206 protein-coding genes, 1 tRNA gene and 7 pseudogenes (1 of these 214 running past the window's edge) are annotated in these 226,037 nt (G+C 61.6%); 100 read left to right on the top strand and 114 right to left on the bottom strand.

Annotated features, from left to right (window positions below; all coding sequences use genetic code 11):
* The 9 genes from AC4PS7_RS13240 to gspG form a co-directional block, all read right to left on the bottom strand.
* Window positions 1-3,024: the 5' portion of a filamentous hemagglutinin family protein gene (locus AC4PS7_RS13240; RefSeq protein ID WP_492179471.1), read on the bottom strand. 9,549 nt of this gene lie to the left of the window's left edge; only the first 3,024 of its 12,573 coding nucleotides appear in the window; the start codon lies at window positions 3,022-3,024; its stop codon lies beyond the left edge, outside the window.
* Window positions 3,025-3,207: 183 nt separating this feature from the next.
* Window positions 3,208-4,389 carry a substrate-binding domain-containing protein gene (locus AC4PS7_RS13235; RefSeq protein ID WP_010211146.1) on the bottom strand — a complete coding sequence of 394 codons (1,182 nt, stop codon included), beginning with the start codon at window positions 4,387-4,389 and terminating at the stop codon, window positions 3,208-3,210.
* Window positions 4,390-4,718: 329 nt separating this feature from the next.
* On the bottom strand, window positions 4,719-5,930 hold the full coding sequence (gene gspF / locus AC4PS7_RS13230; protein ID WP_010211147.1) for a type II secretion system inner membrane protein GspF: 1,212 nt from the start codon (window positions 5,928-5,930) through the stop codon (window positions 4,719-4,721).
* On the bottom strand, window positions 5,930-7,348 hold the full coding sequence (gene gspE, locus AC4PS7_RS13225) for a type II secretion system ATPase GspE (RefSeq protein ID WP_010211148.1): 1,419 nt from the start codon (window positions 7,346-7,348) through the stop codon (window positions 5,930-5,932). Before gspE ends, gspF begins: the two co-directional genes overlap by 1 nt.
* 352 nt (window positions 7,349-7,700) lie before the next feature.
* Window positions 7,701-9,995 carry a type II secretion system secretin GspD gene (gene gspD / locus AC4PS7_RS13220; protein ID WP_031291465.1) on the bottom strand — a complete coding sequence of 765 codons (2,295 nt, stop codon included), beginning with the start codon at window positions 9,993-9,995 and terminating at the stop codon, window positions 7,701-7,703.
* Window positions 9,992-10,504, bottom strand: a complete 513-nt coding sequence (locus tag AC4PS7_RS13215; RefSeq protein ID WP_010211150.1) for a type II secretion system protein M — start codon at window positions 10,502-10,504, stop codon at window positions 9,992-9,994. The genes gspD and AC4PS7_RS13215 overlap by 4 nt, the downstream gene beginning before the upstream one ends.
* Window positions 10,497-11,558: a type II secretion system protein GspL gene (gspL, locus tag AC4PS7_RS13210; RefSeq protein WP_183701794.1), complete on the bottom strand. Its 1,062-nt coding sequence runs from the start codon at window positions 11,556-11,558 to the stop codon at window positions 10,497-10,499. Before gspL ends, AC4PS7_RS13215 begins: the two co-directional genes overlap by 8 nt.
* A complete protein-coding gene (gspK, locus tag AC4PS7_RS13205; protein WP_183701797.1) occupies window positions 11,555-12,424 on the bottom strand; it encodes a type II secretion system minor pseudopilin GspK in 870 nt (289 codons plus the stop codon). The genes gspL and gspK overlap by 4 nt, the downstream gene beginning before the upstream one ends.
* A gap of 8 nt (window positions 12,425-12,432) precedes the next feature.
* The gene (gene gspG, locus AC4PS7_RS13200; RefSeq protein WP_010211155.1) at window positions 12,433-12,882 is read right to left on the bottom strand and encodes a type II secretion system major pseudopilin GspG; all 450 of its coding nucleotides are present in this window, start codon (window positions 12,880-12,882) and stop codon (window positions 12,433-12,435) included.
* Window positions 12,883-13,030: 148 nt separating this feature from the next.
* On the opposite strand from gspG, the gene gspI reads away from it, so the two are divergent.
* On the top strand, window positions 13,031-13,396 hold the full coding sequence (gspI, locus tag AC4PS7_RS13195) for a type II secretion system minor pseudopilin GspI (RefSeq protein ID WP_069672682.1): 366 nt from the start codon (window positions 13,031-13,033) through the stop codon (window positions 13,394-13,396).
* On the opposite strand, the gene AC4PS7_RS13190 is transcribed toward gspI, so the two are convergent.
* On the bottom strand, window positions 13,383-13,814 hold the full coding sequence (locus AC4PS7_RS13190; RefSeq protein ID WP_010211157.1) for a type II secretion system protein N: 432 nt from the start codon (window positions 13,812-13,814) through the stop codon (window positions 13,383-13,385). The two genes, gspI and AC4PS7_RS13190, sit on opposite strands and share 14 nt — an antisense overlap.
* Before the next feature lie 93 nt (window positions 13,815-13,907).
* Here AC4PS7_RS13190 and gspH point away from each other — a divergent pair, with 93 nt between their 5' ends.
* Complete coding sequence (gene gspH, locus AC4PS7_RS13185; protein WP_492179470.1) at window positions 13,908-14,360, top strand: type II secretion system minor pseudopilin GspH; 453 nt, start codon at window positions 13,908-13,910, stop codon at window positions 14,358-14,360.
* Window positions 14,357-14,968 carry a type II secretion system protein GspJ gene (locus AC4PS7_RS13180; protein ID WP_010211159.1) on the top strand — a complete coding sequence of 204 codons (612 nt, stop codon included), beginning with the start codon at window positions 14,357-14,359 and terminating at the stop codon, window positions 14,966-14,968. The genes gspH and AC4PS7_RS13180 overlap by 4 nt, the downstream gene beginning before the upstream one ends.
* On the opposite strand, the gene AC4PS7_RS13175 is transcribed toward AC4PS7_RS13180, so the two are convergent.
* The 3 genes from AC4PS7_RS13175 to AC4PS7_RS13165 are packed head-to-tail and all read right to left on the bottom strand — an operon-like array spanning window position 14,965 to window position 17,115.
* Window positions 14,965-15,891 carry a FecR family protein gene (locus AC4PS7_RS13175; protein WP_010211160.1) on the bottom strand — a complete coding sequence of 309 codons (927 nt, stop codon included), beginning with the start codon at window positions 15,889-15,891 and terminating at the stop codon, window positions 14,965-14,967. The genes AC4PS7_RS13180 and AC4PS7_RS13175 overlap by 4 nt on opposite strands.
* Window positions 15,892-15,928: 37 nt before the next feature.
* On the bottom strand, window positions 15,929-16,474 hold the full coding sequence (locus AC4PS7_RS13170) for an RNA polymerase sigma factor (RefSeq protein ID WP_010211161.1): 546 nt from the start codon (window positions 16,472-16,474) through the stop codon (window positions 15,929-15,931).
* On the bottom strand, window positions 16,471-17,115 hold the full coding sequence (locus tag AC4PS7_RS13165) for a TonB family protein (RefSeq protein WP_010211162.1): 645 nt from the start codon (window positions 17,113-17,115) through the stop codon (window positions 16,471-16,473). The genes AC4PS7_RS13170 and AC4PS7_RS13165 overlap by 4 nt, the downstream gene beginning before the upstream one ends.
* Before the next feature lie 217 nt (window positions 17,116-17,332).
* Here AC4PS7_RS13165 and AC4PS7_RS13160 point away from each other — a divergent pair, with 217 nt between their 5' ends.
* On the top strand, window positions 17,333-17,632 hold the full coding sequence (locus AC4PS7_RS13160) for a hypothetical protein (protein ID WP_010211164.1): 300 nt from the start codon (window positions 17,333-17,335) through the stop codon (window positions 17,630-17,632).
* Window positions 17,633-17,763: 131 nt separating this feature from the next.
* On the opposite strand, the gene AC4PS7_RS13155 is transcribed toward AC4PS7_RS13160, so the two are convergent.
* Window positions 17,764-18,831 carry an NAD(P)-dependent alcohol dehydrogenase gene (locus AC4PS7_RS13155; protein ID WP_010211165.1) on the bottom strand — a complete coding sequence of 356 codons (1,068 nt, stop codon included), beginning with the start codon at window positions 18,829-18,831 and terminating at the stop codon, window positions 17,764-17,766.
* A 147-nt stretch (window positions 18,832-18,978) separates the two neighbouring features.
* On the opposite strand from AC4PS7_RS13155, the gene AC4PS7_RS13150 reads away from it, so the two are divergent.
* The 3 genes from AC4PS7_RS13150 (at window position 18,979) to AC4PS7_RS13140 (ending at window position 22,169) form a co-directional block, all read left to right on the top strand.
* The gene (locus tag AC4PS7_RS13150; protein ID WP_029529174.1) at window positions 18,979-19,875 is read left to right on the top strand and encodes a VOC family protein; all 897 of its coding nucleotides are present in this window, start codon (window positions 18,979-18,981) and stop codon (window positions 19,873-19,875) included.
* The gene (locus AC4PS7_RS13145; protein ID WP_010211167.1) at window positions 19,872-21,263 is read left to right on the top strand and encodes an alginate export family protein; all 1,392 of its coding nucleotides are present in this window, start codon (window positions 19,872-19,874) and stop codon (window positions 21,261-21,263) included. The genes AC4PS7_RS13150 and AC4PS7_RS13145 overlap by 4 nt, the downstream gene beginning before the upstream one ends.
* Before the next feature lie 87 nt (window positions 21,264-21,350).
* Window positions 21,351-22,169 carry an alpha/beta fold hydrolase gene (locus AC4PS7_RS13140; protein ID WP_010211168.1) on the top strand — a complete coding sequence of 273 codons (819 nt, stop codon included), beginning with the start codon at window positions 21,351-21,353 and terminating at the stop codon, window positions 22,167-22,169.
* Window positions 22,170-22,224: 55 nt separating this feature from the next.
* Here the strand turns inward: AC4PS7_RS13140 and AC4PS7_RS13135 are convergent, their stop codons facing one another.
* Both AC4PS7_RS13135 and AC4PS7_RS13130 read right to left on the bottom strand, forming a co-directional pair.
* The gene (locus AC4PS7_RS13135) at window positions 22,225-22,611 is read right to left on the bottom strand and encodes a DoxX family protein (RefSeq protein ID WP_010211169.1); all 387 of its coding nucleotides are present in this window, start codon (window positions 22,609-22,611) and stop codon (window positions 22,225-22,227) included.
* Window positions 22,612-22,712: 101 nt separating this feature from the next.
* Complete coding sequence (locus tag AC4PS7_RS13130) at window positions 22,713-23,588, bottom strand: LysR family transcriptional regulator (protein ID WP_492179469.1); 876 nt, start codon at window positions 23,586-23,588, stop codon at window positions 22,713-22,715.
* A gap of 112 nt (window positions 23,589-23,700) precedes the next feature.
* On the opposite strand from AC4PS7_RS13130, the gene AC4PS7_RS13125 reads away from it, so the two are divergent.
* Complete coding sequence (locus AC4PS7_RS13125; RefSeq protein ID WP_236266781.1) at window positions 23,701-24,933, top strand: YbfB/YjiJ family MFS transporter; 1,233 nt, start codon at window positions 23,701-23,703, stop codon at window positions 24,931-24,933.
* Window positions 24,930-25,928 (top strand): NAD(P)H-quinone oxidoreductase, encoded by a 999-nt coding sequence (locus AC4PS7_RS13120; protein ID WP_021493320.1) that lies wholly within the window; start codon window positions 24,930-24,932, stop codon window positions 25,926-25,928. The genes AC4PS7_RS13125 and AC4PS7_RS13120 overlap by 4 nt, the downstream gene beginning before the upstream one ends.
* Before the next feature lie 74 nt (window positions 25,929-26,002).
* On the opposite strand, the gene AC4PS7_RS13115 is transcribed toward AC4PS7_RS13120, so the two are convergent.
* From AC4PS7_RS13115 to AC4PS7_RS13105, 3 genes are all read right to left on the bottom strand, one after another.
* The gene (locus AC4PS7_RS13115; RefSeq protein WP_010211174.1) at window positions 26,003-27,127 is read right to left on the bottom strand and encodes an alkene reductase; all 1,125 of its coding nucleotides are present in this window, start codon (window positions 27,125-27,127) and stop codon (window positions 26,003-26,005) included.
* Window positions 27,128-27,206: 79 nt separating this feature from the next.
* Window positions 27,207-27,884, bottom strand: a complete 678-nt coding sequence (locus AC4PS7_RS13110; protein WP_010211175.1) for a type 1 glutamine amidotransferase domain-containing protein — start codon at window positions 27,882-27,884, stop codon at window positions 27,207-27,209.
* Window positions 27,881-28,510 (bottom strand): TetR/AcrR family transcriptional regulator, encoded by a 630-nt coding sequence (locus tag AC4PS7_RS13105; RefSeq protein WP_010211176.1) that lies wholly within the window; start codon window positions 28,508-28,510, stop codon window positions 27,881-27,883. Before AC4PS7_RS13105 ends, AC4PS7_RS13110 begins: the two co-directional genes overlap by 4 nt.
* 173 nt (window positions 28,511-28,683) lie before the next feature.
* Here AC4PS7_RS13105 and AC4PS7_RS13100 point away from each other — a divergent pair, with 173 nt between their 5' ends.
* Window positions 28,684-29,622 (top strand): GlxA family transcriptional regulator, encoded by a 939-nt coding sequence (locus AC4PS7_RS13100; protein WP_010211178.1) that lies wholly within the window; start codon window positions 28,684-28,686, stop codon window positions 29,620-29,622.
* Here AC4PS7_RS13100 and AC4PS7_RS13095 read toward each other — a convergent pair.
* From AC4PS7_RS13095 to AC4PS7_RS13085, 3 genes are read right to left on the bottom strand one after another with little or no spacing between them, the layout of a single operon-like run.
* On the bottom strand, window positions 29,609-31,030 hold the full coding sequence (locus AC4PS7_RS13095; protein ID WP_492179468.1) for an aldehyde dehydrogenase family protein: 1,422 nt from the start codon (window positions 31,028-31,030) through the stop codon (window positions 29,609-29,611). The two genes, AC4PS7_RS13100 and AC4PS7_RS13095, sit on opposite strands and share 14 nt — an antisense overlap.
* Complete coding sequence (gene aptA / locus AC4PS7_RS13090) at window positions 31,027-32,322, bottom strand: omega-aminotransferase AptA (RefSeq protein WP_106119654.1); 1,296 nt, start codon at window positions 32,320-32,322, stop codon at window positions 31,027-31,029. Before aptA ends, AC4PS7_RS13095 begins: the two co-directional genes overlap by 4 nt.
* Before the next feature lie 12 nt (window positions 32,323-32,334).
* Window positions 32,335-33,840 carry a serine hydrolase domain-containing protein gene (locus AC4PS7_RS13085; protein WP_485621418.1) on the bottom strand — a complete coding sequence of 502 codons (1,506 nt, stop codon included), beginning with the start codon at window positions 33,838-33,840 and terminating at the stop codon, window positions 32,335-32,337.
* A 141-nt stretch (window positions 33,841-33,981) separates the two neighbouring features.
* Here AC4PS7_RS13085 and AC4PS7_RS13080 point away from each other — a divergent pair, with 141 nt between their 5' ends.
* On the top strand, window positions 33,982-34,860 hold the full coding sequence (locus tag AC4PS7_RS13080; RefSeq protein ID WP_010211184.1) for a GntR family transcriptional regulator: 879 nt from the start codon (window positions 33,982-33,984) through the stop codon (window positions 34,858-34,860).
* A gap of 170 nt (window positions 34,861-35,030) precedes the next feature.
* On the opposite strand, the gene AC4PS7_RS13075 is transcribed toward AC4PS7_RS13080, so the two are convergent.
* The 6 genes from AC4PS7_RS13075 to AC4PS7_RS13050 all read right to left on the bottom strand — a co-directional run bounded on the left by AC4PS7_RS13075 (window position 35,031) and on the right by AC4PS7_RS13050 (window position 42,182).
* Window positions 35,031-36,269, bottom strand: coding sequence for an OprD family porin (locus tag AC4PS7_RS13075; RefSeq protein WP_492179536.1), 1,239 nt, complete (start codon window positions 36,267-36,269; stop codon window positions 35,031-35,033).
* 156 nt (window positions 36,270-36,425) lie between these two features.
* Entirely contained in the window at window positions 36,426-38,054 is a 1,629-nt protein-coding gene (locus tag AC4PS7_RS13070; RefSeq protein ID WP_176332109.1) for an ABC transporter ATP-binding protein, read from the bottom strand.
* 2 nt (window positions 38,055-38,056) lie between these two features.
* Window positions 38,057-38,911: an ABC transporter permease gene (locus tag AC4PS7_RS13065; RefSeq protein ID WP_010211188.1), complete on the bottom strand. Its 855-nt coding sequence runs from the start codon at window positions 38,909-38,911 to the stop codon at window positions 38,057-38,059.
* On the bottom strand, window positions 38,908-39,849 hold the full coding sequence (locus tag AC4PS7_RS13060) for an ABC transporter permease (RefSeq protein ID WP_010211189.1): 942 nt from the start codon (window positions 39,847-39,849) through the stop codon (window positions 38,908-38,910). Before AC4PS7_RS13060 ends, AC4PS7_RS13065 begins: the two co-directional genes overlap by 4 nt.
* Before the next feature lie 13 nt (window positions 39,850-39,862).
* Complete coding sequence (locus tag AC4PS7_RS13055) at window positions 39,863-41,419, bottom strand: ABC transporter substrate-binding protein (RefSeq protein WP_010211190.1); 1,557 nt, start codon at window positions 41,417-41,419, stop codon at window positions 39,863-39,865.
* Window positions 41,420-41,675: 256 nt separating this feature from the next.
* Entirely contained in the window at window positions 41,676-42,182 is a 507-nt protein-coding gene (locus tag AC4PS7_RS13050; RefSeq protein ID WP_010211191.1) for a GNAT family N-acetyltransferase, read from the bottom strand.
* Window positions 42,183-42,362: 180 nt separating this feature from the next.
* Between AC4PS7_RS13050 and AC4PS7_RS13045 the strand changes: the two genes are divergently transcribed.
* Window positions 42,363-43,232, top strand: coding sequence for an undecaprenyl-diphosphate phosphatase (locus tag AC4PS7_RS13045; RefSeq protein ID WP_010211192.1), 870 nt, complete (start codon window positions 42,363-42,365; stop codon window positions 43,230-43,232).
* Window positions 43,233-43,306: 74 nt separating this feature from the next.
* Here the strand turns inward: AC4PS7_RS13045 and AC4PS7_RS13040 are convergent, their stop codons facing one another.
* From AC4PS7_RS13040 to AC4PS7_RS13020, 5 genes are all read right to left on the bottom strand, one after another.
* Window positions 43,307-44,263, bottom strand: coding sequence for a Dyp-type peroxidase (locus tag AC4PS7_RS13040; protein WP_021493328.1), 957 nt, complete (start codon window positions 44,261-44,263; stop codon window positions 43,307-43,309).
* Between the two features lie 50 nt (window positions 44,264-44,313).
* A complete protein-coding gene (locus AC4PS7_RS13035) occupies window positions 44,314-45,132 on the bottom strand; it encodes a sugar phosphate isomerase/epimerase family protein (protein WP_010211194.1) in 819 nt (272 codons plus the stop codon).
* A gap of 1 nt (window position 45,133) precedes the next feature.
* Complete coding sequence (locus tag AC4PS7_RS13030; protein WP_029529178.1) at window positions 45,134-46,333, bottom strand: NAD(P)/FAD-dependent oxidoreductase; 1,200 nt, start codon at window positions 46,331-46,333, stop codon at window positions 45,134-45,136.
* 2 nt (window positions 46,334-46,335) lie between these two features.
* The gene (locus AC4PS7_RS13025; RefSeq protein ID WP_010211196.1) at window positions 46,336-46,656 is read right to left on the bottom strand and encodes a MocE family 2Fe-2S type ferredoxin; all 321 of its coding nucleotides are present in this window, start codon (window positions 46,654-46,656) and stop codon (window positions 46,336-46,338) included.
* 93 nt (window positions 46,657-46,749) lie between these two features.
* Window positions 46,750-47,844 carry a fatty acid desaturase family protein gene (locus AC4PS7_RS13020; protein ID WP_010211197.1) on the bottom strand — a complete coding sequence of 365 codons (1,095 nt, stop codon included), beginning with the start codon at window positions 47,842-47,844 and terminating at the stop codon, window positions 46,750-46,752.
* A 162-nt stretch (window positions 47,845-48,006) separates the two neighbouring features.
* On the opposite strand from AC4PS7_RS13020, the gene AC4PS7_RS13015 reads away from it, so the two are divergent.
* Window positions 48,007-49,056: a LacI family DNA-binding transcriptional regulator gene (locus AC4PS7_RS13015; RefSeq protein ID WP_492179464.1), complete on the top strand. Its 1,050-nt coding sequence runs from the start codon at window positions 48,007-48,009 to the stop codon at window positions 49,054-49,056.
* 10 nt (window positions 49,057-49,066) lie between these two features.
* On the opposite strand, the gene AC4PS7_RS13010 is transcribed toward AC4PS7_RS13015, so the two are convergent.
* Window positions 49,067-51,031: a sigma-54 interaction domain-containing protein gene (locus AC4PS7_RS13010; protein WP_047542714.1), complete on the bottom strand. Its 1,965-nt coding sequence runs from the start codon at window positions 51,029-51,031 to the stop codon at window positions 49,067-49,069.
* A gap of 186 nt (window positions 51,032-51,217) precedes the next feature.
* Here AC4PS7_RS13010 and AC4PS7_RS13005 point away from each other — a divergent pair, with 186 nt between their 5' ends.
* From AC4PS7_RS13005 to AC4PS7_RS12995, 3 genes are read left to right on the top strand one after another with little or no spacing between them, the layout of a single operon-like run.
* Window positions 51,218-52,222: a Gfo/Idh/MocA family oxidoreductase gene (locus AC4PS7_RS13005; protein ID WP_010211200.1), complete on the top strand. Its 1,005-nt coding sequence runs from the start codon at window positions 51,218-51,220 to the stop codon at window positions 52,220-52,222.
* On the top strand, window positions 52,219-52,998 hold the full coding sequence (locus tag AC4PS7_RS13000; protein ID WP_047542720.1) for a TIM barrel protein: 780 nt from the start codon (window positions 52,219-52,221) through the stop codon (window positions 52,996-52,998). The genes AC4PS7_RS13005 and AC4PS7_RS13000 overlap by 4 nt, the downstream gene beginning before the upstream one ends.
* Window positions 52,999-53,017: 19 nt before the next feature.
* On the top strand, window positions 53,018-53,944 hold the full coding sequence (locus AC4PS7_RS12995; RefSeq protein ID WP_010211202.1) for a sugar ABC transporter substrate-binding protein: 927 nt from the start codon (window positions 53,018-53,020) through the stop codon (window positions 53,942-53,944).
* A gap of 114 nt (window positions 53,945-54,058) precedes the next feature.
* Here AC4PS7_RS12995 and yghU read toward each other — a convergent pair whose 3' ends face one another.
* Both yghU and AC4PS7_RS12985 read right to left on the bottom strand, forming a co-directional pair.
* Window positions 54,059-54,892 (bottom strand): glutathione-dependent disulfide-bond oxidoreductase, encoded by an 834-nt coding sequence (gene yghU, locus AC4PS7_RS12990; RefSeq protein WP_021493334.1) that lies wholly within the window; start codon window positions 54,890-54,892, stop codon window positions 54,059-54,061.
* Window positions 54,893-54,983: 91 nt separating this feature from the next.
* Window positions 54,984-56,207: an MFS transporter gene (locus AC4PS7_RS12985; RefSeq protein WP_029529179.1), complete on the bottom strand. Its 1,224-nt coding sequence runs from the start codon at window positions 56,205-56,207 to the stop codon at window positions 54,984-54,986.
* Window positions 56,208-56,272: 65 nt separating this feature from the next.
* Here AC4PS7_RS12985 and AC4PS7_RS12980 point away from each other — a divergent pair, with 65 nt between their 5' ends.
* Complete coding sequence (locus AC4PS7_RS12980; protein ID WP_010211206.1) at window positions 56,273-57,271, top strand: AraC family transcriptional regulator; 999 nt, start codon at window positions 56,273-56,275, stop codon at window positions 57,269-57,271.
* A gap of 140 nt (window positions 57,272-57,411) precedes the next feature.
* Complete coding sequence (locus AC4PS7_RS12975) at window positions 57,412-58,008, top strand: glutathione S-transferase (protein WP_021493337.1); 597 nt, start codon at window positions 57,412-57,414, stop codon at window positions 58,006-58,008.
* 143 nt (window positions 58,009-58,151) lie between these two features.
* Here the strand turns inward: AC4PS7_RS12975 and AC4PS7_RS12970 are convergent, their stop codons facing one another.
* Window positions 58,152-58,919: an SDR family NAD(P)-dependent oxidoreductase gene (locus tag AC4PS7_RS12970; protein WP_021493338.1), complete on the bottom strand. Its 768-nt coding sequence runs from the start codon at window positions 58,917-58,919 to the stop codon at window positions 58,152-58,154.
* A gap of 137 nt (window positions 58,920-59,056) precedes the next feature.
* Between AC4PS7_RS12970 and AC4PS7_RS12965 the strand changes: the two genes are divergently transcribed.
* Window positions 59,057-60,205, top strand: coding sequence for an aldose epimerase family protein (locus AC4PS7_RS12965; protein WP_010211209.1), 1,149 nt, complete (start codon window positions 59,057-59,059; stop codon window positions 60,203-60,205).
* A gap of 53 nt (window positions 60,206-60,258) precedes the next feature.
* Here the strand turns inward: AC4PS7_RS12965 and araH are convergent, their stop codons facing one another.
* Genes araH through AC4PS7_RS12930 form a run of 7 tightly spaced genes read right to left on the bottom strand, consistent with a single transcriptional unit; the run spans window position 60,259 to window position 68,596 of the window.
* Window positions 60,259-61,227, bottom strand: coding sequence for an L-arabinose ABC transporter permease AraH (gene araH, locus AC4PS7_RS12960; RefSeq protein ID WP_010211211.1), 969 nt, complete (start codon window positions 61,225-61,227; stop codon window positions 60,259-60,261).
* 9 nt (window positions 61,228-61,236) lie between these two features.
* Complete coding sequence (gene araG / locus AC4PS7_RS12955) at window positions 61,237-62,739, bottom strand: L-arabinose ABC transporter ATP-binding protein AraG (protein ID WP_256454703.1); 1,503 nt, start codon at window positions 62,737-62,739, stop codon at window positions 61,237-61,239.
* Window positions 62,736-63,740, bottom strand: a complete 1,005-nt coding sequence (locus AC4PS7_RS12950) for a substrate-binding domain-containing protein (RefSeq protein ID WP_492179461.1) — start codon at window positions 63,738-63,740, stop codon at window positions 62,736-62,738. The genes araG and AC4PS7_RS12950 overlap by 4 nt, the downstream gene beginning before the upstream one ends.
* Window positions 63,741-63,777: 37 nt before the next feature.
* Window positions 63,778-64,641, bottom strand: a complete 864-nt coding sequence (locus AC4PS7_RS12945) for an SMP-30/gluconolactonase/LRE family protein (protein ID WP_021493340.1) — start codon at window positions 64,639-64,641, stop codon at window positions 63,778-63,780.
* A 36-nt stretch (window positions 64,642-64,677) separates the two neighbouring features.
* Window positions 64,678-66,258 carry an aldehyde dehydrogenase (NADP(+)) gene (locus tag AC4PS7_RS12940; RefSeq protein ID WP_042571520.1) on the bottom strand — a complete coding sequence of 527 codons (1,581 nt, stop codon included), beginning with the start codon at window positions 66,256-66,258 and terminating at the stop codon, window positions 64,678-64,680.
* 10 nt (window positions 66,259-66,268) lie between these two features.
* A complete protein-coding gene (araD1, locus tag AC4PS7_RS12935) occupies window positions 66,269-67,258 on the bottom strand; it encodes an AraD1 family protein (RefSeq protein WP_042571519.1) in 990 nt (329 codons plus the stop codon).
* A gap of 15 nt (window positions 67,259-67,273) precedes the next feature.
* Window positions 67,274-68,596, bottom strand: a complete 1,323-nt coding sequence (locus tag AC4PS7_RS12930; protein WP_021493343.1) for an MFS transporter — start codon at window positions 68,594-68,596, stop codon at window positions 67,274-67,276.
* 192 nt (window positions 68,597-68,788) lie between these two features.
* Here AC4PS7_RS12930 and AC4PS7_RS12925 point away from each other — a divergent pair, with 192 nt between their 5' ends.
* Complete coding sequence (locus AC4PS7_RS12925; RefSeq protein ID WP_010211220.1) at window positions 68,789-70,525, top strand: IlvD/Edd family dehydratase; 1,737 nt, start codon at window positions 68,789-68,791, stop codon at window positions 70,523-70,525.
* Between the two features lie 48 nt (window positions 70,526-70,573).
* The gene (locus AC4PS7_RS12920; RefSeq protein WP_010211221.1) at window positions 70,574-71,296 is read left to right on the top strand and encodes a FadR/GntR family transcriptional regulator; all 723 of its coding nucleotides are present in this window, start codon (window positions 70,574-70,576) and stop codon (window positions 71,294-71,296) included.
* Between the two features lie 155 nt (window positions 71,297-71,451).
* Here AC4PS7_RS12920 and AC4PS7_RS12915 read toward each other — a convergent pair whose 3' ends face one another.
* Window positions 71,452-73,569 carry a TonB-dependent siderophore receptor gene (locus tag AC4PS7_RS12915; protein ID WP_485621415.1) on the bottom strand — a complete coding sequence of 706 codons (2,118 nt, stop codon included), beginning with the start codon at window positions 73,567-73,569 and terminating at the stop codon, window positions 71,452-71,454.
* Between the two features lie 175 nt (window positions 73,570-73,744).
* Entirely contained in the window at window positions 73,745-74,836 is a 1,092-nt protein-coding gene (locus AC4PS7_RS12910) for an NADH:flavin oxidoreductase/NADH oxidase (protein WP_010211224.1), read from the bottom strand.
* A 90-nt stretch (window positions 74,837-74,926) separates the two neighbouring features.
* Between AC4PS7_RS12910 and AC4PS7_RS12905 the strand changes: the two genes are divergently transcribed.
* Complete coding sequence (locus tag AC4PS7_RS12905; RefSeq protein WP_032882858.1) at window positions 74,927-75,226, top strand: ArsR/SmtB family transcription factor; 300 nt, start codon at window positions 74,927-74,929, stop codon at window positions 75,224-75,226.
* Here AC4PS7_RS12905 and AC4PS7_RS12900 read toward each other — a convergent pair.
* A complete protein-coding gene (locus AC4PS7_RS12900; RefSeq protein ID WP_156046226.1) occupies window positions 75,197-75,349 on the bottom strand; it encodes a hypothetical protein in 153 nt (50 codons plus the stop codon). The two genes, AC4PS7_RS12905 and AC4PS7_RS12900, sit on opposite strands and share 30 nt — an antisense overlap.
* A gap of 300 nt (window positions 75,350-75,649) precedes the next feature.
* Here AC4PS7_RS12900 and AC4PS7_RS12895 point away from each other — a divergent pair, with 300 nt between their 5' ends.
* The 5 genes and pseudogenes from AC4PS7_RS12895 to AC4PS7_RS12875 all read left to right on the top strand — a co-directional run bounded on the left by AC4PS7_RS12895 (window position 75,650) and on the right by AC4PS7_RS12875 (window position 82,571).
* Window positions 75,650-76,540 carry a bestrophin family protein gene (locus tag AC4PS7_RS12895; protein ID WP_256454706.1) on the top strand — a complete coding sequence of 297 codons (891 nt, stop codon included), beginning with the start codon at window positions 75,650-75,652 and terminating at the stop codon, window positions 76,538-76,540.
* Between the two features lie 145 nt (window positions 76,541-76,685).
* Window positions 76,686-77,765: pseudogene (locus AC4PS7_RS12890) on the top strand (cache domain-containing protein); the annotation flags it as partial.
* 9 nt (window positions 77,766-77,774) lie between these two features.
* Entirely contained in the window at window positions 77,775-78,629 is an 855-nt protein-coding gene (locus AC4PS7_RS12885) for a methyl-accepting chemotaxis protein (protein ID WP_373422406.1), read from the top strand.
* 210 nt (window positions 78,630-78,839) lie between these two features.
* Window positions 78,840-81,248 carry a glucose/quinate/shikimate family membrane-bound PQQ-dependent dehydrogenase gene (locus AC4PS7_RS12880; RefSeq protein WP_492179460.1) on the top strand — a complete coding sequence of 803 codons (2,409 nt, stop codon included), beginning with the start codon at window positions 78,840-78,842 and terminating at the stop codon, window positions 81,246-81,248.
* Between the two features lie 57 nt (window positions 81,249-81,305).
* Window positions 81,306-82,571: a carbohydrate porin gene (locus tag AC4PS7_RS12875; RefSeq protein WP_492179459.1), complete on the top strand. Its 1,266-nt coding sequence runs from the start codon at window positions 81,306-81,308 to the stop codon at window positions 82,569-82,571.
* Here the strand turns inward: AC4PS7_RS12875 and AC4PS7_RS12870 are convergent.
* Complete coding sequence (locus tag AC4PS7_RS12870) at window positions 82,568-83,743, bottom strand: XylR family transcriptional regulator (protein WP_010211231.1); 1,176 nt, start codon at window positions 83,741-83,743, stop codon at window positions 82,568-82,570. The genes AC4PS7_RS12875 and AC4PS7_RS12870 overlap by 4 nt on opposite strands.
* Before the next feature lie 139 nt (window positions 83,744-83,882).
* On the opposite strand from AC4PS7_RS12870, the gene xylA reads away from it, so the two are divergent.
* The 4 genes from xylA (at window position 83,883) to AC4PS7_RS12850 (ending at window position 88,992) form a co-directional block, all read left to right on the top strand.
* Window positions 83,883-85,199, top strand: coding sequence for a xylose isomerase (xylA, locus tag AC4PS7_RS12865; protein WP_010211232.1), 1,317 nt, complete (start codon window positions 83,883-83,885; stop codon window positions 85,197-85,199).
* Window positions 85,200-85,300: 101 nt separating this feature from the next.
* Window positions 85,301-86,302, top strand: coding sequence for a D-xylose ABC transporter substrate-binding protein (gene xylF / locus AC4PS7_RS12860; RefSeq protein WP_010211233.1), 1,002 nt, complete (start codon window positions 85,301-85,303; stop codon window positions 86,300-86,302).
* 5 nt (window positions 86,303-86,307) lie between these two features.
* Window positions 86,308-87,855 carry a D-xylose ABC transporter ATP-binding protein gene (gene xylG, locus AC4PS7_RS12855; RefSeq protein ID WP_187517251.1) on the top strand — a complete coding sequence of 516 codons (1,548 nt, stop codon included), beginning with the start codon at window positions 86,308-86,310 and terminating at the stop codon, window positions 87,853-87,855.
* Complete coding sequence (locus AC4PS7_RS12850; RefSeq protein WP_021493353.1) at window positions 87,856-88,992, top strand: sugar ABC transporter permease; 1,137 nt, start codon at window positions 87,856-87,858, stop codon at window positions 88,990-88,992.
* A 232-nt stretch (window positions 88,993-89,224) separates the two neighbouring features.
* Here AC4PS7_RS12850 and AC4PS7_RS12845 read toward each other — a convergent pair whose 3' ends face one another.
* On the bottom strand, window positions 89,225-90,724 hold the full coding sequence (locus tag AC4PS7_RS12845; protein ID WP_010211236.1) for a CoA-acylating methylmalonate-semialdehyde dehydrogenase: 1,500 nt from the start codon (window positions 90,722-90,724) through the stop codon (window positions 89,225-89,227).
* Window positions 90,725-90,833: 109 nt separating this feature from the next.
* On the opposite strand from AC4PS7_RS12845, the gene AC4PS7_RS12840 reads away from it, so the two are divergent.
* From AC4PS7_RS12840 to AC4PS7_RS12825, 4 genes are all read left to right on the top strand, one after another.
* Window positions 90,834-91,775, top strand: coding sequence for a LysR family transcriptional regulator (locus AC4PS7_RS12840; RefSeq protein WP_010211237.1), 942 nt, complete (start codon window positions 90,834-90,836; stop codon window positions 91,773-91,775).
* A 146-nt stretch (window positions 91,776-91,921) separates the two neighbouring features.
* Window positions 91,922-92,866 carry an ornithine cyclodeaminase family protein gene (locus tag AC4PS7_RS12835; protein WP_492179457.1) on the top strand — a complete coding sequence of 315 codons (945 nt, stop codon included), beginning with the start codon at window positions 91,922-91,924 and terminating at the stop codon, window positions 92,864-92,866.
* Entirely contained in the window at window positions 92,863-93,996 is a 1,134-nt protein-coding gene (locus AC4PS7_RS12830) for an NAD(P)/FAD-dependent oxidoreductase (protein WP_042571510.1), read from the top strand. The genes AC4PS7_RS12835 and AC4PS7_RS12830 overlap by 4 nt, the downstream gene beginning before the upstream one ends.
* Window positions 93,996-94,622, top strand: a complete 627-nt coding sequence (locus tag AC4PS7_RS12825) for a helix-turn-helix transcriptional regulator (RefSeq protein ID WP_010211240.1) — start codon at window positions 93,996-93,998, stop codon at window positions 94,620-94,622. The genes AC4PS7_RS12830 and AC4PS7_RS12825 overlap by 1 nt, the downstream gene beginning before the upstream one ends.
* Window positions 94,623-94,669: 47 nt before the next feature.
* On the opposite strand, the gene AC4PS7_RS12820 is transcribed toward AC4PS7_RS12825, so the two are convergent.
* A complete protein-coding gene (locus tag AC4PS7_RS12820) occupies window positions 94,670-95,446 on the bottom strand; it encodes an ABC transporter substrate-binding protein (RefSeq protein ID WP_010211241.1) in 777 nt (258 codons plus the stop codon).
* Window positions 95,447-95,708: 262 nt separating this feature from the next.
* Here AC4PS7_RS12820 and AC4PS7_RS12815 point away from each other — a divergent pair, with 262 nt between their 5' ends.
* The 4 genes from AC4PS7_RS12815 to AC4PS7_RS12800 all read left to right on the top strand — a co-directional run bounded on the left by AC4PS7_RS12815 (window position 95,709) and on the right by AC4PS7_RS12800 (window position 101,595).
* A complete protein-coding gene (locus AC4PS7_RS12815; protein ID WP_154973639.1) occupies window positions 95,709-97,409 on the top strand; it encodes an AMP-binding protein in 1,701 nt (566 codons plus the stop codon).
* Window positions 97,410-97,560: 151 nt separating this feature from the next.
* Window positions 97,561-98,016, top strand: coding sequence for a (2Fe-2S)-binding protein (locus AC4PS7_RS12810; protein WP_010211243.1), 456 nt, complete (start codon window positions 97,561-97,563; stop codon window positions 98,014-98,016).
* Window positions 98,016-100,235: a xanthine dehydrogenase family protein molybdopterin-binding subunit gene (locus AC4PS7_RS12805; protein WP_492179456.1), complete on the top strand. Its 2,220-nt coding sequence runs from the start codon at window positions 98,016-98,018 to the stop codon at window positions 100,233-100,235. Before AC4PS7_RS12810 ends, AC4PS7_RS12805 begins: the two co-directional genes overlap by 1 nt.
* Before the next feature lie 16 nt (window positions 100,236-100,251).
* Window positions 100,252-101,595: a c-type cytochrome gene (locus tag AC4PS7_RS12800; RefSeq protein ID WP_198831613.1), complete on the top strand. Its 1,344-nt coding sequence runs from the start codon at window positions 100,252-100,254 to the stop codon at window positions 101,593-101,595.
* Window positions 101,596-101,597: 2 nt separating this feature from the next.
* On the opposite strand, the gene gbdR is transcribed toward AC4PS7_RS12800, so the two are convergent.
* Complete coding sequence (gene gbdR / locus AC4PS7_RS12795; protein WP_010211246.1) at window positions 101,598-102,674, bottom strand: choline metabolism transcriptional regulator GbdR; 1,077 nt, start codon at window positions 102,672-102,674, stop codon at window positions 101,598-101,600.
* Window positions 102,671-104,080: a GABA permease gene (gene gabP, locus AC4PS7_RS12790; protein WP_010211247.1), complete on the bottom strand. Its 1,410-nt coding sequence runs from the start codon at window positions 104,078-104,080 to the stop codon at window positions 102,671-102,673. The genes gbdR and gabP overlap by 4 nt, the downstream gene beginning before the upstream one ends.
* 259 nt (window positions 104,081-104,339) lie before the next feature.
* Here gabP and AC4PS7_RS12785 point away from each other — a divergent pair, with 259 nt between their 5' ends.
* From AC4PS7_RS12785 to AC4PS7_RS12765, 5 genes are all read left to right on the top strand, one after another.
* A complete protein-coding gene (locus AC4PS7_RS12785; protein WP_492179454.1) occupies window positions 104,340-104,795 on the top strand; it encodes a GNAT family N-acetyltransferase in 456 nt (151 codons plus the stop codon).
* Window positions 104,796-105,070: 275 nt separating this feature from the next.
* Entirely contained in the window at window positions 105,071-105,856 is a 786-nt protein-coding gene (gene flgG, locus AC4PS7_RS12780) for a flagellar basal-body rod protein FlgG (RefSeq protein WP_021493358.1), read from the top strand.
* Between the two features lie 64 nt (window positions 105,857-105,920).
* On the top strand, window positions 105,921-106,670 hold the full coding sequence (locus AC4PS7_RS12775) for a response regulator (RefSeq protein WP_010211250.1): 750 nt from the start codon (window positions 105,921-105,923) through the stop codon (window positions 106,668-106,670).
* Window positions 106,667-107,728 carry an ATP-binding protein gene (locus AC4PS7_RS12770; protein ID WP_021493360.1) on the top strand — a complete coding sequence of 354 codons (1,062 nt, stop codon included), beginning with the start codon at window positions 106,667-106,669 and terminating at the stop codon, window positions 107,726-107,728. The genes AC4PS7_RS12775 and AC4PS7_RS12770 overlap by 4 nt, the downstream gene beginning before the upstream one ends.
* Window positions 107,729-107,947: 219 nt before the next feature.
* Entirely contained in the window at window positions 107,948-108,256 is a 309-nt protein-coding gene (locus tag AC4PS7_RS12765; RefSeq protein WP_010211252.1) for a hypothetical protein, read from the top strand.
* Here AC4PS7_RS12765 and AC4PS7_RS12760 read toward each other — a convergent pair.
* Window positions 108,245-109,018, bottom strand: coding sequence for a creatininase family protein (locus tag AC4PS7_RS12760; RefSeq protein WP_010211253.1), 774 nt, complete (start codon window positions 109,016-109,018; stop codon window positions 108,245-108,247). The genes AC4PS7_RS12765 and AC4PS7_RS12760 overlap by 12 nt on opposite strands.
* 19 nt (window positions 109,019-109,037) lie before the next feature.
* Window positions 109,038-110,354, bottom strand: coding sequence for an MFS transporter (locus AC4PS7_RS12755; protein WP_137206138.1), 1,317 nt, complete (start codon window positions 110,352-110,354; stop codon window positions 109,038-109,040).
* Between the two features lie 136 nt (window positions 110,355-110,490).
* On the opposite strand from AC4PS7_RS12755, the gene AC4PS7_RS12750 reads away from it, so the two are divergent.
* Window positions 110,491-111,408 carry a LysR family transcriptional regulator gene (locus tag AC4PS7_RS12750; RefSeq protein ID WP_042571504.1) on the top strand — a complete coding sequence of 306 codons (918 nt, stop codon included), beginning with the start codon at window positions 110,491-110,493 and terminating at the stop codon, window positions 111,406-111,408.
* Between the two features lie 6 nt (window positions 111,409-111,414).
* Here the strand turns inward: AC4PS7_RS12750 and AC4PS7_RS12745 are convergent, their stop codons facing one another.
* Window positions 111,415-112,314: a glycine betaine ABC transporter substrate-binding protein gene (locus tag AC4PS7_RS12745; RefSeq protein ID WP_042571503.1), complete on the bottom strand. Its 900-nt coding sequence runs from the start codon at window positions 112,312-112,314 to the stop codon at window positions 111,415-111,417.
* A 156-nt stretch (window positions 112,315-112,470) separates the two neighbouring features.
* Between AC4PS7_RS12745 and AC4PS7_RS12740 the strand changes: the two genes are divergently transcribed.
* Window positions 112,471-114,507, top strand: coding sequence for an NADH:flavin oxidoreductase (locus tag AC4PS7_RS12740; protein WP_010211257.1), 2,037 nt, complete (start codon window positions 112,471-112,473; stop codon window positions 114,505-114,507).
* Here the strand turns inward: AC4PS7_RS12740 and AC4PS7_RS12735 are convergent.
* On the bottom strand, window positions 114,504-115,175 hold the full coding sequence (locus AC4PS7_RS12735) for a TetR/AcrR family transcriptional regulator (RefSeq protein WP_010211258.1): 672 nt from the start codon (window positions 115,173-115,175) through the stop codon (window positions 114,504-114,506). The two genes, AC4PS7_RS12740 and AC4PS7_RS12735, sit on opposite strands and share 4 nt — an antisense overlap.
* A 298-nt stretch (window positions 115,176-115,473) precedes the next feature.
* Between AC4PS7_RS12735 and AC4PS7_RS12730 the strand changes: the two genes are divergently transcribed.
* Together AC4PS7_RS12730 and AC4PS7_RS12725 are read left to right on the top strand one after the other, a co-directional pair.
* Complete coding sequence (locus AC4PS7_RS12730; RefSeq protein WP_010211259.1) at window positions 115,474-115,743, top strand: hypothetical protein; 270 nt, start codon at window positions 115,474-115,476, stop codon at window positions 115,741-115,743.
* 157 nt (window positions 115,744-115,900) lie between these two features.
* Entirely contained in the window at window positions 115,901-118,126 is a 2,226-nt protein-coding gene (locus AC4PS7_RS12725) for an ATP-binding protein (RefSeq protein ID WP_492179452.1), read from the top strand.
* Window positions 118,127-118,330: 204 nt separating this feature from the next.
* Here the strand turns inward: AC4PS7_RS12725 and AC4PS7_RS12720 are convergent, their stop codons facing one another.
* The 8 genes and pseudogenes from AC4PS7_RS12720 to AC4PS7_RS12685 form a co-directional block, all read right to left on the bottom strand.
* Window positions 118,331-118,642, bottom strand: coding sequence for a YdcA family protein (locus AC4PS7_RS12720; protein ID WP_373422405.1), 312 nt, complete (start codon window positions 118,640-118,642; stop codon window positions 118,331-118,333).
* 52 nt (window positions 118,643-118,694) lie between these two features.
* Window positions 118,695-119,609 carry a tetratricopeptide repeat protein gene (locus AC4PS7_RS12715; RefSeq protein ID WP_231621425.1) on the bottom strand — a complete coding sequence of 305 codons (915 nt, stop codon included), beginning with the start codon at window positions 119,607-119,609 and terminating at the stop codon, window positions 118,695-118,697.
* A 160-nt stretch (window positions 119,610-119,769) separates the two neighbouring features.
* Window positions 119,770-119,943: pseudogene (locus tag AC4PS7_RS12710) on the bottom strand (NYN domain-containing protein); the annotation flags it as partial.
* Window positions 119,944-119,992: 49 nt separating this feature from the next.
* Window positions 119,993-120,068, bottom strand: a tRNA-Gly gene (locus AC4PS7_RS12705).
* Between the two features lie 63 nt (window positions 120,069-120,131).
* Window positions 120,132-120,692: a CDP-diacylglycerol--glycerol-3-phosphate 3-phosphatidyltransferase gene (pgsA, locus tag AC4PS7_RS12700; protein WP_010211263.1), complete on the bottom strand. Its 561-nt coding sequence runs from the start codon at window positions 120,690-120,692 to the stop codon at window positions 120,132-120,134.
* 32 nt (window positions 120,693-120,724) lie between these two features.
* Window positions 120,725-122,548 (bottom strand): excinuclease ABC subunit UvrC, encoded by a 1,824-nt coding sequence (uvrC, locus tag AC4PS7_RS12695; RefSeq protein ID WP_010211276.1) that lies wholly within the window; start codon window positions 122,546-122,548, stop codon window positions 120,725-120,727.
* Between the two features lies 1 nt (window position 122,549).
* Window positions 122,550-123,191 (bottom strand): response regulator transcription factor GacA, encoded by a 642-nt coding sequence (gene gacA, locus AC4PS7_RS12690; protein WP_010211277.1) that lies wholly within the window; start codon window positions 123,189-123,191, stop codon window positions 122,550-122,552.
* A 151-nt stretch (window positions 123,192-123,342) separates the two neighbouring features.
* Window positions 123,343-123,708: a helix-turn-helix domain-containing protein gene (locus AC4PS7_RS12685; RefSeq protein ID WP_492179451.1), complete on the bottom strand. Its 366-nt coding sequence runs from the start codon at window positions 123,706-123,708 to the stop codon at window positions 123,343-123,345.
* A gap of 112 nt (window positions 123,709-123,820) precedes the next feature.
* On the opposite strand from AC4PS7_RS12685, the pseudogene AC4PS7_RS12680 reads away from it, so the two are divergent.
* Window positions 123,821-124,010: pseudogene (locus tag AC4PS7_RS12680) on the top strand (helix-turn-helix domain-containing protein); the annotation flags it as partial.
* On the opposite strand, the gene AC4PS7_RS12675 reads toward AC4PS7_RS12680, so the two are convergent.
* Window positions 124,007-124,438: a GNAT family N-acetyltransferase gene (locus tag AC4PS7_RS12675; protein WP_010211279.1), complete on the bottom strand. Its 432-nt coding sequence runs from the start codon at window positions 124,436-124,438 to the stop codon at window positions 124,007-124,009. The pseudogene AC4PS7_RS12680 and the gene AC4PS7_RS12675 overlap by 4 nt on opposite strands.
* Window positions 124,439-125,050: 612 nt before the next feature.
* Between AC4PS7_RS12675 and AC4PS7_RS12670 the strand changes: the two genes are divergently transcribed.
* Entirely contained in the window at window positions 125,051-126,130 is a 1,080-nt protein-coding gene (locus tag AC4PS7_RS12670) for a 3-deoxy-7-phosphoheptulonate synthase (RefSeq protein ID WP_047542766.1), read from the top strand.
* Between the two features lie 19 nt (window positions 126,131-126,149).
* Here the strand turns inward: AC4PS7_RS12670 and AC4PS7_RS12665 are convergent, their stop codons facing one another.
* The 6 genes from AC4PS7_RS12665 to AC4PS7_RS12640 all read right to left on the bottom strand — a co-directional run bounded on the left by AC4PS7_RS12665 (window position 126,150) and on the right by AC4PS7_RS12640 (window position 133,434).
* Window positions 126,150-126,851 carry an NAD(P)H-dependent oxidoreductase gene (locus tag AC4PS7_RS12665; RefSeq protein WP_047542769.1) on the bottom strand — a complete coding sequence of 234 codons (702 nt, stop codon included), beginning with the start codon at window positions 126,849-126,851 and terminating at the stop codon, window positions 126,150-126,152.
* Window positions 126,852-126,941: 90 nt separating this feature from the next.
* Window positions 126,942-128,549 (bottom strand): 5-guanidino-2-oxopentanoate decarboxylase, encoded by a 1,608-nt coding sequence (locus tag AC4PS7_RS12660; RefSeq protein ID WP_010211282.1) that lies wholly within the window; start codon window positions 128,547-128,549, stop codon window positions 126,942-126,944.
* On the bottom strand, window positions 128,539-130,647 hold the full coding sequence (locus AC4PS7_RS12655; RefSeq protein WP_010211283.1) for an acetate--CoA ligase family protein: 2,109 nt from the start codon (window positions 130,645-130,647) through the stop codon (window positions 128,539-128,541). Before AC4PS7_RS12655 ends, AC4PS7_RS12660 begins: the two co-directional genes overlap by 11 nt.
* Window positions 130,648-130,663: 16 nt before the next feature.
* Window positions 130,664-131,824 carry an acyl-CoA dehydrogenase family protein gene (locus AC4PS7_RS12650; protein WP_010211284.1) on the bottom strand — a complete coding sequence of 387 codons (1,161 nt, stop codon included), beginning with the start codon at window positions 131,822-131,824 and terminating at the stop codon, window positions 130,664-130,666.
* A gap of 27 nt (window positions 131,825-131,851) precedes the next feature.
* Window positions 131,852-132,643 (bottom strand): enoyl-CoA hydratase/isomerase family protein, encoded by a 792-nt coding sequence (locus AC4PS7_RS12645; RefSeq protein ID WP_010211285.1) that lies wholly within the window; start codon window positions 132,641-132,643, stop codon window positions 131,852-131,854.
* A 152-nt stretch (window positions 132,644-132,795) separates the two neighbouring features.
* Window positions 132,796-133,434, bottom strand: coding sequence for a TetR family transcriptional regulator C-terminal domain-containing protein (locus tag AC4PS7_RS12640; RefSeq protein WP_010211286.1), 639 nt, complete (start codon window positions 133,432-133,434; stop codon window positions 132,796-132,798).
* 255 nt (window positions 133,435-133,689) lie between these two features.
* Between AC4PS7_RS12640 and dkgB the strand changes: the two genes are divergently transcribed.
* Window positions 133,690-134,508 carry a 2,5-didehydrogluconate reductase DkgB gene (gene dkgB / locus AC4PS7_RS12635; RefSeq protein WP_021493368.1) on the top strand — a complete coding sequence of 273 codons (819 nt, stop codon included), beginning with the start codon at window positions 133,690-133,692 and terminating at the stop codon, window positions 134,506-134,508.
* On the opposite strand, the gene AC4PS7_RS12630 is transcribed toward dkgB, so the two are convergent.
* The 7 genes from AC4PS7_RS12630 to AC4PS7_RS12600 form a co-directional block, all read right to left on the bottom strand.
* Window positions 134,505-134,930: a hypothetical protein gene (locus AC4PS7_RS12630; RefSeq protein WP_010211288.1), complete on the bottom strand. Its 426-nt coding sequence runs from the start codon at window positions 134,928-134,930 to the stop codon at window positions 134,505-134,507. The genes dkgB and AC4PS7_RS12630 overlap by 4 nt on opposite strands.
* A 134-nt stretch (window positions 134,931-135,064) precedes the next feature.
* Window positions 135,065-138,679, bottom strand: a complete 3,615-nt coding sequence (locus AC4PS7_RS12625) for a transporter substrate-binding domain-containing protein (protein WP_010211289.1) — start codon at window positions 138,677-138,679, stop codon at window positions 135,065-135,067.
* 1 nt (window position 138,680) lies between these two features.
* Complete coding sequence (locus AC4PS7_RS12620) at window positions 138,681-139,307, bottom strand: response regulator transcription factor (protein WP_010211290.1); 627 nt, start codon at window positions 139,305-139,307, stop codon at window positions 138,681-138,683.
* 298 nt (window positions 139,308-139,605) lie between these two features.
* Window positions 139,606-140,322, bottom strand: a complete 717-nt coding sequence (locus tag AC4PS7_RS12615; protein ID WP_010211291.1) for an MgtC/SapB family protein — start codon at window positions 140,320-140,322, stop codon at window positions 139,606-139,608.
* A 16-nt stretch (window positions 140,323-140,338) separates the two neighbouring features.
* Window positions 140,339-143,044, bottom strand: a complete 2,706-nt coding sequence (mgtA, locus tag AC4PS7_RS12610) for a magnesium-translocating P-type ATPase (RefSeq protein WP_010211292.1) — start codon at window positions 143,042-143,044, stop codon at window positions 140,339-140,341.
* Between the two features lie 421 nt (window positions 143,045-143,465).
* Window positions 143,466-144,068, bottom strand: a complete 603-nt coding sequence (locus tag AC4PS7_RS12605; protein WP_042571496.1) for a GNAT family N-acetyltransferase — start codon at window positions 144,066-144,068, stop codon at window positions 143,466-143,468.
* A 12-nt stretch (window positions 144,069-144,080) separates the two neighbouring features.
* Window positions 144,081-144,425 (bottom strand): FKBP-type peptidyl-prolyl cis-trans isomerase, encoded by a 345-nt coding sequence (locus tag AC4PS7_RS12600; protein ID WP_010211294.1) that lies wholly within the window; start codon window positions 144,423-144,425, stop codon window positions 144,081-144,083.
* A 120-nt stretch (window positions 144,426-144,545) separates the two neighbouring features.
* On the opposite strand from AC4PS7_RS12600, the pseudogene AC4PS7_RS12595 reads away from it, so the two are divergent.
* The 3 genes and pseudogenes from AC4PS7_RS12595 to AC4PS7_RS12585 form a co-directional block, all read left to right on the top strand.
* A pseudogene (locus AC4PS7_RS12595) lies at window positions 144,546-144,710 on the top strand (FAD-dependent oxidoreductase); the annotation flags it as partial.
* A gap of 112 nt (window positions 144,711-144,822) precedes the next feature.
* On the top strand, window positions 144,823-145,710 hold the full coding sequence (locus AC4PS7_RS12590) for a nitrilase family protein (protein WP_042571494.1): 888 nt from the start codon (window positions 144,823-144,825) through the stop codon (window positions 145,708-145,710).
* A 14-nt stretch (window positions 145,711-145,724) separates the two neighbouring features.
* Window positions 145,725-146,897 carry a hypothetical protein gene (locus AC4PS7_RS12585; protein WP_350487558.1) on the top strand — a complete coding sequence of 391 codons (1,173 nt, stop codon included), beginning with the start codon at window positions 145,725-145,727 and terminating at the stop codon, window positions 146,895-146,897.
* A 52-nt stretch (window positions 146,898-146,949) separates the two neighbouring features.
* Here the strand turns inward: AC4PS7_RS12585 and AC4PS7_RS12580 are convergent, their stop codons facing one another.
* Both AC4PS7_RS12580 and AC4PS7_RS12575 read right to left on the bottom strand, forming a co-directional pair.
* The gene (locus AC4PS7_RS12580) at window positions 146,950-147,570 is read right to left on the bottom strand and encodes a transglycosylase SLT domain-containing protein (RefSeq protein ID WP_021493370.1); all 621 of its coding nucleotides are present in this window, start codon (window positions 147,568-147,570) and stop codon (window positions 146,950-146,952) included.
* 165 nt (window positions 147,571-147,735) lie between these two features.
* Window positions 147,736-148,704, bottom strand: coding sequence for a hypothetical protein (locus AC4PS7_RS12575; protein ID WP_492179448.1), 969 nt, complete (start codon window positions 148,702-148,704; stop codon window positions 147,736-147,738).
* Window positions 148,705-148,879: 175 nt separating this feature from the next.
* Here AC4PS7_RS12575 and AC4PS7_RS12570 point away from each other — a divergent pair, with 175 nt between their 5' ends.
* Complete coding sequence (locus tag AC4PS7_RS12570) at window positions 148,880-150,370, top strand: PAS domain S-box protein (protein ID WP_492179447.1); 1,491 nt, start codon at window positions 148,880-148,882, stop codon at window positions 150,368-150,370.
* 109 nt (window positions 150,371-150,479) lie between these two features.
* A complete protein-coding gene (locus tag AC4PS7_RS12565) occupies window positions 150,480-150,752 on the top strand; it encodes a DUF1652 domain-containing protein (RefSeq protein WP_010211303.1) in 273 nt (90 codons plus the stop codon).
* On the opposite strand, the gene AC4PS7_RS12560 is transcribed toward AC4PS7_RS12565, so the two are convergent.
* Window positions 150,715-151,908 (bottom strand): MFS transporter, encoded by a 1,194-nt coding sequence (locus tag AC4PS7_RS12560; RefSeq protein ID WP_042571491.1) that lies wholly within the window; start codon window positions 151,906-151,908, stop codon window positions 150,715-150,717. The genes AC4PS7_RS12565 and AC4PS7_RS12560 overlap by 38 nt on opposite strands.
* 77 nt (window positions 151,909-151,985) lie before the next feature.
* Complete coding sequence (locus AC4PS7_RS12555) at window positions 151,986-152,294, bottom strand: RcnB family protein (RefSeq protein ID WP_010211305.1); 309 nt, start codon at window positions 152,292-152,294, stop codon at window positions 151,986-151,988.
* Window positions 152,295-152,447: 153 nt separating this feature from the next.
* On the opposite strand from AC4PS7_RS12555, the gene AC4PS7_RS12550 reads away from it, so the two are divergent.
* The 4 genes from AC4PS7_RS12550 (at window position 152,448) to AC4PS7_RS12535 (ending at window position 157,490) form a co-directional block, all read left to right on the top strand.
* Window positions 152,448-153,005 carry a helix-turn-helix domain-containing protein gene (locus AC4PS7_RS12550; RefSeq protein WP_010211306.1) on the top strand — a complete coding sequence of 186 codons (558 nt, stop codon included), beginning with the start codon at window positions 152,448-152,450 and terminating at the stop codon, window positions 153,003-153,005.
* Between the two features lie 11 nt (window positions 153,006-153,016).
* Window positions 153,017-154,363 carry a glutamine synthetase family protein gene (locus AC4PS7_RS12545; protein ID WP_010211307.1) on the top strand — a complete coding sequence of 449 codons (1,347 nt, stop codon included), beginning with the start codon at window positions 153,017-153,019 and terminating at the stop codon, window positions 154,361-154,363.
* 18 nt (window positions 154,364-154,381) lie between these two features.
* Entirely contained in the window at window positions 154,382-155,482 is a 1,101-nt protein-coding gene (locus AC4PS7_RS12540) for a DNA alkylation repair protein (RefSeq protein WP_137206141.1), read from the top strand.
* A gap of 148 nt (window positions 155,483-155,630) precedes the next feature.
* Window positions 155,631-157,490: a DUF3857 domain-containing transglutaminase family protein gene (locus AC4PS7_RS12535; RefSeq protein WP_492179446.1), complete on the top strand. Its 1,860-nt coding sequence runs from the start codon at window positions 155,631-155,633 to the stop codon at window positions 157,488-157,490.
* Window positions 157,491-157,495: 5 nt separating this feature from the next.
* On the opposite strand, the gene AC4PS7_RS12530 is transcribed toward AC4PS7_RS12535, so the two are convergent.
* Complete coding sequence (locus AC4PS7_RS12530) at window positions 157,496-158,389, bottom strand: LysR family transcriptional regulator (RefSeq protein WP_010211310.1); 894 nt, start codon at window positions 158,387-158,389, stop codon at window positions 157,496-157,498.
* 128 nt (window positions 158,390-158,517) lie between these two features.
* Here AC4PS7_RS12530 and AC4PS7_RS12525 point away from each other — a divergent pair, with 128 nt between their 5' ends.
* The 6 genes from AC4PS7_RS12525 to AC4PS7_RS12500 all read left to right on the top strand — a co-directional run bounded on the left by AC4PS7_RS12525 (window position 158,518) and on the right by AC4PS7_RS12500 (window position 166,344).
* Window positions 158,518-160,164, top strand: coding sequence for a GMC family oxidoreductase (locus AC4PS7_RS12525; RefSeq protein ID WP_492179445.1), 1,647 nt, complete (start codon window positions 158,518-158,520; stop codon window positions 160,162-160,164).
* A gap of 74 nt (window positions 160,165-160,238) precedes the next feature.
* A complete protein-coding gene (locus tag AC4PS7_RS12520) occupies window positions 160,239-161,864 on the top strand; it encodes an MFS transporter (RefSeq protein WP_010211312.1) in 1,626 nt (541 codons plus the stop codon).
* A gap of 228 nt (window positions 161,865-162,092) precedes the next feature.
* Window positions 162,093-164,042, top strand: coding sequence for a DNA topoisomerase III (locus AC4PS7_RS12515; RefSeq protein ID WP_492179444.1), 1,950 nt, complete (start codon window positions 162,093-162,095; stop codon window positions 164,040-164,042).
* A gap of 131 nt (window positions 164,043-164,173) precedes the next feature.
* Entirely contained in the window at window positions 164,174-164,614 is a 441-nt protein-coding gene (locus AC4PS7_RS12510; RefSeq protein WP_016977364.1) for a CBS domain-containing protein, read from the top strand.
* Between the two features lie 8 nt (window positions 164,615-164,622).
* Window positions 164,623-165,468 carry an NAD-dependent protein deacetylase gene (locus tag AC4PS7_RS12505; RefSeq protein ID WP_492179443.1) on the top strand — a complete coding sequence of 282 codons (846 nt, stop codon included), beginning with the start codon at window positions 164,623-164,625 and terminating at the stop codon, window positions 165,466-165,468.
* A 546-nt stretch (window positions 165,469-166,014) separates the two neighbouring features.
* Window positions 166,015-166,344 (top strand): hypothetical protein, encoded by a 330-nt coding sequence (locus AC4PS7_RS12500; protein ID WP_010211317.1) that lies wholly within the window; start codon window positions 166,015-166,017, stop codon window positions 166,342-166,344.
* Window positions 166,345-166,403: 59 nt separating this feature from the next.
* Here AC4PS7_RS12500 and AC4PS7_RS12495 read toward each other — a convergent pair whose 3' ends face one another.
* Window positions 166,404-167,309, bottom strand: coding sequence for a LysR family transcriptional regulator (locus AC4PS7_RS12495; RefSeq protein WP_021493374.1), 906 nt, complete (start codon window positions 167,307-167,309; stop codon window positions 166,404-166,406).
* A 133-nt stretch (window positions 167,310-167,442) separates the two neighbouring features.
* Here AC4PS7_RS12495 and AC4PS7_RS12490 point away from each other — a divergent pair, with 133 nt between their 5' ends.
* From AC4PS7_RS12490 to AC4PS7_RS12480, 3 genes are read left to right on the top strand one after another with little or no spacing between them, the layout of a single operon-like run.
* On the top strand, window positions 167,443-168,141 hold the full coding sequence (locus AC4PS7_RS12490) for a CoA transferase subunit A (protein WP_010211319.1): 699 nt from the start codon (window positions 167,443-167,445) through the stop codon (window positions 168,139-168,141).
* 34 nt (window positions 168,142-168,175) lie between these two features.
* The gene (locus AC4PS7_RS12485) at window positions 168,176-168,835 is read left to right on the top strand and encodes a CoA transferase subunit B (RefSeq protein ID WP_010211320.1); all 660 of its coding nucleotides are present in this window, start codon (window positions 168,176-168,178) and stop codon (window positions 168,833-168,835) included.
* Window positions 168,836-168,846: 11 nt separating this feature from the next.
* A complete protein-coding gene (locus AC4PS7_RS12480; RefSeq protein ID WP_010211321.1) occupies window positions 168,847-170,028 on the top strand; it encodes an acetyl-CoA C-acetyltransferase in 1,182 nt (393 codons plus the stop codon).
* A 187-nt stretch (window positions 170,029-170,215) separates the two neighbouring features.
* Here AC4PS7_RS12480 and AC4PS7_RS12475 read toward each other — a convergent pair whose 3' ends face one another.
* Window positions 170,216-170,632, bottom strand: a complete 417-nt coding sequence (locus AC4PS7_RS12475; protein ID WP_044286963.1) for a PaaI family thioesterase — start codon at window positions 170,630-170,632, stop codon at window positions 170,216-170,218.
* Window positions 170,633-170,781: 149 nt separating this feature from the next.
* Here AC4PS7_RS12475 and AC4PS7_RS12470 point away from each other — a divergent pair, with 149 nt between their 5' ends.
* Window positions 170,782-171,630, top strand: coding sequence for a DUF4349 domain-containing protein (locus AC4PS7_RS12470; protein ID WP_021493376.1), 849 nt, complete (start codon window positions 170,782-170,784; stop codon window positions 171,628-171,630).
* On the opposite strand, the gene AC4PS7_RS12465 is transcribed toward AC4PS7_RS12470, so the two are convergent.
* The gene (locus AC4PS7_RS12465) at window positions 171,631-172,716 is read right to left on the bottom strand and encodes a DUF1615 domain-containing protein (RefSeq protein ID WP_042571482.1); all 1,086 of its coding nucleotides are present in this window, start codon (window positions 172,714-172,716) and stop codon (window positions 171,631-171,633) included. It abuts the gene before it with no gap.
* Between the two features lie 147 nt (window positions 172,717-172,863).
* On the opposite strand from AC4PS7_RS12465, the gene AC4PS7_RS12460 reads away from it, so the two are divergent.
* Complete coding sequence (locus AC4PS7_RS12460) at window positions 172,864-173,478, top strand: LysE family translocator (RefSeq protein WP_154973622.1); 615 nt, start codon at window positions 172,864-172,866, stop codon at window positions 173,476-173,478.
* Between the two features lie 54 nt (window positions 173,479-173,532).
* Here the strand turns inward: AC4PS7_RS12460 and hemB are convergent, their stop codons facing one another.
* The 3 genes from hemB to AC4PS7_RS12445 all read right to left on the bottom strand — a co-directional run bounded on the left by hemB (window position 173,533) and on the right by AC4PS7_RS12445 (window position 176,168).
* Window positions 173,533-174,507: a porphobilinogen synthase gene (gene hemB, locus AC4PS7_RS12455; RefSeq protein ID WP_010211326.1), complete on the bottom strand. Its 975-nt coding sequence runs from the start codon at window positions 174,505-174,507 to the stop codon at window positions 173,533-173,535.
* Window positions 174,508-174,623: 116 nt separating this feature from the next.
* Window positions 174,624-175,466, bottom strand: a complete 843-nt coding sequence (locus tag AC4PS7_RS12450) for a PhzF family phenazine biosynthesis protein (RefSeq protein ID WP_010211327.1) — start codon at window positions 175,464-175,466, stop codon at window positions 174,624-174,626.
* Between the two features lie 3 nt (window positions 175,467-175,469).
* Window positions 175,470-176,168 (bottom strand): glutathione S-transferase N-terminal domain-containing protein, encoded by a 699-nt coding sequence (locus tag AC4PS7_RS12445; RefSeq protein ID WP_236266795.1) that lies wholly within the window; start codon window positions 176,166-176,168, stop codon window positions 175,470-175,472.
* Between the two features lie 250 nt (window positions 176,169-176,418).
* Between AC4PS7_RS12445 and AC4PS7_RS12440 the strand changes: the two genes are divergently transcribed.
* On the top strand, window positions 176,419-177,120 hold the full coding sequence (locus tag AC4PS7_RS12440) for a hypothetical protein (RefSeq protein WP_021492025.1): 702 nt from the start codon (window positions 176,419-176,421) through the stop codon (window positions 177,118-177,120).
* 44 nt (window positions 177,121-177,164) lie between these two features.
* On the top strand, window positions 177,165-178,220 hold the full coding sequence (locus AC4PS7_RS12435; protein ID WP_010211330.1) for a permease: 1,056 nt from the start codon (window positions 177,165-177,167) through the stop codon (window positions 178,218-178,220).
* Window positions 178,221-178,330: 110 nt separating this feature from the next.
* Here the strand turns inward: AC4PS7_RS12435 and mnmH are convergent, their stop codons facing one another.
* The 4 genes from mnmH to AC4PS7_RS12415 form a co-directional block, all read right to left on the bottom strand.
* Window positions 178,331-179,425, bottom strand: coding sequence for a tRNA 2-selenouridine(34) synthase MnmH (gene mnmH / locus AC4PS7_RS12430; protein ID WP_492179441.1), 1,095 nt, complete (start codon window positions 179,423-179,425; stop codon window positions 178,331-178,333).
* Window positions 179,425-180,459 carry a selenide, water dikinase SelD gene (gene selD / locus AC4PS7_RS12425; protein ID WP_010211332.1) on the bottom strand — a complete coding sequence of 345 codons (1,035 nt, stop codon included), beginning with the start codon at window positions 180,457-180,459 and terminating at the stop codon, window positions 179,425-179,427. Before selD ends, mnmH begins: the two co-directional genes overlap by 1 nt.
* Window positions 180,460-180,552: 93 nt before the next feature.
* On the bottom strand, window positions 180,553-181,305 hold the full coding sequence (locus AC4PS7_RS12420; protein WP_010211333.1) for a TerC family protein: 753 nt from the start codon (window positions 181,303-181,305) through the stop codon (window positions 180,553-180,555).
* 28 nt (window positions 181,306-181,333) lie between these two features.
* On the bottom strand, window positions 181,334-181,585 hold the full coding sequence (locus AC4PS7_RS12415; RefSeq protein ID WP_010211334.1) for a hypothetical protein: 252 nt from the start codon (window positions 181,583-181,585) through the stop codon (window positions 181,334-181,336).
* Between the two features lie 134 nt (window positions 181,586-181,719).
* On the opposite strand from AC4PS7_RS12415, the gene nhaR reads away from it, so the two are divergent.
* Window positions 181,720-182,622: a transcriptional activator NhaR gene (nhaR, locus tag AC4PS7_RS12410; RefSeq protein ID WP_010211336.1), complete on the top strand. Its 903-nt coding sequence runs from the start codon at window positions 181,720-181,722 to the stop codon at window positions 182,620-182,622.
* Between the two features lie 4 nt (window positions 182,623-182,626).
* Here nhaR and AC4PS7_RS12405 read toward each other — a convergent pair whose 3' ends face one another.
* The gene (locus AC4PS7_RS12405) at window positions 182,627-183,784 is read right to left on the bottom strand and encodes an MFS transporter (RefSeq protein WP_492179440.1); all 1,158 of its coding nucleotides are present in this window, start codon (window positions 183,782-183,784) and stop codon (window positions 182,627-182,629) included.
* Window positions 183,785-184,010: 226 nt separating this feature from the next.
* Between AC4PS7_RS12405 and sstT the strand changes: the two genes are divergently transcribed.
* Window positions 184,011-185,231 (top strand): serine/threonine transporter SstT, encoded by a 1,221-nt coding sequence (gene sstT / locus AC4PS7_RS12400; protein ID WP_021492028.1) that lies wholly within the window; start codon window positions 184,011-184,013, stop codon window positions 185,229-185,231.
* A gap of 69 nt (window positions 185,232-185,300) precedes the next feature.
* Here sstT and AC4PS7_RS12395 read toward each other — a convergent pair whose 3' ends face one another.
* A complete protein-coding gene (locus AC4PS7_RS12395) occupies window positions 185,301-185,810 on the bottom strand; it encodes a DUF1993 domain-containing protein (protein ID WP_010211342.1) in 510 nt (169 codons plus the stop codon).
* 115 nt (window positions 185,811-185,925) lie between these two features.
* Here AC4PS7_RS12395 and AC4PS7_RS12390 point away from each other — a divergent pair, with 115 nt between their 5' ends.
* Window positions 185,926-186,573, top strand: coding sequence for a YceH family protein (locus AC4PS7_RS12390; RefSeq protein ID WP_010211343.1), 648 nt, complete (start codon window positions 185,926-185,928; stop codon window positions 186,571-186,573).
* 57 nt (window positions 186,574-186,630) lie between these two features.
* Here the strand turns inward: AC4PS7_RS12390 and AC4PS7_RS12385 are convergent, their stop codons facing one another.
* The gene (locus AC4PS7_RS12385) at window positions 186,631-187,449 is read right to left on the bottom strand and encodes a shikimate 5-dehydrogenase (protein WP_021492029.1); all 819 of its coding nucleotides are present in this window, start codon (window positions 187,447-187,449) and stop codon (window positions 186,631-186,633) included.
* A gap of 156 nt (window positions 187,450-187,605) precedes the next feature.
* Between AC4PS7_RS12385 and AC4PS7_RS12380 the strand changes: the two genes are divergently transcribed.
* The 3 genes from AC4PS7_RS12380 to AC4PS7_RS12370 all read left to right on the top strand — a co-directional run bounded on the left by AC4PS7_RS12380 (window position 187,606) and on the right by AC4PS7_RS12370 (window position 188,662).
* Entirely contained in the window at window positions 187,606-187,980 is a 375-nt protein-coding gene (locus tag AC4PS7_RS12380; RefSeq protein ID WP_021492030.1) for a hypothetical protein, read from the top strand.
* 225 nt (window positions 187,981-188,205) lie between these two features.
* Complete coding sequence (locus AC4PS7_RS12375; RefSeq protein ID WP_010211349.1) at window positions 188,206-188,400, top strand: hypothetical protein; 195 nt, start codon at window positions 188,206-188,208, stop codon at window positions 188,398-188,400.
* Between the two features lie 91 nt (window positions 188,401-188,491).
* Entirely contained in the window at window positions 188,492-188,662 is a 171-nt protein-coding gene (locus AC4PS7_RS12370; protein WP_010211350.1) for a hypothetical protein, read from the top strand.
* Here the strand turns inward: AC4PS7_RS12370 and AC4PS7_RS12365 are convergent.
* A complete protein-coding gene (locus AC4PS7_RS12365) occupies window positions 188,659-189,726 on the bottom strand; it encodes an AI-2E family transporter (protein ID WP_010211353.1) in 1,068 nt (355 codons plus the stop codon). The two genes, AC4PS7_RS12370 and AC4PS7_RS12365, sit on opposite strands and share 4 nt — an antisense overlap.
* A gap of 226 nt (window positions 189,727-189,952) precedes the next feature.
* Here AC4PS7_RS12365 and AC4PS7_RS12360 point away from each other — a divergent pair, with 226 nt between their 5' ends.
* From AC4PS7_RS12360 to AC4PS7_RS12335, 6 genes are all read left to right on the top strand, one after another.
* The gene (locus AC4PS7_RS12360; RefSeq protein ID WP_021492031.1) at window positions 189,953-190,732 is read left to right on the top strand and encodes a creatininase family protein; all 780 of its coding nucleotides are present in this window, start codon (window positions 189,953-189,955) and stop codon (window positions 190,730-190,732) included.
* A gap of 79 nt (window positions 190,733-190,811) precedes the next feature.
* Window positions 190,812-191,183, top strand: a complete 372-nt coding sequence (locus AC4PS7_RS12355) for an RNA polymerase sigma factor (protein ID WP_010211357.1) — start codon at window positions 190,812-190,814, stop codon at window positions 191,181-191,183.
* Between the two features lie 35 nt (window positions 191,184-191,218).
* Window positions 191,219-191,635, top strand: coding sequence for an Ohr family peroxiredoxin (locus AC4PS7_RS12350; protein ID WP_021492032.1), 417 nt, complete (start codon window positions 191,219-191,221; stop codon window positions 191,633-191,635).
* A gap of 96 nt (window positions 191,636-191,731) precedes the next feature.
* On the top strand, window positions 191,732-193,165 hold the full coding sequence (locus AC4PS7_RS12345; protein ID WP_010211359.1) for a catalase: 1,434 nt from the start codon (window positions 191,732-191,734) through the stop codon (window positions 193,163-193,165).
* 5 nt (window positions 193,166-193,170) lie between these two features.
* On the top strand, window positions 193,171-193,911 hold the full coding sequence (locus AC4PS7_RS12340; RefSeq protein WP_010211361.1) for a response regulator: 741 nt from the start codon (window positions 193,171-193,173) through the stop codon (window positions 193,909-193,911).
* Window positions 193,908-195,254, top strand: a complete 1,347-nt coding sequence (locus tag AC4PS7_RS12335) for a sensor histidine kinase (RefSeq protein ID WP_010211363.1) — start codon at window positions 193,908-193,910, stop codon at window positions 195,252-195,254. Before AC4PS7_RS12340 ends, AC4PS7_RS12335 begins: the two co-directional genes overlap by 4 nt.
* On the opposite strand, the gene AC4PS7_RS12330 is transcribed toward AC4PS7_RS12335, so the two are convergent.
* Window positions 195,225-196,040 (bottom strand): AraC family transcriptional regulator, encoded by an 816-nt coding sequence (locus AC4PS7_RS12330; protein ID WP_010211364.1) that lies wholly within the window; start codon window positions 196,038-196,040, stop codon window positions 195,225-195,227. The genes AC4PS7_RS12335 and AC4PS7_RS12330 overlap by 30 nt on opposite strands.
* A 105-nt stretch (window positions 196,041-196,145) precedes the next feature.
* On the opposite strand from AC4PS7_RS12330, the gene AC4PS7_RS12325 reads away from it, so the two are divergent.
* Together AC4PS7_RS12325 and AC4PS7_RS12320 are read left to right on the top strand one after the other, a co-directional pair.
* On the top strand, window positions 196,146-197,360 hold the full coding sequence (locus AC4PS7_RS12325; RefSeq protein WP_492179439.1) for an MFS transporter: 1,215 nt from the start codon (window positions 196,146-196,148) through the stop codon (window positions 197,358-197,360).
* A 90-nt stretch (window positions 197,361-197,450) separates the two neighbouring features.
* A complete protein-coding gene (locus AC4PS7_RS12320) occupies window positions 197,451-200,321 on the top strand; it encodes an ATP-binding protein (RefSeq protein WP_010211366.1) in 2,871 nt (956 codons plus the stop codon).
* A 7-nt stretch (window positions 200,322-200,328) separates the two neighbouring features.
* Here the strand turns inward: AC4PS7_RS12320 and AC4PS7_RS12315 are convergent, their stop codons facing one another.
* On the bottom strand, window positions 200,329-201,621 hold the full coding sequence (locus tag AC4PS7_RS12315) for an epoxide hydrolase family protein (protein WP_010211367.1): 1,293 nt from the start codon (window positions 201,619-201,621) through the stop codon (window positions 200,329-200,331).
* Window positions 201,622-201,794: 173 nt separating this feature from the next.
* Between AC4PS7_RS12315 and AC4PS7_RS12310 the strand changes: the two genes are divergently transcribed.
* On the top strand, window positions 201,795-203,021 hold the full coding sequence (locus AC4PS7_RS12310; RefSeq protein WP_010211368.1) for an MFS transporter: 1,227 nt from the start codon (window positions 201,795-201,797) through the stop codon (window positions 203,019-203,021).
* Here the strand turns inward: AC4PS7_RS12310 and AC4PS7_RS12305 are convergent.
* Together AC4PS7_RS12305 and AC4PS7_RS12300 are read right to left on the bottom strand one after the other, a co-directional pair.
* On the bottom strand, window positions 203,002-203,973 hold the full coding sequence (locus tag AC4PS7_RS12305) for a quinone oxidoreductase family protein (RefSeq protein WP_010211369.1): 972 nt from the start codon (window positions 203,971-203,973) through the stop codon (window positions 203,002-203,004). The genes AC4PS7_RS12310 and AC4PS7_RS12305 overlap by 20 nt on opposite strands.
* A gap of 147 nt (window positions 203,974-204,120) precedes the next feature.
* Window positions 204,121-204,537, bottom strand: coding sequence for an organic hydroperoxide resistance protein (locus tag AC4PS7_RS12300; RefSeq protein WP_305437301.1), 417 nt, complete (start codon window positions 204,535-204,537; stop codon window positions 204,121-204,123).
* 198 nt (window positions 204,538-204,735) lie between these two features.
* Here AC4PS7_RS12300 and AC4PS7_RS12295 point away from each other — a divergent pair, with 198 nt between their 5' ends.
* The 3 genes from AC4PS7_RS12295 to AC4PS7_RS12285 are packed head-to-tail and all read left to right on the top strand — an operon-like array spanning window position 204,736 to window position 207,374.
* Window positions 204,736-206,298 carry a PAS domain-containing sensor histidine kinase gene (locus tag AC4PS7_RS12295; RefSeq protein WP_021492035.1) on the top strand — a complete coding sequence of 521 codons (1,563 nt, stop codon included), beginning with the start codon at window positions 204,736-204,738 and terminating at the stop codon, window positions 206,296-206,298.
* Complete coding sequence (locus AC4PS7_RS12290; protein WP_010211372.1) at window positions 206,298-206,669, top strand: response regulator; 372 nt, start codon at window positions 206,298-206,300, stop codon at window positions 206,667-206,669. The genes AC4PS7_RS12295 and AC4PS7_RS12290 overlap by 1 nt, the downstream gene beginning before the upstream one ends.
* 39 nt (window positions 206,670-206,708) lie before the next feature.
* Window positions 206,709-207,374, top strand: a complete 666-nt coding sequence (locus AC4PS7_RS12285) for a response regulator transcription factor (RefSeq protein ID WP_080662774.1) — start codon at window positions 206,709-206,711, stop codon at window positions 207,372-207,374.
* A gap of 1 nt (window position 207,375) precedes the next feature.
* On the opposite strand, the gene AC4PS7_RS12280 is transcribed toward AC4PS7_RS12285, so the two are convergent.
* Genes AC4PS7_RS12280 through AC4PS7_RS12270 form a run of 3 tightly spaced genes read right to left on the bottom strand, consistent with a single transcriptional unit; the run spans window position 207,376 to window position 209,134 of the window.
* Window positions 207,376-208,584 (bottom strand): cytochrome c biogenesis protein DipZ, encoded by a 1,209-nt coding sequence (locus AC4PS7_RS12280; RefSeq protein ID WP_021492037.1) that lies wholly within the window; start codon window positions 208,582-208,584, stop codon window positions 207,376-207,378.
* A gap of 31 nt (window positions 208,585-208,615) precedes the next feature.
* Window positions 208,616-208,828 carry a hypothetical protein gene (locus tag AC4PS7_RS12275; protein ID WP_010211376.1) on the bottom strand — a complete coding sequence of 71 codons (213 nt, stop codon included), beginning with the start codon at window positions 208,826-208,828 and terminating at the stop codon, window positions 208,616-208,618.
* Between the two features lie 42 nt (window positions 208,829-208,870).
* Window positions 208,871-209,134, bottom strand: coding sequence for a DUF2790 domain-containing protein (locus AC4PS7_RS12270; RefSeq protein ID WP_010211377.1), 264 nt, complete (start codon window positions 209,132-209,134; stop codon window positions 208,871-208,873).
* 224 nt (window positions 209,135-209,358) lie between these two features.
* On the opposite strand from AC4PS7_RS12270, the gene trhP reads away from it, so the two are divergent.
* Entirely contained in the window at window positions 209,359-210,672 is a 1,314-nt protein-coding gene (trhP, locus tag AC4PS7_RS12265) for a prephenate-dependent tRNA uridine(34) hydroxylase TrhP (RefSeq protein WP_492179438.1), read from the top strand.
* Between the two features lie 69 nt (window positions 210,673-210,741).
* On the opposite strand, the gene ctpM is transcribed toward trhP, so the two are convergent.
* The 3 genes from ctpM to AC4PS7_RS12250 all read right to left on the bottom strand — a co-directional run bounded on the left by ctpM (window position 210,742) and on the right by AC4PS7_RS12250 (window position 214,876).
* Window positions 210,742-212,421: a methyl-accepting chemotaxis protein CtpM gene (gene ctpM / locus AC4PS7_RS12260; RefSeq protein ID WP_021492039.1), complete on the bottom strand. Its 1,680-nt coding sequence runs from the start codon at window positions 212,419-212,421 to the stop codon at window positions 210,742-210,744.
* A gap of 120 nt (window positions 212,422-212,541) precedes the next feature.
* The gene (locus tag AC4PS7_RS12255) at window positions 212,542-213,372 is read right to left on the bottom strand and encodes an N-acetylmuramoyl-L-alanine amidase (RefSeq protein WP_492179437.1); all 831 of its coding nucleotides are present in this window, start codon (window positions 213,370-213,372) and stop codon (window positions 212,542-212,544) included.
* A gap of 184 nt (window positions 213,373-213,556) precedes the next feature.
* Window positions 213,557-214,876 (bottom strand): Na+/H+ antiporter family protein, encoded by a 1,320-nt coding sequence (locus tag AC4PS7_RS12250; RefSeq protein ID WP_162098524.1) that lies wholly within the window; start codon window positions 214,874-214,876, stop codon window positions 213,557-213,559.
* Window positions 214,877-215,153: 277 nt separating this feature from the next.
* Between AC4PS7_RS12250 and AC4PS7_RS12245 the strand changes: the two are divergent.
* Both AC4PS7_RS12245 and AC4PS7_RS12240 read left to right on the top strand, forming a co-directional pair.
* Window positions 215,154-216,443, top strand: a pseudogene (locus AC4PS7_RS12245) (PDC sensor domain-containing protein); the annotation flags it as partial.
* Window positions 216,444-216,791: 348 nt separating this feature from the next.
* Window positions 216,792-217,301: pseudogene (locus AC4PS7_RS12240) on the top strand (methyl-accepting chemotaxis protein); the annotation flags it as partial.
* 25 nt (window positions 217,302-217,326) lie between these two features.
* Here AC4PS7_RS12240 and AC4PS7_RS12235 read toward each other — a convergent pair.
* From AC4PS7_RS12235 to AC4PS7_RS12220, 4 genes are read right to left on the bottom strand one after another with little or no spacing between them, the layout of a single operon-like run.
* Window positions 217,327-218,646 (bottom strand): sensor histidine kinase, encoded by a 1,320-nt coding sequence (locus tag AC4PS7_RS12235; RefSeq protein WP_010211383.1) that lies wholly within the window; start codon window positions 218,644-218,646, stop codon window positions 217,327-217,329.
* A complete protein-coding gene (locus AC4PS7_RS12230; RefSeq protein WP_010211385.1) occupies window positions 218,643-219,311 on the bottom strand; it encodes a response regulator transcription factor in 669 nt (222 codons plus the stop codon). The genes AC4PS7_RS12235 and AC4PS7_RS12230 overlap by 4 nt, the downstream gene beginning before the upstream one ends.
* The gene (locus AC4PS7_RS12225; protein ID WP_010211387.1) at window positions 219,311-219,622 is read right to left on the bottom strand and encodes a PepSY domain-containing protein; all 312 of its coding nucleotides are present in this window, start codon (window positions 219,620-219,622) and stop codon (window positions 219,311-219,313) included. The genes AC4PS7_RS12230 and AC4PS7_RS12225 overlap by 1 nt, the downstream gene beginning before the upstream one ends.
* Entirely contained in the window at window positions 219,622-219,924 is a 303-nt protein-coding gene (locus tag AC4PS7_RS12220) for a PepSY domain-containing protein (RefSeq protein ID WP_010211388.1), read from the bottom strand. Before AC4PS7_RS12220 ends, AC4PS7_RS12225 begins: the two co-directional genes overlap by 1 nt.
* A gap of 157 nt (window positions 219,925-220,081) precedes the next feature.
* Here AC4PS7_RS12220 and AC4PS7_RS12215 point away from each other — a divergent pair, with 157 nt between their 5' ends.
* A complete protein-coding gene (locus AC4PS7_RS12215; RefSeq protein WP_021492044.1) occupies window positions 220,082-221,161 on the top strand; it encodes a hypothetical protein in 1,080 nt (359 codons plus the stop codon).
* 68 nt (window positions 221,162-221,229) lie between these two features.
* Here the strand turns inward: AC4PS7_RS12215 and AC4PS7_RS12210 are convergent, their stop codons facing one another.
* The 3 genes from AC4PS7_RS12210 to AC4PS7_RS12200 are packed head-to-tail and all read right to left on the bottom strand — an operon-like array spanning window position 221,230 to window position 222,090.
* A complete protein-coding gene (locus AC4PS7_RS12210) occupies window positions 221,230-221,457 on the bottom strand; it encodes a hypothetical protein (protein ID WP_252959460.1) in 228 nt (75 codons plus the stop codon).
* A gap of 30 nt (window positions 221,458-221,487) precedes the next feature.
* Window positions 221,488-221,817, bottom strand: coding sequence for a DUF8585 domain-containing protein (locus tag AC4PS7_RS12205; protein ID WP_457244464.1), 330 nt, complete (start codon window positions 221,815-221,817; stop codon window positions 221,488-221,490).
* 54 nt (window positions 221,818-221,871) lie between these two features.
* Entirely contained in the window at window positions 221,872-222,090 is a 219-nt protein-coding gene (locus tag AC4PS7_RS12200; protein ID WP_305437291.1) for a hypothetical protein, read from the bottom strand.
* 86 nt (window positions 222,091-222,176) lie between these two features.
* On the opposite strand from AC4PS7_RS12200, the gene AC4PS7_RS12195 reads away from it, so the two are divergent.
* The 5 genes and pseudogenes from AC4PS7_RS12195 to AC4PS7_RS12175 all read left to right on the top strand — a co-directional run.
* Window positions 222,177-222,845: a LexA family protein gene (locus AC4PS7_RS12195; RefSeq protein WP_457244467.1), complete on the top strand. Its 669-nt coding sequence runs from the start codon at window positions 222,177-222,179 to the stop codon at window positions 222,843-222,845.
* A 589-nt stretch (window positions 222,846-223,434) separates the two neighbouring features.
* A complete protein-coding gene (locus AC4PS7_RS12190; protein ID WP_369531295.1) occupies window positions 223,435-223,803 on the top strand; it encodes a superinfection immunity protein in 369 nt (122 codons plus the stop codon).
* 116 nt (window positions 223,804-223,919) lie between these two features.
* Complete coding sequence (locus AC4PS7_RS12185; protein WP_369531294.1) at window positions 223,920-224,222, top strand: DUF1654 domain-containing protein; 303 nt, start codon at window positions 223,920-223,922, stop codon at window positions 224,220-224,222.
* A gap of 373 nt (window positions 224,223-224,595) precedes the next feature.
* Window positions 224,596-225,450, top strand: a complete 855-nt coding sequence (locus AC4PS7_RS12180) for a hypothetical protein (protein ID WP_457244466.1) — start codon at window positions 224,596-224,598, stop codon at window positions 225,448-225,450.
* Window positions 225,451-225,658: 208 nt separating this feature from the next.
* A pseudogene (locus AC4PS7_RS12175) lies at window positions 225,659-225,937 on the top strand (patatin-like phospholipase family protein); the annotation flags it as partial.
* Window positions 225,938-226,037 lie beyond the last annotated feature (100 nt).

Genomic DNA, 226,037 nt, shown 5'->3' with positions numbered 1-226,037 from the left:
CGAGAAGCCCTTGTTGAAGAAATCACCGGCCAGTTTCAGGGTGTCGCTGCCCACCGCATTGGTGCTTTCGCCGATCTGTACTTTATGCGCCTGCAACGCCAGGGTGCCGCCGCCGTTGACGCCATAGCCGCGCACGTCACCCTCCAAGGCCAGGGCACCCAGGGCGCCTAGGGTCACATTGCCGCCCTTGCCGCCCGTGAGTTTGCCATCCACGCCGAGGGTGCCCCCGGAAGACGCATCCACGACACTGCCGGCGGCCAGGTTCACATTGCTGGCACTGCGCAGGGATACCTTGCCGCCGTTCACATAGGCCACACCTGCGCTGGCGGCCGGGTCCAGGGCCAGGTTATTCCAGCGACCGCTGGTGTCCAGTTTGACGCCGGCGGCGACGTTCACATTCGAACCACCGGCCAGGATCGTGTCCGTCACCTCGCCGGCCTTGAGCGGGTCGACCTGGCTGAGGATGTTGCCGGCGTTGACACTGCCGCCGTGGGCGGTGAGGTTGGCATTGATCTGCACACCCGGCCCGAACAAGGTGATATCGCCACCGTCCGCCACGCTGAGCGCCCCATTGACGTTCACCTGTTGCTTGGCAGCGACTTTGACCGCGCCCAACCGGGCGCCATTGAGCTGATCGCTGTCGAGCAGGATCTTGCCCTGGCGATCGGACGGCAGCACAGTGCCCAGGTCCAGGCCGTCGGCGATTTTCTGCGTGTTGCTGTCGATCAGCACCTGGTCGGACGTACCGCTCAGGGCATAGCGCAGCGTGCCGGTGGTTTTGTTGTAGACCGGAATGTATTGGCCAATGATCAGTTGCGCACGCTGGGCCCTGGCTTTCTGGGATTGCTGGTAGCCGTCGAGGTTGATCGTCGGTGCCTGGGTCTGGCGATCACCCTGGAACACATCACTGATCACCTGGCCTTCCAGTACTGCGCTGGAGGTACCGACGACCAGCTTGCCGGCATCGCGGCCCACGGTGTAACCGGCTTCATAGCGGCGTTGGGGAGCGATCAGCGGGTTGTAGTAAGACTCGGTCTGGCCCCAGCGGACGCTGGTGTCTTCATAGCCCTTGTAGAAACCGGAGTAGAGAATGTCGCCCGGCGCTTTCGACACCTCATACAAGCGGCCATCCGGGCCCTTGAGCCAGGTCTGCTGAATGTAACCAGCCTGCACATCCACGGTGCCGCCCGACAGGTTGATCTGCGCGCCCTTTTGGGTCACCGCCTCCTTGCCGGTAAAGGTCACGGTGCCGCCCTGGGCCATCCATTCGCCCACCGAGTGGCCCTGGGTGCCGAGGTAGCCGCCCACTTCCAGCAAGCCGCCGGCCGTGTACCAACGGTCGGTGGCGTAGCCGTTGGTGCCGGCCGGCACGAACACCAGCTCGCGCAGATCGACCCACACATCATTGTTGATCAGTTGCCCACCGTCGCGGTTGACCGGCGCATCGCGCTGCTCATTGCCCTGCACGTTGATCTTGATGGCGTTGGACTCCATCGCCACCTTGACACCGATGGCACCCGACACGTCGATCATCGCGCCATCGCGCACCAGGCTGCGCTGGCCGGCACTGACCGCTACCTGGCCGCCGGTGGCCAACGTGATCGAGCCCTTTTGGAAGTCCACGGTGCCGCCGCTGACAAGCTCGATGCGCGACTGATCGGTACGGTCAACCACAGCACTGAGGTTATTGAACTGCCCGGTGATCAGGTTGGCGGGCGTGCCGTCGAGCTTGATCAGACCGTTGTCTTTCTGGCTGTTGAGGGCCGTGCTGCCGCTGGCGTCGAGCAGGACCGCAGTGGTGCTGCCTTCGCCCAGGGTCACGCTGCCGCGGGTGTCGCTGGCGGCGTTGAGCAAGTGAATCGTGCCGCGTGTATCCACCGAGGTGCTGGCCAGGGCCACGCCGTTTTGTTGCACCTGGTGGCCGGTCAGGGTGATGTCGCCGGTGGAGGCCATGATCAGGCCGCTGTTGGTGACGTTACCCGCGGTGCTGCCGGCCTTGAGGCTGGTCGCCACTTCGTTGCCACGGGTGGTGGAGCGGTCGTTGCCCGCCGTACCGACGCCCTTGCGAATGTAAAAGCTGTCGCCGGCCGCCAGGGTGGCCTGGCCCTTGGCAGTGATGATAGTCCCGGCGTTTTCCACCTCGCTGCCCAGCAACAAGGCATAGCCGCCTGAGTCCGTGGAGGTAGCGGCAGTGTGCGTCTGGATCAGCGCGCCGCGCTGTACTTCAACCTTGCCCGCCGCGTCGGTGAACGTGGGCTGAGTACCATTGGTGTCGACGTACAGCCCGCGCTGGGTGAACTGGTCGTCAGTCATGGTCGCGGCCGCCGCCACCAGGTTACGCACGTTGACCTGGCTGGTGCCGCTGAAGACCACACCGTTACGGTTCATGATCATCACCGTGCCGGCGCCGTTGATCTGGCCTTGAATTTCGCTGGGCCGCGCATTCGGGTCATTGACGCGGTTGAGCACTGCCCAAGTGGACTGCTGCTGGAAATCGACGGTGGTATTGCGCCCGACGTTGAAGGTTTCCCAGTTGAGGATCGCCTTGTCGGCCGTCTGCTCGATGGTCACCGTGGTCTTGCCGCCGGATTGGCTCTGGATCGGGCCCTTGGCGTTGGTCCAGCCCTGGGTCAGGCTGTTATCGACCTGCAGGCCGCCCTTGCCCAAACCGTCGGGGATGTTCGAGACCTGACCGAACGCCGCCTGACGCCCCGCCGCTTGCGCCGCCTGCTGAGCCGCAATCGCCGCGACGCTGGTGTTCAACGTGCTGATGGAACGCGCCAACTGCTGCTTGGCCTGTGCCTGCTGGTTCAGCGAAGGAATTCCGGGCACCTGACCGGCACCGGTCCGCGCGGCCGTGCTCGCCTGGGAAGCGCCCTTGTCGGCAAACCAGCCGGAACTGAACGCCGTAGCCGCTTGGGCATTACCGGCCACCATCAACAAGGCGATGGCCTGCGCCAAAGGCTTGAGGCGCAGGACGGTCACTGGGGCTTTGAGGTTAACCGGTGTTTTGCAGCGGACCATCGGGACTCTTCCTTCTTTGTTATCGCCTGGGAGCAAGACAGCCTCACGTATGAGGGTTAGGCGGTTGGCAAGGCGCGGGACTGAACTTCTGTCATGGAAAGTTCATGCAGGGCTGTTAACGCAAAAAAATCAGCAACGGCACAGGCCGTTGCTGATCGGTAGTGCGGGTCGTGGACGCTTGGGTTACAGCGGACGACCGATGGCGTTGCAGACGCTGGTGTTGCCGATGCCTTGAGCGTTGGAAGCTGTGGCGAAGGTGTCACGCACGGCTTTTTTCCAGTTGGCTGGCAGCGGTACGAAGCGGTTGTTGCTGATGGCGGTGTCGTTGTTACCGAAAGCACCGTAGTGACGAGCGAAGAAGCTGCGCACTTGGGTGGTCTGGGTAGCGTCGGCGTAGCACTGGCTGAAGATCAGGTTAGTGAAGCCCAGGATCGGGTAGCCGCTGGAGGGGTAAGCGAAGGTGGCTGGGCCGCTTGCAGTGGCAGCAAACACCGGCACCCAGTTGTCCGGGTTGGTAGCGTCGATGAACGAGCCATCAGCGCGGGCTTCAGTTGGCGCTGGAACCAGGCCGATTGCAGCCGAGACGTTGGCAGGTGCAGGGGAAACACCGCCAACCTTGGCGACTTTGGTGGCGTCATCCAGACCGGCCAGGGTGGTCGCCGCGTAATCCGGGCTCATGTAGGTGATACGGCCTTCAACGGCGTTCAATGCATCCATCACGCCCTGGCTGCCAGTGGCGGCCACCGCCGTCGATGGCAGACCACCGCCGTAGCTTGAGGAGAAGGTGGTGGTCACAGCGAAAGGTTGGGCTTCGGTGCATTTGGCATTCAGGAAGCGTGTGAACAGTTCAGTGGTGCCGCTGGACTCGCTGCGATACACCAGGGCAATCGGGCCAGTGCGGCCGGAGTTGGTGATCTGGTTCCAGGTGGTCAAACGACCGGAGAACACACCACACAATTGGTCAACGCTCAGGTCAACCGCGTTGGTGCCTGCCTTGTTGAACGGAATGGCAACCGAAGTGGCTACCGAAGGCACCTGGATCAGCTTGCCCCAGGCAGGTTGCTTGGTGGACGCATAGGTCGACAGCTCAGTGGCGCTCAGCTTCGAGTCGCTGCCAGCCCAGTGCACGTTCTTGTTGGTCACGCCAGCCACGAACTTGGTGTAGTCATTGTTCAGGAACGCCGATTTGCCGTTGCCGCTGCCCACACCGATGTACGGAGCGAAGCCAGTGGTGAGTACGCCAGCGGTTTGATACAGCGGCTGTGGCAGAGTCGCGCCGCCGCCGTTGATGTCTGCCATTGCAGCCTGGGCCGAGCACAGTGCGGCGAGGGTCACGGATACCGCGAGAACGTTGCGCTTAAACATGAAGAATCTCCTTTCGTCGTGTTTGTACGTTTGGGGTAGAGGGCTCTTGCATGACGCCATGGCTTCGGTCCCGAGCCTGAACTACCTGGGGTAGCTACGGGGGTGGCCAGGGGTAAAACCATGGGAGAGAAAGTCGCAGTTTCCGATGACGGTTATGGGAAAAAACCTCGGGAGGAACGCCTTGATTTTTAAAAAGATTCTCGGGTGTTTTGGTCACGGTTTCGAGCGGTTTGGGCGCAGGTGACAGCGAGGTTTCAGCAGGCGTGGCTGGAGCCCGCGCAGGGTGTGAAAATGTGACGCTACAAGGAACCCGAGGTCGGTCGGGTGAGCTAGGTGACCAGCTGGTTTATTTCAATGATCGGCAACAGCACCGCCATGACGATCACCAACACCACGGCGCCCATTACCACAATCATTAACGGCTCCAGCAACGCGGTCATGCCCATGGCCCGGCGCTCGATATCCCGCGACAGGGTCTGCGCCGCACGCTCCAGCATCGGCGGCAACGCGCCGGTCTTTTCACCGCTGGCGATCAGGTGGATCAACACCGGCGGGAACACCTTTTCCACCGCCAGCGCTGGGGCCAGGTTGACGCCTTCGCGCACCTTGGCGGTGGCGTCGTTGACACATTGGCTCAGGCGATCATTGGACAGGGTCTGCCGCGCCGCTTCCAGGGCGCGCAACAGCGGCACCCCGGCACCGCCGAGAATCGCCAGGGTCGAGGCGAACCGCGCAGTGTTCAGGCCCAGCACGAAACGCCCGATCAGCGGCAAGCGCAACACCCGGCTATGCCAACTCAAACGTGCCACCGGGTTGCGCAAATACAGGCGCCAGCTCCAGAAACCACCGACCATCCCGGCAAAACACAACCCACCCCAGGCGCGGACGAAATCGCTGGCATTGAGCATCGCCAGGGTCAACCCGGGCAAATCCTGGCGCGCCTGGGAGAACGCACTGACCACCTGCGGCACCACATAGCTCAACAGGAAAATCACAATGCCAATGGACACCAACCCCACCACGCCAGGATAGATAAACGCGGTGAGGATCTTGCCGCGCAGGTTGTTGCGTTCTTCGATGTAGTCGGCCAGGCGTTCCATCACCTGGGCCAGGTCGCCGGACTCCTCCCCCGCCGCAATCAGCGCGCGATAAATCGACGGAAAATCCCGTGGCCGCGCCGCCAACGCATCCGCCAGGCGCATGCCACCGCGCACATCGGCGCGTACCGCGCTCAAGGTCTGGGCGATATGTTTTTTCTCGGCCTGCTCCACCGTGGCACTCAACGCGGCTTCCAACGGCAGGCTCGCGCCCAACAGGCTTGCCAGTTGCCGCGTGGCCCAGGCCAGGTCGTTGTCCGACAGCTTGGCAGTGAACAGGCTGCTGCCGGCCGCGGCTTGCTGATTACCCTCGATCTGCACCAGCAACGCCGTCAAGCCTCGGCTACGCAAGTTGGCAAACGCCGCGCTCTGGCTGTCGGCCTCCACATGCCCGGCCTCGACGTTGCCGTTGGCATCGGCGGCCTCATAGCGATAGCGATTCATCAGGCGTCCCGTGTTACACGCAGGATTTCTTCCGGCGCGGTGGCGCCGCTGTGCACCCAGCGCTCGCCGTCTTCACGCATGCTGAACATCCCGGCGCGACGGGCGGCCAGGCGCAGGTCCTGCTCGTTGGCGCCCTGGTGGATCAGGCTGCGTACATCGTCGTCGACGCAGAACAACTCATGGATCCCGGTACGGCCGCTATAGCCGATCTGGTTGCACTGTGCGCAGCCCACAGGGCGCCAAGTACCGGGAGCGGACGGGTCTTCCTGCTTGCAGTGCGGGCACAGGCGCCGCACCAGGCGCTGGGCCAACACGCCGAGCAACGATGACGCCAACAGGAACGGTTCGACACCCATATCAATCAGCCGGTTGACCGCCGACACCGCATCGTTGGTGTGCAAGGTCGCCAGCACCAAGTGACCTGTGAGTGATGCCTGCACAGCGATTTGTGCGGTCTCCAGGTCACGGATTTCGCCGATCATGATGATGTCCGGGTCCTGGCGCAGGATCGCCCGCAGGGCCAGGCCGAAGGTCATGTCGATCTTGGCGTTGACCTGGATCTGGCTGATGCCCGGCAGGTCGTACTCCACCGGGTCTTCCACGGTAAGGATATTGCTGGTGCTCGCGTCCAGCCGCGCCAGGGCGGCATACAGGCTGGTGGTCTTGCCGCTGCCGGTGGGGCCGGTGACCAGCACGATGCCGTGGGGTTGGCGGATCAGCGTATCCAGGCGTGCCAGCAATTGCGGCGCCATGCCCAGGGTCTCCAATTGCAGGCGCCCAGCTTGTTTGTCCAGCAGGCGCATGACGACTCTTTCGCCATGGCCGGTGGGCACCGTGGACACCCGAATGTCGATGGGCCGCCCGGCCACGCGCAGGGCAATACGACCGTCTTGGGGCAGGCGTTTTTCGGCAATATCGAGCTGGGCCATGATCTTGATCCGTGACACGAGCGCGCCATGCAACGCCTTGCGTGGCGACACCACGTCACGCAGGGTGCCGTCGACGCGGTAGCGCACTACGGAGTGGGTTTCGTAGGGTTCGATGTGGATGTCGCTGGCCTCGTCCCGGGCGGCCTGGGTGAGCAAGGCGTTGATCATGCGGATGACTGGCGCGCCGTCCTGGGTGTCGAGCAGGTCGGTGATCTCAGGCATATCTTGCATCAGGCGGTCGAGGTCTACCTCGTTTTCAGCCGCGCCGACGACGGCGGCGGCGCTACCAGTGTCGGCGTAGGCACTGGTGAGCAGGCCGTCGAGTTCGTCATCGCGTACTTGTTCGAGGTGGGTTTGGCCGAATTGGCGGTGGACTTCGCTGATCGACCAGCCGGGGGTTGAGGGGCAAACCGTCAGTAGCATGCCTTGGTCGCCGGGGCGCAGGAGGATGCGTTGGGATTTGGCCCAGGCGTACGGCAATAGGCTCATTGGGTTTGCCCTTTGGAGGGGTGTACATATCCGTTGCTGCGGTAACAGCGGCTTAGGGTTCCGGCTTCACGGCGGGTCACTGTGGAAAAGCCCCACAGTAAGCAAAGGGCTCCTGCCCCAACACTCGGCACCTCGCCTAGACTCGATGTGCCCGTAACCCCTGCCGAATTCCGGCCAGCGTGTTTGACGGTGCGCCTAAAATCAAAAGCAGTTTTTTGTGTACCGCAGATTGCTTTTCTGTGGGAGCTGGCTTGCCGGCGATGCAGGCACCTCGGTCCATCAGAGACACCGCGTTGATGCCATCGCAGGCAAGCCAGCTCCCACCTCGCAGCAACGCATATGTACCCGGCGCTCACTGCGGCACCGCCCTTATCACCGCCCGAGGCCCCTGCTGCCCAGGAATCGCCTTCTCCACCGAAGGCAACTGCGGCGCCTGCACATCCGGCATCGCCCAACTATGCTCCGGCTGCAACGCACCCTGCGCCCGGCGCATAAACTCATACCGGTTCAACGTAATACTGCGCCCCGCCCCACTGTCCCGAATAATGTAAGGCCGCAAAAACACCATCAGGTTGGTCTTGCTCACACTGCGCTTCTCATTACGAAACAACGCTCCCAACCCCGGAATATCCGATAACCACGGCACCGCGTCGTTACTCTGGCTATACCCATCCTGCAGCAACCCGCCAAGCACCATGATCTGCCCGTCATCCAACAAAATACTGGTATCGATAGCGCGCTTATTGGTCACCGTCCCCGCCGTTACCGAAGCCCGCTCATCCACGGTGCTGACCTCCTGGTAAATATCCAGCTTCACCGTACCGCCCTCGGAAATCTGCGGCCGCACATTCAACTTGAGCCCCACCTCTTCACGTTGCACGGTCTGGAACGGGTTGTTGCTCGTGCCCCCGCCGCCGGTCACATAACTGCCGGTGACGAATGGAATCGTCTGCCCTACAAAAATGCTCGCCGCTTCGTTATCCAGGGTCAGCAGGTTGGGCGTGGACAGCACGTTGGTACCGCCCTTGCTCTTCAACGCGCGGGCCAACACCTTGAGGTCGAGCACCTTGCCGATGCCGGGAATATCCACGGTGCCATCGACCAGGCCCACGTTCAGGCCCTTGGGCAGTACGTCGATGCTGGTCTTGCTGGTAGGTGTGCTGTTCACACCGCTGCCCCCCAGGTTGACGCCGCCAAACCCTCCCTTGCCACCGAGGTTGCCGGCCTGCCATTGCACGCCGAACTCGGTGGCATCGTCTTCGCCGACCTCCACGATCAAGCTTTCGATCACCACCTGGGCGCGGCGCTGATCGAGCATGTCGATCACTTCGCGCAGGTTGCGGTACAACGGGTCCGGCGCGGAGATCAGCAGGGTGTTGGTGGTGGCGTCGGCCTGGATTGTCACGCCACCGGCACTGAACGAAGTGTCCTGATCCTGGGAGGTACCACTGGTGCCCGTCGTCGAACCGGTGGACTGGCCATAACCCGACTGCACGCCACTGCCGGTGGGCGTGCCGCTGCTGTTTTGCGCATTGCTCGTACCTTCGGTGTTTTTGCCATTGCCGCCCATGGCACTGAGCTTGCCACGGGCATCGTCGCTGACGCCGGAATCGCTTTCACCGGTCAGCAACCCACGCAGCGACTGGGCCAACTTGCCCGCCTGGGCGTTGCGCAGGTACACCACGTGCATGTTGCTCGGATTGCTCTGGGCGTTGTCGAGTTTGTAGATCAGGTTGCGCGCGAGCTCGGTGCGCTCCGGGCTGCCGGAGCGGATGATGATCGAATTGGAACGTGGGTCGCCGATCACGTTGATCTTCTGGGTCTGGTCGGCGCCCTGGGTCTCCAACAGCTCGGAGACCATGGCGGCGATGTCCACGGCGATGCCGTTCTGCACCCTCACCACATCGGTGTCGATGGCGCTGGGGGTGTCGATGCCGTTGATGATCTGCGCGACACGTGCGAGGTTTTCCGCGTAATCGGTGATGACAATGCTGTTATTGCCGGGGTAGGCATTGATCGGGTTGTTCGGCGACACGATGGGACGCAGCACCGGGATCAGGTTGACTGCGTTTTCATATTGCAGGCGGAAGGTACGCGTCTGCATGCCGCTGCTGCCGGCCGTGTAGATCGGCCCGCCGAGCAGCTTGGCATCGGCCTCAGGCACCACCTGGGCGACGCCCCCCACATCGACCACGCTGAAGCCCTGCATGCGCAGCGCCGCCAGCAGCATGTCATAGGCCTGATGCGCCGGTACCTGGCCTTCGCTGACCAGGGTGAGATTACCCTTCACGCGAGGGTCCACCAAAAATTGCTGGCCGGTGGCACGGGACAGTGCGCGCACCACCGCCTGGATATCCGCGTCGACAAAGTTGAGCTGTACGGGCTGGTCACCCAGCGGGTTGCGTGCCTTGACCACCGCTGGGGCGTGGCCACGTGCGCTGTTGGTGACTCGGTGTTGTACGGGAGGTTTAGGTGCAGGTTCACTCTGGCGATCCAGCACGGTCTCGCCACTACGACGCGTGTCGGCCAGGGGTTGGCCGAGTTCACTGTCCACCAGCAAGGGTGCAGTTGACGGATTGCTGCACGCACTCAACGCCAGTACCAGCAGGGGTGCAACCATACGGAAAGGCGGGACTGACCACTTCATGAAGCTTCCTTAGCGCCAAGCGCCTGATCCATGCGAACGGTCCCGGACACAGTGCCGGCCGAGTTATCGACGGTATCGACGGCACGCTGCAAACGCGCCTCGGACACCTCCAGGGAAAACGAACGGGCATTGCCCAGCAGCCAACCCAGCACCGCCTCGGCCGGGGCGTTGTCGAAGGTCAGGCGCCAACCGCCGGGTTCCAGCGCCTGCAACTGGTAATGGCCGTGCAAGCCGGCGTTGTCCAGGGCTTGACGCAGCGCGGTTTCGTCGCCCTGCCTCGGCGCGGCGACGTCCTGCAACAACACCTGCAAGGCTTCGGCTTGAGCACGTAATTTGGGGATTTCGGCCTGCCAGTAATCGATCTTCTTCAACGCCGGCTGCACCAGCACCAGCCAGGTCAGCAGGCTCGCCAGGACCAGGCCGGCGCCGCCGAGCAGGCGTTTTTCGCGCAGGGCCAGGCCGCTCCAGAACACTTGGGCCTGGCCGCGCAGTCGCTTCACGTTACTCATCGCCGGCACCTACGGGTTGCTCCGCAGCCTGCGCCGGGCCAAGGGTCCAGGCATGGCCATCGCGGCTGGCAGTGAAGCCGGCCTGGGCCAGTGCGGCCTGCCATTCACCCTCGGCCGTCGGGTTACGACTGTCGGCGAGCAATTCCACGTGCAAACGGCCCTGTTCAAAGCTCAGGTTGTCGACACTGCCCACCATGAACGGCAGGTTGCTGCCAGCCAGTTGCAACAGGGTGGTGAAGCGTTGGCCTGGATCGGCGGCAGCGCCGGTCTGGCGGGTGGCCACCTGTTGTCGGGCTTGTTGCAAAGGGTTGAGCACCACCGGCAATTGTGGAAATGCCTGGCGCACCTGCTGGCTCATCAAGGCCTTGAGTCGCTGGCCTTCCTCCACCTGACGTGCGGCGTACAGGTTGAGGCCGAGGGTCCAAAGGGCGGTGGCGAACGCAACACAGGCGAGCGCCCTGCCCCATCCAACGGTCGAGGGTTGCCGCAGACGCCCGTGCAAGCCCCAATGGGGAACACCCCCACTCCAACGCTGCCCCGCGTCTAACAGTTGCACATCCAGCGCCTGCAAGCCGAGCGGATGCACCGCGCCTTGTTGCAGGCTGTCGCGCGTCAACAGATAGCCGTCATCCAGCGCCGCGGCGCCCACCGGCAAGGCGAAGGGTGCCGGGTACAGGCCGCGCAGCTTGAGTGGCAGCTGCGCGAGCCGCTCCAACCCGACCTTGGGCACCCAGGCGACCTGCACACGCCCATCGCTTTCGCGCGGGCCGTGAGCCACCTGCATCTGTTCCACTGGTCCCAAGATCAACGCCTGCGCAGCGCAGGCCACGGCGGCTGCGGTTTTCGCGGCGGGCAGCGGCGGCAACTCCAGGCTGGTGAGCAGGCTGTCGCGAGGGTGTAGAAAACACTCTACTGCCTGACGGTTCCTACCCACCTGCGCCAAGCTTTCATAACCCTCTTCAATCACCACACCACGGTCCAGCCAGGCAAATTTGACCTGGCTCTCAGCGGTCAATTGATCAAGCGGCGGCAAGCCAATGCGCAAGCGTTTCATACGCCCACCCGCGACCAGATCACCCGAGGCTCGCGGTCTTCGGGGCGATGCAACAACGCATCAACCGTCACCCGCCGCTGCTCACGGCGAGCCTGGCCCTGCAGGCGAAACCACTCACTGGTAATGCCCACCTGCACCGCGTCCACCGCCACCTGCGGCAAGCGCAGGCGATTGACGAAATCCCCCCGGTTGATAAACCAATGCCCGCTGTCACGCTCGGCCACCAGCCCATGGGCCTGGGACAGGCTGAGCTGCGGCACCACCGCACTGAGCACTTCGGCGCTGGCGGTGTTGCCGTTGACCCAGGTAGGACCGGGCAATACGCTGATATAGGCCTGCATGCGCTGCAACAGGTTGGGGTCGAGGCCTTCGATCCCGCTCAAGTCATCCAGGCTGCGCAGCATCGGGTATTTGGCGGGCGGTTCATAGGAGGCGATCACCCGCTGGCTGATACGCCGGCTCACCGCCGGATCGACACCTATCAGTCGGCACAGTCGCTCAAAACTCTGCAATTGCTCGCTGTCCACCTGCTGGCGATTGACCAGATTGCGCAGGTTGAACTTGCCCTGCTCGTCCACAATCCGCCCCTCAAATGCGCCACCCTGGGCACGCGCCCAGGGTTGATCGAGGCGGGTCAGCACGTCCTTCTGGCGCGCGTCCCAGAGCATCTGGCGGCTGCGTTCAAGGCCACCCTGCAACAGCCACTGGCCCTGGATGCGCAACTGCTCGGCTTCCAGGCTGCGGGTGAACACGGTCTGGCGCGTGAGCATGGCACCGGCCAGCACCGCCACCACCGCGGCGATCAGCAAGGCGCTGATTATCGCCATGCCGCGCTGCTTCGCCGCTGGGGGCGAATACCGTTTCATGGCCGGCCTTACAACTGCCAGGAGCCGATATCGGCATTTACGCCATCGCCATCCGGCTGGCCGTCGGCGCCCAGCGAGAACACATCCACTTCGCCGTTGGCGCCTGGGTTAAGGTAATGATAGGGCTTGCCCCAAGGGTCGTTGGGCAAGCGCTCCAAGTAAGCGCGCCAGTTGCTGTTTTTCGCATCCGCCGGGCGCTCCACCAAGACTTTCAACCCCTGGTTCATGCTCGGATACGTGCCGTGGTCAAGGCGATAGAGCTTCAACGCCTGCATCAACCCACCGATATCCTGTTTCGCTGCGGTGGCCCGTGCCTGGTCCGGCCGATCAAGCACCTTGGGCACCACCATTGCCGCGAGGATTCCGAGGATGACCACCACCACCATGATCTCGATCAAGGTAAAGCCACGCTGCCCGCGAGGGCCTGGCAATGGGGACGTTAGGCGCGCGATATCCATCTCGACATTCCTTGGCTTGAGTGCAATTCGTGGCGCAGTGTTGCAAGAACACATGTCAGTCGTATTGAAAATCCTCGGGAGTTTCGGTCGCCAATCGGTCAACTGCCGGCGCTAGTCTGCGGGCCTGTTTCCCGGCTTTGAGAGCGCCATGTACGGCCGTCGCAAGGAGCAAGGTTTTACCCTGATTGAAGTGCTGGTGGCGCTGGCGATCATCGCCGTGGCCATGGCCGCTGCCGTGCGCGTGGCGGGGCTGATGACCCAGAGCAACGGATTGTTGCGCGACAAATCCATCGCGTTGCTGGCGGCGCAGAGTCGCCTGGCGGAACTGCGCCTGGAGGGGCACCTGCGCAGCGGCAAGCGGACCTTCGAGTGCGACCAGGGCCGCTTGAAACTGCGTTGTGAGCAGAGCATCAACGCCGATGGCCGCCTGTTTCAAGTCAACCTGCAGGTGCTCGACGCCCGCCGCGAAGCGCCGCCCCTGGCCCGCCTGGACACCCAGGTCATGGCCGAGTGAGGCGCGGCAACGCGGGCCCCTCCGGCAACGTGTCGAGGTTGACGTGCAGCTTCTCGCCACCGCGCTCGATCTCCACACCGTCGCCTCTGATGGCCGTCAGCCGTACGCCTGGGCTGAGGCGTTCACCCAGCAGAAAGCTGCGCGGCGGGCCGTCATTCAGGCTGAGGATCGCCACCGCACCCCGGGCACCAGCCAGCACGCCAGTGACTTTGACCTGCAGCGCCGTCGGCGTATTGGAAAACCATTGCAACGCCGGGTTATCGCTGCGTGCCGCCAATGCCTGGGGGGTCGCTTGGGGCGTGTGGGATTCGGCGCTGGTGAGGAGCAGCGGCGTCCAGACCGCCACACCCGCCAAGGCGGCCAACACACCCAGCGCCTGCACGCCGTGGGCCAGGGTGAAACGATGGGCGAATGTCATCGGAGGGACCTCCTGTTTGTCCGTGGCACCAGCCTACAGGTCAATTCGCACGCTTTTATTTCACAGACTCGCCAGTTCTCCAGGAAGCCCGTGATGAAACAGCAAGGTTTTACCCTGATCGAGCTGATGGTGGTGCTGGTGATTATCGGCATCGCCAGCGCCGCCATCAGCCTCACGATCAAACCTGACCCACTGCACCTGCTGCGCAAGGACGCCGAGCGCCTGAGCCAACTGCTGCAAGTGGCCCAGGCCGAAGCCCACGCCGATGGTCGCCCCATCACCTGGCGCGCCGACGCCAAGGGCTTTCGCTTCAACCGTCGCAGTGATGATGGGGTGCATGTGGAATCCTTTCAGGGCGACAGTCAACTGCGCCCGCGCCTCTGGGAAAGCAAGCCGATGCAGATCAACATCGAACCACGCCAGACCCTGGTACTGAATGCCGAATGGATCAGCCCGCCGCTGCGGGTAGTGCTCTCTGATGGGCAACACAGTCTCAGCCTGCACCGCGACGCCGCCGGTTTGATGCGCGTGGAGCGCCTGCCATGAATCAGTCCCAGCAGGGCTTCACGCTGATAGAAGTGATGGTGGCGATCATGCTCATGGCATTGGTCAGCTTGATCGCCTGGCGCGGCCTGGACAGCGTTACCCGCGCCGATCAGCACTTGCAGGCCAGTACGGAACAGACCGAGGTGCTGCTGAGGGCATTGAACCAGATGCAGCGGGACATCAGTTTACGGGCCAGTGTCGAACTCACCCTCCCCAGCGCGCCGGAAGACGGGGCGGCTAAAACCGAGGGGCTGGCGGCAGTCACGGTGCGCAGTTCCGACAGTAAGGGTTTTCGACTGGACGTGATCCGCAGCGCCCCGGTCGCAGGCGATGGGCTGCAACGGGTGCGGTGGTGGCTCAAGGGCGATTCGCTGTATCGGGCAGCGGCCCCAGCGCGGGACCGCTTTCCTCTGCCGGCGGCAAAGGATGGGGTGGTGGTGTTAACCGGCGTCAGTGATTTGCAGGTGCGGGTTTGGGAAGCCGATAAGGGGTGGCGACAGTTGAGCGGTAACCGTCGCGAGGATCCACTGGGATTGGAGATCAGCCTGGTGCGACAGACGCCACAGGGGGTGGAACGGTATCGACAGGTGGTGGGGCCGTTGAACTAACTCAACAACACCACCCCACCCGGCAATTCCGTACACTTGGCGCCATACGCATCGCGAATCAACAACGCTACCCCGGCCAGCTGTTGCAGGCTGAACCGCGCCTGCACGCGGCGCTGGCCCAGCTCGTTGTTCAGCAACACGAGCATCCCCGGCCGGTAGCGATTGATCTCATCCACCACCGTCGCCAGCGTGGCGTTGTTGAACACCAGCACCTGCTCACGCCAGGCCACCACTGCCTGGGTATCCACCGTGATCACTTCACTGACCCCGGCGCTGCCATAGGTCAGTTGTCGACCACTGCCCAGGCTCACACTGTTGCCGGCAACGTCCACCGACAGCGAACCCTCGATACAGGTGACACAGACCGTGTGATCGGTATGACGCACATTGAACCGCGCCTGCGCCGCACTCACCCAGCCTTCGCCGGCCTGGACCTTGAGCGGTTGTGCAACGTGGGTAACCACCTCGACTTCACCTTCGAGCAATTCAATGCCCTGCCCCACCCGACTGATGCGGGTCTGGGTATTGAGTTCCAGGCTGATCCCTTCGCTCAACACCACTTGGCGTTGCTCGCCGACTTCGGTGCGGTAGTCCGCCGTAAGCCCGGCAAAGCCACCGGGTACGCCGACGCGCACCATCACCACGGCCGCCGATGCGGCGATCGCACCGCCCAGGAAGGCGCGACGACCAAAGCTGCGCGGTGGCGAGACGTGCTCCAGAGCCGGGGCCAATTGCTGCCACAGCGCCTTGGCCTGCTCGAATGCCTGGGCATGTTCCGGGCTCTGCGCGCACCAGGCTTTGAGCGCCTTGGCATCAGCCACGGTGGCACGCCCCGAGGTCAACAGGACCAGCCACTCGCGGGCTTCATCGTGCAGGGGGCTGGCGGCGGATGGCCGGGCGGTGGAGAGGTTAAAAATATTCAAGCGCGCACGTACTCACGGATTTATCAGGGACTCGACACTAAGACGGTTTTCCGGCACCGGGACCGAACCGCTGAATCACTTTTCTTTCCAGGCGCTTGGCACAGTGGCCCAGGGCGGCCTTGATTTCCTTCTCGACCATACGCGTGGAAATGCCAAAACGCTGGGAGATTTCCAGGTGCGGCGCCTCTTCCAGGCGGGCGGCGATGAGGATTTTGCGGCGGCGTGCCGGCAGTTCATACAGCGCCTTGACCAGGGATTGGATTTCTTTCTGGCCGCCCACCACGCGTGACGGGTCCTGGGCTTCGTCGGCGCTTTGCAGCAGTTCTTCGACCTCGCTGCCAGTGAGCAAACGCGCGTCGGCCTGGCGGCGGTCGGCGGCGATGTTCAAGGCCATGCGGTACAGGTACGCGTTGGGTTGCGCCAGGTTTGGCGGCACTTCCATACGATCGACCCGCAGGTAGGTCTCGTGCAATACGTCATTGGCCAGGTCCTCCGAGCCCAGGCGCTTGCGCAAACGCACCTTGAAGTCTTCGTAGGACGCCAGGAACAAGCTGACCATCGTACTGTGCCCGGTGTCTTTCATCCGCCCCAGGCTCCTTTTGCTGCTGTGCATTCCATGCGCGTTCCTGTTGTGTCAGGCATCAAAAGTAAAGTCACCGGTTGGCGCAGCGAGCTGGGTGCCGGGCGTTCGACCCGGGCCGCACTCAGGCTGCGCACCAGTGCTTCATCGCGTTGTTCATCGCCGGAGGAACTGACCAGCCGACTGTGTTCGATCACTCCGTCCGGGTTGACCCAGACCTGCACCAGCGCACGAAAACTGCCGGGCCGGGTCAGCGGCGAACGGCACAAGCTGGTCTCAATGGCTTGCTGTAACGCCGACGCGTAGCTGTTGTTGATCCGCGCGGCGCTGCGTGCCGCCGCACCACGTGAAGTGGTCGGCGGGCTGACTTGCGGTGCCTGCAAGGTAAACGCATCGCTGCGTGCATAACGTGCCATCAGGCCACTCCCTGTCAGCAACATCGCCAATGCCTCTTGCGCGGTAAAGCGCCCGCGCACCCCGATGGAACGCCGGCCCCGCGTCAACTCACGGTCCACCAGCACTGCCATCCCGGTGGCGCGGCTGTAGGCTTGCAGTGCGTGTTCCAGGTCTTGCGCCGGCAGATTCAACGACAGCAGCGGTGACTCTGCCTGCGCCGGACGACCGCCGGCCAGCAGCAACAGCAAGACCAGGGCGCACGCGACGCGCCTCCAGGCCCCCTGTTCACCCCCTGCTTTGCATCGCTGCACGGCCGACGCGCCCTAGAAAACCGTCATCCTGAGGCCAGTTTATGAATCTGATGTTACGGTGATAGCAAAAAAAACATCACGGTGATGAGAAGCCTGCTGCACTACACTTTGCAGCCTTATCGGCCCACTCCTTCGGGCCCGCCAGGAGGCCCTGATGAAAGCGTTACCGTCCCTTGTCAGCCTGTTGCTGTGCGCCGCTCTGCCCTTACTCGCTCATGCCGACAATTGCGCAGAGGTCACGGTGGATGGCTATAAGGCGCCCGACTATGGCTGCCTTAGCCAACAGATGGGTAATGACACGAATGCCACAAAGGCGACGCAGAAAAACCGCGAGGCGCAGAATATTTCCATCGAGAAGCGCCCGCCCAATAAGGTCGGTTTAGCCACCCCGGCGGCGACCAGCGTGCGTATGGGCAACACGTTCAGTACGTCGGTGAAGCCGCAGCGGCCTTGAGCCGTGAGTAGACATATAAAAAATATGGGAGGGAGCTTGCTCGCGAATGCGGTGGGTCAGTTACACATACGTTAACTGACACCCACCCTTCGCGAGCAAGCCCGCTCCCACCTTTGGACACGCAGTGTGTATCAGGCCGCGTGGCTTTCCTTCTTCAAGCTGTCCATATCAATCACAAACCGATACTTCACATCGCCCTTGAGCATCCGCTCATACGCCTCGTTGATGCCCTGGATGTCGATCATTTCGATGTCCGAGACAATCCCGTGCCTGGCGCAAAAGTCCAGCATGTCCTGGGTTTCCTGGATGCCGCCAATCAGCGACCCGGCCAGGCCGCGGCGCTTGAAGATCAGGTTGAACACCGTCGGCGACGGGTGCGGGCTGTCGGGGGCGCCGACCAGGGTCATGGTGCCGTCACGCTTGAGCAGGTTGAGGAAGGCATCGAGGTTGTGCGGAGCGGCGACAGTGTTGAGGATGAAATCCAGGCTGTTGGCGACCTTGGCCATTTCGTCCGGGTTCTTTGACACCACCACTTGATCGGCGCCCAGGCGCAGGCCGTCTTCACGTTTGTTCGGCGACGTGGTGAACAGCGTGACGTGCGCGCCCATCGCATGGGCGATCTTCACGGCCATATGCCCAAGCCCACCAAGGCCTACCACCCCGACCTTTTTGCCGGGGCCGACCTTCCAGTGATGCAACGGCGAATAGGTGGTGATACCCGCGCACAGCAACGGCGCCACGGCGGCCAGGTTGGAATCATCGTGGGAGATGCGCAGCACGAACTTCTCCTTGACCACGATGCTGTCCGAATAGCCGCCAAAGGTATTTTCACCGCCGAACACCGGGCCGTTGTAGGTGCCGGTAAAGCCGTTCTCGCAGTATTGCTCCTCGCCCTCGGCGCAGGACGCGCAGTGCTGGCAGCTGTCGACCATGCAGCCGACACCGGCCAAATCACCGACTTTGAACGTGCTGACATTGGTGCCCACCGCCGTGACACGGCCAACGATTTCATGGCCGGGCACGGAGGGGTACAGAGTGTTGTTCCATTCGTTGCGGGCGGTGTGCAGATCGGAGTGGCACACGCCGCAATAGAGAATATCGATTTGTACGTCATCCGCCCCCGGCGCACGGCGCTCGAAGGTAAAGGGCTTGAGGGAATCCTTGGCATTCTGGGCGGCGTAGCTGTAAGTCTTGGCCATTACGTTCACCTGTGTAATCGGATGCTTGAAGTCAGATGACTAGCATAGACGCTGAATCGTTCAATCAAGCACGCCTGTACAATTCGCACCGCCGCCTCGTCCCTAAGCTCATGGCTTCGATCCGATAGACAGTGCTGGAGAGTGGGCATGTGTAAACGAGTGATGAAGGTTTCCCTGGCACTGACGCTGCTGGCCGGCCAAATGATGGGCAGTGCGTTCGCGGCAACGCCCGCAGTGGCCGTGGCACCGCAATACGACACCAGCCATGTTTACGTAGCGCCGGCCGATGTCGACCGTTTTGCCCAGAGTTTCCTGGCCACCTTCGGCGGCAAAAGCACCCCCCAGGTGGTAGTAAATGTACTGCCGGTGCCGAGCAGCACCACCTCGCAATTGCTGCAAACCCCGGCGGGCACGGTGTCGTTGTTTGGTTTCACTACGCCGATCCCGCACCCGTTCGGCCAGGAGCGCAACGGTTACCTGGTCAAGGACATGGACCTGGCACTCAAGGCGGCCCGGGAAAACGGTGCGGCGGTGATCGTCAGCGACTTCCCGGATCCGATCGGGCGTGACGCGGTGGTGCAGTGGCCAGGCGGCGTGAACATGCAGCTCTACTGGCACACCAAGACCCCGGATTACGCCGCGTTCCAGACCGTGCCGGAAAACCGCGTGTACCTCAGCCCCGACCGTGCCGACAGCTTTATCAAGTCGTTCCTGGGCTTCTCCCACGGCAAAGTCCTGGCCGATGACAAACACGCGCGTGGCGTGGATATCGGTCAAGCCAGCGGCAGCTATCGTCGTGTCGACATCGAGTCGCCGTTCGGGCGCATGGCAGTGCTGGTCACCAACGGGCAACTGCCCTACCCGTTCGGCCATGAAACCACCGGCTATCAAGTGGCTGACCTGACGGCCACCTTGGGCAAGGCCACCGGCTCCGGCGCCAAAGTGGTGGTGCCCGCCTTCGACAGTAAAGACCGTCGCAGTGCGTTGGTCGAGTTCCCGGGCGGTTACGTCGCCGAGATCCATCAACTCAACGCGGCAAAATGACCCGTCGCACAGGCTGGGGCCTGGCCGTGCTGTGGCCGCTGCTCGCCGGCAGCGTCCACGCCGATGAGCAAGCGACACGCCCGGCCATCAAGGCCAATCGCTGGCAGGAAGACTGGTCGGTACTGCAAAACCCGGCGCTGCGCACGCAACCGCTGGACAGCTTGAAGTACATCCCGTTGTCAGGTGCCAACCCGTTTACCTACCTGTCTCTGGGCGCGACCCTGCGCGAGCGCTTCGAGATGAACGATGCCAGTGGTTTCGGCGTGCGCGATGTGAAGCGTGATCGCTACCTGATCCAACGCTTCCAGGTGCATGCCGACCTGCATCTGAACGAAAACTGGCGAGTGTTCACCCAGCTCGAAGATGTGCGTGCGTATGACAAGACGACGATCGGCGGCGCCGACCAGAATCGCGTCGACCTGCGCCTGGCCTTTGCCGAGTACGTCAATGCCTTCAGCAGCGGCACGCTGAAGGCACGTGTCGGGCGTCAGGATTTCGCCTTCGACCTGCAGCGCTTCATCTCATCGCGGGACGGCCCGAATGTGCGGCAATCCTTCGACGCGCTGTGGGCCGACTGGGAGACATCCAACTGGCGCTTTATCGGGATTGCCAGCCAGCCGGTGCAGTATCAGGACGGGCGGCACTTCGACGACAAGTCCAACAGCGACGCGCGCTTCCACATGGTGCGGGTCGAGCGCCTGGTGGGCGGCAAGAACGAGCTGTCGGCCTACTACGGCGTGTATGAACGCAGCGCGGCGCATTACCTGGACGCAGACGGCGACGAAACCCGCCACCTGTTCGACGCACGCCTGGGTGGCGCGGCCATGGGCTTTGACTGGGACGTCGAAGCGATGCTGCAAAGTGGTTCGGTGGGCAACAAGGATATCCGCGCCTGGGCCGGTGGCAGTCGCACCGGCTATACCTTCGACAGCCTGGCCTGGAAACCGCGCCTGGGCCTGCAACTGGACATCGCCTCGGGCGACCGTAAGACCGGGGATGGCACTGTCGGTACGTTCAACCCGCTGTTCCCCAACGGCTACTACTTTTCCCTGGCGGGCTACACGGGCTACAGCAACCTGATTCACGTCAAGCCGTCGATCACCGTCAAGCCGATCGACAAGCTCAGCGTGCAAACCGCCATCGGCCTGCTCTGGCGCCAAACCACCAGCGATGCGGTGTACACCCAGCCCAACTTGCCGGTGGCCGGCACCGCAGGCCAGGGTGATCGCTGGACCGGTGCCTACGCGCAATTGCGCACCGACTATGTGTTCAGCCCCAACCTCACCGGCGCCGTCGAGGCCGTGCACTACGACGTCGGCCAGACCCTGCGTGATGCCGGTGGTGATGACAGCAATTACCTGGGGGTCGAGCTGAAATTTAGCTGGTAGACCCAACCAAGCACACCCGTACAAGCCCCGCGTACGGTTTACACCAATAGTGACGCTGAGCTTTTTTCGCTACCCAAGGAGTTTTCCATGAGCACTTTTGTTGCCAAAGACGGTACCCAGATCTACTTCAAGGACTGGGGCAGCGGTAAGCCCGTGCTGTTCAGCCACGGCTGGCCACTGGACGCCGACATGTGGGAATACCAGATGGAATACCTCAGCAGCCGTGGCTTTCGCACCATCGCGTTCGACCGCCGTGGCTTCGGCCGCTCTGACCAGCCGTGGACCGGTAACGACTACAACACCTTCGCCGACGATATCGCGCAGTTGATCGAACACCTGGACCTCAAGGACGTGACCCTGGTGGGCTTCTCCATGGGCGGCGGCGACGTGGCGCGTTATATCGCGCGCCACGGCAGTGCTCGCGTTGCCGGCCTGGTGCTGCTGGGTGCGGTCACGCCGATCTTCGGCCAGAAACCAGACTACCCGCAAGGCGTGCCCAAAGACGTGTTCGACGGCATCAAGGCCGGCCTGCTGAAGGACCGCGCGCAATTTATCAGCGATTTCAACACACCGTTCTTCGGCATCAACAAGGGCCAGACGGTCTCTGAAGGCGTACTGACCCAAACGCTGCAAATCGCGATGCTGGCGTCCCTCAAATCGACCGTGGATTGCGTCACCGCCTTCTCCGAGACCGACTTCCGCCCGGACATGGCCAAGATCGACGTACCGACCCTGGTCATCCACGGGGACGGCGACCAGATCGTACCGTTCGAGACCACCGGCAAAGTCGCCGCGGCCTCGATCAAAGGCGCCGAACTGAAAGTCTACAAAGAGGCGCCACACGGATTCGCCGTGACCCATGCCCAGGCCTTGAATGAAGACCTGCTGGCGTTCCTGAACCGCTGAAATACCTGTACCACCCTCTCCTTATTTCGGCCGGGCTTGCCCGGCCTTTTTTTGCTCAAGAGAAACGTTGGTTCAATACCAGCCGCCCCGGCCCGGCAATCAGTACACTGGTGAAGATGATCAACAACAGCCAGCCGAATTGCCCCTCAAACAACGTCCACTCCGGGTGCACCACCAGCATGGCGATCAACAGCACCGCCAGGATCGGCAGGCACGCCAGGCGCACCAACACCCCCGCAACGATCAACAAAGGGCACAGCACTTCGGCGAAAATCGCCAGCAACAGCGTGACGTGCGCCCCCAAGTGAAACGGGTCTTCGATCACCTTCAGCTGTTCGCTGTAGTTCAACACCTTGGGCAAACCGTGTACCCAAAGCAGGAACAGCGCCCCGCTGCCCCGCAGAAACAACAGCCCAATATCCTGAGTTTTTGATTCGTTCATAAGCGACCTGCCTGGGTGAACACCGCCGGCACCTGCGCGACGGTGATATCGGAGGCGATTGTGGGCCCGCCACACCACAGGAAATTGCAAGCCTGTGCTGACTACTCCCCCGTGCCCGCAAATGCCGCGACAATTTCATCGATCACCACCCGCACCCGTGCGGTATGGCGCAGGTCGGCGTGGGTCACCAGCCACACGTCATACGGCAAGGGCCGCGTGCGCTCGGGCCACAGACGCACCAGCCCATCACGTTCGCCGGTGTACACCGGGATCTCGCCGACGCCGATGCCGGCCGCAATGGAGCGGCGCACCAGCAGGCTGGAACTCAAGGCCGCGACAATGCGTCCGCGCCCCGGGGGCTCAGCGACCAGGGTCATGTCCTTCTGGCTTTGCAGGTAGGGTTGATAGACGACCAGGTCATGGCCTTCGAACAGGCTTCCCTGCTCCGGCACGCCGTGGCGGTCGATGTAGTCCTGAGAGGCAAACAGCCCTACCGGCCAGCGTGCAATGCGCCGGGCGATCAGGTCGGGGTTGTCCGGGCGGGTGTTGCGCACGGCGATATCGGCTTCGCGCTTGGCCAGGCTGAGGATCTGGGTGGAGGCATCCAGTTGCACGCGCACGTCGGGGTGTTTGTCGTGCAGGCGTGCAATCGACGGAATCAGGAAGTCGATGGCCAGGGAGTCGGTGGTGCTGACCCGCACGGTGCCGGTCAGGCGGTCATCCAGGCCCTGGATCTGGCGCTCCAGGTCGATGGCTGAGCGTTCCATTTTCTCCACCGAGAGCAACGCGGCTTCGCCTACTGCCGTGAGTGCGTAACCTTCGGACGTGCGCAGAAACAAGGTGGCGCTCAAGGACTTTTCCAGCGCGTTGACCCGCCGACCCACCGTGGCCTGATCCACGCCCAACACCCGTGCGGCGCCGCGCAGTGTGGATTCGCGGCAGACCGCCAGAAAGACCCGTGCATCATCCCAATTCATGCCTGCTCCTCGTGATGCATATATGCATCGGTGTGCCGTTTAATCGCAGCATTATTGCATCAGAAAACCCGGATATGCTGGGCGCCAGAGAAAAATACCCGGGACCGCCATCATGCTCGACACACACGCCCCACCCCGCAGCTCAGTCTGGCTGCCCATCTTTGCCGGCCTCTGCGCCAGCCTGGTCAGTATCGGCCTGGCGCGGTTCGCCTATACGCCGTTGATCCCGACCTTGATCCAGGCGCAGTGGTTTTCCGCCAATGATGTGGTCTACCTCGGCGCCGCCAACCTGGTGGGTTACCTGATCGGCGCGCTGCTCGGCCGCCCCATCGCCCAGCGCACCTCGAACAAGACCGCGCTGCGCATGATGATGGTGGCGGTGACCCTGGCGTTCTTCGCCTGTGGCTTCCCGTTTTCGGTGGTGTGGTTCTTCGCCTGGCGGCTGCTGTCGGGGATTGCCGGTGGCGCGATCATGGTGTTGGTGGCGGCGACCGTGTTGCCCCACGTACCGGCGGCACGCCGTGGCTTGGCCAGCGGCGCGATCTTCCTCGGTATCGGCCTGGGCATTGCTGGCTCCGGCACCCTCGTACCGCCCTTGTTGAACCTGGGTTTGCAACAGACCTGGTTTGGCCTGGGCCTATTGGCGCTGGTGTTGACGGGCGCCAGCTGGTTCGCCTGGCCCACCGGCACACTGCATGAAGCAGCGGCCCCCACGGGCACTTCAGCGCGGACACCCTCCGGCGTGTACCTGCTGTTTGCCCAGTACGCCTTCATGGCCGCGGGCCTGGTGCCGGCGATGGTGTTCCTGGTCGATTACGTGGCCCGAGGCCTGGGTGACGGTGCGCATATCGGCGCGATGATCTGGGTAATGTACGGCCTGGGCGCGATTGTAGGGCCGGTGACCTACGGGTTCCTCGCCGACAAACTCGGTGCCCGCTTGAGTATCCGCGTGGTGCTGGTGGTGCAGGCGATTGCGGTCGGCCTGTTGCCGTTTACCGGCTCCTTTACCGCCCTGGCGGTGCTCGCGGTGGTCCTCGGTTCCTTCCCGCCAGGTATCGTGCCGCTGGCACTGGCGCGGGTGCATGAACTGCTGCCCAACCATCATCAGCAACACGTGGCGTGGAGCCGCGCCACGGTGTCCTTCGCGACGTTCCAGGCGCTGTCCGGGTTTGCCTACTCGGCGCTGTTCAACAGCAGCGGCGGCCAGCATGCGCTGTTGTTCATGATCGCTGCCGGGGCCATTGTGGTCGCATTGGCACTGGAACTCGGCATGATTGTGCTGAACCGTCGGCCGCTCGACACGGTCCCAACCCATACGCTCATCGCTGCAGGTAATCTGAAATGACGCTTCCTCAAGAAATGACCCTGATCGAAATCACCACCCCCGGCGGGCCTGAGGTGCTGCAACCACGCCACGCCGAGGTGCCTGTCGCAGGCCCCGGCGAGATCCTGATCCGCGTGCATGCCGCCGGGGTCAACCGGCCTGACGCCCTGCAACGCGCCGGCAAGTACCCGATGAAACCGGGCTTCAGTCCGATTCCAGGGTTGGAAGTAGCCGGTGAAGTCGTGGCGCTGGGCGAAGGCGTGAGCGAATACCAGTTGGGCGACAAAGTCTGTGCTCTGACCAATGGCGGTGGCTACGCGCAGTTTTGCAGCGTGCCGGCCAGTCAGGCCCTGCCCATTCCTGAAGGCATGGATTGGATTCAAGCTGCTGCGGTACCGGAAACGTTCTTCACCGTATGGGCCAACCTGTTCGGCCTCGGCGATGCGCACACCGGCCAGCGCGTGCTGATCCATGGCGGCACCAGCGGTATCGGCACCACCGCACTGATGCTGTGCCGCGAGTTCGGCATCCAGGCCTTCGCCACCGCTGGCAGCGCCGATAAGTGTGCAGCGATTGCCAAGCTGGGCGCCGAGCCCATCAATTATCGCGAGCAGGATTTTGCCGACGTCATTGCGCAGCAGACCGACAATCAGGGCGTCGATGTGATCCTCGACATCATGGGCGCCTCGTACTTCAACAACAACCTCAAGGCCCTGGCCATGGACGGTCACCTGGTGATGCTGGGGTTCCTGGGAGGCGGCAAGGCCAATGATGTCGACCTGCTGAGCATCCTCGCCAAACGTGCGGTGATTACCGGCTCACTCCTGCGGGCACGCAGCAAAGACGAAAAAGCCGCCATCGCCGAGCAACTGCGCGAATACATCTGGCCGGTGCTGGCCGCCGGGCGTTGCTTGCCGATTATCGACAAGGTGTACGCCTACACCGACGCCGCCCAGGCCCATGCACGGATGGAGGGTGGGGATCATATTGGGAAGATTGTGTTGCGGGTGGAGTAACGCTGATCGTGGCCTTGTGAAGATCCAGTGTGGGAGCAGGCAAGCCAGCTCCCACATGGGTCAGCTTTGCGGGACTACTCGGCGTATACCGGGTAATCGATGTACCCCGCTGCCGTCCCGCCATATAAACCCTCGGCCTTCAGCGGATTCAACGGCCATCCGTTGAAAATCCGCTGCGGCAGGTCTGGGTTGGCAATGAACGGCCGCCCGAACGCGATCAAGTCCGCCAGCCCGGCTTCGACCAAATCAGCGCCGCGTTCAGCGGTGTAGCGGCCGGCGTAGATGATGCGCCCACTGAAGGTTTCGCGCACTGCGCGGCGGAACGATTCGGGCAATACCGGGGCGTTATCCCAGTCGGCTTCGGCAATGGACACATAGGCGATGCCCGACGCCTCCAGCACCTTGATCGCTTCGAGGTAGGTGTGGTGCGGGTCGTCTTCCACCAGGCCGATATACACCCGGTCCTGATCAGTGCCGCTGAACAGCGGTGAGAAACGCACCCCCAGGCGCTCTGGCCCGACCACTGCGCTGACGGCTTCGACGATCTCGCGCAGAAAGCGCAGGCGGTTGTGCAGCGAGCCACCGTATTCATCGTCACGCTGATTGGCGTGGGCCGAGATGAACTGGTTGACCAGGTATCCATTCGCCGAATGGATCTCTACCCCATCGAACCCGGCATCCAGCGCATTGCGCGCCGCCTGGGCGTAGTGCCCGACCAGTTCCTCGATCTCCAGGGTGGTCAAGGCACGCGGCACAGGCGGTTGCTTCAACTCACCCTCGCCCGGTGCCGTTTCGATGAAGGCCTTGGCCTGCAGCGCCTGGATTGCCGACGGTGCGACAGGTGCCGCGCCGTCTGGCTGCAAGGCGTTATGGGACACCCGGCCAACGTGCCACAGCTGGGCGAAGATCACCCCGCCTTCGGCGTGCACCGCGTCGGTGACCTTGCGCCAGCCGTCAATCTGCGCCGGGGTGTAGATGCCTGGCGTCCAGGCATAACCCTGGCCACGCGGTTCAATCTGTGTGCCTTCGCTGACCATGAAACCGGCACTGGCACGCTGGCGGTAATAGTCAGCCATCAAGTCGGTGGCGATATCACCCGGCTGGGCACTGCGCTGGCGTGTCAACGGCGGCAACACAATACGGTTGTTCAGCGTATGGTGACCCAGCTTTACTGGGGTATTAAGCACATTGTCAGTCATTCAATAATTTCCAAATTCTGGACGTGCTAAAGCATTGGCGACTTATAAAAGTCGCCAATGCAGTAAGCGGTTAGTTAAGTTAAGCGGTGAGTGTCAGCAGGGCTTTGGCGACGTCACTGGAACTACCAGGGTTTTGCCCGGTTACCAATAAACCATCGGTAATGACAAAGGATTGCCAGTCAGCACCTTTCTCATAAAGGCCGCCCAACCGCTTGAATTCATCTTCAACCAGGAACGGCACTACATCGGTCAGTTCCACCGCTGCCTCTTCCGAGTTGGAGAACCCGGTAACGCGACGCCCCTTGACCAACGGTTGACCATTGACCGCCTTGACGTGACGCAAGGCGCCCGGTGCATGGCAGACAAAGCCGATCGGCTTGCCAGCGCGCTCGAAGGACTCGATCAGGGCGATCGACACCGGCGACTCCGCCAGGTCCCACAGCGGGCCGTGGCCGCCTGGGTAGAACACGGTGTCGAAGTCATCGGCGTTGACCGAATCCAGCTTCAGCGTGGTCGCCAGGGCCTGTTGCGCAGCCGTATCGGCGGCGAAGCGGTGGGTCTGTTCGGTCTGGAAGTCCGGCTGGTCGCTTACCGGATCCAGAGGCGGCTGGCCGCCGGCCGGTGAAGCCAGCACAATCTCGGCACCGGCGTCCTTGAACGCGTAATAGGGGGCGGCAAACTCTTCGAGCCAGAAGCCGGTCTTGCGCCCGGTATCGCCGAGCTGGTCGTGAGAGGTCAGTACCATTAATACTTTCATTTTCCAGTGCCTCGATAAGTGTGGTTGTCAGTCTGTTCAGGCTGCCCCAACAACTGCCGGGTCAACCCCAGTGCCTCGTCGAAAGGCGCCGCTGTGCGGGTGATCTTGCTCATGACGCTGGTCCCCAGCCACAACGCATACAGGCGCTGGGCCAGGCTTTCGGGGTGTTGCGTAATGATGACCGAACCGTCGTCGACGCCCTGCTGCAAGGCCTCGGCGAGCAAGCCGATGGTGCGTGCGGTGCCGCGCTGCAGGGCCAGGCGCATCGGCTCTGAAAGGTCTGACACCTCGGCACCGAGTTTGACGGCAAGGCATTTGCCTGCATCGGTACAGCCGGTCTGGTTGTTGATCCAAGACTGCCAATAACGCATCAACTTGGCGTGAAGGGTTAAACCCGGCTGGTCGAACAATTGCTGCATGCCGTGCACGTAGTGGTCGAAGTAGTGGTCGAGCAATACGACGCCGAACGCATCTTTGGAGGTGAAGTAGTGATAAAACGAACCTTTGGGTACTTGGGCGGCTTGCAATATTTCGTTCAGGCCTACCGCAGAAAATCCTTTGCGACCGACAAGACGTTGCGCGGTATCCAGAATGGTCTGTTTTGCACTTTTGGTTTCGCTGTTCATGCTTCATCCCGTCCGATTAGACCAGTCGTCTAGTTCGTTGAGGGAATCTTAGGAGGCTGTCCAGACCCGCACAATGTCAGATCCGCAAGGATTCCGGACATGACGCGAAGGCAGTTGCCGTTTACCCGGCACGCGCCGACAATCCCCCTTCCCGCGCCCTTTGGAGAATGACGATGCACAGCGTTGCGCTGATGGTTTACCCGAACTTCCAATCCCTGAGCCTCAGCCTGGGTTCGGTGTTCGAGTGCGCGAACCTGCTGCGCGGCGAGCCGGCCTATGAATTTCATCTGGTCTCGGAGAGCGGCGGCGCGGTGATGACGTCCCAAGGGTTCTCGGTGAACACCACGCCGATCCGGCCGGAGGGTTACGACACCCTGATCGTCAGCGGCTACCTGGAATTCCGCCTGCCGGAAGCCAACCTGCTGGAACTGGTCAAGGCCGCCTCGGCCCAGTCGCGGCGCGTCGCCTCATTGTGCATGGGCATTTTCGTGCTGGCCGAAGCCGGCCTGCTGGAAGGCAAGCGCACCACCACCCACTGGATTCACGCCCCGGCCTTTCGCAAGCGCTACCCGGACATTCGCCTGGAAGAAGACAAGCTGTTTATCGTCGACGGCCACGTGTGGACCGGCGCCGGCATGAGTGCCGGCGTCGACCTGGCCTTGGCCATGGTGGAGAACGACTTGGGCAGCGACCTGGCACGCCGCATCGCGCGCAAGCTGGTGATCGCCCAGCGGCGTGGCAGTGAGCAATCGCAGTTGTCGGCGCTGTTGGAACTGGACCCGAAATCGGACCGCGTACAACTGGCCCTGGCCTACGCCCGCGAGAACCTGACCCACGATCTGTCCGTGGAAGCCCTGGCCGATGTCGCCCGCCTGAGTCCGCGCCAGTTCAGCCGAGTGTTCCGTGAAGAAACCGGGCAAACGCCGGCCAAGGCCATCGAGTCCCTTCGGGTAGAAGCCGCACGGGCGATGATGGAGACCAGTCGCCACCCGGTTGAGGTGGTGGCCCGCGAAACCGGGTTTGGGGATCGCGAGCGCATGCGCCAGGCGTTTTTAAGGGCATTTGGGCAACCGCCGCAGGTGATGCAGCAGGCGCTGTTTATCCCAGGTTAGGCTGATAGCCAAACAGCGATTTCACCTCCAGATAGTCCTCCAGGCCAAATACCCCCCACTCACGGCCATTACCGGACTGCTTGTACCCGCCAAAGGGCGCGCCGTTATCCGCCTTGCTGCCATTGAGATGGACCATCCCCGTGCGCAGACGGCGGGCGACCCTGCGCGCGCCTTCCAGCGTGCCGGCCGTGACGTAACCCGACAGGCCATAGGGGCTGTCATTGGCGATGGCAATCGCCTGTTCTTCGCTGTCGTAGGGAATGATCACCAACACCGGCCCGAACACCTCTTCGCGGGCAATCGGCAGGTCGGGGTGGACATCGGCAAAGACCGTGGGCCTCACGTAGAAGCCGCGGTTGATGCCTTGCGGCCGCCCTGCTCCACCGCATACGGGTGGGATGTCCACGGCCGCCAACAGCGCCTGCACCCGTTCGAACTGCGCCTGGTTGGCCAGGGGACCCATGGCAGTCGCTGGATTGCTATCGTCAAAGCAGACCTGCGCGGCAATCTCCTCGGCGATCGCCACCGCCCGCGCTTGCAAGGCCCGGGGCACCAGCAGGCGCGTCGGCGCATTGCAGGACTGGCCGCTGTTGCGAAAACAGCTGCTCACACCGTGTCGCACGGCAGCGTCCAGGTCCGCATCGGCAAGAATCAGGTTGGCCGACTTGCCGCCCAGCTCCTGAGAGACACGCTTGACCGTGTCCGCTGCCGCCTTGGCCACAGCGATGCCCGCGCCGGTGGAACCGGTAAACGAGACCATATCGATCCCGGCATGCCGGGCGATGCCGTCGCCCATCGTAGGACCGTCGCCATTGACCAGGTTGAACACGCCCTTGGGCACCCCGGCATGGTCCAGGATATCGGCCAGCAGCATCGCCGACAGCGGCGCCTTTTCACTGGGCTTGAGCACCATCGTGCAGCCCGCGGCCAGGGCCGGCGCGAGCTTGCAGGTGAGTTGGTTGAGTGGCCAGTTCCACGGTGTGATCAGGCCGCACACCCCTATCGGTTCGCGGCTGATCAGGGTGCTGTCGTGGGCGTATTCGAAGGCATATGTCTTGAGCACGTCATACGCACGCTGCAAGTGGCCCAACCCCGCGGGCACATGGGCACTGCGCGCCAGCGAGAGCGGCGCGCCCATTTCCTGGTGCACGCATTGCGCCAGGGCTTCGCTGTGCTGGCGATAGCCATCGATGATCGCCGCCAGCAGTTCCAGGCGTTGCTCGCGCGTCCATTGCCCATAGCTGTCGAAGGCCCGCCTGGCCGCGGTGACGGCGCGGTCGAGGTCGGCCAGGGTGCCGAGGCTGATGGTGGCGACGGTTCGCTCCGTCGTCGGGTCGACCACCGGCAAGGTGTCGCCGCCGAGGGGCTTGACCCACTGCCCGTCGATGTAAAAATCCAGGTGATTCATCGCGTCGCCTCAAGTGCCTTGCCCAAGGTGCTGAACACCTGCGCGACCTGTTCCTGGTTGATGATGAGTGGCGGCGACAGCACGATATTTTCGCCGGAGGCGCGCACCAGCACGCCCGCCTCGAAACACCGCTGGGCCACCTCTGCCGCCCGCGCTCCGGGGGCGCCCTCGCGGGGCTTGAGCTCGACCGCGCAAAGCAGGCCGATGGCACGCACATCCAGCACCAGCGCCTGCTCACGCAAGGCCAGCGCGGTGTTCTGCCACAACGGCGCAATCTGCCGCACATGCGCATTGAGGCCCAGCTCTTCGTGCACCTCCAGGGTCGCCAAACCGGCGGCGCAGGCCAGTGGATGGGCCGAATAGGTGTAACCGTGCATCAGCTCGATGGCCTGTTCCGGGCCTTGCATGAACGCCTCGTACACCGCGCCGCTGACCAGCACGCCGCCCATGGGCACCGCGCCGTTGGTGAGGCCCTTGGCCAAGGTCATCAAGTCCGGGGTGACGCCAAAGGCCTCGGCGGCGAATCCATGGCCCACGCGGCCGAAGCCAGTGATGACTTCATCGAAGATCAACAGCAGGCCGTGCCGATCACAGATCTCGCGCAGCTTTTGCAGGTAGCCCAGGGGCGGCGCGTAGACCCCACCCGAGCCGGTGACCGGTTCGACAATCACTGCCGCCACCGTAGCCGGGTCGTGTACTTCCAGTAAGTGCAGCAACGCATCCGCGTAATGCGCGCCCTGCTCCGGCTGGCCGAGGCTGAAACGCGAGCCAGCGTCATAGGGCAGCGGCAAGTGCGCCACGTCGCCGAGCAACGGCCCGAAGTCACGCTTCTGCCGGCCGATGCCCGACACCGACAGACCGCCAAACCCCATGCCGTGGTAACCCTTGGCGCGGCCGATCAGCTTGGTGCGCCGGCTATCGCCTCGGGCCTGATGATAGGCGCGCGCGATCTTCAAAGCGGTGTCCACGGCCTCGGAACCGGAGTTGGTAAAGAACACCTTGTCCAGGTTGGCCGGCGCTTTGGCAACCAACTGATCCGCCAGGGTCAGCGCCGCCGGGTGGCTCATTTTGAACGAGGACACAAAGTCCAGGCGCCCTGCCGCTTCGCGAATGGCCTCGACGATACGGGGCTGGCCATGCCCGGCATTGACGCACCACAACCCGGCCATCGCATCGAGCACATCGCGCCCTTCGGTGGTGGTGTAGTGCATGCCGGCGGCGCGGTCGAACAGCATCGGTTGGCGGTTGAAGGGGCGCATCGCGGTAAAGGGTGCCCACAGGGAAGAGGTCATCGGTTGTACTCCTTAAAGCGGGATTCGTGAGCCGATCAGGGTCGGGCGTTGCAGGGCACCGGCGTTGGTGTTGACGCCCCGGTCGAAACGCAGGCGCCCGTCTTGCACGCGGCCGGTAACGTGGTCGCCAAAGGCGGTTTCGACGAAGCGCCAGTCCATACGTAACTCACCTTCCGTGGACCAGCAGGCCTGCGCGACCACGGCGGTCTGTTCAGGCTGATACTGGTGGTGCAAGTAATTGCCGGTGAGGCTGGTGAGGGTCTCGATCGGCTGTCGGAAACCGGCGCGCACGTGATGAGTGCCGCGATGATCCACCAGGGTGAAATCGCAGTAATCCGCCTGGAAATCGAAGGCCACTTCGCGCACGCCATCCTCATTCGGTTCAATGGCGAAACGGCCCTGCAGTGCACGGCTGGCGGGCGAGCTTTGCAAACCCTGCAGCGTCGGCAGGCGCAGGCCGTCGATCAGCGCATCCAGTTGCGTCTGGCTGGCATTGGCATCAACGGCGGTACGCCCCAGCGCCGGGAACAGGTGCTGCCACAGCGCCGCGTGCAAACGCTTTTCCCCCAGGCGCAGGCCGCAGGTGAAGACAATCACCGTGTCCTGTTCCGGCAGCACCATGCACTGTTGGCCGAACACGCCCGAGGCGTAATAACCGCCGTGTTCGGTCATCCACCATTGGTAGCCATAGCCTTCACGCTGGGCTTCATTGGCTTTGTTCTTGTCGCGCGGCAGGTACTGCTTGCCGTCGAACTCACCCATCCACACGTCCTGCACCTGATTGCGCGTGGCCTCACTGACCCACTCTGGCGACAGCAACTGGCGCCCTTGCCATTGGCCGTGGTTGAGGTGCAACACGCCAAACTTCAACGAATCTTCGCTGGTGCAACTCAAGCCATTGCCTCCAGAGTTGAACCCACCGGGAGCCAGGTCCCACTCCAGGTGATCGAGGCCCAGATAGTCGAGGACGCGCGCCTGCAACAACGCGTGCATCGTCTGCCCAGTGACCTGGGTGACGATGGCCGACAACATGAAACTTGACGCACTGCTATAGATAAACGACTGCCCAGGTGGCTCGTCCACCGGCTCATTGAGAAAGGCTTCGACCCAGCTGCTTTGCAGGTTGCGCCAATCGCCGCCAGAAATGCCACGGGTGTGACCGGTGCGCATGGTCAGCAGGTCTTCCACGGTCATGGCCGCCAGGTTGGCGCTGATGGGTTGCGGGCACAGCTCGGGGAAAAAGCTCACCACCTTGGCATCGAGGCTCAAGCGACCGTCGTCGATCAGCAGGCCGATCGCCGTGGCCGTCCAGCTCTTGGTGGCCGAATGCTGCACGTGCAGGCGATGCGCCGAATAGGGCTGCCAGTACGCCTCGGCCACCACCGCACCCTGGCGATACAGCAGGAAACTGTGCAGCTCTAGGCCTTGCTCGGTCACGGCCTGGAGGAAGTCAACAACGCCGGCCGGGTCGACGCCGCGCTCATGGGGCAAGGCTCTGGGCAGCGGGATGTAGGTCATGATGGGTCCTCAATGATGTTTTTATATTTCAAATAGTGCAGATAAAGTTTTATTCGCTGCGGCCCTGATGTATTTGAGCCCCCTATAATTCAGTTTTTCCGGGTATCCTTGCCTCCCCTGTCACAGGAACGACCTCGCACCATGTCCCAACTCACCTCGCTGCAGACCAAAGTCGCCGGCCAGATCCTTGCCGCCATCGCCAGCGGCGACCTGCAACCCGGTCTGCACCTCAAGGAAGTGGAACTGGCCCAACGCCTGGGCGTCTCGCGCTCGCCCATCCGCAGCGCACTGGCGTACCTGGCCGAACAGAAAGCCATTGAGCCGCTGCCGCAACAGGGCTATCGCGTACCGCTGGAAACCACCGAAGGCTTGGCGCAGCACTTCACCGAGCTGCACAACGAAGAGGACGAGCTGTACACGCGGCTGATCGACGACCGTCTGAACCAGGTGCTGCCCGACCAGATCTCCGAGAGCGACCTGCTGCGCCGCTATGGGGTCGGCAAAAGCGTGCTGCGCCGCTGCCTGTTGCGCCTTTCCGACGAAGGCGTGATGCAACGCAAGCACGGACACGGCTGGCAGTTCCTGCCGACGCTGAATAGCCCGCAGACTCGCTTCGAGAGCTACCGCTTCCGCATGCTGCTGGAGCCAGCCGGGTTGCTGGAGCCGACCTTCAAGATCAACCCCGAACAATTCCGTCGTTGCCGCGAACGCCAGATGGAACTGCTGGAAGGCAAAGTCGATGGGCAACGCTTTATCGAATACAACGCCGAATTCCACGAACTGTTGGCGGCGGCATCGGGCAACGGCTACATCCTGCAGGCGATCCAGCAGCAGAACCGGTTGCGTCGACTGACCGAGTTCCACACCGTGAACAATCAGGAAAGGGTCAAGGTCTCGTGCTGTGAACACCTGGCGATTCTGGATGCCCTGGAGCAAGGCGATAACGAATGGGCGTCGACGCTGCTGCATCGACACCTGGATGTGGCGAGCAAGTTGCGCGTGGCACGCAACAAGGGATGAGGGGCGCGCGCCCATGCCCCTGACGGGCCCGACCCGGCCTCGAAGCACGCTCGAAACCGGCCAGACCTTAACCACACACGCAACCCCTGTCGCAATGGACATGTACACCGACAGACCGCCATCGCAGGCAAGCCAGCTCCCACACTCACACCACGTCGCCCCCACTTTCATTACCAAAGCGCCACGGTATAACCGACAATCACCCGGTTCTCATTCATATCCCGTAAATAGTTAGCCTTGCTCAACCCATTGCGCCAACGCAACGACACCCCTTTCAGCGTTCCAGACTGAAACACATACCCCAAATCAATATCCTGCTCCCACTCACGCCCCTCCCCCGCGAACCCCTTCACCTGCGCCTGATCACCCTTGGCCCAACGCGTTGAAAACGTCAGCCCCGGTACACCCAGCGCCGCAAAATCAAAGTCATAGCGCGCATGCCAGACCCGCTCATTGGTCTGCGAGAAATTACTCAACTGATACTCGGAAAACAGATAGGTATTGGTCCCGTCCACATAAGTAAACGGGGTGTCCCCATACTGCTCCTGATACCCCCCACCCAGACTGTGCCCCTTGTAGCTGAACATCGCCCGCGTACTCAGCGCACGGTTATCCACCTTGCCCGCCAGGCCAGCACCGGACTTGTCCGCATCGAAATAACGGATATCCGTCTTGAGCGTGCCACCGCCCAGGGCGAAGCTGTTTTTCAGCCCTACGAAATGCTGCTGGTAGATATCCTCCAACTGCGCAAAGTGGTAGCTCAACGTCATCCCCGGCGTGAGCTTGTAATCGCCACCGGCAAAGCGGAAACGATCACTCTTGGCGGTGCTTTTGTAGGCACCGCTCTGGCTGGTCAGCCCCATGTCTTCGTATTCGGTGGATTCGCGCTGCTTGGTCTGGTCGATCTGCCCGCCGATCAACGCCAGCCCGGCGATGTCCGTGGACGTCACCTGAGTGCCCCGGAAGGTCTGCGGGAACAGTCGGCTGGTGTTGGGCTGCAAGGTCGGCAGGTCCGGCAGCAGGTAACCGCTGCGCAGCTCGCTCTGGGCGAAGCGCACCTTGCCGGTCACGCCGTACTTGGAATACTCGTCATGGGCGCGCTTGGAATAGCTCGGCTTGCCCGGCGTGGCATCGTTGTCCCTGGACAACAGGCCGGAGCCGGAGCGGTCCGGGCTGGAATCGAGCTTGAGGCCGAGCATGCCTACCACGTCCACACCAAAGCCGACGGTGCCTTCGGTAAAGCCAGACTTGAGGTTGAGGATAAATCCCTGGGCCCATTCCTCACGCTTGGATTGCCCGGCGTCTTCACGGTAATCGCGGTTGAAGTAGTAGTTCTTGAGGTCCAGATCTGCCTTGCTGTCCTTGATGAAGTCAGCCTGGGCCGGGGCACACAGCAGCCCCCCGCTCATGAGGCCGACGCCCTTCAAGATCAGGTTGAGAGTGTTGTTGTGCATGTTCTTGGCTCCTGGCAGTCGTTATGGGTGAGTAGGTCTTATTGTTTTTTTGGGCACGACATTCCCCATCGCGCAGACGTGAGGGTCTGCGCGCCGGGTGAAATCAGGGGTTTAAATGGCCGGTCGTATTCGGTAGCCACCGTCCGGCAGTTGCTCCAGCGGGCTGGCGGCGGCCAGCAGTTGCCGGGTGTACGGGTGCTGCGGGTGATCGAAGATCTGCTCGCGCGCGCCCACTTCCACCACATTGCCCTGATGCATCACCGCAACCCGATGGGCAATGCGCTCCACCGCCGCCAGGTCATGGGAAATGAACAGGCAGGCAAAACCGTACTGCGCCTGCAGACGCTCGAACAGTTCGAGGATCTGTTTCTGGATAGTCATGTCCAGCGCCGAGATCGGTTCGTCGGCAATCACCAGTTGCGGGTGTCGCACCAATGCCCGGCCAATGGCGACGCGCTGGCGCTGGCCGCCGGAGAGCTGGTGGGGGAAACGCTCGACAAACTGCTCGCCCAGGCCGATGTCCTTGAGGGTTTGCGTTACCCGTTCACGGCGCTCGGCGGCATTCAGGCCAGGTTCGTGGCGCAACGGTTCGGCGAGGATTTCTCCGATTTTCATCCGCGGGTTCAGGGACGAATAGGGGTCCTGGAAGATCATCTGGCATTGCAGGCGATGGGTACGGTTGGCGGCCTTGAGGATGTCCACGCCTTTGAAGCGGATCGAGCCGGCACAGGGTTTGATCAGGCCCACCAGGGAACGCCCGAGGGTGGTCTTGCCCGAGCCGCTGCCGCCCACCAGCGCCAGGGTTTCGCCGGGGGCGATCACCAGGCTGGCGGAATGCACCACGCGGGTGTGCTGACGCTTGCCCCAGAACGTGGTCGGCCCAGGGTGTTCGATGCACACCTGATCCACTTCAACCAAAGGCTCGTTGCTGACCGGCAAAGGCGCCAGCACGCCCCGACGCGGCAACGCTTCCAACAGCTGGCGGGTGTACTCGGCCTTGGGCGCGAGCAGGATGTCTTCGATGCTGCCCTGCTCCACCGCCTTGCCGTGACGCATCACCACCACCTTGTGGGCGTACCGCGCTACCAGCGACAGGTCATGGCTGATAAACAGGATCGCGGTGCCCTGCTCGCGGGTCAGTTCGAGCATCAACTCGATCACGTCCAGTTGCGCCAGGCAGTCGAGGGCCGTGGTCGGTTCGTCGGCGATCAGCAAGGCCGGGCGCAGCAGCATCACCGAGGCCAACATGATGCGCTGGCGCATGCCACCGGAGAATTGGTGCGGATAGGACTCCAGGCAGCGCTCGGCGGCCTTGATGCCGATACGGCGCAACATGGTCAGGCAACGTTCGCGGATTTGTGGAGGGTCGAGGTCGGTGTGCAGCTTGAGCGCTTCGCTCATCTGTTGGCCGATTTTCAATGCCGGGTTGAGCGACACCATCGGTTCCTGGAACACCATGCCGATGCTGGCGCCGCGAATCGCACGCAGCGCTTCAGTGCTGACACTCGCCAGGTCGCGCCCCTGGAAATCCAGACGTCCGCCGCACACTTGCATCGGCAACGGCAGCAGGCCGATGGCCGCGCGGGCAGCCATGGTCTTGCCGCTGCCGGACTCCCCCACCAGCGCCACGATCTCACCCGGCGCGATGCTGAAACTCAGGTCATCCACCGCCAATGGGCCGTGTTCGCCCACACGGATCTTCAGGTGTTCGACGTTCAACAAAACAGGATCGGCGGACATGTTCACTTCCTCATCCGGGGGTCAAGACGATCACGCAGGGCGTCGCCAAACAGGTTGATCGCCAGCAATGTCAGGCAGATAAACAGCCCGGGGAACACCCCCAGCCAGGGTGCCGAAGCGATGTACGGCCGGCTGCTGGCAAGCATGTTGCCCCAGGTCGCCGCCGGCGGCGGTACGCCCAGGCCGAGGAAGCTCAGGGCGCTTTCCGACAGCAGCGCCCAGCCGAACATGCTGGTGGCCAGCACGCATAATGGCGCCAGGCAGTTCGGCGCGATGTGGCGCAGCATGGTGTACAGCTCGGAGTTGCCGATCACCCGCGAGGCTTCGATGTACTCCAGCTCACGCAGGGACAGTACGGTGCCGCGCACCACGCGCACCACCGACGGCGTGTAGGCGATGCCCAGGGCCAGCACGATGCCGTACTTGCTTGCGCCGATGATCGCCATAATGCCCAGCGCCATGAGGATGCCGGGAAAAGCCAGCAGCGCGTCGTTGAACATCATCAACACGCGGTCAGTCCAGCCGCGCAGGTAACCGGCAAGCATGCCAATCAAGGTGCCTGCCAGCACGGCAACGCTGACCGTCAACAGGCTCACCCACAAGCTGGTGCGCGCGCCAATCAACAGACGGCTGAACACATCGCGGCCAAATTCGTCGGTGCCCAGCCAGTGAGCAGCCGACGGGGCCTGGAAGCGCGACATCAGGTCGATCTTCAGCGGGTCGAACGGTGACCACACCAGCCCCATCAACGCCAGCGCAATCAACACCACCAGCAGCCCGCCACCGATCAAGGCGTTGGCCGGCGCCCACACGCGCCGACGCTTGGCCGCTACGGGCACGGCAATAGTCGAACTCATAACTTCACCCTTGGATCGAACAGCGGATAGAGCAGATCCACACACAGGTTGACCAGCACGTAGATAAAGGTGATCAGCAGCAAGCAGCCCTGCAGCACCGGATAATCGCGGGCGAAAATCGCGTCCACCATCAGCCGGCCGATGCCTGGCAGGGTGAACACGGTTTCGAGTACCGCGATGCCACCCAGCAGGTTGCCGAGAATCAGCCCCACCAGGGTCCAGGTCGGCGCGAAGGCGTTGGGCAACGCGTGTTTCCACAACACCGCGCGCTCCGACAAGCCCTTGGCCCGGGCATGGGCGATGTATTCCAGGCGCAGCACTTCGATGGTGCTGGCCCGCGCCATGCGGGTGATCGCGCCGACTTCCACCAGGGTCAAGGTCACCACCGGCAGCACCATGTAGCTCATGGCTTGCCACGGCGCCTGGGAGAAACTGACGTAGCCCACCACCGGCAACCAGCCGAGCTGGATGCCGAACGCGTGCAGCAACAGCAACCCGAGCCAGAAGCTGGGGATCGACAGCAGCAAGGTCGCGATGGACACCAGCCCCAGGTCGAGCGCGCTGTTCTGTTTCCACGCGGCAATTAGGCCAATGGGCACCGCGATCAGCGTGGCGAACAGCACAGCCACCAGCACGATGGTCGCGCTGACGCTGAAGCGGTCGAGAATCAGCGGCAACACAGCCTGCTTGGTGCTGATGGAAAACCCCAGGTCAAAGCTCAACACGGCCTTGAACCAGATCAGAAACTGCGTCACCAGCGAGTGATCCAGGCCGAGGGTGTGGCGCATGTCAGCCAGGCTTTGCGGGTCGGCCATGTCGCCGAGCATCAGCAGCGCCGGGTCACCCGGAATCAGACGGATCAGCGCGAACACCATCACTGAGATCAGCAACAGGGTGGGGACCGCCATGGCCAGTTTTTGCAGGATAAAACGCAACATGCTGGAGGCCCCGTTATTGCGCCGCGAGGCTGACGCCCCACAGCCGTGGCGACGACACCGGCCACGAATGGAAGCCCTTGACGCTGTCACGCAGCGCTGCGGCGACCGTGCCGTTGTAGATGATCACCATCGGCGTGTCGTGGATCATCATGGTGTGCAACTGGTCGAACAGCGCCTGGCGCTTGGCCGTGTCACTCTCGCGCACCGCGTCACGCAGCACCGCCTGGGCCTGTGGGTTGTCCCAGACCTTGCGCGGTTCCTTGGTCTTGTCGCCCATCAGCGAGTCGAAGCTGGTGGCCGGGTCCAGGCGCGAGGAGTAAGAGAACGCCATCATCTGGTAGTTGCCACTCTGGTAGCGTTCCAGTTGGGTGCCCCATTCCAGGGTTTCCATCTGGATGTTCAAGCCGCTGGCCACGGCCATCGCCTGGCTCAGCAGGCCCATGTCGAACATTTGCGAATAGCGTTTGTTGACGATCATCTTGATCGGCTGGCCGTGGTAGCCGGCCTCTTTCAACAGGCGCTGGGCTTCCTGCGGGTCATAGCGATAACCCTGCTTGGCGGTGGCGCTGTAGAACGGACTGGTTTGCGGGATCGCCGAGTTGTTCGGCTCGGAGGTGCCGTTGGAGAGCGCAGTGACCATCTGCCCGTAGTCGAGGGAATGGGCGATGGCCTGACGGATGCGCACATCCTTGAGCAGCGGGTCGTTGGTCTGGAACAGCAGGCCGCAGATGGCCATGATCGGGCTGAACGAGATCTGCACACCCGGCGTGGATTTCAGCTCTTGGGCGTCGCTGGCGCTGACGTTGGGCAACAGGTCGATGTTGTTGGACATCAAGGCGGCCTTGGCCGACGAAGGATCGGGAATCACCATGAAGCGCACGGCGTCGACCAGGGCGGTCTTCTTGCCGGTAAAGCCGTCCGGCCCGGCGTCATCGCGCGGGCTGTAGTCCTTGAAGCGCGACAGCACTACGTACTGTCCGGGCTTCCATTCGCCGAGGCTGAACGGGCCGGTGCCAATCGGCGCTTTCCAGCTGCCGTCCGCCGCCAGCGAGTCGGGGTGCAGGATGCCGCTGCCACCACAATCGGGGCGCGCCATCGAGGCCAGGAACAGGCCGCTGGGCTGGTCGAGATGGAAGACAACCGTGAGGGGGTCCGGGGTGTCGATGCCGGTGATTTTCGCCCCACCGCGGCCATCGAACTCTGCCAGGCAGCGCCATTGGGTCTTGGGGTTGAGGTAGCGTTCCCACGTCCACTTGACGTCCTGGGCGGTCAGCGTCGCACCGTTCTGGAAGTGCACCCTGTCGCGCAATGTGAAGGTGTAAGTCATGCCGTCGTCAGAGCGTTTGACCTCGCGGGCCAGCAACGGGCCGACGGAAGCGTCTTCACGGTGGGCCACCAGGCCCTCGACGATGTGCAGCATCACCGTGTCGGTATTTTCGTCACGGTTGACGCCGGGTTCGGTGCTACGGATATCGGCGTTCAGGCCGACACGCAAGGCGGTCTCGGCCTGCGCAAGGCCGGCGCCCAATGCAAGGGTGACGCACAGCGTTCCATTGAGTAAGCGATTCACGGGAGATGTTCTCCTTCGCTGAAAAGACCGGCCAGGGGCAGGAGCCGGCTTCAAGCCTGTGTTAGGTCGTTGTTGTTATGGCCTGATCGAAATCAGTACCGCGGATGTTTTTGTTTTTTTAAATTCGCCTGAACATATTCACAGCAAGCACCATCCTTGTAAATGTTTTTTTAAGCATATAAAAACATTGATGGCTAAGTCACAGGCAAAAAAAAGAGGCCGAAGCCTCTTTCAGGGATGAGCCGGCGCGCGTCAATCAGTGCAACGCCGCCCGCGTAATCAGGTAACTCACCAACTGCGGGTCATCCTCCAGCTCAATCGTCTGCACCGGACGCGGCAGGTTATCCAGCACCGTGCGCCAGAACGCCTGGGACACTTCGTCCTGATCATAGAAGCGCACCAGCCAATCGGCTTCGCCGCTGCACAGCACCTGGCTGGCGATGGCGCGGCCGATGCCTTTGCGGCGATAGCGCTTGAGGACGAACACGTCGGCCAGCTCCAGGGCGTCGATGCCCGGCAGCTCGCTGCCTTCGATCAACAGGAAACCAGCGATATAGCCATCCACCAGCAGCAGGTTGGCGCTCCATTGCGGGTCCTGCCAGTAACGGCTCAGGTGTTCGTCATGGATATAGAAACGGCCATCGGCCTCGACATCCTCCTGTTCCCAGTCAGAAGATTCATAGGCGTAGTACTGGTAAAGATTGCGGATCAGCTCGGCGTGCTCCGGGCCGGTCTGGATCAATTCGACGGTGACTTCGGGCATGAGACTCTCGGTGAAAAAACACAGGGCGCCATTGTTCACAAAACCTGGGAGCAGGCCAATAGAGCGGCCAACCTTTCTACTTGCTGAACCGATTGCAAATAGGTGTTGCCTGCCCCAACCCCCTGAAACATTTCGAATAAACTCCGCGAAATTGCCTCCCCTCTTTCAAGGACACGTATTGTGAGCAACGTCTGTTCCGCCGGCCTGGATGTAGGTTTTGCCTCCCTGGATTACCTGCAGATCTTCATCCTGGGCGTGATCCAGGGCATTACCGAGCTGCTGCCGGTGTCGTCCACCGCCCATATGCGCGTAGTACCCGCCCTGCTCGGCTGGCAGGACCCCGGCTCGGCGTTTTCCGCGGCCATGCAATTGGCGGCGCTGGCGGCGGTGGTCAGTTATTTCTGGCGCGATGTGCGCCAAGTGACCACCGGCAGCATCGGCGCGGTACGCCGAGGTGACTACAACGACCGCTGGTTCAAGCTGGCGGTGGCGATTGTGCTGGCGACCATCCCTATCGGCATTGCCGGCCTGGTGCTGTCTTCGACCCTGAATGCGTGCAACTCGCCGTTGCGCGGGCTGATGGTGATCGGCATTTCCTGCGTGGTCATGGCCGTGCTGCTGGCGGTGGCCGAAGTGCGCGCACGCCATACCCGAGAGGTTAGTGAGATGCGCCTGCGGGATGCGTTGATCGTGGGCATTGCACAGATTGGTGCGCTGATTCCGGGCGTCTCACGTTCCGGCTCCACCCTCACCGCCGCGCTGTTCCTCAACTTCAAGCGTGAAGAGGCCGCGCGGTTCTCGTTCCTGCTCGGCCTACCGGCCATCGCCCTCGCCGGCCTGAAGGAGCTGTGGGTGCTGTTGCATGCCGATATGCCCGCCCATGCCTGGCCGCATTTGCTGTTCGGCCTAGTGGTCGCGAGCATCTCGGCGTTCTTTGCGATCTGGGGCCTGATGAAGTTCCTGGAGCGGTTCTCCACCTGGCCGTTCGTGATCTATCGCGCGTTGCTGGGGATCTTCCTGATCGTGGCGGTCAGCACCGGCTTGCTGTAGGCGCGAGCTTGCCCGCGAAGCACACAAGGGCGGCGCCGCGTTATCGTTGACGACCTTCGCGAGCAAGCTCGCGCCTACAGCTTGCGCTCGGCCAGTTCCTCCAGAAGGTCGGCCGAAGGCACGAAAAACAGGCCGCCGGTGACCGCCGTGCTGAAGTCCAGCAGGCGGTCATAGTTACCGACCGGACGGCCGACGAACATGTTTTCCAGCATCAATTCCAGAGGCTCCGGCGAGCGCGCATAGCCGATGAAGTAGGTGCCGAACTCGCCTGCGCCCGGCCGGCCGAAAGGCATGTTGTCCCGCAGGATCTTCACTTCCTCGCCGTTCTTGTCGGTGATGACCGTCAGCGCGCTGTGGGAATTGCTGGGCTTGGTCTCTTCGTCCAATTCGATATCCGACAGCTTGGTACGCCCGATCACCTTCTCTTGGGCCTCCACTGTCAGGCTGTTCCAGGCGGTCATGTTATGCAGGTACTTCTGCACCAGTACGTAGCTGCCGCCCCGGAATTCGTTGTCTTCATCACCGACGATGGTGAACCCCTCGGCCTTGCGCCCCACCGGGTTCTCGGTGCCGTCGACAAAGCCGATGATGCTGCGCATATCGAAATAGCGGAAACCCTGGACCTCATCCACCACCTTCACGCTGTCGCCCAGGGCCGCCATCACGTGGGTGGCCAGTTCGAAGCACAGGTCCATCTGTTCGGCGCGGATATGCAGCAGGATATCCCCCGGTGTCGACACGGCTTTGCGCCCTTCCACACCGAACTCGCGAAATGGGTGCAGCGCCGCCGGGCGCGGAGCACCGAACAGTCGGTCCCACGCGTCCGAGCCAAACCCGCACACGCAGGTCAGGTTGCCCGCTGGCACCCGCTTGCCCACCGAGCGCACCAGCCCGGCGAGGTCCGCGCACCAGCCACGCACCTGGTCTTCACCGCCGGGGGCGACGGTGGCAACCATGAAAATCGCGCTACTGGTGATGGGATGGCAGACAGATTGCGGCTCAAGGGGCGGCTGAACGGAGGATGGCGTCATGGTGAAAGTCCAGGCTAAAGGGCGAGATTGAACCCGCGCAGATTAGCAGATCATTTCCGACAGCTTTCCCACACTTCACGAATCAACGCCTGCATCTTCAGCGCTTCTGCCCAGCGCTCACTGATTTCGCGACCGTCCGCGCCGGTAATCGCATAGGGCGGCGGGCCCAGTTCGCAAGTGAAGGCCAGGCTCTGCGGTGTGTCGGGCCGGGTCAGCCAGTCTTCGATCCCGTAGCGCCACCACTCGGTAAAACGCCGTACCCAGGCTTGATGCTGGGGAAAGTCCAGGGAGACCTGCACCTGTTCGCTGCTGGCGACGCGGCCGTGGAAACCCCAGCTGTGGCGCAGAATTTGGCGAATCTGCTCGTCGTCCTCAGCGGCGCCAGGCTCGGGCAGTTCACGCCCGACCACGTAGTGGGACAGGTCGGCCAGCAGTTTCAAGTCGGGCATCTGTGCCAGCAAGTCGAGGGTGAACAGCAGGTCATTGGTGAGCCGATAACGGTGGGTTTCCAGCAGCACCGGATAGTCCACCTGCTCGGCCAGGCGCTGCCAGCCTTCGACCAATCGGGCCGCCTCGGATTGGGTACGCGGGCGTACGTCGGCTTGCAGGGTGAGGTGGTGGCAGCCGTAGCCGCTGATCACATCCAGCGCGGCCGCCAGGTCGTCCACCGTTTGCGGAAACAACTGGCCTTCGATCTGCAGGCCCCTGGCCGTGGCGGCGGCGTGCAGGCGCGCGACCTCAGCGGGCTTGAAGTAATGGTCGGTAATGCCGTCGAAACCGGCGGCCTTGATGCGGTCGAGTTGGGCATCGAGCGAACCGGGTTCAGTTTGCATGGCCCACAGCGATTGGAACACCAGGAATTGGCGCATATCAGCCTCGCAGCAGGTGTTTGAGGGACAGCTCGGGGTCGGCCAGGCTGGCGGGGGCCAGCGACAGGTGTGCGCTGATCAGGCGTTCGCAGAGCTTTATGTCCTTGGCCACGCTGTTGCCCGGTGCCCAGCCGCAGGCACCTTGCAAGCGCTGATCGGCATCCAGGTAGAACAGCAGCATGCCACCGCTCGCCAATGGGCGGCTGACCATCAAGGGTGTAATCACACCCACGGTCTGCACGCCCCAGTCGTACTGGTCGGACCAGAAACCGGGGAGTGCCTCGAACGGCAGCTCGCGACCCAGCAGGTTCAGCGCCGCATGCCGCCCCTGGGCCTCGGCGTTGCGCCAGGTTTCCTGGCGCTGGTATTCGCCACCCAAGCGAAACTCGCACACGTCACCGGCGGCATAAATGCCCGGCGCGCTGGTGCGCAGGTGGCTATCGACGCGAATGCCCTGCCCTACTTCCAACCCCGCCGCTGCGGCCAATTCGATATTGGGTTGCATGCCGATGCCAACCACCACCAGGTCGCAGGGCAAGCGTTGCCCGTCCACCAGCCACACGGCGTCGGCCTGGATGGATTCCAAGGCCATATTCAAGCGAACGTCGACCCCGTGCTGACGATGCAGCGTCAGCAGCGCCTCGCTGATGACCGGCGGCAACACCCGCCCCGCCAGGCGCGGGCCGGCTTCGAGCAGCGTCACCTCGCAGCCCAGGCCACGTGCCGTCGCTGCCACTTCCAGGCCGATAAAGCCACCACCGACCACCACCAGCCGCGTACCAGCCTTCAACGCACTGCGCAGGGCCAGCGCCTCGTCATGGGTGCGCAGGTAAAGCACATGGGCCTGCTCCTGGGGCAAGCGTCGCGCCCGGCCACCAGTGGCCAGCAGCAGACCGGCATACGGCAGCCACTGGCCGTCGGCGAGTTGCAGGCGATGCTGCTGCGGCTGCAGATGCGTCACTGGGTTACCCGCAATGTGCTCGATGCCCAGTTCGGCCAGGCGTGCGCGGTCGCACAAGCTGTATCCGGCCAGGTCCGCTGTGCCCTGCAACAGGCCTTTGGACAACGGCGGCCGCTCGTAGGGCAAGTGCGGTTCATCGCCTATCAGAATCAGGCGCCCGGTGTAGCCTTCTTCACGCAGGGTCAGTGCCGCACGGCCACCGGCATGGCCGGCGCCGACGATGATCAGAGGGGCGTTCATCATCACACCGTGACGGCGAGCAACACCCGCCCCGCTTCGACCCGCACCGGATAGGTCTTGAGGTTGACGCACACCGGCGCGCCGAGGGCCTTGCCCGAGCGGTAGTCAAAGCGCCCGTTGTGCTTGGGGCACTCGATCACGTGGTCCATCACTAGGCCGTCGGCCAGGTGGATGTTCTCGTGGGTGCACAGGCCGGCGGTGGCGAAAAACTCATTCTCGGCCGAACGGTACACCGCGTAGGTATGCGGGCCGTGGTCGAAGCGCAGCACGTCTTCCGCGTCTATTTCGCCCACGGCGCAGACGTCGATCCATTGATCGTTCATGGTGTTTTTACCTTGTAGTGAGCGAGCTCGCGCTGGGCTGCGAAGCGGCCCCACGATCGAGCGTTCAGGTTTGTCTGAAAATAAGCGCTGGGTTTATTGGGGCTGCTGCGCAGCCCAGCGCGAGCAAGCTCCCTCGCCACGGGGGTTGTGTGCCAGTGGGCGCTGGATGAAGTAGGTCGGGTCGCTGCGCTGCTTCCAGATCGTCGGCAAGATTTCCTTGTACGCCTCGAACAGGTTGGCGTAAGGCGGCGGGCAGTCGCTGCGGATTTCTTCGTGCAATTGCGCGAGCGCGTGGTACGGCACCATCGGGTACATGTGGTGTTCGAGGTGGTAGTTCATGTCCATGTAGATAAAACGCAGCACGCGGTTCATGTAGATGGTGCGGCAGTTGCTGCGGTGGTCCAGCACGTCTTCGGCCAAGCCGACATGCTGGGTGAGGCCGAACAGGTAACCTAGCCAGGCGCCGTAGAGGCTGGGCAGGCCAACCAGCATCAGCGGCAGCCAGCTGTGCAGGTACAACGCGGTGCCGATCACCACGGCATAAATACCGACCCAGATGCGCGCCGCACGAAACACTTTGGGCCATTCGGATTCGGGAATGAAGTCCGCCTCCTGGGCACTCATCTTGCCAATGGCATGGCGCGCTACGCCACTGAACGTCTTCCAGGCCAGGGGCAGGTTGAACAGGCTCAAGAACATCATCAAGAAGCTCGGCGGGCGCGGTTCGACGATCTCCGGGTCGCGGCCAACCACGATGGTGTCGGTGTGATGGCGGGCATGGCTCCAGCGCCACACATGGGGTTCGAAGATGCACATGAAGCTGGCGACCTGATACAGCACGTCGTTCATCCAGCGGGTCTTGAACGCGGTGCCGTGACCGGTTTCATGCCAGCGCGGGTTGGACGCGGTACCGTACAGCACGCCGTAGGCGAGGAAGAACGGCACACAGGCCCAGGTGCCCCAGAACCAGTAGCCACCAAAACCGGTGGCAAACAGCGCGCTCACCCAAATAGCGGTGTCGAGCAGGGCCGGGCCGTCGCGGCGCTGCATCAGTTCTTTCATGCGCTTACGTGAGATGGGGGATTGGTACCAACTGGCCGAGACCAGGCCTTTATCAAAGGCGCGGGCGGCTTCGGGGCCGGTGAGGCTGTAGTCGCGACGCGAGATAGGAGCGGTGTGTTCAGGCATTGTTATTGTTCTCCACAAGCGGGTGGTTTCTGGTGCTGTGTGAAACCCACCATAGAGAACGGGTAATTCACCCTCAAGGCCTTGAATCCATTCCCTATCAAGCTATCATCCAGGCCCAGCGGGGCTTGATAGTTTTCTATCAAGACGCTCAAGGGGCCTGTCATGAACAACAAAAAACGCCCAACCATCGCCACCGTTGCCGCCCATGCCGGGCTCAGTGTGGCCACCGTTGACCGCGTGTTGAATGCACGCGCGCCGGTCAATCCCGACACCGCCGAGCAGGTGTTCCAGGCGGCCGAAGCCGTGGGGTATTTCGCGGCGCGGTTGATCGGCCAGCGTATCCGCGAACGCCGGCCAACCTATCGCTTCGGCATCCTGTTACTGGCTACCGCCCAGGCGTTCTATGCCAGCCTGGCGCACGCGATCAGCGCCGCCGCCGAGCAGCATGCGGGCGCCAACCTGACGTGCCAGTTCGACTACATCGTTGATCGCACGCCCGCCGCCATCGTTGCGCAAATCGAACAGCTGGCCGTGCAGTGCAATGGCCTCGCGGTGGTCAGCTTTGCCCACCCGCTGATCAACGCCTGCCTCAAGCAGATTCGCGAAGCCGGGGTGCCGGTGGTTGCCCTGCTATCGGACATTCACAAACAGGCCGAAGAACCCTATGTAGGCCAGGACAACCATGTGGTCGGCCGCACCATGGGCTGGCTGCTCGCGCGCACCTGTGGCGCGCGCAAAGGCAGCGTGGGGATTCTGCTCGGCGGCCATCGTTTTCTCGGCCACCAGGCGCGGGTCGAAGGCCTGCACAGCTACCTGGCCGAGCACGCGCCGGGGCTCAAGCCGTTGGAGCCGCTGATCAACCTCGACAACTGCGATATCACCGAAGAAGCCACCCTCGACCTGCTCAGCCGCCACAGCGACCTGCGCGGGTTATGCGTGGTGGGCGGCGGCGGTGACGGCATCATCAGCGCCCTGGCACAGTTGCCCAAGCGGCCGGCGTTGTGTTGCATCTTGCAGGAGTCGACCGAGCTGTCACGCCACGCACTGCGCCAGGGGTTGATTGATGTGGTGATGGATTCGCAGCCGGGGCAGACAGCAATAGCGCTGGTGCAGTTGATGGTGCAGTTGCAGAGCACTGAGGCGTTCGATCCGGTACAGCAGCGGGTGTATATCCCGCCGCAGATCGTGACGTCGGAAAACATGGGTCACTGACACACAGCGCCTACAAGGGGCTGCGGAAATCTGCGGCATTCAGCCCAAACCGACTCATCTTGTTGTACAGCCCACCCCGCGACACGTTCAGTTGTCGCGCAGCCAGGCGGATGTTGCCGCCAGTGTTTGTGAGTGCGGCGACGATGGCGTGCCTTTCGTGGCTGCTGAGGTCCTGGGCGGCTTGCGGTTCGTAGGCGCGCAGCGGGGCGCGTTGGCGGTTTTCCAGCGGCAGATCCACCGGTTCGATCAGCGCCCCCATCGCCAGGTTGGTCGCCCGTTCGATGCTGTTTTCCAACTCGCGCACATTGCCCGGCCAGCCATAGGCCGACAGCAATGCCATCGCCTCCGGCGAAAAGCCCTGCACCGATTTACGCAGCGAGCGTGCGCAGCGGGCCAGGAAGTGCCGCGCCAGCAGTGGAATGTCTTCGCGGCGCATGCGCAGCGGCGGCACGGTCAGGTTCAGCACGTTCAGGCGGTAGTAGAGGTCTTCGCGAAACGCGCCCTGCGCAACCGCCTGGCTGAGGTTGCGGTGGGTGGCGGCGATGATGCGCACGTCCACTTGCCGCGAATTTTTCGCGCCCACCCGAGTGATTTCACCTTCCTGCAACACCCGCAGCAGGCTGACCTGGGCATCGAAGGACATGTCGCCAATCTCATCGAGAAAGATGGTGCCGCCATCCGCCAGTTCGAACTTGCCCGCCGAGCCGCCACGGGCCGAGCCGGTGAACGCACCTTCGACGTGGCCAAACAGCTCGCTTTGCACCAGGTCTCGTGGAATCGCGCCGCAGTTGACCGCCACGAACGGGCCGTTGCAGCGGTCGCTGCCATTGTGGATGGCCTGGGCGAACAGCTCCTTGCCGGTGCCGCTTTCGCCAAGGATCAGGGTGGTGGAATCACTGCGGCTGGCGATGCGCCCCAGGTGCAGCGCGTCCTGGATCGCCCGCGAGCTGCCCTGAATGGTGTCGAAGGTGTAGCTGGCCTGGGTGCCGATAATGCGCCGGGTGATTTCGCGGATGCGGCGGTTCTCTCGCAGTGACACGATCACCCCGCCCTGCTCCAGCGGGCACACCGAGACCAGGCAGGCGAGTTGACTGCGGTTGTGCAGCTGGAAGGTGCAGTCGCGGTCGCGAACGGCCTCACCCATCGAGTCGCTTAATTCGCTACGGCCCAGTTGCTGGAACGGCCGACCGATCAGCTCCAGCCCCACCCCGAACAGTTGCCGCGCATAGCGGTTGAGCGCCTTGATACACCCTCGCTCATCCAGCACCACCAGGCCTTCGTTGAGCACTTCGAGGACGGTTTGCTGTTCTTCCAACAAACCATGCAGCGCCATCTGCCGCGATACGGCTTCGGCTGCGGCCTGCACCGTGCCGAGGGTATGGAAGTGAAACCAGCCGGGTTCAGCGGTGAGGGTCAGCATGGCCACGGTCTGGCCTTGGGTATTCTTGATCGGTGCGGCGGCGCAGTGCATGCGGCGCTGGCGCAGGCCGATGCCGAAATTCTCCTCGGCCAGCACGTACACCAAGTGATCCTCGGCCAGCGCCAGGCCGGTGCAGTTGGTGCCTTGCACCGATTCCAGCAGGCGACTGCCCACGGGGGTGATGTCCAGCCCGCAGAAATACAAGGTGGTGCCATCGGCGTCGGTGAGGTTGATATGACCGCGCGGGTTGTAGGCCAGCAAACCGTGCATGACTTGCGCCGCGGCGGCGATCAGCACGCGGTGGTCGGCCTGGGTGGCGGCCAGGGTGTCCGCGGCGACGAAGCGGTACGCGTTGTCTGCCGGGTCAATACCCGCCTCGACACTGCGCCGCCACGACGCCCAGATCACTTGGCGCACGTGCGCCGGGCGCTCGACCTGGCCGGCCAGGCAGTCGTGCCATGCCTGCTCAAGCGCGGGAACCGGGCCATCATTCAACGCGGCAGGCCCCAGGGCCGTCAGGTAGTCAAGGTCTTGCACGCTGAACGCCATGCTCATGAGGGCAGTTTCCATGTTCACGTTTTTGACATGTCAGTATAGACATGTCATCAGAATGAACACTTTTTGTTTTCACATAAACATTAACCCTTTGTTATCAATGAGTTATGAATTGGCATATCCCTTGCTCATGTGCATTTGCCCATCAGGACCGTCCTGGGGCCAATAACAACAAGGGGTTATTTCATGAGTACACACAACATCCGCCTGGGTTTGATCGGTGCCGGTCGCATGGGCAGTTTCCACGGCTTGACCGCAGCTCGGCATATCCCCGGTGCCAGCCTGGCGGCAATTGCCGACCCGACGCCTGGCCAGGCCGCTCGCCTCGCCGCTGAATTAGGCGTGAGCAAGGTCTATACCGACCCGCAGCAGTTACTCGACGACCCGGATATCGACGGCGTACTCATCGCCGCCCCTGCCCGCAGCCACGCCGAGCTGGTGATCAGCGCCGCCCGCGCCGGCAAGGGCATCTTTTGCGAAAAGCCCATGGCCATCACCCTCGATGAAGCCGATCGCGCCATCGCTGCCGCCGCCGATGCGCGGGTGCCGCTGCAGGTCGGCTTCAACCGGCGTTTCGCCAAGAGCTTTCGCACCGCGCACCTCGACGTCGCCGCCGGCCGCATCGGGACTCCGCAGTTGCTGCGCTCGCTGACCCGCGACCCGGCGCTGAACAACCCGGCCAATTCGCCGCAATGGGTGATCTTTCTCGAAACCCTGATCCACGACTTCGATACCCTGCGCTACCTCAACCCCGGCGCCGAGGCTGTGCAGGTCTACGTGATGGCGGACGCACTGATTGCCCCGGAATACAAAAGCAAAGGCTTCCTCGACACCGCCGTGGTTGCGATCCGCTTCGACAACGGCGCCATCGCCACCGCCGAGGCCAATTTCCAGGCCGTGTATGGCTACGACGTACGCGGCGAAGTGTTCGGCAGCGCCGGCATGCTGAGCATGGGCAGCCTCAACGATTCCGACCTTTTGCGCTACCTGGCCCAAGGCATTCAGGCCGACACCCAGCGCCTGGACACCGACCTGTTGCGCGACGCTTACATCGCCGAGCTCAACCACTTTGTCGACTGCCTGCGCAGCGGCGCCAAGCCGATGGCAAGCGGAGAGGATGCGCGGGCGGCCCTGGCGATTGCCCGTGCCTGCATCGAGTCGTTCGAAACCGGCAAGGCGGTGGCCATATGAGCCCATTCAAACTGGCGATCAGTGCCGAGATGGTGTTTCTCGACCTGCCCTTCATCGAGCGCGTAAAGCGTATTCACGCGCTAGGGTTCAGCGCGGAAATCTGGAACTGGACCAATAAGGACATCGCCGCCCTGGCCGCCACCGGCGTCGATTTCACCTCCATGACGGGCTATATCAGCGGCACCCTCACCGACCCCGACGGCATCCGCCAATTGCTCGACAGCGCCCGTGAGTCTTTGAGCGTCGCCGAACACTTGAACTGCCCCAGCCTCAACCTGCACGGCACCGGCCTGGGTGACGGCGGCCTGCCCGTTCAACCCGTGAGCCAGACCACCGGTCGCATGTGGCTGAGCGCCTGCAAAACCCTGGAAAAAATCGCGCGCCTGGGGGAAGACGCCGGCCGTGTGTTCCTGCTGGAAAACCTCAACACCGACGTCGACCACCCCGGTACGCCCTTCGCCCGCGCCGACGATACCCTGGCGCTGATCGAGGCCGTGGGCAGCCCCCACTTGAAGATGAACCTGGACCTGTACCACGCGCAGATCGGCGAAGGAAACCTGATCGAGCTGATCCAGCGCGCCGGCAGCGCCATCGGTGAAATCCAGGTGGCCGACGTGCCGGGACGCCAGGAGCCCGGCACCGGTGAAATTCACTACCCTGCCATTGCCAGGGCCCTGCACGCCATGGGCTACAGCGGCGTGGTCGCCCTGGAGGGCTGGGCCAGCGGCGACAGCGAGTTGGCCCTGGAGCGTTTCCGCCAGGCATTCACCCTATAACAATAAAAGGATCACCTTTATGAATCGCTATTCATTGTTTGCTGCCACGCTGTTGCTGTTGTTCAGCCAATGGAGCTTCGCCGCCTATCGCATCGGCGTGAGCATTGCTCGGGTCGACGATAACTTCATGACCTACGTGCGCACCGGCCTGGAAGCCGCTGCCAGGCAGCAGGACGTGCAGATCCAATTCGAAGACGCCCAGGGCGATGTGGTGCGTCAGCTCAATCAGGTTGAAGGTTTCCTCAACCAGAAGGTCGACGCGGTGATCGTACTGCCGGTGGACACCGCCGCCACCGCCAACATGACCCGCGCCGCCGTGGCAGCCAAGACGCCACTGGTGTACGTCAACCGTCACCCGGACGAGCGCACCCTGCCCAAAGGCGTGGTTACCGTGGCCTCCAACGACATCGAGGCCGGGCAACTGCAAATGCGCTACCTGGCGGAAAAACTCGCTGGCAAGGGCAATGTGGCGATCATCATGGGCGACCTTGCACAAAACGCCACCCATGACCGCACCGAGGGCGCCAAACAGGTGCTCAAGGACTTTCCCGGTATCAAGGTGGTCGAGCAGCAAAGCGCCGACTGGCAACGCAGCAAAGGCATGGACCTGACCAGTAACTGGCTGCTGGCGGGTACGCAGTTCGATGCCATCGTGGCCAATAACGATGAAATGGCGATAGGTGCCGCCATGGCGTTGCAGCAAGCGGGTAAAGCCAAGGGCGATGTGGCGATTGTGGGTATCGATGGCTTGCCCGACGGGCTGGCGGCGATCAAGCGGGGCTTGCTGACGGCGTCGGTGTTCCAGGACCCGAAGGCCCAGGCGACCCAGGCAGTGCAGGCGGCGGTGCGGATGATCAAGGGTGAGGCGATTGAGCCGGAGGTGTGGGTGCCGTTCGAACTGATCAAGCCTGAACAGGTGGCAGTGTTCGAGCAGCGCTACAAATAGCTCGGAGTACACAAATCCAACTGCGTGAGCGGGCTTGCTCGCGAATGTGATGGATCAGCCAATGAATCGGTTGACTGACACACCGCATTCGCGAGCAAGCCCGCTCCTACGGTTTTAATCCAGGTCGCTTGCAGAATGGCGCTCGGCCAACTGCTCGGCAGGCTCCCCGGACACCCGATTCACCCGCCGCCCCCGCTGCACCGCCGGTCGCGCTTCAATCGCATCCGCCCAGCGCAGCACATGCTTGTACTCATGCACCGCCAAAAACTCCGCCGCGCCATACAAGCGACCTTTGACCAACCCGCCATACCACGGCCAGATCGCGATATCGGCGATGGTGTATTCATCGCCCGCGATGTATTCGCTCACTGCCAGGCGCTGGTCGAGTACGTCGAGCTGACGCTTGGTTTCCATGGCAAAGCGGTTGATCGCGTACTCCATCTTGCTCGGCGCATAGGCATAAAAATGCCCGAAACCACCGCCCAGGTACGGCGCGCTGCCCATCTGCCAGAACAGCCACGACAAGCATTCGGCACGGGCCGCAGGTTCGGTGGGGAAGAACGCACCGAATTTCTCGGCCAGGTACTGCAGGATCGCGCCCGACTCAAATAAACGGATCGGCGTGGCGCCGCTGCGGTCCAGCAGCGCCGGGATCTTCGAGTTGGGGTTGACTCCGACAAAGCCGCTGCCGAACTGGTCGCCGTCGCCGATCTTGATCAGCCAGGCATCGTATTCCGCACCGCTGTGACCCAGCGCCAGCAGCTCCTCCAGCAGGATCGTGACCTTCTGACCGTTAGGCGTGGCCAGGGAATACAGCTGCAGTGGGTGCTTGCCTACCGGCAGTTCCTTGTCATGGGTCGCGCCGGCAATCGGTCGGTTGATGCTGGCGAAGGTGCCGCCATTCTCGGTGTCCCAGGTCCACACTTTTGGGGGTACGTAATCGGTCATGCTTACTGCTCCAGAGGCGTTAGCGATCAGCGAAGCGCTCCAGACTAAACCAAAGGTTGATGGCGCGTCACACACTGATCCCAAGACCGCTTCAAAGATGCAACGGCACGCCCAGGGCTCCACTGCGCGGCACGCTTACCCGCAGCGCAATCAACAAGGCGGCCAGCACCATCAACACACCGGCACCGAGAAACACCCCGCCGATGCCGCTGAGACTGAACATCACGCCCCCACCGGCCGCACCCGCCGCAATGGCCGATTGCACGGACGCCACCACCATGCCACCGGCACTTTCCGCTTGATCCGGCACGGCGCGGGCCACCCAGTTCGACCACGCCACCGGCACCCCGCCAAAGGCCATGCCCCACAACGCCAGCAGCAATGCCTGGCCTGGCAGCGAGGCTGGCAGCAACACCAGGGCAAGTGCCGCGAGGCCCACCAATACCGGCATCAGCACCAACGTGCCGAGTGGATAACGTACCAGCATCCAACCGGCCAGCAGCGTGCCAACAAAGTTGGCTGCACCGAACCCCAGCAGCATCAAGGCCAACCCTTCGGTGCCCACCCCCGTGGTGCTTTCCAGAAAAGGCCGGATGTAGGTGAACAGCGCGAAGTGCCCGGTGTGTACCAGCACACAGCCAAACATGCCGATGGCGATGCCCGGGCGCAACAGCACGTCCAGCACCGTGCGCAGGCGTGCGGTGCCCGTCGGGGCCAGGCGTGGCAGCGTGAACAGCTGGAATGCCAGCGTCACCCCACCGACGGCCGCTGCGGCCACAAACGCACTGCGCCAGCCGTACATACCACCGAGGTAGCTGCCCAGTGGCACGGCAACCACCGTGCCTACCGCAATGCCACTGAAGATGATCGACAGCGCACGGGGCAGCAGCGCGGCCGGCACCAGGCGCATCGCCACCGCCGCCGCCATGCTCCAGAAACCGCCAAGGGCGACACCCAGCAAAATGCGCATCAACAGCAGCACCGCCAGGCTGGAAGAGAACGCCACCAACAGGTTTGAGGCAATCATCAGCAGGGAGAACCCCAGCAGCACCACGCGCCGGTCGATACCACGCGTGAGGCCGGGTACCAGCAGCCCGGCGAACAACGCCACCACTGCCGTCACCGTCACGGCCTGGCCGGCCAGCGCCTCGGACACCCCAAGGTCCACCGCCATTGGCGTCAACAGGCTGGCCGGCAGGTATTCCGCCGTCAACAACCCGAACACCCCCATGGCCAGGGAAAACACCGCCATCCAGGCTGGGGTGGCGGGCTCTGCCTGCGAACGGACAGAGGCTTGAGCTACACAATCATTCATCACACGACATCCTCGGGAAATTTGCGCGACGGCCAGTCTAGGTAGGTCAATCCGGATGATCTATGATGCAAACCCTTGAGTTTTTGACTGAAACCCCGACCATGACCCCAGCGGCCCCGTTCAACCTGTCCTCCGGCCTCATCGACGAGCTGCTGCGCGGCATGCGCCTGAGTGGGGTGCAGTACCGGCGTATCCAGGCCGGGCCGAGCTTCGGCATGGGCTTTGAGGCCAAACCCGGACATGCCTACTTTCACTTCCTTGCCGCCGGGACGGCGACCTTGCGTACCGACGACGGCAGCCTGTTTGAGTTGTCGGCGGGTAATGCCGTGTTCATCTCCCATGGCGGCGCCCATGCGCTGTCATCCACGGCGGATCGGCCGGTGCAGGACATCAACGGCTTTGACGCGACCTCCCTGGGCGATACCGTGTGCGCCGTGGATGCCTCGCCCGACACGCCGCCCAGTACCTTGCTGTTCAGCGCCTGCATGGCGTTCGAACTTGGCAGTATCCAGGGACTCGGCAGCCTGATGCCGGCCTTGATGCTGATCGATGCCCAGGGCCAGCGTTATCCCGGCCTGATGCCGATCCTGGCGGTGATGGAACGTGAAGTATCCGCTGCGCGCATCGGCTACTCCGGCATCCTCGCGCGCCTGGCCGACGTGGTCGCCGCCATGATCGTGCGAGGCTGGGTGGAATGTGCCTGCGGTAACGCATCGGGACTGGTGGCGGCGTTGCGCGACACGCGATTGGCCGGTGCCCTGCTCGCTTTGCACCAGCAACCTGGACGCGATTGGAGCGTGGCGGAATTGGCTGCGCATTGTCATACCTCCCGGTCGGTGTTTGCCGAGCGCTTCCAGGCCACCCTGGGGATCCCGCCACTGCGCTACGTGACGGAGTTGCGCATGCGCCTGGCCAGCCAATGGCTAACCCTGGAGCGGTTGCCTATCGAAGAAGTCGCGCTGCGCCTGGGTTATACCTCCCAGGCGGCATTCAGCCGCGCGTTCAAGCGCATTACCGGCCAGCCACCTGGCGCCAGCCGCCAGAACCTGCGGAGCCCGGCATGAACGACCGCCGCGCAGACATCATGACCCATCCTGTGAAGACAACTGGCGGTCGCCTATCAGCAATGATGGGGGGCCATTGCGCACGCCGATCCTCAGCCCTTACTCTCTTGAGCCATCACCTTGTTAGCAATGGAGGCTTCATGAAACTGATCGGCATGCTGGACTCGCCTTACGTACGCCGCGTGGCGATTTCCCTGGACGTGTACGGGATGGATTTTGTGCATGAACCGCTGTCCGTATTCCGCACCTTCAACGAGTTCGCCCAGATCAACCCGGTGGTGAAGGCGCCTACCCTGGTGCTGGACGATGGCACGGTGTTGATGGACTCCAGCCTGATCCTGGACTACCTGGAAGCCCTGGCCCCGCTGGATAAAAAGCTGCTCGCGCAGCAACCCAACGCACGCGCCCAGGACCTGCAAACACTCGGGCTGGCCCTGGCGGCCTGTGAGAAAAGCGTGCAAATCGTCTACGAACACAACCTGCGTCCAGCCGAGAAGCAACATGCGCCCTGGCTGGATCGCGTCAGCGGGCAATTGCTCGCGGCCTACTCGCTGCTGGAAAAGCACCTGCCTGAGAGCGAGGCGCTGACCCAGGCCTCGATTACGGCGGCGGTGGCCTGGTCGTTCAGCCAGTTCACCGTGGCGTCGGTTGTGAAGGCAGATGCGTTTCCCAACCTCAAGCGCCATGCCGAGCGGCTGGAGCAGCACCCGGCGTTCAAGCGTTACCCTATCGAATAAACGATGCAGAGCGGTGTGTGGGAGCGGGCTTGCCCGCGAAAACGGTGTGTCCAGTTGGTACATGTGCCGACTGACGCTCTGCCTTCGCGGGCAAGCCCGCTCCCCCATAAGCTCTCTGCCACCGTGAGTCGAACGGGGCCGACTCAGACCCACCCACCATCCACGATAAAGTTCTGCGCCGAACACATCGCCGATGCATCAGAGGCAAGGAACAACGCCATGTTGGCGATGTGTTCCGGCAGCACGCTGCCCGGCAAACATTGACTGCGGCTGATCAGTTCCTTGGCGGCATCGTCGACCCACATCGCCAGTTGTTTTTCCGTCATCACCCAACCCGGCACCAGCGTATTCACGCGGATGCGGCTCGGTCCCAGTTCACGAGCCAGCGCACGGGTCATGCCGTGGGCGGCGGCTTTGCTGGCGGCGTACACCGGGTAGCCAGCGGAGGCCATCATCCAGCCGACGGAGCCGAGGTTGATGATCGCCCCGCCGCCCGCGCTTTTCATCATTGGCACCACGGCCTTGGCGGCGAAGAAAGCGTGCTTGAGGTTGACGGCGATGAGCCGGTCGAACATCTCCGAGTCGACTTCCTCCAAGGTGTGGCGCGCGTCATTGGCGGCGTTGTTCACCAGCACGGAGATCGGTCCCAGGGAGTGTTCGAAGCGCCCAATGGCAGCCTTGTAGGCGATCTCATCGGTGATGTCGCAATTCACGAACTCAACGGTGTGCCCGCGCGAACTCAATAGCGCCGCCAGGCGCTCGCCCTGACTTTGGGCGCGGTCGACAAAGCCGACCTTGGAACCTTGGGCGGCGAAGGCGCGCACCATGAATTCGCCAATACCCGAGGCGCCACCGGAGATCAGGACAGTCTTGCCTTCAAGGTCGGGGTAAACCGCATGCTGAGTGTTCATATAGAGGTGCCTCGCTTAATTAGTCTTATTTTATTTTGCAAAAACGGCGTTAAAGGCTATAAATTCGCTGTCAAACCGACAAAATATCGCACATTAGTAGAACTATTCCACCCAAAACAACAAAAGGAAGTTCGACCATGAAGCACCCTCGTTACCTGCTCTCCGGCCTCGCCCTGTCCATGCTGGTCGCCAGTGGCGGCGCCCAGGCTGCAGGCCTTACCAGCGAGCACAAACCTTTCGGTAAAACCAACGACGGCACCGCCGTCGAACAGTACGTGTTGCGCAACAGCCATGGCATGCAAGCCACGGTGATTACCTACGGCGGCGTGTTGCAGTCGCTGAAGGTGCCGGACAAGCACGGCAAGGTCGAGGACGTGGTGCTGGGCTTCGACGACGTGCAGGGCTATCAAAGCGGTACGGCGTTTTTCGGCGCGACCATCGGGCGCTTCGGCAATCGCCTCGCGGGCGGTGCCTTCGAGCTCGACGGCAAGCGTTACCAGGTTCCGCTCAACGATGGCCCCAACTCGCTGCATGGCGGCGCCCAGGGCTTCGACAAGCACGTATGGAAAGCCACGCCCGTCAAGGCCAAGGACTCCGTGGGCGTGACCCTCACCTACCTGTCCAAGGACGGTGAAATGGGCTTCCCCGGCAACCTGAAGACCGAGGTCACCTACCGCCTCAACGACAACAACGAACTGCACATCGATTACACCGCCACCACCGACAAACCCACGGTGCTCAACCTCACCAACCACAGCTACTTCAACCTCGCCGGTGCGGGCAATGGCGACATCCTCAAGCAAGTCGCTACCTTGCATGCCAGTCATTACACGCCGGTGAATGCCACCTTGATCCCTACCGGCGAACTGGCACCTGTCAAAGGCACGCCGATGGACTTCCTCAAGCCCACGCCGATCGGCCAGCACATCAAGGACGATCACCCGCAGCTCAAATTCGCCGAGCCGAAACAGGGAGGGTTCGACTTCAACTGGGCGCTGGATACCAAAGGTGATGTGAAACAGCTTGCGGCCGAGGTGCATGATCCTGAGTCCGGACGGCGTTTGCAGCTGTTTACCACGGAGCCTGGGGTGCAGTTCTACACCAGCAACTTCCTGGATGGGTCGGTGAAGGGCAAGGCTGGGAAGACCTACCTGCACTGGAGCGGGTTCACGCTGGAGACCCAGCATTTTCCAGATGCGCCCAACCAACCCAAGTTTGCCTCGACCCGCCTGAACCCAGGGCAGACTTACACCCAGAACACCGTCTTCAAATTCTCCGCCGATTAAACCTTAGGGAGCGGGCTTGCCCGCTCCCACATTTAGTCTTCACAGGGCATGACTCAGCGTTGCTTCATGCGGTCGATGACGACGGCCAGGAGCAGGATCGAGCCGCGGATCACGTACTGATAAAAGGTGTCGATGTTCTTCAGGTTCATCGCATTCTCAATGATCGCCAAAATCAACACACCGGCGATCACGTGGCGGATCATCCCAACCCCGCCGCTCAGCGACACCCCGCCCAATACGCACGCCGAAATCACCGTCAGCTCGAAACCCTGGCCAATCATCGGCTGGCCGGAAGTCATGCGCGACGCCAATATCACTCCGGCCAACGCCCCGATCACCCCATGCACGGCAAAGATCAGGATCTTGGTGCGGTCCACATTCACGCCCGCCAGCAACGCGGCTTCCGGATTGCCGCCGATGGCCATGGTGTTGCGCCCGTAAGTGGTGTAGTTGAGCAGCCAGCCGAAGAACAGGAAGCACAGGATAGTGATCAGGATCGGCACCGGCACGCCCATCAGTTGGCCATTGCCGAAGACAAAGAATTGATCCTGGGACACCCCCACCGCCTTGCCGTTGGCAAAAATGTAGGCCAGGCCACGCACGATTTGCATGGTCGCCAAGGTGGTGATCAGCGCATTGACCCGCAGCTTGGCGATGACGATGCCGTTGATCAGCCCTACCATCAGGCCCATCAGCAGCGCAGCGCCAATGCCGAGCATGACGCTGTCGGTGTCGCGCATCACAATCGCCGCCACCACGCCGGCGCAGGCGATCACCGAGCCTACGGACAGGTCAAAGTGCCCCGACGCCAGGCAAAACAGCATGGTGCAGGCGGCGATGCCCACGGTGGAAATCGCCAGACCCAGGCCGCGCATATTCAGGGGTGAGAGGAAGTTGTCGATCAGCAAGGCGCACAGCAAAAAGATGCTCACGGCGGCCAGCAGCATCGCCCAGTTGTCCAGCAAGGCGCGCAGGTCAAGCGGCTTGCGCGCGGTGGGCAGCACGTTGTGTTGAGTGGTCATAGTCGTCTCTCAGTTCGCCACGCTGCGCGGCAAGGCCAGTTGCAGCAGGTTGGATTCAGTCGCGTGCTCACGGGTTTGTTCGCCGCGCAGCGCGCCTTCGCACAGCACCAGGATGCGATCGGCGATGCCCATCACCTCCATCAAGTCGCTGGACACCACGATCACCGCAATGCCTTGGGCAGCCAGGTTATGGATGATCTGGTAGATCTCGGCCTTGGCGCCGATATCGATGCCGCGGGTGGGTTCGTCCAGCAGCAGCACCTTCATCGGCATCGACAGCCAGCGGCCGAGAATGGCCTTCTGCTGGTTGCCGCCGGAGAGGTACATGATTTTTTGCGCCGCGTTGGGTGTCTTGACCTTCATGGCGTTGATCTGCTGATCGGCGTTGCCCTTCTCCCAGCCTTCACGCAGCAACCAGCCGAACGTGGAATGGGCACCGCGTGCGCTGATATTGATGTTCTCGGCGACACTGGACAGCGGAATGATGCCCTCCTTCTTACGGTCTTCCGGGCACAGCAGCACGCCGGCGGCGATGGCGTCCCGTGGTGACTGCAAGTGCAAGGGCTCGCCGCAGAGCTCCAGTTGCCCGGCGCTGGCACGTTCCAGGCCGCTGAGCAGGCGGAACAACTCCGTCCGCCCTGCGCCTACCAGCCCGAACAGGCCAAGAATCTCGCCCTTGCGCAAGTTGAAACTGACCGGCTCACGCAGACCGGGGCCCAGCAGGCCGTCGACCTTGAGCGCCACTTCGCCGTGCTCACGCGGACGGTAGTCGTAGATGTCCTGGATATCGCGACCGACCATGCACGTCACCAACTGGTCATGGGTCAGCGCGCTCATGTCCTCGAACGTGCGCACGTAGCGACCGTCCTTGAACACCGTGACCGCGTTGCAGATGCGGAACACTTCTTCCATGCGGTGCGACACGTAGAGCACCACTTTGCCCTCATCGCGCAGACGCGCGATGATCGCCATCAAGCGGTCGATTTCGCGCGCGGAGAGGCTGCTGGTGGGCTCGTCGAAGGCGATTACATGGGCGCCTCGGGACAGCGCCTTGGCGATTTCCACCAGTTGGCGCTGGCCCAGGGACAGACGCCCGAGTTTCTCGGCCGGATCGATTTCATCCGCCAGGCCCTTGAGGCAAGCGAGGGCCTGCTTGCGCAGGAGCCCCCGGTTGACCACGCCGAAACGCGACGGTAAATGCCCGAGGAACAGGTTCTCGGCCACGCTCATTTCCGGCACCAGATGCAGTTCCTGATGGATCACCGCCACACCGCTGGCAATGCTGTCGGCGGCGCTTTTGAAGGCCATGACCTGCTCGCCGATGTGCAGCGTGCCGCTGTTGGGAATGTAGGCGCCGCCGAGGATCTTCAGCAGCGTCGACTTGCCCGCGCCGTTCTCGCCCATCAGCGCGTGCACCTGCCCAGGGTGGGCGCTGAAGCTGATGCCATCCAGCGCCTTGACCCCGGGGAAGGTTTTGCCAATGCCATCAAATCGCAAGGCAGCAGCGGTCATTGCCACAGCCCGATCTTGGTCAGTTCGGCCTGGAAGTTCTCACGGGTGATCAAGGTCACCTCATCCATGGCGGTGTATTTGGCAGGCTCGGTGCCTTTGGTGACCCACTCGTACATCATCAGCGCCGTGTTATAGCCCTCGATATGGGGGCTAGGCAGCATCGAGCCGAAGAAACCACTGCTTGGCTTTTTCAGTTCGCCAATGGCGTCGGTGCCATTGATGCCGATGCCGATCACGTTGGCCGCCTTGAAGCCGGCGCTTTCGGTGGCGCGCACGCCGCCCAGCACGGTGTTGTCGTTCATGCCGCCGATGATCAGGTTTTTCGCGCCACTGGGCAGTTTCACCAGGGCCGAATTGGTGGCGTCCATGCTGCCTGGGACATCCAGGGTTTTGGCGGCAGTAAACAGGATGTGATCCTTGGGAATACCCGCTTCCTCCAGGGATTTGACCGAACCATCGGTGCGTTTTTTACCCGTGTCGAGCTCGTTGAAGGTGTTGATCACCGCATAGGTGTCCTTCCAGTCCCAGCCGCGTTTTTTCGCTTCGGCGGCCATGGCGGCGCCCTGCTTCTGGCCGACTTCGAAGGCCGCCATGCCCAGATACGGCACGCCCTCCATGAAGTTGCCCTTGGCATCCACGAATCGGTCGTCCACCGCGATGACTTTCAAGCCGTTGGCCTTGGCCTTGGCGACGATGGCCGGGCCGAGGGAAACGTCCGGCGGGCAGATCACAAAACCCTTGGCGCCGTTGGCAGCCAGGCTGTCGATGGCCGAGAGGGTTTTCTCGCCGTCGGGCACGGCGATCTTGATCACGGTGAAGCCATGTTCCTTGCCGGCTTTCTCGGCAAAGGCCCATTCGGTCTGGAACCACGGCTCCTCGGCCTGTTTGACCAGGAAACCGATTTTCACTTCCTCAGCGGCCAGCAGCAGCCCGCTCAAACTCATGGCCGAGACCGCCACAGCGGCGCAGCACAGGGAACGCAAACCACGACGACGATTCATACGGGTGACTCCTTGTTGTTGTTTTAAGTCTTGGGTTTTATCCAGCAAAGCGATGACAGGGTTTTCCAGGGACATCAACTTCCATGGCCAACACCGCACCGTCCAAGGGGTGATCCAAGGGACTGGCGGCGCTGGTGATGTACAGGGTGGTGAGGTTCGGGCCACCCAATACGCAACTGGTGGGACGGCTGACGGGCAGTTCGACGATGCGGTCCACTTCGCCGTCGGGCGTGAGGCGCAGCAGGCAACTGCCGTCCCAGCGGGCGTTCCAGATGTAGCCGTCAACGTCCATGGCCGAGCCGTCCGGCCCGCCGCGCTCGTGTGGGCCGAACCAGGTCTGCGCTGGGGCGAGTTGGCCGTCGGGTTGGATAGCGTGCCGGTACAGCGTGCCGTCCAGGCTGTCGCCGAAATGCACGTGGCGGCCGTCATCACTCCACAGCAAGGTGTTGGGAATGCCCAGGCCGCTGAGTAACGGCGTGACCTGCGCATCTGCATCTATGCGAAACAGGCCACCGGAACGTCGGGTGATGGGCAGGTCTTCACCCTGCTCGCCAATGTTGTTCTGCATGGTGCCCAGCCACAGGCGGCCGCTGGCATCGCAGCGCGCTTCGTTGCCGCGGTTACCCGGTTGCGGGTCCGCTACGCACAGCAGCGTCAGGGCTTCAGTGGCCAGGTCGAGCCGATAGACGCCACTGCTCAGGGTCACCAAGGCATCGCCGCTTTCACACGGGATGAACGCCGAGACATGCTCGGGCAACTGCCACACTTGCAATTGCCCGCCCATCAGGCGCAGCGCCTGTTTGCCGGCGATATTGACCCAGTACAGCGCCTGGGTCGGCGCATCCCAGAACGGCCCCTCGCCCAATTGCGCACGGTGCGGGGTAACGGCGATACACGACATGATGCCTCCTGAATTTTTATTGTTCTCAGGTGTGCGTTACAGCGGGTCGCGAGATGGCGTGCCATCCACCAGCCGCTGGATACGCAACGGGTTGGCGTTTTTCAACGCGTCGGGCAGCAGGCTATCAGGGTAATTCTGGAAGCACACGGGGCGCAGGAAACGGTCGATGGCCAAGGTGCCGACCGAAGTGCCACGGGCGTCCGACGTCGCCGGGTACGGCCCACCGTGCACCATCGAATCGCAGACCTCCACACCGGTCGGGTAACCGTTGAGCAGGATGCGGCCGACCTTCTGCTCCAGCAGGGGAGTGAGTTCGGCGAACTGTTGCAGGTCGGCCGGCTCGCCAATGATCGTTGCTGTGAGCTGGCCGTGCAGGCCGTGCAACGCGGCGCTGAGTTGGACCTGGTCGGCGACTTCGACGAACACCGTGGTGGGGCCGAAGACTTCTTCCTGCAGCACTTCATCGCCGTCGATCAATAGGCGTACATCGGCCTTGAACAACTGCGGTTGCGCTTGGTTACCGGCCTGTCGGCTGCCCGCCAGGTGCTGGATACCCGGATGAGCCAGGAGTTTCTCCAGTCCTTTGCCGTAGCTGCTCAGGGTGCCGGCGTTGAGCATGGTCTGTGCCGGTTGGTCGCCGATCAATTGGGCGACTTGTTGGGTGAACGCGGTGAATTCAGGCGATGCGACACCGATCACCAGACCAGGGTTGGTGCAGAACTGGCCGCAGCCCTGGACGACCGATGCCGTCAGGTCACGCGCGACGCTTTCGGCCCGTGCTTTTAACGCCTGGGGCAGCACAATCACGGGGTTGATACTCGACATCTCGGCAAACACCGGGATCGGTTGCGGGCGCGCTGCCGCCATGTCGCACAATGCACGGCCGCCCTTGAGCGAGCCGGTAAAGCCGACCGCCTGGATGGCCGGATGCTTGACCAGTGCTTCACCGACACCGCCGCCGAAGATCATATTGAACACACCCGCCGGCATCTCGGTGGCTTCGGCCGCGCGGATGATCGCATCGGCGACGCGTTCTGCCGTCGCCATATGCCCGCTGTGGGCTTTGAACACCACCGGACAGCCTGCCGCCAGCGCGGCGGCGGTGTCGCCGCCCGCAGTAGAGAAGGCCAGGGGAAAGTTGCTGGCGCCAAACACGGCCACCGGCCCCAGGCCAATGCGATATTGACGCAAATCCGGGCGCGGCATGGGTTGGCGGTCAGGCAGCGCTTTGTCGATGCGCGCGCCGTAGAAATCACCCCGACGCAACACGGTGGCGAACAGACGCATCTGGCCGCTGGTACGCCCACGCTCGCCCTTGATACGCGCGGCCGGCAACGCGGTTTCGCGACAGACCAGCTCGACAAATTCATCACCCAGCGCGTCCAGCTCATCGGCCACTGCGTCCAGGAACTGCGCGCGGCGTGCCGCACTCAACGCGCGGTAGGCAGGATAAGCCTGCGCGGCAGCCTTGGCGGCGGCGTCGACTTCCTGGGGCGTAGCCTGGTAGAAATGCTGCGGCAAGGCTTCACCGCTGGTGGCGTCGACGCTTTGCAAGGTGACGCTGCCGTTGGCGCTACGCTGACCGCCGATGTAGTTGTGGCCGAGGAACGAGGTCATGTTTTTCTCCTTAAAGGGTAATGACGTTGCCGGGTTCGAAAGCCGCATCACTGCTGCCAACACGGTTGACCAGCGGCGCACCGAACTCGGCCTGGCTGATTTCGAACACATCGCCCGGCTGGGTACGGATACCGTCCGCGAACGACAGCGTGGCGGTGCCGAAAAAGTGGATGTGTACGTCGCCAGGCTTGAGGAACTGACGGTATTTGAAGTGGTGGTATTCGAGGTTCTCCAGGCTGTGGCACATATTGGCCTCGCCGCTGAGGAATTCGTTCCGCCAGATTTCCTCACCGTTACGCACGATACGGCTGGTGCCCGCCAGGTGCTGGGGCAACTCACCCACGCGCAACTCCGGGCCATAACTGCAACTGCGCAGCTTGGAATGGGCCAGATACAGGTAGTTCTTGCGCTCCATGACGTGGTCGGAGAATTCATTGCCCACCGCGAACCCGACACGATAGGGCTTGCTGTCCGGGCCGATGACGTAGAGGCCACCGATCTCCGGCTCTTCACCGGCATCCTCGGCAAACGGCGGTACCGGGAAAGCTGCGCCGGGGCGCACGACGATGCTGCCGTCGCCCTTGTAGAACCACTCGGGCTGCACGCCCGCCTGGCCGCCCGCGGGCTTGCCGCCCTCCACGCCCCACTTGAAGATGCGCATGGTGTCGGTCAGTGCGGTGTCGTCTCCGGCCTGGTGCATCTTGTCCCGCGCAGAGGCGCTGCCCAGGTGGGTCAGGCCGGTGCCGCTGATCAGCATATGCGCCGGGTCCGGGTGGTCCAGCGGCGGCAGGATCTTCAGGTCGGCCAGCAACGTGGCGTAGTCGTGACTGTCGCCCAGGCCGAGGTTATTGACCTGTTGTGCCAGGCCGACGCCGGCTTCGATGGCGGCCAGGGCCAATTCGCGCACGCTGCGTGCCGTCTGCACTTCACGCAGGCTATCGCCCTCTACCACGCCGACCCGGCGTTCGCCGTTGCTTAACTCGAACTGAACTAAACGCATGAAACTTCTCCCAGATTAAGTACGTGTAGCGCCACGGGCACTGGCGGCGAATTGGTCGGCAGGCAGCACGTGCTTGCGCTCCAGCAAGCGGTAGACCACGAAGGTCAAGACCAACCCGAACACCATCACCCCGGACAAAAAGTACAAGCCCGACGCCAGGTTGCCGGTGTATTCCTTGAGCGCACCGATCACGAACGGGCCGATATAGCCACCGAGGTTGCCCACCGAGTTGATCAGCGCAATGCCCGCCGCCGCACTGGCGCCGGCAAAAAAGCGCCCCGGCAAGGTCCAGAACACCGCCGTGCAGGAAAACATCGCGAACGCCGCCAGGCACAGCGCCGCCATTTGCAGCAGCGGCACGCTCAACCAGGCACTGAAGAACAGGCCGATGGCACCGAGCACATAAAGCACCGCAAGATGACCGTAGCGATCATTCAACCGATCGGAACTGCGCGGGATGATCAGCAAGCCGATGATGCCGAAGATATACGGCACGGCGGAGATGAAGCCGGTGGTGAGGTCGCTGCCGCCGAATTGCTTGATCAGCGTCGGCAACCACAGGCCCAGGCCATAGATGCTCAGGGTCACCGGCAGGTAGAACAGCGCCAGCAGCAACACCCGCTTGTCTTTCAGGGCATGCAGCGGGTTGCCGTGGCGGGTCTGGCCGTAGGCTTGCAGGTCTTTGGCGAGCTCTCCGGTGAGCCAGGCCTTTTCGTCCTCGCTCATCCAGGTGACCTGCTTGGGGCCGTCCGGCAAGTAGCGCAGCACCGGCCAGGTCAGCAGGATCGCCGGCGTGCCGATCACGATGAACAGCCACTGCCAGCCATGCAGACCAAGCATCCCGTCCATGCCCAGCAAACCACCGGACACCGGGCCGGTAATCATCATCGCAATAGGCTGGGACAGGATGAATAGCCCAAGGATCTTGCCGCGATGGCGCACCGGAAACCATTGGGTGATGTAGTAGAGAACACCCGGAAAGAACCCCGCCTCTGCCGCGCCGAGCAGAAAGCGCATCACGTAAAAGCTGTGCGGCCCCTGCACGAAGGCCATGCCGATGGTGATAGCGCCCCAGGTGATCATGATGCGTGCAAACCAGCGCCGTGCGCCAAAGCGGTCGAGCATCAGGTTGCTGGGGATCTCGAACAGGAAGTAGCCAATGAAGAACAACCCCGCGCCCAGGCCATAGGCGGCGTCGCCGATGCCGACGTCGGCGCCCATGTGCAGCTTGGCAAAGCCCACAGCGGAGCGGTCCACGTAGGCGATCAGGTACAGCAGGATCAGGAAGGGAATCAGTTTCAGCGTGATGCGCCGAATAAGCCGCAGTTCCTGGCTCATGGGGTCGATCTCCGATTGTTGTTTTTATAGAAGCTCGGGGGACGCCTCTCGCGGAAATCCGCCAGGGTCATACCTCTGTTGAAGCCGACTATATAGTATGACTATTTACAAAACAACTCTTCCAAAGCAGCGTTTTTGCGCTTATGTTTAAGCACGCATAGAACATATAGTCATACAATAAGAGAATCGATCATGCCTGATAAAAAGCCCGGCCTACGCTCTGCCCAGTGGTTTGGTACCGCCGACAAGAACGGCTTCATGTACCGCAGCTGGATGAAGAATCAGGGCATTGCCGACCATCAGTTTCATGGCAAGCCAATCATCGGCATCTGCAATACCTGGTCAGAGCTGACCCCCTGCAACGCGCATTTCCGCCAGATTGCCGAGCACGTCAAACGCGGCGTGATCGAGGCCGGCGGCTTCCCGGTGGAGTTCCCGGTGTTCTCCAATGGCGAGTCGAACCTGCGCCCTACCGCGATGCTTACCCGCAACCTGGCAAGCATGGACGTAGAGGAAGCAATCCGTGGCAACCCGATTGACGGCGTGGTGCTATTGACCGGCTGCGACAAAACCACCCCCGCCCTGCTGATGGGCGCGGCCAGTTGCGACGTGCCAGCCATCGTCGTCACCGGCGGGCCGATGCTCAACGGCAAGCACAAGGGCCAGGACATTGGCTCGGGCACAGTGGTCTGGCAGCTCAGTGAACAGGTCAAGGCTGGCACGATTACGCTGGATGATTTCCTCGCGGCCGAGGGCGGCATGTCACGCTCGGCAGGCACCTGCAACACCATGGGCACCGCGTCGACCATGGCCTGCATGGCCGAGGCGTTGGGCACTTCCCTGCCCCACAACGCGGCGATTCCGGCGGTGGATGCACGGCGCTATGTGCTGGCGCATATGTCGGGCATGCGTGCGGTCGAAATGGTGCGCGAAGACTTGAAGCTGTCGAAGATCCTCACCAAAGAGGCGTTCGAAAACGCGATCCGCGTGAATGCGGCCATCGGCGGTTCGACCAACGCGGTGATCCACCTCAAAGCCATTGCCGGGCGCATCGGCGTCGAACTTGACCTGGATGACTGGACCCGCATCGGCCGTGGCATGCCGACCATTGTCGACCTGCAACCCTCGGGCCGCTTCCTGATGGAAGAGTTCTACTACGCCGGCGGCCTGCCCGCCGTGCTGCGCCGCCTCGGTGAAGCCAACCTGATCCCGCACCCGAATGCCCTGACCGTGAACGGCAAGTCCCTGGGCGAGAACACCCAGGACTCGCCGATCTACGGCCAGGACGAAGTGATCCGCACCCTCGACAACCCGATTCGCGCCGATGGCGGCATCTGCGTGTTGCGCGGCAACCTTGCGCCGCTCGGTGCGGTGCTCAAGCCGTCCGCCGCCAGCCCGGCACTGATGCAGCACCGAGGTCGTGCGGTGGTGTTCGAGAACTTCGACATGTACAAGGCGCGCATCAATGACCCGGAACTGGACGTGGATGCCAACTCGATCCTGGTCATGAAAAACTGTGGCCCCAAGGGTTACCCAGGCATGGCCGAAGTCGGCAACATGGGCCTGCCCGCCAAGCTGCTGGCCCAGGGCGTGACGGACATGGTGCGGATTTCCGATGCGCGCATGAGCGGCACCGCATATGGCACGGTGGTGTTGCACGTGGCGCCAGAGGCTGCGGCCGGCGGGCCGCTGGCCACGGTCAAGGAGGGTGACTGGATCGAACTGGACTGCGCCAACGGCCGCTTGCACCTGGACATCCCCGACGCAGAGCTGGCGGCACGCATGGCCGACCTGGCGCCGCCGCAGAAACTCATCGTCGGCGGCTATCGCCAGCTGTACATCGACCATGTGCTGCAGGCCGACCAGGGCTGTGACTTTGACTTCCTGGTGGGTTGCCGCGGGGCGGAAGTCCCAAGGCATTCCCACTAATTGGGATGCTATGATGCGGCGAATTCAAGCCAGAGCCTCCCTGTAGTCATGGATCACCAGCCGTCCAAGCCGCGCAAGAGCCAGCATGCCCAGATCGTTCAGGACTTGGGCATGCACATCGTTTCCGGTCGCTTCAAGCCTGAAGAACGGCTGCCCATGGAGGCCACGCTCTGCGAGGAGTACAAGGTCAGCCGCTCGGTGTTGCGTGAGGCTACGCGGGTGCTCAGCGCCAAGGGCCTGGTGTATTCCAAGCCACGGGTGGGCGCGGTGGTGCGGCCTCGGTTGAAATGGCACCTGCTCGACCCGGACGTATTGTCCTGGTTGATGCAGTCCACGCCCCACAGTGAGTTCTTCAACACGTTGGCCGGCGTGCGACGCATCCTCGAACCGGAAATCGCCGCCATGGCTGCGACCACCGCCACCGATGAAGACATCGCCACCATCGAACAAGCCTACCTGGGCATGGAAACCGCGCAGACCCACGAACAGCTGCTTCAGGCCGACCTGGACTTCCACCGCGCGATTGCCGACGCCACCCGCAACGACCTGCTGGCCTACATGTGCAATATGCTGTCGCTGCCGTTGCGCGAGTCGATCAATATCACCAACCGCCGCCCGGACATCCAGGGCCTGAGCCTGCCCCGGCACAAGGCGATTCTCACCGCAATCCAGAACCGCGACGCGCTGGGCGCGCGGCATGCGTCGCTGGTGCAGTTGGATGACACGCGGGTGGCGTTGGATACGGTGATGAATGTGCTGACGCCGCTCTGAAGCGGGAGCCGGCAACCGGGCTTTATCGGGTGTAACTCGATCCAAATGTGGGAGCGGGCTTGCTCGCGAATGCGGTGTATCAGCCAATACATTCAGTGACTGACACTTTGCATTCGCGGGCAAGCCCACTCCCACATTTTTACCTGTGTACGCCGTTAGAGGGTGTAGGCGATACCGACCTGCACCGTGCGCGGCTCGCCTGGGTAGGCGTAGAAGTTCCCGAACGCGCCTTCTTCAAAGTCACGGTTGAACAGGTTCTTCACGTCCAGGTTCAGCCGGACTTTGTCGTTGACCTTGTAGTAGCTGAGCAGGTCGACCACGGTGTAGGCGTCCATCGAGAACGGCGTATTGGAGGTCTGGCCAACGCGCTCATCGACATATTTGGCGCCGGCGCCCAACCCAAGCCCTTTAAGGCTGCCATCCTGAAATTCGTACACGTTCAGCAAGCTGAAGCTATTGCGCGGGATGTTGGCCAACCGCGAGCCGACCCGAATGGTGTTGTCTTTGGTCACTTCGGCGTCCACATACGCATAGCCACCGATGACACGCCATTCCGGGGTGAGGTTGCCGGCAACGTTCAGGTCGAACCCACGGCTGCGCACCTGTCCAGCGGCGACTTTTGAGTTCGGGTCCAAAGGATCAGTGGTGAGCACATTTTTCTTGTCGATCTGATAGATCGCGGCATCAACGCTCAACTGGCGATCCAACCCTTCCCATTTGATGCCCATCTCATACGACTTGCCCTTTTCAGGTTCAAATCCAACTCCGCCACTGCTAGCACCGGTATTGGGCTTGAACGAGCGTGCTGCGTCGGCATAGATCGCCAGGGTGTCAGTCAGGTCGTAGATCGCACCCACGCGTGGAGTGACCGAGTTGTCGCTGGCCTTCCAGTTTTTACCACCCGCTACATAGGTCTCGTACTCGTGCTCGAAGCGTTCAAAGCGCGCACCCGCCAACACTTTCAGACGTTCGGTCAGCGCGACCTGATCCTGAATGAATGCCGAGTAGGTTTTAAGGTTTTCTTTATCGTGAGTCGGGGTGCTGGTCAGCGCCGGGCGCGGTTTGCCATAGACCGGGTTGAAAATATCGCTGGTGTAGGCGGCACTGGAGCGCTGGATGATCGACTTATAGTCGTAATCCTCAAACTCAACCCCCGTCAGCAAGGTGTGATCAAAAGCCCCGGTGGAGAAATGCCCGGTCAGGTTGAGCTGGGCATCTTTATCGGTCCATTCCAGCTTGCGGTAGTTGAAGTTTCGGTTGAGCGTGTGACCGTCCGCCGCCAGGCTATTGGCTTCAATCGCGTTGCCCTGCAAGGTACCGTCCAACCACTGAAACCCACCGCCCAGGGTCCAATTGTCGTTGAGCAGGTGCTCGAAACGCAGTTGGGCCATGTTGTTGTCGTTGTGCAATTTACCGACATCTTTATCCCCCCAGAAGGTATCGCGCGACGCGGTGCCTTTCTGATTGGTAAAGCGCGTCAGGCCACGATCCAGCGGGTGATTGTTGCGCATGAAGTCGCCTTCGAAGATCACCTTGGTGTCGTCGGTGGCTTGCCAAGTGATGACCGGCGTCACGCCGTAACGCTCGGTCTCGACATGGTCACGGAAGGTCTCGCCGCCCTCGCCCACCACATTCAGGCGATAGGCCAGGCGACCTTGTTCGTCCAGCAGGCCGGAGGCGTCGAGGGTGGCGCGCTGCATGCCCTGATCATCCAGCTGGCTGCCGAGGGTCACCGTAGGCTCGGCCAGCGGTTGCTTGGAGACCACGTTGAAGGTGCCACCCGGATCGCCACGACCATAGAGCATGGTCGCCGGGCCGCGCAGCACTTCCAGGCGTTCGATGGTGTTGGCGTCCGGCATGTTCGGGTAACCACGGTTGATCGGAAAGCCGTTGCGGTAGAACTCGCCGGTGGTAAAGCCGCGCACGGTAAAGGTGGTGAGCCCCTGCCCGCCGAAGTTGTTGGCACGCCCGACACCGCCGGCGTAATCCAGCGCGTCCTGCAGGCGGGTAGCACCAATGTCCTCGACCACGTCTTTGGAGACCACACTGATGGACTGCGGGGTTTCATGAATCGACGTGTCGGTACGCGTCGCGCTCGCCGAGCGTGTGGCGTGGTAGCCCTGCACCGGCCCCTGCGCTGTTTCATAGTCGGCAGTGCCGGTGATGCTGGTGGCCTGCAACTCGATGCCGGCTTTTTCAGCCGACTCGACCTCTGCCCAACTCAACGGGGAAAACGCCTGAAGCACACACAGGGAAACCAGGGTACGACGCATGGGAATGACCTAGTAAATGAGCCAGATGGAGCAGCATATTTGCCAATTATTTTGCCGCGCATGTTATAGCAACTCATTACCGATTGACATGCGTTCTCATTCGTTACTTTTCGACAGATGAAAAAAAAGCCACTCCTGAGAGTGGCTTTCGATGATGAACGCAGGCTATTTCGCCTCAGCGATAGCGTTCCAACCAATGTGCATACGGCGCAGGCAAGGTCCAGGACGACTTATCGACGCCCAGTTCTTTAGCCGCAAAGTATGCCCAATGCGGGTCTGCCAGGTGAGCACGGCCCACCGAGACCAGGTCCAGGTGACCCGCCTGCAATGCACCTTCAGCCAGCTGCGGTGTGCCAAAACCCCAGGCCGAGGTGACCGGAATACCGGCTTCGCGACGCACGCGCTCAGCGATCGGGCCCATGAACGCCGGACCCCACGGAATATTGGTGTCAGGGATGGTGAAACCGACGCTCACGCTCAGCAGGTCCAGGCCACCGGCCTTGAAACGACGGGCCAGTTCGATGGACTCGGTGAGGGTCTGCTCGTCGCGGCCGTCGTATTCGATCACGCCGAAACGTGCAGTGAGTGGCAGGTTTTCCGGCCAGACTTCACGAACGGCGGCCAGGGTTTCCAGGAGGAAACGGCTGCGGTTATCGAAGCTGCCGCCATAGGCGTCGGTGCGTTGGTTGGAGTGCTCGGAGAAGAAGCTCTGGCCCAGGTAACCGTGGGCAAAATGCAGTTCGATCCACTCAAAGCCGGCGTCACGCGCACGGCGGGCAGCGTCGACGAAGTCCTGGCGCACACGCGCAATGTCGTCCAGGGTCATGGCCCGCGGCACTTGCGGCAGGTTGGCACCAAAGGCGATGGCCGACGGGGCGATGGTTTCCCAGCTGCGGGCATCGGAGGCGGCGATATGGTCGTCACCTTCCCACGGGCGGTTGGCGCTGGCTTTACGGCCGGCGTGGCCGATCTGGATGCCCGGCACCGAGCCAGCAGCCTTGATGGCTTTGACCATTGGCACGAAGGCCTCGGCGTGGGCGTCGCTCCAAATACCAGCGCAGCCGGGGGTGATGCGGCCTTCCGGCGCGACAGCGGTGGCTTCGACCACTACCAGACCGGCACCGCCACGGGCCATGCTGGCCAGGTGCACGTGGTGCCAATCGTTGACGATGCCGTCTTCGGCCATGTACTGGCACATCGGCGGAATAGCGATGCGGTTACGCAGGGTGACGTCTTTGAGTGTGAACGGTTCGAACAAAGCGGACATGAAGAACTCCAAGAGCGAGTGAGTGATTCGATAGTTCGATGGTAATCGAACTATGGTATTCAACGATACCCCCCTGCTATGATTCATTTCATGCGAGCCTTTAAACACCCTCCCCTTGAAGACCTGACCCTCGAACGCCTGCTGTACGCGCTGAGTGACCCGGTTCGCCTCGAAATCGTGCGCTGCCTGGCCGGCGTGCCCGAGGCCACCTGTGGCGAACTGGATGGCGGGCGACCCAAGTCGAGCATGTCCCACCACTTTCGCGTGTTGCGTGACGCCGGGCTGGTGCACACCCGCAGCGCGGGAACCACGCATCTGAATTCGTTGCGTGCCGAGGTGCTTGAGGCGCGCTTTCCGGGTTTACTCGGGTGCATCCTCGCCCAGCACTGAGCCAGGATCAGCCTCCCCCTGCACAGCATCACGGCTCGGCGCACCGCCGAATTTGAGTGCGCCAATGCGCCCTTGCAGTTGGTCGACAAATTGCTGCGCCTCCAACCGTGCGTTGAACATCATGCTCAGGTCCCCCAGGCGCAGCAGGCAGTCCTTGGGTGAAACTTGGCATTGAGGTGGTCAGTGCCATCGATAAAAACAACGTACTCGCCCGAATGAGAAACCATCATGAATAGACGACCATGAAGTAATGGCGGGCAACGTCATTGGACAAGCGCATGTCGTGCTGGCAGCGCTTGAGGTGCTGCGCCAGCAAGAGATCGACATTCGCGGCACTTAAACGATTCAGGCATCAGGCGAACCTTTGCTGTGAACCCGCGTCCGAGCTTAAGCACTGTTGCTTACCGCTCGCGAGGTTCTCGTTTGAAAGCCGCCATCATCAAAAAGTACCGCCTGATCATTAAGACCATGGGCTACGTGGGCTGGGCGCTGTTCTGGCTGTTGTTGTGGGACGTCGCCGTCACTGTGGACTTCATGTTGTTCCTCACCTACAAGATCAATCTGCCGCTGATGCCCCTGACCCTGCTGGGTTCGGCGCTGGTGGTGCTGATCAGTTTTCGTAACAGCAGCGCCTACAACCGCTGGTGGGAAGCCCGTACCCTGTGGGGCGCGATGGTCAACAACTCGCGCAGTTTTGCACGCCAGGTACTGACCCTGCTGGACGATCCCGACGACGAAGTGAACCCGGTCAAGGCCACCCTGCTGCGTCGCCATGTGGCCTACGTGAATTGCCTGGCCGCGCACCTCAAGGGCCAACCGTGCCCTGAAGAAGTCCGCGCGTTTATCCCCGGCGATGAGTTTGCGCGTAACGGCGCCACCAACAACTTTGCCAACGATATCCTCAGCGGTTCAGCGGCGTTGCTGGCACGGGAGTACAAGGTCGGTCACCTCGACAGCATTCGCCTGGCACGGCTGGAGTCGACCCTGGTGGATTTGTCCAACGCCCAGGGCGGCATGGAACGGATCGCCAACACACCGCTACCCTACCCTTACGTGTATTTCCCGCGCCTGTTTATCTCGCTGTTCTGCCTGATCGTACCGGTGGGCCTGGTGGAGTCCCTGGGTTGGTTCACCCCGCTGGCCTCGACGGTGGTGGGCTTCATGCTGCTGGCCATCGAGCGCATCGGCACCGACCTGCAAAGCCCGTTCAACTCCAGCGAACACCAGATACAGATGGACACCATCTGCGAAACCATCGAGAAAAACCTGCAGTCAATGCAGCGTGATGCGCTGGGTGGCGAGCGCATCGGTTAAACCCTCCCTTCGGCCTCAAGTGCGTGCTCCCTCAGTCGATATACAGGGAGTACGCATGGGCCACACCCCCCTCATAACAACACATGCGACGCTCGACGCTACTGTTTTCTCCTTGCCAAAATTATAAATACCCGCGGGTGAAGTCATGAATATCAAGCAAAAGCTGACCTGGGCATTTGCCGCCATCGCGTGCGTGCCGGTTATCCTGGTGGCCGTGCTGGTCGTGTTGAATCTGCGCGAGGGGGCCCAGGCCAATTTCCTCGACAGCAGTGGCCGCGAGATCCGCCAGATCGACAATGGCATGCAGCAGTTCTTCGATGGCATCAGCCAGAACGTCGACTATGTGGCCAAGGACCCGCGCGTTGTCGCGGCCAAGGACCTCAAGAGCTACGCCGGCGCCGACGCCGCACAAATCCCGCTCACCCCCACGAATAAAGAGCTGCTGGAGATCTTCGACCAGTTCGCCAAGAGCCATCCCAGCACTGCCTACCTGTCCCTGGGTTTGAAAGACGGCGGCTACGCCAGTTGGCCCGACGACACCAAACTCAACAACTACGATCCGCGCGTGCGCCCCTGGTATCAGGCGGCCATCGCCGCGCCGGGTAAAACCGTGCGCACCGGTGCCTATTATTGGGCGCCGGATGATGTGACGCTGATCGGCACCGTACACACCGTCGCCGACGCCACCGGGAATATCCTCGGCGTGGTCGGCCTGGACGTGTCGCTCAAGCAGCTCACCGAACTGGTACGCAACATCAAGCTGGGCGACAGCGGCTACCTGATGCTGGTGGAAGGCAACGGCAACGTGCTGGTGGACCCCAGCGATGCCAAGCACAACTTCAAGCCCCTGGCCGACCTGGGCCCGAACTATGCCGAACTGGCTAAACGCGGCGACGGCGTGACCCAGATCGAGATTGATGGCGTGGCGTACATGGCCAATATGGTTAGCTCCAAAGACTTGGGCTGGCGCTTTATCGGCCTGATCAAGCGCGACGAAGTGATGGCCGGCGCCACGCGCCTGACTTGGTTGATTGCAGCCATTGCAGCGGTATTGGCATTGGTGTTCGCAATAGTCGGTGCCAGCTTTGCCAGCGTTATCGTGCGCCCGATCCGTGGCGTAGCCGACGGCCTGCAAGAGATCGCCGAAGGTGAAGGCGACCTGACGCGCCAGCTCAAGGTGCAAGGCAAGGACGAAACCGCCAGCCTGGCCGGCTGGTTCAACCAGTTCCTGAGCATGATCGCCCAGTTGGTGCAACGCATCGGCAACGCCTCGTCCGACCTGCAGAGCGCCGCCGCCGATACCCGCGAAGTGGCCCACAACATGAACCAGGCGGCCGGTCGCCAACGCGAAGCCGTGGAACTGGTGAGCACCGCGTTCAACGAAATGGTGGCCACCGCCAACGAAGTCGCGCGTTCCTGCAGCGCCGCCGCCACCAGTGCCGACGAAGGCTACCGCGACGTGCATGACGGCCAGCAGCACATCGGCGAAGCCACCGGCAGCGTGCTCAAACTCAGTGAAGACTTGCAACGCTCGACCCAGACCATGCAGCAGTTGGAGCAGGACAGCAAAAACATCAACACCATCCTCGACACCATCCGCTCGATTGCCGAGCAGACCAACCTGCTGGCGCTCAACGCGGCGATCGAAGCGGCGCGCGCCGGCGACCAAGGCCGAGGTTTTGCGGTGGTCGCCGACGAAGTCCGCGCCCTCGCCCGTCGCACCGCCGACTCCACCGGCGAAATCGACAGCCTGCTCGGCAACCTCGCCCGCCGCACCCAGGAGGTGACGCAGCAGATGCAAGGCAGCCTGCTGGTGTCTCACACCAGCGTGGAACGTATCCAGCAGGCACGCGACAGCTTCGACAAGATCCGCGGCTCGGTGGACTCGATCCGCGACCAGAACACCCAGATCGCCACGGCCGCCGAAGAGCAGCACCAAGTGGCCGAAGAGATCAACCGGCACATCGCGCAGATCCATGCCGACGCGCAACTGGTCGAAGGTTTTGCCCACTCGGCGCAGACCGGGTCAGGTCGGTTGACGGACATTTCGGGCCAGCTCAAAGGATTGGTAGGTCGCTTTAAGTTCTGATCGGGCGCGAAACCTGCTCCCATTCAGCGCATCACATTGGTGAGCGGGCTTGCTCCGCTCACCACACTTGCATTGCGCCCTGGGCGACATTTAGCCACACGTCATCATCGCAGTACCTGTAATAGTCTATTGCAGGACTATAATGTACTAACCAGTTACTTATCTTGCTAAAATCGCGTCTTTGCCCTCTCACATTCGAGTCCTTTCGACATGAAACGAGCATCGCGCGCCGCTGGCGTCTCTAGATTATTATTGCTGGGCTTGGGCGTTATCATCGCCCTGCTCGGCCTCGCGCTGGCCATTGGCGGCGTCAAACTGGTCAGCCTGGGAGGTTCCTGGTACTTCCTGATCGGCGGCGCAATCATGGCAATCGCCGGGCTGTTGATCGCCTGCCGCAAGCCTGCCGGCGCATGGGTGTTCGCAGCCTTTCTGATCGGCACGGCCATCTGGGCGGTGGCGGATGTGGGCCTGGTGTTCTGGCCGCTGTTCTCGCGACTCTTCATGTTTGCGGCCATCGGTATGGTGGTGGCGCTGGTCTACCCGCTGCTCGTCAATAAGCCTGCGCGCGGCGCCTATGCCGTGGCGGCCGTACTGGCGGCGGGCGTTGCAGTGGCGGCAGGCAATATGTTCGTCGCCCACCCAAGCGTGGCGCCGACCGGTGCCGGCCCAGGCATCACCGCGGTGGCTGCGGCCGACGCACAGAAAGACTGGGCGCACTACGGCAATACCGAAGGGGGCAGCCGCTTCGCCGCGCTGGACCAGATCAACCGCGACACGGTCAACAAGCTCAAGGTGGCGTGGACCTATCACACCGGCGACGTGGCCATCAGCGACGGCAACGGCGCCGAAGACCAACTGACGCCCCTGCAGATCGGCAACAAAGTGTTCATCTGCACGCCGCACAACAACCTGATCGCCCTTGACGCCGATACCGGCAAAGAGCTGTGGAAGAACGAAGTCAACGCCAAATCGGCGGTGTGGCAGCGTTGCCGTGGCATGGCCTACTTCGACGCCACCGCGCCGATTGCCCAGCCGACCCAGCCCAACAGTTCGCCGATCATGCCCGCCAGCGTTCCCGCCGGTGCGCAGTGCCAGCGTCGCCTGCTGACCAACACCATCGATGCACGCCTGATCGCCGTGGATGCCGACACCGGCAAGTTCTGCGAAGACTTCGGCACCCACGGCCAGGTGGATCTGAAAGTCGGCCTGGGTAACGTACCGGACAGCTACTATCAGCTGTCCTCCGCGCCACTGATCGCCGGCACCACCGTGGTGGTGGGCGGTCGCGTGGCCGACAACGTCCAGACCGACATGCCCGGCGGTGTGATCCGTGGCTTCGACGTGATCAGCGGCCAGATGCGCTGGGCCTTCGACCCAGGCAACCCGGAAGACAAGCAGGCGCCCGCCGACGGCAGCACCTACGTGCGCAGCACCCCAAACAGCTGGGCGCCGATGTCCTATGACCCGCTGATGAACACCGTGTTCTTGCCGATGGGCAGCTCGTCCACCGACATCTACGGCGTGGAACGCACCCAGCTCAACCACAAATACGGCGCTTCGGTACTGGCGCTGGACGCCTCCACCGGTGCGGAAAAATGGGTGTACCAGACCGTCCACAATGACCTGTGGGACTTCGACCTGCCGATGCAGCCGAGCCTGATCGACTTCACCCCGCCGGGCAGCGACAAAGCGGTGCCAGCGGTAGTGATCGGCACCAAGGCCGGGCAGATCTACGTGCTCGACCGCGCCACTGGCAAGCCGTTGACCGACGTGCAGGAAGTCCCGGTCAAGGCCGCCAACATCCCTAACGAACCCTACTCGCCCACCCAGCCAAAATCGGTCGGCATGCCGCAGATCGGCGCACAGACCCTGACCGAATCGGACATGTGGGGTGCCACGCCGTTTGACCAGCTGCTGTGCCGCATCGACTTCAAAGGCATGCGCTACGAAGGCCTGTACACCGCGCCAGGCACTGATAAATCCCTGAGCTTCCCGGGTTCGCTGGGCGGCATGAACTGGGGCAGCATTTCCACCGACCCGGTGCATGGGTTTATCTTCGTCAACGACATGCGCCTGGGCCTGTGGATCCAGATGGTGCCGTCGCAAAACAAGGCCCAGGCCTCGTCCGGTGGCGAAGCGCTGAACACCGGTATGGGCGCCGTGCCGCTCAAGGGTACGCCCTATGCGGTGAACAAGAACCGCTTCTTGTCGGTGGCCGGCATTCCGTGCCAGGCGCCACCGTTCGGCACCCTGACCGCGATCGACATGAAGACGCAAAAGGTCGCCTGGCAAGTACCGGTCGGTACCGTTGAAGACACCGGCCCCCTGGGCATCCGCATGCACCTGCCGATCAAGATCGGCCTGCCAACCCTCGGCGGCACCCTGTCGACCCAGGGCGGCTTGATCTTTATCGCCGGCACCCAGGACTTCTACCTGCGCGCCTTCAACAGCGGCAACGGTGATGAAGTCTGGAAAGCCCGCCTGCCCGTGGGCAGCCAGGGTGGCCCGATGACTTACGTGTCGCCGAAAACCGGCAAGCAATACATCGTGATCACTGCCGGTGGCGCACGCCAGTCCACCGACCGTGGCGACTACGTGATCGCCTACGCCCTGCCATAACCCCCTCTTCGCGCGGTGCCTCCCCCGGCACCGCGCCTTCTGTTTGGAAGAACCCGCATGACCCCCACTTCTCACATTCCCCTTGGGCGCCTGTTGCTGGGCCTTGCCCTGGGTGCCGCCCTGCCCGTGCAAGCCGATGACACCACCCTGACCGGCGACTGGGGTGGCCTGCGCCATGAGCTCGACGCGCAAGGCATCCGCTTTACCGGCGACTACAGTGGCGAAACCGCCTACAACGCCCACGGCGGCCAACACCGCTCGGCGCGCTACTCGCAGAACCTCAAGCTCGGCGTGCAGTTCGACCTGGGCAAGCTCTACGGTTTCAACAATGGCGACCGCATCCAGGTCACCCTCAACGACCGTCGTGGCAATAGCGCTTCCGAGGACCTGGTGGGCAACCGCCTGCCGATCCAGGAAAACTACGGCGGCCTGTACACTCGCCTGACCGAGCTGAGTTACGAGCGCACGCTCTTTACTCCGGCGCTGAACGTCAAGCTCGGCTACATGGCCATGGGCAACGACCTCGGCGGCCTGGACAGCGGGATTCTGTGCAACTTCATGAACGCCGGTTTCTGCGGGCATCCGCTGAACATGTCCGGCGGCAGCGGCTGGACCAACTACCCGAATGCGCACCTGGGTGCGCGGGTGAAATACGACTTTGCCCCCAACTGGCAACTGCGCGTCGCCGCGTTCAACGTCGACCCGCAAAGCAATGGCAACTCCAGCCGCGCCTGGCACCTGGGGCCCAAGCACACCACCGGCACCGTGGTGCCGATCGAGTTGGTGTACAAACACGCGGGCAGCCTGCCGGGCGAATACAAGCTGGGCTATTACTACGACAGTTCCGACGTGAAACGCATCGGCAGCAACAAGGAGGTCAGCGGTCGCGGTGGTCACTACCTGTTGATTGATCAGGCCGTATGGGCCTCGGAGTCCTCCGCCGGCCGCGTCCTGCACGCCTTCGGCCAATACTCCGCCGCCAGCGAAGCGGCCTCGCCGTTCAGCAAGTGGTATGGCGCGGGCGTGGTGTTGTACAAACCGTTCGAAGGCCGGCCGCGTGACACCCTGGCCCTGGGTTATGGTCGCGCCGTGCCCAACCCGCGCAGCCGCGAGGTGCAGGAACTGGCCGCGCTCAACGCCGGGAACGACTACCCCAACCTGAATAATGCCGAACAGCTGATCGAACTCAGCTACGGCTACCAGGCCACGCCTTGGCTGACCTTGCGCCCGGATGTGCAGTACATCATCGAGCCGGGGGCATTCTCGGGCGAAAACATCGACAACGCGCTGGTGCTGGGCTTGCAAGCCAAGGCCGTGTTCTAGGCCTCACTCTGCTGATACTCGCGTGGCGTACACCCAAACTCGCGGCGGAACACCGTGTGCAGATACTGCGCCGATTTGAAGCCGCAGGCCTGGGCAATATCGGCAATCGCCAGGGCCTGGTTCTGCAGGCCCTTGGCGGCAGCGGCGAGTTTGAAGCGCAGGATCTCGTCATGCACACTGCAGCCACGCGCCTTGCGAAAATGTGTCTCCAGCGATGAACGCGATACCCCCACATATCCCGCCACCTGAGCCGTCTTGATCCCCTGGCAGGCGTACTGCCGGATAAACAACAGCGCCTGCATCACGTACGGATTACCCAAGGGTTGATGCAAGCTTGAAGCCTGCACATTAATCGCATCCGGCGGCACCAGGATCTGCTCACCTCTGCACGGCTTGCCGTGCAACATCTGGTGTAACAGCGCGGCGGCCGTGCGGCCCATGGTTTCGGTGCCCTGGATAACCGAACTCAACGGCACCCGCGTGAGCGTCCGAGTCAGCGGATCATTGTCGATACCGATCAGCGCCACTTCCTCCGGCACGGCAATGCCGGCCGTGAGACAAGCTTGCAGCAACTGCCGGGCGCGGGCGTCAGTGACCGCGATAATGCCAATAGGCTTGGGGAGGCTGTGCAACCAGGCGATTTGCTGTTCGACGGCGCTGTCCCACAGCGGTGCGCTGGTGCCCAGCCCGCGATAGACCTCGACCTGCAATCCGTCCCGTTGCAGCAGGCGGCGAAAGGCTTTTTCGCGCTCCTGGGCCCAGCGATTGGCCTGGGCTTCGGGCAGGCTGAAACAGGCAAACCGCGTCAGGCCGGCCTCGATCAAATGTTCATAGGCCAGCTTGATCAAGGCGTAGTTGTCCGTGGCCACGTAGGGCATGCCTTTGGGATAGGCACGCACATCCTCGTAGGAACCCCCCACCGCCACCACGGGCAGCTTGCTCCCGGCCAGCGCCTCGCCAATCAGCGGGTCATCAAAGTCAGCAATGATGCCGTCGCCCTGCCAGCGCTCGATGCCTTTGAGGCGGCACAGGAAGTCCTCTTCGAGGAACAAGTCCCAGGACGCGCGGGTACTGCTCAGGTAATTGCCGATGCCGGCGATAATGCCACGGTCGTAGATTTTGCTGCCGTTGAACAGCAGGGCAATGCGGTGCACGGGCGGTAGGGTTTTCATTGTTTTTATCCTGAAGCCGGTCAAAACAGACTAGCCCCTGTCACGCAAAATCGCACCATCTCTTGATGATTTTCGTAATCGGCAGGCGCAGCGCCGTTGTTAGTATCGAGTCACCGCCAAGAACAATAAGGAAAACGCCATGCCGTACTTCCCCGGTGTCGAGAAGGTTCGCTTCGAAGGCCCCAGCAGCGATGCCCCCCTCGCCTTTCGCCATTACGATGCCAACAAGCTCATCCTCGGCAAGCCCATGCGCGAACATCTACGCATGGCGGCCTGTTACTGGCACACCTTCGTCTGGCCTGGGGCGGATATGTTTGGCGTGGGCACGTTCAAGCGGCCCTGGCAGCGCAGTGGCGACCCGATGGAACTGGCCATCGGCAAGGCAGACGCCGCTTTCGAGTTTTTCTCCAAGCTGGGCATCGACTACTACAGCTTTCACGACACGGACGTCGCCCCCGAAGGCAGCTCGCTCAAGGAGTATCGCCACCACTTCGCACAGATGGTCGACCACCTGGAACGCCATCAGGAACACACCGGCATCAAGCTGCTGTGGGGCACCGCCAATTGCTTCAGCAACCCGCGCTTTGCCGCCGGCGCCGCCAGCAACCCGGACCCGGAAGTGTTTGCCTACGCCGCCGCCCAGGTGTTCAGTGCAATGAACGCCACCCTGCGCCTCAAGGGTTCCAACTATGTGTTGTGGGGCGGCCGCGAGGGTTATGAAACGCTGCTCAACACCGACCTCAAGCGCGAACGCGAACAGCTCGGGCGCTTCATGCGCATGGTGGTGGAGCACAAGCACAAGATCGGCTTCAAGGGCGACCTGCTGATCGAGCCCAAGCCCCAGGAACCCACCAAGCACCAATACGATTACGACAGCGCCACGGTGTTCGGCTTCCTGCATGAGTACGGCCTGGAACATGAGATCAAGGTGAACATCGAGGCCAACCACGCAACCCTGGCCGGGCACAGCTTTCATCATGAGATTGCCACCGCCGTATCCCTGGGGATCTTCGGCAGCATCGACGCCAACCGAGGCGACCCGCAGAACGGCTGGGACACCGACCAGTTCCCCAACAGCGTCGAGGAAATGACCCTGGCCACCTATGAAATCCTCAAGGCCGGGGGCTTCAAAAATGGCGGCTACAACTTCGACTCCAAGGTACGCCGCCAGAGCCTGGACGATGTGGACCTGTTCCACGGGCATGTGGCGGCCATGGATGTACTGGCCTTGGCACTGGAACGCGCGGCAGCGATGGTCGAGAACGATCGGTTGCAGCAATTCAAGGACCAACGGTACGCCGGTTGGCAGCAACCGCTGGGCCAGGCCGTGCTGGCCGGTGAGTTCAGCCTGGAATCACTGGCCGAACATGCATTTGCCCACGAGCTGGACCCGCAGGCGGTGAGTGGTCGCCAGGAGATGCTTGAAGGCGTGGTGAATCGCTTTATCTACCGGTGACATTTGCGCGACAAATCTCTGCACAGAGCGTCGAGGGACGCTCTACAGTCTTACCCGCATCACGCTGTGTCTTTCCAACAACAATAAAAGGACGCACTACCATGAAGTCATTCAAACGCACACTTATCGCCACGGCCCTGGCCCTGCTCGCCCTGCCGGCGATGGCCGATTCCGCCCACCCGAAGATCGGTTTCTCCATCGATGACCTGCGTCTGGAGCGCTGGTCCCGCGACCGTGACTACTTCGTCGCCGCCGCGGAAAAACTCGACGCCAAGGTCTTCGTGCAATCGGCCGATGCCAACGAACAGAAACAGATCTCGCAGATTGAAAACCTGATCTCACGTGGCGTCGACGTAATTGTCATCGTGCCGTTCAACGCCACCGTGCTCACCAACGCCGTCGCCGAAGCCAAGAAGGCCGGGATCAAGGTGGTGTCCTATGATCGCCTGATTCTCAACGCGGACATCGACGCCTACATCTCCTTCGATAACGAAAAAGTCGGCGAAATGCAGGCCAGCGGCGTGTTGCAAGCGGCGCCCAAGGGTAACTACTTCCTGCTCGGCGGCGCGCCCACCGACAACAACGCCAAGGTCCTGCGCGAAGGCCAGATGAAGGTGTTGCAACCGGCCATCGACAAGGGCGACATCAAGGTTGTCGGCCAGCAGTGGGTCAAGGAATGGAACCCCACCGAAGCCCTGAGCATCGTCGAAAACGCCCTGACTCGGAACAACAACAAGATCGACGCCATCGTCGCCTCCAACGACGCCACCGCCGGCGGCGCGATCCAGGCCCTGGCCGCACAGAAACTGGCGGGCAAGGTGCCGATCTCCGGGCAAGACGCCGACCTGGCCGCGATCAAGCGCGTCATCGACGGCACCCAGACCATGACCGTGTACAAGCCGCTCAAGCTGATCGCCTCGGAAGCCGCCAAGCTTTCGGTGCAGCTGGCGCGCAATGAGAAACCCACCTACAGCTCGCAATACGACAACGGCAGCAAAAAGGTCGACACCATCCTGCTCACCCCTACCCCGCTGACCAAGGCCAATATCGACCTGTTGGAGAAAGACGGGTTCTACACCAAAGAGCAGATTGCCGGGCAGTGACCGCCATGTCCGACTACCTGCTGCAAATGAACGGCATCGTCAAAAGCTTTGGCGGTGTCAACGCGCTGAACGGCATCGATATCAGGGTGCGGCCAGGGGAATGCGTTGGCCTGTGTGGCGAGAACGGTGCCGGCAAGTCCACCTTGATGAAGGTGCTGTCGGCGGTCTACCCGTACGGCACCTGGGAAGGTGAAATCCTTTGGGACGAGCAGCCGCTCAAGGCCCAGTCCATCAGCGAAACCGAGGCCGCCGGCATCGTGATCATCCACCAGGAACTGACCCTGGTGCCCGACCTATCGGTGGCTGAAAACATCTTCATGGGCCACGAACTGACCTTGCCGGGTGGGCGCATGAACTACCCGGCGATGTTCCACCGCGCCGAAGCGCTGATGCGCGAGCTCAAGGTGCCGGACATGAACGTGGCGCTGCCCGTGTCGCAGTACGGCGGCGGCTACCAGCAACTGGTGGAAATCGCCAAGGCCCTGAACAAGCAGGCGCGACTGTTGATTCTCGACGAGCCGTCCTCGGCCCTGACCCGTTCGGAAATCGAGGTGCTGCTCGATATCATCCGTGGCCTCAAGGCCAAGGGCGTGGCCTGCGTGTACATCTCCCACAAGCTCGATGAAGTGGCGGCAGTGTGCGACACCATTGCGGTGATCCGCGACGGCAAGCACATCGCGACCACCGCCATGGCCGATATGGACATCGCGAAGATCATCACCCAGATGGTCGGCCGCGAGATGAGCAACCTCTACCCCACCGAGCCCCATGCGGTGGGCGAGGTGATTTTCGAGGCGCGCAACGTCACCTGCCATGATGTCGACAACCCCAAGCGCAAGCGTGTGGACGATGTGTCCTTTGTGCTCAAGCGTGGGGAAATCCTCGGCATCGCCGGGTTGGTGGGCGCCGGGCGCACGGAACTGGTGTCGGCGCTGTTCGGCGCCTATCCCGGCCGCTACAGCGCCGAGGTGTGGCTGGACGGCCAGGTGATCGACACACGCACGCCGCTCAAATCGATCCGCGCCGGGTTATGCATGGTGCCCGAGGATCGCAAGCGCCAAGGCATCATTCCCGACCTGGGCGTGGGCCAGAACATCACCCTGACGGTGCTCGACAGCTATGCGCACCGAACCCGCATCGATGCCGAAGCCGAACTGGGCAGCATCGACCAGCAGATCGCGCGCATGCACCTCAAGACCGCCAGCCCGTTCCTGCCGATCACCAGCCTGTCCGGTGGCAACCAGCAAAAGGCCGTGCTGGCGAAAATGCTGATGGCCAAGCCCAAGGTGCTGATCCTCGACGAGCCCACACGGGGCGTGGACGTGGGTGCCAAATATGAGATCTACAAGTTGATGGGCGCGCTGGCGGCCGAAGGCGTGGCGATCATCATGGTGTCCTCGGAGCTGGCCGAAGTGCTCGGCGTTTCCGACCGCGTGCTGGTAATCGGCGACGGCCAATTGCGCGGTGACTTCATCAACGAGGGGCTCACCCAGGAACAAGTGCTCGCCGCTGCGCTCAGCCAACACAACAATAATGATCGGAAGACCGTGTAGATGAATCAGGTCAAACACCTTTTTACCCGCTACAAAATGCTCGCCCTGGTCATCGCCGTGGCGGTGATCTGGGTGTTTTTCAGCTGGCAGACCGAGGGCGGTTTCCTCACCCCGCGCAACCTGTCCAACTTGCTGAGGCAAATGTCGATCACCGGGATATTGGCGTGCGGCATGGTGCTGGTGATCATCAGCGGCGAGATCGATTTGTCGGTGGGCTCGTTGCTCGGGTTGCTGGGTGGGCTGGCGGCGATCCTGGATGTGGTTTATCACATTCCATTGCTGGCCAACTTGAGCCTGGTGGCGTTGTGCGGGTTGATGATCGGGCTGGCCAATGGGTACATGACCGCCTATTTGCGCATCCCTTCGTTCATTGTCGGCTTGGGCGGGATGCTGGCGTTTCGCGGTATTCTGCTGGGGATCACCGGCGGCACCACCATCGCGCCGGTGTCGCCTTCGCTGGTGTACGTGGGCCAGGGTTACCTGCCGCATTCGGTGGGGATCGGGCTGGGCGTGCTGTTGTTTGCACTGACCGTTTTCCTGACCTGGAAGCAGCGGCGCAATCGCGCGCTGCATGGGTTGGCGGCGCACTCGCTGGTACGTGACCTGGTGCGGGTGGCGGTGATCGGCGCCGTACTGGCGGGGTTTGTCACGACGCTCAACAGCTACGACGGGATTCCCGTCCCGGTCTTGCTTCTGCTGGTTTTATTGGGCGTATTCAGCTACGTCACCAGCCAGACCGTATTCGGCCGTCGCGTGTACGCGGTGGGCAGCAATATGGAAGCCACGCGCCTGTCGGGCATCAACGTACAGGCGGTGAAACTGTGGATCTTCGGCATCATGGGCGTGATGTGTGCCCTGGCCGGGTTGGTCAACACGGCTCGCCTGGCTGCCGGCTCACCGTCGGCGGGGAATATGGGTGAGCTGGATGCGATTGCAGCATGTTTTATTGGCGGTACGTCAATGCGCGGTGGTTCGGGTACGGTGTATGGCGCATTGCTCGGGGCCTTGGTGATCACCAGCCTGGACAATGGCATGTCGATGCTGGACGTGGACAGCTATTGGCAGATGATTGTGAAGGGCAGCATTCTGGTACTGGCGGTTTGGGTGGATGTGAGCACGCGGGCGGGTCGGCGATGAACCGCAGCGACGGCGTTGGATTGCGGGGGTGTGGCATTGGCTGGAGATTGCCAACACCACGGTGGAACGCTCTATCGAGCGCTTGAACCCCACACAAGCCACGGCCTGAACGCGAAAAAATGTGCGAGCGGGCTTGCCTGCGATAGCGCTGTATCCCTGCCAGACCTGCTGATCTGACACTGTGCTATCGCGGACAATCCCGCTCCCCCATTGGACCTAAGGTGTACTTAAATTACTTGGACACCGGCATCGCAAACTCGGCGCCCTGCTCGATGCTCTCCGACCAGCGCTGCATGATCGACTTCTGCTTGGTATAGAACCGCACACCTTCAGTGCCATACGCGTGCATGTCGCCAAACAGGCTCTTCTTCCAGCCGCCAAACCCGTGCCACGCCATCGGCACCGGAATCGGTACGTTGATGCCGACCATGCCCACTTCAATCCGCCGTGCAAATTCACGCGCGATGTTGCCGTCGCGGGTGAAGCAACTCACACCGTTACCGAATTCGTGAGCGTTGACCAGTTTGATCGCTTCGGCGAAGTCATTCACGCGCACACACGCCAGAACCGGGCCGAAAATTTCTTCGCGGTAAATGCTCATCTCTTCAGTCACATGGTCGAACAACGTCGCCCCCAGCCAGAAGCCATTTTCCAGGCCCGGTTCGGTGGGTACATAGTCACGCCCGTCGAGCAGCAATTGCGCGCCGGCTTGTACGCCTTGTTCGATGTAGCCGCTGATGCGTTCCAGCGCCGCGCGGGACACGATCGGGCCCATCTCGGCCTTCAAATCACGGCCGTCGGTGATGCGCAGGTGCTTGGCACGCTCGGTCAGGGCGGCGATGACTTTGTCGCCCACATCGCCCACCAGCACCGCTACGGAGATGGCCATGCAACGCTCGCCAGCACTGCCGTAGGCGGCACCCATCAGGGCGTCGACGGTTTTTTCGATATCGGCGTCCGGCATCACCACCATGTGGTTTTTCGCGCCACCCAAGCCTTGCACGCGCTTGCCGTTGCGGGCGCCGGTTTCGTAGATGTACTGGGCAATCGGCGTGGAGCCGACAAAGCTCACCGCCTTGACGTCCGGGTGTTCGATCAGCGCGTCCACTGACTCCTTGTCGCCCTGCACCACGTTGAACACGCCTTTGGGCAAACCGGCTTCACGCAGCAACTCGGCCATGAACAGCGAGGCGCTCGGGTCGGTCGGGCTTGGCTTGAGGATGAACGTGTTGCCCGCCGCAATAGCGATCGGGTACATCCACATTGGCACCATCACCGGGAAGTTGAACGGCGTGACGCCGGCGACCACGCCCAGGGGCTGGCGCATTGTCCAATTGTCCATGCCGCGGGAAACCTGGTCGGAATGCTCACCCTTGAGCAGGTTGGGGATACCGCAGGCGAATTCGAGAATGTCGATGCCACGGTCGACTTCGCCCTGGGCGTCGGTGAAGACCTTGCCGTGCTCGGCGACGATGATGCGCGCCAGGTCGTCCTTGCGCTCACGCAGCAGATGAAGGTATTCGAACAGCACACGGGCGCGACGGATCGGCGGCGTGTCGGCCCAACCGGCGAACGCGGCCTGGGCGGCGGCAACGGCTTCGGACACGGTCTGGCGACTGGCCAGGGCGACGCGACCGGTCTTTTCGCCGGTGGCCGGATTGAAGACGTCCTGATAGCGATCATCGCGGGACACGCGCTGGTCGTTGATGTAGTGCTCGATGGTGGTGGTCATGGCAGTAGATCCCAGGTGAGTAACAGTGAGGACCACGATAGGCTTTCGCTTTGTTCCAAACCAGAGCAGAATCCAGAACTTATTGTCCACCAATGCGAACAATCCAATCATGGAAAAGGCCGAGATCGAAGGGCTGTGGACCCATATCCATTGGCTGTCGGTGCTGGAGGAACAAGGCACCTATACCGCTGCGGCGGCAAGACTGGGCGTGAGCAAGTCCGCCGTGAGCCAGCGTATTTCCGACTTGGAAAAGGCCACCGGCACGCGCCTGGTGACGCGCACTACACGCAGTGTAAGGCTGACCGATGCGGGGCTTTCGTTGACCCGCGAAGTGCGCAGCGCCTATGAACAAATCGCCCGCAGTTTCTCGTCGGTGCGCGACTCGGTGGGAGAGATTCGCGGTCTGCTACGGCTGACAGCGCCCGTGGCATTTGCCCGTCAGCAACTGGTGCCGCATCTGTCGGAGTTTTTGCAGCAATACCCGCAGGTACGCCTACAGCTCGACGTGTCGGATGCCCTGAGTTCACTGGCCGCCGAGGGCTACGACCTGGCCGTCCGCCACGGTTTCCAGGTGCCGGAAACCCATGTGGCGTGGAAGCTGTGCGACACCGGCTCGGTGCTGGTCGCCAGCCAGGACTACCTGCAACGTCACGGAGAACCCCGCGAACCTGGCGATCTGTCCGCGCATAACTGCCTGTTCTACCCTCGCGGCACCGATCAGCCCGCCTGGACCTTCGAGCGCGGCACTAAAAACGTCGAACGCCTCACCGTGCCCATCGCCGGCAGCTTCGCCACCAACAACAGCGAAGCCCTGCGCGACTCGGCGCTCAACCACCTGGGCATCGCCCTGCTGCCGGATTTCAGCGCCCACGCTGCCCTGTCCAGCGGCAAATTGGTGCAGGTGCTCAAGGGCTGGACGCTCAAGGGGGCGTTTGCCGATGAGATCTACCTGATCCGGCCGTACTCGCCACATGTGCCGAAAGCGGTGAGTGCGCTGGTCAGCTATTTGAAGGGGAAATTGTCCGGCGGGTTTCAATACAACGCCCACTGATTGCGCCAGCCCGCCGGGGCGCGGTGCCGGGCAGTCTGATGAATCGGAACCGGGGCAAGTGAGGCGCGCGCTTTTTTCTCGCGGGATATTGCTCGACAGAACTAAAAGTCCATAATGGACAAATAAGTTCACCCGCGGAGACACCCATGTCCAGCACACCCCACGTGATCCATCAGGCCCAGGCCCGCGAGCTGCTCGGCCAAATCGATGTGCCGTCTATCCTGCGCAAGTTGTTCCGTGACCTGGCGACCGGGCAAGCGGTGCAGCCGGCGCAGCAGCTCGTGGAGTTCCCGCAAGCGGCGGGCGACTTTATCAACTACCTGGGCGTGCTGGCCGAGGATGGGGTGTACGGGGTCAAGACTTCGCCCTATATCGTGCGTGAACAAGGCCCGCTGGTGACGGCTTGGACATTATTGATGTCGATGCAGACCGGCCAACCGTTGCTGCTATGCGATGCAGCCGAACTGACCACCGCCCGCACGGCCGCCACCACAGCCCTGGCAGTGGATGCATTAGCGCCTTTATCAGCGCGACGCTTGGCGATCATCGGCAGTGGCAAGGTGGCCCAGGCGCACCTGCATTATGTGAAAGGCTTCAGGGATTGGCAGCGCATCAGCGTGTTTTCACCCAGCCTGGCCAACGCATCCACCGATACCATCGCGCAACTCAAAGGCCTGGACCCACGCGTGGTCATCGCCAGCAGTTGCGAGACGGCGGTGGAAGACGCCGATGTGATCCTGCTGTGTACGTCGTCGGCCGGACCGGTGCTCGACCCGGCGCGGTTGACCAAGCCGGCACTGATCACGTCGATCAGCACCAACGCCCCACGCGCCCATGAAGTGCCGCCGCAACGCCTCAACACAATGCAGGTATTTTGCGACTATCGCCGGACCACCCCTGGCTCGGCCGGTGAAATGTTAATCGCAGCCGAACAATACGGTTGGGATCCGCGCGCAGTGGCCGGTGACCTGCCCGAATTGCTCATCGAACAGGTAAAGCGCCCGACCTACGACAGCCCTGTGTTTTTCCGCTCCATCGGCCTGGGCCTGGAAGACATCGCACTGGCCAACGCCCTCTGGAGACAGCTATGAGCCACGCAGACTTCATCATCATCGGCGGCGGCATTGCCGGCGCGTCCACGGGGTTCTGGTTGTCGCAGCACGGCAAAGTGCTGGTGCTGGAGCGCGAAAGCCACCCGGCCTATCACTCCACCGGGCGTTCGGCGGCGCTGTACACCGCCGCCTATGGCACCCCGCAGGTGCGGGCGCTGACCCTGGCCAGCCGTGAATTTTTCGATAACCCGCCACCTGGTTTTTGCGAACATCCGTTACTCACCCCAAGGGGCGAAATGACGGTGGATTTCATTGGCGATGCGGTTGAGTTGAACGACCAGTACCTGAGCGCCAAGGCCACCGTGCCGCAGGTCGAACTGCTCAGCGCCGACGAAGCCTGTGCGAGACTGCCGATCCTGCGCCGCGAAAAAGTCCACGGCGCGTTGTATGACCCCACCGCCAGCGACATCGACACCGACGCTCTGCACCAGGGCTACCTGCGTGGCATCCGCCGCAACGGCGGCGAGGTACGCACCGACAGTCATGTGCTCGGTTTGAGCCGCGAAGCCGACGGCATCTGGCAGGTACAGACCCAGGACGCGACCTGCACCGCGCCAGTCATCATCAACGCCGCCGGCGCCTGGGCCGACCACATCGGCGGGCTCGCCGGGGCCGCGTCCATCGGCTTGCAGCCCAAGCGGCGCTCGGCGCTGATCTTCGCCGGCCCCGAAGGGGTCGACAGCCACCACTGGCCAATGCTGGTGGCGCTGGACGAATCCTTCTACATGAAACCCGACGCCGGCATGTTCCTCGGCTCACCGGCCAATGCCGACCCGGTCGAACCCCAGGACATCCAGCCCGAAGAACTGGACATCGCCATGGGCATCTACCAGATCGAAGAAGCCACCACCCTGACCATCCGCCGTCCGACGCGAACCTGGGCCGGCCTGCGCAGCTTTGTGCACGACGGTGATCTGCTCTCAGGTTTTGACCCAAAGGTAGCGGGCCTGTTTTGGGTGGCGGCGCAAGGGGGTTATGGCATTCAGACCTCGCCGGCCATGGGCCAGGCCAGTGCGGCACTGGTGCGCGGCGCCCCGCTGCCGGAGGCACTGACGCGGTTCGGCCTCGACGCTGGTATGCTCTCCCCTGCCCGCCTGGAGCCCCATTGATGAACACCGCTGAACAAGACAAGGTCATGCAGAACTTCCGTGCGATGGCCGACGCCATCGCTACCCTGTTTTTCCCCCACGCCGAAGCGGTGTTGCATGACCTGCGCTCGCAAAAAGTCGATTACATCGCCAACAACTTGTCCAAGCGCAGCATAGGCGATGATTCGGCGCTGGAGGACATGCTCAGCGACGATGTCAGCGATGTAAACATCGGCCCGTACGAAAAGCTCAACTGGGACGGTCAGAAAATCCGCAGCCTGAGTACCGTGCTGCATGACCACAAAGGCCGTCGACTGGCGGTACTGTGCATCAACCTGAATATTTCATTGTTTGAAAACGCCAAGGCGGCGCTGGACCTGTTTCTGTCACCGAGCAAACTGATCCCGCAACCAGACTCGCTGTTTCGCGATGACTGGCAGGAGCGCATCAATACCTTCCTGCATGCGTGGATGCGTGAGCGCCAGTTGAGCCTGAACCTGCTGACCCGTGACCACAAGCGCGAGCTGGTTCTGGCCCTGCATGCCGAAGGGGCGTTCAAGGGCAAGAGCGCGTCGAACTATGTGGCCAATGTGCTGGGCATGGGGCGGGCGACGGTCTACAAACACCTGAAAGAGTTGAAGGGCTGATGGATTTACCCCTGTAGGAGCGAGCTTGCTCGCTCCTACAAAGGTCATCAATCGCCGTAGATGTCGGATTTGAAGTACTGCTGCGAAATCTTCTGGTACTCGCCACTGGCGCGAATGCCATCGATGGCCGCATTCAACTGGCCGACCAACTCCGTATTGCCCTTGCGCACCGCGATCCCTGCACCCTCGCCCACGTATTTCGGGTCCTTGAGTTCCGGGCCGACAAACGCATAGCCCTTGCCGCGTGGCATCTGCAGGAAGTCGTTCAGGGGAATGGTGTCGGCAAAGATCGCATCGAGGCGACCGGCTGCCAGGTCCATGTAGATCTCTTCATTATTGCTGTAGCGCTTGACGTTGATGCCCTTGGGCTCGAACACCTCGGTGGCATAACGGTCGGTGGTGGTGGCGCGCTGCACGCCGATCGTCTTGCCCTTGAGGCTGGCATATTGGTCATCCACCACGGCGCCCTCCTTCATCACCAGGCGTGATGACGTGAAGTAGTACTTGTGGGTGAAGTCCACCGACTTCTTGCGGTCTTCGTTGATGGTCATGGACGACAAGGCCATGTCGATTTTCTTCACCTTGAGGGAAGGAATCAGACCGTCGAACTCACCTTCTACCCACACGCACTTGACCTTCATCTGCGCGCACAGCGCATTGCCGATATCGTAGTCAAAGCCAACGATCTTGCCTTCCTCGGTCTTGGACGCGAATGGCGGGTAAGCCGCCTCGATGCCGATGCGCAGGGTTTTCTCGGCGGCCATCGCGTGGCTGGACGCAAGCAGGCCCAGGGCCAGGACGGTGATAAGGGAGCGCTTCTTCATGGTGGTGTTCTCGCAAGTTGTTGTTGGTTTGGCAGACCTGAAGAAAGAAACGAAGCCGTTAACTTTGTACTTATAATTCCATATTGGACTTTTACGTCTTTATCGTCAATCACGCCGCTTTGCGGTTCGACACCCATGACTTTTTTGCACAACGTACCGGTGTTTTTGAGCGTTCTGCTCTGATTTATGCGTGCCTATACTCGGTCCAGCCTCTCGGTTCAGCCGGGGGGAAGTCCCACAACAATAATTAAGGACAGCCACCATGACCCAGCCCTTCCTGGCCGCTCGGGATTTTCTGCTCGCTCACCGCACCGATTACGCCACTGCCGTACGGGATTTCCGTTGGCCGCAACTGGGCGAATTCAACTGGGCCCTGGACTATTTCGATGCGATGGCCGAAGGCAATCCGGCCGATGCGCTGTGGATCGTCGAGGAGGACGGCAGCGAGCAGCGTTACAGTTTCCAGCAACTGGCTGCGCGCTCCAATCAGGTGGCCAACCACCTACGCGCCCTCGGTGTAAACCGGGGTGATCGTGTGCTGCTGATGCTCGGTAACGATGTCGCACTGTGGGACACCATGCTGGCTGCATTCAAGCTCGGCGCCGTGGTCATTCCCGCCACGGCGTTGCTGAACCCCGATGACCTGCGCGACCGTATCGAACGCGGCCAGGTTCGCCACGTGGTGGTCGGCGAAGCGCATGTGCACAAGTTCGCCGGCCTGGCTCAGGGTTGCAGCCGTATCTGCGTGGGTTCGGCGCCTGCCGGCTGGGTCGCGCACAACGCGGCTTTTGAATACCCCGAACAGTTTGAGGCGCAAGGCCGCACCCTGGCCACCGACCCAATGCTGCTGTACTTCACTTCCGGCACCACCTCCAAGCCGAAAATGGTGCTGCACAGCCACCAGAGCTATCCGGTCGGGCACTTGTCGACCATGTACTGGATCGGCCTGCAACCGGGCGACCTGCACCTGAATATCTCATCGCCAGGCTGGGCCAAGCATGCCTGGAGTTGCCTGTTCGCACCGTGGAATGCCGGTGCGTGCATCTTTATCCATAACGTCGCGCGATTCAGCGCGCCGGCCTTGCTCAGTGCCTTGGAACGCTACGGCGTAACCAGCCTGTGCGCGCCGCCGACGGTGTGGCGCATGCTGATCCAGGAAGACCTGGCCAGCTACAAACCGCGCCTGAGCCTGCGCGAGCTGGTGGGCGCGGGTGAGCCGCTGAACCCGGAAATCATCGAGCAGATCCAACAGGCCTGGGGCTTGCCGTTACGTGATGGTTTCGGCCAATCGGAAACCACTGCCCTGGTAGGCAACACGCCCGGCCAGTTGCTCAAGCCCGGTTCCATGGGGCGCCCGTTGCCGGGCTACCAGGTGGCCCTGCTCGACCCGGATGGCATTCCCGGCAACGAAGGCGAAGTCGCCCTGCCCCTGGACGTGCGCCCGCTCGGCCTGATGCTCTGCTACGAGGACAGCCCGGAGAAAACCGCCGAGGTCATGCGTGACGGCTACTACCGCACCGGCGACACCGCGCAGATCGACGCCGACGGCTACATCACCTTCGTCGGTCGCGCCGACGATGTGTTCAAGGCCTCCGACTACCGCATCAGCCCATTCGAACTGGAAAGCGCCTTGATCGAACACCCGGCCGTCATGGAAGTCGCCGTGGTGCCGAGCCCCGACCCGTTGCGCCTGGCGGTGCCCAAGGCATTCCTGATCCTGGCCCATGACGAACCCGGCAGCGCGGCGTTGGCCCAACATATTCTGGCCTTCGCCCGTGAGCATTTGGCGCCGTACAAGCGGGTGCGACGCATCGAGTTCGTCACCGAGCTGCCCAAGACCATATCCGGGAAGATTCGGCGGGTGGAACTGCGGCAAATGGAGGTGCTGCGGCGCCAGGGTGATACGCGGGGTGAGCATGAGCACTTCGAGGAAGACTTCGTGCGCCCAACCGCTGAATCGTAGTCGCACAATCCTGTTGAATACTTGCCTGATCCTCCGACTTATCGACTAATGGATAGATAGCCCTTGCGCGCTGGTCTAGAGTTCGACAATAAGCGGCCACTGCGTTCATGACTAAAACAGGCCGCACCTACCGTCGATCAGCAGGTGAGCCATGGAATTACGAATCAACCAAAAGGCCTATCAGGTCGATGCCGACGCGGACACGCCATTGCTGTGGGTGATCCGCGATGACCTGGGCCTGACTGGCACCAAGTATGGCTGTGGCCTGGCCCAGTGCGGCGCGTGTTCGGTACTGGTGGATGGCAACGTGGTGCGCTCCTGCGTCACCCCGGTGGCCGGGGTGGTCGGACGAGAAATCACCACCATCGAAGCGATTGAAACCGATGAAGTGGGCAAGCGTGTGGTCGCGACCTGGGTCGAGCATCAGGTGGCGCAATGCGGCTACTGCCAGTCCGGGCAAGTGATGGCGGCCACTGCGCTGCTCAAGCACACGCCGGCGCCCAGCAAGGCGCAGATCGACGCGGCGATGATCAACCTGTGCCGTTGCGGCACGTATAACGCCATCCATGCGGCTGTCGACGACCTGGCCAAGCAGGGGGGCGTCTGATGAACCTCATCAACGAACTGCTCGACGCACCGGTAAACCTTTCGCGCCGCCGCTTTCTGGCGAGTACGGCCGTGGGTGCGCTGGTGATTGGTTTTGGCCTGCCACTGGGCGCGGGTCGGGTGCAAGCCGCCACCGCGGCTGAACGCGGCACCCAGGTGCCGGCGTTCCTGGAGATTCGTCCGGACGGCACGGTGCGCCTGCTCAGCCCCTTCATGGAAGGCGGGCAAGGCACGCACACCGCCATGGCGCAGATTGTCGGTGAAGAACTGGATGCCGACCCCGCGACGTTCATCGTCGAAGCCGCCCCGCCCGGCGAAGCCTATGTGGTGATGGAAAACGGCCTGCGCATCACCGGCGGCAGCATGTCGGTGCGCATGAGCTACCCGACCATGCGCCGCCTCGGCGCCCTGGCCCGCGCGATGCTGCTGCAGGCGGGCGCCAAACAATGGGGCGTACCGGTTGGCGAACTGACTACCCAGCCTGGCCGCGTGGTGCACGCGGCTTCCGGTCGTTCGCTGGGTTATGGCGAACTGGCCAGTAGCGCCCTCGACATGCCAGTGCCCGATCCCGCCAGCATCACCCTGCGCGACCCGAGCCAATTCCGCTGGATCGGCAAACCGGTCAAGCGCCTGGACGCCTACGACAAATCCACTGGCAAGGCGCTCTACAGCATCGACCTGAAAGTCGACAATATGCTTCACGCAGCCGTCCAGCATGCGCCACGTCTGGGCATGACCGTGGGCAGCCTGCGCAACCAGTCGCAGGTCGAAGGCATGAAAGGCGTGCATTCGGTGCACGTGCTGCCTGGCGCAGTGGCCGTGGTGGCTGAACGCTGGTGGCACGCCAAGCGTGCGGTAGAAGCGATCCAGGTCGACTGGCAGGAGGCGGCTGCCGACTCGACACTGCGCGTCATGCCGGCGGATTTTTCCAGCGACAAGCACCGCGAGTTCCTAGCGGCCCAACAGGGCCCAACCCGCGACGACGAGAACGAAGGTGACGTGGCCGGTGCGTTGAAAGGCGCCAAGACCCAGGTCGAGGCGACCTACCACAACCAATACCTCAACCACGCCCAGCTGGAGCCGCCGTCGGCCCTGGCGCGCTTCAACCCCGATGGCACGCTGGAAATCTGGCTGCCCAACCAGGCGCCGGACATGTTCCGCGCCGACATTGCCAAACGCACCGGCCTAGACCCTGCGCAAATCACCCTGCACTCGCCGCTACTCGGTGGTTTTTTCGGCCGGCACTTCCTGTATGACTCGGCTAACCCTTATCCGCAGGCCATTGCACTGGCCAAGGCGGTGGGCCGTCCGATCAAGCTGATCTGGAGCCGTGAGGAAGAGTTCATGCGCGATGTACTGCGCCCACTGGCGGTGGTCAAGTTCCGTGCCGCGCTGGATGACAAAGGCCTACCGGTGGCCATCGAAGCGGTCAGTGCAACCGAAGGCCCGACCGAGGCACTCGCCGGCAAACAGGGCGATAAGATCGACCCCACGGCCGTTGAAGGGTTGTCGGGCAAGTCCTACGCGATCCCCAACAAACGCATCGCGCAGATCTACGTCAAAGGCGCACCGATGCTCGGTTACTGGCGCTCGGTGGGCAATTCGCTCAACGACTTTTTCTATGAGTCGTTCCTCGACGAACTGGCGGACAAGGGTGGGCATGATCCCTATGAGCTGCGCCTGCACCTGCTGCGCGACAACCCACGGCTGACCACGTTGCTGCAAGCGGCGGGTGAACTCTCCGGTGGCTGGAAGCGCGGCCCCTTTACCGCCGAGGACGGCACCCGGCGCGCACGCGGCGTGGCAATGGCTTCGCCGTTCGGTTCCCACACTGCGGCGATCGCGGAAGTGTCGATCGAGAATGGCAAGGTCAAGGTGCACGATATCTGGCAGGCCATCGACCCCGGCAGCATCGTCAACCCGGCGATTGTCGAGGCACAGGTCAACGGCGCCGTGGCGTTGGGCTTGTCCCAGACCTTATTGGAAGAAGCGGTCTACGTGGACGGCAAGCCCCGGGCGCGCAACTACGACCTTTACCCGATCCTGGCGCCTGCGCAGATGGCGCGGGTGCATGTGCGGGTGGTCGAGAGTGGCGAAAAAATGGGCGGTATCGGCGAGCCTCCATTGCCAGCCGTGGCACCGGCCGTGGCCAATGCGGTGGCACAGTTGACAGGCCAGCGCGTGCGCAGCCTGCCCTTGAGCCGACACACTTTCAGCTGACCTTCAGGAAACGCCCATGAACAACCGTCGATTCGCAAGAACCGCAGGCTGGCTGGCGCTGCCCTGCCTGGTCGCCGCAGGCCTGCTGGCCTGGTACGTCACCCGTGAACCGGCTACGCCGTTCGAACAGGAACAGGCGGGCGCCACCTTCGAACCCGCCCTGGTCAGCCGTGGCGAGTATGTTGCCCGTCTCAGCGACTGCGTGGCCTGCCACAGTCTGGCGGGCAAGGCACCGTTCGCCGGGGGCCTGGAAATGGCCACGCCGTTGGGGGCGATCCACGCCACCAACATCACGCCGGACAAATCCACGGGTATCGGCACCTACAGCCTGGCCGACTTCGACCGTGCGGTGCGCCATGGCGTAGCACCGGGCGGCCGCCGGCTGTATCCGGCCATGCCCTACCCGTCCTACGTGAAACTCAGCGATGACGACATAAAAGCGCTGTACGCGTTTTTCATGCAGGGCATAAAACCGGCCAACCAGCCGAATATCCCCAGTGATATTCCCTGGCCGCTGAATATGCGCTGGCCCATCGCGCTGTGGAATGGCGTGTTCGCCCCCACTGCGACTTACGCCGCCAAGCCCGACCAGGACGCCCTGTGGAACCGCGGCGCCTACATCGTCCAGGGCCCTGGCCACTGCGGCAGTTGCCACACGCCACGCGGCCTGGCCTTCAACGAAAAAGCCCTGGACGAAGCCGGCGCGCCGTTCCTCGCCGGCGCCCTGCTCGATGGCTGGTACGCACCCAGCCTGCGCCAGGACCCCAACACCGGGCTGGGCCGTTGGAGCGAACCGCAGATCGTGCAGTTCCTCAAGACCGGGCGCAACGCCCATGCAGTGGTCTACGGCTCGATGACCGAAGCCTTCAACAACTCCACGCAGTTCATGCAGGACGACGACCTGGCGGCCATCGCCCGCTATCTCAAGTCATTGCCCGGCGACCCGCAGCGCGACGGCGCCCCCTGGCAGTATCAGGCGGTAGCAGCGGTGCAAGACGCCCCCGGCGCCCACACTTACGCAACCCGCTGCGCCTCCTGCCATGGCCTCGACGGCAAGGGCCAGCCCGAGTGGATGCCCCCCCTCGCCGGGGCCACCTCGGCGCTGGCGAAGGAAAGCGCCTCGGCGATCAACATCACCCTCAACGGCTCGCAACGCGTGGTGGCGTCTGGCGTGCCGGATGCCTACCGCATGCCGGCGTTCCGTGAGCAACTGTCCGACCCGGAAATCGCCGAGGTGTTGAGCTACGTGCGTAGCACCTGGGGCAACAACGGGGGCGCGGTTGACGCCAACGCGGTGGGCAAGCTGCGCGGGCACACCGACCCGGCGAGCAGCAGCCCGATCATCCTGCACATGCGCTGAGTTCAGGACTTCAGGTTTTTCACACTGGCAAACGTTGCCTCGCCCCGCGCCTGCTCCATTACATTCATGGGCACGGGGGTAGGCAACGCGTGCATCACCGGCTTGATCACGATGGCTCGCTCGCTGTCGGTGATCGAGCGTTCGTCGCTGGGCGGCACGCCGAAGTACTCGCGGTAGCACTTGGAGAAATGCGGCGTGGACACAAAGCCGCAAAGCACCGCCAACTCCACGATGGAAATGGGCGTCTGCTTGAGCAACTGCCGCGCACGGATCAGCCGCAGCCGCAGGTAATAGCGCGAAGGCGAACAGTGCAGGTATTTCTGGAACATGCGCTCAAGCTGGCGACGGGACAACGCGACATACGCGGCCAGCTCATCCAGGTTGATCGGCTCCTCCAGGTTGGCCTCCATCAACGCCACGATTTCCTGCAACTTGGGCTGCTGGGTGCCGAGCATGTGCTTGAGGGGCACGCGCTGATGGTCCTGCTCGTTACGAATCCGTTCGTACACAAACATGTCGGAGATGGCCGCTGACAGCTCGTGCCCGTGATCACGACCAATCAGGTGCAGCATCATGTCCAAGGGCGCCGTGCCGCCCGAGCTGGTGAGACGGTCACGGTCAAGGCTGAACAGACTGGAGCTGACGGTGACCCGTGGAAAGGCCTCCTGCATGGCCGCCAACCATTCCCAATGCACACTGCATTCATAGCCATCCAGCAAGCCGGCCCGTGCCAACACAAAGCTACCGGTGCAGATACCGCCCAGTCGCTTGGCGTAACGCGCCTGGCCGCGCAACCACTTGACCAGTTCGCCGGTCACAGTGCCCTGGATGCCAATGCCACCACAGACAATCACAATGTCGGCCGGCGGCACGCTGAATATCGAACCCTCTGGGGTGATGGGCACACCGTCACTGGCCCACACGGGGTTACCGTCCGAACTCGCGGTGTGCCACTTGTAGAGCTCCTGGCCCGACAGCTGGTTGGCCATGCGCAAGGGTTCGACCGCCGAAGCCAGTGACATCAGGGTGAACTGGTCCAGCAGCAGGAACACGATGCTGCTTACAGGGCGGCCACTCATAGCTGTGAGGCTGCGCCCACTGTTTTTTGCGTGCGTTCCGGCTGTCGTGCAGTCAGCAAACCGACCAGGGAAATCACCAGGGCCAGGCCGATGGTCGATGACACTTCAAATCGGTGTTCAGGCGTTACCAGCATCACCGTCAATGCGGCACAGATGAACGCGATGACCAGCCAGGTCAGCCAGGGAAACAGCCACATCTGGAAGGTCAACGTGACGTTGCGCTGGCGCAGGATCTTGCGCATGCGCAACTGGGACACGGCGATCACCAGGTACACCAGCAAGGCGATGGCACCCGAACTGGCCAGCAGGAACTGGAACAACCCGGCCGGCGCGAAGTAACTGAACAGGGTTACGCCCGCGCCCAGGATGGTGCTGGCAATCACCGCAGCCCGCGGCACACTGGCCGCCGAGGTTTTCTTCATCAGTGCGGGAGCATCCCCACGCTTGCCCAGGGAAAACAGCATGCGCGAGGCAATGTAGATGGAAGAATTCATGCAACTGGCCACGGCGATCAACACCACCACGTCAACCAGCAACTTGGCGTGGGGAATGTTCATCAGTTCCAGTGCACGCTGGTAAGACCCGACCGACGCCAGCAACGGGTCATTCCATGGCACTACGGAAATCACCACGAAGATCGACAGCAGGTAGAAGACACCGATGCGCCACATCACCGAGCGCGTGGCCCGGGCGATGTTCTGCGCGGGGTTGCTGGACTCGGCCGCCGCGATGGTGACCGCCTCCGTGCCGATAAAACTGAACATGATGGTGATGAAGGCCCCGACCACCGCCGACAGCCCGTTGGGCGCGAACCCACCGTGTTCCTCCATCAACCGACTCAACCCGCTGACCTCCCGCTCGGGAATCCAGCCCATCAGCACCGCAAAGCCTAGGCCGATGAAAGCGATGATCGCAATGACCTTGGCCATGGCGAACCAGAACTCGAACTCGCCGTATTTGGACACGCTGAACAAATTGGTGACCACCAACAAAAAGATCGACAACAAGGCAAACAGCCAAGCGTCGATCTGCGGGAACCACTGGTTGAGGATATGCCCGGCGGCCAGGGCCTCGATAGGGATCACCAGCACCCAGAACCACCAGTACAACCAACCGATGGTGAACCCGGCCCAGCGACCGATGGCCTGGTCGGCATAGGTCGAGAAAGACCCGGTGTCAGGATTGGCCACCGCCATCTCCCCCAGCATGCGCATCACCAGCACCACCAGTGTGCCGGAGAACAGATAAGCCAGGAGTACCGCCGGCCCCGCCGCCGCAATCGCATGCCCGGAACCGACAAACAACCCCGCGCCGATAATGCCTGCGATGGAAAGCATGGTCACATGACGCGGCTTGAAGCCTTGCGCCAACTGGCCGTTGGAATCGTTGGAATTCAGGCTATTCATTGTTTTTGTTGTTCTCGGTGATCGACGTTAGGGCGTACTGACTGAAGAGTCAGGCGATCATCATTTCTTAATGATGGGTCACCTTACGCGGCCTGACTTCATCGAAAATAGCCTGGGAGCGGCATAGATTGGTCTGATATCGACATAAGGCTGCGCAAAAGCCAGAAGGCAACGTTGGAAAGGAAGGGTGTTTCCAGGTCAGCAACCCATGGAGTAGGCTCTGTCAAAGCAGCACTCCAACACTGGCAGGACGCTTCCAATGCCTAACGACAGCAACCACGCGAAAGATCCCATTCGCCAAGCCACACCCGACGACGTGCGTGCCCTGATCGAACTGGACACCTACGCAACCGCTCACACCCATCGTCGCGTGTTCATCCACGATGCTGTGATTCGCCAACAATGCCTGGTTGCCGTCGACACCGCTGGCCGATGCGCCGGTTACCTGGTGCTGACCCATGACTTTTTCGATCACGGCTTTGTGGCGCTGGTCGTCGTGTCGCCGGCGCACCAGCGTCGAGGTGTGGCGCTGCGATTGCTGGCCGCGGCACAGGCGGCATGCAAGACGCCCAAGCTGTTTGCGTCGACCAATGCGTCAAACACCGCAGCCCAGGCGCTGTTTGCAAAGGCTGGATTCGTGCCGAGCGGGCAGATCGACAACCTGGACGACCACGACCCTGAGCAGGTGTATGTGAAGTTCATCCAGCCCCTGTGATTGCGTTTCCCATCGGCCCCACGCCCCCTCCATCGAACCTCCCGTAAAACTCCACCCCTTGTGCACACTGGCGCCTCCCAAAACAGCGACAACGTTGCCACCGCAGACGGCGCGCTCTACTGCGAGTTTGATCGAGCCTGGCTTAAATGCGCATGGCCGGAAAAAAACTGCCCTCTCCATCATTCCTCCACAAAACCTCCCATGAATGCGCACGTTGGTTGCGCACAATCAGGTTCATCACAGTGCCCCCTTGAACGGGTCACACGGAGAACCCCATGATTCCAGCCCTGTACGTCGCAAAAACCGGCTTGTCGGCCCAGGACACCCAGCTGACGACCATTTCCAACAACCTGGCGAACGTCTCGACCACCGGTTTCAAACGCGACCGTGCCGAGTTCCAGGACTTGCTGTATCAGATCAAGCGCCAGCCGGGCGCGCAGTCGACGCAGGACAGTGCATTGCCATCAGGACTGCAACTGGGCACCGGCGTACAGATCGTCGGCACCCAGAAGAACTTCAGCGCCGGCAGCCTGCAGACCACCGGACAACCGCTGGACCTGGCCGTTAATGGCCGAGGGTTCTTCCAAGTGCTGCAGCCGGACGGTACCACCGGCTACACTCGTGACGGCACCTTCCACCTGAATGCCAATGGCCAGGTGGTCACCGCCAGCGGGTTCGCCCTGGAGCCCGCCGTTGTGGTGCCGGACAACGCCAAGACCTTCACCGTCGGCCAGGACGGCACGGTGTCCATCACTCTGGCCGGCAACTCCGCGACGCAAGTGATCGGCAACCTGCAGACCGCCGACTTCATCAACCCGGCTGGTTTGCAGGCAATCGGCAACAACCTGTTCCTGGAAACCGCGTCCAGTGGCGCGCCCCAAGTCGGTACGCCGGGGCTCAACGGCTTTGGCACCACGTTGCAGCGCGCCCTGGAGACTTCGAACGTGAGCACGGTTGAAGAGATGGTCAATATGATCACCACGCAGCGGGCCTACGAGATGAATTCCAAAGTGATTTCCACCGCCAACCAGATGTTGGGCGCCCTTACCCAGAAGCTATGATCAACACCTGACAGCGTGGGCCATGGAGCGGCAATCACGACAAGGCCTCTTCACCGAGCAGACTATGAACGATTACCCCGTTGCATCGACACCCCGTCCCAACAGCATCCGAGAGAACCAGGCCTTGGTGCTGATCGCCGAAGACGAGCCCGAGATCGCGGATATCCTCATCGCCTATCTCAAGCGCAGCGGCTTCCGTACCGCCCACGCCCTTGATGGCCGGCGCGCGCTGGAACTGCACCTGAGCCTCAAGCCAGACCTGATGCTGCTGGATGTGCTGATGCCCCATGTCGATGGCTGGCAAGTCCTGGCCGAAGTGCGCCATCGCGGCAACACGCCGGTGATCATGCTGACCGCACAGGACCAGGACATGGACAAGTTGATGGGTTTGCGTATCGGCGCCGATGACTACATCGTCAAGCCGTTCAACCCGGCCGAGGTGGTGGCCCGTACCCAGGCGGTGCTGCGGCGCTCCGTCAACTACACATCCGGTGTCAGCGCCAGCGTGTTGCGGGTGGATGGGTTTGAGATCGATATCGAGAGCCATCAGGTCACGGTGAACATCTCGGGCAACGCCCTGCCGCTGCTGCTGACCGTCACCGAGTTCAAACTGCTGGCCCAGTTGGCCCGAGCGCCGAAACGCGTGTTCAGCCGCGCGGAATTGTTGGCGCTGTGCTCGCCGGAAAGCGACAGCCTGGAACGTACAGTCGACAGCCATATCAGCAAGTTGCGCCGCAAGATCGAAGACCTTGGGCTGCAAGGCGTGCCGGCGAGCATTCGCGGGGTGGGTTATCGGTTCGGGAGTGGCGCGTGAAACTATTCAATGGTTTGAGCCGCCAGATCATCTTGTCCATGTCGGTCGTGGTGCTGTGCGTGGTCGCCCTGGCAGTGATCGGCTCCTATGTGTTCTACGCCCTGCTTTGGACCTACTGGCCACTTCCGGACGAGCAGGTCGACGAGTGGATGCCGGCCAATGCCGAATGGGCGTGGATGGGCTTGACCACCTGCGTCAGCCTGGCCGTCGGCGCATTTGTCGCCACCAAGTTGTCGCGGCGCATCCTGATGCCATTGAACTCAGTGGCCGAGAACCTGCGCAAGCTGGCGGACGGCGATCTCGATGTGCAAGCCGTGGCCGGCGACGAGTCCATCGGTGAGGCGGCTATTTTGGTGAATGACTTCAACAGCATGGCCCAACGCTTGAAACGTATGGCACAGGAACAAGCATTCTGGAATGCAGCCATTGCCCATGAACTGCGCACGCCACTGACCATCCTGCGCGGTCGCCTGCAAGGCTTGGCCGAGGGGGTGTTCGAGCCGGACACGGCGCAGTTCTACAGCCTGCTTGGGCAGGTCGAAGGGCTGGCACGGATGATCGAGGATTTGCGCGTGGTCGGTCTGGGGGACAGCGGCTACCTGGAAGTCAACGTGCAAGACGCCGACCTCGCCGCAGGGGTTGAGGACGATGTGCGGCTGTTCGAACCCAGCCTGGCCGCTGCTGGTTTTACCCTGCAACTGGACCTGCAACGCCGCACCCTGCGCTGCGACCCTGCACGGATTCGCCAGGCCTTGCTGGCCCTGCTGGACAACGTGCGTCGGCACGCGACACCTGGCAACGTCAATGTGCACCTGAGCACGCGCGACGGCGTTCACTACCTGAGGGTACGCGACGACGGCCCTGGCATTGATGAGGATTTTGCGACGCACCTGTTCGAAGCCTTCCAGCGCGGCGAAAACTCTCGCTCACGCGCCCAGGGCGGCAGTGGCCTGGGCCTGGCGGTGGTGCGCGCGATTGCCATTGCCCATGGTGGCGCGGTGACGTGTCGAAAAATGGAAAACGGCGGAACGCTGTTCGAACTCAGTTGGAACCTTTGAGTAAACCCGGCCCGTCATGCACATCTTTTCCAGGCTGTTCAGACCCATTCAACGCTATCGATGCTTTGTCCTGTTGGACGCCGAATGTATGTGCATTGCGTTCAAAAGCTGCATCGCAGCACCTCAAAGCGGGCATTGGATAGAAGTTGACCGCATCAACTTGTCGTGGCTGGGGAAGTCCCTCCCCAGTCGTGCCCGGATAACTTAACGAGTGTGAACATGAGCCCTTCCCTGTCACTCCTTGAAGAGTCACTGCGTCTGCACACGGCCCGCCTGAAAAGGCTGCAACGGTTCTGGGTGCCGCTGCAACAGCACGCGCCAAAGTGGGTGCTGGCGCTGTGGATCATCGGCGTTTCCGTGTCGCTGGCGACCCAGTGCTGGTGCCACTGGTTCGTAACCGCGCCGCTGATCTGCGTGTTGATCGTCGCGGAAATCGTGATCGACGAGACGCAAATGACACTGCAGTTGCGCACCGATGCCGTTCGCGACGCGTTGAGAGCGGCCCGTGACAGGTTTTCATACGCCTGAGCCTCTCGCGTAAGGCGTTGGCATCGGCTCACTACTGAACGCTTCGACTTCCTGTATCAAACCTCGCGCAGCCATCATCACCAGATCACGTCCCTTGTCCGGGCTGGCCTGCGCCGGGTCTGAACCCATGCGCCCGTCCACATGGCGCGCACGGAAATCAAAGGCTTCACGGATCGGGCCCCAGGGCGCGATTTGAGGCGAGTAGTCAGCGGTTTTGATCGCCTCCGGGTAGGCCCATTGGGTCACCGCTATCTCCGACGGTGTGGCATGAATGCCGTGCCCGGTGGGGAACTGTTCCTTGGCCAGTTCACCGACACCTTCAAGGTCCCACCAATTGCATAACTTCAGCGCGAATCCCGCAGGGCGCCGGGCGAAACTTGCCTCGGCGTACAACTCGGAGAATGCGGCTTCAATGGAGGCGACATTGCCGCCATGACCATTGAGGAGCAGGATCTTTTCAAAGCCGTGGGCGACCAGCGAGTGCACCCAGTCGCCGATGGCGGCAATAAACGTCGAGGGTCGCAGCGAGATCGTGCCGGGAAAGCCGATGTGGTGCTGGGCCATGCCTATGTTGAACGTTGGCGCGATCAGGATATCGGCGCTTTTTTGCGCCTGGCACGCAATGATCTCCGGGCACATCCAATCGGTGCCCAACAAACCGGTGGGGCCGTGCTGCTCGTTGGAGCCGATCGGAATCACGATGGTGCGGCTGCGCTCAAGGAACTGGCCGATCTCGGCCCAGGTCGACAGGTATAAAAGCATGATGTTTTCCTCGTTGGTTTCAATGACTGCGGATGTAATCGCCCGTCTGCCCGGTGCGTGTTCGCGGTTTGGTCGCGATGATCACGAAGGCCGCGCACAGGAACACACAGCCCACGGCGATGAGCCCCGTGTCGAGGCTGCCGGTAGCGGTTTTGGCCCAGCCGATCATGGCCGGGCCCCAGAAACCACCGGACAGTCCGATGGTGTTGATCAAGGCAATGCCGCCCGCGGCCGCTTCGCCCTTGATGTGCTCGGAGGGCATCGCCCATAACACGGTGTAGGCCATGAACATCATGCTGATCGACAGGGTCAGCAGTGCCATCGACACCAGCAGGTTGCCGCCTGCCAGGGGATAGAGGATCAGCAGGACGGCGCCGGTGGCAGCAGGGATGGCGCAGTGCAGGCGTCGCTCGCCGAGGCGGTCCGAACGCCGTCCGATCCAATACATACCGAGTGCCGCGCCGACATAAGGCAACGCGGCGTACCAACCCAACTGCTGGGTGTCGTTGACGCCCAGGGCTTTGATGACGGCCGGCAGCCAGAAGCTCATGGCGTAGATCGAAAAGATGATGCAGAAGTACGCCGATGCCAGGACATATAGCTTGGGGTCGCGCAACACGGCACGAAATGAATGGCTGCGCGCGCTCGCAGTGCCCAGTTCGGTTTCCAGCAACTGCTTTTCGGCGGCATTCAGCCACGGCGCGTCTGCGGGCCGATCACACAGCACGACGTACATGAGCACGCCGAGAAACACACAGGGCAGGCCTTCGATCAGGAACATCCATTGCCACCCGGCCAGGCCGCCGACGCCGGCAAACGTGGTGATCAGCCACGCTGAAATCGGGCCACCCAGGATGCCGCCCATGGGCCCGGCGATAAACACGATGGCAATCGCCCGCGCCATGCGGCTCGGGCCGTACCAACGGGACAGGTAATAGATCATGCCCGGTGCAAAACCGGCTTCGAACACGCCCAGCAAAAAGCGCATGGCATAAAACGTCGGCACGTCGCGCACAAACAGCATGCAGGCGGAGGTGATGCCCCACAGCACCAGAATGCGGCTGAAGGTTTTGCGCGCGCCGATGCGCGGCAGCATCAGGGTGCTGGGCAATTCGAACAGCACGTAGCCGATGAAGAAAATCCCGGCACCGGCGCCGTACGCCGCATCGGACAAGCCCAGGTCGCTTTGCATCTGCAGCTTGGCGAAGCCGACATTGATGCGGTCCAGATAAGCGAAGACGTAGCCGATGAACAACAGCGGCAACAGCCGCCAATTGAGTTTGTGGTAGAGGGCAGCAATGGCCTCGTTGGTTGCGGGTGCCGGAGCGGTTGGCATACGTGTCTCCCATTATTCTTGTGGGTGCTGCGGGCTTGCCAATCCATGGTGCGCCGCGCCATTATCGCCAGCAAGAGCAACTAAGTTCGCGCAGTGTTGCTTTATAGGCAACGCAACCTTTACGACGGTGACCCTCATGCGAGAGATCAATCAACAACGCCTGCGCTACTTTCATGAAGTACTGATGCACGGTTCTATCCGGGGCGCGGCGGACAGCATCAACACCTCGCCGTCGGTGATCACCCGCCAGATCAAACTGCTGGAAGAAGAACTCGGCGCGAAGCTATTCGAGCGCCAGGCCCGTGGCGTACAACCGACCGAGGCGGCCGCGCACTTGCTTGAATTCTGGCGCGGTTATCGTTCACACCAGGAGAAACTCGAAGACCAGTTGCAGGCGATCAAGGGCTTGCAGCAAGGCCATGTGCGCGTGGTGATCAGTGAAGGGTATGTCGATGTGCTGGTGGACAACGTGCTCGCGCCTTTCTGCAAGCAGTACCCCAAACTGGAAGTCACGCTGGATATCCTGCCGGTGGTGGATGTGCTCAACGAAGTCGCTGAAAACCGTGCGCACATTGGCCTGGCGTACAACCCGCCGACGCACCCGCACATTGAGTTTCGCGCTGCCTCATTGCAGCCGGTGATGTTGCTGGTGCGCCCTGACCACCCATTGGCTGTGCGCGGCAGCATGGCCAGTGTGCAGGACGTGCTCGAATGCCCGCTGGTCCTCACCCCCACCACCTTCGGCATCGGGCACGCCATCACCCTGCTTGAGTATGCCGAGAAGATCCAGGTGCGCCCGATCCTGGTCAGCAATTCACTGGCGGCGCTCAAGCGTCTGGTTGCCAGTGGCGACTTTGCCTCGCTGGCCGGGGAGTTCGCGGCCTCTCGGGAGATCGAAAATGGCGAGCTGGCATCGGTGCTGATCGATCATCCCCTACTGCTGGGGGTGGAAGCCAAATTGCTGGTGAAGGCCGCACGCCCGTTGGCGGCCCCTGCCCAGGAGCTGTTGGACTGGATGCTGGCGCGTTTGCCGATGTTCAAGTCGCAGGCATAAGCAGGCTTACCGGGTGCGGGAAACCAGTTCTGGATTGAACATCCCCTCAAAACGCGCCTTGTTCGCCGCGTAATACGCCGCCACCGCCTTGTCTGCCGTGCTCTCCCGCGCCTGCATCATCAACGCTTCGAGGTCGGCCTGGGGGAGGGAGAAATGCGCAAAGAAGTACGCCACCTCGGGGTGTTCCTGGCTGAAGCCTTTGCGGGCCATGGCGTGAATCTGTTCGGCGCCGCCGAAGATCTGCTTGGGATCCTCCAGGTAGCGCAGCGACCATTTGGAGAACATCCAGTGCGGGCTCCAGGCGTTGACCAATGACCACTTGTCACGCTTGAGATTGCGGTCCATCTCGTTGAGCATGCCGCTTTCCGAAGACCCCACCAACTTGTAGCCCGTCAACTTGTAGTCCTCGATCGCCTTGACGGTGAGTGTGTACTGGCCGTTGCCGACTTCGGAGGTCAAGATCTTGCCGTCGAACTTCTCGCGGATCCCAGGCTTGTTCAGGTCCTCCACGCTGGCGACTTCTGCAACCGGCACCGAGGTGGGCACGGCCATGCCGATTCGCCCTTCATACAGCACGCCAAGGTCTTCGAGGCGGTCCTTGTACTTGTCGTAGAACGCCTTGTGGGTACTGGGTAGCCAGACCATCGGAATCAGGTCGATGTTGCCGTTGGCCAGCGCCTGGAACTGGATGCCGATGTCGGCCATCACCAACTTGACCGGTTGCTTGAGATGCTCTTGCAAGGCCGTACTGGCGAGCTTGACGGTGATTTCCGTGTCGGACCAGTTCACCCAACCGATGCGGACCGGTGGTTTTTCCTCTGCTTGGGTCACCGCCGCACTGGCTCCCAGCGCAAGGCCGAGCAGGTAGGCACAGGCTTTTTTCCGATAGTGCACATGAGCATTCATCAGGCGTCCTCCTAAGGGGTGAGGCCGATCTTAGCGATGAGTTCAGGGCCCCGCAATAAAAATGTACATGCATGTCGACCATTATTGACACCTATGTACATTTATCCTAATTTCAGATCGCCGAGCCTGATGATGCCCACTACGGAGCACAAAATAATGTCCAGCGATCCCCTGCTGCAGCCTTACAAAATCAAGCACCTGACCCTGCGCAATCGGATCATGACCACGGCCCACGAACCGGCCTACCCGGTGGACGGCATGCCGCAGGCGTTATACCGCGCCTACCACGTCGAACGTGCCAAGGCGGGCGTGGCCTTGACCATGACCGCAGGTTCCGCCGCCGTATCACGGGACAGTCCGCCGGTGTTCAACAACGTGCTGGCGTACAAAGATGAGGTGGTCGGCTGGTTGAAGGACCTGACCGATGAGTGCCACGAACACGGCGCGGCGGTGATGATTCAGCTAACGCACCTGGGCCGTCGTACACGCTGGGACAAGGCCGACTGGCTGCCGGTGGTCTCGCCCTCGCACCGCCGCGAGGCGTCACACCGCTCCTTCCCGAAGAAGCTGGAAGACTGGGACATCGAGCGGATCATCAAGGACTACGTCGACGCCGCCGAGCGTATGAAAGCGGCCGGATTGGATGGCCTGGAACTGCAAGCCTACGGTCATTTGATGGACCAGTTCTGGTCGCCACTGACCAACGAGCTAGAGGGCCCTTACGGTGGTTCCCTGGAAAACCGCATGCGCTTTACCTTCGACGTCCTGCGCGGCATTCGCCAGCGCGTCGGTGAAGACTTTCTACTGGGCGTGCGCTACACCGGTGACGAAGCGCTGCCGGGCGGGTTCACCGCCAACGAAGGCCTGCAGGTGTCGCACATGCTCAAGGACAGCGGGCTGGTGGACTTCCTCAACGTGGTACGCGGGCACATCGATACGGACGCGGGCCTGACCGACGTGATTCCGATCCAGGGCATGCGCAACTCGCCGCACCTGGAGTTTGCCGGCGAGATCCGCGCGTCCACCGGATTCCCCACCTTCCACGCGGCGAAAATCCCGGACGTCGCCACCGCACGCTACGCCATCGCATCGGGCAAGGTGGACATGGTCGGCATGACCCGCGCCCATATGACCGACCCACATATCGTGCGCAAGATCATCGAGCGGCGCGAAGAGGATATCCGGCCCTGTGTCGGCGCCAACTACTGCCTGGACCGCATCTACCAGGGTGGCGCTGCCTACTGTATCCACAACGCGGCGACCGGCCGGGAAACCAGCATGCCCCACGACATTCCCAAGGCGGCCGTAAAGCGCAAAGTGCTGGTTATCGGCACGGGCCCGGCCGGGCTGGAAGCCGCAAGGGTTGCCGGCGAGCGCGGTCATGAGGTGACAGTACTGGAAGCGGCAGACCGGCCCGGCGGGCAAATCCGCCTGACTGCCCTGAGCGAGCGGCGTCGCGAAATGATCGGCATCATCGACTGGCGCATGGCCCAGTGCGAACGCCTTGGAGTGACATTCCACTTCAATACCTGGGCCGAGGCCGAGACGGTGCTGGCCCATGAGCCGGACGTGGTAATCGTCGCCACCGGCGGCATGCCCCATACCGAGGTGCTCGCCGAGGGCAATGAACTGGTGGTGTCGACCTGGGACATCATTTCCGGCGACGTCAAACCGGGGCGTCATGTGTTGATCTTCGACGATGCCGGCGACCATGCCGCGCTGCAAGCCGCCGAGGTGATTGCGCAAAGCGGCGCGAGCGTCGAAATCGTCACCCCGGACCGCGCGTTCGCCCCGGAAGTCATGGCCATGAACCTGGTGCCCTACATGCGCAGCCTGCAGGACCTGGACGTGATCTTTACCGTGACCTATCGGGTCGAGTCGGTGGAGAAACGCGACGGTCGGCTGGTCGCCCGTTTTGGCAGTGACTACGGCACGGTGCACAAACAGCGGGTGGTCGACCAGGTGGTGATCAACCATGGCACGGTTCCGCTGGACGACCTGTACTTCGACCTGCGCGCGCACTCCAGCAACGGCGGCGCGGTCGAGCAGCACGATTTGATTGCCGGCAACGTGCAGAATATCGTGACCCACGCCGAGGGCCGCTTCCAGTTGTTCCGGATCGGCGATGCGGTGGCCGCACGCAATACCCATGCGGCGATCTACGATGCGTTGCGCTTGGTCAAGGACCTCTAAAAAAGCTCAAATACGCCCGGTGCGGTTTCGGCGTAGCCAAATGCCCCATAGAAGCGGTCCAGTTCACGCCGCTTCAACGCCTTGCCGGTGAACACGCTGACATACTGGGGAATACGCCGGAACCGCACCACCACATCCTCGGTGGTGTTCATCGAGATATAGCCGATCTGCGTCAGGTAGATGGTCCGGGCACGCACATCGGCCGCCTCTTCATCGTAGCCAAAACGCCGGAACATACCGGTCAGCGCGTTGATACGGGTGTCATCGGCCAACGCGATTTCTGCCGAGACGTCCGCCGATTGCATCGCCCAACTGCGTACGGCAAATTCGAATTGCGAGTCGAACAATTCCGGGTTCAACCAGCACTCGAAGACGTTGAGGATGGCTTCGGAAATACTCTCGGCATAACGTTCGCACTGGTGCACCAGGTTGCCGGTGTTCTTGTCGCGCCAGCGGGTCAGCAAGGCGGCGAGCAATTGCTCGCGGTCCTCATAGAACCAATAGAAACTGGTACGCGACAAGCCCAATTGCTTGGCCAGTGGCATGACGCGTACGGCGTCGATGCCGGACTCTTTCAAGGCGGCGTAAGCAGCGTCCAGCCACACGTCGACCGAGCCTCGCCAGCCGGTGTCCTGGGCCTTGCCTCGCGGTTTTGCGGTGTGCGACATCCGGGGGTTACCTTTGCCAGGGAATTGCACGCCACTCTACACCGCAAGACGTGCAGCGCACAGGGAATGTACATCGACGTACATTTCCTGTACGCCCTGCCCGACCCATCGCTTGGGCAGTTTGAAGGCTCAACGCCCCCAACCTTGCACTAACTTGAACGATTCTGCGCTTTTACCTCTCCATTAAGCAGGACCCCAGACACAAGAACGGCTTGTGTCAGTTCTTGTGCGAGCTACGAACCCGGCACCCTAGGCGCCCTTCACCGCGCTCGCCTACGACGACCTTGAGGTAAAGGCCATGGCCGCGAACACGCGTGAAGCATCGACACCCTTCGTCCCGGACGAACTCGCCAGGAATGCCGAACTGTTCTACGAAGCAGATCGATTGGAGAAAGCCGCCTACGACATCATTGACACTAGCCTGGCGGATGCCGATGCCTGGCTGCGTTTTTCTGAAGCCAAGCGGGTGGCCGAGACGAAACGCGCTGAAGCGTACCAAGACCTGCTGCGCATCCGGCGCACTACAGTGGGGTCGAGGCCCCGGCAAGGACAGTGCTGCGACAGGTGATGTGCGCCTGCGCGATGCAGACCTGAAAGAGTAGCCAGCTACGGAAAACCCGACGTTACTTGCCGGGATGCCGCGCGCCGCAACAATTGAACCCTGTGACAGGGGCGCCGGTCATACAGCGGCTGGGAGCCCCTCTAACTCGTCTATGGAAACAGCAGTGAAAAACCTGACTCGTGCAGAACTGGAGGCGCAAGTCCTGCATTTGCGTGCCCTGCTGGAAGGCGCAGGCCTTGATCCGCTGTCAGGTTCACCTGGCAATGGCACGGCGCAGCGCTCTGTGGATGAAACGCAAGCGTGCTACCGCCAGGCGGTGCTCGACCTGTCCAGCATGCGCGTTGAGCACACCGCACTGCGTCAGAGCGAAGAACGCTTTCGCACAATCCTGGAGACGGTCGAGTCGGCGTTCGCCATCGTCAAGGTCAAGTTTGACGCCGATGACCGACCGATCGACTACCGCTTCGTCGAAGCCAACCCGGCCTTCGAGCATCAAGCCGGGGTCGACCTGCGTGGCAAGTGGGTCACCGAATTCGCGCCGGACCTGGAACAGTTCTGGTTCGAGACCTACGGGCACGTGGCCAAGACCGGTGAGCCGGCAACCTTCGAAAGCTATGCCGAAGCATTCAAGCGCTGGTTCGATGTACGCGCGGTGCGCGTTGGTGATCCGGCTGACCGGCAAATCGCAATTATCTTCAGCGACGTCACCGAACGCCGCAACGCCGAGGAGCGCCTGCGCATCAGCGAGGCAGTGGCGCGGCAAAACGTGGAGCGTGTACAACTGGCGCTGGCTGCCGGCGCAATCATCGGCACCTGGCACTGGGACATTCCCAGCGACCGCTTCAGCATCGATGAAGCCTTCGCCCGCGCCTTTGGCGTGGACCCGGTCTTGGGCCATGAGGGCCTTAGCCTCGCGCAGGTGATGACCTCGGTACACCCGGAAGACCGGGAGGGACTGACCACCGCCATCCATGCTGCGATTGCCCGGGGTGGCGCCTATGCCCACCAGTACCGCGTGCGTCGCGATGACGGTCGATATTATTGGATCGAAGCCAATGGGCGCGTTGACCTTGCCGAAGATGGCACACCGTTGACGCTGCCGGGCGTGGTCATCGATGTGGAGAGTCGCCGCTCTGTCGAGGCTGAGCGCGACCGTGCGACTGCCGCACTGCGCGCCCTGAATGAAACCCTGGAACAACGCGTGGCCGAGCGCACCGTCGAATTGATCCAGGCCGAAGAAAAACTGCGCCAGTCACAGAAAATGGAAGCCGTGGGCCAATTGACCGGCGGCCTCGCCCATGACTTCAACAACCTGCTCGCAGGTATCTCCGGGGCGTTGGAACTTACCGGGCTGCGCATCGCACAAGGGCGCTGGCAAGAAGTGGACAAGTACATCAGCACCGCACAGGGTGCGGCCAAGCGTGCGGCGGCGTTGACCCATCGTCTGCTGGCGTTCTCGCGCCGGCAGACCCTGGACCCACGGCCAACCGATGTGAACGTGCTGATGGAAGGCATGGGCGAACTTATCCAGCGTACGGTAGGCCCCAGCATCACGGTCGACACCCTCGGTGCCAGCGGCGTATGGCCGACACTGGTGGATGCCAGCCAGTTGGAAAACGCCCTGCTGAACCTGTGCATCAACGCTCGGGACGCCATGCCCCACGGCGGGCGTATCCGCATTGAAACCGCCAATGTATGCGTGGATGCTGCCACCGCCAGCGCCCACGACTTGACCGAAGGGGAATACCTGACGCTGACAGTCAGCGACACCGGTACGGGCATGACGCCCGAAATCATGGCCAAGGCGTTCGATCCGTTCTTTACCACCAAGCCCATCGGCCAGGGTACCGGCCTGGGGCTGTCGATGATTTACGGGTTCGCCAAGCAATCCGGCGGGCAGGCACGGATTGCATCGCAGGTCGGGCGCGGCACGGCGATCAGCCTTTACCTGCCGCGCTACCAGGGGCAGGCCATCGAGGCCGATCCTGAACTGGACAGTACCAGCGCCACCCCGGCCGAGCGCGGCGAGACCATCCTGATCGTGGACGATGAACCCAGTGTGCGCACCCTGCTGATGGATGTACTGGGCGGACTCGATTACAGCCTGATCGAAGCGAGCGACAGCATTACCGGCCTCAAGATCCTGCGCTCCGACGTGCATATCGACCTGCTGATCACCGATGTCGGCCTGCCCGGCGGCATGAACGGTCGACAGATGGCCGATGCTGGCCGAGAAGTACGGCCGGCGCTGAAAACCCTGTTCATCACCGGCTATGCCGAAAGCACCATCATCGGCGACAACAGCCTCGGGCCGGGGATGCAAGTGCTGACCAAGCCGTTTGCGATAGACACCTTGACGGCGCGAGTGCGGGAGTTGATCGAGTCGTAGCTATCAAGTGAAGGCGGTGAAGGGCAACCCTCAATTCATCGCGCAAAGACAGCCGTTGATTGATGATTGCGCCTCACACCCGTATTGCCGGCCGGCGTATTTATCCGCCCCTCGACACCCATTCAGCCGCCTTGAATCGGTCACGTGTGTAAGCCATTCGAGCCTCTGGACACAAAGAATGCCCGGACACTTGTGGGATAGATATCAACGCCGCCGGTAACTTTTCTGTCCGGAGGGCGTGAGGCAGTACACCCCACCCCGCGGGCCGGTGCAGTAAGTACCACTGCCGCAGCCGCAGCTGCCCGTACGACCTTGCAGCGGTTGCAACGCGGGCCGTGACTGCTGATTACCGGTGTAGGCCAGACAACTTCTTTTCGAGGCACTGATGGAGCCGTCGTTGCACAGGAATACGTCCCCATCACAACCGGCAATCCCACCCTTGCGACCTGAGCAAGGCGTATTGGCAGCCAGGCTGATCGTGCTCGACAGCATCAGGACAACGCCCAGCATGATCATCCGGTGATGAGAACGAGACATTACGTACCCTCAAACGATAGCGAAGACGCAATCAAGCACAGGGTTTCCTGCCGCAGATCCAATTCAGGTGTGACGTGCGTGGCGTGTCTTGAGGAGGAAAAACCAAGGGTGATTTGATCTCCATCTCACCCGAGCTGTCAGTCAATGGCGCCGAGTCGCCCATGGTGATTCGCGCCGCGGCCTTCATGATCCACTGATCCACATTGGCATCGCCCGAGCCCTTGACCATCGTCACCTGGGGCAGGCCACTGTCCGACTTGAAGCGATACGCCAACGTCACGGTCTTGGCTGCACCCGAGGCATTGACGGCCTCGAATACTTCCCCTACCGCCAGACGTCGCGTCTGCAAACTGACGAAACCTTTCATCCACAGTTGCTGATAACGCTGGGCCTGGCTTTCATTGAGCGGCTGCCCTGCTCTACGCAGACGGTTCATCGCCTCCCAGGCGTCATCGCGGCAGCGTTCGACCGCATCCAGATACAGCGCCAGCGCACCCGGCAAATCCTGCGGGCCACCCTTGCCCTCCTCCATGAGTCGCCCCAGTTGCAACACGGCGTTCTTGCCCGAGAGGCGGTAAAACTCACGAGCCTTGACATAGTCCACCGGCTCACCCTCACCGCGCTCGGCCATCTGCCCCAAGAGCACATTCACAGTCGGGTCAAGCTGGGCGGCCTCGACGAATAGCGCATGGGCCTGGCCGAAGTCTTGATCGACGCCGTAGCCGCCTTCCTGATACAACTTGCCCAGCATGGCCTTGCACGTGGCATTTCCATAACCCGCGTAGCGTTCGATATACCGCAGATTATCTCGCTCAAACGGCTTCTGGCCGGCGATCCACATACAGCGAAGGCCAACGAGTGGAGCGTTGTAGTCGGCGGGTCGGGTCAGGCTCTGGCAGCCCGTGATAGAGATCAACAGCAGTAGAAAAGTAAGCGTCTTGAACATGGCATCCATGCGTCCACTGAGAAACACGTGAAATCATTATGCCACTGATCAAGTCGACGGGGTCGGCTTGACGTTTACCGAAAGCACCACGGCCCGTGTATCGCTGGTGCTCAAGGCGGACGCGTGTTCGCGGAGCAACTCGGTATAAATGATACTTGTCGCAGGCCGGCACGAACGGCGGTGGGGTTTTCGCTTCGCCGAGCCCATAAACCGTGTGCCGCCCCTCCCGGAGACGCGACGCCAGTCGAGTGAAATCACTGTCGCTGGATACCAGGAGGTTTAAGCACGGAGCCCAACACCAGGCGCGAGCTGAAGGTCCCTGTAGAAAAGCCAAATTACAGGCAAAAAAAAGCCACTCTATTGAGTGGCTTTTTCTTTGTGTTTGGAGCGGGAAACGAGACTCGAACTCGCGACCCCGACCTTGGCAAGGTCGTGCTCTACCAACTGAGCTATTCCCGCGTCTTGGTGATGCGCATTCTATAGAATTATCAGAAGCGGTCAACCCTTTGATTCAAAAAAGTTTTATTTCTTTTCAACAGTGGTGCGCAGATGTGGCCAGGCAGCACGCAAATACTGGAGCATGGACCACAGGGTCAGGCCGGCCGCGACGAGCAGCAAGGCGTAGCCCAGCAGGACCCAGAAGGTGAAGTGCGACGGGTTGGCTAGCAGGATGACCAGCGCAAGCATCTGCGCAGCAGTTTTCCATTTGCCCATGTTGGAAACGGCCACGTGGGCGCGAGCGCCGATTTCAGCCATCCATTCGCGCAAGGCGGAAACGACGATCTCACGGCCGATGATCACGGCGGCAGGCAGGGTCAGCCACAGGTTGCCGTGTTCTTGCACCAGCAACACCAGGGCGACGGCCACCATGAGCTTGTCAGCCACCGGGTCCAGGAACGCGCCAAACGGCGTGCTCTGCTCCAGGCGCCGGGCCAGATAACCGTCGAGCCAGTCGGTGGCGGCCGCGAAGGCGAACACGGAACTGGAGGCCGCATAGCTCCATTCGTACGGCAAATAGAACAACAGAATGAAAATCGGAATAAGCAGGACGCGTAGAACGGTGATCAGATTAGGGATATTCATCGGCACAACTGGCTACGAGGTGGAAAGGCATTCTATTCGCTATGCAGATTCGCATAAATCAACTCAGCGAGCTTTTTACTGATACCGGGTGCTTTGGCTATTTCGTCAATGCTGGCACGGGATAGCTCTTGCAAGCCACCAAAATGTTTAAGCAAGTCGCGTCGCCGTGTCGGCCCGACGCCCGCCACCCCTTCCAGGGTTGAGGTTCGCCGGGTTTTGCCACGCCGGGCGCGGTGACCGGTAATGGCGAAACGGTGGGCTTCGTCACGGATCTGTTGAATCAGGTGCAGCGCAGGTGAGTCGCCCTTCAAGGTGAACTCATGGGCGGCATCATTCAAGTACAACGTCTCGAAACCGGCTTTGCGCGTGGCGCCCTTGGCCACGCCGAGCAGGATCAGGTCGGGCACTGCCAGTTCGTTGAGCACGTCACGCGCCATCGACAACTGGCCCTTGCCACCGTCCACCAGCAGGATATCCGGGAGTTTGCCCTCGCCGTCCTTAAGCTTGCTGAAACGCCGGGTCAGGGCCTGGTGCATGGCCGCGTAGTCATCGCCGGCAGTGACGCCTTCGATGTTGTAGCGCCGGTAATCGGATTTGATCGGCCCTTCCGGACCAAACACCACGCACGACGCCACGGTGGCCTCGCCGCTGGAGTGACTGATGTCGTAGCACTCCAGGCGCTGCGGCGGTTCGTCCAGGTTGAGGACTTCGGCCAGGGCATCGAAGCGTGCGGCGACGTGCTGTCGATTGGCCAGACGCGCACTCAGGGCCTGTTCGGCGTTGGTCACCGCCAGTTGCTGCCAGCGCGCGCGGGTGCCACGCACGCGGTGGCTGATGTCCAGCTCACGGCCGCGCAGTTCGTGGATCGCCTCGATCAGCGTGGGGAAGTCTTCATGCACCACGTTGACGATCAGCTCCGACGGCAAATCGCGCTCGGGGCTGCTGACGTAGTACTGCCCAAGGAAGGCCGCCATGACTTCGGCCACGTCCTCGTCGATACCGGTCTGTGGGAAAAAGTTCTTGCTGCCCAGTACCCGACCACCCCGCACGCTGATGAGGTGCACGCAGGCGCCGCCTGGGTTGACGAAGGCCGCGATCACATCGACGTCGCCGGTGCCGCCCTCCATGCTCTGCTGGTCCTGGACGCGGCGTAGCAGTGAGATCTGGTCACGTAGCTCGGCGGCGCGCTCGAAGTCCAGGGTGCTGGCGGCCTGCTCCATGGCACCGGACAGTTCATCGGTGAGGGCATTGCTCCGCCCTTCCAGAAACATCACCGAGTGGCGCACATCCTCGGCGTACTCGGCCGGCTCGACCAAGCCCACGCAAGGCGCCTTGCAGCGCTTGATCTGATACTGCAGGCACGGCCGGGTGCGGTTCTTGTAGAAACTGTCTTCGCACTGGCGCACAAAAAAGGTCTTTTGCAGCAGGCTCAGGCTCTCACGGATCGCGCCGGCACTCGGGTACGGGCCGAAATACTTGCCCTTCTGCTTCTTCGCGCCACGGTGAATGCTCAGCCGTGGGAAGTTGCCGTCGGATAAAAACACGTAGGGGTAGGATTTATCGTCGCGCAGCAGGATGTTGTAGGGCGGGCGCCACTCCTTGATCAACGTCTGCTCAAGCAGCAGCGCCTCGGTTTCATTCGCGGTGATGGTGGTTTCGACCTGGGCGATGCGCGCCACCAGCGCGGCGGTTTTCGGCGCGAGACCGCTCTTGCGAAAGTAGCTCGCCAGGCGGTTCTTCAGGTTCTTGGCTTTGCCGACATACAGCAGGCGCGCCTCGCTGTCGAACATGCGGTACACGCCGGGGCGGCCACTGCAGGTTGAGAGAAAGGCACTTGGATCAAACGGTGTGCTCATGTCAGGCGCTGGCGTCCACCATGCCGTGGCGCACCGCGAGCAGGGTCAATTCAACATCACTGCTGATGGCGAGCTTCTCGAAAATGCGATAGCGGTAGGTGTTGACGGTTTTGGGCGATAGGCACAATTTATCGGAGATGGTCTGCACCTTCTGGCAACCGACGATCATCAACGCGATCTGGATTTCCCGCTCCGACAGCACATCGAACGGTGAGTCGCTGACGGGTTGGAAGGATTTGATCGCCAATTGCTGGGCAATCTGCGGGCTTATGTAGCGCTGGCCGGCAAACACCAGGCGAATGGCTTGCACCATCTCCGCCAAGCCCGCGCCCTTGGTCAGGTAACCCGCCGCTCCCGCCTGCAACAAGCGCGTCGGGAACGGGTCTTCTTCACACACAGTTACCACCACGACTTTGATGTCCGGATGGCTGCGCAACAATTTGGTCGTGGCGCCAAGACCGCCGATACCAGGCATCTTGACGTCCATCAGCACCACATCGGGTTTCAACTCCCGGGCCTTGATCAGGGACTCTTCCCCGGACTCGGCCTGGCCGACTACTTGCAGGCCATCGATGTCAGCCAGCATTCGTGTAATGCCTGTACGAACGAGATCATGGTCATCGACTACTAGCACCCTAATCAAGCAGACACCTCGCGATATGGTCTTATAGGTTGCTGAACACCTTAGCAAAAAACCAAGGCGCAGACCTAGCTGCAAGCGTCATATATATAGAGTTTGAACACACAGTAGCCATCCACCGAGTGGCGAACGGCTCTATTTGCTGGTCAATAGGTCAGGAATTCCGGGGCTGCGGCTTGATTTTTCTACTCTGCAAAATGGAGTGCTCGGCCAGGGTTGCCGTCAAGCGGCGTATAGCAGCCTGGTCTTCCTTGAACATTACGCGGTAGTCACCCAGTACCTTTTCTTCAATCTGGCTGAGGTTTTTCAGTTGAATCGGCGTAATCACGCCGGTCAGCACGTACAACACATCCACGCCTCTCTCGGCAACATGCGACAAGTAGTCGGCCTTGGGCACGCGCCCTCCACTTTCGTATTTGCCTTGTGCGTTGGCTTCAACGCCGCCTATTTCACCAAAGACTTTTTGCGACAGGCCAAGTCGCTCTCTTTCTTGCCTCAAACGCGAACCGATTCCACTCATTTGAATGCATGCTCCTATTTGGCACACCTCAAGAGGTGACACGCTCATCTCTTTATTAAACGAACTTGAACGGCTTTAAACTACGCCCGGAATCCGTAATGCTGCATAAGCCAATCCGGCAACCACCTATCAAGTGCTCGCTGGGCGCAAAAAGGGACGGCGTGGAGAAGCCCATAAGGTAGCGGTCCTTTTGGGCATGAAAGAAGGAATCATCCTTTATTAAGGCAGATGGCCAAAACAACGATCAGGAAGTCGTCTCCAGAAGCCAGTATGCGCCTATTAGGATTGACTGCATGATTTAGCGGGATGGGCAGACACGCTCCATACGCCAGAAGCAGTCCTCCTCACCGACAATGCTCAACCCCCTACGCTGATAGAGCCGCCTGGCCGGGTTGGTCTTGAATACCGTCAAACGCAACAAACCCAACGCCTGCGCCTTGAGCGCCATCTGCTCCAGCACCCAACTGCCCGCACCCAATCTGCGACACGTTTCGAGCATATGCAGCTCTCGGATGTAGAGCGCGCGGCTGTCGCGGCTCAGGCTGACAAAGCCCATCACCCCGTCGTCATTGCAGATCAGCCAGTTTTCACGGCCAGCCCAGGCGACGTCAAAACCATCGTTGGACCACATCAGCCCGTATTGCCGGTAGTAATGGCTCATAGCCTCAAAGGTCAGGGTGCGTGCGAACGGCAGGTCAAGGTCCGTGGCTGCGCGTAAGTGAAATGCCATCTGTCCGTATCCATCCCAATTAGAGTGTCCACAGCATATCGGCACTCACCCCATAGTCGTAAGTAGCCCATGACAATAGAAATTTCTGATTGAAACTACCGGTGTGCGTCAAGTAAGCTCTGCCAATCATTTGGAGACACACCATGTTGCAACTCACCCACACTCAGGTCTGCCCTGCTACCAGCGCCCCGCGCGCGGTATCGGCTACCCGTGTGAACGGTTCGAGCGCAGCAGTAAGCTTTTATTTTGGGTATTGGTTTAGCCACTGGCGCGCCTGATACCTGAAATCGGCGCCCACTACTCAAGGGGTCGCCTACCAGAGAAATCTAAACCCCCGGTCGGCTCCCCGACCGGGGGTTTTGTTTTTTCAGGCCTCTATTAATTTCGCAGAACACTTAAAGGACACACGACATGAACTACGCCACCTATTACCGCTACGACACCTCCACCGCATGGCGATTTAGCCAGCTCCGCTCGGGACAGCCTGCCGCCTCCGATCGGTCACCTCTTGGTGGCAAGCCAACACACGTAGCCAATACGGCCAATTGTCGAACACCCCAGTAGGGCAGAGCGCGCGGGAACAGCCCGCCGCTTGCCCAGGAAGCCTTGAATATGAACTCCGCCACCGCCGCTCTGCCGATTTCTGCACTGACCAGCGCCAATGAAGCCCTGACCCAGCGCCTGCCCAGCTCCCTTGAGCTCAAGCACCAACTGCCCCTCAGCCCGTTCCTCACCGAACAAGTCCACGCCCATCGCCACGCCGTGCGCGCCATCCTCAATGGCGAAGATTCGCGTTTGCTGGTGATTGTCGGCCCGTGCTCGATCCACGACCCTGAGTCGGCCATGGAATACGCGCGCAACCTAAAGAAGCTCGCGCTCGAAGTCAGCGACCAGATGCTGCTGGTGATTCGCGCCTACGTCGAAAAACCGCGCACCACTATTGGTTGGAAAGGCCTGGCCTACGACCCACACCTGGACGGCAGCGATGACATGGCCGCCGGCCTCACGCTGTCCCGCCAGTTGATGCGTGAAATGCTGCGCCTGGGCTTGCCGGTCGCCACGGAGCTGCTGCAACCCATGGCCGCCGGCTACTTCGATGACCTGCTCAGCTGGGTCGCGATTGGCGCGCGCACCACTGAATCGCAGATCCACCGCGAGATGGCCAGCGGCCTGGGCATGCCCGTGGGTTTCAAGAACGGCACCGACGGTGGCGTCGCAATTGCCTGTGACGCGATGCGCTCGGCGTCCCACCCGCACCGTCACTTCGGCGTCGACAGCCAGGGCCACCCGGCGATCATCCAGACCCCAGGCAACCCTGACACTCACTTGGTGCTGCGCGGAGGTCACCGTGGGCCGAACTACGATGCGCAAAGCGTGGCACAGGTGAAGCACGATCTGGCCAAGTCCAAGGTGGCGGCGCGCATCATGGTCGATTGCAGTCACGCCAATAGCGGCAAGGACCCGTTGCGCCAACCGGCGGTGTTCAACGAGGTGCTGGACCAGCGCCTGCGGGGCGACACCTCGCTGATCGGCATGATGCTCGAAAGCCATCTGTTCGAAGGCTGCCAGCCGCTGAGCGCGTCGATGAAATACGGCGTATCGGTGACCGATGGTTGCCTGGGCTGGAATGGCACCGAGCAGTTGTTGCGCAGTGCGGCCGAAAGGTTGCGGGAACAACGCAAGACCGACTGACATTTAAACGGTAATCCGCTCAGGATAGGGGGTATAGCGCCTCATCGAACTGCGCCAGCTTCGGAAACTCCAAGGGCTGTTCATCCGCCAGCCCTTGCAACCGCTGCTCATACGCCACCAGGAAATCCTGCCGCGCTTCAGCGCTGATGTACGGCACATGCCACGCCACAAACGGGGCCAGCACGTCATAGCCCACATACGCCAACGTCCCGCGCAGAATCGGCCGCAGCATATCCTCCAGCGGCCCATGAATCGCGCCCTCACCGAACATATGCTCGCGCCCGCCCAGGGTCACCGTGATCATCGCCCGTTTACCCGCCAGCCCGCCCTGATCATAAAAGCGCTTGCCGCCGTAACACACCCCCGACACCAGCACCCGGTCGATCCAGCCCTTGAGCATCGCCGGCGCCGAGAACCAGAAGATCGGAAAGTTGAGGATCAACAGGTCAGCCCACAGCAGCTTGTCCAACTCGCCCTGGATATCTGCGGCGATTGACTGCTTCTTCACCCCCAGGCGCTGCTCCAGGGCGTATACCAGGTAATCCGGATTTTCCCGCGAGGAAAAGTCCGCCGCCGACGCCACCGGGTTCCACCGCATGGCGTACAAATCGCTGACCTTTACCGCATGCCCCAGGCCCTCCAGCGTGGCGACCGCCCGATCGCGCAAGGCCGCGGTGAATGACTGCGGTTCAGGATGGGCGTGAACAATCAAAACCTTCATGGGATGTCCTCAAACAGTGTGCGCCGCCCGTTGGGCCAGCAGATGATCGAGCCAGTCGGGGTCCCCCCCCTGATCTTGTCTCTCCAAAGGTCAACAGGCACAGGCATGTTTCAACTCGATCAAGGTCACGCCATTGCGTTTGAAAGCGTTGCGCAGGTCCGTCTGCAATTCATCCAGGTTGCGGGGCTGGTTCACGGTGCAGCCGAACGCCTGAGCGAACAGCGCGAAATCCGGGTTGCGGGGCAGCACGCCGATGGGCGCGATATCGAGGCTCAGCATGTCGTCACGAATCTGGCCAAGGGCGTCGTTGTTCCACAACAGCACCACCAACGGGCTGTCCAGTTCTTCCACGGCGGTGGCCAATTCCTGGGCGGTATAGAGGAAACCACCGTCGCCTACCAACACCAGGCCCGGCCGTTGTGGCGCGCCAAACTTGGCGCCGATGCCGGCAGGCAGGCCGTAGCCCAGGGTGCCGTAGCCGGTAGGATGCAACCAGCTGCGCGGCGCACGGCTGCGGTAGGCGTAATTGCCGGTGTAGGCCAACTGGGTCATGTCACTGCTGATGAACGCATTGGCCGGCAATTCGGCTTCAATACGGTCGAGAATGGCTTGGTGGATGGACTGCAACGGGCCGTGCCCCGATTCGATCGCGTGCAGCAACGCCGCCACTGTCGAGATGGCGGCTTCAGCGTTGCGCGCGGTGGTCGGCAGGCGTTCCAGCAAGGCCAGCACGGTCTGCTGCGCATCGCCTTTAAGCGCCACGGCACAGGGGTAGAAATCATTGAACTTGCGCGCGTCGATATCCACCCGCAGTAGCTCGCCGCCGAGAGGCAAACGCTCACACCAATAGTCGGTATCGGCCATTTCCGTGCCCACCGCCAGCACCACATCCGCCTCACTGATCAGTTGCCACCCGGGTTCGACGCAGAGGGTGGAACCGGCATTCAGCGGGTCATTGACAGGCAGTAAACCCTTACCGGCCACGCTGGTGAAGAACGGCGCCGCCAACTGCGTGCTCAAGCGCTGCAATGCCTCGCCAGCCGCCAACGCACCGCCTCCGGCGATGATCATTGGGCGTTTGGCTGCCGCGAGTTTGGCCGCGCCCTGATCCAGGGCTTTGGCCGGCGGCAAACCGCGATCTGGCCGGCGTACGACCTCGTTGCTCCAATCGCGCTGGATTGGCGCGGCCAACACGTCCAGCGGCACCGAGATATGCACCGGGCGGGGTCGCTCGCTGTCGAAGATGGCGTAGGCACGGGCGACCAGTTCAGGCAAGTCCTCAGCGCTCAGAGCGACCGCCGAAAACGCGGTGATCGGCGCCGTGATCGCGCGCTGGTCCTGGGTCTCATGCAGGATGCCCCAGCCCTTGCCGAGGCTGACGGTGCTGTTGACGCTGGAAATCACCAGCATCGGAATCGAATCGGCATAGGCCTGGCCAATAGCGGTGGCGGCATTGGTCACGCCGGGGCCGGTGATCACAAAACACACCCCCGGCTTGCCGCTGACCCGCGCGTAGCCATCAGCCATAAAGCCGGCACCTTGCTCATGGCGCGTCAGCACATGGCGAATGCCGCTACCGGGCAGGCCGCGATACAGCTCCAGGGTGTGCACACCGGGAATGCCGAATACCGTGTCGACGCCATAGTTGGCCAGCAGTCGCACCAGGGCCTGGCCACCGGTCATCGCTTTATCGTACATGTTCATCTCCTAGACGGATCAACGCATCGACCGCCGTGGCGCCCTGGGCATTGACCAACAATGGGTTCACATCCAGCTCCAGCAACTGCCCGGCATTGGCGCAGGCGTAGTCGGCCACGGCACGAATGGCCGTCACCAGGGCGTCCAGATCCGCCACTTCACGCCCGCGAAAACCTTGCAGCAATGCTGCGCTGCGCAGGCTGAGCAAGGCGTTGCGGATGGCACTGTCGGTGGTCGGCAACAACAGGCTGCGGCTGTCCTTGAGCAACTCCACCAGGATGCCGCCGGCGCCGATGACCAGGGCCAGGCCAAAGTCGTTTTCGCGTTTGATGCCCACGATCAACTCCGCCAACGGCGGTGTAGCCATCGACTCCAGCAGCAATTGATCGAAGACGACATGCGGTGCATAAGCCGAGATGTGCGCGCGCATCTGCTCAAGTGCAGCGGTCAGGGCCCTGCCGTTTTGCAGGTTCAGCACCACGGCACCGGCCTCGGTTTTATGCGGCAACTGCGCGCTGACCGCCTTGAGCACCAGGGGATAGCCCAGCATTTCTGCATCGCTGACCGCCCTGCCCGGCGTACTCAATACGCCGGCCGGTGTCGTAAGGCCGAATGCACGCAAGGCTTGCTTGGAGGCCCATTCGTCCAAGGCCTCGCCTCTGTCATCCAGGGCTTTTGGGCACAACGGTTCGAGGATCGATTCTCCTCGCTCCAGCAACACGCGGCGGTTGCGCGGGTAGTCGGCAATCCGCCCCCAAGCGGCCAATGCATCCTCTACGCCTTGCAGCGCAGCAATTCCCTGAGCATGCAGGCGCTCGCGGGCATGGGGCGGCAACAGTTCGGGAAGTGCCGAAGTGACGAACCCGGTCTTGCCATGGCGACCGAGCGCGGCGCAGAACAGCTCCAGCAACAGGTCGCACTCCTTGCGCTCACCCGTGAATTCGGCCGGGTAATCCAGCACCAGCATGGCGGCGTCGGCGGCGGTTCGCAGCACGGTGTCGAGCATCGCGTCGAGGGCATCACGGTCGCCCCAGATGGCGGTGGTGAAATCCAGCGGATTGACCAGGTTGGCGTAACTGGGCAGCACCTGGGCCAGTTCAGCACGTTGGTCGTCGTCCAGTGTCGGCAAGGCCAGGTGATTGCGTTCGGCGTAGTCGGCAATCAGCCCCGCATCGCCACCAGAACAGGCCAGTGCAATCAAGCGATTCCCCTCCGGAAGATTGCCGCACGCGGCGGCCTTCAGGGTTTCGACAAAACTCACGGGGCCGCTGACGCGGATCACGCCCAGGCGCGCAAACAAGCTGTCGTACAGCGCGTCGGAGCCCGACAGCGAACTGGTGTGACTCAAGGCCAGTTCCGCACCGATCTGCGACACGCCGGTTTTCAGCGCAATGATCGGAATGCCTTTCTCCAACGCCTTGTGCGCTGCTCGGGCAAACCCCGGCACATTCTTCAAGCCTTCCAAATGCAGGCCGATGGCGGTGACGCGCGGCTCATCGAGCAACACGTCCATCAGCTCGGCAACGCCCAGTTGCGCCTGATTACCGACCGAGGCCATGTAGGCCACTGGCAGCGAACGGTCGCTCATCGAAAGGTTGTAGGCGAAGTTGCCGCTCTGGGTGAGCACCGCCACGCCCTTCTCTACCGACTTGCCGCCATGGGCCACCGGCCACAGCGCCGAGCAGTGCAGGTAGTCAAGCAGGCCGTAGCAGTTGGGGCCAAGCAAGGCCATATCGCCCGCAGCCTTCAGAAGTTGCTGCTGCAGAGCTGCACCGCCGGCCCCCGTCTCGGCAAAACCGGAGGCGTAGCATATGGCACCACCCGTGCCGATAGCGGCCAGCTCAGCCACACAGGTCAGCGTCAACTCGCGATTGGTGGCGATAAACACCGCATCCGGCCCGCACGGTAAATCGGTCACGCGGCGCACGCAGGGGATGCCATCAAGGCTGTCATGCTGCGGGTTGACCAACCACATCGGCCCGGTAAATCCGCCGTCGGCACAGCGCTTGAGCGCACGCGCCATGCTGCGTCCACCAACGAAAGCCAGGTGCCGGGGCGCCAGCAGGCGTTTGAGATTGTCGCGAATAGCCTGGGACATACGCTCTCCTCGCCGATCAGCGCAACAGCGGCCGCAACAGTTCACGGGCGATGATATGGCGCTGGATTTCCGAAGTGCCTTCCCAGATCCGCTCGATCCGTGCGTTACGCCAGATACGTTCAACCGGCCCTTCATCCATCAAGCCCATACCGCCAAAAATCTGCACCGCCTCATCGGCGACCTTGCCCAGGGTTTCACTGGCGAACAGCTTGGCCATGCCGGCCTCGCCATCGGTCATGCTGCCCTGATCCATCTTCCAGGCAGTGTGCAGGGTCAGCAGTTCAGCGGCCCGGATCTGTGTGGCCATGTCGGCCAGCTTGAAGCTCACGCCTTGGTAGGTGCCGATCGGCTGGCCGAACTGCTTGCGGTCCGCCGCCCATTGCAACGACACATCCAGGGCGCGCTGGGCCTGGCCGACGCAGTTGGCGGCCACCATCACACGGCCGGCCGTGAGCCAGGCATTGGCCACCTCCCAGCCTTTGCCCACTTCGCCCAGCACCTTGGAAGCCGGGACGCGGCAATCATCGAAGAACATTTCATAGGTGTGATAACCCCGGTTGCTTACGCACTTGGGGCCACGGCGGATGGTCATGCCGGGGGTGCCACGATCGACCAGGAACGAGGTCACGGCGTTGCGCTGCCGGCCATTGTGTTCGTAGGTATCGGTGACCGCGAACACGATGGCAAAATCGGCGTGCCCGGCATGGCTGATAAAGTGCTTGCTGCCATTGATTACGAAGTCATCGCCACTGCGCACGGCGCGGGTCTTGATGGCGTTGGCATCGGAACCGGCGCCGGGTTCGGTCAAGGCAAAACAGTCGACTTTCTTGCCTTGCACACAGGGCAACAGGTAGTCGCCAATCTGTGAGCCGGTGCACGCCATCAGGATCTTGGACGGCCGCGCGACAAACACATGCAACGCCCACGAGACTTTGGACAGCTCCCGTTCGATCAGGGCCTGGGACAGGTAATCCAGGCCGCCGCCCCCCACCTCTTCCGGCATGTTGAAGGCATAGAAACCGGCAGCAATGGCCTTGTCGCGAATCTGCGCAGCCAGCTCGGGCGAGACCGCGTCGGCACGGTCCACCGCCTCTTCATGGGGCAACAATTCCTTGGCAACAAAACTGCGTACCGCGTCCACCAACATGTCTTGTTCTTGGCTGAGTTGGAAATTCATGGCGCTACCTGTTCGGAGGTGTTGTTGTTATTTGCCGCTGAAAATCGGAAGGCGTTTTTCCAGGGAGGCGCGCAAGGCTTCGGTACCGTCGGCGCTGCGTCCGCACAACAGCCCAGCGGCCAGTTCGGCCTGCAGTTGCGCGGGCAGGCTGCGCTCGGCGCCGTCACGGATCAGGGTCTTGGTCTGGGCGAAGGCAAAGGTCGGGCCGTTGGCCAGGCGTGTGGCGAGTGCGTTGGTATGGGCGTGCAGGTGATCATCCGTGACCACTTCACCGACCAGGCCCGCAGCCAGGGCTCGGTCGGCGCTCCATAGCTCGTCAAGGAACAGCAGCCGCTTGGCTTGCTCGCTGCCGATCAGGCGCGGCAAGTGCCAACTGGCACCGGCATCCGGCGAGTAGGCCATGCTGGTGTAACCGGCCTTGAAGCGCGCCGATTGGGCGGCGACGCGCAGGTCGCAGCACAGGGTCAGGTCCATACCCGCGCCGACAGCGGTGCCGTTGATTGCGGCAATCGTGGGTTTGTCGAGGGTGTGCAGGCGCGTCATCAAGGCGTGGGCAGTGTCGGTCCAGCCATAAGTTTCGAGGGCGCCACGGGCTTCGGCGGCGGCCCACTCAGCCAGGTCGGCACCGGCGCAGAAGCTGCGACCGTTGCCGGTCAATACCACCACACGCACAGCGGGGTCGGTGTTGAAGGTATCGAGCAAGGCGTGCAGGTGCTTGAGGGTGGGAATGTCCAAGGCATTGCGCTGCGGGCCACGGTTGAGGGTGATCCAGGCAACGCCAGCTTGCACCTGAGTGAGCACGGGCGAATCAATAGTCATGGCTTCCTCGAATTATTTTAGTTGGCTTGAGGGGTGCGACACGAAACGATACTAAACAAGTGTTCAGTAAGAAGGCAATCGGCAATCAGCAAATATTTTCAGGAGGGGTAAACGGCCGGCCTGAACCGTGCGTCCAGGCGGCTGGAGAAGGCTCAGGGTTTGAGCTGATAACGCTGGCGCCCACCGGCCTGCAGGCCATCGACCCAGGCTTCGCAGATCTGGATGCCCTGCTCCGGCGTGAACGTGCCAGGGTTGAGCCCCGACTCCAGCCACAACCCATCGAGCAGCGCGCTCAGTCCGATGGCGGCCAGATCGGCGTCGAAGTGCTTCCAGCCCTCCTCCCTGGCCATGTCGGTCAGGGCCGAACGCATGATGGTGCGGTACTCGCCATAGGAGTGTTCGTGAGCCAGGTTGATCGCCGGCGCTGTCTTGACCGCGCCCCAGAAAACCAGCCAGGCGTCCAGCAAGTGCGGGTCGAGCAATTCGGCGGAAAATGAGCCGCGGAACAATGCCGACAGGCGCTCCCGGGGGTTAGGCGGCGCCTTGGCCATGGTCGCGCGCAGCAGGCTCATGACCTGATCGGTGATGGTGCGGTAGGCCTCGGCCACCAGTTCGTCCTTGCCCGAATAGTGATGGCTGATCAATCCCACCGACACCCCGGCCTCGGCACTGATCTTGCGAATCGACGCCCCCTGAAAACCATCACGCTTGAGGCACGTGAGCGTGGCCTGGACCAGATTGGCCTTGCGCACTTCCGGGTCCATCCGGGAAAAACGGGATTCCTGGGTCATGCGGCGAATTCCTACGATTGAGACGGCAGCACGACTCTACATCAGTCGCGATAACCCGGCGACACCTGATCCAGCGTCCGCAGCTCAGGTCGCTCATGCGGCAATGCGCGACCAATCGATAGCACGCCGCGAGCTGTTCACGGCGCTGCTATTCGTGATTTGCGGTAAAGAGTCCTTTTCGGATTCGGCGGTTTTTCCGAAGGAACAACGGGCGGATACTCGACGCCATTGTTCACACCCCTTCAGGAGTTACCGATGTCTATCCCAACGCAAAACGTCCCAGCCTTCGGCCTTGGCACATTCCGCCTGCAAGGCCAGGTGGTGATCGATTCCGTGAGCACCGGCCTGGAACTGGGGTACCGCGTGATCGATACCGCGCAGATCTACGAGAACGAAGCCGACGTCGGCCAGGCGATTGCCAACAGTGGCGTCCCGCGTGACGAGCTGTTTATCACCAGCAAGATCTGGATCGCCAACTTCGCCGAAGGCCAGCTGATTCCAAGCCTGCGTGAAAGCCTGAGCAAACTTAAGACCGACTATCTGGACTTGACACTGATCCACTGGCCCTCACCGGAAAACCAGGTACCTGTCGCCGAATTCATGGGCCAATTGCTGGAAGCCAAGCACCTGGGCCTGACCCGCCAGATCGGCATTTCCAACTTCACCGTCGACTTGATGAAACAGGCGATTGCAGCCGTCGGGGCCGAAAACATCGCCACCAACCAGGTCGAACTGCACCCCTACCTGCAAAACCGCAAGGTCGTGGATTTCGCCACCGCCAACGGCATTCAGGTCACGTCCTACATGACCCTGGCCTACGGCGAGGTGCTCAAGGACCCGGTGATCCAGCAAATCGCCGAGCGCCATCAGGCGACCCCGGCGCAAGTGACACTGGCCTGGGCCATGCAATTGGGCTACGCCGTGATCCCATCATCGACCAAGCGCGCCAACCTGGAAAGCAACCTCAAGGCCCTGCAACTGACCTTGAGCGCTGCCGATATGGCACAGATTGCCGAACTGGAACGCGGCCATCGCCTGACCAGCCCCAAGGGTATCGCGCCAAAGTGGGATTAAACACCGGCCACGGGCGCACGGGATAACTCCCGCAGCCACGGCAGCACGCGCAGGCCGGTGGTGGCTGCGGGTGGGTCGATGATGTCCATGAAGTGTTCGAGGTTGACGTTATCAGGCATGCCGGGCAGCCGCATCAGCACCGCCGGGGTTGCATCAGCGGTGCGGGCGCTCAGGTCCAGATAATCGTAGACCAGCACATGGTGTGCCTGAGGTTGAGGCCCGCAAGCGTGGGCCGTCAGCCCCGAATTGATGATCAGCACATCAAACGGCCGGGCCGGGATGGCGGTGAGCAACAGGACCTCTTCAAGGGTTTCCACCGGTACGATTCGGAAGTACCCCAACCGGTTGAGCATTTTTTCGATATGCAGGCGTTGCAGGTGTTGTTCATCGGCAATCAGTATGGTCAATGCTTTGTTTGGCATGGCGGAACCCTGGGCATGCAGCGCTCGTCAGTGAGCGAGGCCCATTTTCCAGACATATCCCGAGGACAAAATCAGGCTTATTCCCGTCCAACGTAGGAGTTCTCCCAAATCCACCGAATGGCTAGCCACCTGGGTCAAGACTGCTTGATGCACGTGCTCAAGCTGTGATGCAAGCGATCCATGGCATGGCCAATCGCGTCAACCGTAGCCGCCAACGCATCACGGTCCCTCCTTTCACACACGTCCTCCAGCGTTTCACAACAAGCGACCAGCGCCTGCGACTTGACCATACGAGCCCCACCTTTGACGCGATGGGCCAGGTCATGCAACTTGCCGAAATCCGTGCGTGCTCTCAGCGTCGATAGCACCAAGCGGTCCTCTGCCAGGCTGTCGAGCAATGGCGCCAGCAACTCGTTGAGCCCAGCAGTATCGCCCCCTGTCAGGGCGACCAGCGTACTCAAGTCACATACCGGCACGACCTCTTTCTCCTCCGGCGCCGCGGTGCGCGATGCCAATGCCGTGCGCAGATCATCGAGGCCGGTCGGTTTGAAGAGACAGCCGTCCATGCCCGCCTGCCGGCAGCGCTCGGTCTCCTCGGGCTGGGCGTTGGCGGTGAACCCCAGCAACAGGCATGGCACCAGCCCACGCTGGCGCTCTTGGGCACGGATATCACGTGCCAATGTATAGCCATCCATGATCGGCATGTTGCTATCAGTGATCACGCCATCAAACTGCCCGTCCTGCCAGAGCGCAAAACCCTCGGCGCCGTCTTCGGCCGTGACGATGCGATGCCCCAGGAAGCTCAGTTGCCGAGCTAACAACAGACGGTTGGCCGGGTAGTCGTCAACCACCAGGAGGTTCAACGCGTGAGTCGCAGGCGCGGGAGGCGCAGGTGCGTAAACCGGTGTGGCCGTGGCCGTGGCCAGCGTCAACGTCAGGTCCACCCTCGTCCCCTTGCCCAACACACTGCTCAAATGCAATTGGCCGCCCATCATTTCGCACAGGTTGCGGCTGATCACCAACCCCAGGCCAGAACCGCTGCGCGCCGACTGGTCGTTGTTGCTGCCTTGGATAAAGGGGCTGAACAAGCGCTGCTGATCTTCGGCACTGATGCCAATCCCCGTATCCTCCACACACAACCTGAGGCTCAAGTGATCACCGGCCAATGTCGGTGTGCTCTGGGCCCCCAGGCGCACCTGCCCGGTGGCGGTAAACTTGATAGCGTTGCCCAGCAGGTTGGACACCACTTGCTTGAAACGCAAAGGGTCGATCAGCACAGCCCGGTCGATCATCGGGTCGAGCTCGACTTGCAGCAGCAGCCCCTTGTCCCGCGCCAGCCCTTCGAACACCCGCGCTACGGACGCCAACAACTCATGGAGATTGGCCTGTTCCAGGCTCAGGGACAGGTGACCGGTTTCAATGCGCGCAATATCCAGGATATCGCCGATCAACTCCAGCATGCTCCGGGATGCCATCGAAGCCACCTCCAACGCATCCTGATCGACACGGCCCTGCTCGGCGTTTTTCTGGGCCAATTCGATCATGCCGATCACCGCATTCATGGGTGTGCGGATCTCATGGCTCATGGTCGCCAGGAACGTCGTTTTGGCACGGTTGGCGGCGTCCGCTTCCTCCTTGGCTTCCTGCAGTTGGCCAAGCAGGCGCTGACGTTCGCTGACATCCACCCAACCGGCAATCATGCCCACGACGGCGCCGTTGCTGTCACGGTACGGCAGCATCCACTGGTAAATAGTCAGCACACCGCCACCCGGCACCTTGAGCACGCGATCCTGGATCTGCGGCTCGCCGCGCTCCATCAGGCTCAAGTAATCGGCATGGAACGACTGAGCCTGCGGCGGGTTGCCGGTGTCGGTTTGCACCACGGTCTTGCCGATCACGTCCTCCAACTTGAAGCCAAACACATCCAGGTAAGCGTTGTTGCAGGCCATCAACCGGCCCTGGCGATCGCGCACGTAGATCGGATGGGGAGTGCCGTCGATCAGCACGCTCATGAACCGCATCTGGTCGCTCAAGGCCTGTTCCGCCTGGGCGCGCTTGTGGATCAAGTTGCGCAGGTAGAGCACCCAGCCCAGGGTCACCAGCAGCAGCAACGCAGCCAGGCCAAACCCCTGGATGATCACATTGCGATGGCTGCTCCAGTAGCTGTCATCAATGATGATCTCACTGCGCCAACGGTTGCTCAGTTCGTCCATTTCCTCAGGTGTGATACTCAACAACGCCTTCTCGAGAATCGAATACAGCTCCAGTTGGCTGCGGTTGACGCCAAAGGCAATGCGCGCCGGTTCCGTGCCGATCGTGCTGGTGATACGCAGACGGTCTCGATAATTGCGCGCAATCATGTAGCGTGCGCTGATCAACGACACAATAGTTGCATCGACACTCCCCTTCGCGACCAGGTCCATGGCGGCCTCAGGGTTCCCGACGTCGACAAACTGGATACCTGGATAGTCGCGTGCTATCTGTGCACCGAGGCTGTTGCCACCAATGAACGCCAGGCGTTTACCGGGCATGTCTTCCAGGGTGAGCAGCCGTTCATCACTGGCACGCGCCACCAACACGTAAGGATTGGACAGATAAGGTCGGGTAAAGCGGACCTTTTCGGCACGCTCGACGCTGGGGGTGATGACCGCGAGCATGTCCGCTTGCCCGCTGCTGACCTCATCAATTTGCCGAGTTAACGAATTGCCGTGGACCATCTCGAACTTCAAGCCCGTGCGCAAGCTGATCCGCGACAATACCTCGTCGCTCAGCCCCACGAACTGCCCCCGCTCATCTAAAAATGACAGCGGCATGAACTTGTCGAGCACCGCGACCTTTACCCGCGGGTGCTTCTCCAGCCAGCGCTGCTCACTGTCGCTCAAGCGCAGTCGGTCTGCCTCCAGAACCCCACTGTCTGCGGCGCTCCAACGGCGCAGGATGCTCATTTGCTGACTGGCGGGGATCACGGCCAGCGCTGCGTTGATGATATTCAGCAGGCGGATGTTATCCGCAGTGAAAGCAAACCCGAACGGATTGACCTCCAGCCCGGAAAAATCGGCCATACGGATATTATTGAGGTGGTTCTTTTTGATCAGATAACGGGCACTGATAATGTCGCCGAGGTACACATCCGCCTGACCAAACGCCACGGAGCCGATGGCTTGGTGGGTCGAGCCATACAACAGCAGTTGCGCCTTGGGGTAATAGGCCTGGACAGCGTCGGGTTGCATGTAGTGGTAGAGCATCGCCACGCGTTTGCCGGCCAGGTCGGCGCTCAGTAAATGACTGTCACCCGCGCGGGTTATCAGCACGGGTTGATCATTGGCGTAGGAACGGGACAGCACCAGGCCCTTGTCGGCGGCTTCGTAACCATTGGCCGATCCTACTAAATCCACTTGGCCCAGCTTGAGTGCCTCGATCACCTCATCGCGGGTGTCATAGCGTCGAACTTCGATAGGCACGCTTAAGATGAGGCTGATCAGCCACGCGTAGTCAGCGGTGATACCTTCAAAATCCTTGTTATTGCTCAAGTCAAAAGGTGCGTAGTCCGGCGCCGACACCCCCATCACCAATGTGCGTCGCTGGCGTAACCAGCGCCAGTCGCTCTCATCGAGCTCCAGCCCTGGGTTTTCAAGGGTCGCGTGGCCAAGGAGCTGTAGGGTGTGCGGCTCATCCAGGGCCATCGCTGCAGGGGAAAACAACCCGATCAGCAGGATGGCCGTGAATCTCAACAGCCGGGTGGTCGTCATTTCAGATCAGATGATTGCGCTGGGCGAACTTGGACAGGTGCACCACCGAAGACATGCGCAGCTTCTCCTTGAGTCGCGTCTTGTAGGTGCTGATGGTTTTGTGGCTCAACAGCATATCCTCGGCGATTTCCTTATTCGTCAGGCCTGTGGCCAGTCTTTGCAGCACCGTCACTTCGCGGTCCGACAGCGAATTGACCAGCTCTTGCTCAGTGGTCTGCAAATCGTCACGGCGCACTGAACTGGTGGCCACGCTGGGGAAGCAGCTGTAGCCGGACCGGATCGCCCTGATCGCCTTTTGCAACTCGTCCAGTTCACCCGTCTTGGCCACAAAGCCCATGGCCCCGGCGCGCATGCAGCGGGTGGAGAAGAACACGGCCAGATAGGAGGTCAGCACCAGGATCTTGCAAGGCAGTTCCAGCGCCTTGATCCGGCTGATCACCTCCAATCCGCCAAGCTTGGGCATGGCCAGGTCGAGAATGATCAGATCCGGGCGCCGCTCACGCGCCAGCTGCATGGCATCGGCACCATTGCCCGCTTCATAGATTTCATCGAAGCCTTCTTGCTTCAACAGGTACTTCACGGTGGCGCGGATAAAAGGGTGATCATCCACAATTAAAGCTTTGCTCATAAGACTCCCCGAGGGATCAGTACGCTTACATATCACACGGGACCTATCTACCTGTGAAAAGTAACAGTTCCGACAAACGGTGCTGATAACTCTGCATGACACTACAGGTAGTAAAGACCCCTCCTTTTGATAAATCACGGTCAATACGTTGAGCTGCGCCTTGGTTCCTGAGGCGCAAGGGCGCAACCTTAACAACGGCGCGGCTTATCAAATGAAGGGATAATCTCGATTGATTGTAGGACTTTTCCTCGCAGTAGCTTAGTCCGCTTTGCACGGGATAACGCCTGACGGCCGGGAACTACTCGGTGGTACTCGGGCTCCAGAATGCCTGCACCACCAGGGTCGACATCGAGATTCGCGCTACCAGCGCATCCAGTTCGTCACCGTCCACCGACGTGACGGCCAGGGTCGCTTCGATCTCCACTTCTTCCGTGCCGAAGGGGCGCACGTCCACGTCGCTGGCCGGGTAGTTGCAACGTGCCAGCTCTGCTTCCAGCAAGGCCAGCACGGCTTTCTGCTGGGTACGCCGGGCGATCACATACAGGATGTTGGTGACCTCTGCCGATACCACGTCCAATGGTTGACGGTTGATGTTGTTGACGATCGGGCGCAGCAAGGTGTTGGCGGCCAGCACAAACAGCGTGCCCAGCAGCGCTTCGAGGACCAGGTCGGCACCCGCGCAGGCCCCCACTGCCGCCGATGCCCAGAGGGTGGCCGCCGTGTTGAGCCCACGCACGTTGCCCTCCTCCCGCATGATGACACCGGCACCGAGAAAACCGATGCCCGAGACCACGTAGGCCACCACCCGCACCGCGCCTTCCGCGCCACCGAGCCGGCTGGCCATGTCGACGAAGATCGCCGCGCCCACCGCCACCAGCACGTTGGTACGCAGGCCCGCCGTGCGCTGGCGGTACTGACGCTCGAAGCCGATCAAGCCGCCGAGGACAAAGGCCGCAGTGAGGCTGACCAGGGTGTCGACCAGGGATTCGAGGTTGATGTTGTTGATTGCTTGCATAGGACATCCTCCCTGCTTATTGCCAGCCAAACTTACGGATGTAGTAGCCCTTCACCGCCTGGGTCAGCGCCATGTACGCCAGCAGGATCACCGGCAGGAATACGAAGTACAGCGACGGCAGCGCCTGCAACTTGAAGTAATGCGCCAGCGGCCCCATCGGCAGGAAAATGCCCACCGCCATGATCACGCCGGTCATCACCATCAACGGCATCGCGGCACGGCTTTGCAGGAACGGAATTTTCGGGGTGCGGATCATGTGCACGATCAGCGTCTGGGTCAGCAGCCCCACCACAAACCAGCCGGACTGGAACAGGGTCTGGTGGTCGGGGGTATTGGCGTCGAAGACATACCACATGAGTGCGAACGTGGTGATGTCAAAGATCGAGCTGATCGGCCCGAAAAACAGCATGAAACGGCCGACATCTCCCGGCTGCCAGCGTTGAGGTTTGCTGAGCATTTGCGCGTCGACGTTATCGAACGGTATCGCGATCTGCGAAATGTCATACAGCAGGTTCTGCACCAGCAGATGCATCGGCAACATCGGCAAAAACGGGATGAACGCACTGGCCACCAGCACCGAAAACACGTTGCCGAAGTTGGAGCTGGCAGTCATCTTGATGTACTTGAGCATGTTGGCGAAGGTGCGCCGGCCTTCCAGCACGCCCTCCTCCAGAATCATCAGGCTCTTTTCCAGCAGGATGATGTCGGCGGCTTCCTTGGCGATATCCACCGCGCTGTCCACCGAAATGCCGATATCAGCAGTACGCAGCGCCGGGGCATCGTTGATGCCATCGCCCATGAAACCCACCACATGCCCATTGGCCTTGAGCAAGCGCACGATGCGTTCCTTATGGCTCGGGGTCAGCTTGGCGAACACATTGGTGGTTTCCACGGCCTTGGCCAGTTCGGCGTCGGTCATGGCCTCGATGTCGTTGCCCATCAGCAGGCCCTGTTGCTCCAGGCCCACTTCGCGGCAGATCTTGGCAGTGACCAACTCGTTATCACCGGTCAGCACTTTCACTGCAACGCCGTGGGCTTTGAGCGCCTTGAGCGCAGGCGCGGTGCTTTCCTTGGGGGGGTCGAGGAAGGCGACGTAGCCGATCAGCGTGAGGTTGTTCTCATCCGCCAGGCTATAGGTGTCGCGACCCGGTGCCATCGGCTGCGCGGCCACGGCGACCACGCGCAGGCCTTCTTCGTTGAACGCGGCAGTGACCTGGCGGATGCGCGCCAGCAGGTCTTCGGTCAACGCTTCATTGACGTCGCCATGGCGCACGTTGTTGCACACCGACAAAATCTCTTCCACCGCGCCCTTGCAGATCAACAGGTGCGGCTGGCCTTGCTCAGCGACCACGACAGACATGCGGCGACGATTGAAATCGAACGGGATCTCATCGACCTTCTGGAACGCCGTGCCGACTTTCAGCTCGCGATGCACCTCCACATGCTCCAGCACCGCCACGTCCAGCAAGTTTTTCAGGCCCGTCTGGTAGTAGCTGTTGAGGTAGGCCATTTCCAGCACGTCGTCGGACTCTTCACCCCACACGTCCACATGGCGCGCCAGGAAAATCTTGTCCTGGGTCAGGGTGCCGGTCTTGTCGGTGCACAGCACATCCATGGCGCCGAAGTTCTGGATCGCATCCAGGCGCTTGACGATGACTTTTTTGCGCGACAGAAACACCGCTCCCTTGGCCAGGGTGGACGTGACGATCATCGGCAGCATTTCCGGGGTCAGGCCCACGGCAATCGACAGCGCGAACAGCAGTGCTTCGGTCCAGTCGCCCTTGGTGAAACCGTTGATGAACAGCACCAATGGCGCCATCACAAACATGAAGCGGATCAGCAACCAGCTGACCTTGTTGACGCCGTGCTGGAACGAGGTGGTCGCACGGTCAGTCGCGGTCACACGCTGGGCCAAGGCACCGAAATAGGTGCTGTTGCCGGTGGTCAGGATCACCGCCGTCGCCGCCCCGGACACCACGTTGGTGCCCATGAACAGGATGTTCTCCAAGTCCAGCGGGTTGCGGGTCTTGGTGTCCTGCTGCTGGGCGAACTTCTCCACCGGCATCGACTCACCGGTCATCGCCGCCTGGCTGACGAACAGGTCCTTGGCGCTGAGTACTCGGCAATCGGCAGGGATCATGTCCCCGGCCGACAGCACGATCAGGTCGCCCGGCACCAATTGCTTGATCGGCAATTCGATGCGCTTGGCTTCATCGCGGCGTAGCACCGTGGCGGTGTTGCTCACCATGGCTTTCAGCGCATCGGCGGCCTTGTTGGACTTGGCCTCCTGCCAGAAACGCAGCAGCGTCGACAGCACCACCATGGAGAAAATCACCGTGGCGGCCTTCATGTCTTCGGTCAGCCAGGAGATCACCGCCAGCAAGGTCAGCAACAGGTTGAACGGGTTTTTGTAGCAGTGCCACAGGTGCACCCACCCTGGCAGCGGCTGTTCGTGCTCGACTTCGTTGAGGCCGTATTGCACGCGCAGAGCGTCAGCTTCCTGGGTATTCAAACCCTCAGAGTGGCTGCCCAGCGTGCCGAGCAACTGCACCGCACTGCTGTTGGCCGAAACCACCAGGGTTTGCGCCAGTGTCGGCGGCACTTCGCGGCTGACGCTGGCGTCGGTCACGCTATCGAGCATCGCCAGGCGGCGGAAATGCCGGGCGATGTGCCGGGTCCGCAGGAAGCCGGCAAAGAACTCTTTCAACAGAGTCAAGTTCATGGTGTTACTCCTGCGCGAGGAAGAAACCGTCGTGCAGGTACCGCCGTCTGCACCGCGCCCGTTTTATAGGCACAGCCAGCGTGGCCCGCCTGCCGCAAAAGGCAGGCGCGTCCGTAGCATCCCGAGGTGAACCGGGTGCTGGTCAGCGTCGATGAGAGGGATTCGGGCAGGTGCCAGGACTGGCCGCTGCCGGGATGCCGCTTCTCGCTTTTAGTGGCGAGACAACGGCATCGGAAAAATGCGCGTTACCTTGCCAAGCCTGTGCCGGTTACCGAAACCGGCCGACTACTGTCACTCGAACAAGTACCCACTGAGGGTCTCCGCTATTGATGAAAACGCGCGAAGCTTACGCCCCGATGATGGGAGAGTAAACCGTAGGAAAGTGTCCGCATGGGGAATAAGAAAATTCTTCAGGATGGGTTCAGGAAGGCGCATCCACTTGATCCCGCTGAACCAACGCCAAGTAATCACCCACCTGCCCACCTGTCAGCGCCTTGACCTGAATCGATACCCGGTTCACCTGGCGGCCCAGGGTGATCCCCTCGCGGGTGCGTACCTGCACATAGCCAAGCTTTGGCCAGAAGCGCTCCGCCTTGGCGTTGCCGATGACCACTGTCAACCGCAACCAGTGAGCGCCATTGCGAACCGCCCAGACTTCAAGATCCCCATGCAGTTGCTGCGCCAGCCCAGTGCCATGCAAGCGTGCATCCACCAGCAACAGCCCGATATGCCACACGCCAACGGCCAGCAAGTCCGCCGCGATGTTCACCACCGCGACCAGCCGGTTTTCCACATCGCGGTAACCCAGCCAATACATCCGGCTGCATGCCCACCCTGCGGGCAACTGTCCCTGCAATTCTTCATGCGCTTCGGTCGCAGTGGCCGGCTCGCCGTTGACCGCAATGAAGTAATCCGGCGCCCGCTCGAAAAACCGCTGCAGCTCCTGCTCATCACTGCTGTCCAGCTCAACGACCTGAATGCCCGCGACAGAGCACCCCGGCAACAGCGGTGAATCAACGTCCATGTTCACTCGCCCTCAATCGTCCCGCGTCAGTACTTCCAACAACTCAATCTCAAAACGCAGATTGCTGTTGGGCTTGATATGCGCACCCATCGATCGCTCGCCATAGGCCAGATGCGCCGGCACGAACAAGGTACGTACACCGCCCACCTGCATGCCCATCAAGCCCAGGTCCCAGCCCTTGATCACGCGCCCGGTGCCAATCACACACTGGAACGGCTTGCCGCGCTCCCAGGAAGAATCGAACACCGTGCCGTCTTCCAGGGTGCCGGTGTATTGAGTGGTGATCAGCGCGCCCTTCACCACGGTTTTGCCGGTGCCGGGGCGGATGTCGGTGATTCGGAGTTCTTCGGTGCTCATAGGGCGCTCGTTGACGGTACAAAAGGGTGGGTTTTCCCAGAATCGGGTGGGTTTGGCAAGTGTGAAGGTGGAACCGTCGCTGGAGGGCATGCACTCGAGTTAACGCGGTGTCGTTCAGGGGGTTTGTACCTCTGCGGCGAATCCTTCTCCGTAGATTCGGGCTGGACAGAGCCCTGCTTCAGGGGAGCAATTGATACCGTGATAGCCATTTGTAATAGAACCCAAGCCAATTTCAACGGAGGCTTTACCATGCATGACTACCCAATCTACAAAGCCGAACCATAAAAGAAAGAGACTACAACTCAAGGGGAATCACCTGACTTTCAATTAAACATTCGGTCGCCTCTTATAAACGCCCAACCGACTCCCGGTTGTATAACAATAAGAGGTCACCGCCATGAGCGAACCAGCAAGCCCCGCCCGCGTAGCAGTCATCCAACTGGACCCTCAGGTTGGCATGAACAACCGGTCCAGCAACCTGCATCAAAGTCTTGCACTGGCGACCGAAGCTGCAAACGGTGGAGCCAACCTGATCGTACTGCCCGAGCTCACCAATTGCGGGTATTTCTTCAGCAGTCGCCAGGATGCCTTTGATCATGCCGAGCTGATTCCAGGCGGCGAAAGTGTGCGGGCATGGATAGATTTTGCCTGCAAACACCAGGTGTACCTGGTGACAGGCCTGTGTGAAATAGACGGTATGCAGTTGTTCAACACAGCTGTGCTGCTAGGTCCCGACGGGTTCATCGGCAAATACCGCAAGGCACATCTATGGAACCTGGAAAAACTCTGGTTCACTCCGGGTGATACCGGATTTCCAGTATTTGAAACACCGATAGGCCGTATTGGCTTGCTGATTTGTTGGGATATCTGGTTCCCGGAGGTGCCACGTATTCTCAGCCAGCAGGGCGCCGATATTATTTGCAGCCTGAACAATTGGGTATGGACGCCACCGCCGCTATTCGATGAGGCAGGCAAATGCATGGCGTCGTACCTGACGATGACCGCCGCCCACGTCAATAACGTGTTTATCGCTGCCGCCAGCCGCATCGGCGAAGAGCGTGAAGCGCGTTACCTCGGATGCTCGTTGATTGCCGGAACCAACGGCTGGCCGATTGGCGCGGTAGCTTCAGCCAATCGCCAGGAAATCCTGTTCGCCGACATTGATATCACCAGCGCCCGCAGTGCTCCGATCTGGAACAGCCTCAATGACCTGCAGCGTGATCGACGCATTGATCTCTACGATCAAATGCTCGGCTACTCCCGACACCCTGCCCTTCCACGCTGATCGGAGGGTGCTATATGAAAACCTTCATTACCGAAACTAGGGCCCGCCGGTCCAGGGTAGATCTCACCGTCCTGATGTTGGGGTTTGCCAGCATGGTACTGGTGCTCTGGGTGGCGCTCAGCAATCAATGGTCATGGCCGGGCTACGCCGAAATGGTTGCAAGCCTGCCCCATCCTGTTGCCTGGCTTCGATGGATAGTCGGGGATATCAGCGAAGTAGCCTTCTATAAGCACGAATTGGCATCATTCGGTTTGTTGAGCGGCGCCTACCTGGCATGGTGGGCGAGCAAGCACGGTAAAGCCTGGCAAGGATTTTCTATTTCCTACGGAACAGGGCTATGGCCTTGGCTGGTGACAAGTTCACTGCTGGGGCTAATGCTGAGTAATCTTCTGTGGGGCTGGAGCGTCACTGCACAGACCTGGCAGCCAACGTTTGCGGCATTCGTCTCGTTACCGGCAGCCATGGTGCTGATGTTCGGCGGTGGCTGGAAAGTTGCTGTAAACGGTGCTGTATTGGGCGCATTGCTGGTGACACCCATTTGCATGCTGATCGTGAACTTCGTATGCGTTCCACTGGGTCTTCCAGTGGTGATCGGCAACGTGGTGGGCATGGCGATCGGCAGTGTCATTGCGTTTGTACTGTGTCGTCGAGTGCCGTCGTTGGTGAGTTCTGACTACATAGCCCCCGCCAAGCCAGCACCCGCCAGACCGCCCACTTACGGTATTGTTTGGGGCCTGCGTCGGGTGCTGGCAGATTTTTCCGAAGCGCCTTTTTTCGGCAACGAGCTCGCCAGTCTCGGGTTGCTGGCAGGTGTGCTGGTGGCCTATGCACTGAACCCGATCAGCCCGGCGTATGGATCAGGCCTGGTCTTGCCCCTGCTGGCGGCCCAAGCGTTGACATCGGCGTTGGGCGTCGCGATCTGGCGAAAACAGTGGATGAAACGAGGCTGGTATCCGACCTACGTTCCGCTGGTCTCTGTAGTCCCGGCGGCTGTATTGACCCATGGTGGCAGTTGGACAGTCATCGCTTCAAGTGCACTGCTCGGGGCGCTGATCGCTCCGCCACTGGCCTCTGCGATTGCGGGGCGCTTGCCCGTACACTTTCATCCGTATATAGGCAATGTCACTTCCATGGCGTTGAGTACGTTGATGATAGTGCCTCTGGTAGGCTGGTTGATCAAGATGTAGATCCTCCCCCACGCTGCACTATTCATGCAGCGTGGGAACAGCGTTTACCCTCTTACAACCACCGCCAAAACCGACTCCAAAACCCCCGCCCCAAATCATCCTTGCACCGCGCATATTGCGCCGCATACATCTGCGAACGCGCCTGTACCTTGCTGGCCACTGGCGGCAACCACGCCTTCGCGGCATAGGTGCGCTGGCGGTAGCCGCCCCAGCCTTCGTGGTAGTTCAGGTACTGGCCGTAAGCGTCGTATTTGTATACGCCGTTAACGGTGTAGGTCTTGTCCATGTACCAACCGACAAAGTCGATGGCGTCGTCGAAGTCCTGGCGGCTGGCGCCGCTGCGGCCAGTACTCTTGCGGTAGTCGTTCCACACCTCGTCCTTGGCCTGGGCGTAGCCGGCAGCGGTGGAAACGCGGCCCCAGGGGATGATCCACAACAGGTATTTGCGTGGGGCCAGGGCGTCCTGGTGGAAGCCGGACTCCTGATACATGATGGCGAACGGCACCTGGATCGGCACGCCCCAGCGTTTTTGCGTGACTTTGGCGGCGTCGTACCAGTCGTCCTTTTCGCGGAAGATACCGCAGAGGTCATTGGGCGTGCGTGGCGGCGAGGTGCCGCACGCCGCCAGCATGGATGTGAGTAATAACAGTCCGACAGCTTTGCCTGCACTCAAGGGGCACCTTTGCGGGATACGCGTAAAAGGCCGGCATTTTACCCATTCATTGAGGTTGATGCCGACCTGTCATCCGCACCTGCCCAACTGATCCAGCAACCGGATGGCTGCCGACGGTGGCAGGTTTGATGCCGGCGAAAAGCAGCGTCCTTGCTGCACACGCCGTTAAGCCAACGGCACTCGACGCGTGGTCAGGGCCATGCGTCCCACAAAGAAACTCAGCGCTGCGCCCAGCAGCAACATAGCCAAGGTGCTCCAAGCCGCACGGGAGAGTTGTTGAGCCGCCACTTCACCGGCTTCACGGGCTTTCTGCTCGGCCTGCTGCTTCAACTCATCGACCTTTTGCATGGCTTGTTGGTAAGCCTGGGCATAGTTGTCGACGATCTGCGTGGCCTCTGCCTTGCTCTTACCGGTGCGGGCAGCAACGATGTTGACCAACGCGTCTTTATCCGCAGCATTCAACGCAGGCTCACCAGACGCTTTGACACGCTCGAACCATTGCTTCAACTGATCGCCCGCCTGGGCCGGGTTGATCGCAGCGTCGGTGGCGGTCTGTTTGCCATCGGCGGCGGCCTGATCGGATTTCTGTTCGACGTTGGCCGGGTCCAGCTCAGGCTTGCCGCTTTGCTTGAGCAAGGTGTCGAGTTCACCTTGCAGGCTGTTCCAATCCAGTTGGATGCCCTGCTCGTTCAGTTGCTGCTTGACGGTGTCGCCAAGGCCCGGCGCTCCCGCCGCGATGCCGCTTCCGGCTGCCGACAGGCCCTTGCCCACCACATTGCCGGCGGTGCCGACGACACTGGCGGCCAGCCCGGCCAGCAGCCAAGTAGTGAGCAAGGTGGTCAGGGTCCAGGTGAGCACGCCGTGCAGGCCGCCACGATCCGGGGCGGTCCGCCCAGCCACAAAGGCCCCCACGCCGATTGCCACCAGCGTCGAGACGAACAGCCAGATCCCCGCGCCCGTGCCAAAACCGCTGAGCGGGTTGCCCGCCTTCATCGGGTCGACAGCGCTGGCACCGATGGCCGTTCCCAGCACACTCAGCACCAGGTAGGTCACCAGCGCAATTGCACTACCGGCCAGCACGGAACTCCAGGACACGCGAAACAGCGAACGGTTGGCTTCATAGACAGTGGTCATGTTCGATCCTTTTACAGTGATTGACCATTTCAGTCTGGCGAGCCTGCGGCTTGCCGTCCCCGCTCAAATGCACCAGGTCATCTAGTGCATTCGTACCCCGTATTGCGGATTTTCTTTGCACTATCCTGAGGTGCGGATGTCGTACTTTCCATGCGCCCAAAACCCCGGAGATCTCATGACCCAGGACGTTCTAGCCAAAGAAACCAACCGTCGCCAACTGCAGCAGATCATCTCCGGGCTGTCCGACGGTGTGATTCTGGCCGAGATGGATCAAACTATTCTCTGGGCCAACGAAGCAGCCCTCGCCATGCATGGTGTGGGCGACGTGATGGGGCTAGGGGCCGATGGCCAGCAATATGCCAAGCGCTTCGCCCTGCGCTACCGCAACAACCACCCAATACAGCCAGAAAACTACCCGTTGGCCCGAGCGGCCGCGGGCGATGAATTCAGCGACGTGGTGGTGGAAGTCACGCCCACTGCCGATGAAGAGAAAACCTGGGTCCACCGCCTGCGCAGCCTGGTGATCACCGACTCCCGTGGCGAGCCTGAATTACTGGTACTGATCCTCAGCGACGCCACCGAATGGGCCAGCGCCGAACAGCGCTTCGAAAAAACCTTCAACGCCAACCCGGCGCCGGCGGTGATCTGTCGCCTGAGTGACTTGCGTTACATCAAGGTCAACCAGGGTTTCCTGGAAATGACCGGCTACAACCGCGACCAGGTCATCGGTAAATCCGTCTATGAGCTGGATGTGCTGGAACAGGCCGAACGCAAGGACCTGGCCATCCAGCGCCTGGGTGAAGGCGCCACCATCCCGCAGATGCAGGCCGAGCTGCGTTTGCCTGAGGGCGGCAGCAAATTGGTGATTGTTGCCGGTCAGCCTTTGGACATGAACGAAGAAGACTGCATGCTGTTTTCGTTCATGGATCTGGAGCCGCGGCGCAAAGCAGAAATCGCGCTGCGCCAGAGTGAGGAGCGCTTCGCCAAATCCTTCCGCCTGACGCCCGTTCCGACCCTGGTGTGCAGCGCCAGCAACCGCCAGGTAGTGGATATCAACGAAGCCTTCATGAGCATCACCGGCTACACCAGCGAAGAGCTGATCGGCAAGTCCATCGAAGACATCAGCTTTATCGACAGCCCCCAGGCGGGCGCGCAGTTTTTCACCACCCTGGAAAAAGCCGGCAACCTCGACGGCCAGGACCTCAAGGTGCGCAAGAAAGGCAATGAGGTGATCGACTGCGTGGTGTCCGCCGACACCGTGATCATTGAGGACGTGCCGTGCTACCTATTGGTGATGATGAACATCACCGAACGCAAACGCTCCGAGCTGGAGCTGGTGGCGGCCATCGAGGAAGTGATGCAGGACGCCTCGTGGTTCAGCCAGACGCTGATCGAAAAACTCGCCAACGCCAAAAGCGTCAACAGCCCCAACAAGCCGAATATCGCCTACACCGACCTCACCGCCCGTGAGCGTGACGTGCTCGGCCTGATCTGTGAGGGCCTGGCCGACAAAGAGATCGCCTCACGCCTGACACTGGCGCCCAATACCGTGCGTAACCATGTGGCCACGGTGTATTCGAAATTGGGCGTGCACAGCCGCAGCGCGGCCATCGTTTGGGCCCGTGAGCGCGGGCTGTTTGCCGGGGAATTGCGTGTTAAGAAGTAGGCCATGAAAGTGCAAATGCACTAGTGTGGCTAGTGCGAATTCGCCTTATTGCAACGCGAGGCGCGCCCTACCCTTCAGGGAACGAACATTTTGCCCTGAAGGAACTTGCATGTTTACCCTCTCGCAACTGCGAAATTGCATCGAAGAAGGCCTGTCGCCGCTGACGTGTGAGTTCACCCTGTGCAGGGACGCGTCGCTGACCCTCAAGGTCTACGACGCCGAAACCGGCCGGGTCGACCTGGTGGTGACCGGGATCAGCACCAATCGGCTGCAAACCCCGCAAGAAGTCGAAAAGATGGTGGAAGAGTTGCGGTACGAACTGCACAGCAACACCATGGGCAAGCTCACGCTGGATGATTTGCCTTTAACGACGCCCCGATGAAATAGAACACCCCGCCCCCGACAATGAACGCTCCCAGCATGTAAAACATGTAGTGGGCCGGTAGGCTGGCCAGCACTAGCCCACACAGCACCGGCCCCAGAGCCGCCCCCAGGTTGGACAGATTCTGCGCCCCGTAGTACATGCCGCGCAGGTGGTCCGGGGCAATTCGGTCGATAAACATGTACTCGGCCGGAAACACAATGATCTCCCCCACCGTGAACACCGCCATCGCCAGCACCCACCACAACACACTGGTGGACAGCGCGAATCCGACGATTCCCAACATGAACATGCCCAGACCCGCGATCAGCCACTGGCCCAGGTAGCGGTGCGAAATACGCCGCCCGATCACGTATTGCAGGGCAATCACCAACACCGCGTTGGTGGTCAGCACAGCGCTGACCACGGTGTAGGTGTATTCGGCGGTGGTGGTGGTCACCAGGTATTGCGACAGCCACGCGGTGAACTGACCGAACACCACGGCGCTGAGCACGCCGCCTAGGGTGAAGCAGACTAGGCGATGATCCCTTAACAACACCCGGCCGACGGCAAGGAACGGCACTGGCTTTTGCGTGGCATCCACGGTCGTCAGAGTACGGTCGCCCCAGCGCCAGTACAGCAGGAAAAAACTCACCCCCAGCAGCGCCGAAAGGATGAACGGCAAGCTGATATCCAGCTTGGCAATCATCGCCCCGAAAAAAGGCCCTACGGCATAGCCAATATTGGTCAGGGTGTACTTGATGGAAAACACTTCGCTACGTGCATCTTCGGGCAACAGGCTGGCGAAGCCGGCTTTGACGGCGATATCGATTACCGCGTAAGCCAGGTTGATCAGGATCAGGCAGCTGTAGAACGCCCAGATATTCCGCGCCAGCACGGTGCCGATGAAGCCCAGCACAAACAACACGCTGAAGGCCAGCAGCAACCGATAACTGTTGATACGGTCGACCAGAAACCCGCCATACACGCTGAGCAGCGAGCCGACGATCAGCGAACTGCCGATCACCAGACCGACCTGTGTGATATCGAGGGCGAAGTGACTGGTGAGGTAAATCACCAGGTACGGAAACGTGATTGCCTTGGCCAGCGTGAGCAGCAACGTGGCGGACAGCAGCAGGTTAACGGTGCGGGGGTAGTTTCTTATTGTGGCAAGCATCCTGCTCTCTTTCCTTGAAGGTAACGCGGACTTTTCAGCCGGTTACCTTAACTCAAGAACAGGGCAGAAATGCAAGGTCATTTCTTGACGGGCGTGATCTCAAGGATGGTGCCGTTGGTGGTCTTGAGCAGCACGAATTTATCGCCCACCCGCGCCCACTGGCTGTCTTCTTCAGGCTGTTTGAGTCCGCGTTTTTTCCAGTCGCTGACAGCCGACTCCTTGCGCATCAGGATATCAGGCGCACGGTCGCCTTCTTTCAGGTCGCGGGTGTTGATATTCGAAGGTTGCACGGTTTCCTGAGGGGTATCACCGGCCTGCACGACGAAGCTGGCGGTGGACAGGCTGGTGGCGACCAGCAGGCAGGCGAGTAGGGATCTGGACTTCATGGGTGCTCCTTCAATGAATGGTGCGTACCCAACTTCGGACCGCTAGCGCGCATGATCATTCAATCAAGCCTCACACCCAACCGCTTGAAGGACGTCATTGCCTGCGTGAAATAAATCCTGTAATTTTTCATGAAATTTATCGAAATAAATTTCATGACCCCACAAGAAGAACTCGCCACCCTCGCCGCGCTGATCCACGACCTGCGCAAGCACAAAAAGCTTACCCTCGCCCAGCTCGCGCAAAAAATCGAGCGCTCGGTGGGTTTCCTGTCCCAGGTCGAGCGCGGCCTGTCACGCCCGACGGTGGCGGACCTCACCGCCATCAGCCACGCGCTCGATGTCCCGACCACCTACTTCTACAGCCAGCCCAAGCCCAAGGCCGTGGACTGGATCACGCGCCCCAACGAGCGGCGCACGGTGTATTACGCCAATGGCATCACCGACATCCTCGTCTCGCCGAGCATGAACGGCGCCTTTTCGATGCTCGACAGCCTGTTGGCGCCCGGTGCCAACAGCGGCGAACAAACCATGAGCGACCGCGCCGAGCAGGCCGGTTTTGTGCTGGAGGGCGAGTTGACGCTGTGGGTAGAGGGTGAGGCCGACTCCGTCACCCTCGGCCCCGGCGACAGCTTTCACCTGGCCAGCTTTGCCCATTGCCGCTACGCCAATCTGACCGACCTGCCCGCCCGCGTGTTGTGGGTTTACAACTAGGAGCTGCACCCGTGAAAAGCCATGCCTCCACGTTACTGGCCGAAGTCCGGACCTTTCGCCAGAACCATCCCGACGTGCGTTATGTCGACCTGATCGCCCTGGACATTCCCGGGCATTTCTACGGCAAGCGTTATCCCATCGAGATGCTGGAAAAAGTCGCCGCCGGCAGCCCGTTGAAGCTACCGCAAAACGCCGTGCTGCTAGGGGTCCAGGGCGGGCTGTTCAAGATTGGCGACTATTGCTTCAACGACGGCGACCCGGATGCCAACCGCCGCTTGGTGCCGGGCACGCTCAAGCCGGTGAGTTGGGAATCGCAGCCATTGGGTCAGATGCTGATCACATCAGACGGCACCGAAGCGCCCATCGAATTCGAACCCCGTGAAGTGCTGGCCAAAGTGCTGGAGCGCCTGCAGCACAAGGGTATTCACCCGGTGGTGGCGTTCGAGCTGGAGTTTTATCTGTTCGACAAAAAACTCGACAACGGGCTGCCGCAATTTGCTCGCGACCCACTGAGCGATGACGCCGACGACCAGCCCAACCTGCATATCGAACGGCTGTCGCGCTTCAGTGAAGTGCTGGACGACATGGCGCAAACCGCCAAGGACCAGGGCGTAGACATTACGGTGATAACCGCTGAAATCGGACCCGGTCAGTTTGAGATCAACTTCGGTCACCTCGACGATGGAATGCGCGCCGCCGACTGGGCCGCCCTGTTCTGCCGCAGCACCCGGGGCGTGGCGCTCAAGCACGGTTACCGCGCCAGCTTCATGGCCAAGCCCTACCTGCAATACCCCGGCAGCGGCATGCACGTGCATGTCAGCCTGTATGACGGCGCGGGCAATAACCTGCTGGCGGCGCACCAGCAGCAACCGTTGCGCCATGCCGTGGCCGGTTGCCTGGAATTGTTGCCCCACTGCATGCCGATCTTCTCGCCCAACCACAACGCCTTCCGCCGCCTGGGCGCTACGGTCAACGCCGCCACCCGTGCGAGTTGGGGTTTTGAAGACCGCGACGCGTGCGTGCGCATCCCCGAGTCCGACCCACGCAACCTGCGCATCGAGCATCGCCTGGCCAGTGCCGATGCCAACCCGTATCTGGTGCTGGCGGCGATCCTCGTCGGCCTGGAGCACGGCCTGGAAACCAAGCACGAACCCATCGCCCCGCTGAACGAGGACCGCAGCAGCGGCACTGACTTCCCCCTGGAAATGCTTGACGCCGTGCGCGCCATGCAGCATCAACCGGTATTGCGCGATAAGCTGGGCGCCGAATTTGTCGACGTGTACTGCGAAAACAAACGCCAGGACCATCTGGCCTTCCAACAAGAGATCCACGCGCGGGAATACCGCTGGTTTCTCTAACCGCCACTGGAATCACCGATGACCGACCAAAGCGCCCCGGCCCTCAAGGACATCTTCAACGTCGAACGCCTGCAACACATCGCCAATGAGATGACGGCGGTGTACCCGGCGTTCGACGCCAAGGGCTTCCTCAAGCACGCCAAGGCCGGGTTGGCCGAGTTGTCGGTGATGCAGCGCATGGCGCGGGTCAGCGAGAGTCTGTACGCGGTGATCCCGCTGGACTATCCGCAGACCCTCAAGGTGCTTTACGCGCTGGCCCCGCGCCTGAACAGCGCGTTTGTCAGCCTGTTCCTGCCGCATTTCGTGGCGAGTTACGGGCTGGATGACTTCAAGCGCTCCATGGCCGCGCTCAAGTACTTCACCACCTTTGGCTCCGCCGAATTCGCCATCCGCCACTTTTTGCTGCACGATTTCCCGCGCACGCTGGCGGTGATGCAAGCCTGGTCGCTGGATGACAACGAGCACGTGCGCCGCCTCGCCAGTGAAGGTTCAAGACCGCGCCTGCCGTGGTCATTCCGCTTGGCCCAGGTGCAGGCTGACCCTGAGCTGTGCGCGTTGATCCTCGACAACCTCAAGGCCGACAGCAGTCTCTACGTGCGCAAGTCCGTGGCCAACCACCTCAATGACATCACCAAGGATCATCCGGACTGGGTGCTCAGCCTGATCGAGGGCTGGAGCCTGGATAACCCTCATACCGCGTGGATCGCCCGCCATGCCTTGCGCAGCCTGATCAAGCAAGGCAACACCCGCGCGCTGACGATCATCGGCGCCGGCGCCAAGGCCGAGGTGCAGATCCACCACCTGCAGGTCACGCCAGCGGTGATCAACCTGGGCGAACGCATCAACCTCTCCTTCACCCTCGAATCTACGGCCGCCACGCCACAGAAGCTGGTGGTGGACTACGCCATCGACTACGTGAAAAGCGCCGGCCACAGTGCGGCGAAGGTGTTCAAGCTCAAGGCGTTTACCCTCGGCGCGGGTGAGTGTCACAGCCTGCGACGCGAGCAACATATCCGCGAGTTGACCACGCGTAAGCATTACCCCGGCAAACACGTGGTCCACGTGCTGATCAACGGAGAGAAGCTAGCCAGCGCCGACTTCGAACTGCGAAACGACTGACACAAATCAAAGAAAAGGCTCTAGAACGGGCCTTTCAGCCGTAATAATTGTCGAACAATCCTGGCTTTCTCAGTTGCGACCCATTATCATCCAGCGCCTTCTCGCTACCCGTCGGGGTAGCTGTTTCAATGTGTCACCTGAGGCGCCCATGTACCGTTTTTCGTTTCACCGCCCCCTGATTGCCATCAGCCTGGGGCTTGCTGCTCCTGGCGTGTTCGCCGCGCTACAGCCCCTGGCCGAAGCGCCATTGGCCAGCGACACCGAGTTGCACTGCCACTTCAACCGTGACGCCAGTACCGACTGCACCACCACCTACCGCTATACGATCCTCAAGCCGAACGGCCGCGAAATGCTTTCGCGCATCGACTTCGATTACTCCGAGGGCGACACTTTCGAAGTGCTCAGCGCGCAGTCCACCCAGCCCGGCGCCAAGCCGGTGGCCCTGGATGCCACGCAAATCGACACCCGCACCGCGCCCAACCCGGACCAGGGTTTCAGCCGTGATAAGCAGACCTCCCTGGCCTTCCCCAACCTGCGCGTCGGCACGCAGATTCGCTACACCGTGCGCGAGCACCACGCCGCCAAGCCCTTGATGACCCAGTTTCATTACGTCCTCAAATTCGGCCCCAGCCCGGCGCGGCGCGACCGGTTCAAAGCGCGGTTTACGGCAGAGCGCCCCCTCCAGTGGCGCAGCGAACTGTTCGAGGGTTTCAACGTGAGCGTGTCGCAGAACGGCAAGACCCTGGACGTGGTGCAGAAGACCCCGACCTATCTCAACTACATCAACGAAGCATCCAACGCCGCGTTGTTGCGCATCCCGCGTATCGAGGTGGGTAGCGCCCTGGAGCGCCAGGCGTACTTCGGTGGTTTCGCTCAAGCCTACAACCAGATCCTCGGTGCCAACCTGCCGCCGCAGAGTGCTGCAGCTGTAACGGCCGTACGCGGTTTGGCGCCGGCGGAACAGGTTGCCGCGTTGATGCAGCACATCAACGATCACTACCGTTACCTGGGTGATTGGCGTGCGACCGAGCGCGGCTATGTGCCGTTCAACCTCGATGAAATCGAGCTGCACGGTTATGGCGACTGCAAGGACCTGGCAATCCTGCTGACCGCCTTGCTCAAAGCCACTGGCATCAAGGCCGAGACCGCCTGGGTCAGCCGTGGTGATGTGGTCGAATCGCTATTGATCCCCGGCACCCAGGCGCCGAACCACGCGATCGTGCGCGCCGAAGTGGACGGCCAGGTGTGGTGGCTCGACCCGACCAACCCGGTGTTTGCTCCCGGCCAAGTCATGCCCGACATCCAGGACCGTTGGGTGCTGGTCAACGACGCGCAGGGTCAAGTGCGCGAAGAACATATCCCCCTGGAACGTCCCGAAACCACCCTGCGCCTGGACAAACAGGTGCGCTACGACCAGCAAGGCGCCGGCGCCACCCAGGCCACGATCACCTTCAGCCGCCTGCCGCTGATGCAACTGAGCGTCGCCGACCGCCAGCAAGGCAGCACCGCGACCGACCAGGACATCTGCGCCAACTTCGGCAACGAGATCAGCGACTGCCACATCACCCGCGCGGCCACCGGCTTTGTGGTGCATGACGGGTATACCGTCACGGCGCAGATGAATGACCAGCGGGCGCTGGAAAAGCTGGCGAATGACTATGTGTACAGCGATGAATCGCTCAAGGGTCGTTGGGATGGCTTTATCAACTATCGCCGACAAGGGCAGCAGGCCGAGCTAGATCTGGGTAATCCGCAAACCCATGACTACACCATCACCCTGAGCGGCGGGCAGATGGAAAAAACTATCCCTGGCTGCCAGGTGCGCTCGCCCTGGTACGACATGGATCTGGAGGGCTCACGACAGGCTGGCGGGTTGCGCTACCACTATCGCCTGAGCCAGAAGGTGCGATGGTTGGGCCATGACGAGATTGTCAGCACGGCGTTCGGGAAGATGATTGAGGATGCGCGGGCTTGCGCGGAGCAGGTGCATCAGGTGGTGAAACTCTAACGCGGCTACAGGGGTTCGCCGAGCAACAAACGTTGCTCGCGCGCACACAATTCCACCACGTAATCCCACAACACCCGCAACCGCACCGACTTGTGCAACTCCCGGCGCGAGCTGATCCAGTAGCTGCGCTGGATCCCCTCCCCCGGCAGCAACGGCACCAATTCCGGATCGCCCGAGGCCATGAAGCACGGCAACACTGCAATCCCCAACCCGGATCGCGCGGCCTGGTGCTGGGCGATCACACTGGTGCTGTGGAACACCACCTTGGGGTTGCGGCAGAAACTGCTGAGGAACTTGAGCTCCTGGCTGAACAGCAAGTCGTCCACGTAATCGATCCACGCATGTGCCGCGAGGTCTTCGCGCTTCTCAATCGGTGGGTTGCGGTCCAAATAAGTGCGGCTGGCGTAGAGGGCCAGGCGATAATCAGTGAGTTTGCGCGTGACCAGTTGGTCGACGCTGGGACGCTCAAGATGGATGCTGATTTCCGCTTCGCGGTTGAGGATGCTGACAAAGCGCGGCACCGCCACCAATTCCACTTCCAATCCGGGGTAGCGATCGAACAGCCCGCCCATGCGGCTGGCGAGGAACATCACGCCCAACCCTTCGGCCACCCCGAGGCGGATCTTGCCCAGAGGCGCGGCGGAGTGGGTCAGTTCGTCTTCGGCCAGCAGCGCGACATTTTCCATGGCTTCGGCATGCTTGAGCAGGGCTTCGCCGGCGGGGGTCAGCTCGTAGCCCTGGGCATGCTGCACAAACAGTGCGGTGCCGAGGCTCTTCTCGATGGCCTCGATGTGCCGGGCCACGGTGGCATGCGTGGTTTTCAGGCGTTGCGCGGCGGTGAGCAGGCGGCCGCTGCGCTGCAACTCGAGAAAGTACCGCAGATCGTTCCAGTCGAACATAACGCCTCCATTGCATGAGCCTCGGTTACGCTGTTTAAAAACGCACAGCAGCTGGGTAAAAACTAACATTTTTAAGACGAAAACTAACAACTAGGATGGAACCATAAGAAAAACAAGCGAGGCTTGCGATGCCCATTGCTACTGCTGAATACGATTACATCGTCGTAGGCGCCGGCCCCGCCGGCTGCCTGCTGGCCAATCGACTGTCCGCCAACCCTGCTCACCGGGTGCTGCTGCTTGAAGCCGGCGGCCGCGACAATTACCCCTGGATCCATATTCCCGTCGGCTACCTGTTCTGCATCGGTAACCCGCGCACCGACTGGTGCTTCAAGACCGAAGCCCAGGAAGGCCTGCAAGGCCGTGCGCTGAGTTACCCACGGGGCAAGGTGCTGGGCGGCTGCTCGTCCATCAACGGCATGATCTACATGCGCGGCCAGGCCCAGGATTACGACGGCTGGGCGGCAGAAGGCAACGCAGGTTGGGCCTGGAAAGACGTGCTGCCGCTGTTCAAGCAGAGCGAAAACCACTTTGCCGGCGGCTCGGAATTCCATAGCGACGGCGGTGAATGGCGCGTCGAACAGCAGCGCCTGCATTGGCCGATCCTGGATGCCTTTCGTGATGCGGCAGCGCAGAGTGGCATCGCCCCTGTCAACGACTTCAATCAGGGCGACAACGAAGGCTGCGGCTACTTCCAGGTCAATCAAAAGGCCGGCGTACGCTGGAACGCGGCCAAGGCGTTTCTAAAGCCGGTCCGCCAGCGCTCCAATCTGACGGTGTTGACCGACGTGGACGTAAACCTCGTGTTGCTGGAAAACGGTCGGGCCTCCCAGGTGATCGCGCGCCAACATGGCCAACAGGTGAGCTGGAAAGCGCGCAAGGAGATCGTGCTGTGCGCCGGCTCCGTCGGGTCGCCTGGCATCCTGCAGCGCTCGGGGATTGGCCCGTCCAATGTGCTTAAACCTTTGGGCATCGACGTACTGCATGAATTGCCGGGCGTCGGTGGCAACCTGCAAGACCACTTGCAACTTCGGCTCATCTACAAGCTGGAAAACGCCCGCACCCTCAACCAGATCGCGGGCACGCTGTGGGGCAAGATGGGCATGGGCCTGCGCTACCTGTACGACCGCAGCGGCCCGTTGTCGATGGCGCCCAGCCAACTCGGCGCGTTTGCCCGCTCGGGCCCGGAACAGACGTCGGCCAACCTCGAATACCATGTACAGCCGCTGTCGCTTGAGCGCTTTGGCGAACCGCTGCACGCATTTCCGGCGTTTACCGCATCGGTCTGCGACTTGCGCCCGCAAAGTCGCGGACGAATCGACATTCGCTCGGCCAACCCGGCGGACGCACCGCTGATCCGCCCTAACTACCTCAGTCATCCGGAAGACTTGCGGGTGGCCGCCGACGCGATTCGCCTGACACGCCGTATTGTTGCCGCACCCGCCCTGAGCCAGTTCAAACCGGTGGAATACCTGCCGGGCGATTCGCTGCAGTCCGAAGAGCAATTGCACGAAGCCGCCGCGCGTATCGGGACGACGATCTTCCACCCGGTCGGCACTTGCCGCATGGGCAGCGATAAAGACGCGGTGGTGGATGCTCAACTGCGGGTGCACGGGGTGCCCGGATTGCGCATCGCCGATGCGTCCGTCATGCCGCGCATCACGTCCGGCAACACCTGTTCGCCTACGCTGATGATCGCGGAGAAGGCCGCCCAGCTGATCCTTTCGCCGACTACAAGGAACCTTGCCCCCGAGAGAGAAATGACTGCACCCGCATGACCCGTAGGACAACCGGCGCTGAGGTTGGCGCCGACAGTGGAACAACAATAAATAATCACTGTGAGGGCTACCCGATGTCAGAACAAGCTCAACCCCTGGGCGCGGCGGTCAATACCGCCATCACCCGCAACGAATCCAAGAAGGTCATCTTCGCCTCGTCCCTGGGGACGGTGTTCGAGTGGTATGACTTTTTCCTCTACGGCGCCCTGGCGGCGGTGATCAGCAAGCAGTTCTTTGCCGGGGTCAACGACACCACGGCGTTCATTTTTGCCTTGATGGCCTTCGCGGCCGGCTTTGTGGTGCGCCCGTTCGGTGCACTGGTGTTTGGCCGCCTGGGCGACATGATCGGGCGCAAATACACCTTTTTGGTCACCATCATCCTGATGGGCGTGGCGACTTTCTGCGTCGGGCTGTTGCCGACCTACGCCAGTATCGGTATTGCAGCGCCGATCATCCTGATCGTCCTGCGCATGCTGCAAGGCCTGGCGCTGGGCGGCGAATACGGCGGCGCGGCCACGTATGTGGCGGAGCATGCGCCTGCGGGCAAGCGTGGGTTCCACACCAGCTGGATTCAGTCCACCGCAACGCTCGGCCTGTTGCTGTCGTTGCTGGTAGTGCTGGCCTGCCGTTACTTCACCGGGGACCAGTTCGAAGTGTGGGGCTGGCGCATTCCGTTCCTGTTCTCCATCGTGCTGCTGGGTATTTCCACCTGGATCCGCATGAGCCTGCATGAGTCGCCGGCGTTCCTGAAAATGAAAGAGGAAGGCAAGGCCAGCAAGTCGCCGATCCGCGATTCATTCGGCAAATGGGAAAACCTCAAGATCGTGCTGATTGCCCTGTTCAGTATCAACGGCGGCCAGGCGGTGACTTTCTATGCGGCGCAGTTCTATGTGCTGTTCTTCCTCACGCAGTTCCTGAAAATGGACCCTGCCCTGGCCAACATGCTGCTGATCATCAGCGTGGTGATTGGCGCACCGTTTTTCATCTTCTTTGGCTGGCTGTCGGACAAAGTGGGGCGCAAACCGGTGCTGATGCTCGGTCTGTTGCTGGCGACCGCACTGTACTTCCCGATCTTCAAGAGTCTGGCGCACTACACCAACCCGGCGATGGACCAGGCCAGCAACCAGGCACCGATCACCGTGCTGGCCGACCCGGCCACCTGCACCTTCCAGTTCGACCCGGTGGGCAAGGCGAAATTCGACAGCCCATGCGACAAGGTCAAGACCTTCCTCGTCAAGCAGGGCCTGCCTTACAGCAGCGCCGCCGCCCCGGCCGGCAGCCCGGTACAGGTGAGCGTGGGCGACGTGCGGATCGAAGGGTTTGACGAAAAAGCCCTGCGCGGCGCCGTGACCCTCGCCGGCTACCCGTCTTCGGCGGATGTGGCCCAGGTCAACAAGACCATGGTGGTGGTACTGATCGTGGCGCTGATCCTGATCGCCGCGATGTGCTACGGCCCGCTGGCAGCGTTGATGGTGGAATTGTTCCCGACACGCATCCGCTACACCTCGATGTCCCTGCCTTACCACATCGGCAACGGCTGGTTTGGCGGGTTCCTGCCGACCGTATCGTTCGCCCTGGTGGTGTACACCGGCGATATTTTCTATGGCCTGTGGTACCCGGTGGTGGTGACCGGCGTGAGCCTGATTGTGGGAATGATCTGCCTCAAGGAAACGCGGCATGTGGATATCGATAAGAACTAACCCGGTCTCCTGAACACTGGAACCCCCCTGTGGGAGCGGGCTTGCTCACGAAGAGCGTGGATCAGTCGCAGAAAAGTTGACTGATCCACCCCCTTCGCGAGCAAGCCCGCTCCCACATTTGTTTTGTGATGACCACACAAATTGCTGTACATCCATACAGATAAAGGTTGATCAAAGCCCTCCGACTGAGCATCCTGCAAGGCATCAACCCGATCTGATGTGATGACCATGCGGCTGTACCTCTGTGAAAAACCCTCCCAGGCCAAGGATATCGCGGCCGTACTCGGCGCCAGTCGCCGGGGCGACGGCTGCTGGCTGGGCAATGGCGTCACGGTCACCTGGTGCATCGGCCACCTGCTGGAAACCGCCCCGCCCGACGCCTACGACGAGAAGTACAAGCGCTGGGTACTGGCCGACCTGCCGATCGTCCCGGAAAAATGGAAGATGCGCGTCAAACCCAAGACCGCCAACCAGTTCAAGGCCGTCAAGCGTTTACTGGGAGAGGCCCAGGAACTGGTGATCGCCACCGATGCCGACCGTGAAGGCGAGATGATCGCCCGTGAGCTGGTGGAGCATTGCCGCTATCGCGGACCGATCCAGCGGCTGTGGCTGTCGGCGCTGGACGACGCCTCCATCCGCAAAGCCCTGGCGGCCCTCAAGCCCGGCGCCGAGACCTTCAGCCTGTACCACTCGGCCCTGGGCCGTTCTCGCGCTGACTGGCTGATCGGCATGAACATGAGCCGCCTGTTTACCTTGCTTGGGCGCCAATCCGGCTACCAGGGCGTATTGCCCGTGGGACGGGTGCAAACGCCGACCTTGCGCCTGGTGGTGGACCGCGACCGCAGTATTGCCGATTTTGTACCGGTGGCTTACTGGGCCATCGATGTCGACCTGCAGCACGAGCGCATCACGTTCACCGCCCAATGGCGCGCGGCCGAGGATGCCTGTGATGACCAGGGCCGCTGCCTCGACCCGCAACTGGCGCGAGACGCCGCCGACGCCATGCGCAACGCCGCCACCGCGCGGCTGGTCAAGCTGCGCACCGAGCGCATGCGCGAAGTTGCCCCCCTGCCCTTCGACCTCGGCACCCTGCAGGAAATCTGCTCCAAGAAACTCGGCCTTGGCGCCCAGGAAACCCTGGATATTGCCCAGTCGCTGTATGAAACCCACAAAGTCATCACCTACCCACGCAGCGATTGCGGCTACCTGCCACTGAGCCAGCACAGCGAAGCGCCGAAGATTCTTGCTGCACTGGCGCGCGCCGATGCCGCGGTGAACGAACTGATGCCACATATCGAGACCCAGCGTCGCTCGCGGGCGTGGAATGACGCCAAGGTCAGCGCCCACCACGGCATCATCCCTACCGGTGCCGGCAAGGACGTGGGGCAACTCACCGGCAAGCACCGCGCGGTGTACACCTTGATTCGTGCACGCTACCTGGCGCAGTTCCTGCCCAACCATGAATACGACCGCACCCAGGCGGACTTCGATTGCGCGGGGCAAGCGTTGCGCGCGGTGGGTAAAGTGGTGATCGAACCCGGTTGGAAACGCGCGTTGCCAGAAGCCCTGGCGCCGGCAAAAGGGCGGGAAGCGCCAGCCCCACAAGCATTGCCGGCATTGGCGCAGGGCCAGGATTATGCGGTGGCCAAGGTCAACCTCAAGGACCTGTGGACCCAACCGCCCAAGCCCTTCACCGAAGGTGACCTTATCAAGGCGATGAAAAACGTCGCCAAACTGGTGGAAGACCCGCTGCTCAAGCAAAAGCTCAAGGACACCACTGGCATCGGCACCGAGGCCACTCGCGCCGGCATCATCCAGGGGTTGCTGGACCGGGGTTACCTGGTGAAGAACGGCAAGGCGCTGTCGGCCACGCCGGCGGCGTTCAGCCTGATCGATGCAGTGCCCCGCGCGATTGCTGACCCGGGCACCACCGCGATCTGGGAGCAGGCGCTGGACATGGTGCAAAGCGGCGAAATGAGCCTGGAAGAATTCGTCGCCAAACAGGCGGCCTGGATGAGCAAGCAAGTCGCGCGCTGCAATGGCATGCGCATGACCATCACTGGCCCGGCCAGCCCGGCAGGTCGAGGCGCCACACCGTGGAAAAAGAAACGTAAAAGCGCGCCCCGCAAGACGGCGGCCAGCCCCAAGCGGGCGAAAAAACCGACAAATGCCGGTTAAACACCGAAAAAATCCGGCGAATGACGTTTTTCGACGGGTTTAACGCCGCTTTGGACCTTGCCGCGGCGTGGGCCGTCTAGGATTCTGTAAGGGGACCCTGACCCACTAACAACAACACCGGAGTGGCCGCCATGAAAACCGTTGCACAAGTGCTCAAAGCCAAGGACCAGAAAAACCAGGAAGTCCATGTCATCAAACATGACCACACCGTGTTTGAAGCACTGGTGCGGATGTCGGAGAAAAACGTCGGCGCCTTGCCGGTCGTCCAGGATGGCGTGGTGGTAGGCATCATCAGCGAACGTGACTACGCACGAAAAATCATGCTCAAGGGGCTGTCGTCGGTCACCACAAAAGTCCATGAGGTGATGAGCTCTCCGGTGATCACCGTCGACACCCATAAAAAGGTCGATGAGTGCATGAACATCATGACCGACAGTCACCTGCGCCACCTGCCAGTGGTCGAAGACGGCAAACTGCTGGGGTTGCTCTCCATCGGTGACCTTGTAAAAGAAGCCATTGCCGACCAGGCCGACCTGATCAAACAGCTGGAGCAATACATCCGCGGCGAATAGGGGAACCCATGCTCGACACGCTGGAACATACAGAGGAGCACCTCGACACCCTGTACCGGGCCTTGGCGGAACGGCGTTTTCTGGTATTGACCGGTGCGGGGATCAGCACGTCGTCTGGTATTCCCGATTACCGCGACAGCGAAGGCGTGCGCCGGGGCAAGGCGCCGATGATGTACCAGGAATTCCTCGCCACTCCGCAGGCGCGGCGCCGTTACTGGGCGCGAGCAATGCTGGGGTGGCCGAGGGTACGCATCTCGCAACCGAACAAGGCGCACCTGGCGCTGGCGGCGCTGCAACAACGTGAGCGAATCAGCGGGTTGATCACCCAGAACGTCGACACCCTGCATGATCAAGCCGGCAGCCATGACGTGATCGAACTGCACGGCAGACTGCACCGGGTGCTGTGCCTGGACTGCCAGTTGCGCAGCCAGCGTGATGCGATCCAGCGGCAGATGGAAATCGACAACCCCTACCTGGCGCACGTCCACGCGGTGCAAGCACCGGATGGCGACACCTTGCTCGATCCTGCGTTTGAAGAACACTTCCAGGTTCCCCGCTGCCCCCATTGCAATGGCGAGCGCCTGAAGCCGGATGTAGTGTTTTTTGGCGAAAACGTAGCCCCGGCGACAGCCGCCAGGGCGATGAATGCAGTAGAGCATGCCGAGGGTTTGCTGGTGGTGGGCTCGTCGCTGATGGCCTACTCGGCGTTTCGCCTGTGCAAAGCCATGGTCGAACAGGGCAAACCGGTCATTGCCATCAACTTGGGCAAGACTCGAGGGGATGAGCTGTTGCACGTGAAGATCCAGGCGTCGTGCGAGCGGTTGTTGCCGCTGTTGACCGACCGTTTGCGGTAACCCGTACACCGCCAATCAAAACTGTAGGCGCTGGCTTGCGGGCGCCTACTGTGCTTTGTGTCGAATTCACTGGCTCGGCCCTACGACTCCCCCCTCCAGAAAATGACGCCCAAGTCACGTTTTCCTGCATTCTCCCGTCCTCACGGCGATTTATGTAGTGATAAAAAATAATCACTACATAATCGTTGACGTAACGTTTTTGTCCTTGCATTATCGAGACGTCTCCCGGATCGGGAGCGTTGGTAACAAGCGTTTTGAACAAGCTCGTCTGACCGCCGAGCTGTTTTTTCCGGATGTGCACTGCCCACAAGGCGGATTGATGAAGCTGACCGGACCGAGAGGCTCGGTACAAGGCGCTCAAATGCGGCTTGTCTTCGTTATGAAAGCATTGCGTAGCAGTTCATCAGCAAGACTACATGCATCAGGTTCAAGACCCTGCCCGTATTCGGCAGACAGTCGCTGACGCCCGGTTTTCTTAACCGGAGACAACTAAAGATGTTTTAACGAACCAACTGATAGATCGCCAACTGGTCAAGGGGCTTACACATGAATCTGAACAACCAACCAACTATCGAAGAATTGGCTGAGATGTTCGCAGCGCAGAAAGACACACTCGACGACCATATCCTGTGGATTGGCAAATCGGGCGAAGTCCAAATCGACTGCCTGGCGCCCCACACCGAAGAAGCCGAGTTCGACCGCAATAACCGTGAACTGGCAGCGCGCCTGAAAATGTACCGTCGTGGCCAGGGCTATGTCGGAAAGAAAGCCGCCGCCGATCGCAACTTCATCGAGCAGGTATTCCACACACTTAATACCGAATGGCAGAACCTCAAAGGCCAATCGAACGTTAAAGTGATTGATAGATACTGCTGATAACAGCATTAAACAGTTAAGCCCGCTTGTTAGTTCAAGCGGGCTTTTTAATGCCTGTCTTATAACAATGCAGGAAACCGCCCCTTTGCCGCTTCATCCCGGAAAATATCAAACAACACCTGCGCCGCCGCCGACAGCTCATGCCCTGGCTTGGTCAGTACACCAATCGGCCGTTCGATCACCGGATCGCTCAAGGTGATGCAATGAGCGCCCGCCTCCTCCATTTGCCGTGCGCACAACGCGGGCACAGCACTGACGCCCAAACCGCTGGCAACCATCTTGCCCACCGTCGCCAGTTGATGGCTTTCCAGGGCTACCGGCAGCTTCATGTGGAGAGCGCCCAGGTGTTCTTCCAGCATCACCCGCACTGTGGAAGGCCTTTGCAACGTGATGAACGGCTGTTCCAGCAAGGTGTTCCAATCGATTTCAGCACACTCTGCCAAAGGCGAATCACCAGGCACCACTGCGATGAAGCGATCAAGGTACAACGGCGTAAACGCCAGTGATGAACCTTCCGCAGGCTCGAACGCCACGCCCAACTCCACCTGCCGGTCGCGCACCATCTCCAGCACCTGCTCATTGATCAAGTCATGCACGGTCACATTCACTTGAGGGTAACGCGCGCGGAATATCTTCAGGATCGGTGGCAGCAAATTGCCCGCAAACGATGGCATCGCCGCGACGGTCACTCGGCCACGCTGCAAGGTGAAACGCTGGCGCAGTTCGTCTTCAGCGTTGTCCCAGTCGGCAATCAGCCGGCGCGCCAGGGGCAGCAGGGACTCGCCCTCAGGCGTCAGGGCAACGTTGCGTGTATTGCGGCTGAATAAACGCCCGCCCAGCCCTTCTTCCAGGCCCTTGATGGTCAGGCTCAACGCCGATTGGGAAAGGTGCAGACGCTCGCAGGCGGCGGCAAAACTCAGGCTTTGGGCCACGGCGAGAAACGCGCGCATCTGTTTAACTGTCATGACGCGACTCCAAACGGTTCGGCAACTATGCTGTTTTTTAAATCAATCAACCTTAAAAAACAACTTAACAAATCAATCAGCCGGAGCAACACTCGGTTCATTGGCTGGCCCACAAACAATAAAAGAGGTGCATATGGCAGGTTTCGATAAACGCGTGGCGTCCTACGAGGAAGCACTGGCAGGCCTGGAAGACGGCATGACCGTACTCTCCGGCGGTTTCGGCCTGTGCGGCATTCCCGAAAACCTCATCGCCGAGATCAAGCGCAAAGGCACCCGCGACCTGACCGTGGTCTCCAACAACTGCGGCGTCGACGGTTTCGGCCTGGGCGTGCTGCTCGAAGAGAAGCAGATCAGCAAGGTGATCGCGTCCTACGTCGGCGAGAACGCGCTGTTCGAGAAGCAATTGCTCAGCGGCGAAATCGAAGTGGTGCTGACCCCCCAAGGCACCCTGGCCGAAAAAATGCGCGCTGGCGGCGCCGGCATCCCGGCCTTTTTCACCGCTACCGGCGTTGGCACGCCTGTGGCCGAAGGCAAGGAAACCCGCGAATTCAACGGTCGTCCCTACCTGATGGAAGAGTCCATCACCGGCGACTTCGCCATCGTCAAAGGCTGGAAAGCCGACCATTTCGGCAACGTCATCTATCGCCACACCGCCCAGAACTTCAACCCACTGGCCGCCACCGCCGGCAAGATCACCGTGGTCGAAGTGGAAGAAATCGTCGAACCGGGCGAGCTGGACCCGGCGCAGATCCACACCCCTGGCATCTACGTCGACCGGATCATCTGCGGCACGTTCGAGAAGCGCATCGAACAGCGCACCGTGCGCAAATAATCCGCCTCCAGCCCGAATAATAAGGACACCTAAAATGGCTCTTACCCGCGAACAAATGGCTCAACGCGTCGCCCGCGAAATGCAGGACGGCTTCTACGTCAACCTCGGTATCGGCATTCCGACCCTGGTGGCCAACTACATCCCCGAAGGCATGGAAGTGATGCTGCAATCGGAAAACGGCCTGCTCGGCATGGGTCCTTTTCCTACCGAAGAAACCATTGATGCCGACATGATCAACGCCGGCAAACAGACCGTGACCGCACGCATCGGTGCGTCGATCTTCTCCTCCGCCGAGTCCTTCGCGATGATCCGCGGCGGCCACGTCGACCTCACTGTACTTGGCGCGTTTGAAGTAGACGTACAAGGCAACATCGCGTCGTGGATGATCCCCGGCAAACTGGTCAAAGGCATGGGGGGCGCCATGGACCTGGTGGCCGGTGCAGAAAACATCATCGTGATCATGACCCACGCGTCCAAGGACGGTGAGTCAAAGTTGCTCAGCCAGTGCAGCCTGCCGCTGACCGGCGCCCACTGCATCAAGCGTGTATTGACCGACCTGGCCTACCTGGAAATCGAAAATGGCGCTTTTGTCCTCAAGGAACGCGCACCTGGCGTCAGCGTTGAAGAGATTGTGAGCAAGACCGCCGGTAAACTGATCGTCCCGGACCACGTTCCAGAAATGCACTTCCAGTGAGGACAGATTCCATGCAAGACGTCGTGATTGTTGCTGCCACCCGCACCGCCGTGGGCAGCTTCCAGGGTTCGCTGGCAAGCATTCCGGCTCCGGAACTGGGCGCCGCCGTGATCCGTCGCCTGTTGGAACAGACCGGCCTCGACCCGGCCCAAGTGGATGAAGTGATCCTCGGCCAGGTACTCACCGCCGGCAGCGGCCAGAACCCGGCACGCCAGGCCTCGATCCTCGCCGGCCTGCCCCACGCGGTGCCGAGCCTGACCTTGAACAAGGTCTGCGGCTCCGGCCTCAAGGCCCTGCACCTGGGTGCCCAGGCCATCCGTTGCGGTGACGCCGAAGTGATCATCGCCGGCGGTATGGAAAACATGAGCCTGGCCCCTTATGTGCTGCCAGCCGCCCGCACCGGTTTGCGCATGGGCCACGCCAAAATGATCGACAGCATGATCACCGATGGCCTGTGGGATGCGTTCAACGACTACCACATGGGCATCACCGCCGAAAACCTGGTGGACAAGTACGGCATCAGCCGCGAAGCCCAGGACGCTTTCGCTGCGGCGTCCCAGCAGAAAGCCACTGCTGCTATCGAAGCGGGCCGCTTCGTCGATGAGATCACCCCGATCCTGATTCCCCAGCGCAAAGGCGACCCGGTGGCCTTCGCCGTGGATGAGCAGCCGCGCGCCGGCACCACTGCCGAGTCCCTGGCCAAACTGAAACCTGCGTTCAAGAAAGACGGCAGCGTCACCGCCGGTAACGCCTCCAGCCTCAACGACGGCGCCGCTGCAGTGCTGCTGATGAGCGCCGACAAGGCCAAGGCCCTCGGCTTGCCGGTACTGGCGCGCATCGCCAGCTACGCCAATGCGGGCGTAGACCCTGCCATCATGGGCATTGGCCCGGTATCGGCCACCCGCCGCTGCCTCGACAAAGCCGGCTGGAGCCTGGGCGACCTGGACCTGATCGAAGCCAACGAAGCCTTCGCCGCGCAATCCCTGGCGGTGGGCAAAGAGCTGGAGTGGGATGCAGAGAAGGTCAACGTCAACGGTGGTGCCATCGCCATCGGCCACCCGATCGGCGCATCAGGCTGCCGTGTGCTGGTGACGCTGTTGCACGAAATGATCAAGCGCGATGCCAAGAAAGGCCTGGCAACGCTGTGCATCGGTGGCGGCCAGGGTGTGGCCCTCGCTCTCGAACGCAGCTGATTCAAAGAGCAACATAGAAGAGGCCCGGTTCCACGAAAACCGGGCCTTTTCTTCTTCTCGATCCCCTGAAAGGACACGGTCAATGTGGGAGCTGGCTTGCCTGCGATGGCGGTCTACCTGTACCCGATGGTTAACCTGACCCACCGCTATCGCAGGCAAGCCAGCTCCCACATTTGACCTCCAATCGTCAGTCAGAACGCGGCACCGCAAACACCGCACTCGCCCGCGCCACCACCTTCTCCCCCACCTGCAGGCTCACCGTGGCAAACGCCATCTGCCGCCCCCGCTTGTGATGTTCCAAGCGCACCACAACCCACTCCCCCACCTGCACTGCACCCAGGTAATCCAAGGTCATGCTCGCGGTAATCAACGGCAACGGCGGCTCACTGGAAAACGCCATCGCATAACCCATGCCGATATCTGCCAGGGTCGCCAACACTCCGCCATGCACGGTGCCGCGTCCATTGGCGTGACGATTGTCGGCACGCAGGCCGATTTCCAATTGCAGTCCCTCCCCTCGGCAATATGCCGGGCCGAGCAGATCAAGCAAGGGACTGCTGCGCGGCAGTGAAACAAAGCCTTCTGGTACGACGTGAGTGATCATGACGGGCTCTTCCTTAGCATGAGGGTTGAGATGTACGCCTCGCCGGTACCAGCGGCCATGACCATCCATCATGCAAATCCCCCGTGATGCTTTGCGTTAATCCACCAGACCCGCTTTAATCGCCGCACCGCCCCCTTCAAGGAACTGCAATGCGCCACACGGACGGCAAATCCCACCCACTTCGTGGACCAATTTTGATGCTACTGGCCGGCCTGGCGCTGGTCGGCTGCTCGCCCAGTGACTCTTCGCGCGCGAGGGTGATCAACGGCGAACAAAGCCGTGCCGGCGCTCAATTGGCCTACGAACACGAACTGAGCCTGGCCCTGCCCGGCGCCCTGCTCGCACCGCGCATGCAGGCCACCCGCGAAGCCTGCGAAACCGCGCGCTTTGGCGCCTGCAATATCCTCGGCATCACCGAAGACGGCAGTGGCGGTCAGATCATCCTGCGCATCGCGCCCACCGGTGTTGAGCCGATGGTCGCGATGGCCGCTGAAGGTGGCACGCTCGGCCAGCGCATTACCACCGCCGAAGACCTGGCCGATGCCGTTGCCGATGTGCGCCGTCGCCAGGATCGGCTGCAATCCCAGCAACTGCGCCTCGACGAACTGGCCAAGCGCAAAGACATCACCGTCAGTGACCTGATTGCCTTGAGCAAGGAACAGGCGGGCATTGAAAACGAACTGCAGGAACTGGCGCAGGTCGCCGCCGGCCAGCAACGCCGCCTCGACACTAACCGTGTGACCCTGAATTTCCGCTCCTCCGATGGTGCGAACCAGCAGTCACGGTTCAGCCGGATGTTCAACAACCTGGGCGACAACTTGGTGGAAGGCACCGCCGACGCCCTGGAGCGGTCAAGCTATGTGCTGCCGTTCGTGATCCTGGCATTCCCGGTGGTGTGGTTGTGGGTATGGCTGTGGCGGCGCTTTGTAGTGAGGAGCCGTCCTGTGGTGAGCGGGCAAGCCCGCTCACCACAGGAGCCCCGCTCGAACAAAAATTGATCAGCGTTTCAGGCAACGCTGATACCGCTCATCCACCCGCTTGGCGAACCAGGCGGTGGTGAGGTTGCGGGTGATCTTGGGACTCTTGAGCGCGATGCCCGGCAGGATCGCCCGTGGCATCGGCTTGCCCGCCGCCTTGTCGGCCAGGGCAAACACGCGTTTGTAGAGCGTGGTGTCCTCGAAATCCAGCTGCTCGCCCTGCTCCAGCTGGCTGCGGATGCTGGGGTTGCGCATGTCCAGCTTGGCGCCCAATGAACGCACCGCCAGCTCAGTAGTGCCCGGCAACAGTGAACCGTAGCGAATCAAATCTCCATCCAACGCCAACTCTTTGCCCGCCGCACGGCTGACGGCAGCCTGGAACGCGGCATTGCGACTGGCGTACCAGCCAGCATTGAAGTCGGCAAAGCGGTACAACGGCTGGTCATAGTTCACTGGGTAGCCGAGCAAATGCGCGATGCCAAAGTACATACCCCCCCGGCGGGTAAAGACTTCGCGGCGAATGGTGCCGTCCACCGTATAGGGATAACCCCGCGCCTGTTTTTGCGCAAAGTCGATACTCACCTGCATCGGGCCTGCGGTATGCACCGGGTTGAAACCACCAAACAGCGTATTGCCCAGGGGCACCATGCTGATGAAGTCATCAAAGATGGCGCTCAGGTCTTTCTCCGTGCGCGCGGCACTCAGGCGGTCAGCGTAGGTCTTGCCGGTGGGCGAGCGCAGTTGCAGTGCGCTGCGTACGACGAACGCCGGTACGTGGACTTTTCCGGCACGCCGCAGGATTTCATCCTGGGCGATCTTGCCCATGTTCGGTACCGGCGGGTCGACCTGAAAAGTGGATTCCTGCTCGGTAACCGCCAGCACGGCGCAGATGTTTTCTGTGCTGGGGTAGATTTTTTGGGTGTCGAAGGCGGTGTAGATATCCTCGGCCCAACCTTTGCGGTCAGGCACCTGGGCCGGTAGCAGGCGCACGATCTGCGCCTTCACCTCGGCCTCGCTGCGCTCCGGCTGTTGCGGGTTGCGCGTGGTAGAGCAACCGGCCAGCACCAGCAAAGTGGCAAGGCAGAGGAACAGGCGGCTTGAATACATTGGGCTTCCTTGGATGGCGACGGGCCAGGCGTTGCAGATATCGACCGGCAAGTCTAACCAGGGTTCGCCCACCTTGTGCACTCGCCAGTGACCCGTAAAACGTGACAGGATCGGTCATCGACCATTCGTACACGGAGTTTGAATGCCATGCTCAGCCTGAACTTCCTGATTACCTGCCTTATTGTCGTATTGATCCCCGGCACCGGTGTGATATTCACGGTGTCCACCGGCCTCACCGCCGGCAAGCGCGCCAGTGTATTCGCAGCGCTGGGCTGTACCGCCGGGATCATCCCGCATTTGCTCGCGTCGGTACTCGGCCTTTCCGCCCTGCTGCACACCAGCGCATTGGCGTTCGATATGCTCAAGTACGCAGGCGTTGCCTACCTGCTCTACGTGTCATACGCCACCTGGAGGGACCGCTCGGCCTTTGCGGTCAGCGAACCCCCTACGCTGTCCAGTGCACGAAGCCTGATGTTGCGCGGCCTGTTGATGAACATTCTCAACCCTAAGCTGACGATTTTTTTCCTGGCCTTCCTGCCCCAGTTCGTCACGCCTGGCAGCACTGCGCCGGCCCTGCAAATGCTGGTGCTGAGTGCTGTCTTCATGGGGATGACGTTTGCGGTGTTCGTGGTGTATGGCCTGCTGGCCAATGTATTTCGCCGCGCAGTGATCGAATCGCCACGGGTTCAGAATTGGTTGCGGCGCAGCTTTGCAGCGGCCTTTGCGGGGCTGGGGTTGAACCTGGCGTTTGCGCAGCGCTGACACACCGAAAAAACGGTAGGCGCTGGTTTGCCAACGCCTACCGTGGGGATGGGCTTAGATCCCGGCCAGCGCCAGGTCCATCGCGAAGTAGGTGAAAATCAGGTCCGCACCTGCACGCTTGATCGATCCCAAGGTCTCGCGCACCACGCGATCCTCATCAATCGCACCCGCCTGGGCGCCGAATTTGATCATCGCGTATTCGCCGCTGACCTGATACGCCGCCACCGGCAGGCGCGAGGCTTCGCGGATGTCGCGGATGATGTCGAGGTAGGCACCGGCTGGCTTTACCATCAGCGCGTCCGCGCCTTCCTGCTCGTCCAGCAGCGACTCGCGCACCGCTTCGCGGCGGTTCATCGGGTTCATCTGGTAGCTTTTGCGGTCGCCCTTGAGCGCGCTGCCCCCGGCTTCGCGGAACGGGCCGTATAGGGCCGAGGCGAATTTGGTCGAGTACGCCATGATCGGGATATGGGTGAAGCCCGCATCATCCAACGCGCGGCGGATCGCCTGGACCTGGCCGTCCATCGCTGCCGAAGGCGCAATAACGTCAGCACCGGCGCGGGCGGCAGCCACGGCTTGCTTGCCGAGGTTGACCAGGGTTGCATCGTTGTCGACATGGGCACCGTGCATCACACCACAGTGGCCGTGGTCGGTGTATTCACAGAAGCAGGTGTCGGACATCACGATCATTTCCGGCACGGCGTCCTTGATGATCGAGGACATGCGCGAGACCAGGCCACGCTCCTTCCAGGTGTCGCTGCCGCTGGCATCCAGGTGATGTGACACGCCAAAGGTCATGACCGACTTGATGCCGGCACGGGCATAGCGTTCGACTTCACCGGCCAGTTTTTTCTCAGGGATGCGCAATACACCGGGCATGCTGGTGATGGGCACGAAGTCGTCGATTTCTTCTTCGACGAAGATCGGCAACACCAGGTCGTTGAGGGTGAATTCACTTTCCTGAAACAAACCACGCAGCTCCGGAGAGCGGCGCAGGCGGCGTGGGCGGGCTTGGGGGAACTGGCTGGTCATGGCTTTCCTATCAGAAGGCAGAAATCTTTGGGGCGAAAGCTTATGCCCCTTCGCCCCGGCAGCACAAACGCCGAGGGGCCAATAGTGTATTGCGCCGCCCGTAACAATTCATTGATCTAGAGCTGCAGTCGCCCTTCGATACAGACGGCCACCGCGCCGCCAACCCAGATTTCATCGCCCTGACGCTCGACGCGAATCCGCCCCGCCCGTCCAATGGCCGTGCCCTGGCTGACCACATAACACTCAGGCGCCAGGCCTTCGGCCAGCAGCCATTGGGCGACGCCAGCGTTCAGGCTGCCGGTGGCCGGGTCCTCCTGGGCGCCATCACCCGCGATGAAGGCGCGGACCTCAAACTGCGCGTCCACATCGTCGTGAGCAGGGTCGCACGGTGCAATCACCCCCACTGCCAAACCGAGCAGTTGCGAATAGTCCGGTTGTAGAGCCAGTACCTGATTGCGGTCAGCCAGCATCACCGCCAGCCAGCCCGCGCCGTTGTCGACCCATTGGCTGCGCACGATGGCCTCGGGTGCAAGGCCCAGCGCCAAGCGCACGCGTTCAACCAACGAGGCCTCCAGCGGCCCGGAGCGCAATAACGGTGGCGCGATAAATGCCAGTTCTTCGCCCTGGCGACGGATACGCACCAGGCCGATTTCGCACTCCTGGATGATCTCCTCGCCTTTTGAGACCCCGCCGGCCTGCAGCCACGCGTAGCAACTGCCCAGCGTCGGGTGCCCGGCGAACGGCAGCTCCGTCAAGGTGGTGAAAATTCGCACCCGATAGTCAGCCCTTGGATCACGCGGTGTCAGCAAAAACGTGGTTTCACTGAGGTTGGTCCAATTGGCGAAGTCCGCCATCTGCTGGTCAGTCAGGCTGTCTGCACCGAACACCACCGCCAGCGGGTTGCCTTTGAGCGCCACACGGCTGAAGACGTCCAGCTGTTTGAAATCGAAAGTCGGCATGCTTTAACTCGGAATATTGAGGCCACGGATCACTGCCGGCCGTGCGACGAAACCGTCCAGCGCGCGCAGCACGTTAGGAAAGTCGGCAATGCCCACGAGGTCACCGGACTCGTAGAAGCCGATCAGGTTGCGGATCCACGGGAAGGTCGCGATATCGGCGATGCTGTACTCGTCGCCCATGATCCAGGTCCGGCCCAGCAGGCGTTTCTCCAGCACGTCGAGCAAACGCCGGGATTCGGTGGCGTAACGATCGCGGGGACGCTTGTCTTCGTAGGCCTTGCCGGCGAATTTGTTGAAAAAACCCAACTGGCCAAACATCGGGCCGATACCGCCCATTTGGAACATCAGCCATTGGATCGTTTCATAGCGGGTGGCCGGGTCTTCGGGGAGCAGTTGGCTGGTTTTTTCCGCCAGGTAGATCAGGATCGCACCGGACTCGAACAGCGCCAGTGGCGAACCGCCGGGGCCATTGGGGTCGATGATCGCGGGGATCTTGTTGTTGGGGTTCAGGGACAGGAACTCGGGAGACAACTGGTCCTGTGTCTCGAAGCTGACTTTGTGCGCTTCATAGGGCAGGCCCAGCTCTTCGAGCATGATTGAGACTTTCACTCCGTTGGGCGTCGGCAGTGAATAGAGTTGCAAGCGCTCGGGATGCTGAGCAGGCCATTTGCTGTTGATCGGGAAAGCGGCGAGTGGGTTCATCGCAAGTACCTGGGCAGAAAGCAACCATGATAGTCATCTACCACGCGTCCTGCATGAGTCATCAATGCGCAATAACTGCTGGCTATTATCCCGCTTGGGCGAACCAATGGGCCCGCGGGCACTCTCAAGTACGCTCAAACAGTGAATGGAGGCAACGCGTTATATCGACAGGGAACACCGCAGGACGCCGGATGCGTTACTGGGGCCGGGCTTGTCCGCCTTAACCCGATGCACTGAAGACTCGACACTAATGACCATCAAGCCTTTGTGCCTTGCGCGACATCTGAAACGATATTCATACATCATGTTGCCGCTGTTATTGGTTGGCGGCGCTCTCGGCCTGACCCTGGAATCGCGCATCAGCAGCGCCGAACCCGTGGATGGCGTGCAAACCCTGGTGTTCCTGCGCCATGGTGAAAAACCCGCCGGGGGCCTGGGGCAACTCAATTGCCAGGGCCTCAACCGGGCAATGAACCTGGCCACGGTATTGCCAGACAAATTCGGCAAGGCCGATTTCGTCTTCGCCGCCAACCCGACACGCAATGTGGAAGAAGGCGAGCTGGACAATTCCTACAGCTATATTCGACCGCTGATGACCATCAGCCCCAGCGCCATCAAGCTGGGCCTGCCGGTGAACATCAAGTTTTCCGCGAATGACACCAGCGCCCTCGCCGACGAGCTGGTGGAAGACAAGTACCACAACGCCACCATCTACACCGCATGGTCCCACGGCTACCTGCCGGAGCTGATCAACAAGGTGGCCAGTGAAGCGTCGGGCGAAAAACACACCATCACCGACGACTGGTCCGGCAGCGACTACGACACGCTGTATGTACTGACGCTGACCTGGCACAACGGCAAGGCCTCCTTGCTGAGCCGCAACTACAAGCAAGGCTTGAACGACGGCGCCGAAGGGTGCCCGGCACCGACACAAGTGAGTGCCGATAGCTGACAGCGTATGATGCGTCGCTATTGACTCACCTGCGGACTCACACCATGCCCAACGTCACTTCATCCCAGCCCAACCGAGGCTGGTCTTTCTGGTGGAAACCAGCGCTGTTCCTGCTGATTGCCTGTGTTGGCCTCTACTACGTGAAGTGGTCGCCCTACTACCTCAAGGCCTTCGTGGCCGCCGACAACCACAGCATCGGCGCTTCGATCCTCAACGATCAGCAAAGCGCGCCACTGGCCGCTGCGCTGGCCTATGCCCAAGTGTATTTCCTCGCGATCTGGAAGGCCGCCGTGCTGGCGGTGATCCTCGGTTCGCTGTTGCAAGTGCTGATACCCCGCGATTGGCTGCTGCGCCTGTTTGGCCGTGCCGGACTCGGGTCTACCTTGCGCGGCGGGCTGTTTGCCTTGCCGGGGATGATGTGCAGCTGCTGCGCGGCACCGGTTGCGGCAGGCATGCGCCGCCAGCAGGTGTCCGTGGGCGCGGCGCTGGCCTTCTGGATCGCCAACCCGGTACTCAACCCTGCCACCCTGGTATTCATGGGCTTTGTGCTGGGCTGGGGCTTTACCGCGTTACGCCTGGTGGCAGGCATTGTGTTGGTGGTGGGTGTGTCGCTGGTGGCGCAGCGCATTTCGCGGCCGGATCAGGTTCCTGAGCCAGCGCTGGAGGCGATGGCCGAAGTCAGCGTTGTCGAGTCCCAACCCTTCCTGAGCCGCTGGCTGCGCACCCTGTGGCAACTGTTCTGGAGCACCATCCCGGTCTACATCCTGGCGGTGCTGATCCTGGGCGCGGCGCGGGTGTGGCTGTTCCCGCATGTGGATGGGGCCATGACCAACAGCCTGGTGTGGCTGGTGCCATTGGCGATTGTCGGCACGTTGTTCGTGATTCCTACGGCGGCAGAGATACCTATCGTACAAACCATGATGGCCCTGGGCATGGGCACCGGCCCGGCCGTGGCCCTGTTGATGACCTTGCCCAGTGTGAGCCTGCCGTCACTGCTGATGCTGCGTAAGGATTTTGATGCGCGAGTGCTGGCAACGGTTGCCGGATTGACCATGCTGGTGGGGGTGGTGTGTGGGTTGATCGGAGCGGTGCTTCTTTAGGTTTTGGATGAGCTTCAGGCGCTCATCGAAGGCACGCCAGCTCGCACGTTTGACGGTGTTCACACACCAGCCTGTGGGCGCCGGCGTGCCTGCGATGGCACCCGAAAAGTTCACCCCATTCGTTCGCGCAGATACTCCAACACCGCGCCCTGCTCCCCGGCAAACTCGATCCGCGCGCCTTTGCTTTCACGCTGGAACGCGTACATCGGGTCGTAGTACTCGCGCAGCAGCCCCTCGATCCAGACCCTATGCAAATCCACTGCGCCACTGCGCGTCTGCTCCGCCAGGGCGTCCTGCATCACCGCTTGCAGTCGCTGGAAACGTTCGCCACCGAGGCGCTTGTGAATATTGGCCAGGCTCTGGGTCAGCCGCTCGGCAAACAGCGCGTGGCCCTGCTCGCCAAATACGTCGACGAACTCCGCACACAGGTCCACGACATAATCGCGCAGGATGCGTTCGACTCGCCCCTCGACGCTGTCCTCCAGCCAAACCATGGGATAAGTCTGCATCCCCTTGTGCAACGGCAACGGCAACGCACAACTGCCAATCATGCGGCTCTCGTCCTCGACCACGAATCCCTCGATGCCGCCGGCACGTTTCTTCAGCAGGTCCACTGCCAGGCGGTTTTCAAAGTCGATGTTGGACGGCTGGCCCGTAGCACGCTTACCGAAGCTGGAACCGCGATGGTTGGCATGCCCCTCCAGATCCAGGGCATTGCGCAACTGGCCGAGGACTTCGGTCTTGCCGGTGCCGGTCATACCGCCCAGCAACACGAAATCACATTGTGTGGCCGCTTGCTCGACGGTCTCCAGCAAAAAGGACCGCATGGCCTTATAGCCGCCGCCGACACGCGGGTATTCAATGCCCGCCTCGGTCTTGAGCCATTGCTGCACGATCTGCGAACGCAGACCGCCGCGAAAGCAGTACAGGTAGCCCTCGGGATTGGCCTGGGCGAACTGCGCCCACTGTTCGATGCGTTGCGCCTTGATCGCGCCGGACACCAGTTCGTGTCCGAGCACGATTGCCGCTTGCTGGCCCTGCTGCTTGTAGCAGGTGCCGACACGCTGGCGTTCATCGTCGGTCATCAGCGGCAGGTTGACGGCCCCAGGGAACGCGCCTTTGACGAATTCGACCGGCGCGCGGGTGTCCATCATCGGCCGGTCATTGAGGAAGATGTCGCGGTAGTCAGTGATGTCAGTCGCCATTAAAACACCTCTACCGCGTGGCGCTGTCGCTCAACCAATGCGCCGATAGGCTCAAGGCTCAGGCCCAGTTCCGCGGCCACTGAATGGAACTCGGCATCGCCCTCGGGGGTGACCGCTATCAAAAGCCCGCCACTGGTCTGCGGATCGCACAGCACGCGCTTATGCAGCTCCTGCAGACGCCCGAGCTTGCTGGAATAACTGTCAAAGTTGCGCAGGGTCCCCCCCGGCATACAGCCCTGCTCCAAGTAGTCCTCAATCCCAGGCAGGCGTGGGACTTTTGCGTATTCGATGCGTGCCGACACCCCGCTGCCGTCAGCCATTTCCACCAAATGGCCCAAGAGGCCGAAGCCAGTGACGTCGGTCATGGCCGTTACCCCCGCCAGTTTGCCGAAACGGCTGCCAGGCTTGTTAAGGGTACACATCCAGTCACGTGCCAGGCCGATGTCTGCCTCGCGCAACTTGCCCTTCTTCTCAGCGGTGGTCAGGATGCCGATGCCAATGGGCTTGGTGAGATACAGGCGGCAACCGACGGTAGCGGTATCATTGCGCTTCATATGGCGCTTTTGCACGATGCCGGTCACCGCCAGCCCGAAGATCGGCTCCGGGGCGTCGATGGAGTGACCGCCCGCCAGGGGAATACCGGCTTCATCGCACACCGAACGGCCGCCACGGATCACCTCCCGGGCAATCTCCGGCGCCAGCACATTGACCGGCCAGCCGAGAATGGCGATGGCCATCAGCGGGTCGCCGCCCATAGCGTAGATGTCGCTGATTGCGTTGGTGGCAGCAATCCGGCCGAAATCGAAGGGGTCATCGACAATCGGCATAAAGAAGTCAGTGGTCGAGACCACGCCGCGCTCGTCATCAATCGCGTACACCGCCGCGTCATCGCGCGACGCGTTGCCCACCCACAGGTTGGGATCGAGGTTCTGTGCGCCGCTACCGGCGAGGATCACCTCCAATACCTGGGGCGATATCTTGCAACCGCATCCCGCGCCATGGCTGTACTGGGTAAGACGAATCGGCTCGTTCATGGTGGACCTCACGCTATCAAGTGCGCGAATTCTAACAGACAGCAAAAGCCGGCTGGGCTCTTGTGAGCGCAGCCGGCCTATTGGGTGCAGCGGTTACTGACGGGCAGCCAGCAAACGCTTGTGACGGTTACGTCGGGCGATGTTCAGGCACTCGATCGCCGCCGAGAACGCCATGGCCGCATACACGTAGCCTTTAGGCACATGGGCGCCGAAGCCTTCGGCGATCAACGTCATACCGATCATGATCAGGAAGCCCAGGGCCAGCATTACCACGGTCGGGTTGTCGTTGATGAACTTGGCCAACGGCTCGGCCGCCACCAGCATCACGATCACCGAGGTCACGACGGCAATGATCATGATCGGCAAGTGCTCGGTCATGCCCACGGCGGTGATGATGCTGTCGATGGAGAACACCAGGTCGAGCAACAGGATCTGGCCGATGGCCGCGGCGAAACCGATGGCCACGACGTTGCCAGCGCTGGTTTCCTTCTCTTCCGGCTCCGGGTCCATGCTGTGATGGATCTCGGTGGTCGCCTTCCATACCAGGAACAGGCCACCGGCGATCAGGATCATGTCCTTCCACGAAAACGCCTGGCCAAACACTTCGAATACCGGCGCGGTCAACTGCACGATGAACGCGATGGTACTCAACAGGCCCAGACGCAACACCAACGCCATGCTGATACCGATGCGCCGCGCCTTGGCTCGATGCTGCTCCGGCAGCTTGTTGGTGAGGATCGAGATGAAGATCAGGTTATCGATGCCCAGCACGATCTCCATGACGATCAAGGTCGCCAGGGCAACCCAGGCGGTGGGGCTGGCGGCCAGTTGTAAAAGGTAATCCATAGGTCAGTCCTGACGTTGTGCGGGAAAATTAGGCTTCTTTGCTGTTCGATTCTGTTTCTTTCTCTTCCTGATCATCCTTCTTCTGTGGGTTGATCAGGCCATTTGTCGCTTCACTCAATGCCTGCTCGGCCGCCTTATGCGTGTCATCGATGGCTTGCTTGGCCGATTCGGTGGCCTTGCCCAGCACCTGCTGCGCGCTTTTTTCGACCTGATCGCAGCCGCTGATCACCACCAATGAAAGCGCAAGCAACGATGCCGCGCCCAGGGAATTGAGTTTCATGATGTCTTCCTCGTTAGAACCATTGGGTCCAGATAGTGGCCCCGCGATAGCGAGGCATTCTATGCAGGTGAACAGTTCAGGAAAATTCGTATTTTTCTCGCGTATACTTCGATTTTTACGAAGTGATGATCGCCATGCTCAATTACCGACAACTGCACTATTTTTGGGTGGTGGCCAAGACTGGCAGCATCGTGCGTGCGTGTGAGCAGCTTAACCTCACGCCCCAGACCATCAGCGGGCAGATTAGCCTGTTGGAACAAACCTTTGGTATAGCGCTGTTTCAGCGCGTCGGCCGTCAACTGGAATTGACTGAAGCCGGACGCCAGGCCCTGCCCTATGCCGAGCAGATGTTCCAGACCGGCAATGAATTGGAGGCCATGCTGCGCGCGCAGCCCAATGAACAGCAGATCCTGTTCCGCGTCGGCGTGGCGGATGTGGTGCCCAAGTCCATCGTCTACCGGCTGATTGCGCCGACCATGGAGTTGAGCGAGGCGATCCGCATTACCTGCCGCGAAGACAAGCTCGAACGCCTGCTGGCCGACCTGGCCATCCAGCGCCTGGACCTGGTGATTTCCGACAGCCCCATGCCGACACACTTGGACATCAAGGGCTACAGCCAGAAGTTGGGCGAGTGTGGCATCAGCTTTTTCGCCACCCAGGCGTTGGCTGACACATACGGCGGGGATTTCCCACAATGCCTGCACGGCGCGCCACTATTGATTCCAGGGGCGGAAACCGTGGTCCGCAGTCGTTTGCAGCGCTGGTTTGCCGAACAGCAGATCCAACCAAAAATCATCGGTGAATTCGACGACAGCGCCTTGATGCAGGCATTCGGCCAATCCGGCAGCGGGATCTTTATCGCCCCCAGCGTGATTGCCGATGAAGTGGTGCGCCAGTACGGCGTGGCGCTGATTGGCCAGACCGTGGCGGTGACCGAGTCGTTCTACGCGATCTCGGTGGAACGCAAGGTCAAGCACCCCGGCATCGTGGCGATTACCGAAGGCGCTCGACGGGAGTTGTTCACCACCCTGCCCTGACGGCTCAGGCCTGGGAGGCGACCGGTTGCTTGGCGGTCATCAGCCACAACGCCAGCAGGATCGACACGAGGATAAACCCGGACGCGGCAAAGCCCAGGCTGCCCAAGCCGAGGGTGTCGATCACATGGCCACCCACCATGGCGCCCAGGCCGATTCCCAGGTTGGCCCCGGCGATGTTGAGTGACGCCGCAAATGCCGGTGCATGAGGCGCGGCCTTCATCAAGCGCACATGGCTGACCAGAAACATCGCCGCCTGGGTCACGCCCCACACGGCCATCGCCGCCGCCAGGCCAATGGTGGAATGGATCGCTGGCACCAGCGCGACCATGCCCGCAATCATGAAGCCACAGAACACCATCGACGCGATCAACGGATGGCGATCCACCGCACGCCCGCCCAACGAATTGCCAATCAGCCCGACGGCACCGAAGCCCATCAGGCACCAGCCCACCAACGTACCGTCGAAACCGGCCAGGCGCTCCAGGATGTCCGCTAAGTAGGTGTATGCCGTGAACATGCCGCTGAACACGAAAATCGACAGCAGGATATGCCCCTGCATCAGCGGGTTACGCAGGATCTTGAACTGCGAGCGCAACGTCACTTCATCATTCTTGGGCTGGGTCACCGGCAGGTAGATAAACAGCAGCAAGGCCTTGGCCAACGCCACCACCGCGAGGATGGCAAACGCGGCGCGCCAGCCGAACATATCGGCAATCAAGGTACCCACCGGAATGCCGAAGACCGTGGCGCAGACGATACCAAAGCCGATCTTCTCGATGGCACGCCCGGCGAATTCCGGGCCGACGATGTCCACCGCCGTCTCGCTGGCCAACGCCCAGAACACCGGCAGCCCCAGCGCCGGGATCAACCGCGCCAATGCCATCACCCAGATATTCGGTGCCAGCGCCGCCACCGTATTGGCCACGCCGAACAGGATCAGGATGCTGATGAACAGCCGTTTGCGTGGGAAACGCGCGCAATAGGCTGTCAGAAACGGACCAAAGGCCGCCACGGTAAACGCGAACAAGGTCACCAGCAGCCCAGCCTGGGACACACTCACATTCAGGTCCCGCGCGATGGAGGGCAGCAGGCCGACAATGACGAATTCCGTGGTCAGCACCGTAAAGCCGGCGGCTGACAGCAGCAGGATGGGAAACAACATGAAAACTCCAGAAACGACGACATCAACGACAGCCCGAAGGGCCCGCTGACGGAAGGAAAGATGAGAGGACGGAATCTTAACAGGATTTTGCAAAGACTGGGACGGGCGGGTGACGCAATGCCGCACAGGCGAGGACATTTCCTACAGCGTGCTAGACTTCGCGATCCGCGTCCTACAGCCATTTCTGCGTACGCCGCTGTGCCTCCAAAAACTAGAGACAAGTGTTATGACTGCTGCCCCATCCCTCCTGCAACGACTGGCGCGCGTCAGCCTGGTCACGCAAATCGTCATCGGCCTGATCGCCGGCATCCTGCTCGCCCTGCTGCTGCCCGAGGCGGCCAAGGCCACCGGGTTTATCGGCAAGGTGTTCGTCACGGCGCTCAAAGCCGTGGCACCGATCCTGGTGTTTGTGCTGGTGATGGCGTCGATCGCCAACCATAAGCACGGCCAGGAAACCCATATCAAGCCGATCCTGTTCCTGTACCTGCTGGGCACCTTTGCTGCCGCCGTCGTCGCGGTAATTGCCAGCATGTGGTTCCCCTCCTCGCTGGTGCTGGCAACCCATGATGCAACGGTCAGCGCACCGGGCGGCATTGGTGAGGTGTTGCAAAGCCTGCTGTTGAGCGTGGTGGACAACCCGGTCAGCGCGCTGATGAACGCCAACTTCATCGGCATCCTGGCCTGGGCCATCGGTATGGGCGTAGCCATCCGTCATGCCGGCGAGACCACGCGCACCGTACTCGACGACCTGTCCAATGGCGTCACGCTGATCGTGCGTGTGGTGATCCGCTTTGCGCCGTTGGGCATTTTCGGCCTGGTAGCCTCGACCCTGGCCACTTCCGGCTTTGGCGCGCTGCTCGGCTACGCCCACCTGCTGGTGGTGCTGATCGGCTGCATGTTGTTCGTGGCGCTGGTGGTCAACCCGGCCATTGTGTTCTGGAAACTGCGCCGCAATCCGTATCCATTGGTGCTGATGTGCCTGCGTGAAAGCGGTATCACCGCGTTCTTCACCCGCAGTTCGGCGGCGAACATCCCGGTCAACCTGGCCTTGAGCAAACGCCTGGGCCTGCATGAAGACACCTACTCGGTGTCGATCCCACTCGGTGCCACCATCAACATGGCCGGTGCTGCGATCACCATCACCGTGCTGACCCTGGCCGCCGTGCACACCTTGGGCATCGCCGTCGACCTGCCAACTGCCGTGCTGCTCAGTGTGGTCGCGGCCATCTGCGCCTGCGGTGCTTCCGGCGTGGCGGGCGGCTCGCTGTTGCTGATCCCGCTGGCGTGCAGCTTGTTTGGCATTCCCAGTGACATCGCCATGCAAGTAGTCGCCGTGGGTTTCATCATCGGTGTGCTACAGGATTCGGCGGAAACCGCGCTGAACTCGTCCACCGATGTACTGTTCACTGCCGCCGCTTGCCTGGGCAAGGAAGAACAGCCGGCTTAATCGCCAGCCACAAAAAAGCCCGGGGCCGTTCACTGAAGAACGACCCCGGGCTTTTTTGTGGCTGGATGCTTAGAAAGCGCCCATGTAGTCGCGCTTGCCCACTTCCACGCCATTGTGACGCAGCAGAGCGTAGGCGGTGGTGACGTGGAAGAAGAACTGCGGCAGGCCGTAGGTCAGCAGGTAGGACTGGCCGCTGAAGCGCTTTTCTTTCGGCGTGCCTGGGCGAGTGATGATCTCGATGCCTTCCTTGCCGTCGATCTGCTCGGGCTTGATGGTGTCGACAAAGGCCAACACTTTGGCGATCAGGGCTTGCAGGTCGGCAAAGGTGACTTCGGTATCTTCATATTTCGGCACTTCGATCTCTGCCAGGCGTGCGGAAACGCCCTTGGCGAAGTCGACAGCGATCTGCACCTGGCGAACCAGTTGGAACATGTCCGGGAACAGGCGTGCCTGCAGCAAGGCGTTCGGCTCGATGTTCTTGGCGGTGGCGTGGGCTTCGGCTTTGGTCAACACACCGCTCAGGGCGGTGAGCATTTGCTTGAAGACCGGGATGGAGGCGGCGTACAGGGAAATAGTCATGGCAGTCTCTGGGTAATGTCACGGTTTGAACCAGCGGCGATTATAGACATGCCGGGCGCTTGTCTTTTATTTTTTCCGGCTTACGCTAGTGAGCTCACTGCATAGGGAAAGCGCGATGACCGCCGAGCACGACACCGAGACCCCTGAGCCGCGCCTGAACAGCACGGAAATCCGCATCCTGGGCTGCCTGATCGAAAAACAGGCGACCAACCCGGAAACCTATCCCCTGACCCTCAATGCCCTGGTACTGGCCTGCAACCAGAAGACCAGTCGCGAACCCGTCATGAACCTCAGTCAGGGCCAGGTCGGCCAAAGCCTGCGCGCATTGGAGGGCCAGGGTTTTACCCGCCTGGTGATGGGCAGCCGCGCCGACCGTTGGGAGCATCGCGTAGACAAGGCGCTGGAACTGGTGCCAGCCCAGGTCATCCTGATTGGCTTGTTATTCCTGCGAGGGCCGCAGACGGTCAACGAACTGCTCACCCGCAGCGGGCGCATGCATGATTTTGAAGATACTGAGCAGGTGGTGCACCAGCTTGAGCGTTTGATTGCGCGAGGGTTGGCGCTGCTGGTGCCGCGTCAGGCCGGGCAACGGGAAGATCGGTATACCCATGCGCTGGGTGACCCGGCGGACATCGAGACGATTATTGCGGCGCGGGGTAGCCCGGCAGAGCGTGGGGTTGGGGTTTCCGTGGACCGGATTGAAGAGCTGGAAGCGCGGATTGCAGCGTTGGAAGAGCGGTTGGCGTTACTGGAACAGGCCTAAAACAGTCAACGTGTGGGAGCGGGCTTGCTCGCTCCCACGTTCGTTCCAGGCAAGGCTTCAGTTTCGGGCGAAGGCCACTGCCGCCTGAAACTGCTCATCGGTCGGCCGCACGCCGGTATAGAGCACAAACTGCTCCAGCGCTTGGATGGCAATGACTTCCAAGCCGGTAATCACCCGCTTGCCCTGGGCCCTTCCACGCACGATCAATGGTGTTTCCGAGGGGATCGCAACCACATCGAACACAGTCTCCGCGACATCCACCGCATCAGCGTCAAACGCCAACGCGTCTGCCTCAGCCCCGCCGGTCATGCCGATGGGCGTCACGTTGATCAGCATCTGCGGACGCATATCCGCCAATTCGGCTCGCCACGCATATCCGAGGTTATGCGCCAGCGCCCGGCCTGCTGCTTCGTTGCGCGCAACGATTACGCCATTGGCGTAACCACCGTCACGCAAGGCACTGGCCACGGCCTTGGCCATACCGCCGCTGCCACGCAGAGCGAAGGTCGAGTCCTTAGGCACGGCGTGCTTCTTCAGCAGTTGCTCGATGGCGATGTAGTCGGTGTTATAGGCCTTGAGGTGCCCGTCGGTGTTGACGATGGTGTTCAGGGAGTCGATGGCTTGAACCGAATCGTCCAGTTCATCCACTAAGGCAATGGCAGCCTCCTTGAAGGGCATGGAAACCCCGCAACCCCGTACGCCCAGCGCGCGGATACCACCGATCGCGCCGGGCAAATCCTGGCTGCTGAAGGCTTTATAGTAGAAGTTCAGACCCAACTGCTCGTACAGGTGGTTATGAAACCGCAGGCCGAAATTCCCGGGGCGCGCCGACAGAGACATGCACAGTTGGGTGTCCTTGTTGGGGTGCATCTGCATGGATAACTCCTTTGAGTAAGCAATTGGATACAGACCTTACACAACCTTTACCTAGCGGCTGTGCTGTTTTTCAGAAATACGTTGTCTTAAAAGTATCCCCGCGACATTACTTGAGTCTATTGATTGCAGACCACAAGCGCTGGGGCTAACCGAGGAATGACCATGATTCGTACAATCCCCAAGATCGCCTTGCTGGTTGGCGCACTCGCGATGGCAGGCCAAGCCTCCGCCCATGGTGGTGGTTGGGGTGGCCCGGCCGTATTGGGTGCTTTAGTCGGCGCAGCCGTCGTGGGCTCCGTGGTTGCAAGCCAGCCGCGTGACGTCTACGTGCAGCAGCCGGTGTATGTGCAACCGCAGCCGGTGTACGCCGCGCCGCCGCCGGTCTACTACGCACCGCCGCCACCGGTGTATGTGCAACAGCAGGTTTATTATCGTCCGGCGCCGGTGTATTACGGCCCACCGCGTGGCTATTACGGTCCACCACGCGGCTACTACGGCCCTCCCCACGGCTATTACGGTCGCGGCTGGTAAGCGGATCGTCTGAAACAGGCCTCGCCGGATTGCGGGGCCTTTTTTTGCCTGGAAAGTCCGGATTCATGCCGTCAAGGTCGCTCTGAGGACAATGCCCGGTGCGCAATCGCACATCATCGACACCAATGTCTACTTGCTCGAACCGGCCTTGCGCTGTCATGTTTGTGTCACGACAGCCTTCCACTATCGATCCTGTCCACCCAATAACAACAAGGACGACTGACCATGCCCACGCAAAACCCGCACCGCACCGCTGGCCTCTGCACATCCAGCAAAGTCTACAGCGCCCTCACCGAACTCAAGCACCTGGAGGGCCACCGCAGCGCCAAATTCCTCGCGCTGCTGGCGGAAAACCTGGTGCGCAAGGGTCTGCTCAGCGAGCAGGAAGTGGTGAACATGCTCGATCAAGTGGTGGACTGACGTCTCGCGTCGATGTCGACTATCGAGCCAGGTGATTTTTCCTAGATCAGCCTGCCCCGTACAGTGACCTCCATAGCAATCGGAGGTCCTTATGGCCACTATTCAGATCATGTCCGTCATCGGCAGCGCCGTCCCCGCCCCTCTTCGCCAGCTGGGCTTGCTCGCCTGCTGGTACCTGGTTCGCGATGGCGAAGCCATCAGTGGTCCTTTTATAAGCAGCCGTGAAGCAGCTGCAAGCCTCAAGCTTGAAGCTGCCTTTTAGGGCAACGGCAACTTGACTCGCGGCTTGCTCTCCACGAACAACGCCCAACTGGACATGAACAAGGCCGCCACCAGCGGCCCGATCACGAAGCCGTTCAAGCCAAAGACCGACAAACCGCCCAGGGTCGAGATCAGGATCAGGTAATCCGGCATCTTGGTGTCCTTGCCCACCAGGATCGGCCGCAACACATTGTCCACCAGGCCGATCACAAACACGCCAAACAGCGCCAGCACCACGCCCTGCCAGATTGCGCCGCTCAATAAGAAGTAGGCGGCTACCGGCCCCCAGACAATCCCCGCGCCCACCGCCGGCAACAACGACAGAAACGCCATCAGTACCGCCCAGAGCAATGCACTGGGAATATCCAGGAACCAGAAGATCAACCCGCCGAGCGCACCCTGGGTCACGGCCACCAGCACGTTGCCCTTGACCGTGGCACGCACCACCCGATTGAACTTGAGTTGCAACCGGCGCTTTTGCGGTTCGGCCAACGGCACCGCGGTGCGCACCTTACGTACCAGTTCAGGGCCATCGCGCAGCAGGAAATACAGCAGATACAACATGATGAAAAAGCTCACCAGGAAATCAAACGTACCCTGGCCGAAGCTGAATGCCTGAGTGGCAAAGAACTGACTGCCTTGCATTGCGCTCTTGACGATTTTCTCGCGCAACCCTTCAAGGTTGCCCATGCCGAAACGGTCCAGCAGGTGCTGGAAGTACGGCGGCAACACATTCTTGAACTGCTCGATATACCCGGCCACGTCCAGCTTGCCGCTTTCGATGTTCTTGTAGAGCGTCGCGCCCTCTTGCACCAGCAAGGCGCTGGTGATGATCACCGGCAGGATCGCGATGATCAGGCAGGCACTCAAGGTGGCCAGGGAAGTGAGGTTGCGGTTCCAGCCAAAGCGCTGCTGCAGGCGCCGCTGCATCGGGGCAAAGATGATGCCGAGGATCACCGCCCAGAACACCGCGCCGTAGAACGGCAGCAATATCCAGATAAACGCGATGGTCACCAGGCCCAGCAACAACAGCAGGGTCTTGAATTGCAGATTGGTTTGATTCATGTCCGGTCCATGTCAGAAAAGCAGAGGTCCCTTGTAGACCCTGTTGCTTAGTCCGCAGCGAAACCTGGGAGTGCCCTCGGTTATTGAACAAGCATAGACCGACGCGCAACGTCTTGACCGACACCATCGTGCAATGTCCGCAGCTACTGCCCCGTGATGAGATTGGCGCGCACTCCCGATACTCCATCACGCTCCCACGGGGGCCCTGTCGAACAGAGAGGCCATCATGCTTTTACACATGTCTACCTGGGCTGAAATCGAGCAATTTCTTGAGCGCAGCCGCACCATCGTGATCCCCATCGGTTCTAACGAGCAGCACGGGCCAATCGGTCTGCTGGGCACCGACTGGATGTGTCCGCAGATCATTGCCCATCAGGCGCAGGAGTCCGCCGATATCCTGATCGCTCCCACCTTCAATATCGGCATGGCACAGCATCACCTAGGCTTTGCCGGCACCATCACACTGCGCCCATCGACATTCATCGCGGCCATCGAGGACTGGACACGCTCCCTGGTCACCCACGGCTTCGAGAAGATCTTCTTTCTCAACGGCCATGGCGGCAACATCGCCTCGATCGAGGCGGCGTTTTCGCAACTGTATGCACACGCCAGTTTCGCCAGGCAGCCTGCCGGGTTCGCCTTGAAATTGAGCAACTGGTGGGACCTGGAAGGCGTGGGCGCATTGGCCAACCGACAGTTCCCCACCGGCCACGGTATCCACGCCACGCCGTCGGAGATCGCCGTGACCCAATGGGCCTACCCGGAGTCGATCAAGTCGGCGGCCTATACGCCGCAAATCGCCAATTCCGGACCAATTCGCGAAGCCCATGATTTTCGCTCACGCTTCCCCGACGGTCGCATGGGCTCGGACCCGGGCCAGGCGAGCGTGGAAAAAGGCGGTGAACTGGTCAAGCTGGCCGCAGAGAGTCTGGTACGCGAGCTGGAGGCATTTAGCCGCGAATCGGCACCACTCGGCCCGGTGAGCGCTTCGACTAACAACTGCTAACACCGCCTAACTGGCGACCCACACGGCCAGGCATCACTCTTGAATCTCACCACCGTCAGCATTCAAGAGGGATGCAACCATGACCGAAGGGTATCGCGGCAACTGTCTGTGCAAGGTGAGCCGCCTCGGAAATGAAGGGCTGTGCACATTGATGGCGCAGGTGCTCAACGGTGACCCAGGCGCCGTGCGGCGGCTAGCGGGCGACGTGACGCCGCTGTTGGTGGCCTTTTATGAAGGCCAGGCGCAGGCCGGGCGCATCCACCATGAAAACGTCGAATGCCTGGCGCGCGAGGCGTTTCTGGCGGTGCTGCAATACGCTGCAGATTACAACGCTGCCACGCCCTTTCGCGCCTGGCTGCTTCATATCGCCCGCACTACGCTGCTGGGTAATCTGCCAGCCAATAGTGTCGCGCCTCTGTTGAATTCGCCACACATCCAGTGGGCAATATAACCCCCAACACCGTCGATTCTTCCCAGGACATGCCCATGCTGAGCATCGAAAAAACGCTGTATTCCGGCCACACGTTCACCACAGGCGGTCGAGAGGGCGCAGGGCGCAGCGAGGATGGCCAGCTTGATATCAAACTCTCCCCGCCGGGCGCCCCCGGCAGCGGTACTAACCCCGAACAACTGTTTGCGGTGTGCTGGTCGGCGTCGTTCCTGGCCACACTGCGCCATGCCTGCAATGCCCGCAAGATCCTGTTTCCGTTAGCGGCGGCGATCGATGCCCAGGTCGACCTGCTGCACGGCGAACAGGGGTTCTTCCTGCAGGCGCGTATCAGCGTTTCGTTGCCCGAGATCGAACCCCAGATTGCCCTGCAACTGATTGAAGCGGCCCGCCAGAACTGTCCCTATTCCAAAGCCACACGCCGCAACATCGACGTCACCTTCACCCTGAACTGAGGTTCAGTGACTCGATACCTACGTGCAATCGCCGCGCACTGAGTGGTCTGGTTTGATGCCCCCTGACACAACAACCAGCGACAAGGGGATTTGAGCATGAAAAAACTAACGACAGCCGCCGGCGCACCCGTAGTCGACAACAACCATTCGCAAACCGCCGGCCCCCGCGGCCCTGTGTTGCTGCAGGACGTCTGGCTGCTGGAAAAACTGGCGCACTTCGACCGTGAAGTCATCCCCGAACGCCGCATGCACGCCAAGGGCTCCGGTGCGTTTGGCCGTTTTACCGTCACCCATGACATCAGCCGGTTCACCAAGGCTGACCTGTTTTCCCACGTCGGCAAGACCACGGATATCTTCGTGCGTTTTTCCACCGTAGCCGGCGAGCGCGGCGCCGCCGATGCCGAGCGGGACATCCGTGGCTTCGCCATCAAGTTCTACACCGAGCAAGGCAACTGGGACCTGGTGGGCAACAACACTCCGGTGTTTTTCCTGCGCGACCCCTTGAAATTTCCCGACCTCAACCACGCCGTCAAGCGTGACCCGCGCACCAACATGCGCAGCGCGCGCAACAACTGGGATTTCTGGACCCTGCTGCCCGAAGCCCTGCACCAGGTCACGATTGTGATGAGTGACCGAGGGTTGCCGCAGTCCTATCGGCATATGCACGGTTTTGGCAGCCATACCTTCAGCTTTATCAGCCCGACCAACGAGCGCTTCTGGGTGAAATTCACCTGGAAAACCGCGCAAGGCATCCACAACCTCACTGACGAACAGGCCAGCCAAGTGGTCGGCGACGACCGTGAAAGCGCCCAGCGTGACCTGTACACCAGCATCGAAGAAGGCCGCTTCCCGCGATGGAAACTCCACGTGCAAATCATGCCGGAAGCAGAGGCCGGCACCTATCCGATCAACCCTTTCGACCTGACAAAAGTCTGGCCACATCGGGATTATCCGCTGATCGAAGTGGGCGTTCTGGAGCTCAATCGCAACCCCGACAACTACTTCGTCGACGTCGAACAAGCCGCCTTCAACCCCGCCAACGTGGTGCCGGGCATCAGCTTCTCACCAGACAAAATGCTGCAGGCGCGCCTGTTTGCCTACGGTGATGCGCAGCGCTACCGCGTCGGCGTGAACCACCATCAGATCCCGGTGAATGCGCCGCGTTGCCCGGTCAACAGCTACCACCGCGACGGGCAGATGCGCACCGACCACAATGCCGGCAGCACCCTCGGCTACGAACCCAACAGCCACGCGCAATGGATGGAGCAGCCCGACTTTCGCGAACCACCGCTGGCCCTGCAAGGCAGTGCTGCGCACTGGAACCATCGGGAAGACACTGACTATTTTTCCCAGCCCGGTGCGCTGTTCCGCTTGATGAGCGCAGCCCAGCAACACGCCTTGTTCGCCAACACCGCGCGTTCCATCCAGGGTGCAAGCTCCCAGGCCAAAGAGCGTCATATCCAGCACTGCACACAAGCCGATCCTGCCTATGGCGCGGGTGTTGCCCGCGCCATCGAACTCTTAGGGTGAGCCAGATGGACCATATCGATCACATTATGATTGTCGACGACGATCGTGAGATCCGGGAGCTCGTCGGCAATTACCTGAAGAAAAATGGCTTGCGTACCACGGTGGCCGCGGACGGTCGGCAAATGCGCGCCCTGCTCGACTCCACAGCGGTGGACCTGATCGTGCTCGACATCATGATGCCGGGCGACGATGGGCTGGTGCTGTGCCGCGAGTTGCGCGCGGGCAAACACAAAGCCACGCCGATCCTGATGCTGACCGCACGCAACGACGAAACCGACCGCATCATCGGCCTGGAAATGGGCGCCGACGATTACCTGGTCAAACCCTTCGCCGCCCGCGAGCTGCTGGCACGCATCAACGCCGTATTGCGCCGCACCCGTTCGCTGCCTCCCAACCTGGTCGTCAGCGAGGCCAGCCGTCTGCTGGCCTTCGGCAAATGGCGGTTGGACACCACCGCGCGCCACTTGATGGACGCCCAGGGCACTGTCGTCAACCTGAGTGGAGGCGAGTACCGCCTGTTACGGGTATTTGTCGACCATCCTCAGCGTGTGCTGAGTCGCGATCAATTGCTCAACCTCACCCAGGGCCGCGATGCCGACCTGTTCGACCGTTCAATCGACTTGTTGGTCAGCCGCCTGCGCCAGCGCCTGCTGGATGACGCGCGTGACCCGGCCTACGTCAAGACGGTACGCAGCGAAGGCTATGTGTTCACCTACCCGGTGGAGATTCTGGGAGAAGCATCATGAAACGGCTGCGCTGGCCGCGCTCCCTGGCCTCGCGCCTGACGCTGATCTTTCTGACCAGCCTGGTGATCGCCCACGGACTGTCCTTCGGGTTGCAGTTTTATGAGCGCTACCAGAGCGCCATGTCGCTGATGCTGGGCAACTTCGAACAGGACATCAGCACCTCAGTGGCCATGCTCGAACGCCTGCCTGCCGAAGAGCGCAATGCCTGGCTGCCACGCTTCGAACATGCCACCTACCGCTACCAACTGGATGACGGCCAGCCCGGCCAGCCGATGGACATGGCCACTGCACCCGCCTCGGTACATTCGATGGAGGCCATCCTCGGCCAGGACTACGGCCTGACCTTCAACACCATCCCCGACAAGCGCCCGCATTATCAAGCACACCTGCACCTGCGCGATGGCACGCCGCTGACCATTGATGTGCGCCCGCAAGTCTCACCGCTGTCGCCATGGCTGCCGCTGTTACTGGGGGTGCAGCTGTTGCTGCTGCTCGGCTGCACCCTGCTGGCGGTGCGCACCGCGATTGAACCGCTGACCCGTCTGGCCAATGCGGTTGATCGCCTGGACCCCAACGGCGGCGGCGCACGCCTGGATGAAAAGGGCCCCACCGAGGTGGCGTACGCTGCCGTGGCCTTCAATACCTTGCAGGAACGGATCGCCACCCACATCAAGGAACGCATGCAACTGCTCGCGGCGATTTCCCACGACTTGCAAACCCCGATCACCCGCATGAAGCTGCGTGCCGAGTTAATGGAAGAGTCGCTGGAACGGGAAAAACTCTGGAACGACCTCAGTGAGATGCAGCACCTGGTCCAGGAAGGCGTGGCCTATGCACGCAGCATGGACGGCACCGTCGAAGCCAGTCGCCGGGTGGACTTGCATTCGTTTCTTGACAGCCTGGTGTTTGACTATCAGGACGTCGGCAAACAGGTGATGCTCACCGCGCCCACCGGCACCGTCATCGACACCCGCCCCCACGCACTGCGCCGGGTGTTGGTGAACCTGGTGGACAACGCGCTGAAGTTTGGCAGCGAAGTCACGGTCAACGTCGAGCGCCACGCCGACGAGCATCTGTCGATCCAGATCCTTGACCGTGGCCCCGGCATTCCCGAGGCGCAACTGCCCGACGTGGTCAAGCCGTTCTATCGCGTCGAAAGCTCACGCAACCGCACCACCGGCGGCACCGGGCTGGGCCTGGCGATCGCACAGCAGCTGGCGCAGACCCTGCAAGGCGGCTTGACCCTGTACAACCGCGACGGCGGCGGGTTGTGCGCGCAGTTAATGCTCCCTCACTGCCAGTCACCCTCGCCGTCAGTCGCGGACCAGAAAGTCGCGCGGTGAAACGCCGATCGCCCGTCGAAACATCGCACTGAAGGCACTCGCACTCACATAGCCCAGGTCCTGGGCGATCCGGCCGATGGGTTCGCCATTCTCCAGCCGCTCCAGGGCACAGGCCAGGCGAACCTGCTGGACCCACTGGCGGTAGGTCAGGCCGGTTTCCTTGAGGAACAAGCGGATCAGCGTGCGTGAGCTGGCGCCGACCTGGTCGGCCCAATACTCCACCCGATGGGTTTGCCCAGGTGCTTCAAGAATCGCGCGGCACACCACCAGCAACCGACGGTCGACGGGCCACGGAATCTGCAACGGCAAGGTGCGCGCGGCGGCCAGCTCGCTGAGGATCAGCGCCACCACATGGCTATTGCGACCTTCGAGTTCATACTCGATCGGCTCATTGGCCAACACCAGAATCAGCTCGCGCAGCAGCAGCGAAACATCGACGATCCGGCACCTGTCGCCGAAACCGGCGGCCGCGTCGGCCTGGATGTAGATCGAGCGCATCTGCACCGGCGTCAGCATCAGTTGATCGTGTTCTTCTTCGGCGGGAATCCACAGCGCCCGTTTGGGTGGCAAGAACCACAGGCTACCCTGGGCGACCGCGCGCATCACCCCACTGACCGCATACAACAACTGGCCGTGACGATGGGTGTGCGGTGCGTTATAGGCGCCGGCCGCCTGGTTACGGACGAGGGCCATGAGTACACGCGGCACGTCCTGGTAATCCAGGTAGTCCTCACTGCGTCCGTTCAGCTCGACGGGTTTACCGACGGTGCGGGCATCTTGCTTCATCGTGGGCTCTTCGCAATGTCACTTTGTCGATATAAGCTGGCATTTGTCGATTCTTGCACATTGCTACGATCGGTTCGACTTCAACGACCCGAAGAGCCCGTCGACATGACCTCCTCCGACAAGCACAGCCTCGCAGCCGTCATCGGCCTGCTGGTGCTGTCCATCGCCCTGCGCCCGGCCATTGTGTCCATCGGGCCGATCCTGCTGTTGATCCAGAACCATTATGGCCTGAGCTTTACCCAGGCGGCGTTGCTGACGTCGATCCCGGACGTCTGCATGGGGGTGCTCGCCCTGCTTGCACCTGGCTTGAGCCGGCGCTTTGGTTCGCACCGGTGCATGATCGCCGCCCTGCTGCTGATCGGCGTTGCGTGCCTGCTGCGGGCAGTCTCACCGAATGCCGCGTTCCTGCTGCTGACCACCTTTGTGATCAGTGTGGGCATTGCCATCGCCGGCGCGTTGATGGGGGGCTGGATCAAAACCCACTTCGCCCACCGGCCCGCGTTTTTCATGGGCATTTACGCCGCAGGCTTAAGTGTCGGGGCCACCCTTTCTGCGCTGTTCACGGCGCCCATCACCGAACTCACCCACAGCTGGCGCGTGGGGGCCGGCCTATGGAGCCTGTTGAGCGTCACGGCGGTGATCAGTTGGGTGTGGATGGCCAGGCGTTTCACGGCCGGAGCCCCCAGGCTGGCACCTCCACCGGCCCAGTCGATCCGGCTGCCGTGGCGCACGCCTCAGGCATGGCTGGTGGCGCTGTACTTCGGTGCCAGCCAATTTGTGGTTTACGCCCTTTTTTCCTGGTTGGCACCGGCGTCCACGGAAACGGCTGTCACCCATCTGTCCGCCGGCACCTTGCTGGGGCTGTTCACCGCCGTGTTCGCCGTCGCCAGCGTGGGCGCAGGTCTGATCCGTGGCAAGGCCCATGACCGTCGCGGCCTGCTGGCCGCCTGCACACTGATCGCGTTATTGGGCACCGCCGGCATGGCGTTTGCGCCGATGGCCTGGCCAACCCTGTACGTGTTGCTGGTGGCGATCGGCCTGGGCATGTCGTTTACCGTGGGCATGACGCTGCCCCTGGACAATGCCTCCTGCCCTGCCCAAGCCGGTGCATGGACGGTATTCATGCTGTTTATCGGCTACCTGGTGGCCGCTTTGGGCCCGCTGTGTTTCGGTACATTACGGGACCACACCGGCAACTACAGCCTGGCCTACGACATGCTGTTTGCCGTGCTGGTCTTCATGCTGTGCCTGACACCGGTGCTCAAACCGGCCCGGACCGACGCCCCCGCGCCACAGGCGGCTGAGGCTGTACGGACTTGAACGAACGCCGGGATCTCCTATCATGCTCAGACCGCTACAGGGTTCCACCCCCGTTGAATACACCCTCACCTTTTCGAGAGCTCGATAACCGTGGAGTCCGCACCTGACGCCCTGCATGACGCCGCGAGCCTGGATTTTGCCTTCGGGCCATTTCGCGTGGTTCCGGGTAAACGCCTGCTCACGAAAGACGGCACCGCGCTCGACATCGGCGGGCGCGCGTTCGACCTGCTGATCGCCCTGCTCGAACGCCCAGGGCGCGTGGTGTCCAAGCGTGAACTGATCAACCTGGTGTGGCCCGACATCATTGTCGAGGAAGGCAGCCTGCGTTTTCACATGACCGGGCTGCGCCGGATTCTGGGCGATGGCGAAGACGGTGCGCGCTATATCAACACCCAGGTCGGCGTTGGCTACGCGTTCGTCGCACCAATCGAGCGCGCTGCGCGGCCCTTGCCTGCGCCGCACAGCCTCCATCGTGGGGCCAACGGCGTCGGTCGCCTGCCGCCGCGCCCCAGCCTGATCGGGCGCAACGCGGATGTGGCGCTGGTGATGGAGCGACTGCGACAGCCCAAGCTGTTTACCATCGTCGGCCCAGGCGGCGTGGGCAAGACCAGCCTGGCCGTGGAAACCGGTCACTGCCGCGCAGAGGATGACGCCGTGCACTTCGTCGACCTGGCCCAGGTCGAGGGTGCGGACTTGGTACCCATCGCCCTCGCCAGCTCACTGGGCATTGCGGTGCAGGCCGAAGAACCGATGCAGGTGCTGCTCGCCCATCTGCGTTCGCAGCGGTTGCTGCTGATCCTCGACAACTGCGAACACCTGATCGATGCGGTCTGCGCCATCGTTGAACAGATCCAGGACGCGGCACCCGGAGTGACCCTCCTGGCCACCAGTCGCGAACCCCTGCGGGCACGCGGCGAGCACGTGTATCGGCTCAACCCGCTGGCCTTTCCCAGCGAGTTGCAGGACTTGAGCGTTGAACAACTGCTGGGATTTCCCGCCGTGCAACTGTTTGTCGAACGCGTCTGCTCCAGCAACGCCGCGCTGGCCCTGGCCCCCGGCGACGCGCGCCTGATTGCCGACATGTGCCAACGCCTGGAAGGCATGGCGCTGCCCATCGAGTTGGCGGCGGTGCGCGTCGCGGTGCATGGCGTACATGCCACTCATGCCCTGCTCGGCGAACGCTTTTCCCTGGGCTGGGCCGGCCGGCGGACTGCACTGCCGCGGCATCAGACGCTGCGGGCGATGCTGGATTGGAGTTATGACCTGCTCTCGGCCAATGAACGCCTGGTGTTCGATCGGCTGGCCGTATTTGTCGGCCCATTTTCCCTGGAGGCGGCCTCGCACATCGCCGCCGACGATTGGATCGACCCCATCAGCGTCGCCGCTACCCTGGATGAACTGGCCGCCAAGGGCTTGGTGACCGTGAACCGCAGCAGCGCCACGGCGTCTTACCGTTTGCTGGAAATGACCCGCGCCTATGCGCGGGAAAAACTCCAGGTGCGCGGCCCGTCAGAGGTACACGCCCTGGCCTTCCGACATGCGGCCCACCACATGGAACAGCTCAAGCACCTGGGCGAGACGCCTCATGCCATCTTCGCCAGTTCCGCGCGGCTGGGCTGCCAGTTGGGCAATATCCGCAGCGCGCTGGAATGGAGTTTCGGCCCCCAGGGCGACCCCGGCCTGGCACTGCCGCTGGCGGCGGCGAGCGCGCAACTGTTCCTGCATTTTTCCCTGTTGGTGGAATGCCGCACCTGGTGCACTCGCGCCACCGAGTTGCTGGAACTCGGCTATTTCGGCACGCCTACCGAAATGGAATTACAGGCCGCCCTGGGCCTGGTGCTGATGTTCACCAAGGGCAATAGCGCTGCAGCGGAAAAAGCCCTGTTACGCGCCCTGGACATTGCCGTCAGCCTTGGCGAACACCGCTCGCAACTGCGCCTGCTGGGGCGATTGCAGATCTTCTACGAACGCATTGGTGATTTTAAGGCATCCCTGGTATGGGCCGAACGTGCCGTGGAGATCGGCGCGGTGATCGGCAAACCGGACGCCATCGCCGTGGCCGCCTCCCTGGCGGGAATCTGTTATCACTTGCTGGGTAACCAGCCATTGGCGCGCCAGACACTGGAACACTCTCTGCGCAACAGCTTGCCATCGCAGCGCAGTCTTACCATTCACTATGGTTTCGACCATCGCAACCGCACCGGCCTGGCCCTGGCGCGCACGCTGTGGCTGATGGGCTTTCCCGATCAGGCCAGGCACGGCGCCCGGCAGGTCGAAACCGAAGCCGCCGCGCTGGACCATGCAACCACCTATTGCATTGCGCTGGTCTGGACCCTGCAGATTTACATCTGGACCGGAGACCTGGACACAGCCGCCGAGCGCCTGCACACCTTCAAGTCCATTGCCGAGGCCAACGCCTTCGGCCCTTATATCGCTGCGGCCACGGGCTTCGGCGCGGCGGTCGCCATCCGGGCTGGCCGGCCCGGAAATGCGGTCGCCGTCCTTGAAGAAACCCTGGCCCGTCTGCACGGCATGCGCTACGAATTGCTGACCACCTCTTTCGAGATGGCACTGGCCGAGGGCTTGATACTGGCCGGGCAATTTGAACAGGCATTGGCACAAGTGGAGGCGACCATCGAACACTGCCGACGCAGCGGCGATGCCTTTCCCCTGCCGGAACTGCTGCGCATCCAGGCCAGCATCCATAAGGCGCAAGTGCCCGGCGACAACAAGCGGCCTGAGGCATTGCTGCAAGCATCCTTGAGCTTGAGCCAGCAGCAAGGCTCGCGCAGCTGGGCATTGCGCAGCGCCATCGACCTGGCAGCGCTGTGGCAGGCGCAAGGTCGCGACAGTGAAGCCCAGTACTTGCTGGGCCAACACCGTGAGCAGTTTTCGGAAGGTTTCGATACCCATGACCTGCGCTTGCTGCAGGCGCGCCTGGACGATGCTCAACACGCCTGAGAAAGCCTCAGGGCTTGGCCGCCGGACGCAACGGCCGGAAGGCTTCGCGCAGTTCCTCGCTGAACAGTTGCGGCTGTTCCCAGGCGGCGAAATGCCCGCCTTTGCTGACCTGACTATAGTAGGACAGCGATGGATAGGCGCGCTGCGCCCAGGATTTGGGGGCCTGGTAGATTTCGTGGGGGAACACGGTAATGCCGACAGGAACCTTGATGGTGTCGGTCTTCTGCGCCGCGGCGCTGAAGTTATTGTTGTTGTTCTCCCAGTAGAACCGCGAGGACGCCGCACCGCTGTTGGTCAACCAATACAGGCTGATGTCGTCGAGCATTTCATCGCGACTGAGCACACGCTCGGGCTTGCCATCACTGTCGGTCCAGGCGGCGAATTTCTCGTACATCCAGGCGGCCGTACCGGCCGCAGAATCAGCCAGCAGATAGCCGATGGTTTGTGGACGAGTGACCATCATCGCGCCATACGCCGCGTTGCGCCCGAAGAAGGTGCTCAGCGCGTTGTAGGCCGTGCGCTCAGGTTCGGTCAGGGTGGCGGGCGCCGGTTCGCCGCTGTTGATCGGCTTGACCAGTTCGGGCGGCACCGTGGCCGGCATGTTCAGGTGGATGCCGAGCAAACCGGGGGGCGACAGGCGACCCAACGCGTCGGAGATCACCGAGCCATGGTCGCCGCCCTGGGACACGTAATGGCTGTAGCCCAGGCGTTTCATCAGCACATCCCAGGCCTTGGCGACCCGGTCCGGGCCCCAGCCCAGCTCGGTGGGCTTGCCGGAGAAACCGTGGCCGGGGATCGAGGGGATCACCACGTCGAACGAATCTTCGATGCGGCCGCCGTAGGCGACCGGGTCGGTCAGCGGGCCGATGGTCTTGAGGAATTCAAATTGAGAACCCGGCCAACCATGGGTAAGAATCAGCGGCAGCGCGTTCGGATTGCGCGAGCGCACATGAATGAATTGAATGTCGACGCCGTCGATGGTGGTGATGAATTCAGGCAGCGCATTGAGCCTGGCTTCAGCCTTGCGCCAGTCGTAGCCATTGCCCCAGTACTTGACCAGCGCCTGCACCTGCGCCAATTGCACGCCCTGGGAGGTGTCGTTGACGGTTTCCTTGTCGGGCCAGCGGGTGGCGGCGATGCGTTTGTGCAGGTCGGCCAGTTGTGCTTCATCAACGTGAATACGGTAAGGACGGATGGCGTCGGAGGCGGCCCACGCGGCCTGGCTGCCGGCGAGCAGCGCCAGGCCGAGCAACGAGGCCCGGCAGCGAAGCCGCAGGTAAAGGGACGAAGCTGCAAGCATGATGAATCTCCTGTCGTGGCACTGCGCCCTGGTGGCGGGTGCGAGGCAGATCAGACCACCGGGGTTTACAGCAGACGATTGCACGTAGGTGTCGGTCGATACCTTTGTATGACTTGCCAGCTGGGTCGCTCGATGCTGCCATCCACCCTCGATAAACACGGGACCCAAAGCCAATGAGTCGGCAGGCAATCAGCGCGGCAACACCGAGCATTTCGTCGCGGCGCGCGGCGTGGACCGTGGTAGGGCTGTGCTTGCTGTTCAATGTGATCGATGGCCTGGATGCAATGGCCATGGCGTTCACGGCCAGCCGCGTGGCCGCGCAGTGGTCATTGGGTGCGGCGCAAGTCGGCCTGCTGCTCAGTGCCAGTCTGGTGGGCATGGCCTGCGGCTCGTTGGGTATCGCGCCTATGGCCAACCGGCATGGGCGCCGCCGTGTGTTACTGGCGGGCCTGATGCTCAGTGGCGTGGCCATGGTGCTGAGTTTCTGGAGCCAGGGGTATTGCACGTTGCTGTGCATGCGCTTGCTCACAGGTATGGGCGTGGGCGCGGTGTTGGTCGGCGCCAATGTACTGACCCACGACCATGCGCCGCCCAGGTATCGTAACCTGGCGATCGCCTTGCAATCGGTGGCCTTTGCATTGGGCGCCACCTTGGGCGGCGTACTGGCCCATCAGCTCAACGACAGCCTCGGCTGGCGGTACGTGTTCCTGGCGGGGGGCTGCCTGACGCTGTTGGTTGGCTTCGTCGGCATGCTCTGGTTACGCGAGTCTACGTCGCGGCTGGCACTGACGGCCGGGCGTCCGGGCCTTGGCTATCGCGACCTGTTCAGCCAAGGGCGCTGGCCATCGACCTGCGCGTTGGCTTGCGTAGGTTTCTTGCTGATGTTCGGGTTTTATTTTGTGATGAGCTGGACCCCCATGCTGCTGACCCACAGCGGTTTTTCCGCACGCCATGGCATCACCGGCGGCATGTTGCTCACGGTCGGCGGTATGTTCGGCGCATTACTGCTGGGCTTGGGTGCAAATCGCTGGGGCTGCAACCGGTTGTTGTGCATGTGCCTGCTGCTCAACGCCGTAATGATGCTGCTGATGGTAACGGCCACGCGCATACCGATACTGGCCATTGCCACGGGGTTCACGGCCGGGCTGTTGCTCTACGCCGCCATTGCGGCGCTGTTTGTGCTGGCGCCCCAGGCGTTCGCCAGCCCTGAACGTACGCGCGGCGTGGGCGTGGTGCTGGCCACTGGCAGGCTGGGTGCAATTGTGTCGCCCACCTTCGCCGGCGTACTGCTCGACGCCCAGTGGCGTCCCCAGGATCTGTTCACTGTCTACGCGGGCAGCCAGTTGCTGGCTGCCCTGCTGATCTGGCGCAGCCACCGGGCTACGCCTGAGGCAGGATAATCAGCTTGCCGGTGCTGCGGCGCGACTCAATATCCCGATGAGCCTGGTGCGCCTGCGCCAACGCATAACGCTGGCCGATGTTCACGTTGAGCCTTCCGGTGCGCACCCAGGTGAACAGCTGCTGTGCATGTGCCAGCAAGGTCTCGCGACTCCGCACATGGTGCATCACCACCGGGTAGGTCAGCTTGATGCTGCGCGGGACAGAAAAGATATCGATCGGCGCGATCGGGTCCATGAACGGACCGAACAGCGCCAAGGTGCCGAAGTAATCCAGCAGATTGAGCGATTCGCTGAAACCTTCGTTGCCGGTGCCGTCGTACACCACATTCACCGCGTGTTTGCCCACCAGGCGTTCGACCTGGCCGGCGATATGCCCGGCGCGCCCGATCACCACATAATCGGCACCGGCGGCCAGTACGCTGTCGACCTTGTCGGCATGGGAAACACGGCCAATCACCTGGCCGCCGAGCAGCTTGACCATCTGCGTCAGCATCAGCCCCACCCCCCCCGCCGCGGCATGGATGAACGCCACGTCACCCTTCTGGATGGCATGCACTTCAAACACCAGGTTGCTGGCGGTAAGGCCCTGCATCATCAGGCTGGCGGCGGTTTCGAAGCCGATGTCTTCGGGCAATGGCACCAATTGGCTGACCGGTGCGATCACCTGTTGCGCATAACTGCCTGGCACGTAATACCAGGCCACACGATCGCCGGGTGCCACGTCTGTAACACCGGGCCCGATGGCCAGAACCACCCCAGCGCCCTCCGCGCCCAGCGTCAGCGGCAACGGGCTGGCGGCGCCGAGGCCTCGGCGCGCGCCGGTATCCATGAAATTCACCCCGGCGGCCATGACCTGGACCAGTGCCTGCCCAGGCCCCGGTCGGGCCAGTGAAACCTCTTGCACGGCCAAGACCTCAGGGCCACCAAATGCGTTGATCACCACAGCTTTCATCGTGTTCACAGCCTTCAACTCCGTCAGCGTCGAATGACGCCGAACCTGCCGCAATGCTGCGCAGCGCGTGTATCTGCGGCATGTCGGCAGAGCGGCGGTTTTGAATGGCTGTGTACTCTCAGGCGCGCTGGATACAGTGGCTTACATTCAAGCCAGGTTAAGCACCACGTCGATGTTGCCACGCACCGCCTTGGAGTACGGGCACGTCTGGTGGGCTCTTTCAATCAGCGCCAACGCAACGTGGCGTTCCAGCCCCGGCAGGCTGACGTTCAAGCGAGCCCGCAGGAAGTAGGCATCGCCTTCCAGGCACAAATCGACTTCAGCGTCGATGGCCACGTCAGCCGGCAGTTCGACCTTCAACGCGCGCGCCGCCAACCCCAGGGCGCCGTCGAAACACGCCGACCAGCCGGCGGCGAAGAGTTGCTCGGGGTTGGTGCCGCTGCCTTTGGAACCCGGCAGGGAATGGAGGATATCCAGGCGCCCGTCGTCGCTGCGTGAGGTGCCCCCGTCGCGCGCACCAATGGTGTGGACTTTGGCGGTGTAGAGTACTTTTTTGGCGGTCATGGCAGAGTTCCAGGAAATTGAGAAATACGCACTCGGGATGCGCGGCTCAATCAGAACAGAACCCGTGCCCGCGATCGATAACACGATGGTATCGTCCGCCTGCCCCGCCGGCATGGGCAGGCGATACCTAAGTATGATGGGCGAACAGCCACCCACAGGGCATTCTCTGCGCACGGCGCCTGACACTAGAGAACCGGTATGTCGAATGAATTCGATCGCGTCGTCGATGCTCTGCCTGGGGTCGCCTTCACCGCCCTCGCGGATGGCAACGTCGATTACGTCAACCAAGGCTGGTGCGCCTACACCGGACGCAGTGCCAGCGCGGCCACCGGGTCTGGCTGGCTGGCGGCCGTGCATCCGGATGACCTGCCAGCCACCCTCAACTCATGGCGCGAAGCCGTTCGCAATGGCGAGCCCTATCGCAAGGAGCTGCGCCTGCAGCAGGCGGACGGTGCCTACCGCTGGTTCGTCAGTGACGGCAAGCCGATGCGCGACAACCACGACCGGATCATCCGCTGGTGGGTGGTCAGCGTGGACATCGACGAGCACAAGCGCGACAAAGCCTTGATCGCCCACGCACTGGCCGAAGTCAGTGCCTCGGAAGACCGCCTCAGCAACATCATCAACGCCATCCCCGGGTTTGTCTGGAGTGCCGCGCCTGACGGCAGTGTGGGCTTCGTCAACCAGCGCTGGTGCGACTACACCGGCATGAGCCTGGACGAAGCGCGCGGCAATGGCTGGGCGCGCTCGGTCCACCCCGACGACGCCGAGCAACTGGCCCGGTACTGGGGCGCCCTGTTGCGGTCGGGTGAAGCCGGAGAATATGAGGCGCGGTTGCGCCGCTTCGACGGCGACTATCGCTGGTTCCTGGTGCGTGCGGTGCCGCAGCGTGATGAGTGGGGCGCAGTGCTGCGCTGGTACGGCGAGAACACCGATATCGAAGACCGCAAGCGCGCCGAAATGCTAGCGGCCAGCATCGCTGTCGAACGCCAGCTATCGGAGGAAACCCTGAGCAAGGTGCGCTCGGAGCTGGCGCACTTGGCACGCGTGGCGAGCCTGAGCACCGTCACCGCCTCGATCGCCCACGAAGTCAATCAGCCGCTGGCCGGGATCATCACCAATGCCAGCACCTGCCTGCGCATGCTGGGCGCCGACCCGCCGAATGTCACCGGCGCCCTGGAGACCGCGCGGCGTACCATCCGCGACGGCAACCGCGCCGCCGAGGTGATCAACCGACTGCGTGCGCTGTTTTCGAAGAAATGCATCACCCTCGAACCCGTCGACTTGAACGAGGCGGCGCGGGAGGTCATCGCCATGCTGCTGGGCGAGTTGCAGCGCAACGACGTAAAACTGCACCCGGAATTTGCCGACGCCCTGCCCACCGTCAAGGCCGACCGCGTGCAGTTGCAACAAGTAATCCTCAACCTGATCCTCAATGCCACCGAGGCGATGAATACCATGACGGGGCGTTCGCGGCACCTGCACGTCACCACTGGCCTGGACGAACACCAGGGCGTTTACCTTGCCGTGAAGGACAACGGCAACGGTTTCGATCCGCGGGATGCCGAGCGCCTGTTCCAGGCGTTCTACACCACCAAGACCACCGGCATGGGAATCGGGCTGTCCATCAGCCGCTCCATTATCGAGCGGCATGACGGGGTGTTGTGGGCCACCGCCCATAGCGGACCCGGCGCCACCTTTCAATTTGCCCTGCCCCGCATGACCGATCAGGACGCGGGCTCGACCAAGGAGGGTATGTGATGGAAAAACCTGCACTCATAGCGGTTGTCGATGATGACGAATCGGTGCGCGAATCCCTGCCGGACCTGCTCCGGGAATTCGGTTTTGCGGTCGAAGCGTTTTCCTCTGCGCCGGCGTTCCTGTCATCGCCCCATGTGGCAGCCACGCGCTGCCTGATCCTCGATGTGGCGATGCCAGGCATGTCCGGCCCGGAACTGCACACCACCCTCACACTGCGCGGCCTTGCCATTCCGGTGATCTTCATCACCGCCCATGGCGATGCCGGCGACCGGCAGAAACTGATGCGCACCGGCGTGGTGGACTGCCTGATGAAACCGTTCAGCGAAGCACAATTGCTGAAGGCGCTGAGCGCGGCCTTTCCAGTCGACTGAACCGCCCCAACAGGGAGCTATCTTGAAGGAGCTATCATGATGCATTCGACTCACCCGATCGCCCATGCACGCAGAGCCGCGCCGATGACCGACACCCAGCCGATCGTATTCGTTGTCGATGACGATGTTTCCGTACGCGAATCCCTGGAGCTGCTGATACGGTTCGCCCAGTGGCAACCCCGACTATTCGAATCGGCCCAGGCGTTTCTGAGCCAGCCACCTGCAGACGTGCCCACCTGCCTGGTGCTGGACATCAACCTGCCCGATCTCAACGGCCTGGACCTGCAAGTCGCCATCGCCAACGAACGCCCGGACACGCCGATCATTTTCATCACCGGCTACGGCGACATCCCTCTTACCGTGCGCGCCATGAAAGCGGGGGCGGTGGAGTTCCTGACCAAGCCATTCAATGATGACGTGCTGTTGACCGCGATTGCTGGTGCACTCGAAAAAAGCCGTACCTTGCTGGATCAACAGGATCAGTTGCGCGTCCTGCGGGCGGCCTACGCCACCTTGACGCCACGGGAGCAGGAAGTGATGACCAGGGTTGTCGCGGGGCATATGAACAAAGTCATTGCAGCCGACCTCGCGATCAGTGAGATCACGGTCAAGGCCCATCGTGGCAAGGCGATGCGCAAAATGAAGGCCCGCTCCTTGGCGGACCTGGTCAAGATGGCGGCTTTGCTGGCAAAGCCGCTGCATTGAGTCACTGAGCGGCCTTGGCTTCGCTCAACAACGTCTGGATCATCTGCTCCTGCGCGTCATAACGACCTTCGCCGAAGTGGGTGTAACGCACTTGCCCCTTGGCATCGATCAGGTAATGGGCGGGCCAGTACTGGTTGTCGAAGTTGCGCCAGATCGCGTAGTTGTTGTCGATGGCCACCGGGTAGGTGATACCCAGCTTGCGCACCTGGTCCTTGACGTTGCCGATGATGCGTTCATAGCCGTATTCCGGGGTGTGCACGCCGATCACCACCAAGCCGTCCTTCTCGTACTTCTTCGCCCATTGCTTCACATACGGCAGCGTGTGCTGGCAGTTGATGCAGTCATAGGTCCAGAAGTCCACCAGCACCACTTTGCCTTTCAAGGATTCGCGGGTGAGTTCGGGTGAGTTGAGCCACTCGACCGCGCCGGCCAGCGACGGCATGGCACCGTTGGCATTGTCCTGGCCAGGGTCGGCCTTGACCTTGCTCACCACGTAATCCACAACTTTGGGCACGTTTTCCAGTACGCCCTTTTCCAGGCTGCTGACACCTTCGGACGACGTACCGGCGAGTAAGGTTTTGTCCGCACCGGTGGAGATCACCACTGCTGCAGCCAGTACCGCCACACCTGCCCCACGGCGCAGCCAACCGGTCACCGGAATCGAGGCCTTGAGTCGATTGACCAAGCCGCGCCCGGCAAAGATCAGCGTGCCCAGGGACAAGGCGCTGCCCAGGCCGTAGGCCACCAGCAACAGGCTGGTCTGTGCATTGGCGCCTTGCAGCATCGCGCTGGTCAGGATCACGCCCAGGATCGGCCCGGCGCACGGCGCCCACAGCAGGCCTGTGGCGACGCCGATCAGGACCGACTTCAGCGGGCCGGACAGCGTGCGGCTGTCAGGATCGAGACGGTTGCCCAACACCACAAAGGGGCGTGCCAGCCAGCCACCGACCCGTGCCGAGATCAGCGACAGCGCAAACAGCCCCATCACGATCAGCGCCACATGGCGGCCGGTGTTATTGGCCTGTATCACCCACTCCGTGCTGACCACGGCCAGGCTGGAAATCAGCGCGAAGGTCAGGACCATGCCGCCGAGAGTCAGCAGGATCGAACGGCGGGTGCGGTCGACGCCGGCGAACAGAAACGGCACCACCGGCAGGATACAAGGACTGAGGACGGTCAGGACGCCGCCCAGGAATGCGATGAGTAGCATGGTGTTCACCTTATCGAGTGGGGAGACGGCTTCACGCCGTCTGGTGGTCCAGCGCCTGGCCAAGCGGTGTGCGACGGCTGCCGTCCTCCACCAGCAGGTCTTGGCCGGCGCCGTGTTGCACCGGGGTCAGTTGGAAACACGTGCTGGCGGCGCAGCTGCTTTTCTCCATCGCGGCGTTGGCGTGCACGGCAGTGCCGGCGAGGGCAAAGGCGGTGGCGGTCAAAAAGCGGGTCAGATGGTTCATGGCGGTTTTCCTGTGGCAAAAAATGGGAGAGGTCAGCGCGACTCAGTTGTCGCCGATGCAGCCGTCGCCGAACTTGAGGTAATCCAGCACCTGGGTCTTGTCGTGGGAGTCCAGGTAGGTCATGCGCGCATTCACCACGCCACAGGCGGGCTTGGAGTCCTGGCTCATCGACACCACTTGCTTGATGTCCAGGTGGGTGCCGTAGGTGTAGGTTTGCGCGGCAGTGGCGGCTTCGGCGCGGGCCGACAAGGTGCAGATGTTCAGGGCGGCAAACAGGCAGGCGGCGTAGATGGCTTTGGTGTTCATGGCGGTTGACTCCAGGTCTTCAGGGTTGGAGGCGGTGTGCCTCGTTGGAATCAATTAGAAGCCCCTGAGGTATCGCGCCTGTGTCGGAAAACCGCGCGGATAAATCGATACGTATCCACAGCCCCCGTCGATACACAGCGATACAAAAAGCCCAAAGGACGACCTGGATCAATAAACCGCCCTCGCCGCTCGGCTACCTTCGCGACCTTTTGCGACCCGTGCCCATGCCTCCCATCCTCGCTCCCGAACTGCTCGCGCCCGCCGGCACCCTGAAAAACATGCGTTACGCCTTTGCCTACGGCGCCGATGCCGTCTACGCCGGCCAGCCGCGCTACAGCCTGCGGGTGCGCAATAACGAGTTCGATCACGCCAACCTGGCACTCGGCATCCAGGAAGCCCACGTGTTGGGCAAGCGTTTTTATGTGGTGGTGAACATCGCGCCGCACAACGCCAAGTTGAAGACCTTCCTCAAGGACCTGGCCCCGGTGATCGCCATGGGCCCGGACGCGCTGATCATGTCCGACCCCGGATTGATCATGCTGGTGCGCCGGCACTTCCCGCAGATGCCGATCCACTTGTCGGTGCAGGCCAATACGGTGAACTGGGCCAGTGTGGAGTTCTGGCAGCAGCAAGGCATCTGCCGAGTGATTCTGTCGCGGGAGTTGTCTCTGGAAGAAATCGATGAGATCCGCCAGCAAGTGCCGGCCATGGAGCTGGAAGTGTTTGTGCACGGCGCGTTGTGCATGGCCTATTCCGGACGCTGCCTGCTCTCGGGCTATATGAACAAGCGCGATGCCAACCAGGGCACCTGCACCAATGCCTGTCGCTGGAAATACCAGGCGACACCGGCTGTGGAAAACGCCACGGGGGATATCGTTCAGCAATGCCAACCCACCCTGGGCATTGGCGCGCCCACCGATCAGGTGTTCCTGCTGCAAGAGGCCAACCGCCCCGATGAACAGATGCCCGCCTTCGAAGACGAGCACGGCACCTACATCATGAACGCCAAGGACCTGCGCGCCGTGCAGCACGTGGAGCGCCTGACCCGGATGGGCGTGCATTCACTGAAGATCGAAGGCCGCACCAAGTCGCACTTCTACTGCGCGCGCACCACCCAGGTGTATCGCCAGGCCATTGATGATGCGGTGGCCGGTCGCGCCTTCGACCGCAACCTGATGACCGACCTCGAATCCCTGGCCCAGCGCGGCTACACCGAAGGTTTCTTGCGCCGCCATGTGCACGATGAATACCAGAACTACCAGAACGGCAGCTCAGTGTCGGAACGCCAGCAGTTCGTCGGCGAGCTGACTGGCGAGCGCCGGGGCGGGCTGGCCGAGGTCAAGGTGAAAAACCGCTTCGCCCTGGGCAATCACCTGGAATTGATGACCCCTGCCGGCAACTTCCACTTTGACCTGGAGAGGATGCACAACAGCCAGGGCGAGGCTGTGGAGGTCGCGCCGGGGGATGGGCACACGGTGTACGTGCCGGTCCCGGCGGAGATGGATGTGCGCTTCGGCCTGCTGATGCGCGACCTATAACGGTCTCGCGTTCAACCAGACACTGAAGCGGGTCGGCCCGTGACAGGAGATGAGCCCTCTTATGGTTGATCAGATCCGGAACTGGCCGACCAACTGCCCCAGGCGCTGACCCAGCTCCGCCAAGCTGCGGGACGTCTGGGCGCCCAATTGGGTTTCGTCGGCGACGCTGTCCACCGCCACAGCGATCTGATGCACGCTGCGGTTGATTTCCTCGGCAACGGCGGTCTGCTCTTCGGCGGCGCTGGCGATCTGGGCGTTCATCGAATTGATGGTGCCGATCAACTGCGCCATGGTGTCCAGGGAGGCTCCGGCTTCGTTGGCCTGGGCCGAGGTGCCGTCGCCGGCATCGCTGGAACGGCGCATGGCCTCCACCGCGGCCTCGGTGCCTTTTTGCAGGCGGTCGATCATGCCCTGGATTTCCTGGGTGCTGGTCTGGGTGCGGCTGGCCAGGGCGCGTACTTCGTCGGCCACTACCGCAAAACCACGCCCGGCCTCGCCTGCCCTTGCGGCTTCGATGGCGGCGTTGAGTGCCAGCAGGTTGGTCTGTTCGGCGATGGAACGGATCACGCTGAGCACACTGACGATGGAAGACACGTCCTGCTGCAGGCTGTCGAGGGACACGCCGCTGCTGCGGATGTCGTTCACCAGCGCGTGGATCTGCGCAATGCTGCCGTCCACCACACGCTTGGCGGCCTGGCCTTCGGCATCGGTTTGCTGGGCAGCGACCGAGGCACCCTGGGCACTGCGCGCCACTTCTTGCGCAGCCGACGACATCTGGTTGATCGCGGTGGCAACCTGGTCGGTCTCGTGGCGCTGGCGTTCCATGGCCTGTTCGGAACGCTGGGCCTGGTCGGAAACCTGACTGACCAGGCCGGTGAGTTGGCTGGTCATCTCGGTGATCTGGCGCACCAGGCCGTGGATCTTGTCAACAAAACGGTTGAACGCCCCCGCCAGATCGCCCAGTTCGTCCTGGCTGGTGATGGCCAGGCGGCGGGTCAAGTCACCTTCGCCGGCCGCGATGTCGTCGAGGTTGGCTTTCATCAAGTGCAGTGGACGCAGGATAGTATTGGCCAGCAGCATGCCAACGGCAGCGATCACCAACAGCAGCACCACGGCCACGCCGAGAATGCTCAGCAGCACGCCCTCCATGCGTTTCTGCACCTTGGCTTCGACCACCGCGACCTGGGCTTCAATACCGTCCAGGTTTACCGACGTACCGATGACCATGTCCCATTTCGGCAGGTATTCGGTGTAGCCCATCTTGGGCACCAATTCGGTCTGGCCCGGCTGGGTCGAGCTGTATTGCAGGTAGTGGGTGCCGTCCTTGCCGACCTTGACCAGGTCTCGGTTGACGTACACGCCATTGGGGTCTCGGTTGTCCTTGAAGCTCTTGCCCACGCCGTCGGGGCTGTTGCCCTTGAACAGGCGGATGGTCTCGGAGTCGTAGCCGAAGAAGTAGCCGTCCTTGCCGTAGCTCGTGTTGGACAGCAGTTTGACCACCTGCGCACGCGCAGCGGTATCGCCAGGCGCGGCCGCGTCGTAGAGCGGCTTGATGGTGCTCATGGCCACTTCGACATAACTTTGCAGGGTGGCCTTGGCGTCGTTGAGCAGGCGCTGGCGGGTTTCTTCCACCTCGTTGCGCGCCTGGCCCTGCAAAATCCACACGGTGGTCAGGCTGATGACCACGGCAAACAGCAGCACCGGCACTACGGCGAGGGACAGGACTTTGGCCTTGAGGCTCAGACGCATGGCTTTTCTCTCTCTTATTAGTGGCGACTTGAGAGGTTAACGGCCAATCGCGCGGATTCTGTAGGACTCAAACGTCTGATGGCGCGCGCACTTACTGCTCCAGCTCGGCCATTCCGGCGTTCAGGACAGATACTTTTCCACCAGGGCCAATGCAACGGCCTCGGTCTCGGCATCAGGGATACCCGAGATACCCGCAGGCCGGAAATGCATCTGGAACGCCCGGATGACCTGGCGGGTTTCGTCGTCCAACACGCCGCTCTGCGGGATCGTGTAGCCATAAGTGGCAAGGGCGCGTTGCACAATGCTCACGTCAACCGTTTGAGATTCAGGGCGCCCGGCCAGGTGCTTGTGTACCGTGACTGCGTCTGGCCATACGCCGATACCGTGTTCGGAAAGCGCCTGCCAGGGAAACAACGGACCGGGGTCGGATTTACGCAAAGGAGCAATGTCACTGTGACCGACAACGTTTTGCGGCTCGATGGCGTAGCGCTTGATCACGTCCGCGGCGAGGTGCTTGACCAGCGCCAGTTGCGCTTCAGTGTAGGGGAACCACAGCCGCCCGGTGGGGCCTTCAATGAAGCCAGCGTTGACGATCTCGATGCCGATGGAGGTGTCATTGAGGTTGGCCCGGTTTCCCCAATGACTGACGCCGGCGTGCCAGGCGCGTTTTGCCTCCGGCACCAACTGCAAAACCACCGGTAGGTTGTGGTGCTTGTGCGGAGTGCTATAGGCGAGGTAATGCGCGCTGGCGGTGCCGTTGGTCAGCGCATCCAGGGAGTTTTTGTCGTCAAAGACCGTGTAATGCAGGACTAAAAAACGAATCCGCTCGTTCTGGTTTGGGGAGGTGTGTGTGGTGTCAACGGCATAGCCGTTTTTTACAATCAGATTTTCCGGCGCCGTGACGCAGGCTGTCATCATCAGAATGGCGAGCAAAAGGACGGCTTTTTTCATCGGAGTACGTCAACGTCGGGTAAGAAGCTCCGGAATATAAAGACCATCGACAGTCCGACGATCTTCCCCTGCCGAGTGCAGGTCGATTTCAGAAAATCACTACCCAAGCCCGAGACTCTTCCGACAAAAGGCGGCGGCAGGCGCCGCCACCGAGACGAATCTGCAGATATGCGCGGCGAGGCTGTTAGAGCGTCATCGCCGCCAACCAGCCAAACGCCAGCAACGGGAGGTTGTAATGCAGGAACGTCGGTACCACCGTGTCCCAGATATGGTGGTGCTGGCCGTCGACATTCAGGCCGGAGGTCGGGCCGAGGGTGGAGTCCGAGGCCGGCGAACCGGCATCACCCAGTGCACCGGCGGTGCCGACGATGCACACAATGGCCACCGGGCTGAAGCCGAGTTGCACGCACAGCGGCACAAAAATCGCGGCCAGGATCGGTACCGTGGAAAACGAAGAACCAATGCCCATGGTCACCAGCAGCCCCACCAGCAACATCAGCAACGCGCCCACGCCACGGTTATGGCCGATGAACGCCGCCGAGGTTTCCACCAGCGAGCGCACGTCGCCGGTGGCCTTGAGCACTTCGGCAAAGCCCGACGAGGCAATCATGATGAAGCCGATCATCGCCATCATCTTCATGCCTTCGGTGAACAGATCGTCGGTATCGCGCCAGCGCACGATGCCCGACACCGAGAAAATCAGGAACCCGGCCAGGGCGCCGATGATCATCGAGTCCAGCCACAGCTGGATGATGAACGCCGAGGCAATCGCCAGGCCGGCCACCAGCAGCGTCAGCGGGTTGTATTGCACCGCCACTTGCTCGACCCGCTCGATTTTCTCCAGGTCGTACACGCGCTTCTTGCGGTAACTGATAAACACCGCCACCAGCAAGCCCACCACCATGCCGAGTGCCGGCAGGCTCATGGCGTGGGTGACGTTGACCTGGCTGATATCCACGCCGCTCTTGGCCACGTTGGCCAGCAGGATCTGGTTGAGGAAGATATTGCCGAAGCCCACCGGCAAAAACATGTAGGGCGTGATCAGGCCGAAGGTCATCACGCAGGCGATCAGGCGGCGGTCCAATTGCAGCTTGGTCAGCACGTAGAGCAGCGGCGGCACCAGCAACGGAATGAACGCGATGTGGATCGGCAGGATGTTCTGCGAGGCAATCGCCACCACCCACAGCAGGCCGATCAGCAGCCATTTGACGTGGCCGCCGCCACTGGCGTCCTGGCGGTCCACCAGCAGCAGCGCCTTGTCAGCCAGGGCGTGGGCCAGGCCGGATTTGGCAATTGCCACGGCGAAAGCGCCGAGCAAGGCGTAGGACAACGCCACGGTCGCACCACCGCCCAAACCGCCATTGAAGGCTTTGAGCGTGGCGTCTATGCCCAGGCCACCGGTCAAACCACCCACCAGGGCGCCGACGATGATGGCGATGACCACATGCACGCGGGACAAACTGAGCACCAGCATGGTGCCGACCGCGGCAATGACTGCGTTAATCATGGTTACCTCAAGCAGAAAAACATAAAAAACAGGCATGCCCGCGCCCAGGCGACCATCGGGTGGCAACCAGCGTGCAGGCGTGAAGGAGGTCTTATTAGAGGGCGCGCACTGTGCAGCAGGTGGGCGCTCATGTCAAAAGCAGGGAGTGAACAAGGCGTTTTTGTGGTGAGCGAGCACCTCATCACAAAGCAAGTTTAAATTGATCGTTTGAATAAAGAAAAGTTGAAATCAGCCGATAACCGAGCTCTATGTGTTTTCAGGTAAGGACGTACCGATGTCGCTTAGGCAGCTCTCCATTCAATGGAAAATCACCCTGCTCGCTGGCCTCTGCCTGCTGGGAATCGTGACCCTGCTGGTGGGTCTGTCGCTGTATCGCATGGAGCAGAGTTCGCAGCAGGTCAAGGCGTCCAGCATGCAGATGCTGGATGAAGCCGCCCAGGCGCGCATCGAGGCCCAAGGCGAAGTGCAGGCGCTGGGCATCCGCCGCCAGTTCATGGACGCCTATCAGTATGGCCATGGTTTTTCCCGCCAGGTGCTGTTCCTGCGTGAACAGGCCGAGAAGCGCTTTCTCGATGCCTTCGACACCCGCGAAGACCTGACCCGCCAGGTCAAGGCCGCGCTGCAGGCCAACCCGGATCTGCTCGGCCTGTCCCTGGTGTTCGAAGCCAATGCCCTGGACGGCAAGGATGAGTTGTTCGCCGGCCAGGCTGAACTCGGCAGTAACGACAAGGGCCGCTTCGCCCTGTACTGGTCGCAGCCGACACCCGGCAAGTTGGAGTCGATGGCGCTGCCGGAAAGCGACATGTCCGACACCAGCGTCGGCCCCAGCGGTGAAAAGGCCAACGCCTGGTTCACCTGCCCACGCACCCTGCTCAAGCCGTGCGTCATCGAGCCATACTTCTACAGGATCAACGGGCAAAACGTGCTGATGACCAGCATCGTCTTCCCGTTGATGGCCAACGGCAAAGTCATTGCCTCGCTGTCGGTGGACATCAACCTCAACAGCCTGCAGGCCGTGAGCCAACAGGCCAGCCAGAAGCTGTATGACGGTCAGACCCAGGTCAGCATCCTCAGCCCCACCGGTTTGCTCGCCGGCTATAGCCCGGACGCGAGCAAGCTCAGCCAGCGCCTGGATCAGGTCGATACCGCCAACGGCGCGCAATTGATCGACGCTTTGGCCAGCAGCACGCATATTCGTAGCCTGCGCACCGATCATCAACTGAAGGTATTGGCACCCTTTGCGCCCATCCCGGAGGGCAAGCCGTGGGGCGTGCTGCTGGATGTGCCGGAGAAAGTCCTGGTAGGCCCGGCTGAAGCGCTGAAAGCCCAAATGGACGCCGAGAACACCCGTGGCACCTTGCTGGAATTGGGCCTGGGCCTGCTGGCTGCGGTGGTCGGCTTGATCCTGGTGTGGTTGATGGCACGCAGCGTGACCCGCCCGATCCTCGGTGTGGCGCACATGCTCGAAGACATCGCCAGCGGCGAAGGCGACCTTACCCGCCGCCTGGCCTACGACAAACAGGACGAATTGGGCCAGTTGGCCGGCTGGTTCAACCGCTTCCTCGACAAACTGCAACCGATCATTGCCGAGGTGAAACGCTCGGTTCAGGACGCCCGTGGTACTGCGGACCAATCCGCCGCCATTGCCACTCAAACCAGCGCCGGCATGGAGCAGCAGTACCGCCAGGTCGACCAGGTGGCCACGGCGTCTCACGAAATGAGCGCCACCGCCCAGGATGTGGCACGCAGCGCTGCGCAGGCCGCACAAGCCGCTCGCGACGCCGACCAAGCCACCCGTGATGGCCTGACAGTGATTGAGCACACCACTCACAATATCGGGGCGTTGGCGTCGGACATGAGCACGGCCATGACCCAGGTCGAAGGCCTGGCTGCCAACAGCGAAAAAATCGGTTCGGTGCTCGAAGTGATTCGCGGCATCGCCGAGCAGACCAACCTGCTGGCCCTCAACGCCGCCATCGAGGCCGCCCGCGCCGGTGAGGCCGGCCGTGGGTTTGCAGTGGTGGCCGACGAGGTACGCAACCTGGCGCAGCGGACCCAGGAGTCGGTGGAAGAAACCCGCCTGGTCATCGAGCACCTGCAAAACGGCACCGAAGCGGTTGTCGGGTCCATGGGTAACAGCTATCGCCAGGCCCAGGGCAGTGTCGAACAGGTCGGGCAAGCCGTGACGGCCCTGCGCCAGATTGGTGATGCCGTCACGGTGATCAGCGACATGAACCTGCAGATCGCAAGCGCCGCCGAAGAGCAAAGTGCCGTCGCCGAGGAAATCAACAACAACGTGGCGACTATTCGCGATGTGACCGAGTCGCTGTCGGAACAGGCGAATGAATCGGCACGGGTGAGCCAGGCGTTGAACAGCCTGGCGAATCAGCAACAAGGGTTGATGGATCAGTTCAGGGTCTAACCAGACAATTGTCGAGGCGCCAGGTTTATCCTTGGCGCTTCGGCAATTCGATCAGCACTTTCAACCCACCCAGCTCGCTTTCCTGCAACTGCAACACCCCGCCCCACACCTCGACGATGTCCCGCACGATCCCCAACCCCAAGCCATGACCATGGATCTGTTCATCCAGGCGCGTGCCACGGCTGAACACCTGGTCACGCTGGGTTTCGGGAATGCCGGGACCGTCATCCTCCACCGCCAACAGGTAGTTGCGGCCAGTCTCCGTGACGGTCAGGCGCACCTCGGCATCCGCCCATTTGCAGGCGTTGTCCAATAGATTGCCGAGCAGCTCCAACAGGTCTTCACGGTCCCAAGGCAGTTGCAGGCCGGACGCGGCGTGGTAGTTCAGGTCCAGGTGTTCGCCATGGATCATGCTGAGGGTGGCGAGCAGGCCGGGCAGTTCTTTTTCGCAGTCAAACAGCACGCCCGGCAGGGTTTCCCCGGCCAGGCGCGCGCGGTTGAGTTCACGGTTGAGGCGTTGTTGCACGTGCTCCAATTGATCGCGCAACAGCTTGCTCAGCTCGGGGCGATCCTTGAGCGCGTCGCTCGACGCGGCACTCAACAGCACGGCTAACGGGGTCTTGAGGGCATGGCCGAGGTTGCCCAAGGCATTGCGTGAACGCTTGAGGCTGTCTTCGGTGTGAGCCAGCAGGTGGTTGATCTGCGCCACCAACGGTTCCAGTTCCAGCGGTACCTGGGTATCGAGCTGTGAACGCTGGCCCTGTTGCAGTTGGGCGATCTGGTTGCGCGCGGTTTCCAGCGGGCGCAAGGCGCGCCGTACGGTGATCCGTTGCAGGATCAGCACCAGCAGCAGCGCCGCCAGCCCTAGCACCAGACCGATCTGACGCATGAGACGGAAGCTTTCCCGCACCGGGGTGTAGTCCTGGGCCACGCTGATGGAAATCGGCTGGCCAAAGCGTTTGTAGTCCGAGCGCAGCACCAGCAGTTGCTGGCCTTCCGGTCCCAGTTGCAGATTGCCCTTGATCCCGACTTCGGGCAGGCGCGGCAGTTCCTGGTCCCACAGCGAGCGGGACCGCCAGTGGGTGTCGGCAAAGTCGATGCGGAAGTAGTGCCCGGAAAACGGACGCTGATAGGCTGGCGACAGGCGTTGTTCATCCAACTGCACACCGTTAGGACCACGCACCAGCGCCACCAGCAGGTTCTCGGCGTCGTTGCGCAACCCGGCTTCCAGGTAACGCTGCAAACCGGCTTCAAACAGCCACAAGCTGGTTTGTGCCAGCACCACGCCTACGATCACCATGACACTGACCAGGCCCAGGCTCAGGCGTCGCTGGATCGACTTCATGCAGGGCTGGCGCCAAACCGGTAACCCTGGCCGCGGCGGGTCTCGATCACGCTGCGGCCCAACTTGCGCCGCAGGTGGTTGACGTGGACTTCCAACACATTCGAATCGCGCTCGGTTTCGCCGTCATACAAATGCTCGGCCAAATGGCTTTTCGACAGGATCTGTTCGGGGTGCAGCATGAAGTAGCGCAACAGGCGGAACTCGGCGGCGGTCAGCGGGATCTCTGCGCCATCGCGCAGCACGCACTGGCGGCCTTCATCCAGGTGCAGACCGGCGGATTGCAAGGTGGGCTGGTTGGCCTGGCCGTGGGAGCGACGCACCAGCGCTTGAATGCGCAGGTACAGCTCCTCGGGGTGAAACGGCTTGCTCAGGTAATCATCGGCGCCGGCCTTGAGCCCTTCGATGCGCTCGGCCCAGGAATCGCGGGCGGTGAGGATCAGCACCGGGGTGGCCAGCGCCGCGGCACGCCATTGCGCCAATACCTCAAGCCCAGGCAAACCGGGCAGCCCGAGGTCGAGGATGATCAAGTCATAGGGTTCGCTACGCCCCTGGTACGCGGCGTCGCGACCATCGGCGAGCCAATCGACGGCATAGCCCTGGCGTTGCAGCCCGGCCAGCAATTCATCGGCCAGGGGGACGTTGTCTTCCACCAAGAGCAGGCGCATCAGTCTTCCTCATCTTTGATCAGCACACCGGTGCTGGCGTCCAGCTTGATCTCGCGCACCACGCCTTCGGTGGTCACCAGTTCCACTTCATAGGCATATTGGCCGTGCTTCTTTTCCAGTTCGGCTTCCAGCAGGCGGGAACCCGGATACCGCGCCATGGCCTGGTGCAACAGCTGCTCCAGCGGCAGGATCACCCCCTGCTGGCGCAGCGACAAGGCTTCATCCTGATTGAGGTCGCGGGCCGCCAGGCTGGAGCAGAATGCCATGAGCACCAGCGCGGCACGACTGCTGGCGCATAGATTAACCTTCATTACGTTTCCTGATGATTCTTGAGAACCTGCCCGGTGAGCGCGTCCAATTCAACGTCCCATTCGATGCCCTGGGCATCTTCCAATTCGACCTCGTAGACGTACTTGCCGTAGGCCTCGTCCAGGTCGGTATCCAGCAGCGTCGAGCCGGGGTGCAGGGCCAGGGCCGCGGCTTCCAGTTTATCGAAGGCGACAATAGTAACAGTGGCAGGCACTTTCAGTGGCTTGTCGGGGTCCACGGCTCGGGCCTGGGTCGCCATGAGGGCGATCATACCGGCGGCGACCAGAGCGGTGAGGCGCTTCATGATATGTCTCCGTTACAGGATGTTTTCCTACGCCGGTCACCGTACGCGCTGCAACTTAACTGAAACTGAATTGCCACCATGGCAATTCCCGGCAAGGCCTTTTCACACATTCCGCGAGATTTTCTATAATGTCCCGCTCGCTCGAACAGAGACCGGTATGACAGCTATCCACATCAAGTTTCCCGCCCTGACCCTCAAGGCCGGCAAACGCGCCTTTGCTCGTATTCGTGCGCAAGGCTTCACACCGGCCGACGTCGGCATCCTGCCCGGCGCGGCCGGCGGCCCCAAGGCATTGGGTATCCAGGGCCTGGACCTGGCGCTATTCGGTGACTGGTTGCCCCGCGCGCCACGGGAACGGGCGCTGATCGGGGCTTCCATCGGCTCCTGGCGGTTTGCCAGCGCGTGCCTGCCTGACCCGGTGCAAGGCCTGCTGGACCTCGGTCGTCTGTACAACGAGCAACGTTTTGCCAAAGGCGTGACCATGGCCGAGGTCAGCCAGAGCTGCCAACGCATGCTCGACGACCTGCTGGCCGGTCGCGATGCACAGCTACTGGATAACCCGAACTATCGTCTGAACATCATGGTGGTCAAGAGCCACGGCCTGCTCGCCGATGACCACCGTGGGCGCCTCGGGCTGGGCCTGTCGTCGGTGATCGCCGACAACCTGCGCGGCCGCGCGCGGCTGTCGCGGCACTTTGAGCGGCTGATCATCCACGACCCGCGCCAGGCGCCACCGGTGCACCCACTGAAGGATTTCCCGTCGCGCTTCCTGGCCCTGGAACTGGGTAACCTGCGCCAGGCCCTGCTAGCTTCGGGCTCGATCCCCATGGTAATGCAAGGCGTGCGCGACCTGCCGGGCGCAGGCGCCGGCACCTACCGCGACGGCGGCCTGCTGGACTACCACCTCGACCTGCCCTACCACGGCGACGACATCGTGCTGTACCCGCATTTCACCGACCGGGTCATCCCCGGCTGGTTCGACAAGGGCCTGCCGTGGCGGCGCAGCAACCCGCAAGGTCTGCAGGACGTGTTGCTGCTGGCACCGTCCAAGGACTACCTCGCCCGCCTGCCCCACGGCAAACTGCCGGACCGCAGCGACTTCAAGCGCTTCATGGGTGACGATCCTAGCCGCAACAAATACTGGCAGACCGCGATGAGCGAAAGCCAGCGGCTGGGCGATGAGTTTCTGGCATTGGCGGACAACGGCCGATTGGGCGAGAGCCTACAGCCCCTGTAGACGCCACCTCAAACGCTGGTCGGAATCCGATAGGGATTTGGGGGGGTAAGCCGGCAGGGATGCCGTTTTTATTTCATCAGTTGCTCACCCTTGCGCCTCAACTCCCACGCCTTTGCTTCAGCCTGGCAGCACTGCTTGGCGAAAGCCAATAAGTGCGGCAGATCCAGTTCGCACATCACCTGGTCTTCAAACACTTCGCTGCCGATATCGATCACGTCGCCAAGGGCGCGGATCAGCACACCGAAGTTTTTGTTCGCACATTCGTCGCTGATCATCTTGCGGACGCCGGTCAACACGTGACGGTTCGCAAGCTCATTTACACAGTGTTAACGGAACTCAGGCTCAAGGGCGTTGACCCACGACTCTTCCAGCCAGGACGGCATTTCCAGATCACTGGACAGCCAGCGCTGAACGCGCTTGAGCCAGCGGCCGGTCGCCTTCACGAACTCGGCCGCATCATTCCGTGGGCTCGGAGCATCAAAGTCCGGTACCTCTTTAGAGACGGCCTTCTCTGGACATGACAAATGCAGCTCACGGCTCAGCGCGTGGGCGAAATCGTCTTGGCTCAAGCTGGTGCGTGCGATCTGGTTTGCTGCGTGGGCGACCAGCACCTGACCACGGGTTTGTACGGTGTGTCTGGAACTGGACGTTTGCATGGGGACTGCTCCCTTCTAATCTGGCCTCAGTAGAACGGCGGACAGAGATGTCGCTTAGGCTGCCATCTCGGCCCACGGAAATACGGAAACTACGGACAAAGGGAATTTTTTTAAAGCACATTCGGTCAACACCTCCCCTCGCTTGGCAACCACAGGAGACATGCCGTGTTTCTCGCGAACCAAGCCGGAGACGGTGCCGTGATCAACCTTGAGCTTTTCCGCGGCGTCCTGGGTGCCGAAGGAGGCAACGAGGTCCTTATAAATAGTGTTCATGCCGCCCTCTAAACGGGAATACCTATATGAAAATTTATAGGCATACCGATTTGCAAGGATATGGGAGCACCCGTAATACTCGCCGAATGGAATTTAAAGACCGTTTAAAGACAGCGCGCCGACACGCCAAGCTTAACCAGAGCGAGTTGGCCGTAAAAGCAGGTATCACGCAGACATCGATTTCTGACCTTGAGCGTGGAAAATCGAAAGCTACTGCTCACGTCGTGAAGATTGCCGACGCGTGCGGAGTGAGCGCCAAATGGCTCTCCGATGAGATTGGGCCAATGCTGACGTCTGGGTCGATATCCAGTTCAGGTGCGTCGAACCTCTCCCCTGCAACCCAGCCCGCCAAATCGTTCCGCTATCCGGTAGTGAGCTGGGTTGCTGCCGGCACTTGGTCGGAAGCGGTGGAGCCGTACCCGGCAGGTATATCCGATACCTACGAGTTTTCAGAGTACGACTCCAAGGGCCCGGCCTTCTGGCTTACGGTCAAAGGCGACTCGATGACAGCGCCCGCCGGCCAAAGCATCACCGAAGGCACGCTGATCCTGGTTGACAAAGAGGCTGAAGTAGCGCCAGGTAAGCTGGTTGTAGCCAAGCTGCCAGACAGCAACGAAGCCACATTCAAGAAGCTTGTCAGCGACGGCGGCCGGTTGTTCCTGAAACCGCTTAACCCCAGCTACCCCATTGAGGCCGTCGACGAGAACTGCCGGATCGTGGGCGTTGTCGTGCGGGCGCTGCAAAAGTTTTGTTGAAAACAAGCAGATCGCCTGGGATTTATGGCGCAGGCAAACAATGCATGGAGCAGGATTCTAAATGGCGCAGCCCAAGACTATCCCGTTGCTCGCGATACAGGCGCAAAAGCACTGGCATAGAGGGCTACGCTGAAGACTGGTTTTTGAAGCTGCACTTTAAAAAAAGCTCGGTTCCTGGCGTCCGAGATCCGATTTCCATCACTCTCATCGTCAATAGAGCGAGGGTAGTAGCTGTGGATGACAATGGTCATGGCGCAATAACTGGCCCGGATCGCGATACAACCTAGATCCAGACGATACCCCCCCAAAAAAACTGGAAGGTGGATTGGAGCTTGGTGTACCGGGCTGTTGGGAAAATGCTCGACATCAAGAATACGCACGGGGATACGCATCGCAAGATTGTCTTAGAGCCAGGTGATGAGGACGATAATCGTAAGGGGGCCACAGCCCTTGCAGACGCGGCAGAGGTAGTCATCTACACCGGGTCAAATCACCTAGTTCAGGCGTTTGTAGCCTAACCGATCCCGGCCAAGTACAGGGCTCTTTTATCCGTCCTCCCTCTTCCGCCAATTGTGGCTGTACGCCACGAATGCTGCAGTGCTGGCTCATAAATGGAGTGACACTGATGAAGGTTCTTGGGTTACTTATTCTCGCGGCGATAGCGCTGTACTTTTATCCTACGATTTGCGCCGCTGGAGAGCACCCGCGAAGCGCCGGCATATTCGCACTCAACCTACTGGCTGGATGGACTTTCGTAGGCGGGGTCGCGCTTTTGTCTGGGCGCTCAGCAGGCCGACACCAGTTGAGTTCGCGCGAGCCAACGGCATTCCTGAAGCCCCTTATCGGGACCCGGCTGCTGCCGAAAAATGAAGGGCTCCCGGTATTGCGTCGAGCCCATAAAGCTGCCGCTACCAGGTGCAGGTTCTGCGGCTCTGATCTGGAGGGAACGCCAGCTTAGCGTGCTCAACTGCATAGAGCCCGCCACGCGCGGGCTTTTTAATGTCCTCTGGAAACGTTCGACCGATCAAAACATGCATTTATGCATAAATTTACGTGCAGGGCTATTGCCAATATATGGCAACCCAAATACTGTATACCCATACAGTAACAATAAAGGAGTACGACATGCCGCGCCCAGTATTGAGCACATCAAAACTGCTCTCTTCCTACGAGGCAGCAGGCCGTCGCCTGCAAGCCCTGATTTCTGCTCCAGGCGTTCAAAAGTATCAGGCGGTAACGGTGCGTAGGCTGGAACATGAAAGCCCCGAGGATTGGAAGCGGCTGCTAGATGAGATTGGCGAAACTGCCGGCGTCCGGGTCGAGTCCCTTGATGGAGGAACCGTAAGGATCGGTTGGCGAGAATACTGCGACACATAGATAAGCCCGCCACTAAGCGGGCTTTTATCGCCCACTACAAATATTATGGGATTACCCATTGAAGCAAAATATAGGAATACCTATAATCTCCCCCAATACAGCAACATAAGAGGGACTGCGAAGGGCCTCACAACTCGACGCTCTTTAGCGACACCCCTTCCGGGCTGGCTCGCAATTCCTGAGATGATATCGCTGGACGCGACGCACGCCGCGCGGATCTTCAAAGCCGTCGGCGCATGGCGACAGGTGAAGGTCGACTCATGCGCCGCAGAGCCGGCACCCAGCAACGCAACTAAGGAGAGCATCAACCACAAAATACTTAGTAAAAAGTTTCACTTACCGCAACAACCAACCAAACCTGAAAGGAATCAATATGAAAAACATCATGCTGGCTCTCGCATGCCTCACGTCCGCTGCAGCCAATGCTGAAACATACTCAACTTACACAGAAACGCCTGGAACAGCGGTAGGGTTTGTTACCTCCGTTGAGGAATACAAGCCAGGGAGCGGAGGCTATGGCGACGGCGCGATTCAGAGCAACGCCCTGGGCGCGCCGAATGGAAATTACCTATCTCTCGGAAAATCAGGAAGTGCAGTCTTCAAAGTTGGCCCCAATGCCCTAAAAGCCAATGGTACTTCGGCGATCGACATGTATGTGTATGAAGCCGGTTGGTGGGATTCATTTGACGTGTACATTTCCGCCAACGGCGTGTCGTACACCAAGCTGGTGCCGACTACCACCTCCATCGCTTCTGGCGGCTCAGGCTCCTGGGTAGGCTTCAACATCGACGGCCAAGTCGACACAGTGCTCGCCTACCCCTATGTGAAAGTCGTCGACACCAGCAACAACACCAGCACTATCCCGGGTACTGACGGGGCAGACATCGACGGCATCATGATTACGAGCGCCGCCGCTCCGGTGGGTAACAACGTGATATATGACACTGACATGCATGACGGTAAAACTTATAACCTTTACCAGGATAAGGACACTGGCGTCGTGGGAGTGAAGGTGATTACTGGAGCTGGCGCGGTTTCTTACCTCCCGTTTTCGAATGACAACTCGCTCGCACCTATAGCGGTCTCCGTGCAATCCGACGTCAATGGCGACTCAATCAACGACATTGATATTTTGGTGACACGTAAATCCGATCATGCACAGCTCAACATTTACCGAGACTTCAGCGGCGCACTCATTAAAACGGTAGACAACTCAGCTATCAAATAACACTAGCTCATAGGCGCCGTCTGAACTCAGATCTACAGTTTGGACGACGGCCGAGCGTGATGTGATGCCGTTGCCTGACGTCGAGAAAATAGAAGAGGTAGGTCATGGTCAAGTCAGTACAGGAACGATCGGCCAAAGCTGCACAGAAACGACTGGCTGTCGCGGCACTTTGAGCGGCTGATCATCCACGACCCGCGCCAGGCGCCACCGGTGCATCCCCGGCTGGTTCGACAAGGGCCTGCCGTGGCGGCGCAGCAACCCGCAAGGTCTGCAGGACGTGTTGCTGCTGGCACCGTCCAAGGACTACCTCGCCCGCCTGCCCCACGGCAAACTGCCGGACCGCAGCGACTTCAAGCGCTTCATGGGTGACGATCCTAGCCGCAACAAATACTGGCAGACCGCGATGAGCGAAAGCCAGCGGCTGGGCGATGAGTTTCTGGCATTGGCGGACAACGGCCGATTGGGCGAGAGCCTACAGCCCCTGTAGGTGCCACCTCACCGCTAACCACGATGCGAAGCGAGCGGCTCTTGCTCTTGCTCTTGCTCTTGCTCTTGCTCTTGCTCTTGCTCTTGCTCTTGCTCTTGCT

This window comes from Pseudomonas sp. DW-iso3 (assembly GCF_058725305.1).
The sequence above is the reverse complement of the archived record's forward strand: the minus strand, read 5'-3'. Positions and strand labels throughout refer to the sequence as shown.

Bases quoted from the DNA above. Each gene is read 5' to 3' on its own strand.
- AC4PS7_RS12740 (WP_010211257.1), top strand. From the start codon at position 112,471: ATGTCCAGCGATCCCCTGCTGCAGCCTTACAAAATCAAGCACCTGACC.
- AC4PS7_RS12830 (WP_042571510.1), top strand. From the start codon at position 92,863: ATGAGCCACGCAGACTTCATCATCATCGGCGGCGGCATTGCCGGCGCG.
- AC4PS7_RS13140 (WP_010211168.1), top strand. From the start codon at position 21,351: ATGAGCACTTTTGTTGCCAAAGACGGTACCCAGATCTACTTCAAGGAC.
- AC4PS7_RS12825 (WP_010211240.1), top strand. From the start codon at position 93,996: ATGAACACCGCTGAACAAGACAAGGTCATGCAGAACTTCCGTGCGATG.
- AC4PS7_RS12185 (WP_369531294.1), top strand. From the start codon at position 223,920: ATGGCAACCCAAATACTGTATACCCATACAGTAACAATAAAGGAGTAC.
- aptA (WP_106119654.1), bottom strand. From the start codon at position 32,322: ATGACCTCTTCCCTGTGGGCACCCTTTACCGCGATGCGCCCCTTCAAC.
- AC4PS7_RS12200 (WP_305437291.1), bottom strand. From the start codon at position 222,090: ATGAACACTATTTATAAGGACCTCGTTGCCTCCTTCGGCACCCAGGAC.
- AC4PS7_RS13130 (WP_492179469.1), bottom strand. From the start codon at position 23,588: ATGAATTGGGATGATGCACGGGTCTTTCTGGCGGTCTGCCGCGAATCC.
- araH (WP_010211211.1), bottom strand. From the start codon at position 61,227: ATGACCACTCAACACAACGTGCTGCCCACCGCGCGCAAGCCGCTTGAC.
- AC4PS7_RS12345 (WP_010211359.1), top strand. From the start codon at position 191,732: ATGAAAAAACTAACGACAGCCGCCGGCGCACCCGTAGTCGACAACAAC.
- AC4PS7_RS13065 (WP_010211188.1), bottom strand. From the start codon at position 38,911: ATGAGTTCGACTATTGCCGTGCCCGTAGCGGCCAAGCGTCGGCGCGTG.
- AC4PS7_RS12640 (WP_010211286.1), bottom strand. From the start codon at position 133,434: ATGACCCAGGAATCCCGTTTTTCCCGGATGGACCCGGAAGTGCGCAAG.
- AC4PS7_RS13235 (WP_010211146.1), bottom strand. From the start codon at position 4,389: ATGTTTAAGCGCAACGTTCTCGCGGTATCCGTGACCCTCGCCGCACTG.
- AC4PS7_RS12850 (WP_021493353.1), top strand. From the start codon at position 87,856: ATGAATCAGGTCAAACACCTTTTTACCCGCTACAAAATGCTCGCCCTG.
- flgG (WP_021493358.1), top strand. From the start codon at position 105,071: ATGATTCCAGCCCTGTACGTCGCAAAAACCGGCTTGTCGGCCCAGGAC.
- AC4PS7_RS12385 (WP_021492029.1), bottom strand. From the start codon at position 187,449: ATGCAGATGCACCCCAACAAGGACACCCAACTGTGCATGTCTCTGTCG.
- AC4PS7_RS12615 (WP_010211291.1), bottom strand. From the start codon at position 140,322: ATGCAAGCAATCAACAACATCAACCTCGAATCCCTGGTCGACACCCTG.
- AC4PS7_RS12525 (WP_492179445.1), top strand. From the start codon at position 158,518: ATGCCCATTGCTACTGCTGAATACGATTACATCGTCGTAGGCGCCGGC.
- dkgB (WP_021493368.1), top strand. From the start codon at position 133,690: ATGTCTATCCCAACGCAAAACGTCCCAGCCTTCGGCCTTGGCACATTC.
- AC4PS7_RS13115 (WP_010211174.1), bottom strand. From the start codon at position 27,127: ATGACTGACAATGTGCTTAATACCCCAGTAAAGCTGGGTCACCATACG.
- AC4PS7_RS12180 (WP_457244466.1), top strand. From the start codon at position 224,596: ATGAAAAACATCATGCTGGCTCTCGCATGCCTCACGTCCGCTGCAGCC.
- AC4PS7_RS13110 (WP_010211175.1), bottom strand. From the start codon at position 27,884: ATGAAAGTATTAATGGTACTGACCTCTCACGACCAGCTCGGCGATACC.
- AC4PS7_RS12315 (WP_010211367.1), bottom strand. From the start codon at position 201,621: ATGCTTGCAGCTTCGTCCCTTTACCTGCGGCTTCGCTGCCGGGCCTCG.
- uvrC (WP_010211276.1), bottom strand. From the start codon at position 122,548: ATGAGCACACCGTTTGATCCAAGTGCCTTTCTCTCAACCTGCAGTGGC.
- yghU (WP_021493334.1), bottom strand. From the start codon at position 54,892: ATGACCGATTACGTACCCCCAAAAGTGTGGACCTGGGACACCGAGAAT.
- AC4PS7_RS13215 (WP_010211150.1), bottom strand. From the start codon at position 10,504: ATGAGTAACGTGAAGCGACTGCGCGGCCAGGCCCAAGTGTTCTGGAGC.
- gspL (WP_183701794.1), bottom strand. From the start codon at position 11,558: ATGAAACGCTTGCGCATTGGCTTGCCGCCGCTTGATCAATTGACCGCT.
- AC4PS7_RS12275 (WP_010211376.1), bottom strand. From the start codon at position 208,828: ATGAACCATCTGACCCGCTTTTTGACCGCCACCGCCTTTGCCCTCGCC.
- AC4PS7_RS12440 (WP_021492025.1), top strand. From the start codon at position 176,419: ATGACCATCAAGCCTTTGTGCCTTGCGCGACATCTGAAACGATATTCA.
- AC4PS7_RS13125 (WP_236266781.1), top strand. From the start codon at position 23,701: ATGCTCGACACACACGCCCCACCCCGCAGCTCAGTCTGGCTGCCCATC.
- AC4PS7_RS12365 (WP_010211353.1), bottom strand. From the start codon at position 189,726: ATGAATCAAACCAATCTGCAATTCAAGACCCTGCTGTTGTTGCTGGGC.
- AC4PS7_RS12840 (WP_010211237.1), top strand. From the start codon at position 90,834: ATGGAAAAGGCCGAGATCGAAGGGCTGTGGACCCATATCCATTGGCTG.
- xylF (WP_010211233.1), top strand. From the start codon at position 85,301: ATGAAGTCATTCAAACGCACACTTATCGCCACGGCCCTGGCCCTGCTC.
- AC4PS7_RS12530 (WP_010211310.1), bottom strand. From the start codon at position 158,389: ATGTTCGACTGGAACGATCTGCGGTACTTTCTCGAGTTGCAGCGCAGC.
- AC4PS7_RS12605 (WP_042571496.1), bottom strand. From the start codon at position 144,068: ATGGACGTTGATTCACCGCTGTTGCCGGGGTGCTCTGTCGCGGGCATT.
- nhaR (WP_010211336.1), top strand. From the start codon at position 181,720: ATGCTCAATTACCGACAACTGCACTATTTTTGGGTGGTGGCCAAGACT.
- AC4PS7_RS13010 (WP_047542714.1), bottom strand. From the start codon at position 51,031: ATGAGCATGGCGTTCAGCGTGCAAGACCTTGACTACCTGACGGCCCTG.
- AC4PS7_RS12925 (WP_010211220.1), top strand. From the start codon at position 68,789: ATGCCTGATAAAAAGCCCGGCCTACGCTCTGCCCAGTGGTTTGGTACC.
- ctpM (WP_021492039.1), bottom strand. From the start codon at position 212,421: ATGCGTCTGAGCCTCAAGGCCAAAGTCCTGTCCCTCGCCGTAGTGCCG.
- AC4PS7_RS12435 (WP_010211330.1), top strand. From the start codon at position 177,165: ATGCCCAACGTCACTTCATCCCAGCCCAACCGAGGCTGGTCTTTCTGG.
- AC4PS7_RS12625 (WP_010211289.1), bottom strand. From the start codon at position 138,679: ATGACGACCACCCGGCTGTTGAGATTCACGGCCATCCTGCTGATCGGG.
- mnmH (WP_492179441.1), bottom strand. From the start codon at position 179,425: ATGGCGACTGACATCACTGACTACCGCGACATCTTCCTCAATGACCGG.
- AC4PS7_RS12195 (WP_457244467.1), top strand. From the start codon at position 222,177: ATGGAATTTAAAGACCGTTTAAAGACAGCGCGCCGACACGCCAAGCTT.
- AC4PS7_RS12575 (WP_492179448.1), bottom strand. From the start codon at position 148,704: ATGACCACTGTCTATGAAGCCAACCGTTCGCTGTTTCGCGTGTCCTGG.
- AC4PS7_RS12420 (WP_010211333.1), bottom strand. From the start codon at position 181,305: ATGGATTACCTTTTACAACTGGCCGCCAGCCCCACCGCCTGGGTTGCC.
- AC4PS7_RS12380 (WP_021492030.1), top strand. From the start codon at position 187,606: ATGACCATGATTCGTACAATCCCCAAGATCGCCTTGCTGGTTGGCGCA.
- AC4PS7_RS12755 (WP_137206138.1), bottom strand. From the start codon at position 110,354: ATGCCAACCGCTCCGGCACCCGCAACCAACGAGGCCATTGCTGCCCTC.
- AC4PS7_RS12310 (WP_010211368.1), top strand. From the start codon at position 201,795: ATGAGTCGGCAGGCAATCAGCGCGGCAACACCGAGCATTTCGTCGCGG.
- AC4PS7_RS12340 (WP_010211361.1), top strand. From the start codon at position 193,171: ATGGACCATATCGATCACATTATGATTGTCGACGACGATCGTGAGATC.
- AC4PS7_RS13015 (WP_492179464.1), top strand. From the start codon at position 48,007: ATGAACAACAAAAAACGCCCAACCATCGCCACCGTTGCCGCCCATGCC.
- AC4PS7_RS12465 (WP_042571482.1), bottom strand. From the start codon at position 172,716: ATGTATTCAAGCCGCCTGTTCCTCTGCCTTGCCACTTTGCTGGTGCTG.
- AC4PS7_RS12520 (WP_010211312.1), top strand. From the start codon at position 160,239: ATGTCAGAACAAGCTCAACCCCTGGGCGCGGCGGTCAATACCGCCATC.
- AC4PS7_RS12485 (WP_010211320.1), top strand. From the start codon at position 168,176: ATGGCTCTTACCCGCGAACAAATGGCTCAACGCGTCGCCCGCGAAATG.
- AC4PS7_RS12535 (WP_492179446.1), top strand. From the start codon at position 155,631: ATGTACCGTTTTTCGTTTCACCGCCCCCTGATTGCCATCAGCCTGGGG.
- AC4PS7_RS12495 (WP_021493374.1), bottom strand. From the start codon at position 167,309: ATGACAGTTAAACAGATGCGCGCGTTTCTCGCCGTGGCCCAAAGCCTG.
- AC4PS7_RS12225 (WP_010211387.1), bottom strand. From the start codon at position 219,622: ATGAAGGTTAATCTATGCGCCAGCAGTCGTGCCGCGCTGGTGCTCATG.
- AC4PS7_RS12515 (WP_492179444.1), top strand. From the start codon at position 162,093: ATGCGGCTGTACCTCTGTGAAAAACCCTCCCAGGCCAAGGATATCGCG.
- AC4PS7_RS12500 (WP_010211317.1), top strand. From the start codon at position 166,015: ATGAATCTGAACAACCAACCAACTATCGAAGAATTGGCTGAGATGTTC.
- AC4PS7_RS12370 (WP_010211350.1), top strand. From the start codon at position 188,492: ATGGCCACTATTCAGATCATGTCCGTCATCGGCAGCGCCGTCCCCGCC.
- AC4PS7_RS12330 (WP_010211364.1), bottom strand. From the start codon at position 196,040: ATGAAGCAAGATGCCCGCACCGTCGGTAAACCCGTCGAGCTGAACGGA.
- AC4PS7_RS12650 (WP_010211284.1), bottom strand. From the start codon at position 131,824: ATGAATTTCCAACTCAGCCAAGAACAAGACATGTTGGTGGACGCGGTA.
- AC4PS7_RS12980 (WP_010211206.1), top strand. From the start codon at position 56,273: ATGCAAACCCTTGAGTTTTTGACTGAAACCCCGACCATGACCCCAGCG.
- AC4PS7_RS12905 (WP_032882858.1), top strand. From the start codon at position 74,927: ATGCGAGCCTTTAAACACCCTCCCCTTGAAGACCTGACCCTCGAACGC.
- AC4PS7_RS12375 (WP_010211349.1), top strand. From the start codon at position 188,206: ATGCCCACGCAAAACCCGCACCGCACCGCTGGCCTCTGCACATCCAGC.
- gspI (WP_069672682.1), top strand. From the start codon at position 13,031: ATGTACGGCCGTCGCAAGGAGCAAGGTTTTACCCTGATTGAAGTGCTG.
- AC4PS7_RS13000 (WP_047542720.1), top strand. From the start codon at position 52,219: ATGAGCCCATTCAAACTGGCGATCAGTGCCGAGATGGTGTTTCTCGAC.
- AC4PS7_RS12875 (WP_492179459.1), top strand. From the start codon at position 81,306: ATGACCCCCACTTCTCACATTCCCCTTGGGCGCCTGTTGCTGGGCCTT.
- selD (WP_010211332.1), bottom strand. From the start codon at position 180,459: ATGAACGAGCCGATTCGTCTTACCCAGTACAGCCATGGCGCGGGATGC.
- AC4PS7_RS12230 (WP_010211385.1), bottom strand. From the start codon at position 219,311: ATGCGCCTGCTCTTGGTGGAAGACAACGTCCCCCTGGCCGATGAATTG.
- AC4PS7_RS12205 (WP_457244464.1), bottom strand. From the start codon at position 221,817: ATGCAAACGTCCAGTTCCAGACACACCGTACAAACCCGTGGTCAGGTG.
- AC4PS7_RS12675 (WP_010211279.1), bottom strand. From the start codon at position 124,438: ATGGCATTTCACTTACGCGCAGCCACGGACCTTGACCTGCCGTTCGCA.
- AC4PS7_RS12475 (WP_044286963.1), bottom strand. From the start codon at position 170,632: ATGATCACTCACGTCGTACCAGAAGGCTTTGTTTCACTGCCGCGCAGC.
- AC4PS7_RS12490 (WP_010211319.1), top strand. From the start codon at position 167,443: ATGGCAGGTTTCGATAAACGCGTGGCGTCCTACGAGGAAGCACTGGCA.
- AC4PS7_RS12880 (WP_492179460.1), top strand. From the start codon at position 78,840: ATGAAACGAGCATCGCGCGCCGCTGGCGTCTCTAGATTATTATTGCTG.
- AC4PS7_RS12630 (WP_010211288.1), bottom strand. From the start codon at position 134,930: ATGCCAAACAAAGCATTGACCATACTGATTGCCGATGAACAACACCTG.
- AC4PS7_RS13150 (WP_029529174.1), top strand. From the start codon at position 18,979: ATGTGTAAACGAGTGATGAAGGTTTCCCTGGCACTGACGCTGCTGGCC.
- AC4PS7_RS12235 (WP_010211383.1), bottom strand. From the start codon at position 218,646: ATGAAGTCGATCCAGCGACGCCTGAGCCTGGGCCTGGTCAGTGTCATG.
- xylA (WP_010211232.1), top strand. From the start codon at position 83,883: ATGCCGTACTTCCCCGGTGTCGAGAAGGTTCGCTTCGAAGGCCCCAGC.
- gspF (WP_010211147.1), bottom strand. From the start codon at position 5,930: ATGAATCGCTATCGCTATGAGGCCGCCGATGCCAACGGCAACGTCGAG.
- AC4PS7_RS12505 (WP_492179443.1), top strand. From the start codon at position 164,623: ATGCTCGACACGCTGGAACATACAGAGGAGCACCTCGACACCCTGTAC.
- AC4PS7_RS12685 (WP_492179451.1), bottom strand. From the start codon at position 123,708: ATGAGTGGAATCGGTTCGCGTTTGAGGCAAGAAAGAGAGCGACTTGGC.
- AC4PS7_RS13180 (WP_010211159.1), top strand. From the start codon at position 14,357: ATGAATCAGTCCCAGCAGGGCTTCACGCTGATAGAAGTGATGGTGGCG.
- AC4PS7_RS12645 (WP_010211285.1), bottom strand. From the start codon at position 132,643: ATGACTATTGATTCGCCCGTGCTCACTCAGGTGCAAGCTGGCGTTGCC.
- AC4PS7_RS12325 (WP_492179439.1), top strand. From the start codon at position 196,146: ATGACCTCCTCCGACAAGCACAGCCTCGCAGCCGTCATCGGCCTGCTG.
- AC4PS7_RS13030 (WP_029529178.1), bottom strand. From the start codon at position 46,333: ATGAACGCCCCTCTGATCATCGTCGGCGCCGGCCATGCCGGTGGCCGT.
- AC4PS7_RS12995 (WP_010211202.1), top strand. From the start codon at position 53,018: ATGAATCGCTATTCATTGTTTGCTGCCACGCTGTTGCTGTTGTTCAGC.
- AC4PS7_RS12930 (WP_021493343.1), bottom strand. From the start codon at position 68,596: ATGAGCCAGGAACTGCGGCTTATTCGGCGCATCACGCTGAAACTGATT.
- AC4PS7_RS12730 (WP_010211259.1), top strand. From the start codon at position 115,474: ATGGCCGCGAACACGCGTGAAGCATCGACACCCTTCGTCCCGGACGAA.
- AC4PS7_RS12450 (WP_010211327.1), bottom strand. From the start codon at position 175,466: ATGCCGACTTTCGATTTCAAACAGCTGGACGTCTTCAGCCGTGTGGCG.
- AC4PS7_RS12600 (WP_010211294.1), bottom strand. From the start codon at position 144,425: ATGAGCACCGAAGAACTCCGAATCACCGACATCCGCCCCGGCACCGGC.
- AC4PS7_RS12750 (WP_042571504.1), top strand. From the start codon at position 110,491: ATGCGAGAGATCAATCAACAACGCCTGCGCTACTTTCATGAAGTACTG.
- AC4PS7_RS12295 (WP_021492035.1), top strand. From the start codon at position 204,736: ATGTCGAATGAATTCGATCGCGTCGTCGATGCTCTGCCTGGGGTCGCC.
- AC4PS7_RS12940 (WP_042571520.1), bottom strand. From the start codon at position 66,258: ATGACCTCGTTCCTCGGCCACAACTACATCGGCGGTCAGCGTAGCGCC.
- AC4PS7_RS13020 (WP_010211197.1), bottom strand. From the start codon at position 47,844: ATGCCTGAACACACCGCTCCTATCTCGCGTCGCGACTACAGCCTCACC.
- AC4PS7_RS12835 (WP_492179457.1), top strand. From the start codon at position 91,922: ATGTCCAGCACACCCCACGTGATCCATCAGGCCCAGGCCCGCGAGCTG.
- AC4PS7_RS12870 (WP_010211231.1), bottom strand. From the start codon at position 83,743: ATGAAAACCCTACCGCCCGTGCACCGCATTGCCCTGCTGTTCAACGGC.
- AC4PS7_RS13035 (WP_010211194.1), bottom strand. From the start codon at position 45,132: ATGCGCCAATTCCTGGTGTTCCAATCGCTGTGGGCCATGCAAACTGAA.
- araD1 (WP_042571519.1), bottom strand. From the start codon at position 67,258: ATGCGTTTAGTTCAGTTCGAGTTAAGCAACGGCGAACGCCGGGTCGGC.
- AC4PS7_RS13160 (WP_010211164.1), top strand. From the start codon at position 17,333: ATGAAAGCGTTACCGTCCCTTGTCAGCCTGTTGCTGTGCGCCGCTCTG.
- AC4PS7_RS12305 (WP_010211369.1), bottom strand. From the start codon at position 203,973: ATGAAAGCTGTGGTGATCAACGCATTTGGTGGCCCTGAGGTCTTGGCC.
- pgsA (WP_010211263.1), bottom strand. From the start codon at position 120,692: ATGAATATCCCTAATCTGATCACCGTTCTACGCGTCCTGCTTATTCCG.
- AC4PS7_RS12560 (WP_042571491.1), bottom strand. From the start codon at position 151,908: ATGCTTGCCACAATAAGAAACTACCCCCGCACCGTTAACCTGCTGCTG.
- AC4PS7_RS12190 (WP_369531295.1), top strand. From the start codon at position 223,435: ATGCTGCAGTGCTGGCTCATAAATGGAGTGACACTGATGAAGGTTCTT.
- AC4PS7_RS12965 (WP_010211209.1), top strand. From the start codon at position 59,057: ATGAAGCACCCTCGTTACCTGCTCTCCGGCCTCGCCCTGTCCATGCTG.
- AC4PS7_RS12670 (WP_047542766.1), top strand. From the start codon at position 125,051: ATGAACTCCGCCACCGCCGCTCTGCCGATTTCTGCACTGACCAGCGCC.
- AC4PS7_RS13085 (WP_485621418.1), bottom strand. From the start codon at position 33,840: ATGACCTACATCCCGCTGCCCAGAGCCTTGCCCCATGAGCGCGGCGTC.
- AC4PS7_RS12220 (WP_010211388.1), bottom strand. From the start codon at position 219,924: ATGAAGCGCCTCACCGCTCTGGTCGCCGCCGGTATGATCGCCCTCATG.
- AC4PS7_RS12760 (WP_010211253.1), bottom strand. From the start codon at position 109,018: ATGCTTTTATACCTGTCGACCTGGGCCGAGATCGGCCAGTTCCTTGAG.
- AC4PS7_RS12845 (WP_010211236.1), bottom strand. From the start codon at position 90,724: ATGACCACCACCATCGAGCACTACATCAACGACCAGCGCGTGTCCCGC.
- AC4PS7_RS12540 (WP_137206141.1), top strand. From the start codon at position 154,382: ATGACCGACCAAAGCGCCCCGGCCCTCAAGGACATCTTCAACGTCGAA.
- gspK (WP_183701797.1), bottom strand. From the start codon at position 12,424: ATGAAACGGTATTCGCCCCCAGCGGCGAAGCAGCGCGGCATGGCGATA.
- AC4PS7_RS12280 (WP_021492037.1), bottom strand. From the start codon at position 208,584: ATGCTACTCATCGCATTCCTGGGCGGCGTCCTGACCGTCCTCAGTCCT.
- gspE (WP_010211148.1), bottom strand. From the start codon at position 7,348: ATGAGCCTATTGCCGTACGCCTGGGCCAAATCCCAACGCATCCTCCTG.
- AC4PS7_RS13105 (WP_010211176.1), bottom strand. From the start codon at position 28,510: ATGAACAGCGAAACCAAAAGTGCAAAACAGACCATTCTGGATACCGCG.
- AC4PS7_RS12405 (WP_492179440.1), bottom strand. From the start codon at position 183,784: ATGTTGTTTCCCATCCTGCTGCTGTCAGCCGCCGGCTTTACGGTGCTG.
- AC4PS7_RS12815 (WP_154973639.1), top strand. From the start codon at position 95,709: ATGACCCAGCCCTTCCTGGCCGCTCGGGATTTTCTGCTCGCTCACCGC.
- AC4PS7_RS12810 (WP_010211243.1), top strand. From the start codon at position 97,561: ATGGAATTACGAATCAACCAAAAGGCCTATCAGGTCGATGCCGACGCG.
- AC4PS7_RS12355 (WP_010211357.1), top strand. From the start codon at position 190,812: ATGACCGAAGGGTATCGCGGCAACTGTCTGTGCAAGGTGAGCCGCCTC.
- AC4PS7_RS12655 (WP_010211283.1), bottom strand. From the start codon at position 130,647: ATGTCCCAGGCTATTCGCGACAATCTCAAACGCCTGCTGGCGCCCCGG.
- AC4PS7_RS12270 (WP_010211377.1), bottom strand. From the start codon at position 209,134: ATGAACACCAAAGCCATCTACGCCGCCTGCCTGTTTGCCGCCCTGAAC.
- AC4PS7_RS12290 (WP_010211372.1), top strand. From the start codon at position 206,298: ATGGAAAAACCTGCACTCATAGCGGTTGTCGATGATGACGAATCGGTG.
- AC4PS7_RS13005 (WP_010211200.1), top strand. From the start codon at position 51,218: ATGAGTACACACAACATCCGCCTGGGTTTGATCGGTGCCGGTCGCATG.
- AC4PS7_RS13170 (WP_010211161.1), bottom strand. From the start codon at position 16,474: ATGAAAGACACCGGGCACAGTACGATGGTCAGCTTGTTCCTGGCGTCC.
- AC4PS7_RS12910 (WP_010211224.1), bottom strand. From the start codon at position 74,836: ATGTCCGCTTTGTTCGAACCGTTCACACTCAAAGACGTCACCCTGCGT.
- AC4PS7_RS12950 (WP_492179461.1), bottom strand. From the start codon at position 63,740: ATGAATCGTCGTCGTGGTTTGCGTTCCCTGTGCTGCGCCGCTGTGGCG.
- AC4PS7_RS12395 (WP_010211342.1), bottom strand. From the start codon at position 185,810: ATGACTATTTCCCTGTACGCCGCCTCCATCCCGGTCTTCAAGCAAATG.
- AC4PS7_RS12215 (WP_021492044.1), top strand. From the start codon at position 220,082: ATGACAGCTATCCACATCAAGTTTCCCGCCCTGACCCTCAAGGCCGGC.
- AC4PS7_RS12775 (WP_010211250.1), top strand. From the start codon at position 105,921: ATGAACGATTACCCCGTTGCATCGACACCCCGTCCCAACAGCATCCGA.
- AC4PS7_RS13120 (WP_021493320.1), top strand. From the start codon at position 24,930: ATGACGCTTCCTCAAGAAATGACCCTGATCGAAATCACCACCCCCGGC.
- AC4PS7_RS12570 (WP_492179447.1), top strand. From the start codon at position 148,880: ATGACCCAGGACGTTCTAGCCAAAGAAACCAACCGTCGCCAACTGCAG.
- AC4PS7_RS13100 (WP_010211178.1), top strand. From the start codon at position 28,684: ATGCACAGCGTTGCGCTGATGGTTTACCCGAACTTCCAATCCCTGAGC.
- AC4PS7_RS12820 (WP_010211241.1), bottom strand. From the start codon at position 95,446: ATGAAGAAGCGCTCCCTTATCACCGTCCTGGCCCTGGGCCTGCTTGCG.
- AC4PS7_RS12480 (WP_010211321.1), top strand. From the start codon at position 168,847: ATGCAAGACGTCGTGATTGTTGCTGCCACCCGCACCGCCGTGGGCAGC.
- AC4PS7_RS13095 (WP_492179468.1), bottom strand. From the start codon at position 31,030: ATGAATCACCTGGATTTTTACATCGACGGGCAGTGGGTCAAGCCCCTC.
- AC4PS7_RS12390 (WP_010211343.1), top strand. From the start codon at position 185,926: ATGACCGCCGAGCACGACACCGAGACCCCTGAGCCGCGCCTGAACAGC.
- AC4PS7_RS13025 (WP_010211196.1), bottom strand. From the start codon at position 46,656: ATGAACGATCAATGGATCGACGTCTGCGCCGTGGGCGAAATAGACGCG.
- AC4PS7_RS12915 (WP_485621415.1), bottom strand. From the start codon at position 73,569: ATGCGTCGTACCCTGGTTTCCCTGTGTGTGCTTCAGGCGTTTTCCCCG.
- AC4PS7_RS12585 (WP_350487558.1), top strand. From the start codon at position 145,725: ATGAAAACCTTCATTACCGAAACTAGGGCCCGCCGGTCCAGGGTAGAT.
- AC4PS7_RS13190 (WP_010211157.1), bottom strand. From the start codon at position 13,814: ATGACATTCGCCCATCGTTTCACCCTGGCCCACGGCGTGCAGGCGCTG.
- AC4PS7_RS12255 (WP_492179437.1), bottom strand. From the start codon at position 213,372: ATGAAAAAAGCCGTCCTTTTGCTCGCCATTCTGATGATGACAGCCTGC.
- gabP (WP_010211247.1), bottom strand. From the start codon at position 104,080: ATGAATAGCCTGAATTCCAACGATTCCAACGGCCAGTTGGCGCAAGGC.
- AC4PS7_RS12445 (WP_236266795.1), bottom strand. From the start codon at position 176,168: ATGAACCCACTCGCCGCTTTCCCGATCAACAGCAAATGGCCTGCTCAG.
- trhP (WP_492179438.1), top strand. From the start codon at position 209,359: ATGCCTCCCATCCTCGCTCCCGAACTGCTCGCGCCCGCCGGCACCCTG.
- AC4PS7_RS12985 (WP_029529179.1), bottom strand. From the start codon at position 56,207: ATGAATGATTGTGTAGCTCAAGCCTCTGTCCGTTCGCAGGCAGAGCCC.
- AC4PS7_RS12335 (WP_010211363.1), top strand. From the start codon at position 193,908: ATGAAACGGCTGCGCTGGCCGCGCTCCCTGGCCTCGCGCCTGACGCTG.
- xylG (WP_187517251.1), top strand. From the start codon at position 86,308: ATGTCCGACTACCTGCTGCAAATGAACGGCATCGTCAAAAGCTTTGGC.
- AC4PS7_RS12800 (WP_198831613.1), top strand. From the start codon at position 100,252: ATGAACAACCGTCGATTCGCAAGAACCGCAGGCTGGCTGGCGCTGCCC.
- gspH (WP_492179470.1), top strand. From the start codon at position 13,908: ATGAAACAGCAAGGTTTTACCCTGATCGAGCTGATGGTGGTGCTGGTG.
- araG (WP_256454703.1), bottom strand. From the start codon at position 62,739: ATGACCGCTGCTGCCTTGCGATTTGATGGCATTGGCAAAACCTTCCCC.
- AC4PS7_RS13155 (WP_010211165.1), bottom strand. From the start codon at position 18,831: ATGGCCAAGACTTACAGCTACGCCGCCCAGAATGCCAAGGATTCCCTC.
- AC4PS7_RS12510 (WP_016977364.1), top strand. From the start codon at position 164,174: ATGAAAACCGTTGCACAAGTGCTCAAAGCCAAGGACCAGAAAAACCAG.
- AC4PS7_RS12785 (WP_492179454.1), top strand. From the start codon at position 104,340: ATGCCTAACGACAGCAACCACGCGAAAGATCCCATTCGCCAAGCCACA.
- AC4PS7_RS12360 (WP_021492031.1), top strand. From the start codon at position 189,953: ATGCTTTTACACATGTCTACCTGGGCTGAAATCGAGCAATTTCTTGAG.
- AC4PS7_RS13075 (WP_492179536.1), bottom strand. From the start codon at position 36,269: ATGAGCGGGGGGCTGCTGTGTGCCCCGGCCCAGGCTGACTTCATCAAG.
- AC4PS7_RS12620 (WP_010211290.1), bottom strand. From the start codon at position 139,307: ATGAGCAAAGCTTTAATTGTGGATGATCACCCTTTTATCCGCGCCACC.
- gbdR (WP_010211246.1), bottom strand. From the start codon at position 102,674: ATGAGTGGCCGCCCTGTAAGCAGCATCGTGTTCCTGCTGCTGGACCAG.
- AC4PS7_RS12415 (WP_010211334.1), bottom strand. From the start codon at position 181,585: ATGAAACTCAATTCCCTGGGCGCGGCATCGTTGCTTGCGCTTTCATTG.
- gspD (WP_031291465.1), bottom strand. From the start codon at position 9,995: ATGAAGTGGTCAGTCCCGCCTTTCCGTATGGTTGCACCCCTGCTGGTA.
- AC4PS7_RS12900 (WP_156046226.1), bottom strand. From the start codon at position 75,349: ATGATGTTCAACGCACGGTTGGAGGCGCAGCAATTTGTCGACCAACTG.
- AC4PS7_RS12885 (WP_373422406.1), top strand. From the start codon at position 77,775: ATGATCGCCCAGTTGGTGCAACGCATCGGCAACGCCTCGTCCGACCTG.
- AC4PS7_RS12945 (WP_021493340.1), bottom strand. From the start codon at position 64,641: ATGTCGTGTATCGCCGTTACCCCGCACCGTGCGCAATTGGGCGAGGGG.
- hemB (WP_010211326.1), bottom strand. From the start codon at position 174,507: ATGACCAGCCAGTTCCCCCAAGCCCGCCCACGCCGCCTGCGCCGCTCT.
- AC4PS7_RS12565 (WP_010211303.1), top strand. From the start codon at position 150,480: ATGTTTACCCTCTCGCAACTGCGAAATTGCATCGAAGAAGGCCTGTCG.
- AC4PS7_RS12590 (WP_042571494.1), top strand. From the start codon at position 144,823: ATGAGCGAACCAGCAAGCCCCGCCCGCGTAGCAGTCATCCAACTGGAC.
- AC4PS7_RS13060 (WP_010211189.1), bottom strand. From the start codon at position 39,849: ATGTTGCGTTTTATCCTGCAAAAACTGGCCATGGCGGTCCCCACCCTG.
- sstT (WP_021492028.1), top strand. From the start codon at position 184,011: ATGACTGCTGCCCCATCCCTCCTGCAACGACTGGCGCGCGTCAGCCTG.
- AC4PS7_RS12285 (WP_080662774.1), top strand. From the start codon at position 206,709: ATGCATTCGACTCACCCGATCGCCCATGCACGCAGAGCCGCGCCGATG.
- AC4PS7_RS12765 (WP_010211252.1), top strand. From the start codon at position 107,948: ATGAGCCCTTCCCTGTCACTCCTTGAAGAGTCACTGCGTCTGCACACG.
- AC4PS7_RS12460 (WP_154973622.1), top strand. From the start codon at position 172,864: ATGCTCAGCCTGAACTTCCTGATTACCTGCCTTATTGTCGTATTGATC.
- AC4PS7_RS12555 (WP_010211305.1), bottom strand. From the start codon at position 152,294: ATGAAGTCCAGATCCCTACTCGCCTGCCTGCTGGTCGCCACCAGCCTG.
- AC4PS7_RS12975 (WP_021493337.1), top strand. From the start codon at position 57,412: ATGAAACTGATCGGCATGCTGGACTCGCCTTACGTACGCCGCGTGGCG.
- AC4PS7_RS12665 (WP_047542769.1), bottom strand. From the start codon at position 126,851: ATGAAGGTTTTGATTGTTCACGCCCATCCTGAACCGCAGTCATTCACC.
- AC4PS7_RS13050 (WP_010211191.1), bottom strand. From the start codon at position 42,182: ATGCCCGAAGTCACCGTCGAATTGATCCAGACCGGCCCGGAGCACGCC.
- AC4PS7_RS13145 (WP_010211167.1), top strand. From the start codon at position 19,872: ATGACCCGTCGCACAGGCTGGGGCCTGGCCGTGCTGTGGCCGCTGCTC.
- AC4PS7_RS12720 (WP_373422405.1), bottom strand. From the start codon at position 118,642: ATGATCATGCTGGGCGTTGTCCTGATGCTGTCGAGCACGATCAGCCTG.
- AC4PS7_RS12550 (WP_010211306.1), top strand. From the start codon at position 152,448: ATGACCCCACAAGAAGAACTCGCCACCCTCGCCGCGCTGATCCACGAC.
- AC4PS7_RS12300 (WP_305437301.1), bottom strand. From the start codon at position 204,537: ATGACCGCCAAAAAAGTACTCTACACCGCCAAAGTCCACACCATTGGT.
- AC4PS7_RS12745 (WP_042571503.1), bottom strand. From the start codon at position 112,314: ATGAATGCTCATGTGCACTATCGGAAAAAAGCCTGTGCCTACCTGCTC.
- AC4PS7_RS13080 (WP_010211184.1), top strand. From the start codon at position 33,982: ATGTCCCAACTCACCTCGCTGCAGACCAAAGTCGCCGGCCAGATCCTT.
- AC4PS7_RS12350 (WP_021492032.1), top strand. From the start codon at position 191,219: ATGCTGAGCATCGAAAAAACGCTGTATTCCGGCCACACGTTCACCACA.
- AC4PS7_RS12660 (WP_010211282.1), bottom strand. From the start codon at position 128,549: ATGTACGATAAAGCGATGACCGGTGGCCAGGCCCTGGTGCGACTGCTG.
- AC4PS7_RS13135 (WP_010211169.1), bottom strand. From the start codon at position 22,611: ATGAACGAATCAAAAACTCAGGATATTGGGCTGTTGTTTCTGCGGGGC.
- AC4PS7_RS12805 (WP_492179456.1), top strand. From the start codon at position 98,016: ATGAACCTCATCAACGAACTGCTCGACGCACCGGTAAACCTTTCGCGC.
- mgtA (WP_010211292.1), bottom strand. From the start codon at position 143,044: ATGAACTTGACTCTGTTGAAAGAGTTCTTTGCCGGCTTCCTGCGGACC.
- AC4PS7_RS12920 (WP_010211221.1), top strand. From the start codon at position 70,574: ATGGATCACCAGCCGTCCAAGCCGCGCAAGAGCCAGCATGCCCAGATC.
- AC4PS7_RS12715 (WP_231621425.1), bottom strand. From the start codon at position 119,609: ATGTTCAAGACGCTTACTTTTCTACTGCTGTTGATCTCTATCACGGGC.
- AC4PS7_RS12970 (WP_021493338.1), bottom strand. From the start codon at position 58,919: ATGAACACTCAGCATGCGGTTTACCCCGACCTTGAAGGCAAGACTGTC.
- AC4PS7_RS13070 (WP_176332109.1), bottom strand. From the start codon at position 38,054: ATGTCCGCCGATCCTGTTTTGTTGAACGTCGAACACCTGAAGATCCGT.
- gspG (WP_010211155.1), bottom strand. From the start codon at position 12,882: ATGGATATCGCGCGCCTAACGTCCCCATTGCCAGGCCCTCGCGGGCAG.
- AC4PS7_RS12470 (WP_021493376.1), top strand. From the start codon at position 170,782: ATGCGCCACACGGACGGCAAATCCCACCCACTTCGTGGACCAATTTTG.
- AC4PS7_RS13040 (WP_021493328.1), bottom strand. From the start codon at position 44,263: ATGACGCCATCCTCCGTTCAGCCGCCCCTTGAGCCGCAATCTGTCTGC.
- AC4PS7_RS12735 (WP_010211258.1), bottom strand. From the start codon at position 115,175: ATGTCGCACACCGCAAAACCGCGAGGCAAGGCCCAGGACACCGGCTGG.